Source organism: Photobacterium sp. GJ3, assembly GCF_018199995.1.
GTDB lineage: Bacteria > Pseudomonadota > Gammaproteobacteria > Enterobacterales > Vibrionaceae > Photobacterium.
Window position 1 is genome coordinate 2,306,449 of record NZ_CP073578.1, and the last position, 229,714, is coordinate 2,536,162.

Annotated in this window: 228 protein-coding genes, 1 tRNA gene, 1 other RNA gene and 11 pseudogenes (2 of these 241 running past the window's edge); 85 read left to right on the plus strand and 156 right to left on the minus strand. The window is 50.2% G+C overall.

The genetic code is table 11. From position 1 onward, the window contains the following. The 3 genes and pseudogenes from KDD30_RS10390 to rsmS all read left to right on the plus strand — a co-directional run. On the plus strand, window positions 1-179 hold the 3' end of the coding sequence (locus KDD30_RS10390) for a primosomal replication protein (RefSeq protein WP_211645810.1). It extends 376 nt beyond the left edge of the window; the window shows 179 of its 555 coding nt (coding positions 377-555); the start codon falls outside the window, past its left edge; its stop codon occupies window positions 177-179. 3 nt (window positions 180-182) lie between these two features. Next, window positions 183-1,150, plus strand: a pseudogene (locus KDD30_RS10395) (histone deacetylase). Further along, the gene (gene rsmS, locus KDD30_RS10400; protein WP_211645811.1) at window positions 1,147-1,353 is read left to right on the plus strand and encodes a pleiotropic regulatory protein RsmS; all 207 of its coding nucleotides are present in this window, start codon (window positions 1,147-1,149) and stop codon (window positions 1,351-1,353) included. Before KDD30_RS10395 ends, rsmS begins: the two are co-directional and overlap by 4 nt. Before the next feature lie 55 nt (window positions 1,354-1,408). On the opposite strand, the gene KDD30_RS10405 is transcribed toward rsmS, so the two are convergent. Beyond that, window positions 1,409-1,660, minus strand: coding sequence for a GlsB/YeaQ/YmgE family stress response membrane protein (locus KDD30_RS10405; protein ID WP_211645812.1), 252 nt, complete (start codon window positions 1,658-1,660; stop codon window positions 1,409-1,411). 361 nt (window positions 1,661-2,021) lie between these two features. Beyond that, window positions 2,022-2,246 (minus strand): hypothetical protein, encoded by a 225-nt coding sequence (locus tag KDD30_RS10410; protein ID WP_211645813.1) that lies wholly within the window; start codon window positions 2,244-2,246, stop codon window positions 2,022-2,024. A gap of 311 nt (window positions 2,247-2,557) precedes the next feature. On the opposite strand from KDD30_RS10410, the gene KDD30_RS10415 reads away from it, so the two are divergent. The 6 genes and pseudogenes from KDD30_RS10415 (at window position 2,558) to KDD30_RS10440 (ending at window position 8,106) form a co-directional block, all read left to right on the plus strand. After that, the gene (locus tag KDD30_RS10415) at window positions 2,558-2,836 is read left to right on the plus strand and encodes a hypothetical protein (RefSeq protein WP_211645814.1); all 279 of its coding nucleotides are present in this window, start codon (window positions 2,558-2,560) and stop codon (window positions 2,834-2,836) included. Between the two features lie 224 nt (window positions 2,837-3,060). After that, a pseudogene (gene proV / locus KDD30_RS10420) lies at window positions 3,061-4,250 on the plus strand (glycine betaine/L-proline ABC transporter ATP-binding protein ProV). A 1-nt stretch (window position 4,251) separates the two neighbouring features. Further along, the gene (gene proW, locus KDD30_RS10425) at window positions 4,252-5,394 is read left to right on the plus strand and encodes a glycine betaine/L-proline ABC transporter permease ProW (RefSeq protein ID WP_211645815.1); all 1,143 of its coding nucleotides are present in this window, start codon (window positions 4,252-4,254) and stop codon (window positions 5,392-5,394) included. Window positions 5,395-5,404: 10 nt separating this feature from the next. Then, a complete protein-coding gene (gene proX / locus KDD30_RS10430; protein WP_211645816.1) occupies window positions 5,405-6,415 on the plus strand; it encodes a glycine betaine/L-proline ABC transporter substrate-binding protein ProX in 1,011 nt (336 codons plus the stop codon). A gap of 165 nt (window positions 6,416-6,580) precedes the next feature. Continuing rightward, the gene (locus KDD30_RS10435; protein ID WP_211645817.1) at window positions 6,581-6,976 is read left to right on the plus strand and encodes a DUF3302 domain-containing protein; all 396 of its coding nucleotides are present in this window, start codon (window positions 6,581-6,583) and stop codon (window positions 6,974-6,976) included. Then, window positions 6,976-8,106 carry an HlyD family secretion protein gene (locus KDD30_RS10440; RefSeq protein ID WP_211645818.1) on the plus strand — a complete coding sequence of 377 codons (1,131 nt, stop codon included), beginning with the start codon at window positions 6,976-6,978 and terminating at the stop codon, window positions 8,104-8,106. Before KDD30_RS10435 ends, KDD30_RS10440 begins: the two co-directional genes overlap by 1 nt. Before the next feature lie 46 nt (window positions 8,107-8,152). Here the strand turns inward: KDD30_RS10440 and rarD are convergent, their stop codons facing one another. The 4 genes and pseudogenes from rarD to KDD30_RS10460 form a co-directional block, all read right to left on the minus strand. Beyond that, window positions 8,153-9,058, minus strand: a complete 906-nt coding sequence (gene rarD / locus KDD30_RS10445; RefSeq protein WP_211645819.1) for an EamA family transporter RarD — start codon at window positions 9,056-9,058, stop codon at window positions 8,153-8,155. Between the two features lie 116 nt (window positions 9,059-9,174). Continuing rightward, a pseudogene (locus KDD30_RS10450) lies at window positions 9,175-10,292 on the minus strand (ABC transporter permease). Continuing rightward, window positions 10,289-11,215 carry an ABC transporter ATP-binding protein gene (locus KDD30_RS10455; protein ID WP_211645820.1) on the minus strand — a complete coding sequence of 309 codons (927 nt, stop codon included), beginning with the start codon at window positions 11,213-11,215 and terminating at the stop codon, window positions 10,289-10,291. The pseudogene KDD30_RS10450 and the gene KDD30_RS10455 overlap by 4 nt, the downstream one beginning before the upstream one ends. Continuing rightward, window positions 11,208-12,164, minus strand: a complete 957-nt coding sequence (locus tag KDD30_RS10460) for an HlyD family secretion protein (protein ID WP_211645821.1) — start codon at window positions 12,162-12,164, stop codon at window positions 11,208-11,210. The genes KDD30_RS10455 and KDD30_RS10460 overlap by 8 nt, the downstream gene beginning before the upstream one ends. 291 nt (window positions 12,165-12,455) lie before the next feature. Between KDD30_RS10460 and KDD30_RS10465 the strand changes: the two genes are divergently transcribed. From KDD30_RS10465 to KDD30_RS10525, 13 genes are all read left to right on the plus strand, one after another. Further along, complete coding sequence (locus KDD30_RS10465) at window positions 12,456-13,421, plus strand: Fe(3+) dicitrate ABC transporter substrate-binding protein (RefSeq protein ID WP_211645822.1); 966 nt, start codon at window positions 12,456-12,458, stop codon at window positions 13,419-13,421. A gap of 799 nt (window positions 13,422-14,220) precedes the next feature. Beyond that, window positions 14,221-15,099: an EamA family transporter gene (locus tag KDD30_RS10470; RefSeq protein WP_211645823.1), complete on the plus strand. Its 879-nt coding sequence runs from the start codon at window positions 14,221-14,223 to the stop codon at window positions 15,097-15,099. 45 nt (window positions 15,100-15,144) lie between these two features. Beyond that, the gene (locus KDD30_RS10475; protein ID WP_211645824.1) at window positions 15,145-15,930 is read left to right on the plus strand and encodes a hypothetical protein; all 786 of its coding nucleotides are present in this window, start codon (window positions 15,145-15,147) and stop codon (window positions 15,928-15,930) included. A gap of 80 nt (window positions 15,931-16,010) precedes the next feature. Then, window positions 16,011-16,565 (plus strand): hypothetical protein, encoded by a 555-nt coding sequence (locus tag KDD30_RS10480; protein WP_211645825.1) that lies wholly within the window; start codon window positions 16,011-16,013, stop codon window positions 16,563-16,565. Between the two features lie 12 nt (window positions 16,566-16,577). After that, a complete protein-coding gene (locus KDD30_RS10485; protein WP_211645826.1) occupies window positions 16,578-16,961 on the plus strand; it encodes a hypothetical protein in 384 nt (127 codons plus the stop codon). Window positions 16,962-17,041: 80 nt separating this feature from the next. Then, window positions 17,042-17,434, plus strand: a complete 393-nt coding sequence (locus tag KDD30_RS10490) for a VOC family protein (RefSeq protein ID WP_211645827.1) — start codon at window positions 17,042-17,044, stop codon at window positions 17,432-17,434. Between the two features lie 15 nt (window positions 17,435-17,449). Next, complete coding sequence (locus tag KDD30_RS10495; protein WP_211645828.1) at window positions 17,450-18,034, plus strand: isochorismatase family cysteine hydrolase; 585 nt, start codon at window positions 17,450-17,452, stop codon at window positions 18,032-18,034. A 28-nt stretch (window positions 18,035-18,062) separates the two neighbouring features. After that, complete coding sequence (hypE, locus tag KDD30_RS10500) at window positions 18,063-19,076, plus strand: hydrogenase expression/formation protein HypE (RefSeq protein WP_211645829.1); 1,014 nt, start codon at window positions 18,063-18,065, stop codon at window positions 19,074-19,076. Between the two features lie 12 nt (window positions 19,077-19,088). Continuing rightward, window positions 19,089-21,398, plus strand: coding sequence for a carbamoyltransferase HypF (hypF, locus tag KDD30_RS10505; protein ID WP_211645830.1), 2,310 nt, complete (start codon window positions 19,089-19,091; stop codon window positions 21,396-21,398). 5 nt (window positions 21,399-21,403) lie between these two features. Then, the gene (locus KDD30_RS10510) at window positions 21,404-21,679 is read left to right on the plus strand and encodes a 2Fe-2S iron-sulfur cluster-binding protein (RefSeq protein WP_211645831.1); all 276 of its coding nucleotides are present in this window, start codon (window positions 21,404-21,406) and stop codon (window positions 21,677-21,679) included. An 85-nt stretch (window positions 21,680-21,764) separates the two neighbouring features. Beyond that, window positions 21,765-22,457, plus strand: a complete 693-nt coding sequence (locus tag KDD30_RS24760) for a penicillin acylase family protein (RefSeq protein ID WP_211645832.1) — start codon at window positions 21,765-21,767, stop codon at window positions 22,455-22,457. Window positions 22,458-22,501: 44 nt separating this feature from the next. Beyond that, a complete protein-coding gene (locus KDD30_RS10520; RefSeq protein WP_256449239.1) occupies window positions 22,502-24,088 on the plus strand; it encodes a penicillin acylase family protein in 1,587 nt (528 codons plus the stop codon). Window positions 24,089-24,408: 320 nt separating this feature from the next. After that, the gene (locus KDD30_RS10525; protein ID WP_211645834.1) at window positions 24,409-25,305 is read left to right on the plus strand and encodes a LysR family transcriptional regulator; all 897 of its coding nucleotides are present in this window, start codon (window positions 24,409-24,411) and stop codon (window positions 25,303-25,305) included. Here the strand turns inward: KDD30_RS10525 and KDD30_RS10530 are convergent. From KDD30_RS10530 to KDD30_RS10545, 4 genes are read right to left on the minus strand one after another with little or no spacing between them, the layout of a single operon-like run. Next, entirely contained in the window at window positions 25,252-25,572 is a 321-nt protein-coding gene (locus KDD30_RS10530; RefSeq protein WP_211645835.1) for an AzlD domain-containing protein, read from the minus strand. The genes KDD30_RS10525 and KDD30_RS10530 overlap by 54 nt on opposite strands. Beyond that, complete coding sequence (locus KDD30_RS10535; RefSeq protein ID WP_211645836.1) at window positions 25,554-26,249, minus strand: AzlC family ABC transporter permease; 696 nt, start codon at window positions 26,247-26,249, stop codon at window positions 25,554-25,556. Before KDD30_RS10535 ends, KDD30_RS10530 begins: the two co-directional genes overlap by 19 nt. An 8-nt stretch (window positions 26,250-26,257) precedes the next feature. Beyond that, complete coding sequence (locus KDD30_RS10540) at window positions 26,258-26,740, minus strand: GNAT family N-acetyltransferase (protein ID WP_211645837.1); 483 nt, start codon at window positions 26,738-26,740, stop codon at window positions 26,258-26,260. Then, window positions 26,724-27,470 (minus strand): 2OG-Fe dioxygenase family protein, encoded by a 747-nt coding sequence (locus KDD30_RS10545; protein WP_256449216.1) that lies wholly within the window; start codon window positions 27,468-27,470, stop codon window positions 26,724-26,726. Before KDD30_RS10545 ends, KDD30_RS10540 begins: the two co-directional genes overlap by 17 nt. Window positions 27,471-28,404: 934 nt before the next feature. Between KDD30_RS10545 and KDD30_RS10550 the strand changes: the two genes are divergently transcribed. Together KDD30_RS10550 and KDD30_RS10555 are read left to right on the plus strand one after the other, a co-directional pair. After that, window positions 28,405-29,271: a hypothetical protein gene (locus tag KDD30_RS10550; RefSeq protein WP_211645839.1), complete on the plus strand. Its 867-nt coding sequence runs from the start codon at window positions 28,405-28,407 to the stop codon at window positions 29,269-29,271. A 54-nt stretch (window positions 29,272-29,325) separates the two neighbouring features. Then, a complete protein-coding gene (locus KDD30_RS10555) occupies window positions 29,326-31,305 on the plus strand; it encodes a HEAT repeat domain-containing protein (protein WP_211645840.1) in 1,980 nt (659 codons plus the stop codon). A gap of 76 nt (window positions 31,306-31,381) precedes the next feature. Here the strand turns inward: KDD30_RS10555 and KDD30_RS10560 are convergent, their stop codons facing one another. The 4 genes from KDD30_RS10560 to KDD30_RS10575 all read right to left on the minus strand — a co-directional run bounded on the left by KDD30_RS10560 (window position 31,382) and on the right by KDD30_RS10575 (window position 36,224). Continuing rightward, a complete protein-coding gene (locus tag KDD30_RS10560; protein ID WP_211645841.1) occupies window positions 31,382-32,872 on the minus strand; it encodes a cell wall metabolism sensor histidine kinase WalK in 1,491 nt (496 codons plus the stop codon). Window positions 32,873-32,890: 18 nt separating this feature from the next. Next, window positions 32,891-33,562: a response regulator transcription factor gene (locus KDD30_RS10565; RefSeq protein ID WP_211645842.1), complete on the minus strand. Its 672-nt coding sequence runs from the start codon at window positions 33,560-33,562 to the stop codon at window positions 32,891-32,893. Window positions 33,563-33,681: 119 nt separating this feature from the next. Beyond that, window positions 33,682-35,319: a phosphoethanolamine transferase gene (locus KDD30_RS10570; RefSeq protein ID WP_249199123.1), complete on the minus strand. Its 1,638-nt coding sequence runs from the start codon at window positions 35,317-35,319 to the stop codon at window positions 33,682-33,684. Between the two features lie 245 nt (window positions 35,320-35,564). Further along, a complete protein-coding gene (locus KDD30_RS10575; RefSeq protein ID WP_211645843.1) occupies window positions 35,565-36,224 on the minus strand; it encodes a glutathione S-transferase family protein in 660 nt (219 codons plus the stop codon). A 119-nt stretch (window positions 36,225-36,343) separates the two neighbouring features. Here KDD30_RS10575 and KDD30_RS10580 point away from each other — a divergent pair, with 119 nt between their 5' ends. Next, window positions 36,344-37,327, plus strand: coding sequence for a YafY family protein (locus tag KDD30_RS10580; RefSeq protein WP_211645844.1), 984 nt, complete (start codon window positions 36,344-36,346; stop codon window positions 37,325-37,327). Window positions 37,328-37,379: 52 nt separating this feature from the next. On the opposite strand, the gene KDD30_RS10585 is transcribed toward KDD30_RS10580, so the two are convergent. Continuing rightward, the gene (locus tag KDD30_RS10585) at window positions 37,380-38,273 is read right to left on the minus strand and encodes a LysR family transcriptional regulator (protein WP_211645845.1); all 894 of its coding nucleotides are present in this window, start codon (window positions 38,271-38,273) and stop codon (window positions 37,380-37,382) included. 135 nt (window positions 38,274-38,408) lie between these two features. Between KDD30_RS10585 and ampC the strand changes: the two genes are divergently transcribed. Further along, window positions 38,409-39,575 carry a class C beta-lactamase gene (ampC, locus tag KDD30_RS10590; protein ID WP_211645846.1) on the plus strand — a complete coding sequence of 389 codons (1,167 nt, stop codon included), beginning with the start codon at window positions 38,409-38,411 and terminating at the stop codon, window positions 39,573-39,575. A 246-nt stretch (window positions 39,576-39,821) separates the two neighbouring features. Further along, entirely contained in the window at window positions 39,822-40,031 is a 210-nt protein-coding gene (locus tag KDD30_RS10595; RefSeq protein WP_211645847.1) for a hypothetical protein, read from the plus strand. An 86-nt stretch (window positions 40,032-40,117) separates the two neighbouring features. Here the strand turns inward: KDD30_RS10595 and KDD30_RS10600 are convergent, their stop codons facing one another. Then, a complete protein-coding gene (locus tag KDD30_RS10600) occupies window positions 40,118-40,903 on the minus strand; it encodes a helix-turn-helix domain-containing protein (RefSeq protein WP_211645848.1) in 786 nt (261 codons plus the stop codon). Between the two features lie 98 nt (window positions 40,904-41,001). Between KDD30_RS10600 and KDD30_RS10605 the strand changes: the two genes are divergently transcribed. Continuing rightward, complete coding sequence (locus KDD30_RS10605; RefSeq protein WP_211645849.1) at window positions 41,002-42,123, plus strand: MFS transporter; 1,122 nt, start codon at window positions 41,002-41,004, stop codon at window positions 42,121-42,123. Window positions 42,124-42,201: 78 nt separating this feature from the next. On the opposite strand, the gene KDD30_RS10610 is transcribed toward KDD30_RS10605, so the two are convergent. Beyond that, window positions 42,202-42,426 carry a hypothetical protein gene (locus KDD30_RS10610; RefSeq protein WP_211645850.1) on the minus strand — a complete coding sequence of 75 codons (225 nt, stop codon included), beginning with the start codon at window positions 42,424-42,426 and terminating at the stop codon, window positions 42,202-42,204. Between the two features lie 99 nt (window positions 42,427-42,525). Between KDD30_RS10610 and KDD30_RS10615 the strand changes: the two genes are divergently transcribed. Next, entirely contained in the window at window positions 42,526-43,419 is an 894-nt protein-coding gene (locus KDD30_RS10615; protein ID WP_211645851.1) for a LysR family transcriptional regulator, read from the plus strand. Window positions 43,420-43,485: 66 nt separating this feature from the next. On the opposite strand, the gene KDD30_RS10620 is transcribed toward KDD30_RS10615, so the two are convergent. The 8 genes from KDD30_RS10620 to KDD30_RS10655 form a co-directional block, all read right to left on the minus strand. Continuing rightward, the gene (locus tag KDD30_RS10620) at window positions 43,486-43,911 is read right to left on the minus strand and encodes a hypothetical protein (RefSeq protein ID WP_211645852.1); all 426 of its coding nucleotides are present in this window, start codon (window positions 43,909-43,911) and stop codon (window positions 43,486-43,488) included. Between the two features lie 167 nt (window positions 43,912-44,078). Continuing rightward, window positions 44,079-44,384 (minus strand): hypothetical protein, encoded by a 306-nt coding sequence (locus tag KDD30_RS10625; RefSeq protein ID WP_211645853.1) that lies wholly within the window; start codon window positions 44,382-44,384, stop codon window positions 44,079-44,081. Window positions 44,385-44,476: 92 nt separating this feature from the next. Beyond that, window positions 44,477-45,028 carry a winged helix-turn-helix domain-containing protein gene (locus KDD30_RS10630; protein ID WP_211645854.1) on the minus strand — a complete coding sequence of 184 codons (552 nt, stop codon included), beginning with the start codon at window positions 45,026-45,028 and terminating at the stop codon, window positions 44,477-44,479. A 339-nt stretch (window positions 45,029-45,367) separates the two neighbouring features. After that, window positions 45,368-45,709: a hypothetical protein gene (locus KDD30_RS10635; RefSeq protein WP_211645855.1), complete on the minus strand. Its 342-nt coding sequence runs from the start codon at window positions 45,707-45,709 to the stop codon at window positions 45,368-45,370. Between the two features lie 1,076 nt (window positions 45,710-46,785). Beyond that, window positions 46,786-46,950, minus strand: coding sequence for a DUF1937 family protein (locus KDD30_RS24765; protein WP_371826093.1), 165 nt, complete (start codon window positions 46,948-46,950; stop codon window positions 46,786-46,788). Beyond that, window positions 46,890-47,138, minus strand: a complete 249-nt coding sequence (locus KDD30_RS24865; RefSeq protein WP_211645857.1) for a DUF1937 family protein — start codon at window positions 47,136-47,138, stop codon at window positions 46,890-46,892. Before KDD30_RS24865 ends, KDD30_RS24765 begins: the two co-directional genes overlap by 61 nt. A gap of 31 nt (window positions 47,139-47,169) precedes the next feature. Continuing rightward, window positions 47,170-48,405: an ethanolamine utilization protein EutH gene (eutH, locus tag KDD30_RS10650; RefSeq protein WP_211645858.1), complete on the minus strand. Its 1,236-nt coding sequence runs from the start codon at window positions 48,403-48,405 to the stop codon at window positions 47,170-47,172. A 9-nt stretch (window positions 48,406-48,414) separates the two neighbouring features. After that, the gene (locus KDD30_RS10655; protein ID WP_211645859.1) at window positions 48,415-49,869 is read right to left on the minus strand and encodes an FGGY family carbohydrate kinase; all 1,455 of its coding nucleotides are present in this window, start codon (window positions 49,867-49,869) and stop codon (window positions 48,415-48,417) included. 244 nt (window positions 49,870-50,113) lie between these two features. Between KDD30_RS10655 and KDD30_RS10660 the strand changes: the two genes are divergently transcribed. Then, window positions 50,114-51,517 (plus strand): NAD(P)/FAD-dependent oxidoreductase, encoded by a 1,404-nt coding sequence (locus tag KDD30_RS10660; RefSeq protein WP_211645860.1) that lies wholly within the window; start codon window positions 50,114-50,116, stop codon window positions 51,515-51,517. Then, a complete protein-coding gene (locus KDD30_RS10665; protein ID WP_211645861.1) occupies window positions 51,514-52,728 on the plus strand; it encodes an FAD/NAD(P)-binding oxidoreductase in 1,215 nt (404 codons plus the stop codon). The genes KDD30_RS10660 and KDD30_RS10665 overlap by 4 nt, the downstream gene beginning before the upstream one ends. A 92-nt stretch (window positions 52,729-52,820) precedes the next feature. Here the strand turns inward: KDD30_RS10665 and KDD30_RS10670 are convergent, their stop codons facing one another. The 3 genes from KDD30_RS10670 to KDD30_RS10680 form a co-directional block, all read right to left on the minus strand. Next, a complete protein-coding gene (locus KDD30_RS10670; protein WP_211645862.1) occupies window positions 52,821-53,588 on the minus strand; it encodes a DeoR/GlpR family DNA-binding transcription regulator in 768 nt (255 codons plus the stop codon). A 138-nt stretch (window positions 53,589-53,726) separates the two neighbouring features. Further along, window positions 53,727-54,362 (minus strand): MFS transporter, encoded by a 636-nt coding sequence (locus KDD30_RS10675; protein ID WP_211645863.1) that lies wholly within the window; start codon window positions 54,360-54,362, stop codon window positions 53,727-53,729. A gap of 55 nt (window positions 54,363-54,417) precedes the next feature. Beyond that, complete coding sequence (locus KDD30_RS10680) at window positions 54,418-54,741, minus strand: MFS transporter (protein WP_211645864.1); 324 nt, start codon at window positions 54,739-54,741, stop codon at window positions 54,418-54,420. Between the two features lie 368 nt (window positions 54,742-55,109). Between KDD30_RS10680 and KDD30_RS10685 the strand changes: the two genes are divergently transcribed. Then, the gene (locus KDD30_RS10685) at window positions 55,110-56,444 is read left to right on the plus strand and encodes an MATE family Na+-driven efflux transporter (protein WP_211645865.1); all 1,335 of its coding nucleotides are present in this window, start codon (window positions 55,110-55,112) and stop codon (window positions 56,442-56,444) included. A 756-nt stretch (window positions 56,445-57,200) separates the two neighbouring features. Here KDD30_RS10685 and KDD30_RS10690 read toward each other — a convergent pair. The 9 genes from KDD30_RS10690 to KDD30_RS10730 form a co-directional block, all read right to left on the minus strand. Beyond that, window positions 57,201-58,478 carry an amidase family protein gene (locus KDD30_RS10690; RefSeq protein ID WP_211645866.1) on the minus strand — a complete coding sequence of 426 codons (1,278 nt, stop codon included), beginning with the start codon at window positions 58,476-58,478 and terminating at the stop codon, window positions 57,201-57,203. Window positions 58,479-58,527: 49 nt separating this feature from the next. Next, window positions 58,528-59,181 (minus strand): DUF2848 domain-containing protein, encoded by a 654-nt coding sequence (locus tag KDD30_RS10695; protein ID WP_211645867.1) that lies wholly within the window; start codon window positions 59,179-59,181, stop codon window positions 58,528-58,530. An 8-nt stretch (window positions 59,182-59,189) separates the two neighbouring features. Beyond that, on the minus strand, window positions 59,190-60,470 hold the full coding sequence (locus KDD30_RS10700) for a TRAP transporter large permease (protein WP_211645868.1): 1,281 nt from the start codon (window positions 60,468-60,470) through the stop codon (window positions 59,190-59,192). Beyond that, on the minus strand, window positions 60,467-61,000 hold the full coding sequence (locus KDD30_RS10705; RefSeq protein WP_211645869.1) for a TRAP transporter small permease subunit: 534 nt from the start codon (window positions 60,998-61,000) through the stop codon (window positions 60,467-60,469). Before KDD30_RS10705 ends, KDD30_RS10700 begins: the two co-directional genes overlap by 4 nt. Before the next feature lie 5 nt (window positions 61,001-61,005). After that, the gene (locus KDD30_RS10710; RefSeq protein ID WP_211645870.1) at window positions 61,006-62,061 is read right to left on the minus strand and encodes a TRAP transporter substrate-binding protein; all 1,056 of its coding nucleotides are present in this window, start codon (window positions 62,059-62,061) and stop codon (window positions 61,006-61,008) included. 392 nt (window positions 62,062-62,453) lie between these two features. Further along, on the minus strand, window positions 62,454-63,422 hold the full coding sequence (locus KDD30_RS10715; protein ID WP_211645871.1) for a biotin-dependent carboxyltransferase family protein: 969 nt from the start codon (window positions 63,420-63,422) through the stop codon (window positions 62,454-62,456). Continuing rightward, window positions 63,419-64,135 carry a 5-oxoprolinase subunit PxpB gene (gene pxpB, locus KDD30_RS10720; protein ID WP_211645872.1) on the minus strand — a complete coding sequence of 239 codons (717 nt, stop codon included), beginning with the start codon at window positions 64,133-64,135 and terminating at the stop codon, window positions 63,419-63,421. Before pxpB ends, KDD30_RS10715 begins: the two co-directional genes overlap by 4 nt. Next, a complete protein-coding gene (locus KDD30_RS10725; RefSeq protein WP_211645873.1) occupies window positions 64,132-64,866 on the minus strand; it encodes a 5-oxoprolinase subunit PxpA in 735 nt (244 codons plus the stop codon). The genes pxpB and KDD30_RS10725 overlap by 4 nt, the downstream gene beginning before the upstream one ends. Before the next feature lie 19 nt (window positions 64,867-64,885). Continuing rightward, on the minus strand, window positions 64,886-65,680 hold the full coding sequence (locus KDD30_RS10730; RefSeq protein WP_211645874.1) for a putative hydro-lyase: 795 nt from the start codon (window positions 65,678-65,680) through the stop codon (window positions 64,886-64,888). A gap of 156 nt (window positions 65,681-65,836) precedes the next feature. Here KDD30_RS10730 and KDD30_RS10735 point away from each other — a divergent pair, with 156 nt between their 5' ends. Beyond that, window positions 65,837-66,733 carry a LysR family transcriptional regulator gene (locus tag KDD30_RS10735; RefSeq protein ID WP_211645875.1) on the plus strand — a complete coding sequence of 299 codons (897 nt, stop codon included), beginning with the start codon at window positions 65,837-65,839 and terminating at the stop codon, window positions 66,731-66,733. Window positions 66,734-67,012: 279 nt separating this feature from the next. Here KDD30_RS10735 and ffs read toward each other — a convergent pair. The 3 genes from ffs to KDD30_RS10745 form a co-directional block, all read right to left on the minus strand. Then, an RNA gene (gene ffs / locus KDD30_RS10740) (signal recognition particle sRNA small type) lies at window positions 67,013-67,109 on the minus strand. Window positions 67,110-67,257: 148 nt separating this feature from the next. Next, window positions 67,258-67,458 carry a hypothetical protein gene (locus KDD30_RS24535; protein ID WP_249199125.1) on the minus strand — a complete coding sequence of 67 codons (201 nt, stop codon included), beginning with the start codon at window positions 67,456-67,458 and terminating at the stop codon, window positions 67,258-67,260. 26 nt (window positions 67,459-67,484) lie between these two features. Continuing rightward, window positions 67,485-67,988, minus strand: coding sequence for a hypothetical protein (locus KDD30_RS10745; RefSeq protein WP_249199126.1), 504 nt, complete (start codon window positions 67,986-67,988; stop codon window positions 67,485-67,487). A gap of 111 nt (window positions 67,989-68,099) precedes the next feature. On the opposite strand from KDD30_RS10745, the gene KDD30_RS10750 reads away from it, so the two are divergent. Continuing rightward, window positions 68,100-68,414 (plus strand): MGMT family protein, encoded by a 315-nt coding sequence (locus KDD30_RS10750; protein WP_211645876.1) that lies wholly within the window; start codon window positions 68,100-68,102, stop codon window positions 68,412-68,414. 273 nt (window positions 68,415-68,687) lie between these two features. Here KDD30_RS10750 and KDD30_RS10755 read toward each other — a convergent pair whose 3' ends face one another. Beyond that, window positions 68,688-69,110 (minus strand): YbaY family lipoprotein, encoded by a 423-nt coding sequence (locus KDD30_RS10755; RefSeq protein WP_211645877.1) that lies wholly within the window; start codon window positions 69,108-69,110, stop codon window positions 68,688-68,690. Between the two features lie 122 nt (window positions 69,111-69,232). Between KDD30_RS10755 and tesB the strand changes: the two genes are divergently transcribed. Next, window positions 69,233-70,096: an acyl-CoA thioesterase II gene (gene tesB / locus KDD30_RS10760; RefSeq protein WP_211645878.1), complete on the plus strand. Its 864-nt coding sequence runs from the start codon at window positions 69,233-69,235 to the stop codon at window positions 70,094-70,096. A 107-nt stretch (window positions 70,097-70,203) separates the two neighbouring features. On the opposite strand, the gene KDD30_RS10765 is transcribed toward tesB, so the two are convergent. The 3 genes from KDD30_RS10765 to KDD30_RS10775 form a co-directional block, all read right to left on the minus strand. After that, complete coding sequence (locus KDD30_RS10765; RefSeq protein WP_211645879.1) at window positions 70,204-71,988, minus strand: SmdB family multidrug efflux ABC transporter permease/ATP-binding protein; 1,785 nt, start codon at window positions 71,986-71,988, stop codon at window positions 70,204-70,206. Continuing rightward, window positions 71,985-73,730, minus strand: a complete 1,746-nt coding sequence (locus KDD30_RS10770) for an ABC transporter transmembrane domain-containing protein (RefSeq protein ID WP_211645880.1) — start codon at window positions 73,728-73,730, stop codon at window positions 71,985-71,987. The genes KDD30_RS10765 and KDD30_RS10770 overlap by 4 nt, the downstream gene beginning before the upstream one ends. Window positions 73,731-73,985: 255 nt before the next feature. Further along, window positions 73,986-74,447: an Lrp/AsnC family transcriptional regulator gene (locus KDD30_RS10775; protein WP_211645881.1), complete on the minus strand. Its 462-nt coding sequence runs from the start codon at window positions 74,445-74,447 to the stop codon at window positions 73,986-73,988. 136 nt (window positions 74,448-74,583) lie between these two features. Between KDD30_RS10775 and KDD30_RS10780 the strand changes: the two genes are divergently transcribed. The 4 genes from KDD30_RS10780 to KDD30_RS10795 all read left to right on the plus strand — a co-directional run bounded on the left by KDD30_RS10780 (window position 74,584) and on the right by KDD30_RS10795 (window position 77,704). After that, window positions 74,584-75,687: a PLP-dependent cysteine synthase family protein gene (locus tag KDD30_RS10780; RefSeq protein WP_211645882.1), complete on the plus strand. Its 1,104-nt coding sequence runs from the start codon at window positions 74,584-74,586 to the stop codon at window positions 75,685-75,687. A 54-nt stretch (window positions 75,688-75,741) separates the two neighbouring features. Continuing rightward, entirely contained in the window at window positions 75,742-76,440 is a 699-nt protein-coding gene (gene queC, locus KDD30_RS10785) for a 7-cyano-7-deazaguanine synthase QueC (protein ID WP_211649843.1), read from the plus strand. A 146-nt stretch (window positions 76,441-76,586) separates the two neighbouring features. Then, complete coding sequence (locus KDD30_RS10790; protein ID WP_211645883.1) at window positions 76,587-76,919, plus strand: PBPRA1643 family SWIM/SEC-C metal-binding motif protein; 333 nt, start codon at window positions 76,587-76,589, stop codon at window positions 76,917-76,919. 113 nt (window positions 76,920-77,032) lie between these two features. After that, entirely contained in the window at window positions 77,033-77,704 is a 672-nt protein-coding gene (locus tag KDD30_RS10795) for an epoxyqueuosine reductase QueH (RefSeq protein WP_211649845.1), read from the plus strand. 61 nt (window positions 77,705-77,765) lie between these two features. On the opposite strand, the gene KDD30_RS10800 is transcribed toward KDD30_RS10795, so the two are convergent. The 3 genes from KDD30_RS10800 to KDD30_RS10810 form a co-directional block, all read right to left on the minus strand. Further along, on the minus strand, window positions 77,766-78,980 hold the full coding sequence (locus KDD30_RS10800; protein ID WP_211645884.1) for a winged helix-turn-helix domain-containing protein: 1,215 nt from the start codon (window positions 78,978-78,980) through the stop codon (window positions 77,766-77,768). A 123-nt stretch (window positions 78,981-79,103) separates the two neighbouring features. After that, a complete protein-coding gene (locus KDD30_RS10805) occupies window positions 79,104-79,466 on the minus strand; it encodes a GFA family protein (protein WP_211645885.1) in 363 nt (120 codons plus the stop codon). Between the two features lie 180 nt (window positions 79,467-79,646). Beyond that, window positions 79,647-80,558: a LysR family transcriptional regulator gene (locus KDD30_RS10810; protein ID WP_211645886.1), complete on the minus strand. Its 912-nt coding sequence runs from the start codon at window positions 80,556-80,558 to the stop codon at window positions 79,647-79,649. 115 nt (window positions 80,559-80,673) lie between these two features. On the opposite strand from KDD30_RS10810, the gene KDD30_RS10815 reads away from it, so the two are divergent. Beyond that, entirely contained in the window at window positions 80,674-81,405 is a 732-nt protein-coding gene (locus KDD30_RS10815; protein WP_211645887.1) for an SDR family NAD(P)-dependent oxidoreductase, read from the plus strand. Window positions 81,406-81,458: 53 nt separating this feature from the next. Here the strand turns inward: KDD30_RS10815 and KDD30_RS10820 are convergent, their stop codons facing one another. Continuing rightward, window positions 81,459-82,097 (minus strand): glutathione S-transferase family protein, encoded by a 639-nt coding sequence (locus KDD30_RS10820; RefSeq protein WP_211645888.1) that lies wholly within the window; start codon window positions 82,095-82,097, stop codon window positions 81,459-81,461. A 203-nt stretch (window positions 82,098-82,300) separates the two neighbouring features. Further along, on the minus strand, window positions 82,301-83,341 hold the full coding sequence (locus KDD30_RS10825; protein ID WP_211645889.1) for an alkene reductase: 1,041 nt from the start codon (window positions 83,339-83,341) through the stop codon (window positions 82,301-82,303). Window positions 83,342-83,474: 133 nt separating this feature from the next. Here KDD30_RS10825 and KDD30_RS10830 point away from each other — a divergent pair, with 133 nt between their 5' ends. Then, window positions 83,475-84,056 carry a TetR/AcrR family transcriptional regulator gene (locus KDD30_RS10830; RefSeq protein WP_211645890.1) on the plus strand — a complete coding sequence of 194 codons (582 nt, stop codon included), beginning with the start codon at window positions 83,475-83,477 and terminating at the stop codon, window positions 84,054-84,056. Between the two features lie 48 nt (window positions 84,057-84,104). Here KDD30_RS10830 and KDD30_RS10835 read toward each other — a convergent pair whose 3' ends face one another. The 8 genes from KDD30_RS10835 to prmB all read right to left on the minus strand — a co-directional run bounded on the left by KDD30_RS10835 (window position 84,105) and on the right by prmB (window position 91,092). Beyond that, the gene (locus KDD30_RS10835; protein WP_211645891.1) at window positions 84,105-84,785 is read right to left on the minus strand and encodes a hypothetical protein; all 681 of its coding nucleotides are present in this window, start codon (window positions 84,783-84,785) and stop codon (window positions 84,105-84,107) included. Between the two features lie 184 nt (window positions 84,786-84,969). Next, on the minus strand, window positions 84,970-86,703 hold the full coding sequence (locus KDD30_RS10840; RefSeq protein ID WP_211645892.1) for a hypothetical protein: 1,734 nt from the start codon (window positions 86,701-86,703) through the stop codon (window positions 84,970-84,972). A gap of 103 nt (window positions 86,704-86,806) precedes the next feature. After that, window positions 86,807-87,481 carry a DUF4272 domain-containing protein gene (locus tag KDD30_RS10845; protein WP_211645893.1) on the minus strand — a complete coding sequence of 225 codons (675 nt, stop codon included), beginning with the start codon at window positions 87,479-87,481 and terminating at the stop codon, window positions 86,807-86,809. Window positions 87,482-87,791: 310 nt separating this feature from the next. Beyond that, on the minus strand, window positions 87,792-88,064 hold the full coding sequence (locus tag KDD30_RS10850; RefSeq protein WP_211645894.1) for a hypothetical protein: 273 nt from the start codon (window positions 88,062-88,064) through the stop codon (window positions 87,792-87,794). 88 nt (window positions 88,065-88,152) lie between these two features. Beyond that, window positions 88,153-88,605, minus strand: coding sequence for a hypothetical protein (locus KDD30_RS10855; RefSeq protein WP_211645895.1), 453 nt, complete (start codon window positions 88,603-88,605; stop codon window positions 88,153-88,155). Further along, complete coding sequence (locus KDD30_RS10860; RefSeq protein WP_211645896.1) at window positions 88,602-89,453, minus strand: tyrosinase family protein; 852 nt, start codon at window positions 89,451-89,453, stop codon at window positions 88,602-88,604. Before KDD30_RS10860 ends, KDD30_RS10855 begins: the two co-directional genes overlap by 4 nt. Window positions 89,454-89,535: 82 nt before the next feature. After that, a complete protein-coding gene (locus KDD30_RS10865; RefSeq protein WP_211645897.1) occupies window positions 89,536-89,934 on the minus strand; it encodes a hypothetical protein in 399 nt (132 codons plus the stop codon). A gap of 225 nt (window positions 89,935-90,159) precedes the next feature. Further along, on the minus strand, window positions 90,160-91,092 hold the full coding sequence (gene prmB, locus KDD30_RS10870; protein WP_211645898.1) for a 50S ribosomal protein L3 N(5)-glutamine methyltransferase: 933 nt from the start codon (window positions 91,090-91,092) through the stop codon (window positions 90,160-90,162). A 53-nt stretch (window positions 91,093-91,145) separates the two neighbouring features. Between prmB and smrB the strand changes: the two genes are divergently transcribed. Continuing rightward, window positions 91,146-91,679 (plus strand): endonuclease SmrB, encoded by a 534-nt coding sequence (gene smrB, locus KDD30_RS10875; RefSeq protein ID WP_211649847.1) that lies wholly within the window; start codon window positions 91,146-91,148, stop codon window positions 91,677-91,679. A gap of 63 nt (window positions 91,680-91,742) precedes the next feature. On the opposite strand, the gene KDD30_RS10880 is transcribed toward smrB, so the two are convergent. After that, window positions 91,743-92,102 carry a hypothetical protein gene (locus KDD30_RS10880; protein ID WP_249199128.1) on the minus strand — a complete coding sequence of 120 codons (360 nt, stop codon included), beginning with the start codon at window positions 92,100-92,102 and terminating at the stop codon, window positions 91,743-91,745. A 129-nt stretch (window positions 92,103-92,231) separates the two neighbouring features. After that, on the minus strand, window positions 92,232-92,726 hold the full coding sequence (gene sixA, locus KDD30_RS10885) for a phosphohistidine phosphatase SixA (protein WP_211645899.1): 495 nt from the start codon (window positions 92,724-92,726) through the stop codon (window positions 92,232-92,234). Window positions 92,727-92,947: 221 nt separating this feature from the next. Here sixA and KDD30_RS24540 point away from each other — a divergent pair, with 221 nt between their 5' ends. The 4 genes and pseudogenes from KDD30_RS24540 to KDD30_RS10895 all read left to right on the plus strand — a co-directional run bounded on the left by KDD30_RS24540 (window position 92,948) and on the right by KDD30_RS10895 (window position 96,261). Continuing rightward, the gene (locus KDD30_RS24540) at window positions 92,948-93,952 is read left to right on the plus strand and encodes an insulinase family protein (RefSeq protein ID WP_249199129.1); all 1,005 of its coding nucleotides are present in this window, start codon (window positions 92,948-92,950) and stop codon (window positions 93,950-93,952) included. Between the two features lie 140 nt (window positions 93,953-94,092). After that, window positions 94,093-94,814 (plus strand): annotated as a pseudogene (locus KDD30_RS24545) (insulinase family protein); the annotation flags it as partial. A 111-nt stretch (window positions 94,815-94,925) separates the two neighbouring features. Then, a complete protein-coding gene (locus tag KDD30_RS24550; RefSeq protein WP_249199307.1) occupies window positions 94,926-95,711 on the plus strand; it encodes an insulinase family protein in 786 nt (261 codons plus the stop codon). A 373-nt stretch (window positions 95,712-96,084) separates the two neighbouring features. Beyond that, complete coding sequence (locus tag KDD30_RS10895) at window positions 96,085-96,261, plus strand: hypothetical protein (protein ID WP_211645900.1); 177 nt, start codon at window positions 96,085-96,087, stop codon at window positions 96,259-96,261. Window positions 96,262-96,352: 91 nt separating this feature from the next. Here KDD30_RS10895 and fadJ read toward each other — a convergent pair. Then, window positions 96,353-98,499 (minus strand): annotated as a pseudogene (gene fadJ / locus KDD30_RS10900) (fatty acid oxidation complex subunit alpha FadJ). Window positions 98,500-98,513: 14 nt separating this feature from the next. Further along, entirely contained in the window at window positions 98,514-99,824 is a 1,311-nt protein-coding gene (gene fadI / locus KDD30_RS10905; RefSeq protein ID WP_211645901.1) for an acetyl-CoA C-acyltransferase FadI, read from the minus strand. Between the two features lie 464 nt (window positions 99,825-100,288). Here fadI and KDD30_RS10910 point away from each other — a divergent pair, with 464 nt between their 5' ends. From KDD30_RS10910 to KDD30_RS10920, 3 genes are all read left to right on the plus strand, one after another. Beyond that, window positions 100,289-100,864: a sigma-70 family RNA polymerase sigma factor gene (locus KDD30_RS10910; protein WP_211645902.1), complete on the plus strand. Its 576-nt coding sequence runs from the start codon at window positions 100,289-100,291 to the stop codon at window positions 100,862-100,864. After that, the gene (locus KDD30_RS10915; RefSeq protein ID WP_211645903.1) at window positions 100,851-101,564 is read left to right on the plus strand and encodes a DUF3379 domain-containing protein; all 714 of its coding nucleotides are present in this window, start codon (window positions 100,851-100,853) and stop codon (window positions 101,562-101,564) included. The genes KDD30_RS10910 and KDD30_RS10915 overlap by 14 nt, the downstream gene beginning before the upstream one ends. A gap of 196 nt (window positions 101,565-101,760) precedes the next feature. After that, entirely contained in the window at window positions 101,761-103,023 is a 1,263-nt protein-coding gene (locus KDD30_RS10920; protein ID WP_211645904.1) for a porin, read from the plus strand. Between the two features lie 93 nt (window positions 103,024-103,116). Here KDD30_RS10920 and KDD30_RS10925 read toward each other — a convergent pair. From KDD30_RS10925 to ccmA, 11 genes and pseudogenes are all read right to left on the minus strand, one after another. After that, a pseudogene (locus KDD30_RS10925) lies at window positions 103,117-105,623 on the minus strand (glycosyl hydrolase family 18 protein). A 433-nt stretch (window positions 105,624-106,056) separates the two neighbouring features. After that, window positions 106,057-106,872, minus strand: coding sequence for an MlaA family lipoprotein (locus KDD30_RS10930; RefSeq protein ID WP_371826094.1), 816 nt, complete (start codon window positions 106,870-106,872; stop codon window positions 106,057-106,059). 118 nt (window positions 106,873-106,990) lie between these two features. After that, complete coding sequence (gene ccmI / locus KDD30_RS10935) at window positions 106,991-108,205, minus strand: c-type cytochrome biogenesis protein CcmI (RefSeq protein ID WP_211645905.1); 1,215 nt, start codon at window positions 108,203-108,205, stop codon at window positions 106,991-106,993. Further along, the gene (locus KDD30_RS10940) at window positions 108,202-108,678 is read right to left on the minus strand and encodes a cytochrome c-type biogenesis protein (protein ID WP_211649858.1); all 477 of its coding nucleotides are present in this window, start codon (window positions 108,676-108,678) and stop codon (window positions 108,202-108,204) included. The genes ccmI and KDD30_RS10940 overlap by 4 nt, the downstream gene beginning before the upstream one ends. Before the next feature lie 41 nt (window positions 108,679-108,719). After that, window positions 108,720-109,274, minus strand: coding sequence for a DsbE family thiol:disulfide interchange protein (locus tag KDD30_RS10945; protein ID WP_211645906.1), 555 nt, complete (start codon window positions 109,272-109,274; stop codon window positions 108,720-108,722). Next, window positions 109,271-111,268: a heme lyase CcmF/NrfE family subunit gene (locus KDD30_RS10950; protein WP_211645907.1), complete on the minus strand. Its 1,998-nt coding sequence runs from the start codon at window positions 111,266-111,268 to the stop codon at window positions 109,271-109,273. The genes KDD30_RS10945 and KDD30_RS10950 overlap by 4 nt, the downstream gene beginning before the upstream one ends. After that, complete coding sequence (ccmE, locus tag KDD30_RS10955) at window positions 111,265-111,750, minus strand: cytochrome c maturation protein CcmE (RefSeq protein ID WP_211645908.1); 486 nt, start codon at window positions 111,748-111,750, stop codon at window positions 111,265-111,267. The genes KDD30_RS10950 and ccmE overlap by 4 nt, the downstream gene beginning before the upstream one ends. Continuing rightward, window positions 111,747-111,953, minus strand: a complete 207-nt coding sequence (ccmD, locus tag KDD30_RS10960; RefSeq protein ID WP_211645909.1) for a heme exporter protein CcmD — start codon at window positions 111,951-111,953, stop codon at window positions 111,747-111,749. Before ccmD ends, ccmE begins: the two co-directional genes overlap by 4 nt. A 7-nt stretch (window positions 111,954-111,960) precedes the next feature. Next, a complete protein-coding gene (locus KDD30_RS10965) occupies window positions 111,961-112,692 on the minus strand; it encodes a heme ABC transporter permease (protein ID WP_211645910.1) in 732 nt (243 codons plus the stop codon). A gap of 51 nt (window positions 112,693-112,743) precedes the next feature. Further along, entirely contained in the window at window positions 112,744-113,412 is a 669-nt protein-coding gene (gene ccmB / locus KDD30_RS10970) for a heme exporter protein CcmB (RefSeq protein ID WP_211645911.1), read from the minus strand. 3 nt (window positions 113,413-113,415) lie between these two features. After that, on the minus strand, window positions 113,416-114,069 hold the full coding sequence (ccmA, locus tag KDD30_RS10975) for a cytochrome c biogenesis heme-transporting ATPase CcmA (RefSeq protein ID WP_211645912.1): 654 nt from the start codon (window positions 114,067-114,069) through the stop codon (window positions 113,416-113,418). A 108-nt stretch (window positions 114,070-114,177) separates the two neighbouring features. Between ccmA and KDD30_RS10980 the strand changes: the two genes are divergently transcribed. Both KDD30_RS10980 and KDD30_RS10985 read left to right on the plus strand, forming a co-directional pair. Further along, complete coding sequence (locus KDD30_RS10980; protein ID WP_211645913.1) at window positions 114,178-115,077, plus strand: hypothetical protein; 900 nt, start codon at window positions 114,178-114,180, stop codon at window positions 115,075-115,077. Then, on the plus strand, window positions 115,028-115,327 hold the full coding sequence (locus tag KDD30_RS10985) for an EscU/YscU/HrcU family type III secretion system export apparatus switch protein (RefSeq protein ID WP_211645914.1): 300 nt from the start codon (window positions 115,028-115,030) through the stop codon (window positions 115,325-115,327). The genes KDD30_RS10980 and KDD30_RS10985 overlap by 50 nt, the downstream gene beginning before the upstream one ends. Window positions 115,328-115,347: 20 nt before the next feature. Here KDD30_RS10985 and KDD30_RS10990 read toward each other — a convergent pair whose 3' ends face one another. From KDD30_RS10990 to flgK, 38 genes are all read right to left on the minus strand, one after another. Continuing rightward, complete coding sequence (locus tag KDD30_RS10990; RefSeq protein ID WP_211645915.1) at window positions 115,348-115,779, minus strand: DUF2802 domain-containing protein; 432 nt, start codon at window positions 115,777-115,779, stop codon at window positions 115,348-115,350. Beyond that, the gene (locus KDD30_RS10995) at window positions 115,779-116,273 is read right to left on the minus strand and encodes a chemotaxis protein CheW (protein ID WP_211645916.1); all 495 of its coding nucleotides are present in this window, start codon (window positions 116,271-116,273) and stop codon (window positions 115,779-115,781) included. The genes KDD30_RS10990 and KDD30_RS10995 overlap by 1 nt, the downstream gene beginning before the upstream one ends. A 22-nt stretch (window positions 116,274-116,295) precedes the next feature. Then, window positions 116,296-117,900, minus strand: coding sequence for a chemotaxis protein CheW (locus KDD30_RS24870; RefSeq protein ID WP_371826040.1), 1,605 nt, complete (start codon window positions 117,898-117,900; stop codon window positions 116,296-116,298). Continuing rightward, on the minus strand, window positions 117,890-118,669 hold the full coding sequence (locus tag KDD30_RS11005; RefSeq protein WP_211645917.1) for a ParA family protein: 780 nt from the start codon (window positions 118,667-118,669) through the stop codon (window positions 117,890-117,892). The genes KDD30_RS24870 and KDD30_RS11005 overlap by 11 nt, the downstream gene beginning before the upstream one ends. 9 nt (window positions 118,670-118,678) lie before the next feature. Continuing rightward, window positions 118,679-119,824 carry a chemotaxis response regulator protein-glutamate methylesterase gene (locus tag KDD30_RS11010; RefSeq protein WP_211645918.1) on the minus strand — a complete coding sequence of 382 codons (1,146 nt, stop codon included), beginning with the start codon at window positions 119,822-119,824 and terminating at the stop codon, window positions 118,679-118,681. A 66-nt stretch (window positions 119,825-119,890) separates the two neighbouring features. Further along, window positions 119,891-122,095 (minus strand): chemotaxis protein CheA, encoded by a 2,205-nt coding sequence (locus tag KDD30_RS11015; protein WP_211645919.1) that lies wholly within the window; start codon window positions 122,093-122,095, stop codon window positions 119,891-119,893. A 9-nt stretch (window positions 122,096-122,104) separates the two neighbouring features. Beyond that, window positions 122,105-122,827: a protein phosphatase CheZ gene (locus KDD30_RS11020; protein WP_211645920.1), complete on the minus strand. Its 723-nt coding sequence runs from the start codon at window positions 122,825-122,827 to the stop codon at window positions 122,105-122,107. A 35-nt stretch (window positions 122,828-122,862) separates the two neighbouring features. After that, window positions 122,863-123,234, minus strand: a complete 372-nt coding sequence (cheY, locus tag KDD30_RS11025; protein WP_211649870.1) for a chemotaxis response regulator CheY — start codon at window positions 123,232-123,234, stop codon at window positions 122,863-122,865. Between the two features lie 57 nt (window positions 123,235-123,291). Next, on the minus strand, window positions 123,292-124,017 hold the full coding sequence (locus KDD30_RS11030; RefSeq protein ID WP_211645921.1) for an RNA polymerase sigma factor FliA: 726 nt from the start codon (window positions 124,015-124,017) through the stop codon (window positions 123,292-123,294). Beyond that, window positions 124,010-124,900, minus strand: coding sequence for a MinD/ParA family protein (locus KDD30_RS11035; RefSeq protein ID WP_211645922.1), 891 nt, complete (start codon window positions 124,898-124,900; stop codon window positions 124,010-124,012). The genes KDD30_RS11030 and KDD30_RS11035 overlap by 8 nt, the downstream gene beginning before the upstream one ends. After that, window positions 124,893-126,470, minus strand: coding sequence for a flagellar biosynthesis protein FlhF (gene flhF / locus KDD30_RS11040; RefSeq protein ID WP_211645923.1), 1,578 nt, complete (start codon window positions 126,468-126,470; stop codon window positions 124,893-124,895). Before flhF ends, KDD30_RS11035 begins: the two co-directional genes overlap by 8 nt. 65 nt (window positions 126,471-126,535) lie before the next feature. Next, complete coding sequence (gene flhA / locus KDD30_RS11045; protein ID WP_211645924.1) at window positions 126,536-128,632, minus strand: flagellar biosynthesis protein FlhA; 2,097 nt, start codon at window positions 128,630-128,632, stop codon at window positions 126,536-126,538. A 133-nt stretch (window positions 128,633-128,765) separates the two neighbouring features. After that, complete coding sequence (flhB, locus tag KDD30_RS11050) at window positions 128,766-129,896, minus strand: flagellar biosynthesis protein FlhB (protein ID WP_211645925.1); 1,131 nt, start codon at window positions 129,894-129,896, stop codon at window positions 128,766-128,768. A gap of 27 nt (window positions 129,897-129,923) precedes the next feature. Then, window positions 129,924-130,706, minus strand: coding sequence for a flagellar biosynthetic protein FliR (gene fliR / locus KDD30_RS11055; protein ID WP_211645926.1), 783 nt, complete (start codon window positions 130,704-130,706; stop codon window positions 129,924-129,926). Between the two features lie 11 nt (window positions 130,707-130,717). Continuing rightward, window positions 130,718-130,987 carry a flagellar biosynthesis protein FliQ gene (gene fliQ, locus KDD30_RS11060; RefSeq protein WP_211645927.1) on the minus strand — a complete coding sequence of 90 codons (270 nt, stop codon included), beginning with the start codon at window positions 130,985-130,987 and terminating at the stop codon, window positions 130,718-130,720. A 20-nt stretch (window positions 130,988-131,007) separates the two neighbouring features. Further along, complete coding sequence (gene fliP / locus KDD30_RS11065) at window positions 131,008-131,862, minus strand: flagellar type III secretion system pore protein FliP (protein WP_371826041.1); 855 nt, start codon at window positions 131,860-131,862, stop codon at window positions 131,008-131,010. Beyond that, entirely contained in the window at window positions 131,862-132,248 is a 387-nt protein-coding gene (fliO, locus tag KDD30_RS11070) for a flagellar biosynthetic protein FliO (protein ID WP_371826042.1), read from the minus strand. Before fliO ends, fliP begins: the two co-directional genes overlap by 1 nt. Before the next feature lie 4 nt (window positions 132,249-132,252). Continuing rightward, window positions 132,253-132,645, minus strand: coding sequence for a flagellar motor switch protein FliN (gene fliN, locus KDD30_RS11075; protein WP_211645928.1), 393 nt, complete (start codon window positions 132,643-132,645; stop codon window positions 132,253-132,255). Window positions 132,646-132,657: 12 nt separating this feature from the next. After that, window positions 132,658-133,704 (minus strand): flagellar motor switch protein FliM, encoded by a 1,047-nt coding sequence (fliM, locus tag KDD30_RS11080; protein WP_211645929.1) that lies wholly within the window; start codon window positions 133,702-133,704, stop codon window positions 132,658-132,660. 7 nt (window positions 133,705-133,711) lie between these two features. Then, window positions 133,712-134,206 carry a flagellar basal body-associated protein FliL gene (gene fliL / locus KDD30_RS11085; protein WP_211645930.1) on the minus strand — a complete coding sequence of 165 codons (495 nt, stop codon included), beginning with the start codon at window positions 134,204-134,206 and terminating at the stop codon, window positions 133,712-133,714. A 76-nt stretch (window positions 134,207-134,282) separates the two neighbouring features. After that, window positions 134,283-135,722, minus strand: coding sequence for a flagellar hook-length control protein FliK (locus KDD30_RS11090; protein WP_211645931.1), 1,440 nt, complete (start codon window positions 135,720-135,722; stop codon window positions 134,283-134,285). A 117-nt stretch (window positions 135,723-135,839) separates the two neighbouring features. Beyond that, window positions 135,840-136,277 (minus strand): flagellar export protein FliJ, encoded by a 438-nt coding sequence (gene fliJ / locus KDD30_RS11095; protein ID WP_211645932.1) that lies wholly within the window; start codon window positions 136,275-136,277, stop codon window positions 135,840-135,842. A gap of 38 nt (window positions 136,278-136,315) precedes the next feature. Next, entirely contained in the window at window positions 136,316-137,632 is a 1,317-nt protein-coding gene (gene fliI, locus KDD30_RS11100; RefSeq protein ID WP_211645933.1) for a flagellar protein export ATPase FliI, read from the minus strand. Then, window positions 137,629-138,435: a flagellar assembly protein FliH gene (gene fliH / locus KDD30_RS11105; protein WP_211645934.1), complete on the minus strand. Its 807-nt coding sequence runs from the start codon at window positions 138,433-138,435 to the stop codon at window positions 137,629-137,631. The genes fliI and fliH overlap by 4 nt, the downstream gene beginning before the upstream one ends. An 18-nt stretch (window positions 138,436-138,453) precedes the next feature. Next, on the minus strand, window positions 138,454-139,497 hold the full coding sequence (gene fliG / locus KDD30_RS11110; protein WP_211645935.1) for a flagellar motor switch protein FliG: 1,044 nt from the start codon (window positions 139,495-139,497) through the stop codon (window positions 138,454-138,456). Further along, window positions 139,487-141,223: a flagellar basal-body MS-ring/collar protein FliF gene (gene fliF, locus KDD30_RS11115; protein WP_211645936.1), complete on the minus strand. Its 1,737-nt coding sequence runs from the start codon at window positions 141,221-141,223 to the stop codon at window positions 139,487-139,489. Before fliF ends, fliG begins: the two co-directional genes overlap by 11 nt. Before the next feature lie 16 nt (window positions 141,224-141,239). Further along, window positions 141,240-141,551 (minus strand): flagellar hook-basal body complex protein FliE, encoded by a 312-nt coding sequence (fliE, locus tag KDD30_RS11120; protein WP_211645937.1) that lies wholly within the window; start codon window positions 141,549-141,551, stop codon window positions 141,240-141,242. 116 nt (window positions 141,552-141,667) lie between these two features. Continuing rightward, a complete protein-coding gene (locus tag KDD30_RS11125) occupies window positions 141,668-143,077 on the minus strand; it encodes a sigma-54 dependent transcriptional regulator (protein WP_211645938.1) in 1,410 nt (469 codons plus the stop codon). Continuing rightward, window positions 143,074-144,138 (minus strand): PAS domain-containing sensor histidine kinase, encoded by a 1,065-nt coding sequence (locus tag KDD30_RS11130; protein WP_211645939.1) that lies wholly within the window; start codon window positions 144,136-144,138, stop codon window positions 143,074-143,076. The genes KDD30_RS11125 and KDD30_RS11130 overlap by 4 nt, the downstream gene beginning before the upstream one ends. 187 nt (window positions 144,139-144,325) lie before the next feature. Beyond that, a complete protein-coding gene (locus KDD30_RS11135) occupies window positions 144,326-145,789 on the minus strand; it encodes a sigma-54 dependent transcriptional regulator (RefSeq protein WP_211645940.1) in 1,464 nt (487 codons plus the stop codon). A gap of 230 nt (window positions 145,790-146,019) precedes the next feature. Continuing rightward, the gene (gene fliS, locus KDD30_RS11140; RefSeq protein WP_211645941.1) at window positions 146,020-146,424 is read right to left on the minus strand and encodes a flagellar export chaperone FliS; all 405 of its coding nucleotides are present in this window, start codon (window positions 146,422-146,424) and stop codon (window positions 146,020-146,022) included. 15 nt (window positions 146,425-146,439) lie between these two features. Continuing rightward, complete coding sequence (locus KDD30_RS11145; RefSeq protein WP_211645942.1) at window positions 146,440-146,739, minus strand: flagellar rod protein FlaI; 300 nt, start codon at window positions 146,737-146,739, stop codon at window positions 146,440-146,442. Window positions 146,740-146,763: 24 nt separating this feature from the next. After that, complete coding sequence (gene fliD / locus KDD30_RS11150; protein ID WP_211645943.1) at window positions 146,764-148,137, minus strand: flagellar filament capping protein FliD; 1,374 nt, start codon at window positions 148,135-148,137, stop codon at window positions 146,764-146,766. Window positions 148,138-148,159: 22 nt separating this feature from the next. Further along, on the minus strand, window positions 148,160-148,606 hold the full coding sequence (locus KDD30_RS11155) for a flagellar protein FlaG (protein ID WP_211645944.1): 447 nt from the start codon (window positions 148,604-148,606) through the stop codon (window positions 148,160-148,162). Window positions 148,607-148,669: 63 nt separating this feature from the next. Further along, window positions 148,670-149,821 (minus strand): flagellin, encoded by a 1,152-nt coding sequence (locus tag KDD30_RS11160; protein WP_211645945.1) that lies wholly within the window; start codon window positions 149,819-149,821, stop codon window positions 148,670-148,672. Between the two features lie 503 nt (window positions 149,822-150,324). After that, complete coding sequence (locus tag KDD30_RS11165; RefSeq protein WP_211645946.1) at window positions 150,325-151,473, minus strand: flagellin; 1,149 nt, start codon at window positions 151,471-151,473, stop codon at window positions 150,325-150,327. A 274-nt stretch (window positions 151,474-151,747) separates the two neighbouring features. After that, window positions 151,748-152,938: a flagellar hook-associated protein FlgL gene (flgL, locus tag KDD30_RS11170; RefSeq protein ID WP_211645947.1), complete on the minus strand. Its 1,191-nt coding sequence runs from the start codon at window positions 152,936-152,938 to the stop codon at window positions 151,748-151,750. A gap of 13 nt (window positions 152,939-152,951) precedes the next feature. Then, the gene (gene flgK / locus KDD30_RS11175) at window positions 152,952-154,835 is read right to left on the minus strand and encodes a flagellar hook-associated protein FlgK (protein ID WP_211645948.1); all 1,884 of its coding nucleotides are present in this window, start codon (window positions 154,833-154,835) and stop codon (window positions 152,952-152,954) included. Window positions 154,836-155,197: 362 nt separating this feature from the next. On the opposite strand from flgK, the gene KDD30_RS11180 reads away from it, so the two are divergent. Next, on the plus strand, window positions 155,198-155,914 hold the full coding sequence (locus KDD30_RS11180; protein WP_211645949.1) for a hypothetical protein: 717 nt from the start codon (window positions 155,198-155,200) through the stop codon (window positions 155,912-155,914). Between the two features lie 36 nt (window positions 155,915-155,950). On the opposite strand, the gene flgJ is transcribed toward KDD30_RS11180, so the two are convergent. The 11 genes and pseudogenes from flgJ to KDD30_RS11235 all read right to left on the minus strand — a co-directional run bounded on the left by flgJ (window position 155,951) and on the right by KDD30_RS11235 (window position 165,731). Continuing rightward, window positions 155,951-156,952, minus strand: coding sequence for a flagellar assembly peptidoglycan hydrolase FlgJ (gene flgJ, locus KDD30_RS11185; RefSeq protein ID WP_211645950.1), 1,002 nt, complete (start codon window positions 156,950-156,952; stop codon window positions 155,951-155,953). A gap of 53 nt (window positions 156,953-157,005) precedes the next feature. Next, a pseudogene (locus KDD30_RS11190) lies at window positions 157,006-158,084 on the minus strand (flagellar basal body P-ring protein FlgI). Between the two features lie 46 nt (window positions 158,085-158,130). Continuing rightward, window positions 158,131-158,900 (minus strand): annotated as a pseudogene (gene flgH, locus KDD30_RS11195) (flagellar basal body L-ring protein FlgH). Between the two features lie 18 nt (window positions 158,901-158,918). Further along, window positions 158,919-159,707 (minus strand): flagellar basal-body rod protein FlgG, encoded by a 789-nt coding sequence (gene flgG, locus KDD30_RS11200; protein WP_211645951.1) that lies wholly within the window; start codon window positions 159,705-159,707, stop codon window positions 158,919-158,921. Between the two features lie 17 nt (window positions 159,708-159,724). Beyond that, complete coding sequence (flgF, locus tag KDD30_RS11205) at window positions 159,725-160,474, minus strand: flagellar basal-body rod protein FlgF (protein WP_211645952.1); 750 nt, start codon at window positions 160,472-160,474, stop codon at window positions 159,725-159,727. A 232-nt stretch (window positions 160,475-160,706) separates the two neighbouring features. After that, window positions 160,707-162,008, minus strand: coding sequence for a flagellar hook protein FlgE (gene flgE / locus KDD30_RS11210; RefSeq protein WP_211645953.1), 1,302 nt, complete (start codon window positions 162,006-162,008; stop codon window positions 160,707-160,709). A 245-nt stretch (window positions 162,009-162,253) separates the two neighbouring features. Then, window positions 162,254-162,967 carry a flagellar hook assembly protein FlgD gene (locus KDD30_RS11215; protein ID WP_211645954.1) on the minus strand — a complete coding sequence of 238 codons (714 nt, stop codon included), beginning with the start codon at window positions 162,965-162,967 and terminating at the stop codon, window positions 162,254-162,256. An 18-nt stretch (window positions 162,968-162,985) separates the two neighbouring features. Further along, a complete protein-coding gene (gene flgC, locus KDD30_RS11220; protein ID WP_211645955.1) occupies window positions 162,986-163,402 on the minus strand; it encodes a flagellar basal body rod protein FlgC in 417 nt (138 codons plus the stop codon). 3 nt (window positions 163,403-163,405) lie between these two features. After that, complete coding sequence (gene flgB / locus KDD30_RS11225) at window positions 163,406-163,801, minus strand: flagellar basal body rod protein FlgB (RefSeq protein WP_211645956.1); 396 nt, start codon at window positions 163,799-163,801, stop codon at window positions 163,406-163,408. 162 nt (window positions 163,802-163,963) lie between these two features. Further along, entirely contained in the window at window positions 163,964-164,794 is an 831-nt protein-coding gene (locus KDD30_RS11230; RefSeq protein WP_211645957.1) for a protein-glutamate O-methyltransferase CheR, read from the minus strand. Between the two features lie 19 nt (window positions 164,795-164,813). Further along, window positions 164,814-165,731 carry a chemotaxis protein gene (locus KDD30_RS11235; protein ID WP_211645958.1) on the minus strand — a complete coding sequence of 306 codons (918 nt, stop codon included), beginning with the start codon at window positions 165,729-165,731 and terminating at the stop codon, window positions 164,814-164,816. A 137-nt stretch (window positions 165,732-165,868) separates the two neighbouring features. Here KDD30_RS11235 and flgA point away from each other — a divergent pair, with 137 nt between their 5' ends. The 4 genes from flgA (at window position 165,869) to KDD30_RS11255 (ending at window position 168,354) form a co-directional block, all read left to right on the plus strand. Next, complete coding sequence (gene flgA / locus KDD30_RS11240) at window positions 165,869-166,576, plus strand: flagellar basal body P-ring formation chaperone FlgA (protein WP_211645959.1); 708 nt, start codon at window positions 165,869-165,871, stop codon at window positions 166,574-166,576. 75 nt (window positions 166,577-166,651) lie between these two features. Then, window positions 166,652-166,963 carry a flagellar biosynthesis anti-sigma factor FlgM gene (gene flgM / locus KDD30_RS11245; RefSeq protein WP_211645960.1) on the plus strand — a complete coding sequence of 104 codons (312 nt, stop codon included), beginning with the start codon at window positions 166,652-166,654 and terminating at the stop codon, window positions 166,961-166,963. A gap of 41 nt (window positions 166,964-167,004) precedes the next feature. Continuing rightward, entirely contained in the window at window positions 167,005-167,430 is a 426-nt protein-coding gene (locus tag KDD30_RS11250; RefSeq protein ID WP_211645961.1) for a flagella synthesis protein FlgN, read from the plus strand. A gap of 282 nt (window positions 167,431-167,712) precedes the next feature. Then, entirely contained in the window at window positions 167,713-168,354 is a 642-nt protein-coding gene (locus tag KDD30_RS11255) for a trimeric intracellular cation channel family protein (RefSeq protein WP_211645962.1), read from the plus strand. A 74-nt stretch (window positions 168,355-168,428) separates the two neighbouring features. Here KDD30_RS11255 and KDD30_RS11260 read toward each other — a convergent pair whose 3' ends face one another. Together KDD30_RS11260 and KDD30_RS11265 are read right to left on the minus strand one after the other, a co-directional pair. After that, on the minus strand, window positions 168,429-168,857 hold the full coding sequence (locus KDD30_RS11260; RefSeq protein WP_211645963.1) for an LPP20 family lipoprotein: 429 nt from the start codon (window positions 168,855-168,857) through the stop codon (window positions 168,429-168,431). Between the two features lie 8 nt (window positions 168,858-168,865). Next, window positions 168,866-169,501 (minus strand): FlgO family outer membrane protein, encoded by a 636-nt coding sequence (locus KDD30_RS11265; RefSeq protein ID WP_211645964.1) that lies wholly within the window; start codon window positions 169,499-169,501, stop codon window positions 168,866-168,868. Window positions 169,502-169,757: 256 nt separating this feature from the next. Between KDD30_RS11265 and KDD30_RS11270 the strand changes: the two genes are divergently transcribed. From KDD30_RS11270 to KDD30_RS11280, 3 genes are all read left to right on the plus strand, one after another. Then, window positions 169,758-170,900, plus strand: a complete 1,143-nt coding sequence (locus KDD30_RS11270) for a flagellar assembly protein FlgT (RefSeq protein WP_211645965.1) — start codon at window positions 169,758-169,760, stop codon at window positions 170,898-170,900. A gap of 55 nt (window positions 170,901-170,955) precedes the next feature. Continuing rightward, window positions 170,956-171,032: transfer RNA gene (locus KDD30_RS11275), tRNA-Arg, on the plus strand. A gap of 258 nt (window positions 171,033-171,290) precedes the next feature. Next, window positions 171,291-171,464 (plus strand): hypothetical protein, encoded by a 174-nt coding sequence (locus KDD30_RS11280; protein ID WP_211645966.1) that lies wholly within the window; start codon window positions 171,291-171,293, stop codon window positions 171,462-171,464. Window positions 171,465-171,549: 85 nt separating this feature from the next. Here KDD30_RS11280 and gltX read toward each other — a convergent pair whose 3' ends face one another. Continuing rightward, window positions 171,550-172,974, minus strand: coding sequence for a glutamate--tRNA ligase (gene gltX, locus KDD30_RS11285; protein ID WP_211645967.1), 1,425 nt, complete (start codon window positions 172,972-172,974; stop codon window positions 171,550-171,552). A gap of 282 nt (window positions 172,975-173,256) precedes the next feature. On the opposite strand from gltX, the gene KDD30_RS11290 reads away from it, so the two are divergent. Continuing rightward, window positions 173,257-173,886, plus strand: coding sequence for a DUF2057 domain-containing protein (locus KDD30_RS11290; RefSeq protein WP_211645968.1), 630 nt, complete (start codon window positions 173,257-173,259; stop codon window positions 173,884-173,886). 154 nt (window positions 173,887-174,040) lie between these two features. On the opposite strand, the gene KDD30_RS11295 is transcribed toward KDD30_RS11290, so the two are convergent. The 3 genes from KDD30_RS11295 to zipA form a co-directional block, all read right to left on the minus strand. Then, complete coding sequence (locus tag KDD30_RS11295) at window positions 174,041-175,168, minus strand: porin (protein ID WP_211645969.1); 1,128 nt, start codon at window positions 175,166-175,168, stop codon at window positions 174,041-174,043. A 568-nt stretch (window positions 175,169-175,736) separates the two neighbouring features. Beyond that, complete coding sequence (gene ligA / locus KDD30_RS11300) at window positions 175,737-177,749, minus strand: NAD-dependent DNA ligase LigA (RefSeq protein ID WP_211645970.1); 2,013 nt, start codon at window positions 177,747-177,749, stop codon at window positions 175,737-175,739. Window positions 177,750-177,924: 175 nt separating this feature from the next. Then, on the minus strand, window positions 177,925-179,016 hold the full coding sequence (zipA, locus tag KDD30_RS11305; protein WP_211645971.1) for a cell division protein ZipA: 1,092 nt from the start codon (window positions 179,014-179,016) through the stop codon (window positions 177,925-177,927). A gap of 395 nt (window positions 179,017-179,411) precedes the next feature. Here zipA and cysZ point away from each other — a divergent pair, with 395 nt between their 5' ends. From cysZ to crr, 5 genes are all read left to right on the plus strand, one after another. After that, window positions 179,412-180,182, plus strand: a complete 771-nt coding sequence (cysZ, locus tag KDD30_RS11310; RefSeq protein ID WP_211645972.1) for a sulfate transporter CysZ — start codon at window positions 179,412-179,414, stop codon at window positions 180,180-180,182. 219 nt (window positions 180,183-180,401) lie between these two features. Then, window positions 180,402-181,370: a cysteine synthase A gene (gene cysK, locus KDD30_RS11315; protein WP_211645973.1), complete on the plus strand. Its 969-nt coding sequence runs from the start codon at window positions 180,402-180,404 to the stop codon at window positions 181,368-181,370. Between the two features lie 320 nt (window positions 181,371-181,690). Continuing rightward, complete coding sequence (locus KDD30_RS11320; RefSeq protein ID WP_211645974.1) at window positions 181,691-181,948, plus strand: HPr family phosphocarrier protein; 258 nt, start codon at window positions 181,691-181,693, stop codon at window positions 181,946-181,948. A gap of 59 nt (window positions 181,949-182,007) precedes the next feature. Next, entirely contained in the window at window positions 182,008-183,735 is a 1,728-nt protein-coding gene (gene ptsI / locus KDD30_RS11325) for a phosphoenolpyruvate-protein phosphotransferase PtsI (RefSeq protein WP_211645975.1), read from the plus strand. Window positions 183,736-183,775: 40 nt separating this feature from the next. Then, the gene (crr, locus tag KDD30_RS11330; RefSeq protein ID WP_211645976.1) at window positions 183,776-184,285 is read left to right on the plus strand and encodes a PTS glucose transporter subunit IIA; all 510 of its coding nucleotides are present in this window, start codon (window positions 183,776-183,778) and stop codon (window positions 184,283-184,285) included. A gap of 66 nt (window positions 184,286-184,351) precedes the next feature. Here the strand turns inward: crr and KDD30_RS11335 are convergent, their stop codons facing one another. The 3 genes and pseudogenes from KDD30_RS11335 to KDD30_RS24875 form a co-directional block, all read right to left on the minus strand. Then, entirely contained in the window at window positions 184,352-185,266 is a 915-nt protein-coding gene (locus KDD30_RS11335; protein ID WP_211645977.1) for a Dyp-type peroxidase, read from the minus strand. Between the two features lie 225 nt (window positions 185,267-185,491). Further along, window positions 185,492-185,893 (minus strand): hypothetical protein, encoded by a 402-nt coding sequence (locus KDD30_RS11340; protein WP_211645978.1) that lies wholly within the window; start codon window positions 185,891-185,893, stop codon window positions 185,492-185,494. 19 nt (window positions 185,894-185,912) lie between these two features. Further along, a pseudogene (locus tag KDD30_RS24875) lies at window positions 185,913-186,355 on the minus strand (DUF2919 domain-containing protein). A gap of 387 nt (window positions 186,356-186,742) precedes the next feature. On the opposite strand from KDD30_RS24875, the gene KDD30_RS11350 reads away from it, so the two are divergent. Together KDD30_RS11350 and KDD30_RS11355 are read left to right on the plus strand one after the other, a co-directional pair. Then, complete coding sequence (locus KDD30_RS11350; protein ID WP_211645979.1) at window positions 186,743-187,084, plus strand: DUF2956 domain-containing protein; 342 nt, start codon at window positions 186,743-186,745, stop codon at window positions 187,082-187,084. An 87-nt stretch (window positions 187,085-187,171) separates the two neighbouring features. Next, a complete protein-coding gene (locus KDD30_RS11355; protein WP_211645980.1) occupies window positions 187,172-187,363 on the plus strand; it encodes a hypothetical protein in 192 nt (63 codons plus the stop codon). On the opposite strand, the gene KDD30_RS11360 is transcribed toward KDD30_RS11355, so the two are convergent. From KDD30_RS11360 to napF, 6 genes are read right to left on the minus strand one after another with little or no spacing between them, the layout of a single operon-like run. Next, complete coding sequence (locus tag KDD30_RS11360; RefSeq protein ID WP_211645981.1) at window positions 187,351-187,491, minus strand: TIGR02808 family protein; 141 nt, start codon at window positions 187,489-187,491, stop codon at window positions 187,351-187,353. The genes KDD30_RS11355 and KDD30_RS11360 overlap by 13 nt on opposite strands. Before the next feature lie 11 nt (window positions 187,492-187,502). Beyond that, the gene (locus tag KDD30_RS11365; RefSeq protein ID WP_211645982.1) at window positions 187,503-188,078 is read right to left on the minus strand and encodes a NapC/NirT family cytochrome c; all 576 of its coding nucleotides are present in this window, start codon (window positions 188,076-188,078) and stop codon (window positions 187,503-187,505) included. Next, the gene (locus KDD30_RS11370) at window positions 188,078-188,560 is read right to left on the minus strand and encodes a nitrate reductase cytochrome c-type subunit (RefSeq protein WP_211649884.1); all 483 of its coding nucleotides are present in this window, start codon (window positions 188,558-188,560) and stop codon (window positions 188,078-188,080) included. Before KDD30_RS11370 ends, KDD30_RS11365 begins: the two co-directional genes overlap by 1 nt. Window positions 188,561-188,577: 17 nt before the next feature. Next, complete coding sequence (napA, locus tag KDD30_RS11375) at window positions 188,578-191,064, minus strand: periplasmic nitrate reductase subunit alpha (RefSeq protein WP_211645983.1); 2,487 nt, start codon at window positions 191,062-191,064, stop codon at window positions 188,578-188,580. After that, window positions 191,061-191,390, minus strand: coding sequence for a chaperone NapD (locus KDD30_RS11380; RefSeq protein WP_211645984.1), 330 nt, complete (start codon window positions 191,388-191,390; stop codon window positions 191,061-191,063). Before KDD30_RS11380 ends, napA begins: the two co-directional genes overlap by 4 nt. Continuing rightward, window positions 191,387-191,884 carry a ferredoxin-type protein NapF gene (gene napF / locus KDD30_RS11385; protein ID WP_211645985.1) on the minus strand — a complete coding sequence of 166 codons (498 nt, stop codon included), beginning with the start codon at window positions 191,882-191,884 and terminating at the stop codon, window positions 191,387-191,389. The genes KDD30_RS11380 and napF overlap by 4 nt, the downstream gene beginning before the upstream one ends. 200 nt (window positions 191,885-192,084) lie before the next feature. On the opposite strand from napF, the gene narQ reads away from it, so the two are divergent. The 6 genes from narQ (at window position 192,085) to KDD30_RS11415 (ending at window position 197,030) form a co-directional block, all read left to right on the plus strand. Then, entirely contained in the window at window positions 192,085-193,839 is a 1,755-nt protein-coding gene (gene narQ / locus KDD30_RS11390; RefSeq protein ID WP_256449217.1) for a nitrate/nitrite two-component system sensor histidine kinase NarQ, read from the plus strand. A 5-nt stretch (window positions 193,840-193,844) separates the two neighbouring features. Then, entirely contained in the window at window positions 193,845-194,480 is a 636-nt protein-coding gene (locus KDD30_RS11395) for a response regulator (RefSeq protein WP_211645987.1), read from the plus strand. A 115-nt stretch (window positions 194,481-194,595) separates the two neighbouring features. Beyond that, window positions 194,596-194,943 carry an ArsC family reductase gene (locus tag KDD30_RS11400; RefSeq protein WP_211645988.1) on the plus strand — a complete coding sequence of 116 codons (348 nt, stop codon included), beginning with the start codon at window positions 194,596-194,598 and terminating at the stop codon, window positions 194,941-194,943. A gap of 50 nt (window positions 194,944-194,993) precedes the next feature. Beyond that, window positions 194,994-196,127 (plus strand): succinyl-diaminopimelate desuccinylase, encoded by a 1,134-nt coding sequence (gene dapE, locus KDD30_RS11405; RefSeq protein WP_211645989.1) that lies wholly within the window; start codon window positions 194,994-194,996, stop codon window positions 196,125-196,127. Next, complete coding sequence (locus tag KDD30_RS11410; RefSeq protein ID WP_249199132.1) at window positions 196,124-196,813, plus strand: M15 family metallopeptidase; 690 nt, start codon at window positions 196,124-196,126, stop codon at window positions 196,811-196,813. The genes dapE and KDD30_RS11410 overlap by 4 nt, the downstream gene beginning before the upstream one ends. A gap of 1 nt (window position 196,814) precedes the next feature. Further along, window positions 196,815-197,030, plus strand: coding sequence for a DUF2897 family protein (locus KDD30_RS11415; RefSeq protein ID WP_211645991.1), 216 nt, complete (start codon window positions 196,815-196,817; stop codon window positions 197,028-197,030). A gap of 64 nt (window positions 197,031-197,094) precedes the next feature. Here KDD30_RS11415 and KDD30_RS11420 read toward each other — a convergent pair whose 3' ends face one another. From KDD30_RS11420 to KDD30_RS11445, 6 genes and pseudogenes are all read right to left on the minus strand, one after another. Beyond that, entirely contained in the window at window positions 197,095-198,351 is a 1,257-nt protein-coding gene (locus tag KDD30_RS11420; RefSeq protein ID WP_211645992.1) for a glutamate-5-semialdehyde dehydrogenase, read from the minus strand. A gap of 32 nt (window positions 198,352-198,383) precedes the next feature. After that, window positions 198,384-199,544 (minus strand): glutamate 5-kinase, encoded by a 1,161-nt coding sequence (gene proB / locus KDD30_RS11425; protein ID WP_211645993.1) that lies wholly within the window; start codon window positions 199,542-199,544, stop codon window positions 198,384-198,386. Between the two features lie 117 nt (window positions 199,545-199,661). Continuing rightward, window positions 199,662-200,066: a sigma factor-binding protein Crl gene (gene crl / locus KDD30_RS11430; RefSeq protein WP_211645994.1), complete on the minus strand. Its 405-nt coding sequence runs from the start codon at window positions 200,064-200,066 to the stop codon at window positions 199,662-199,664. Window positions 200,067-200,218: 152 nt separating this feature from the next. Continuing rightward, the gene (gene frsA / locus KDD30_RS11435; RefSeq protein WP_211645995.1) at window positions 200,219-201,475 is read right to left on the minus strand and encodes an esterase FrsA; all 1,257 of its coding nucleotides are present in this window, start codon (window positions 201,473-201,475) and stop codon (window positions 200,219-200,221) included. Window positions 201,476-201,622: 147 nt separating this feature from the next. After that, window positions 201,623-202,081, minus strand: a complete 459-nt coding sequence (gpt, locus tag KDD30_RS11440; RefSeq protein ID WP_211645996.1) for a xanthine phosphoribosyltransferase — start codon at window positions 202,079-202,081, stop codon at window positions 201,623-201,625. Window positions 202,082-202,132: 51 nt separating this feature from the next. After that, a pseudogene (locus tag KDD30_RS11445) lies at window positions 202,133-203,421 on the minus strand (NCS2 family permease). Window positions 203,422-204,506: 1,085 nt separating this feature from the next. Here KDD30_RS11445 and KDD30_RS11450 point away from each other — a divergent pair. Both KDD30_RS11450 and KDD30_RS11455 read left to right on the plus strand, forming a co-directional pair. Beyond that, the gene (locus KDD30_RS11450; RefSeq protein ID WP_211645997.1) at window positions 204,507-206,156 is read left to right on the plus strand and encodes a methyl-accepting chemotaxis protein; all 1,650 of its coding nucleotides are present in this window, start codon (window positions 204,507-204,509) and stop codon (window positions 206,154-206,156) included. Window positions 206,157-206,280: 124 nt separating this feature from the next. Next, window positions 206,281-207,738, plus strand: coding sequence for an aminoacyl-histidine dipeptidase (locus tag KDD30_RS11455; protein WP_211645998.1), 1,458 nt, complete (start codon window positions 206,281-206,283; stop codon window positions 207,736-207,738). A gap of 70 nt (window positions 207,739-207,808) precedes the next feature. Here KDD30_RS11455 and dinB read toward each other — a convergent pair. From dinB to bolA, 10 genes and pseudogenes are all read right to left on the minus strand, one after another. Further along, window positions 207,809-208,836, minus strand: a pseudogene (gene dinB, locus KDD30_RS11460) (DNA polymerase IV). 188 nt (window positions 208,837-209,024) lie between these two features. Continuing rightward, complete coding sequence (nqrM, locus tag KDD30_RS11465) at window positions 209,025-209,246, minus strand: (Na+)-NQR maturation NqrM (RefSeq protein ID WP_211645999.1); 222 nt, start codon at window positions 209,244-209,246, stop codon at window positions 209,025-209,027. A 14-nt stretch (window positions 209,247-209,260) separates the two neighbouring features. Beyond that, window positions 209,261-210,244: an FAD:protein FMN transferase gene (locus tag KDD30_RS11470; RefSeq protein ID WP_371826095.1), complete on the minus strand. Its 984-nt coding sequence runs from the start codon at window positions 210,242-210,244 to the stop codon at window positions 209,261-209,263. Between the two features lie 188 nt (window positions 210,245-210,432). After that, on the minus strand, window positions 210,433-211,656 hold the full coding sequence (gene nqrF / locus KDD30_RS11475; RefSeq protein WP_211646001.1) for an NADH:ubiquinone reductase (Na(+)-transporting) subunit F: 1,224 nt from the start codon (window positions 211,654-211,656) through the stop codon (window positions 210,433-210,435). Between the two features lie 22 nt (window positions 211,657-211,678). Beyond that, complete coding sequence (gene nqrE, locus KDD30_RS11480) at window positions 211,679-212,275, minus strand: NADH:ubiquinone reductase (Na(+)-transporting) subunit E (protein WP_211646002.1); 597 nt, start codon at window positions 212,273-212,275, stop codon at window positions 211,679-211,681. A 7-nt stretch (window positions 212,276-212,282) separates the two neighbouring features. Beyond that, the gene (locus KDD30_RS11485) at window positions 212,283-212,915 is read right to left on the minus strand and encodes an NADH:ubiquinone reductase (Na(+)-transporting) subunit D (RefSeq protein WP_211646003.1); all 633 of its coding nucleotides are present in this window, start codon (window positions 212,913-212,915) and stop codon (window positions 212,283-212,285) included. Beyond that, complete coding sequence (locus tag KDD30_RS11490) at window positions 212,908-213,699, minus strand: Na(+)-translocating NADH-quinone reductase subunit C (protein WP_211646004.1); 792 nt, start codon at window positions 213,697-213,699, stop codon at window positions 212,908-212,910. Before KDD30_RS11490 ends, KDD30_RS11485 begins: the two co-directional genes overlap by 8 nt. Further along, complete coding sequence (locus KDD30_RS11495) at window positions 213,689-214,933, minus strand: NADH:ubiquinone reductase (Na(+)-transporting) subunit B (protein ID WP_211646005.1); 1,245 nt, start codon at window positions 214,931-214,933, stop codon at window positions 213,689-213,691. The genes KDD30_RS11490 and KDD30_RS11495 overlap by 11 nt, the downstream gene beginning before the upstream one ends. 3 nt (window positions 214,934-214,936) lie before the next feature. Continuing rightward, window positions 214,937-216,277 (minus strand): Na(+)-translocating NADH-quinone reductase subunit A, encoded by a 1,341-nt coding sequence (locus KDD30_RS11500; RefSeq protein WP_211646006.1) that lies wholly within the window; start codon window positions 216,275-216,277, stop codon window positions 214,937-214,939. 690 nt (window positions 216,278-216,967) lie between these two features. Continuing rightward, the gene (gene bolA, locus KDD30_RS11505; RefSeq protein ID WP_211646007.1) at window positions 216,968-217,279 is read right to left on the minus strand and encodes a transcriptional regulator BolA; all 312 of its coding nucleotides are present in this window, start codon (window positions 217,277-217,279) and stop codon (window positions 216,968-216,970) included. Between the two features lie 171 nt (window positions 217,280-217,450). Between bolA and KDD30_RS11510 the strand changes: the two genes are divergently transcribed. From KDD30_RS11510 to KDD30_RS11550, 9 genes are all read left to right on the plus strand, one after another. Beyond that, window positions 217,451-218,593, plus strand: coding sequence for a methyltransferase (locus KDD30_RS11510; protein ID WP_211646008.1), 1,143 nt, complete (start codon window positions 217,451-217,453; stop codon window positions 218,591-218,593). 59 nt (window positions 218,594-218,652) lie between these two features. Beyond that, on the plus strand, window positions 218,653-219,222 hold the full coding sequence (locus KDD30_RS11515) for a YajG family lipoprotein (protein ID WP_211646009.1): 570 nt from the start codon (window positions 218,653-218,655) through the stop codon (window positions 219,220-219,222). After that, window positions 219,222-219,776 (plus strand): peptidylprolyl isomerase, encoded by a 555-nt coding sequence (locus tag KDD30_RS11520; RefSeq protein ID WP_211646010.1) that lies wholly within the window; start codon window positions 219,222-219,224, stop codon window positions 219,774-219,776. The genes KDD30_RS11515 and KDD30_RS11520 overlap by 1 nt, the downstream gene beginning before the upstream one ends. A 44-nt stretch (window positions 219,777-219,820) precedes the next feature. Continuing rightward, window positions 219,821-220,183 carry a hypothetical protein gene (locus KDD30_RS11525; RefSeq protein ID WP_211646011.1) on the plus strand — a complete coding sequence of 121 codons (363 nt, stop codon included), beginning with the start codon at window positions 219,821-219,823 and terminating at the stop codon, window positions 220,181-220,183. Window positions 220,184-220,341: 158 nt separating this feature from the next. Next, window positions 220,342-221,706 (plus strand): AmpG family muropeptide MFS transporter, encoded by a 1,365-nt coding sequence (locus KDD30_RS11530; protein WP_211646012.1) that lies wholly within the window; start codon window positions 220,342-220,344, stop codon window positions 221,704-221,706. A 398-nt stretch (window positions 221,707-222,104) separates the two neighbouring features. Then, a complete protein-coding gene (locus tag KDD30_RS11535; RefSeq protein ID WP_211646013.1) occupies window positions 222,105-222,923 on the plus strand; it encodes an outer membrane protein OmpK in 819 nt (272 codons plus the stop codon). A gap of 310 nt (window positions 222,924-223,233) precedes the next feature. After that, on the plus strand, window positions 223,234-224,046 hold the full coding sequence (locus tag KDD30_RS11540) for an outer membrane protein OmpK (protein ID WP_211646014.1): 813 nt from the start codon (window positions 223,234-223,236) through the stop codon (window positions 224,044-224,046). A 113-nt stretch (window positions 224,047-224,159) separates the two neighbouring features. Then, window positions 224,160-225,059 carry a 2-dehydropantoate 2-reductase gene (gene panE, locus KDD30_RS11545; protein ID WP_211646015.1) on the plus strand — a complete coding sequence of 300 codons (900 nt, stop codon included), beginning with the start codon at window positions 224,160-224,162 and terminating at the stop codon, window positions 225,057-225,059. Further along, on the plus strand, window positions 225,052-225,681 hold the full coding sequence (locus KDD30_RS11550) for a DJ-1 family glyoxalase III (protein WP_371826043.1): 630 nt from the start codon (window positions 225,052-225,054) through the stop codon (window positions 225,679-225,681). Before panE ends, KDD30_RS11550 begins: the two co-directional genes overlap by 8 nt. 178 nt (window positions 225,682-225,859) lie before the next feature. Here KDD30_RS11550 and thiI read toward each other — a convergent pair whose 3' ends face one another. The 4 genes from thiI to KDD30_RS11570 form a co-directional block, all read right to left on the minus strand. Continuing rightward, on the minus strand, window positions 225,860-227,308 hold the full coding sequence (gene thiI, locus KDD30_RS11555; protein WP_211646016.1) for a tRNA uracil 4-sulfurtransferase ThiI: 1,449 nt from the start codon (window positions 227,306-227,308) through the stop codon (window positions 225,860-225,862). A 196-nt stretch (window positions 227,309-227,504) separates the two neighbouring features. Continuing rightward, the gene (locus KDD30_RS11560; protein ID WP_211646017.1) at window positions 227,505-228,446 is read right to left on the minus strand and encodes a flagellar motor protein MotB; all 942 of its coding nucleotides are present in this window, start codon (window positions 228,444-228,446) and stop codon (window positions 227,505-227,507) included. 11 nt (window positions 228,447-228,457) lie between these two features. Next, complete coding sequence (gene pomA / locus KDD30_RS11565; protein WP_211646018.1) at window positions 228,458-229,219, minus strand: flagellar motor protein PomA; 762 nt, start codon at window positions 229,217-229,219, stop codon at window positions 228,458-228,460. A 59-nt stretch (window positions 229,220-229,278) separates the two neighbouring features. Then, window positions 229,279-229,473 carry a hypothetical protein gene (locus tag KDD30_RS11570; RefSeq protein ID WP_211646019.1) on the minus strand — a complete coding sequence of 65 codons (195 nt, stop codon included), beginning with the start codon at window positions 229,471-229,473 and terminating at the stop codon, window positions 229,279-229,281. Between the two features lie 90 nt (window positions 229,474-229,563). Between KDD30_RS11570 and xseB the strand changes: the two genes are divergently transcribed. Continuing rightward, on the plus strand, window positions 229,564-229,714 hold the 5' portion of the coding sequence (gene xseB, locus KDD30_RS11575) for an exodeoxyribonuclease VII small subunit (RefSeq protein ID WP_211646020.1). 92 nt of this gene lie beyond the right edge of the window; 151 of the gene's 243 nt are visible here — the first part of the coding sequence; it begins with the start codon at window positions 229,564-229,566; its stop codon lies off the right edge, out of view.

The following is a 229,714-nucleotide window of genomic DNA, read 5'->3' on the forward strand; positions in this document are numbered from 1 at the left end:
AACGACGACTGGCAGCCATGGTGAAAGACAAAGCTTTTGCCCTGGAGCAAGTCACTCAGGCAGATCAAAAACAACCGCTTCAGCAACAACTGCTCGCTTTGGAAGGCCGATTGCAACGTTGTCAGCAAGCCACGGCTAAAATTGAACAACAGATTGCCCGCCGGGAGCGAAAAGGTTAAATCATGCTGCCTCTGGTTTATCACCCTGTCTATTCTGAATTGGTGCTGCCCCACAACACCGCTATCCGATCACCAAGTATGAGCGGCTGTACTTACACCTCACTCAAACCCTGCAGATGGCGGACTGGGCAGATATCTCATTTTTCCAGCCAGAGCCCGTAACGCCGGAAGAATTGAAAACGTTGCATCAGGCGACGTATATCGATCATCTGCTTCAGAACACCCTGCCCGCAGCAAAAATGCGGCGAATTGGTTTTCCCTGGAGTCCGCAGCTGATTGAGCGCACCCTGACTTCCACAGCAGGCACCCGCCTGACCGTCGATCTGGCTTATCAGCACGGGATCAGTCTGCACCTGAGTGGCGGTTACCATCACGCACATCATGATTTTGGCAGTGGGTTCTGCCTGGTCAACGATCTGGCATTTGCGGCCCGGCACGCATTGACACTGCCGGGCATTGATCGCGTTCTGATTGTCGATTGCGATGTCCATCAGGGCGACGGAACGGCGACATTACTGGCAGAAGACAGCAATATCATTACTTTTTCAGTTCATTGCGATAAAAATTTTCCGGCCCGTAAGCCTGATTCAGATATCGATCTCGCCTTACCCCGGGAAACGAACACGGAAGACTATCTGGAAGTGTTCAGCGCCGTTCTGAATCTGGCACTGGCACAGCATCAGCCGGATCTGGTGATTTATGACGCCGGTGTCGATATCCACCAGCATGATGCGCTGGGATATTTTCAGGTCACAACTGAAGGCATTTTTGAGCGGGACCAGCTGGTGATCCGTCAATGTAAGGCTGCAGACATCCCACTGGCAGCTGTCGTCGGCGGCGGATACCGGGATGATCATCAGCAACTGGTGGAGATTCACGCCCAGTTATTTCTGGCAGCACTGTCTGTCCATCAGCCGGAGCGCCACCCCGAACAGCGTATCGCGGCACGCGACACTCAGGAGAAAGCATGACACAGCCACACAACCCTCAGTCCCCGTCTTTGGCAGACGCACCGAAAGAGGTGCAATTAGCAGTCGATTTGATTTACCTGCTGGAAACGAATGGTATTGCCCCTGAACTGGCGCTGGCTGCGCTGGAAATCGTTCAGGCCGATCTGCAGGCGAAAGTTGCCCATGCATCTCCCGCGGCGAACCAGTCAGCGACAGACGAATAACAGAAAGCCGCTTATCAATTCAGAAAAGCGGCTTTCTTCTTTCAGATCAGATCGGCTACGAGCGGATAAACTTGTTGTAAACCAGCAACACAATGAAAGCGCCCAATGTCGCGGTGATAATACTGCCAATGTTTACCCCGGTGACTGGCCCAAGACCAATCAGACTGCCGACCCAGCCGCCGACAAAGGCCCCGACGACCCCCAGAGCCATGGTGATAATCCAGCCGCCACCATCTTTACCCGGCATCAGCCATTTTGCCAATGCGCCAGCGATCAGACCCAGAATAATCCAGGAAAAAATGCCCATTGTTCGCTCCTCACTCGGTAATCAACTGTTTCAAAAGAAGCTTAGCTGAGATTTTTCACTGTGTGTGTATCGGAAAAGCGGTGATCACGTGATTTCTGACAAAAAAAGCCCGGCGATATTCTACCGGGCCTGATTGATCGTGACTCAGAAGAAATACGTGTCAGGGCAGACGCACCTGAAACAGTAAATCATGTACACGCATTTAGCAGCATTCGAAGAAAATGGCAGCAAATTCAGGCTCCCTGCCTGAAAATGTGTCTGGGGATTGTGAGGTTGAGTATGGAAAATACATTGAATGGCAATTCAACGATTTACAGGCCACGCGATTCATTCACTGACACTCGCATCAGACTGCGTCGGCTCAATAACCATTCACCAGACGTAATCCCTGTCTGATCTCAGGTGAGACCGACTGCGATAAATCGAAAATCTTTCCTGAACGACCCGCCTTATGCTGAGTGTTCAAATGGCCCGCTAACGGTTCAACTTTTATCGGACTGCGTGTCGCTGGCATCATATCAATCAGCCTGGAGAATTCATCGAACCCCATTGGCTCCAGGTGATTAGCGCGAATTTTCATGTTCATTGCGGTCCGTACTCCTTTGCCTGGCCGTCATCTTCGCAGCAAAATATGACAATAAAAAATCATCATGTGACATTTATGTTAAACGTAAAATCCATGTCAAAAATTGATATAGGCCTCAATAATCTGGCCTTACCAGCAGGTTTGTGCGTATAAATTCACAAATACCAGCCGCTTAGACATCAAAGATTAAACGCAACCAATCACACTGCCATATAAGGCTTACTGTTTTTTTCATCAGATTTTTATGCCTTCATTGATTCTTAAGTTTCCCCCACTAACGTGATGAGACACACCTGAAAAGGGGATATGCGATGGGCAGCAATGATGATTCTAACTTGTTAACTATGATGCATATTGACAGAGATCATCCTTTCCGGAAAAACACAGAACAATCTAAACGCCTCAAAACAGAATTTACGCTCGAACTTACACTTTGCTGGCAACGGCGCAGCGCGGGGCTGGGAATGTCCATCATCCGGGATATCGCACAGATCCACGGCGGTGAAATTCAGCTGGAGGGCAACCAATCGTCCCCCATGAATTGTTTCCGGGTCACACTTCCAACACACAGAAAACCAATTGAACTCTAATAATCCAGCTTATCTTTTCGATTCCATCCAATCTTTAAAAGCATGTGTTTTTGAACGAAGTATCAAAATTTCAGGCCATTTCAGCACACATACACTTGTGGTCTCAGTCAAATAAAATCCATATCACTTTGAAAGACCTGCCATAATTGTTTAGAGTGCAAAAGTTTTATTTGTCAAGATTTCCTGACAGATGTGCAGAGATAGTTGAAGGACGGACCATATCGATGACTGTCAAACTGGAAGTAAAAAACCTCTACAAGGTGTTCGGCAGCGCTCCGGAACGGGCGTTCCCTCTCCTTGAACAAGGACTCAACAAGGATGCCATCTTCGAAAAAACCGGCCTGACGGTCGGGGTCAAAGATGCCACGTTATCTATCAACGAAGGTGAAATCTTCGTCGTCATGGGCCTTTCCGGCTCGGGTAAATCCACTCTCGTCAGACTACTGAACCGCCTGATTGAACCTACCCGTGGGCAGGTGCTGCTGGATGGCAAAGACATTGCCAGCATTTCCGCAGAAGAACTTCGAGCCGTCAGGCGAAACAATATCAGCATGGTCTTCCAATCCTTTGCACTGATGCCGCATATGACGGTGATTGACAATACCGCCTTTGGTCTAGATCTGGCGGGTGTCGATAAAGACACCCGTTATAAAACAGCCCTGAAAGCACTGGCTCGGGTCGGACTGGATGCCAATGCAGCCTCCTACCCTGATGAATTATCCGGCGGGATGAAGCAGCGGGTCGGACTGGCCCGCGCGCTGGCCAACGATCCCGACATCCTGCTGATGGATGAGGCTTTTTCCGCACTGGACCCGCTGATCCGGACTGAAATGCAGGACGAACTGATCCGACTGCAAAGTGACGATCGGCGCACCGTGGTGTTCATTTCACATGATCTGGACGAAGCCATGCGTATTGGCGATCGCATTGCCATCATGCAAAACGGCGAAGTGGTTCAGGTGGGCACGCCTGATGAAATCCTCCATCGCCCCGCCAATGATTACGTGCGTTCTTTTTTCAAAGGTGTGGATGTCACCAATGTATTTACCGCCAAAGACATCGCCCGAAAGCATCAGGTAACAGTGATCAAAAAAGGGGAAACCGATGGCCCCGCGCGGCGCTTCAGTTACTGAATGACCATGACCGCGATTACGGGATTGTCGTTGACCGTCGAAACCAGTATGTCGGTATTGTTTCAACCGAAACCCTGCAGGTTGCAGCAAAATCTGATCAAACCCTCGGGCATGCCCTGCTCAACGACTCAGTCACCTTTCTGCCAAACACCCCGCTGGGCGACATGATTGGTCAGGTCGCTTCCTTGCCTTACGGCGTGCCCGTTGTGGATGAACAGCAGCATTATCATGGCGTGATCACCAAAGCCCGCCTCCTACAAACACTCGACCGGGAGGCCTGAGATGAGTCAGGAAAATCACACCGAATCCTCGGTGCCAGCCACAGAGGCAGCACCGGCCCAGCAAGACCCATGGTCGGCAACCACCCCAACAGACAGCACCGCGACCGATCCCTGGGGGAACGCGGCCAGCTCGACACCCAATTCAGGCTCTGACTGGCTGAACGAAGCCACAGCCCCTCCGGCCGATCCGGCCATCGACTGGATGCACCCTTTTCAGGATGCCCTGATCCCTTTTGACCGCTGGGTTGAAGACGGGATCAACTGGCTGGTCGTCAATTTCCGGCCCGCTTTTCAGGCCATCAGTGTCCCGATTGACTATATTCTCACGGCGTTTCAGGCCACCCTGCAATCAACACCAGCGTTACTGATGATCTTTCTGATCATGATTCTGGCCTGGCAGATTGCCGGGGCACGAATGGGGATTGCTTCTGTCATTTCTCTGTTGCTGATCGGCGCGATCGGGGCCTGGGAACAGGCCATGGTCACGCTGGCACTGGTGCTGACCTCGGTTTTTTTCTGTCTGCTGATCGGTCTCCCGACTGGAATCTGGCTGGCGCGCAGTGAAAGTGCAGCCAAAATTATCCGGCCGATACTGGATGCCATGCAGACCACACCCGCCTTCGTCTATCTGGTGCCGATTGTCATGCTATTCGGGATCGGAAACGTGCCGGGTGTTGTGGTCACCATTATCTTTGCACTGCCACCGATTATCCGGCTGACCATTCTCGGCATCCGTCAGGTGCCGGAAGAACTGATTGAGGCTGCCCACTCGTTTGGCGCCAATCCGAAACAAATGCTTTATAAAGTTCAGTTGCCGCTGGCGATGCCAACCATCATGGCCGGGGTCAACCAGACTCTGATGCTGGCGCTGTCGATGGTTGTGATCGCATCGATGATTGCCGTTGGCGGACTTGGCCAGATGGTCCTGCGCGGTATCGGCCGGCTGGATATGGGACTGGCGGCTATCGGGGGACTGGGGATCGTGATTCTTGCCATCCTGCTCGATCGGCTGACTCAGGCAATGGGCGCCTCTGAACGTGGCCGGGCTTATCGTCACTGGTATGAACATGGCCCTATTGGTTTTATCTACCGTCGGTTCAAAAAAGACGAAACACCTCAACTGACGACCCCTTCACAATCCTGAGGAGAAGCACATGACAACATCCTGGAAGTCACTCTCATTCACCACAGCACTACTTGCCAGTGCCGTTTCATTTTCTGTCAGCGCGGAAGATCTGCCGGGGGCCGGTGTCACCGTTCAGCCCGTGCAAAGCACCGTGGCTGAAGAAACCTTTCAGACGCTTATCGTCAACAAGGCACTCGAAGCGCTCGGCTATGAAGTCCTGCCAACCAAAGAAGTGGATTACAACGTCGGCTACACCTCAATCGCGAACGGCGATGCCACCTTTCTGGCCGTCAACTGGGCGCCGCTTCATAAAGATAAATTCATCAAATCAGGCGGTGACGAAAAGTTCTACCGCAAAGGCTACTACATCAAAGGTGCCGCTCAGGGTTACCTGATCGATAAAAAGACTGCGGACCAATATGGCATCACCAATATCAGTCAATTGAAAGATCCGAAGCTGGCCAAACTGTTTGATGCCAACAACGACGGCAAGGCCGATTTAACCGGCTGCAACCCCGGCTGGGGCTGCGAGGGTGTGATTGAACACCAATTGGACGCCTTCGGCCTGCGGGAGACAATCACTCATAATCAGGGCAACTATGCTGCCATCATTGCAGACACCATTTCCCGCTACCGCAACGGGTCTCCTATCCTGTATTACACCTGGACGCCATACTGGGTCAGTGGTGTGCTGGTGCCGGGGAAAGACGTGGTCTGGCTGGAAGTCCCGTTCTCTGCCCTGCCCGGCGAGCGTAACAATGTCGATACTTCCCTGCCGAACGGCAAAAATTATGGCTTCGAAATGAACAGCATGCGCATCGTCGCCAATAAGAAATTTGCTGAGGATAACCCTGCGGCTGCCAAACTGTTTGAAGTAATGAACCTGAATATTAACGATGTCAGTGCCCAAAACATGCGGATGAGCCAGGGACAGAATTCTCAGAAGGATATTGAGAACCACGTCAATGGATGGATCAAGTCGCATCAGCAGCTCTTTAATGGTTGGGTTTCACAAGCCAAGCAAGCCGCAAAAAAGTGATTCATAATTAATGATTATGCAAATTTTATGACAAATGACGCTCAGGCCAGTGCAGCACTGGCCTGCTTTGCCTGTACTTAACCTGACGCTCAAAAACCTTACAATTGCCAAGTTTACCCTTTCGATATATTCTTGTGATATTCGTTCAAGATTTATGGTAACTGCATGTTTTTAGATTATTTTGCGCTGGGCTTACTCATATTTGTTGCCCTGGTTCTGTTTTACGGCATCATTGCCATCCATGATATTCCTTATGAGATAGCCAAAGAAAGAGAACATCCTCACCAGGATGCTATCCATTATGCCGGATGGGTCAGTTTATTCACTTTACATGCACTTTGGCCATTTTTATGGATTTGGGCCACCCTTTGGCGCAAAGAGCGCGGTTGGGGATTTCAGCAGGTTCATGAAGAGCAGATATTGCTCCAGTCGCAAATCACCAAAATGGAAGCTCAGATTCAGCAATTACAAACAGAGCTCACCACACTGAAACACCCCCACACACACGCAAATACAGACACCAATCCCGGTGAAAATCAGACCCATGAGGGCAATCAATAATGGAAACACTCCTGGTACTCTCATACGCGGCAATCTGTATTTTCATTTTTAAAGTCTTCCGGATCCCGCTGAATAAATGGACGGTCCCCACGGCGGTTCTCGGCGGCATTTTTCTGGTCGGGGCACTCGTCCTCTTTATGAACTATAACCATCCCCACACCAGCTTTGGGGGCGAGTATTATGTCAGCACACCGATCATGCCGAATGTGCGTGGTAAAGTGATTGAAGTCCCGGTGAAACCTAACTCACCTCTGCAGGAAGGCGATGTCCTCTTTAAAATCGATCCCACGCCATTTCAGGCCGAGGTTGACCGGTTAGAAGCGCAACTCGCAGAAACAAGGCAAAATGTGCTGGGCCAGGAAGCGTCCTATAAAGCAGCGATGTCGACCCGAGTCAAAGCACAGGCTGAACGGGATCGGACCTACCAGCAATATCAACGCTACGCCACAGGTTACAAACGGGGTGCGTTTACCAAAGCAGACGTGGATAACCGGGAGCAGTTCTATCGCAGTGCTGAAGCGGCCTTAGAAGCGGCCCAAGCCGAAGAGCGCCGGGCAAAACTGGCTTATGAATCCAATATTAATGGTGAAAACACCAGTATCGCTCAGATTCAGGCACAACTGGTCAAAGCCAGATTCAATCTGGACTCTACCGTCGTCCGGGCGTCCGGCAGCGGTTTTGTCACTCAGGTGCTGCTCCGTCCGGGAATGATGGCCGTCCCCTTACCGCTTCGTCCGGTCATGACGTTTATCAACACCGATGACGATTTCATTCTTGGCGCATTCCGCCAGAATTCCCTGCTGCGTCTGCAACCGGGTTTTGAAGCCGATGTGATCTTCCGGGCGATACCGGGCAAAGCGTTCCGAGCTGAAGTCGTGGATGTATTACCGGCGATTGGTGAAGGCCAGGCGCAGGCGCAAGGCGTCCTCTACGGCTCAGACATGCTCATGCGTCAGGGTCGCCCTTTGGTTCGCCTGAAGATGATCGACGACATCAGTGAATACAAGCTGCCTTTAGGGGCCAATATGGAAATCGCCGTCTATTCAGATCATGCACACCATCTGGCTGTGATGCGAAAAATTCTGATCCGCATGAAGAGCTGGCAGAATTATCTGTATCTGGATCACTAATCCCATCCCGATCCCGCACGATGAAGCCTGCCCACAACGGCGGGCTTCATTCTTTTTCGACCGAAGACGGAACAGACTGGCGCTGGGTTAGCATCTGGCGAACGCAATCCATCATCAGGAAAGCCACAGCGACCCAAATACAGAGATACGTCGGCCATTCTCCGTCTGCGATGGTTTCCCCAAGCAGTAAAGACACAATCACCAGCAAGACCGGCTCCACATAGCTCAGCAGACCAAACAGACTGAAGCTCAGTAACCGGCTCGCGACGATATAACTGCCGACAGCAAAAGCGCTTAAAATTCCCAGTCCCAGAATCAGACCAATGAGGTGCGGATGAGCAGAGAAAATGCTCAGACTTTCATGCTCGATGAACAACCACCAGAATGCCGGTGGAATCATCAGGGCCATATCAAACCACAAGCCACCCAGACTGTCCGTCTTTAACTGGCGGCGCAGCATGAAATAAGCCGGATAACCTATGGCGACCACCAGCGTCTCCCAGTAAAGCCCACCCGACAGCCAGAGCTTGTTGGCAACACCGAACACGGCAAACCCAACGGCGATTTTCTGCAACCCGCTCAGCCTGTCCTGATAAATCAGCCTTCCCATCACCACCATCACCAGCGGCATCATGAAGTATCCCAAAGACACAGGTAACGCCCTGCCATTGATCGGTGCCCACAGAAACAACCAGAACTGAATGCCCAGCAGCAGCGCTGACAACGGCACGCCAATCCAGAGCAACGGACGCTGACGAATCATGCACATCACTTCACGAACCTGGCGCCATTCTTTCCGGACCAGCAAAAAAACGGTCAGAAACGGCAGTGTGAATAAGAGCCGCCAGCTGAAGATGGCTTCTCCATCCAGAGGGGACATCCATGTGGCGTAATAATACATGCTGCCAAAAAGGCAGGAGGATAAAACAGAAAGAAAAACACCTTTGCCCACATCGAACTCCTGAACTGCTGCGGATCCGGAATGAAAACCGCGGACATCATAGCGCACATCAGTCCCGGATGACTGCAGAAAGTCCGGCTTTCGATACAGGTTGCCGACGCAGGGTTTTAGTCGAGCGACTTTTTAAACCGCCAGGACGCTAGCAGTAAGCCGAGTATGGTAAATCCAAACAACCACAAGGCATCTTGCCAGAGCTCGCTCAGATCCGCCCCCGAAGCACAATGCCACGGATGATGCGCATGAAATGTGTCGCAGGCAGCACTTCGGCAATCCATTGGGCGGCAACAGGCATGCCTTCATAAGGAAACATAAAACCGGACAGCAAAATAGAAGGCAGCAAGATAAAGACCGTCATTTGCATTGCCTGCAACTGCGTCTGCGCGATGGTCGAAATCACCAGTCCCAAAGTCAGGCTGGCAGCAATAAACAGCAGTGTTCCCCATAGGATTTGCGACACTGTGCCATTGATCGGCACGGCAAAAATAAAATGGCCCAGCCCGAGGATAATCACCACCTGAATCAGGCCGATCACAATATAGGGCGCAATTTTAGCCAGCATGAGCTCCAATGACCGGACCGGCGTCGTAATCAGCAATTCAAGATTGCCCCGTTCCCGCTCCCGGACGATGGCTGCCGATGTAAACAGGATCATCGTCATGGTCAGAATGACGCCCAGCAGGCCCGGCACAATATTCACCGCCGTGCGTCGTTCGGGGTTAAAGTAGAGCGCCACCTCAAAGCTGGGGGTCATGACACTGGACTGATTGGCTTTATAGTCTTTCACCAGATGTTGAACCGGCATGTTTTGTAATTGCAGCAACGCCGAACTGACCATGGTGTCTGAGCCATCCACCAGCCACTGACCCGCTTCTCGCTGCTGTGCTAAACGCTGATCCAAATCCCGGGGCAACACCAGTACACCGCGCACTGTCCCGGCGGTAATCGCCGCTTCTCCGTCCTGTGGGGTGGCGAAGCTCTCCACCACGGTCACCACCTGTGTGGCTTTCACAGCCTCAATGATGATCCGGCCATACTGAGACTGGCTCTGATCGACCACAGCCACCGGGATATTGCGAACATCAGTATTAATCGCAAATCCAAACAGCAGCAGTTGAATCAAGGGAATCATCACCACCATCCCGAACGTAATGCGATCCCGGGACAACTGACGAAATTCCTTCACCAGAATGGCTTTCATCCGGATACAGCTTGCAAGTAACTTCATGGTCTGCGCGTTCCCGTATTGGTCACGAACACATCTTCCAGGCTCGGCCGCACAAGAGACAGTTCGGCGTCAGACAACTCAGGCAGTTGTGCGCTCAACCAGACAATCGGATCGACCTCATCCGTTCGCACCAGCACCCTGAGCCGGATGCCCAGCTGTGCTGCAGAAACCACGCCCGGCAAAGCCAGTAGCCGCTCTTTCATCTGTCTCAGCCCTGAAGCCTCAATCTCGACCACATTAACGCCCATGCCTGCCATCAGCTCACTGGGTGGGCCATCCGCTTTGATTTCTCCGGCTTCCATAATCGCCAGCCCATGGCAACGCTCGGCTTCATCCATGTAATGCGTCGTGACCAGAATCGTCGTTCCCTGATCCGACAGGTCAAACAGCTGCTCCCAGAAGTCCCGTCTGGACTGTGGGTCCACTGCGGAAGTCGGCTCATCCAGAAACAGTAAATCAGGCTGATGCATGACAGCCGCGGCCAGTGCCAAACGCTGTTTTTGTCCGCCACTCATACTGCCGACCCTGCGCTTCATCAGCGCATCCAGATGATAGGTGTCTGCCAGCTCTGCGATTCTGGGTTTCATTTTTCGCGACGGCAAACCATAAATCTGTCCAATGAATTGCAGATTTTCCTGTACCGATAAATCTTCATAGAGTGAGAACTTCTGCGTCATGTACCCGATTTTCAACCGAAGTGCCTCAGCCTGTTCCGGGATGGGGAACCCCAGCACATCAATCTTGCCCTCGCTGGGACTCAGCAGACCGGTCAGCATCCTGAGTGTGGTTGATTTACCGCAACCATTTGGCCCCAGAAATCCGTAAATCGTGCCTTTCGGGACATGCAGGTTGAGCTGATTGACCGCAGTAAAATCACCAAACCGTTTGGTCAGCCCGGTCGCTTGGATTGCAATATCACTCAAGAGGCATCTCCACCTGAACCGGGACGCCGGACGGTAAGTCGCTGGCTTCCGCAGGGAGATCAAATTCAGCCAGATAGACCAGTCGGGCCCGGTCATCTTCATTCAAAGCATAATAAGGTGTGAACGCAGGTTCTGTCGCAATCCAACGCAGCGTGCTTTCATAAGTTTGGTCGTGCCCGTCAATATGAACCACGGCGGTTTGACCGGGTTGTAGCAAAACCCGGTAAGGCTCGGGCACATAGACTCTGGCATAAGGACGGGTGTCGGCCTGAATCACCGCAACAACAGCATTGACCGGTACCCGTTCCCCCAGATTATAAGGCAGACTGTCCAGAATACCGTCGCGGGTCGCCACAACGGTTAAATCACTCAGAATTCGCTGCTGTAATGCAACATTGGCGGCAGCCGCTTCCAGTTGTGCCTGCGCCTGCTGAATATCTTCCGGCCGCTCACCACGCGTCAGTTTCGTCAGATTTTCCTGCGCGGCGGTCACCGCGGCCCGCGCCGCATCCCGTTCTGTTCTTGCATTGTCCCGTTCCGCCACACTAATCAGCTTCTCGCGCACCAGTGCCTGACGCCGCACATAAGTTTTTTCGGCATCCATGAAACGCGCCCGGGCCTGATCCAGCTGAGCTTTGGCGGCAGCAATATCCTCCACCCGCTCCCCATTTGTCAGCCGTAACAAATAAGCTTTTGCCTGTGCCTGCTTCGCTTTTGCCTGTGCAAGCGTTGCGGCCTGACGTGTCGAATCCAGTGCCACCAGAATGTCTCCCGCCTTCACCGGAGTGCCTTCTGCAACCGGAAGTGAGCGAATGATTTCGTTCGCAGTTGCGCTCAGGGTAATCCGATCCCGTTCCAGTGTGCCCAGAGCCTCGGACGACACGGAAGCATCGCAGCCGGCAAGCAGCAGCGCCAAAGCAACCAGGATTGAGGACGAGAAAGCATTCATTGATGAACCACTCCATAGCAGATACGCATCAAATCCTAATGCACAGTCACTAAACTTCAATGCGTTAGCACAAGTATTGTGTATTTTTTTGTCCGATGCCGTCGTTTTTGGCAACGATGCAGGTATATGCCATCTGGGAATCGATCCCGATCCAGAACTTTTACAGGAAATTCAACTCTTTCGGACCTTCCCCTTGTACTGGCTTTGAAAGCCTTTAGAATGAGGCCGCAATGAAAAACACTTCAATACCCGCATCGAGTAAAACATTTCTCTGCATATCAAGGGAGTATCATGCCACTGTTGGAATATCTGCGCTGGATCGCTTTTACCGTTTTCCTTTTATCCAGTAAGACAGCCATTTCTGCCAGCTTTACAGACAGTTTGGGGAACACCATCGAACTGGCTGCGCCACCTCAGCGAATCGTCACGCTGGCGTATGCATTTACCGATGCGCTGGCTGCCATTGATATGACGCCTGTGGGGATTGCCGATGATCATGACCCGCTGAATCTCCATCCCTCTGTCCGGCGTCGGCTCCAGCACTGGGTATCCGTGGGGGCACAAACTGCACCGGATTTAGAACAAATCGCCGCTCTGAAGCCCGATCTGATTATTGGCGATATCAATCGTCATCAGGCCAGTTACGCCACCCTGAGCCAGATTGCTCCCACCGTCATGCTGCCTTCCCGGGGGGAAACCTATGAGGAAAACCTCGCCGTGGCCGCACAGATTGGTACTTTAGTCGGTGAAGAAGCGCGCATGACCGCCCGGTTACAACAGCACACTGACTTCATGAAACAAATGGCTTTCCAACTGACACCATTCAACACGCAGAGGATCTTATTTGCGATTGCACTGGAAAGTGGGATCTATGCTTATTCGGATTCCGCTTATCCGGGTGGGGTATTGAAAGCGGTCGGTCTGCAAGTCCCCGAAAGCGTTGGCGCGGATCACCGTGCGCTGCAACAGCTCAGCCTGAATGAAATGACCCGCATCAACCCGGACATTCTGCTGTCCGGCGACATGGGTGAAGCCAATGTTCTGCAACAATGGCAACAGGATCCAATCTGGGCAAATCTGAATGCCGTCAAACAAGCCCGCATCTACACCGTTGACGGAAATTACTGGGCCCATTGCCGCGGCATGCTGGCCTCAGAGTCGATGGCGGATACCTTACTGAAAACACTTCCACAATCGATCACACGGACAGGAACAGATGATTCTGGTTTGACAGTGAGAGAAAAGATTTACCAATGACCCACTCGCTGCTGCGACCAAATAACCATTTCATCTTGTCAAACCCATAACATTTTTACATTCAGTGGTCAGACGTACACGGCGTCTGACTTCTACCTATTTGAACAAAGGTAACGACAAACTCATCACGGAGAACATGAATAGACGAAGTTCTCTCTTCAACAATGACAGATGATAAAGCGATATCCACTCTGCTGGATCGATGAAACCACAACACAGTGATATTGCGGCTGTACCTATTTGCCATTCAATCGTGGCGACGGCTTGCAAAGGACACCTATCAACAGCACATGCCTAGCTTCTCTTCAATGCAGAACCTGATTAAAACGTGAACCTCATCGCCAAAATACCAGAAAAGAATACCCCAAAACCTCATAGGTATTAACAGGATTAACCTACACCCCACAAAAGAGATATCATCCGAATAAAACAAAAATAAAAACCAATAAAACCATAGCAAACAATAAATCATGATTTTTATCATAAAATAAACATATTTATAGGAATAAAACAAAACATAAGCATTTTGATTTATAGCATAAAGTTTTATATCACTAATATTTACAAGAATATAAATCCACTAAATCATTAATTATTCTTGAAAATGATAAGTAAATCACTACTCATTAATAAAAAACAAAGATCACAAAGGTGAGATAATAATTTATTTGTCATTGAATATTATTAATCTCAAGCGTAATAATATTCACCAATTCAAGAGTTATTTATATCGTCCTGATTTCACTTTGAAATACAGACAAAATAATCATGAAATCAAATCTTAAAAGGCTATCAATTAATGCAAAAAAGACACTTAATACTAGGCATAATTGTTACCATGATATGGGGTGCTAATTTCTCTGTCATTAAGATTGGGCTCGCTGATTTATCACCTTATCTTCTAGCAGCACTTCGTTTCTTTTTCTGCGTATTCCCGTGTATCTTTTTTGTGAAGAAACCAGATGTGCCATTTCGATACATCTTTGCTTATGGTTTATTTTTGGGTGTGCTCCAATTCAGTTTTTTATTTTTTGGAATATCCCTAGGGGTTTCTGCTGGAATGGCTTCATTCCTCTTACAACTTCAAGTGTTTTTTACTGTAGCGCTCAGTATACTCATCTTTAAAGAAAGCATTCAAATCCATCAAGCCATTGGCATGATAATCGCTTTTGTTGGATTATCTTTTATGGTGAATGGTTCGACAAGCCAACCTGTTCAACTTGGCTTAATTCTAATCGTACTTTCTGCTTTATCTTGGGCTGTCGCGAACATAATCGTAAAGAAAACGAAGATAAAAAGCTCTATCAGCTTTTTAATTTGGTCAAGCTTAATCCCACCAATCCCTTTGTTTTTAATGGATATTATCACTCATGGCTTCAACCCATTCGTCTCCGCCATAAGCCATATCACCTGGATAGAGATCGGCTCTGTTTTTTATCTGGTTTATCCAACAACACTTTTTGGTTATATGGTCTGGAATAAACTTCTTATACGTTATCAGGCATCACAGGTTACTCCACTAACTTTACTGGTTCCAATATTCGGTATGATATCTTCAATCATTATTTTCAATGAGCAATTATCTACTGATAAAGTTAGTACCGCTATTCTTGTTTTCTCTGGTTTATTAATCAACCAATTTGGATATTTGATTCTGAAAAGAGAAAAAGCAATTTAACTTTCAACTAAACAGAAAAATCACTCGTAATATACAGGAGGAAAAATGGCCAGCACAGCAGCATATAATACCTATGAAAGCCTACTCAACCCTAATTTTAGAAATAAGATTGATGATTTATTAGTAAAATTTGAACAAGTATTTTATGAAAAAGTAGAAAATGCCGACAAAATGCTTGATGAGTCACAGTTCAGCATGGACTTGTATAAACGACATAATATAGAAACAATTCTCCGCATTGCACTAAAACGTGCTGTCGATCCGCTTATTGCAAATTATTGGGCAACCCGAGATCCACAGCTCTGTAAAGAGTGGGGTCTTTATGGTGCAGAAGAAGGTCGTCATGACCGTATGTTTGCTCGTGATCTGCATGCCGTAGGTGTTACGGATGAAGAGATATACTCAACCAAGCCAACTTTTGCAACTGAATTACTGAATGGCTATTTTTATTACACGATGGCCGTTGAGGATCCACTGGCTTCTATGGTTAGCGGTTTCTATCTTGAATACATGGCATCCAAAACCCAGCCAGATTGGCTGGATCGCATGGAAAAGCATGTAGGCAAAGAAAAAACAACTGGTGCTCGCGCCCACTTACAATTAGATATTGATGAAGATCATACAGATATGGTCTGGAATTCTATCATGCGTATCATTAAAACACATGAGGACGAGCAGCGTTTTATTGAGCATCTTACCAAGATTCATGCATTATTCTGTGCATACTTTGTTGAAGTTTATGATACGAGTCATCAGACTAAAAAAGATGATGCCTTGAATGCTGCCGTTGCTCCGATTGCAGCAGTAAAGATCCATAATACAATGAAATAAATTTCAATCGATGCCACCAGGGGAATTATTTTCCCCTGCTCAATGATTGACTGACAGATTCTATAAAATAGGTATCGAGAATGTATTTTGAGTGGACAAAAACTTTCACAGAAAAAGATCGTGCTGATGTGCTTACACTCATGAATGCTGTAGCGCTAAATGAAACAACCATGGGATACCACGAAGCGCTGACACAGGAACAAGAAGATTCATTAATTAACGCGATGATCGGTGAAATGGACAGTCATAATTGTCACATTTTATTTATTCGTAATGAAGAAAGAAAAATCGTAGCAATGGTCACGATCGTTCAACAAACCTTGCCAGCTCGAAAACATATTGTTGAAGTAAAGCGCTGTACCATTTTACCTGAGTATCGTAATGGCCTCATCTTTGATGGTTGGAAAGTAACACTGGAAAAAATCAAAGAGATTGGAGGTGATATCGCGATTCTGGACGTCAGAAGTGATGGTAATGCAGAGAAGCTATGGCGGCTTATGGGATTTAAAGAGTATGGACGATTAGATGATTATGCTCGAGCAAAAGGAAAAAACATTGTTGGTTACTTCATGTATCTTTATGTTGAAGATGCACTTAAATATTATGAAACACACGGAACCTGGCTGAAAAAATAAATTGAATTTATGATGAATATTTCAGAAGGTTTAAAGTCTGGTGTGATCACATCACTTTTAGCCTTTTTAATCCAAGGAAGCTGGGCAATTTATTCCAATATAGAGTATGGTGTTTGGTTAGGCATCAAAGCTGGACTAGTTCAGGGAACATGTAGCTTATTAATGACATTTTCTGTGACTCAGTTTATGCAATTTTTAATCAACTCCATTCACGGAATAAATTCAACGATGAAGTTTTCTGTTGTATTTATAGCCGCCTGTTGTGGAATGACTTTAGTTCAAGCCACAGCACATTGGATAGCAAATACACCAGAAATTTTAATCACCATTTTCCCGGCAATTTCTGTTGGGACAATTTATTGCTTTTTATATTCAGCAAAACGAATATATACATAAACTTAAATGTTTAACGTATCTGAATAAAGCAATTCAAATGGCGCCACAGATATTTATCATATTTTTACAGGAGTTCAACATTGATTGACCACATCTCAATTAGCGTTCAGTCTATTTCTGAATGTCGCGATTTTTACTTTGGCGTGATGAAAACTCTGGGAATAGAGTTTATTGGGGAAGATGAACAATGGCTTGGTTTTGGTTTAAGAGCAAATGAGGATCATCCAGAACGAGTCTACCTATCTATTTTTTCATCTCCAGATTGGAAAAAAGACAATAAGTTACACTGGTGTTTTAAAGCATCATCCAGAGAAGAAGTTGACGCTTTCCATAAAACGGGACTACTGCTGGGTGGTCGGGATGGGGGAACGCCAGGATTAAGAAAACATTACCACCGAAACTACTATGCCAGCTTTATCGATGATCCTTGCGGGAATCGTCTGGAAGCTGTCTGCCATTTAAATGAAATATAACAGAGAGGAATAACCATGAGCTTAATCGCAGTATTAACAAACGACTTACAATATGAGTTAGTTGAAAAGAATCAAGAAAGACTCCAGGCAGTTGAGGAATTCAAACCATTCTTCTGTAATTTCTTAGACCAAATCAGAGAAATGGGTCACTTGGTTGTTCATTTACAACTCATCAATGACCCTAATGATCCGAATGCCGAGCGCTATGACGGACATCTGCCAGTTCAAAAAGGAAGCCAAGGCGCTGAAGTCATTGCTGAGTTTCTTCACCCTGACGATATCATCATGGAAAAAAGTAAAGACAGTGGCTTCTTTGATACAGATTTAGACAAAGTCCTAAAAGAAAAAGGGGTTGAAACCGTTGTTGTGACGGGAATGCAAACCCAAATCTGTGTACAAACAACTGCAGCCGATGCATTTTTTCGTGGTTTTAACGTCTGGGTACCTGACGATGGCGTTGTTTCTGCCCGAGCTGAAGATAAAGAGCGAGCACTAACTTGGCTGGACGGCTATTGCGCCACTGTCAGTACCACAGATGAAATCATTCGTACTCTGGGTGAGCATGGTGAATTACCTCGTAAAAAAGTCTATATCCCATAATTCACCGGAAACAGTCAAAGGTACAACAATGCTTGATAATCAACATGTCGTTCTTGACCATGGTACAGGTGCCAAACTCAGTCAAGATATTATCGCTTTCATCACAGATATTCTTGGTCCTGCCCATATCGGTGAGATGGAAGACAGTGCTATTTTGCCAATCAACGGCAGTAAGATTGCAATGACCACAGACTCTTATGTCGTCACACCCCATATTTTTGGTAACGGGAACATTGGCAAGATTGCGGTGTGCGGCACAGTTAATGACATTGCAGTAAGTGGTGCTAAGCCCCTGTATATCACGCTGGCAATGATCCTTGAGGTTGGTCTCAGTTTCTCTGAGTTACGCACAATTGTCGAATCAATCCGGGATACGGCCTTAGAAGCTGGTGTAAAGGTTGTTGCAGGTGATACCAAGGTCGTCAATAAAGGTGAAGCTGACAAAATCTTTATTAACACAACTGGTGTGGGTGTTTTAGAGCGAGAAGAACAACACAGTAAACGCGTTCGTCCTGGCGACAAGATCATCCTTTCCGGTTTTTTGGGGAATCACTCAATCCACCTGCTTTCATTACGAGAAGGGCTGGGTTTTGAGTCACGAATTCTCAGCGACTGCGCACCATTGAATCAGGTAATAGATACATTGCTGACTTCTCCATTCAGCAACGACGTTCATTGTATCCGTGATGTCACTCGTGGTGGATTTGCAGAACTTTTGCAAGCATTTACCGCAAGCACTGGCTACGAACTGGAAGTCAGTGAACAGGCGCTGCCGATCCAGGCTGAAACAGCAATGGCAGCGGATATGCTGGGTGTAGAGCCCATTCATTTGGCGAATGAAGGTTGCATATGTTTGTTCGTCAAACCTGATTCAGAACAACAGGTTGTTCAGTTCCTGCGTGAATTTGATTACTGCCGCGAGGCCGTGTCTGTAGGGACAGTCCTGGAAGTTGAAGGTCGTCGTGTCACTCTCCTGAAAGAAGACGGTACTAAGGTTGCGCTTTCGCAGCTGGAAGGTGCCGAGCTCCCAAGGTTGTGCTGAAGGATGATCACTATGAAACAGATGCAAACTTTCAGAGTGAACGGTGTAGTACAAGGCGTAGGGTTTCGGCCCTTCGTCCACAAATTAGCCTTAAAACATGATCTAAACGGCTGGGTGATCAATGACTCGCAAGGTGTTCGCTTAGGAGTACAAGGCACGCTCGGCGCGTTAGATTCCTTTATCAGTGAATTAAAGCTAAATCCCCCACCGCTTGCACTCATTACAGAGATTATTCTTGAAGACATTTCAGCGCCTGATCCGGCTTGCGAAGGGTTCGTCGTATTAGCTAGTGACAATAAGGACGAAGTAAGAACAATTGTTCCACCCGATTCCTATGTATGTGACGAATGCCTGCAAGAAATGCGTGACATCCACAACCGCCGTTACCAGTATCCATTCATTAATTGTACTAACTGTGGCCCACGTTATTCGCTCATCAAAGGTATGCCCTATGATCGTCCGCAGACTTCTATGGCCGAATTTAACATGTGTGGCCCTTGCTTGAATGAGTATCAAGATATAAATGACAGACGATATCATGCACAGCCCAACGCCTGTCCAAATTGTGGGCCAGCTTTAAGTTATTTTGACCACCAGGGAAATCAGCTTACAGGTAATCCGCTTACGTTGACTCGTGACCATCTGGCACAAGGTAAAATATTAGCCATTAAATCTGTCGGCGGATTCCACTTAGCTGTTGATGCGCATAATCCTGAAGCTGTTGAGCGGCTGAGACGACGTAAAAAAAGAGATTCTAAGGCATTTGCATTAATGGTTCAGAACCCTGAGAGCATTGCTCAAATAGCTGAAATCAATGAGGTAGAAGAGAACTTGCTGACGAGCCCTCAATCACCCATTGTACTTTTAAAAGCCAAGAAAGGCCGGTTACCCGATAACATTGCCCCCAATAACCCAAACCTTGGTATTATGCTGCCTTCCGCGCCATTGCATCATTTGCTTTTCGATGATCAGCGCTTAGAGGTATTGGTCATGACCAGCGCCAATACTTCGGGTGAGCCGACCATCTATCAAAATGAAAAAGCGCTGACCGAATTGACTCATATCGCGGATTATTTTCTTCTCAATGATCGTGATATTGTCACTCGTAATGACGATTCACTTTTATATCTATCCAACAGCCATGGCCATCATATCGCTTCATTCATCCGCCGCTCTCGCGGTTATGCCCCCTTCCCAATCAATGTAAAGAGTGAAGTCAAAAGCATCCTCGCCGTTGGAGCTGAATTAAAAACAACCTTAGCACTCAGTAAAGAGCGTGATGTTTATCTCAGCCAGCACATTGGCGACGTCAAAAATGAGCAAACTTTTGACTCATTACTTGAGTGCTCAAACAAAATGCAACAATTGCTGGACATCCGCCCTGAAGCTATTGCTGTCGATTTACATCCAAACTTTATCACGCATCAATACTTTAAACGAAATGCGACAATTCCAGTCATTACAGTACAACATCATCATGCTCATATGGCGTCATGTATGGCTGAAAATCAATTAGACACACCGGTCATTGGGGCCATTTTTGACGGAACAGGCTATGGTACGGACGGGACAATATGGGGCGGTGAATTTTTCCTCGGCGACTACCATGCTTTTGAACGTAAAGGCCACTTAATGCCATTCAGCCTGATTGGAGGTGATAAAGCCGTCAAAGAACCAAAAAGAGTTGCCATCGCATTGCTTTATCAAGCATTTGGCAATGAAGCCAAAGACTTGCCTGAATCTCTGTTCAGCCATCTTTCTGCGGATGAGAAAAATGTATTTTTTACCATGGCAGAACGTCAAATTAATAGCTTCACCACAACAAGTATGGGACGTTTTTTTGATGGTGTTTCCTCACTATTAAAGGTTTGTCATCAAATCAGCTATGAAGCACAAGCAGCGATTGAACTTGAGGCTTTGCTCGAAAAAGATCTTCATCCTGAGACTCCACTCAATTACGATATTATTGAACAAGATGGTTTATTGATTCTTGACCACCGCCCCATCATTCGCCACCTGGTCGATCTGATCTTATCAGGTACTTCTGCAGCATTAATCAGCCGTCGCTTCCATTGCACGATCGCCGAAGCAACCGTCGCAATTTGTCATCAAATTGCTCAGGCAAGTAAGATTGAAGATGTCGTGCTGAGCGGTGGGGTATTTATGAATGAATTCCTGTTAAGCAATACCATCGCTAGTCTTTCAGATACAGGGCTGAAACCTTACAACCAGACTCTGGTTCCTGCAAACGACGGTGGGATTGCTCTGGGCCAGCTGATGATTGCGAATGCCACGCTGAATCCTGACGTTGGAGAAAAATAACTGATATGCCAAAAGTTATATTTCAAAGCAATGCTAAAGAAATCATGCTGTGTCAGGGAGACAAATTATTATCCATAGATAATATTGATTCAATGGCAATCAGCTTCGGTTGCATGAAAGGAGGCTGTGGAATGTGTGCGATAAGAGTCGTGGAAGGTACACAGAATATTTCCAGAATGGGAGAAAAAGAAATTTCAACACTGGAAAAACTCGGCTATCCAATATCCCAGTATCGACTGGCATGTCAGTGCAGTATTGTTGGGGATATTACAATCGCATAACCCTGCAGGCATCCACAGGTACCTCAAATAGACGCACAGTATCAGGCAGCCACGGCCTGTTTTTACTGACATAAAAGGACAGTGCATGAAGTTCAAGTTAAAAACAACTCTGATCACCTCAGCCGGAATACTAACCCTGTCAATTGGAACCGGCTATGGACTCTTATGGGCTAACTTGCCGCAATTGGAGGGCGAGATTTTACTTCAAGGTCCGGAACATGCCACATCCCTTGAACGCGATGCGCTTGGCACAGCCGTGATTCATGCTACTAATCGGAATGACGCCGCATTTACACTGGGTTATGCACATGCACAAGACCGTTTTTTTCAGATGGATTTACTCAGACGAAATGCAGCCGGCGAGTTGGCTGAATTGTTCGGAGAAGGTGCACTGGAGCTTGATAAAAAACACCGATTTCATCAGTTTCGCAAACGGGCACAACATGCATTAACCCAACTATCGTCTCAGCATCTGGCAATGCTCGAACAGTATACGAAAGGCGTCAATGCTGCGCTCAAAGCCCAGCGCATAAAAAGCTTTGAGTATCTGCTGAGCGGTACGGCACCATCGCCCTGGAAAGCAGAAGACTGTTTTCTGGTGATTTACTCGATGTATCTTGACTTGCAAGCCAATACAGTACAACGCGAAAAGGTGCTAGAACGCCTGAGACAATCGTTCGGGCCGCAAATGACAGCTTTTGTCACACAAACGAATCCATTACAAGCCGCAATAGATGATTCATTTTTACCCTTAACCCATATTGATATCCCCCCCTGAAAATCCCGACAGTCTCACTCACAGCCTATCACCCCATTGGCGAGCTGGACGTATTAGGGAGTAATAACTGGGCCGTCACCGGAGAGATGACCCAATCCGGCCACGCGATGCTCTCCAATGACATGCACCTGAACCTGAATGTACCTGTTATCTGGTACCGAGCACAACTCAACTTCCCTTCCCAGAACGGCCCAGTACAGGTGACTGGCGTCAGTCTGCCAGGGATGCCCGTGATTGTCGCCGGCACTAATCGTCATATCGCATGGGGATTCACCAACGGCTATATTGATACAGCAGACTGGGTATTGCTCGACAATACGACCAAAACAGAACAAGTGATAGAAAAGCTGAAAACACCAGAAAAAACGATTGATTACCCCATTGATAGTTCCAGTTACGGACCTGTCACTCAAATTGGTTCCAAACGCTATGCGCTTAGCTGGGTTGCACATGAATCTTATGCAGTGAATCTGGAACTCATGTCGCTTGAAACTGCATCCAGCGTAGCGGATGGATTAACAAAGACCCGAAACACAGGCATTCCTGTCCAGAATATGCTGATCACTGATCGCCAGGGTAATGCAGCATGGCGATTAACAGGGGCAATTCCAGCCAGAGACAATCCACAGCAAAGCCCGGTTACAGTCCGCGAATACCCAACATCCCAGTGGGAAGAACGCGCAAAAAATGTTCCTGTCGTTACAAATCCTGAACACCAAAGACTTTGGAGTGCTAACAACCGAGTCTTGAGTGCAAAAGATAATACCCGTTTTGGTAATGGTGGATATGCAATTGCCAGCCGCGCAATACAGATCCGAGACAAACTGATGGCCAGACAGCAATTTGATGAGTCTGACTTTTTTCAAATGCAACTCGATAATAAAGCGCTGTTTATGACCCGCTGGCACTCTTTATTGTTATCCCAACTGGAATTACATCCGGAACGTTTTCAGGAAGATATTCGGCACCTGAAACAATGGCAAGAATGCGCCTGCGCAACTTCAGTGGGATATACCCTTGCGAGTGCTTTCAGGAGCCACCTCATCGATGCTGTTTTTGCCCCGCTTCAACACCAGTTGTCTGCAGAAGGGTTAAGTCTGAAACCGCTGAAAGACAATCTTGAACCCGCCATCTGGCAACTTTTGAAGGAAGAACCAACCTCCTGGTTACCGACTGGTGAGAAAGACTGGGCGAGCCTGCTCATCAATGTCTATGTCAAATCGCGTGAAGCACTATTCAAAGAACACAGTCCAGATAAAAACCTTGCAGAACTCAACTGGGGCAAGGTGAACACTTTGGCTATCCAACATCCATTTTCAGCGAAGGTACCGCAATTGGGATGGTTGTTGAATATGCCGAAAGTCGAAGGCTTTGGCGGACGATATGAGCCAGCGGTACAGACCCAGAGATTCGGGGCATCTGAAAGATTTGTTGTGCAGCCCGGACGTGAAGAGCATGGCATTTTAACGATACCCGGTGGGCAGTCCGCCAATCCGCTATCGCCATTCTTCCATGCTGGATTTAATGACTATGCTAATCATCGCCATACGCCACTATTACCCGGTGACATACAATACCGCCTAACACTTGCCCCTCTCATTCAAGAAGATCAGAATAATCCAGAGGAATGATCCACCTCGCCTTGAGCGAAGCACCCTCAGCAAGAATCTTCCATGGACCTCCGGGATTCACCGCCGGAGGTCTGTAGGCAAAATTGCTTTGTCGCATCACTCCCTGTTCCGTATAGTTGATTTAACCCTCAAAGCCACATTAACCAGAAAGTGGCCACCGCTATTGGCAATGACCTCTTTATCATCTGATTGAAATGACAATGTACGACCGCCATAACTTGATAGTCATTGACAAACATCACGATTCCGAAAAAACGTTCAGAATCTGGTTTCACATGTGATAGCTTAATTCATCAAAGTGCTTATCCATTGGTGTCACTGTGAAACTCAAGCAATTGAAAAACTTCCTGGTTGTCTCAAAAACGCTCTCTTTCAGCGCCGCGGCAGAAGCGACCTTTCTGTCCATTCCCGCGATCTCAACACAAATCAAAGCACTGGAGGAACATTTTGGCTTCAAACTGTTTGACCGAAACCGGCGTGGTCTGTCCCTGACGCCAAAAGGGGAACAAATTATCCCGCTGATCAACGAGTTTATTGAAGCCACAGAACGACTCGAAAAAGAGATCTATAAAATTCACAATGAAGGCGCAGCGTCCATTACGCTCGCCCTCAACAGCTCATTACCCAATGGGATCTCTGAGAACATTTTTAACGCCGTCCATTCCTACGACAAGATCAGTGATATTGAACTGAGTTATTCCGAAACCAGTGACAACCTGAAAAAACTGGAAGAAGGAACCGTGGACGCGGCGGTCATCATCGGTGAACCCAAACCGCTGCGGCTTGACTGTCATCCGATTCATCTGGGTGAAGTTCCCGCGGTTCTGGCCTGCAGTCATGAAAGTAAAATCACGGATATCGACAGCATTCGCGATAAAATTATCAAGCCCTCGGCCGATTGCCCTTTCTACCAGCTTTACAGAAGCATCGATTCCAAAGAGACGGATGGCACACTCTTTGTCCGGAACAACGTTTTATCCGGCAGTGAGCACTTTACGATTCAATTGATTGAAACCACCAATGCCATTGGCATCGTCTCGAAAAGTAATGCCATCAAGCACCGATTATTTATTCTGGATGAATTTGAAGAAAGGCTGCCCTCGTATTTACTGATTAATAAAAACAAGGTCAGCCAGTCGATCATCGAACAACTGAATACATCACTAAATCAAGAAATGTTCAATGAGCATGTAACACACTACGCCCGACACTACTGAGACGATCAGATTTCTGGTGGTATAAGCAATGATGGCAGTTGGAATAAACGCCAGAAATGACGGATTCGAAAAGCTCAAACTGCCGTCGACAACAACCATATTCGGGATAGTAATCACGCTGATCAGGGATACCGGTAAAAACTCGATACAGTCTTTCAACCATTTCGGCCAGATTTTGGAAGGCACATGCAGCGGCAGGACCCGAGGTAAATAGGTCACGGCAGCCATCAGAATGATCGTCAGCAGAATTATCTTTTCTTCAGGCATAACCCAACTCCACAACCTGCAAATGTCGCGATGAAAATACTCAGTTTCGAATCCATCAACATCATGAGCAATATCATGACGGCAACAGAGGCCAGCATCACAATCACCTTGTCCAGGCGATTCGCCAGTGACGACAATACAAAGATCATCATGGCCGTTAATGCATAACTCAAATCAATCGTGATGAATGATTCAAAGTAATACGCGGTCAGCGATCCCAGAAGTGCACCGAGTACCCAGAATAAATGGCAGGATGTATTGAACATCACAAAGTATTCAGGCGTTGTCTCGGGTTTATCAATGGAGGTGCTGTGATAAGCAAAAGACTCGTCCGTCAACCCATAGCCATAGAGCCATTTAAAGGATGGACTGAACCGGCGCTTTTCGAACTTCTCTGATAAATACAGAGACATCAGCATGTGTCTCAAATTAATCAGGAAAGTCGTTGAAACAATGGTCAGTACACTTGCTCCGCCGGTGACCAGGGCAAGAAATGCAAATTGCGCCGCACCAGCGTACACAACCAAAGACATTACTGCGGGCACCCACAAGGGGAGCCCGCTATTAATGCACATTAACCCGAACACAAAAGAAACCGTAAAATAGCCAGCCACGATTGGGCTGGCATCCCGAAATGCACTGCGTTCCTTTCTTGTAAGCGTTAATTCTGGATTCATAAACGCTCCTATATATCCATTTCAAGCGTGACTTCATCGCTTGTCTGGTTCAATCCCTGCTTCGTCCAGAATTGCAATCCCGCATCATTGTTTTTATGAACAAACAGGAACATGCGATGAATGCCTTTTTGTCGCAGAACCGATTTCACATGCGAAACCAATTGACTGGCAATACCGAACTTCTGAAACATTGGATCGATGGCCAGATGATTAATCGTGGCACGGCTTCCCATCAAACCGCCCATCACCACACCCACAATTTCATCTTCTGCTTCAGCCAGAAACACAACCGACGTATGACTTTTCAAAATGTTTTGCGTTGTAGCCAGGTCCTGCCAGGGACAAAATGATACTTCGGGAAACTGATGAAAAAACTCAATAATGCCCGCCGCATCCGACTCAGTCGCCGCTCTCATTTTGATGTTATCCACGCTGACATAGTTCAGAATGTCCGGACTGTCGTTCAGCTGGACTCTATCGAACCGTGTCATATTCAGATCCCGGTAAAGAAAATGAGATCGCGATAATTTGTCGGTAGCCCCCGGTTTCCGGATCGACCGTTCTGGCGGGAGTCACGTAGTGAAACATTTCCCGGTCAAAAAAGAAGGTGGTATCCAGAATGTCGGTGTATTGCACGGTGATCAGCTCATTTTTATCGGCATCATAGAGTTTGCTGTGCGCACCTTCGACATTCTCTCTGCCCCAAAAATGAACGGCGCTGTACGGATAGCCGTCACTGTGGATACCTTCCGGGGTGATTTCGGTTTCTTTGCCAGCTTCAATTTCGATTCGGATCTGGTGAATCTGACATTGCCAGACTCGGTCCCGAAACTCTTCCGGCAGGGTTTTCGCGTAAACTTCAAAATCCTGCTGAATCAAAGAGCGCAGCACGGGTGAATGAAGGACTTCTTCACCAAAGTCTTCGAAATGACGCTCTTTACCACCGACATAAGCGTTCATTTCTTCCGACTGAAAGTAAGGACGATGTTCTAACGGGCTCAGCTCATTGGTCGCAGGGTTATAGTTAAAATCACTGTAGCGACGATAGCGGCTGGCCTTCCCTTCGTTGCCGAAGTAGATGTCGCCCCCCATCCTCTCCCATGACTTTGTCAGTGAAAAAAAGTCATCAAAATTGCCTGATAAAACAAAGTCACTTCCTTTCACAAACGAGAACTTTTGATCCCTCAGTTCTGCAGTGACATCCTTGTTTAAACGAATCATTCTAGCCTCAAACGTTGTTATATGTTCTGTTAGTCAGGAAAGGTTACTGATACTTTCATTAATCAGGTAACGCATTTTTTTAAGATGGTTTAAGTTTTTTTTAAAGCAGATTTCAAAACGCTCAATAACACACCACAAAGCTCAATAAACACACAGCTGTATTACCCTAAAAGAGCTCCTTTTTGATCCAGCCGGGACCTGTACCCGGCTTCGATTCAGAGGGAACATGATTTCAGTCATCTTCTTTTTTCATGAATGCAACATCGACAGACCTCAAGAAAAGATGATGGCGTTTATTCAATCGTCGCATCAGCACACAAAGAATCACGCAGGGAATGAAGACAATCGGACGTGGCATGATGACAGACAATACCAGAGAGAATAAAAACAGAGACACAATTACGACCACTTCCGTCAAATAAATGGCAATTCACCTCTAACGAAAATAAAACCTCAACTCTCAATCAGAACATTCAAATATAGCAATCAATAAAATACCGTTCATTACTCAATCACACGGTTTATTTAAAATTCAGAATATGCTGAATTTTATCTGCTTGTAAATAAATCAACGCTGAAGAACCCCTGCCAATAGGGCGTTTCAAATGGAAAAGTTAATTCTCAAAGAAAACAAACGGAAGTGATAAAAATATACGTAGACTTTAAACACTTGTTTTGCTAGCTTCATCATCATAATAAAACATAAATCACTACTTCTTTATCACTAGAGCGTAGGATGATTCGAATATTTATTCGTTATCGGCTTGCGAAACTATTGGTATTCATGCGTCATTCATTGGGCGTCAAAGAAGAGGAGTATATTAGTTGATAATAAATTAGTTATCAGCCGATATATTCACCTGTATCCGACATTGTTGGATATGAAGAGGGAACCTGAGCAAACCTGTTCCTCCTTTTTTATAAGGAAATCTCTATGAAAAAGAACAAACTTTTTGCACTCGCTGCATTACCACTTTTAGGGATGTCATCTTTCGCCAATGCGACACTATATGGTGATTGCATTGCATCGGGTGATCCACTGGTTGATGCCAAGTTTGGTGGTTCTTACACCAAAGACGTGGACGATTCCTCTCAAAAACTTGCGGCTTCAACGCTGAAAGGTTTCCTGAATGTTCAGGGTCGCAACAGCTGCCTGCGGGTTGAAGGGGTTGCGGGCATTGACGGTCATCTGCTGAATAACGACATTGAGGTGGCTTCTGTCAAAGCTGGTGCAACAGCAACCAACGAAGCACAGTTCGGCGTGGATGGCCATGTGAATGTCATGGGCACGGACATCATTTCTCAGGAATACACGCTGTCGACTGAAGACGGTGCACCTCTGAAAAAAGATCTGCCGATTCTGCCGATTCCGGACTTAGGTCTGTATGCCGGTATTCCGCTGGGTCCAGTGATCCTCGACGTGGGTGTTGGAGTAAGAACCAAGCTGAACGTCGCGCTGGAAGCCGGTTATGACAATCTGGAGCTGACAGCAAAAGCAGTCCCGAATGCGGACGTGAAAGGATTTGCCGAAGCTTCTGCCCGTATCCTGTTGAATAAAATCTCTCTGGGTGGCGAAGTGGATGTGATCTCGGATGATCTGGCATTCTCCACTTACGCGCGCTGGGAAGCGGCACAAAACGGATTCGGATTTGGGTACGGCATCAAGAACACTGCAAATCTGGCCGGTGGTAATATCTACGGCTCCGTCAACGACAAGTACAAGCTGACGATTTACGAATGGCCTGGCTATACCTTTGAGAAAACACTTGCTGAAGGCAGTACCTTCCTGCCAGTGAAATAATCTCAGGGTTCCCCTTCACTCCCCGCACCTCTGGTGCGGGGAGCTCCATTTGTCATGAGTCAAAATGCTATGAAGAACAAGTTCCTAATCCTGACGCTGATCGTCTGTGCTGTCGCCGGTGCTGCCTTCTATTCATGGATGTCACCCGACGATGTCTCCGGCACGCCTCAGACGGCCGCTGCGCTGTCGACAGAAAACCAGGCCACGTCATCTCCACAGGATCCGATGCCAGCCGGAATTCAGGTGCCCCCTGTCCTACCGTTATCGCAAAAAAAACGACCGGGACAAGATTACAGCAAACTCAGCTACGCAATGCTCTATCAGGGTGACATTGCTTTTTCTGCCCCCGGCACACAAATCGAACAGACCATCCACTTTTCAGTGGCAGGTCAGCTGGTTCAGTACCGGCAAATTCAGGACACCGGCATTTACCACCTGCTCCGGATGACCGCCCCTGAAGTTTCGGCCACCATTGGTCAGCAACCGAATCCGGAAATTGTCGCTGCGGTGAAATCGCAAATGCAAACAGGGATAGAGATGCTGACAACGCCAGAAGGCGAAATTCTGGAAGTTTATCTGTCAGAGCCCCACTCAACGCTGAAATCAATGGAAACCGTCGCTTTCCTGATGCAAAACATTGTGCCAGAGTCCATCAGCGCCCCTGAGCAATGGCAACGTTCTGAGCAGGATTACAACGGTGAGTTCACCGCATTTTACAGCCTGAAAAAAGACGACACAGGCAGTGCCGACGTATACCAGTTATTCAAACAGCGTGAACTGGAAAAGGCCCTGTATGATCAGGCCCGGGGACTGGAGAGAAAACTGACAGCAAGCTATACCTTCAGCCATGAGGCCAGTTGGAATCAGGCCCACCGCTTCCTCAATTCCCTGTCGGTGGATGAAGAAGTCCGCCATCAAATGAACAATGTGCCGCTGGCCAGCAGCTGGAACCAGCTCACACTGACGCTGAGCGAATGGTCCCCTCAGGTGAGTGCCGAAGATCTGGCGCTGATTCAGCAGGTGCAGGCGCAACGCAGCATTCAATTATCTGCTGCAGAGGTATTTCAGTCGGCCACGGGCAACCGTACGGCACGCGACGGCAGTGTCATGAATGCTGACGATGCGAATGCAGAGACCGAAGCTGACGCACAGACGAACCGGGTGTCTGCTGAAGCCGCTTATCAGGAAATCCAAGCCTTATATGATGAAATGCTGGCTCTGGATGGCCTGGAACGCGTGAAGGCAGAAAATCAGCTCAGTACACTGTTGCAGGATTTTGCCCGTACCTATCCGGACCAACTGGATTTAGTGACCGATGATCTCAAGCAGTTCAGTCCGCAGGAACCGGGATTCAGTCTGTATCTGAGTGCGCTGAGTACCGTCTCCAGCCGTCCGGCCCAGGATGCGATGCTGACAACGCTGAATGCAAGGATGAATGAAAATCAGGCTGCGGCCTCGATCATGGCAGCCTTAGCGCTTTCGCCTCAGGGGAATACCCTCACCTTCGAGCGCTTCTCCAATATGGTTGATCGCAGTCCGCTGTCTGACAATCTGTCGGCGAACGTCGATCTGGCGAAAAGTGCCATGGTACAACGCATGGGTGTTGAAGATACGGCAACCGCAGATCAGTATGTCGCTTCACAATTGCAAAAGCTCAAAGCTTCCGATGATGCGTCCGCCACAATGCATCAGCTGACCGTCCTGGGGAACATGGGCCAGTACCTGAGCTTTTCGGATCTGCAGCAATACACTGAGCAGCCCAACGAGACGATCCGCCAGCAAGCCACGCACGCTCTGCGCTTTGTGCCGGGGAATGACGCAACCAGCTACCTGATGGATACACTGAAGGATGGTGGCAACAGCGCTACGCGCGAAGTCGCCGCGAACTCACTCAGTTACCGCTCTCTGGATAACGGTACACTGGCTCAGATCCAGCAGCAGATTGACGTAGAACAGAATCAGCAGATTAAAGAAAGACTGCAAGGGATCGTGGATAAATACGCCACGCCGGAGATTGCTCAGCAATCACATTGACTGGGATTGAATCTCTGCAAAGACCTGTGCCAGACAATCGGGAGAACCCTGCTTCCGCTTGATTGTCTGGCATCACTCAGACTTCCGGCACCAATGGCAGCCCTTCAGGCATACGTTTTGGGATCCGGATGCTCACCGTCAGTGCCATCGGCTGCGACTGGGTAAACTGCAAGGCATAGGCATTCTGGCGGCATAAGTTCTCAATAATGGATAATCCCAGCCCAAACCGCTCATTGCTGGTCCGCGACGCATCTAACTGAAACAGTGGCCGGGTCAGGTGCTGCAGCTCTGCCGGTGTCATCCCATGATTCAGATGATTTGTCACTGCCAGTTGATATCCCTGCGCTGTCCTCACCCACTGCATTTCAACCTCACTACCGTCCGGGCTGTAATACATTGCATTATCAATCAGGTTCGTCAGGATGGTTTCTAAACTGAACCGATCGGCCAGACAAGGCTCAGTCTCCTCACACTTCACTTGCAGTCGCTGCTCGATATCCGGGTATTTAAAGGCCAGATCCTGTTTCACCTGAGCAAAGAGATGGCACATCGCCAAGGGCTCTAAGCTGACATTTAATGCTGCTGACGAGGTCCGTTGCAGTAACAGTAAGTTTTCGACGATTTTCTTCATCCGTTTCGAGATATTCAGCATATCCTGCGAATAGGTTTTACTGATGCGCTCATCTTGCGGAAAGCGGAGATACACTTCACTTAAAGCGATCATTTCTGCCAGTGGTGTTTTCAGCTCATGGGCAATATCACCGGAAAGCCGTTTTTCATTCTGGATCAACGCCCGGTTGCTTTGAATGAATGCATTGATTTCGCGCCGAATCGGCTCAATTTCTTCGACCGTTTTCACAGGTTCGGCAAACTGCGCTGCTTGCTGATGGCCCTGTTCCTGCTGGCGGAAGTTTTTCAAATCTTCATTTAACTGCTCAAGCGGCTGCAACCCTCGCAGGATCAGGTGGACAGTGATGAAGCGCATCACAACAATGGCCAGCAGGAAGCAACCAATCAGCAATCCATCGACAATCCACAACAAACGGTTTAACCCTTGTGCTGACTCATAGATAGTCAGCGACAGCGGAATCAGCGTATTCGTGTTACTTTTCGGTGAAAAATAAGAGATTGACGCACGCCCAAGGTTCCCATTGGGCATCGTCACCGAGACCACTTTATCGGTCCCCAGCGGGATCTCTTCTTTCACCAGCTCCTGCTCAGGATACGCCGACAGGGTGGCTGAGCGTTGAATGCTATGCCCATCTCTCCAGAACTGAAAAAAATGCGGATCATCCTGATTTTGGTATTGCGGTAAAAAATCATAATCCAGATCGAAAACGACCTGACCGTCAACAATGGTGACCTGCGACTTGAGATAATTGGCCTTGTTGATCATCGACTGCTCAAACTGTGACTCCACCCAACCATCCAGCCAGAGATCAACCGTCAGAAATACGATGAACAAAATCGTGCCGACAACCAGCGAAACGGAATTCACCAGATTTTTCTGAATTGACACTGTTGAACGGCTTTTCAGCCTGGCCCGAAGGGATGTAAACCAAGTCATGTTGTCTCCCATCATCAACTACAGCTGGGCCACATAGCCAAATCCACGCTTATTTTTGACCGGCAGGTTCCCTGACAAAGCACGGACTTTCCTGCGGATCGATGAAATATGAGCCTCGATCGTATTTTTCGACAAATGATCAAAATGACCGACAACGGCCTCGCTGATTTGCTCCACATTCACCACCCGGTTGGGTGAACTGAACAGACACTGCAGAATCTTGAATTCATTCGGAGTCAGATCAATCGAATGTGCCTGATAAGAAAACGTTTTTTCGACCCGGTTGAGACAGAACTCCCCCAAACGCAAACACGGGTCCGCTTGCTCAACGTTACCACGGCGCATCACAGCCAGCACCCGCGCATGCAGTTCATCAAAAGAAAAGGGTTTCGTCAGATAGTCATCTGCACCCTTCATCAGCCCGTCAACCCGATCGACCGTCTCGTTCTTTGCCGAAAGAATCAGCACCCGGGCAGCATTTTTTTGCTGGCGTAATGTGTGTAGGATCTCCATCCCGCTCACACTGGGCAGCATCAGATCCAGAATAATCAGATCGTAAGCGTTGTTCAGGGCCATACTCAGTCCCAGGGAACCATCTCCAGTATCGTCTGTGGTAAACCCGAGATGGTTCAGGCCCACAACCAAACTGCGTCGTAAGGGTTCGGAATCTTCAATAATCAATAAATTCATGTCATCGCCAGAAAAAGAACGCTGAGAAATAGCATACGCCAGTTTGAGTGAAAGCCCTGAACATTGTTCATCAACATCGCTGGCAAAAAATACGCACACAACCCGAAGCCGGACAACATCTAAGCATGGCTCTGGCAGGATTGTGTCACGTCGAGTGCCGGATCTTTGATATCCGTTTGCACCCCGTACAGGCCTAGCAGACTGTGAAAAAAAGCATCATGCGTCAAACTGGCTTGCTGGGCTTTTTGCCTCAGACAGTGCGCATCCAATCCTTTCTGTCTGGCATAATTGTCAGGTAACCATAATAACCAGGGCACTTGGGTTTGCTCGCGTGGCGCAATCGCGTACGGCGCCCCGTGCAAATAGAAGCCTCCCTCCCCCAGCGACTCTCCGTGGTCGGAAATGTAAGTCAGCATGACATTGTAAGTGCTATCTACGTGTTTGAGCTGTTCAATCACTTTCGCGAGAATAAAATCCGTATACACCAGCGTGTTATCGTAAACATTTCTGATTTGCTGATCGGTGCAGTTTTCAATGTCACTGCGGTTACAGGCAGGCTGAAACGGTGCCTGTTCCTCCGGGTAGCGCTGCCAGTATGTCGGTCCGTGGCTACCAATGGTATGGAGCACCAAAACTTTATTCCGGACTTCTCCGTCAATAAACGTTTGAGCGTCATGCAACATCGCTTCATCAAAACAGGTTGTACCGTGACACGCCTCATTTTTCAGATCATGATTCACTGTGTGATAAGGCAGATGTTTCGCAACCCCTTTGTCTCCCCCGTCATTATCAATCCAGAGCGCATCGACACCGGCATGCTGCATCACATCCAACACGTTATCCTGTGTCTTGGCTCTGGCTTCATTGTATTGCGTTCGGGTTAAACTGGAGAACATACACGGCACAGACAACGCGGTGTAAGTACCGCACGAAGATACATCCCGGAAAGAAATCAGCCCCAGCTTTTCTGTATAGGGATTGGTATTTCTCGGATAACCATTATAGGCAAAGTTCATCGCTCGGGCGGTTTCCCCCAGAACAACCACCATCAATGTAGGTTTGCCGTTGCGGGCAGGCAGAACCCGGGCATCTTCACCCTGAAATTGATAAGCAAGCGGTCGGCTCAGATACTTTTTCTCTAAATACCGAAACCCGCTATACACCTGCGCCGGAATAATCATCTTATTCAGGTAATGATTGTTCCGTCCGACAGACGCATAATCTTTATAATGGGTTGCTGCAATCAATCCGATGCCAGCGGTTGCAACCATCAGCACCGCCAGTCTGGAATAAATGGCAACCATCCAGGACCGATGGGGAACAATCTTCACCATGCACAAAAGCAAACAAGGCACCCCGCCAAAACCGACGACATAAAGCAGGGATGCCGGATTCATATAGAAAGAGATTTCAGAGGCATTGGTTTCAAAGACACTTTCCATCATGGTGGTGTCAAAAAGTACATTAAAATTCACTTCTGCATACAATGCGGCGGCCGAGGACAATAGCAGCAGACACATCACCGGCTTCAACAAATAGGGCCAGGCGATAGCAGAAAAAAGAATCAAAAATGCACAAATCAACAGCACAGGTGCCGTCCAGGGAAACCCGCTGTCTGAGACATCCGCACTGAGCATGAAGATTTTCTTCAGCACCGGATAATTCATGACCGTCCCAAAGTAAACAGACAGGATGATTACTAATCCTGTCAGGGTCACAGAAATACGAGGCACAGAAAAATGGCTGATTTTGAGCATGATGACTATCTTGATGGCGGTTCATACTCAACATCTTGGAAGAGAAAACTGAAGATTAACTGAAGAAAGACTGATTGTTTACTGAGGCCTGCTTGGCCGATTCAACACAAACCATGAAGACACATCCGGATGACAACTGAAGCTGGCCACATGAATACGGCTTATCCTGACAGCCGGTAAGGCATCTTCACCTTACCGGCTTGATCAGAAACTTTCCCTTAATGCTTTATTTCCATCGTGTTCGCTCAGGCATGATTTTCGGCTTCATGCAGTGCCACCAGCTTTATATCTTCCGCTTTTACATCGGTAAAGCTCTGGCGATTTGCCACACGTTGGACATAACCCATAATCACCGGATGCGGTTCGACCAACCCGAAAGACGTACAGAATTCAAGTGCATTCCCCCACAGTAAATCCAGTGCGGTAAAACGCTCCCCCAGAAAATAAGGGCCCTCACGCAATTGTTCGATCAGTGCCTGTTGCACAGTTTCATAATCGCTGTAAGGGCTGACAATGCGATCCTGCGGCACCCACCCCATGGCTTTGTCGCACACTGCCGGTTCATAACAGGCCGCGTAATACAACATCCAGCGCAGGTATGGGCCACGCAGCGAATCGTCCAGTGCCGGTGCGAGATTTCCGGACGAGAAGGTATCCGCCAGATAGATATAAATTGCAGACTGCTCCGTGATTAACGCGCCGCGATGCATCACCGCTGGCACTTTCCCAAGCGGATTCACAGACAAATAGTCTGCCTGCCGGTTCTCTCCGGCCAGCATATTCAGCACATGAAGATGAAATGGCACACCCAGCTCTTTGAGCAGAATCAAGACACTCGCCGAACGGGATTGCGGCGCATGAAACAGTACAAGTTCATGTTTGTGATGTGGCATGGAATCAGACATTGGTATTTCCTCTTGTGATGGCAATGAAGACAACTTTAGAAGAGAAACCTGTCAGATATTGTCAGGTTTTATTTTTAATTTATCCTGATTGCACTTCTACATCACACAGGGCGATTTTCATGCGTGCCAGCCGGCTTCTGACCATTTTGATGACACTCCAGTCCCGCGAGCAAGTCAGCGCGGCAGAACTCGCCCGCGATTGCCAAGTATCGGTACGGAGTATTTATCGCGACATCGACAGTTTAAGTGCGCTGGGCATCCCTGTGTACAGCGAACAGGGAGCCCGTGGCGGTTACCGGCTGCTTGAAGGCTATCGCACCCAGCTCAATGGATTCTCGAAACAGGAAATTGAAACGCTGTTCATGCTGGGTTTGTCCGGGCCGATGCAAGAGTTAGGGCTGGCACCGGCAATGTCTGAAGCCAGACTCAAATTACTGGCAGCGATTCCGACCAGCCTCCGCAATCATGCAAACAGATTTCAGTCCTGTTTTTTACTCGATACCCCGGGCTGGTTTACTGAGAAAGAAACCGTGGGCTCGCTGCCACAGCTGTTCAGCGCCATCTGGCAGAAAAATTCCGTCTCGTTCTATTATCAAAGCTGGCGCGGCAGCAGCGAACGGGTTGTCGATCCGCTGGGCATGGTTTTAAAAGCAGGCACCTGGTATCTGGTGGCTCAGTCAAACACGCAGGTCAAAACCTATCGGGTCGCCCGCATCCAGGATCTGAAAATACTGAATCAGTCTTTTGAATCCGATACATCCTTCGACTTATCGGCATACTGGCAGCAAAGCAATCGTCAGATGGAAGCGGCGCTCTATCCCAATACCGCCGAGATTAAACTGAGTGCGAAAGGACTGCGGATGCTGCACAGCCTGAGCCCGCCTTATGTCCGGCAACACACGCAAATTGGGCAAACCGATGAAACGGGCTGGACAACCGTTGTCTTACCTTCTGGCCGGACTGAACAGGCCGTGGTGGAAATGCTCAGATTCGGCCCGGACGTTCAGGTGATCCAGCCAGAAGCACTGCGGCAGGCCATGAAAACTGTGATTGAGGCGATGCGTGGGTTGTATGACGACGATGAATCGTCCCTCTCACGATGACAACCATCCCTCCTGCGAACCTACCGAGGCTCATTGCCGCCAGCTTCGCGCTTCATTCCGAAACCGGATCCCCCGCCCCGGCCTGCGCCAGTAACCATGCTTTCCACTGCAGTTGACCGGGCGTTTCCTGCTGGCCGTGCAGTCTGGTCAGCCAGTAACCCCCTTTGTGCAGATAGATGTCGAAAGGCTGCACCAGTTTTTCTTCTGCAAGCTGCCTCTGAAACATCGCTGGCGGCGCCAGCGCGACCCCATAGCCCTGCATCGCGGCTTCGACCATCGCGATGGAGGAATCAAAAACGATGGCACTCAGTTTCGCTTTCGGCACCACAACTTTGGCTTCCTGCAGCCATAACTGCCATTCATCCGGCTGATAAGAGCGCAATAAGGTGTGATTCAGCACATCTTTCGGCGCCGTCATCGTCCGTCCGATGTCCGGCGGACACAGCGCAGTCAACGGGGCAGGAAAAAGCGCTGTTGCCTCGGTCGCATGCCAGCTCCCTTTCCCGAAACGAATCAGATAATCCAAACCTTCTGCCACCGGATCGGCTTTGTTGTTATGGGTTGAGATACGCAGGTCAATCAGGGGATAGCGCGCCTGAAAATCTGCCAGACGAGGCAGCAGCCAGTTCACTGCAAATGTGCCGACAACGCCCACAGAGACGACTTCTCTGCGGATTCCCTGCATCAACATATCCATTGCATCAGACAGGTTATCAAACGCCCCTTTCACTACAGGCAGCAGCATGACCCCTTCTTCCGTTAAATTGAGCCCTCTGGACTGACGGATAAATAAAGACACGCCCAACTGCGCTTCAAGCATTTTGACCTGCTGACTCACCGCAGCCTGCGTCACGCACAGCTCAATAGCCGCCTTGGTAAAATTCAGATGCTTTGCCGACACCAGGAAAGCACGCATCGCATTCAACGGTAAGTGGGTAACATTCATCTCCAGACCCTAGATTTTCTGATGGCTCATCTTAGATTTCACACATTGTGCCTCAAATGAACTCACTTTAATATCTGCCCATCACCCCGGGGTTCCGAACAAAATCATTCACGTTTAACCGAGTCAGAAGTCACTATGAAACCTATCCTCTGCAATCCAAGAACATTGATCTTATCTGCCCTGTGCCTGTTCTCTGCCGCGGCACCGGTCCACAGCCAAACCGCGACCGACCCGATCAAGCAAGCCGTTGATCTGGAGGCAGCAAGACTGATGGATGCTTATCAGATTCCGGGCATGGCTTTCGGCATCACCATCCGTGGCAAAGCACATTACTACAGCTATGGTCTGGCCGATATCCAGCGTGATCTCCCCGTCACAGAAAACACGATTTTTGAGCTGGGTTCAGTCAGTAAAACCTTTGCCGCAACACTGGCCAGTGATGCCCAGCATCAAGGCAAGCTGTCGTTTGACGATCAGGCATCGGCATACCTGCCCGAGCTGAAAGGCAGCGCCATCGGCGACACTGCCTTAATCCAGCTGGCAACCTATACCGCTGGCGGATTACCCTTGCAGTTTCCAGACACGGTGACGGATCACACGACCATGCTGGACTACTACCGCCACTGGCAGCCCGCATTTCCGGCCGGAACCCGCAGGCAATATTCAAATCCGAGCATTGGCCTCTTTGGCCATATTGCGGCACTGAGTTTCGGAGCGTCCTACCAAACACTGATGGAAAACCGCATCCTGCCAGCGCTTGGGATGACCCAGACCTTTGTGAAAGTCCCCGCTTCCAAGGAGGCTGACTACGCCTTCGGGTACAACGCCGCTGGCGAGGCGGTTCGGGTGACTCCCGGCGTACTGGACGCCGAAGCCTATGGCATAAAATCGACGGCTGCCGATATGGTGCGGTATATCGAAGCTAACGTCGGGACGGCACAGGTGAGCCCCGCAATGTCGCAAACACTGGCCAATACCAGAATCGGGTATTCTCAGGCCGGTCCGCTGACCCAGGGACTGGGCTGGGAAATGTATGCGTATCCGGTGTCGCTGGACACCTTGCTGGCAGGCAACGCAACCGAGATGATTCTCAACCCAATGCCGATTCAGGCCATTGCTGATCCTAAGCCACTTCCGGCACAGATCTGGGTGAATAAAACCGGCTCAACCGGCGGATTCGGTGCTTATGTCGCGTATATCCCTGCTGAACAAACCGGCATCGTGATTCTGGCCAACAAAAATTACCCCAACGCTGAACGCATCAAAGCGGCCTATGCGATCTTAAAAGCTGCCACGCAGTAATTCTTTCCCCCAGCGCAACATCTCATCCCTGTGCCGACCGTCCAACCGACAGGCACAGGGATCATTTCAATGCGCTGCCGCCCGCTCAAATAGCAGAAAGACAACACGGTCTTCCATCCGCCACATCACGTTGAACAGGTGTCAATTTCACGAGTAAAAACATCACCTTGACTATCAATACGCTCAGAAAGCAAGGGAGGTTCTGAAGTAAAATGCGATCACCTCGATCACGTAGTTTTTGACTGAATGGCAAACAACAAATCAATCTTTCCGCCGACCTCCATGGCTCATGAAGACACCGTGCTGACTTCACTCACTGCTGAGCAACGTGCCATTGAAGATACGAGGGTTGCTTTATGGTTTCATGAGTGCGATGAACATGGCGTCAACAGTCAGCCGTTAGCGCACATCGCTGATGACATGGCTTCGTTTTTAGACCTGCTGACGGAAGACTGAAAGAAGATGGCAAACGCTGGGACAAGCCAGGCAACACAACAATGTCTGAGTTTCCCTGTCATTCGACAGAAAATCCGCGTCATCAATTACGTCACCGGCATTGCTCCCCGCTTCATAAAACTCAGCGGTGTTTTCCCCGTTTGCTGCTTAAAAAAAGCAATGAATGCGCTGTCTGAAGAGAACTCCAGCCAAGCGCTCACATCCGCGACCAGCATATCGGCAGAGAGCAATTCAATCGCTTTCAGTATCCGCCATTGCTGGCGCCAATCCTGATACGACATTCCGGTATCGGCTTTAAATATCCGCGAGAGCGTTTTTGTGCTGACTCCAAGCGATAGGGCCAGCTCGCTCGCCGGTGGCGCTAAAAAAGTATCCAGCGTCATTTGCGTTCTGAACCGCGTCAACCGGACATCCGCAGGGACGGGAAGCTGATACTCTTGGCGCTTTGCAAGATAAAACTCTTCCCAGAACAGCGCAGTTGTTTTTGCCATCTCGGATTCTGGTTTGTCCCAGGGCCAGAATGCCATTTTCTCAATCAATGCCCTGAGCAGATCGTTCACCTCGATTTGAGTGACTTCTGAAGGGCCATCAAAAACCGAACCCTCAAAATATAAAGAGCGATAAGCGACCACATTGGTCATCACCGCTCGGTGGGGCGTCCGTGGCGGAATCCAGACAGCTCTGGTCGGCGGCAACACACAAATGGCCTTGTCCAGTACAAAGCGCATACATCCCTGCGGGGCATACAGAATCTGTCCCTTGTGATGCTGGTGAACACCCGAGTCATGCTGACCCACATCTGCAGCGATGCCAATCACACTGGCTGAGAAATGATCTGCATCAAAGGCTGTTTTCTGATCAATGAGCGCCATCTGTCCGAATCTTGTTATTTTCTGTCTGAATGTCGTTTATAGGCATAAGAAACATCAGTATACACTGCGCGCCAAATTCATACAGGGTGAAGACACGAATGAAAAAGAAACCATCCTTAGGGCTGATGGTGATCATGCTGATGTTTCCTCAGATTGTCGAAACGATCTATAGCCCGGCTTTAATTGCAATTTCGCAGACGTTCGCTGTCTCAAATGCGCAGGCAGCACAAACCTTGTCCATTTACTTTTCCGCCTTTGCGATGGGTGTGGCCGTATGGGGCGTGCTGGCCGATCGCTGGGGCAGACGACCTGCGATGCTTGCCGGTTTGCTGATATACGCCTGCGCAGCTTGGATGGCCACGCAGACAGACCATTTCATGGTGCTGATGATTGCCCGCGCCTTCAGCGCCTTTGGCATTGCGGTCGGCTCCATTGTCACACAGACCATGTTACGGGATGTTTTTGATGGCGAGGCCCTGGCAAAAGTCTTCAGTGTGATGGGACTGGGCATTGCCATCAGCCCCATCATTGGCATGTTTTCAGGTGGCCAGCTCATGCAGGCAGGCGGCCATCAGGCTGTATTCTTTACCTTATTCGCAATGGCGATGGGCTTGCTGTTCTATAACTCTGTTCACCTGCCTGAAACTCAGTCTGAAAAGTCGCCATTGAACCTGCGTTCGCTCAGCATTCAGATGCTGAAAGACAGGCATATCTGGCAATCGGCATGCCTGATCGCGCTGTATAATATCGCCCTGTTTGCTTATTACCAGTTGGGCGGATTCCACTTTGCAACACTTGGCTTTACGCCGGCGCAATTTGGATACAGTGGTCTGGTACTTGGTCTGGGTTCACTCTTGGGCAGTTCCTGCAACCAATATTTGCTGAGCAAAGGAATCGCACAACACCACCTGCTGAAGGGGGCCAGCCTCCTGTGCGTTACTGGCGCGACTGGCGTCTATCTCCTGCTGAATTCGGTGGCGTTTCTGGCTCCCTTGGTTCTTATTGTCATGGCTTTTGGGATTGCCATCCCAAATGTACTCAGCATGGCCCTGCGCGATTACAGCGCATACGCCGGAAGTGCCGGGGCTTTGTTCGGCCTCCTCTATTACTTACTGATTGGATGTGGCTTGAGCCTGGCAGGCAGTGTGCAGCACTTAGGCGTTGTCCTGATTGTCTGCAGCCTTGGCATTCTTTTCATCACTGCCGCACGGCAGGATTAACGGTGGACACCGCACCATCAGATCGAAGACTCCCGCTTCCCCGCGGGAGTCTGCATCGCAACTCAATCACCATGCGGGCTAACAAACCAGCACTTTTCTCTGCTGAAATGCCGCAGTCACCTCTTGCCATTCATACCGGCTCAAAAAACAGGCTCTGGCATTTTCCGAGTTATTCGCCTCAATCAACACCGGTGCCAATACAAAACCTTGCCGGAACAGGCTCATGATTATATCCGAGGCATTTTCCGCATGAAGCGCTTCAAAAACCAATACGTCTTCTTTCACCAGCACACAAAACTTCATCAGTATTCCTTCCATCTCAGTTCGAGATCAGAATTATCGCCATTTATGCTATAGTGCCTAGTGATATTAATTTTATGGCGATAACTTAAAGTTATGAAGGTGAATCCAAAATATTTACGCTCGATTGAGATTTTGGCCAGAGTGAAAAACTTCCGAATTGCCTCACAAATACTTTGTATTTCACAACCCGCATTGTCCAAGCAAATTAAAAATTTTGAAGATGCCTATGCAATCGAAATCTTTATTCGAGACAGTCAGGGCGTGACCCTCTCCGAGGCAGGAAAACGGGTGATTGATGAAATTACTGCTTTAAACCGGCATATTCAAAAAACAGATGAATTCATTGCCAGTATTTCCCAGAACAACCTGACTCCTTTATCGATTGCGTTTGGAAAGTCCAGTAATGACTTCCTGCCTGTTCTGATTCGTGAATTCCAGAACCATCAAGATAAGGTATTGATTTCCCTGGCTGACATCTGTTCTCAGGAGCAAGAGGAACAACTCCTTTCAGGTGCGCTGGATATTGGGTTTATGAGACAACCCGCCTCACAGGCACTCAACAGCATTCCGGTTTCAAAGGATGAATTTGTTCTGGCCGTTTCAAAAAACCAATACGTCGATGACAATATTGACGCCTATTTACAGAAATATAATCTGCTCATGATGAGTAGTCACAGTAAGTCTCAGATCAACTTGCACACGATGGCTTTGCTGAAAGAAAAAACATATAAGATCACAAATATTTCTGCAGATTTACAAACAATTATTACGTTGATTTTATCCAATACCGGTGTTGCCATTTTGCCGAAGAAATCAATTCTCGGTATTTACGATACCATTCAATTAATCCCGTTCCAGGAAAACACACAATGGGACATTCATATGGTATGGCATCCGAACAATTCGGCCCGATCGGTTGCGCTTTTCGTCGACCATGTCAAAAAAGAACTCTCAAAACCGGCATGCCAGCAGGAAGATGGACAGCGATTCTGAACCTCAATGTGGCATCACAAATGATTCAGTATGATGCCCCCTGACAACGCAATCACACGGCCCCGTCTATGAAGACGTCTTCTTAGAAATCTGGACCTCTGTCAGCATGACTTTGAGCTCATCAACAGAACCCACCGAATAAGACACCATTGCTTCCGGTTGGATACGCTGTCCCGTTTCCTCTGAAATATACTTGGCGAGTTGCTCTGGCTGAATCTGCCCATCCTCGGTTTTGAGCAGATTGAGTTCTGCTTCACTGAGCGTCTTCGCGCGGCCCGGCAGGTAAATTGTGCCGTAATACAAATCAACACCGAAAGCGATCAACCCGGGTACGACAAACAAAATTAAACCTGCTGCGTCTAATACAACAATGGCCGGATCAAGCTGACCACCCCGCTGCCCCTTCCGCTCCGGATGCAACAAGACACCACACCCCGATAACTGAATCGTCAGTATCGCCGTCAAACTGATTCCCAATAGCTGATGTTTCATTGAATTTCCCTGCGCCAGTCGTCTATGCATCCGAATTTTTTTGTTGCAGTTTCTTAGGCTGCACTCTTTCATTATGGTGAAAAATAAGCGACTTGCAGGGATTTTTGACGTGCCATGCGTGATGCTGATCAGACCTGTTATTTCATGTGAACGGCTTCGGCAACCCCTTATAGATCTTTCGCATTTCCTGAATATTCAATCGGGCTTGTCACGACTTTTTTCATAATGGATGAATAGTAAGTCATTGTATCGCTGTGAATCGTAATCACCCGGTGATCCAAGGGATGATTTGCTTTCAGCAGGTACGCATCAGGAGATTCTATATTCTCAATCGACAGAAAGATCTTATTCGACCAAAACCGTTTCACAGATCCTGAGGAGTGAAGCACGACTTCATCACGGCTGTTTCGGCGAGTGGCTGAGAACTGACCATCTGAACAAATCATGAGAATCGTATATTCACCTTCTTTCACTGTATAAACAGCCTGAAAAAATCGACCATAGAGATGAGGCCAAATGAGCAGGGAGCATAATATCAAGATGAGGAGAAGATTTATTTTTTTCATCATAACAAATTAATTTGATAATAATATGCAACAGTAAGCGAGATGAGTATCATCAAAACAGCTGTGAATCTGTATCCATTCAGTGAATCTCTTGCGGCTTTATTCAACTTTTGGCATATAGAAACATAAGCGGATATTCTTTCAACCTCACTTTGGTGGTTCTGAGGTATTTTTTTCAATTCAACCTGATTCACCGCGATTGTTTCACGATTATCTGATTCAATATTTGATGTATTATCATCCTGGTGAATGACCAGAGAGTGATGCAATTGGTAGCCAAAGCCTCGCAGAGTGACAATCGAGGGATGAATATTCAACTCGTTCAATGTGTTTCGAATATTATTCATCGCAACGTTGAGTGAGTTTTTTGTCACAACCTTTCCTGGCCATGCATATGCAATGATTTCATCTCTACTGATGCCATCTCTTGCATCAGGAAGCGATAACACCTTCAGAATGAGAATTTCTGAAGGTGCCAAGGCAGATTCAGAAACTTTGTCATGACAAGATAGTTTTCTGGTGCTTGAATCAATATAAACAATATGGTTCATATGGTTTACCAAGTGAATGAATTTCAACGTATCTCGTTTATTAAATGATTAATTCAATCCAAATTGTCATATTAATCAATATCAAGTAGACCGCCCTCCCATCTTCTTATTTCATAATATTTTAGATTCATTGCCCATTTCGAGCCAACGATGACCTTTCACGAGGGGGATACAGAACACAACTTGAACAGGAAGCTTGAATGACTTCTTGATGCGATTGAATTTACAGGATTTAAAAGAATTGGTGAAAAACGATCAAAAAAAACCGCTCACTATAGAGAGAGCGGTTTTGGCGGTAAGTCCCTTTACCTACGACTTAACACAAAACGTTACAGATCACTACTTGTCAGAAGGGATCAGACTTTTGACTTCAACTGGTTCACCACCAATTTCAGAAACTTTCAGATTCAGCGTATGTGAATATGGCTTAGAGCTGTATACAAATACACGGCCTTTATCATTGGTCATATAGCGGTTGTCACCTTTGGTATCCACAACGGTGACATTTGCTTGTGGTACACCTTCTTTTTCTACTAATACCCAAGCGCCATCCATACGAGGCGTGACATTAACTTCGAGTCCGTTTTCCATCATTTCAGTTTTGCCTTCATTCTTATCGGCAAATGCAGAACCAGACATTGCTAAGAAACTGACCAGCAGAACAGGTAAAACTTTCTTCATAATTATCTCCAGGACACCCAAGTGTCAATCATTCCATGTAGTGCGAAGTGCCGTTATAAATTACTGTCCAATTGAAACCCAAGTCAATAGATATGGATCTGATTATTTTGATCTATATAACGCATTAATCTTTCCATACCTTTAATTAATCATCCTTGTATCGTGCTTGATATTGATTGATATCCGCAAAGATTCTAAAAGAGTACATTTATATAAAAACACAACCAATCACACTTGATTAATCAGAATTAAAAACCATACCAATCATAGTCTTGAGTCAAAATCTGGACTGTGAACTTCGTGAAGGTTAATGAGACGACCACTCAATATGATTCCACATGCTCGCTCGGAAAATCACCGAACCCGACTTAAAATTAAGCTCAAGCTGTCTGACTTTAATATTCCATCGACAATTTTAATCGAAAGCCATAGGAACTTTCCCCCGTCGATATACTCGAATGAAGTAAAATATCAATGAAACTGTGATCAAATCAGTCATTCAGCCTAACTGTAATTATATTTTGAGGCTGTTCAAACACGTCACAGGGCCAAATTGCCCCACAGAACAATCAATCAGTGCATCAACGCAACGACACACAGGATGGCATTCAATGAATATCCTGACTGATTGAGAACAGAGCCCCATGAAAGGAAGCTTGAATCATGTGTTCATCCTCCTCCTTGGCACGTCACGCATGGCCAATACTTCGAGACCATGATTCCCGGCGATTCACAATTTGCCATTGGTGAGCGATCCACCTGAGCCTCGAAGTACGCATCAAAAGCATCAGGGCGCATGGGTGAAAAAGATATAGGAGGGCCACATCAGCAGACGCTGTAGCAGAAGAAATGAATCCCTTGAAAAGTTAGACATGACCGAGGCACTTGAGGTCAATCTGCCTTCGTTTGGTCGTTGATTTGATAGATGCCAATTGCAAAATAGTCCCCATTGAAGAGGACTATCGGATTTTATGAATCATGGCATATCAGATGATTCTCAGTGATTTCAGAGACTCCGAGTGCCGGCCTGATTGATGACACGAAGGGGGGAGGCTTCATGTTCAACGACCTTAAATTCAGAGAAACTCTTTTTCAAACTCACTGAACATCCATACTTTTGCGCCTTTCTGACGAAAAAAATCAATTTCTCGTTGAACACCGGCACTCTCTTGCCACCCTTCTAATTCCAGCACAATGAGTTCATCACACTTTTCCATGAACGCCTTGTCAATCGGGGCCAGACAATATTCTCCCCCAGTTGATTTTCCTGAATCACTTCATTCACGGGATGTGACATTGTAATTTGACTATAGACTGCACGTCCAGATTGAAAAATTTTTGCAGCCGCTTTGGTACATTCATCGAATCGATACATTACGGTATCGCGGTCTTCATGCCCATATGGACATGCTAAGAAATACATCGTCATTTTATTTCCTGTTCAGTTTTGAGTTTCAGATTCACTTTGCAAATTCCAGATCATCAGTCTGAGTGGTTGTCTCTCTATCTTTCTTTTCGAATGCTAACGCTGAAGGTACAGAGAACTTAATGGCCAAAAATACTGCAAATAATCCACCAGCCAGCTTACCGAGTAAAATCGGAAGAATCAGCGTCGGTTGAAAGTTCGCCGTAAATGCCAAATGGTCACCGATCAATGCCTGTGCGCATACACCTAAAGCAACACAAATCACTTTATCTCTGGCATTCATGTCTTTGAACAAGTGATATACGGCAATGATATTCGCAAAGACAAACACAAACCCGATGGCACCTGTATCTGAAAGATTCAGTTTTTTTGCAAGATAGTGCATTGGCTTTTTGGCATACTTCTGGAACAGGTAACAAATTGGGAAAGTACCCGCCAGCATGATGCCAATATAACCCGCAATTTCTATGGCTCGAAACAGCTCATCTTTATCAGCAAACAACGGATCAAATACCCATCCACCGAACACTGAACTAAAGAACCCTGTGAAATACTCGACGATAGAAAATGCAAGCACTGTCTTAATAAAGACATCCATGATTTTCCCGAACACCAAAAAGACTTTCACCATCAGATCCGGTAAATATTTTAAACCTGCCGCCAATGCAAAACAAAAGATGAATAGTGGTGCGAGCAATTTCAATGCTGATAAAAAGTCGAGTCCGATGTAGTGCAAGGCTTCTGAATTTGTGGAGATCACATCCCGAATCGGTAAATGACCTAAAGTGGAAACCATCAAGGCACAGAGGACACCAAATGGAATGCTAATCAAACCTGCCATTGCACCCAGCGCAAGATATTTATGATCTTTCTGATCCAGCATCGTGAGACCGACAGGGATCAGATAAACAATTGTCGCTCCGGAGGTGTAACCAACCAGAGATGCGGTAATCCATACATCACGGTTACTCGTCAGCGCATCTGCAAGCTGATAGCCGCCCATATCCACAGCGATAATTGCCAGCGCGGCAATCGATACATCGGACCCCATCGACTCAAACAGTGGTCCAAGTAAACCGCTGATCGCGACAGACAGAATCGGTATCGCAGCCATGATCCCTGCTTGCGCTAAAAAGACAGGCCCAATTGCGTGTATCCCTCCAACAAACTCTTTCCCGAGCTGACTCTCTGGCTTGATGAACGATGCGGCGGCGCCGATCACAACACCAAACATAATGATGTATATAACTAAGTGGCCGAACATTTCCATGGTTCTCTCCTATGACCTTAGTTCTCTTGAACGAGATACAATCTCTTTGTATTTATTTAATATTTCCGTTTGGTTAATTTCTCTCGGATAAATGATTTCTGCTGACTGATTCAATTGAATTTCACCTTCAACGCCTAAGCCTTTTCTGGCTAACAATGCGGTTCCGATGGACGTAACTTCATTGTTTTCAGGTACAATCAGTTCTTTATTTAATACGTCGGACAAGAATTGCTTAAAATATTTATTTTGGGTCAACCCTCCATCAATTGATATTCTTTTCCCTAAGGGTGATAGTTTATCCATGGAGAGGATCACTTCTGCTGAACGCAAAGCAATCCCCTCTAAAACAGATTGCAACATATCTTCTCTGGTTGTTTCTAACGACAAACCAGCCCATAAACCCGCAGCACTCCGATCCCAATAAGGGCAACCTAAGCCCGACAGTGCCGGTACAAATGCTAACCCTCTCGAAATAGCAGAATCTTTATGAAAATTTTCAAGTGCATCAAAATCTGTGAATAATCCCAGACTGCGCACCCAATTGATTGCAGAGGCAGCATTGTAAACACCGCCATCTAACCCATACACCGGCTGTTCATTGGGAAACTTCCAACAAAGGGTAGGCAATAAGCCATACTCTCCAAATTCTGCAATTTCATTCCCAGTCAATGCTTGTGCAAATGTGCCTGTCCCGAATGTGACTTTTGCATCGCCGCTGTCTCGGCAACCATGGCCAAAAACACCCGCAAACTGATCAACAATTAACGCTGTGACTGGGATATCTTTTCCATTGCAATGATATAAACCCAGCTCGCCAATGGTATCTTTCACCTCAGGCAAGCAATGAATCGGCACCCCAAAGAGTTCACACATTTCAACATCCCATGCCAAGGTATGAATATTGAATAGTGATGTTCTGGATGCAGCGCTGAAATCCGTGACGAATTCACCGCACAGCCGATCCATAAAAAAGGAATCCATGGTGCCAATCCGCAACTGACCTTTTTGAAGCAACTCACTCGCCTTGGCAACATTGTTGAGGATCCAGCCCATTTTGCTTGCAGAAAAATAAGGGTCTAACGGAAGGCCGGTTTTTTCTTGCACCAGCGCCTCTTTGCCTTCATCTTTCAAAACGGCCAGCGCCGATTCTGTTCGCATATCCTGCCAGACAATCGCGTGATACACAGGCTTTCCCGTCACGGAATCCCACGCAACAATACTCTCGCCCTGATGGCACAGACCAATGGCATCCACTTCGCCACCCGATGCTAAACAGTGTTGAATGTTGTTTAAGATTTCTTCAGCGTCGTGTTCAACCCAACCATTCTCGGGGGTGATCTGTTGATGGGGAATCGCCATTGGGGAATGAATCTCTCCATTTTCTTCCACAATGACGATTCGGGTCCCAGTTGTCCCTTGATCAATCGCTGCATATCTTTGATTCAACATGTTTTTTCCTTTCATTACGCTGACCATCACGTCCGATTCATGTTGTTAATGCGTTTCATTTCACTAAACAACAACCAAAAACAACACCAATAAAACAACAAATACAACAAATGACCAACAACTCAATGGCGATGACCCGGAACTGTGACCGATACGACGAAATGTCCGAATTGAGTCCGAATTGTTTTGATTGATGTTGTTTTCGTTCTATAGTCTCACTTGAATTGTTTCACTCCATGAACCAAGAAAGGGCTTTATCATGCAGACATCGAATATAGACCGGGAATGGGACGTCATTATTGTCGGGGGAGGTGTGGTCGGATGTGCCGTCATGAGAAAGTTTACGCTGCTGGGCGCTCGCGTATTACTGCTCGAGCGGGGCGGAGACATTCTTTCTGGGGCCAGTAAAGCGAACAGCGCCATTCTGCACACCGGTTTTGATGCGCCCCCCGCCAGTGTTGAGCTCGACTGCATGAAGCGAGGCTATGAAGAGTTTCTGAGCATTCATCGACACTTCAACTTACCCGTTTTAAAGACAGGTGCATTCGTCGTTGCATGGGACGAAGCGCAACTGAAAGCCTTACCCGGCATTGTTGAAAAAGCACACCAGAACGGCATCATGAATGTGCGTGAAATCTCTGTGGATGCGCTGTACCAGCAAGAACCCAACCTCGGCAAAGGTGCGTTGGGTGCTGTTTCCGTCCCGGACGAGTGTGTGATTGACCCCTGGTCTACCCCGCTCGCTTACATGACACAGGCGGTCGAGCATGGGGCGAAATATGAGTTTCACTGTGAAGTCACCCACGGTGAGTTCAACGATGATCGCTGGACTTTAACCACCTCAAAAGGTGACTTCAGAACCAAAATTGTTATCAATTGTGCCGGTATCAACGGGGATATCGTGGAAAACATCTGCAGACCATCCCCTTTTACGATTCACCCCAGAAAGGGACAGTTCCTGGTTTTCGATAAATCCGCCGCACAAAGCATTGATGCGATCATTCTGCCTGTCCCAACCGCTGTCACGAAAGGCGTGCTCATCAGTAAAACTATTTTCGGTAATTTACTGGTCGGCCCAACCGCAGAAGAGCAGGAAGACAGATGGCACGCAGCGGTGTCGAAGCCTATGCTGGAAGATCTGAAACAGCAAGGCACAGCCCTGCTCCCATCACTCATCAATCATGCCGTCACCGCCACTTACGCTGGCTTAAGGCCTGCGACTGAATACAAGGACTATCAGCTTTCCTGCGTCCGGGAAAAAAACTGGCTTTGTGCCGGAGGCATTCGCTCGACGGGGCTGACATCCGCATTAGGGATTGCGCAGGTGCTCGCTGAACTGTTTGAGATGCATCTGAACGATAAAATTCAATGCTCGCCAGTTCAGGACATCCATTGGCCAAAAATGCCAAACCTTGCTCAGCACTTAACCCGTGCATATGAACAGCCCGACAATGGCGGCGTTGTTTGTCATTGTGAGCTGGTAACACAGTCAGAAATTGAAGCTGTCTTTGCTTCCTCAGTGCCGCCGGAGTGTATTGGTGGGCTCAGAAGACGAACCCGCGTCATGATGGGACGATGCAATGGCTTTTATTGCAGTAGTCACGTCAACAAGCTCATTGATCAAAACATTGAACAGAATCTGAGTGTTGGAGATATTCTATGAAATCTTGTTACGACGTCGTCATCATTGGTGCCGGTCCCGCAGGGATTGCTGCTGCAACCGCTTTACAAAAGAAAGGCGTAACCGACATCCTGTTGCTCGACCGGGAAAACGAAGCCGGTGGTGTACCGCGTCATTGCCAGCACCCGACATTTGGCGCGCTGGTCTATAAGCGTCCGATGAAAGGCCATGTTTTCTCAGAAAAAATACTCGAAGCCTGCCGGAATATCGATGTCATCACGCGAGCGACTGTCGTTGCGATTCATCAGGATGGCTTCTTAGATATTTCGACACCACAGGGCTTCAAAACGATTCAGGGGCATCGTGTCATTCTGGCCACCGGTGCCAGAGAAACACCAAGACACCCAAGATGCATCTCCGGTTTAAGGCCCCTAGGTGTCCTGACGGTTGGCGCATTACAGCAGTTCGTTTATCTCACCAAGCAGCGCCCCTGCAACCAGCCTGTGATTATCGGTACAGACTTAGTGAGTTTTTCAGCCCTGTGGACCCTCAGAAATGCCGGCATCAAATGCGTGGCCATGATTGAAGAGAATCATCGGGTGACGGCTTACCGACCATCCGAAATTTTTGCAAAGTTATTGGGCGTCAAAATCCATAAAAGCACCCGTCTGGAAAGCATCCATGGTTTAGAACGGGTCGAAGCCATTACGGTGAAAGACAAAAATAATGACCTGACGACCATCGCTTGTGACGCTGTTATTTTTAGTGGTGAATTCGTTGGAGAAAATACTCTGATTAAAAACAGCCATCTGGCTTATACGCCCGATACCGGTTGCCCGATAGTCGACCAATACGGACGCTGCTCCGACAATATTTATTATGCCGCTGGAAATATGACGCATCCTGCCGATATGGGAGATCAGTGTTATCTTGAAGGATTAAAAATTGGTCAGGCCGTCGCTGATAGCTTTTTAATCGATTCAATACCCACAGAAAATAAAGTCATGGTTCATCACGGTGAAAATATTCGATTTACCGTACCTTCTTGCTTCACGTTAGAAAACACAAAGCATGTCGATCTCAATATTCGCGTTTCAAAAGCTATCTCTGGAACCATTCAAATATGTGCTGACGATGTCGTCATTCATGAAAAAAGAGGTTCATTTTTACCGCACAGAAAAATTAGCATCAAAAACGTTAATCTCAGCCACCTCGATAAGATGACCCAAGAAATACAGATTAAAATCGTTTAAAGACTCAGGTAATCGATAACCCTTGAAAGCGTTATCGATTACACGAAAAAATCATCGTAAGCAATCAAAGAGAACCCGCTTGGTGACGTACTTTATTCAGGCCGTAACCATGATAACGCATACTTTTCTGTTGCGGTGAACCAGGATTGATCGTAAAAATCAGTCACCAGATAATCAACTTGCTCCCAGGGGCAGACTTTCGCGATGGCTTGACTCCCCATCTTTTTGGCATCAACCACCACCACAGTCTTAGCACTGTTCTGAATCATTTTTTTCGCCACTGCAGCCTCATCCAGATCTTGATTCATAAACCCTTTTTCCAGATCCACTGCGCCTGAACCAATCACGGCATAGTCGGCATAAAAGTTGTCAATATGAGACAGCGTGATCCCGCCAAGGCACTCATTCTGGCTTTTGACAAACTGTCCACCCAGAAGAATGACCGTATTCGAATGATTTTCGTTCACAATCCCCGCGATCATCGGAGAATTGGTAATCACCGTTAAACCATTCAGATGAAAAAGCTCTTCTGCAACCGCTAAAGTTGTTGTACCAAAGTCGATAAATACCGTATCACCCGGCTTAAAAATCGATACCGTTTTTTTAGCAATCAATTTCTTTTGGTCAAAAGATTCCTTCACCCTCTGAACAAAATCCAATTCATATTTGGACTGAATATTCACGGCACCACCGTGAACTTTTTTAAGTAACTTCCTGGCTTCCAGTTTATTCAGGTCTCTTCGTATGGTTTCCTGAGTCACATTAAACTTATCTGCTAACTCATTCACCGCGACTTTCCCTTCAGATAAAAGGATTTCATGGATTTTACTTAATCTTTCCTCAAGTGAAATACCTTCCATATTCAACTGTCTCTATGATGTTGCCAAGCCTACAAAATACGCAATCTAACGAACGTTCAGCGGACACGAACAATCGCATTCAACAATCAACATCTGACTGCGATGTGTTCTTCGTCTCACACAAGTTTCAATCCTAACCTATCGTCGATGAAAACTACACGAATCATCATGTGATTTCCAGAAAGTACAAGATGCCGCTTCATGAGCGGCCTGGCTGTCATCGGTAAAGATCACCAGCAGAAGCGCAGCCAGCAGGCTGAACAGGCCCGCACACAACATCACCAGGCCAAACCCGGCCGCCATCGAGGACTGATAAACCAAAATCAGTGCCTCACGTCCCTGCGGAAACTCATAGCTCATCACTGCGCGATGGGCTATCTCAACAGCCGCCTCTATGCTGTCAGCATCTACGCTTTTGGCCATGTCCTGAATCGCGTAAAGGCTCATCAGGCTGCCGAGTATCGCAATGCCCTGGGTCATCCCGATCTGACGCAATGCGTTCATTGTTGCCGAGGCAATCCCGGCGCGCTCAGCAGGCGCATAATCCATCACCATCATCCCGGTGGCAGGCACGGAAAGCCCCGCCCCTAAACCAAGCACCGCAAGCGTGATCCCGATAAAAATGTCAGACGTCTCAACCGCAAATAACGACATCGCGCACAGAGACACCCCGATCAACGTATATCCAGTGACCATCAGTTTCTTCAGCGAAACATGCCGGGCCATCCGGCCAAACAGCAACGATGCCACGCCCATCATTGTGAATTGCGGCATCAGAGAGATATTCCGAAAAAGTTGAAGGGGAAACAGTGGTCGCTTGACCGTGAACTCAATCCAGACAAAAACCACAAAAGCCACTGCGGCACAGGAGAGCGGCGAAGGCACAAATCACGGAGCCCATCACAAAGAGCGCGACACTGCCCAGCCACACCCGCTTGTGTCCGTATTTATCGCCCAGCGGGCCTGCGGACAACATCACTGCCGAAAGCGCAATCGCGTAAATGTTAATGATCCACTGAAGCCCGGCCATATCCGCATGGAGCGCTTCCTGAAGCGTCGGCAACGCGACGTTGACAATACTGATGTCCAGTGTCGACAGAAAAGTTCCGAGGTAGGCCGCGATGACCAGCGCATGAGTTCGGTATCGTTCCATGAGTACGATCAATTTAAATGAGAATAAGTCTCAATACTATAGGCTGAACGACGGCCGGTCAAAGTCTTTCACGATAGCCACGCAAGCGGCTTTTATCACGATTTCACCTCGAAGAATGAGTGACTTGCAGCCACAGAACGCTATCATCCTACGATGAAATTCAGCGAAGTGGCCAAACTTTGATTGAACTCACTGGACGAAGTTCAGGACGATGCAACAAAATCGTTGTGGTTCAAAAGTCATCAGCGGCCACACAAGCCCATGGATGGTCGCAACCTGATGATGACGGCGTATCTTTTACAATTCACTGCGGTTCAGATTGGGAGAAAAATCTCCCTCCAGCGGCCCACACAGAACAAGGCTAAAAATTGATATACAACGAAATAAAAGCGATCAACTACCGTCTGTGGTTAGTCTTGCTCCTCACAAGCTTCATCCCTTTAATTTACTCGACCACCCGAATTCATTTTTTAGGCAGTATCCCCAACCCATGGGCTTTTAGTATTGCAGCGCAAGTGGCTTGGCTCAATGTGGGGTATGAAGTACTCAGTGAAGCATTGCTCATCCCGCTTGCATTTATTTTGGGTCAAGTGATCCATCACAATGAAGCTTTTCGTAAACGCGCCAGTCTCTCGCTGTTCGTGACCTTAACCAGCTACCTTTTGGTGACCCTGTTTGTCTTGTGGCTAGCGCCTCGATTTGTGGAAGCCATGCAGCAACAAAACGATCAATTACAGCAGACTATCCAATATATTCGCCTGGAATCCGTCGCGATTTTACTCTCCAGTTTTTATGCATTTTTGTCATTGATACTCGTTCTCAAGAACGAACAAACAGCGCTCTATGGACTACTCATCATACAAACTCTGATGACCGTACTATGCGATAGCCTTTTCGTGAGTCAGTTGCCCTACTCCCTTCATCTGGGGGTTCATGGCATTGCCTTCAGTAATATTGCTGTGAATAGTCTTCTCGCACTCATTGCCATCGTATACCTATCCAAATCAGGGCTTCGTCTAAGCCCCAGGTCGATTTCAATCAAACCAACACGTTGGCTGAAAGAATGGGCAAAAATTGGATGGAAGTCAGGGGTTGAATCCCTGGTGCGCAACACCGCTTTTATTGTCATGATTCTTCAGTTAATCAACCAAGTACAACAAGCTGGGCCTTTCTGGGTTGCAAACCAGTTTATCTGGGGATGGTTGCTGCTGCCTGTGTTGACACTCGGACAACTGGTGAAGCAAGATGCTGCGACAAACGGTGGGTTAACCTCGGAACGCATTCGCAGTTACCTTTGGATCACCGTCGGAATCCTCGCTATCTGGTTACTGAGCGCTCCATTGTGGAACAGCTTTATCGCGAATGTTCTGGGCGTTGAAGATTCAGTCGCCATTACAAACCTCGTGTGGCTCATGGTTGGCTTCTATGTCATTTTCAGCCTGAACAATATCATCGACAGCTACTTTTACGGGATTGGACGCACTGATTTAATGCTGTACCAGTCACTCATCGTCAATACCTTGTTTTACGGCACTGCTTTTGTACTTTACCAAGCGGGTCTCTTTATCCCGACGCTTGAAAGAATTGCCATGATGTTCGGTTTGGGGATTACAGCCGATGCGATAATCACCTGGTTACTGTACCTCGCCCTACGAGATAACATGAAGCCAGCCCAACACGCAGAGAGCCATTCATACCTGTAATGATCCATGCGCAGAAATACACCTGATGTGCGTTTTCAAAGCGAGACGATGAAAGGCATTGGCGAACGTGTAGTTTAAACCCGAAGGTGACATCACCTCCTTTTGATTCAGCAGCTGCAATGAAATGTGTCAGATTTTTTCTTTTATGGTGTCACACGAAAACGAAGCATTGATCATGTCTGTGGGAAGTCTTCGTTTAGTTCTGGACATTAATCATGTTTCAAACCCAATCATTCCCAGGGGATGTGATTCCTTTTTATGACGTAAATACAAAAAGCTGTCATTACCGAGCAGGCGGGAATCCAGGTAGCACATGCATATATCTTAAATTTATGCGTGTATGTCGCGTTTGAGTTCAGTGCCAAAATCAGCTTTTTTGAAATGCGCGCCAGATACTCTTTGCTGGCCCAAGAGTACCCAGAAATACCTCTGATTCTCTATTGTGGTCCGGGCCGGTTGTAGGCGCTCCCGGCGCCGACAACCTAAAAATTCGTCCTGAATTTTTCCCTGGAGTTGCGTGAGAAGTTAGTAAACTTATTTTTGGACAATTCCGAGTTGCACCTATTCTAATTTAATAATGCATAAATTAACTGAGGTGTGTCAGCTCACTTATTTGAGCCTTCAATATCACTGGAGCAGTTCACCCTTTAGCAAATCTTAATTATGGATATTGTGTAAGAAATATTATACCTACAATCAAGCGACGAAATTGGATAGCTCCTAGCTTTTAATTAGTAAAAAACGGGTTATCTGTAATTAGGGTAAAGTATCTGAATTCCGTAAAAACAATGCCTCTATATCTTTCGAATAACTCAGTAGCTGCTCATCAGCGCCATTCACCATGTTCAGCATAATGCCACCTATTACTTCACCATAATTATAAGGTAACGAAATACTGCACCCATTGAGTACGTTCGATAACGAAGTATTTCTTAGGCAGAGCAGGTTGATTCGATCATACTCGCTGTCTTGCTCTACAACCGAAAACAATGGTGCTTGGCATGCAACCGTAGGTAATAGAATAATGGTATTAGAATAAACACGCTCATACTCAGCTATCAAAGCTTGCCTTGCCGCGCAGGTCTGTTCAAATTCATCGTCGCTTACCTCAAGGCCTCGCTGGATTCTAGATCGCACCCTTGGATCAAGCTGATCACTGTTCAAATCAAAGTAATCCGCGTAGTGCTTTCGGCTCTCTACTGAAGAGAAGTGCCATACTGGCAGCTGCTTATACTGTTCAAACAGATCGACATGTTGATGAATCACACGATATCCTGCCGCTTCTATTTTTGCCACTGCCTTGTCAAACAGTGTCTGGATTTGAGGGTCGATATCATCAAATCCAAAATTAAGCGGAATAAGAAAATCAGCGTGTTTTGCTTGCTCCGTACATTTCATGTCGCTTGAAGCCGTTTGCTCTGATAACACTTCCCACGCTAATCGACAGTCTGCAACACTCTTCGCAATGGGGCCCACGCTATCTAAAGAGTCAGATAACGGTAAACACCCTATTCGAGAAACAGACGACTGCGAAGGTTTATACCCCGTTAACCCACAAAATGCCGCTGGTATTCTCAGTGATCCTCCCGTGTCAGTGCCTAACGCAATATCCGCATATCCTTTTGCCACAGAGACTGCGCCGCCACTCGTTGAACCGCCTGGAATAGCTCCTTTAACCAATGGGTTTTCTGGTGTTCCAAAGTGAGGGTTCAGTCCCAATCCTGAGTACGCGAGCTCCGTCATGTTGGTATGCCCAACACACTGCGCGCCAGCCTCTTTCAGTAACTGTACCGCTTTGGCATCTTCACTAGCACTTTGACGTCCAAGAAGCTGCCCACCACCTGTTGTTGTGTATCCTTGAACATCAAACGTCGCTTTGATTGAAACACGTTTTCCACTCAATACCCCTTGGCTAGGTGAAGGAACTTCCTCAAATAGCTGGGTAAAGATAGGGCTGGTTTTAACCGCTTCCAAATATAAACGTGGGCGTGAAATCTGCTTAGCTTCACGTTCATTCAAAACGACATTATTCATTTGAATTCCTCAAGTTATTAACAATACCAACTACCTAACGAGTGGCAGATTAAGCGACAACCGCTAATTCAACCGTTACATAATAAGCTGTCAGGCTTCGCTGCAATACGGGATCGAACGCTTCCATTTTGAACTTTGCGGTCCTTCTTACACCACCAATAGCCGGAAACGTCCCACAAAGCATGGCGCTATTTTCTGCGAGGTCGGCCTTATCAATTAACTCTTCTAAAGGTCGAATTTGCTTAAGTGTGCCCTGCTGATACTTGCTCCACCCATTCCCTTCATCAAGCCAAGAGGTTAATTGAATTTGCTCTAAGTGATCTTGAATCTCGCTCAATGGCCATAGCTCTGAAGATACTGGCTTTGGACACACCTGTTTGGAGTGCGCCACTGAGAACGCTTCAAGTTCTCGATCAGTGTGATCGGAAGCGATACCAAACCAATATTGGTTATCAGCTCGAATAATGATCGGCTCTACTTCACCTGACGTGCCTTTGCTCAGCACTTGAATCTCTTTGGTCTGAGTCATCATCTGATCCGCTACTTCATAAAACAGAGGCACCGTCGATGGCGGAGCAACGCCAATTTCAGCGAGCTCATCAATATGCGCTTGAACCGCGCTTTTATCTCTTCCCGTCCAGCCTGCAACAATCAGTTTGTTAATCTGAAACTCTTTATATTTACCATTTACTAAAAACTTCATGTGATCCCTTAAAAGTTGGTAGGCAAGTAAAGCGCGATGGATGGGAACGCGATAAGTAGAACCACCATCAGAACCATGATAAGTACATAAGGCAGGCTTCCGATGATAACGTCACTCATTTTCCCTTTCTTACGAGCTGAGTTAACGACATAGAGGTTAAGCCCAACTGGCGGTGTAATCAGTGCCATTTCAACCAATACGATCATCAAGATACCGAACCAAATCTTGTCATAACCGAGCTGAACAATGATCGGCACAACGATTGGAATCGTCGCTACCATTAAAGACAGCGTTTCAATGAAGAAGCCTAATATTACGTACATCGCTACGATGATTAGCAAAGTCGTAATTGGATTTAGCCCAAACCCTTCAATAGTGTCTTGAAGCACTCGACCAACCCCAGCCGCCGTCATGGCAAAATTGAGAACATACGCCCCCATTACCACCAACATAATCATTGAGGTAATGCGTATCGTGCCTTGCAGTGCATCGGCCACCATGGATTTGGAGAACGAACGATTGGCCACCGCGATGAGCATTGAGAAAACCACCCCGACCGCCGCAGCCTCAGTGGGCGTGGCCCACCCGGCATAGATCGAACCGACAATGCTAAAGAGCAGAACCAATATTGGTATAAGGTCATTGAGCGACTCTACTTTCTCTTTCCATGAATAGAATTGTCTTGGACCACCTAAGCTCGGCTTCACCGTACACAGGAGCATCGTCGCTAGCATGAACAGCAATGCCATGCCTAAACCTGGAACAATACCAGCCAAGAACAACTGAGGAATTGAGCTTTCCGTTAAGAATCCATAAACGATTAAGTTAATAGAAGGAGGGATCATGATCCCCAAAGTACCACCAGCTGCAATGGAGCCTGCAAACAACTTTTGGTCATAGCCTAACTTTTCAGCATGAGGCGTTGCCACTGTCGCGACTGTTGCTGCTGTAGCGACTGAAGAACCCGACGTTGCCGAGAACATAGTGGAAGTCGCGATATTGGCGTGAATCAAACCACCTGGTAACCAAGCGACCCACTTATTGAGCGCCATGTAGGTTTTAGCGGCGACACCACTTCGCAATAAGATTTCACCAATTAAGACAAACAGAGGAATGGCGATCAGCGTGGCATGATTTGAAGAAGACCATAGCACTTGCCCTAACCCTTTCATTAGCGGGAAAAAGCTGTAGAACTGATCAATTCCGAACGCCAGTAGAAAGAGCGCAATACCGACTGGCACAGTGAGCGCCAATAAACTAAAAAGACCCGTTGCGGTAAATAGAATCATGCTTCAGACCTCACTCCAATGCTGTTATCTATCTCTTTGGTACGTTGTGTAAAAAACAGATAAACTCCTGCAATGAACAATGTAGTTGCTGATATCGCAAACCATACCCAACCAGCGAACCAGATTGTCTGAGGGATGATGAGCGGAATTTCTAATGCCGTATTAGATAACGCTCCGCTATTCATGCTTTTTTCAACAACCGTGATGGCTTTCATCGCTATGTAGATAGAGACAAAAGAGACCGCAGCAATAGAGACCAAATCCAACAAACTACGTATGCGTTCGCTGCTTTTTTTCCTCAATATATCGATACGAATGTGGGCAAGATTGAGCAGCCCATAACTAACGCCCCAACTGGTGATTGAAGCCATAAGATAACCGGATATTTCTTCTGAGCCCGAGAATGGCACCGAAAATGCGCGGAACAGTATCTCCGCACAAATTAGGGCGACACCACCTAACAAAGCAATACCGGCAACAACAGCAACCCAGTCATTAAGACGCTTTAGTCCAATGACTATCCTATTCATCGTGCTTAACCTTTATCAGCTGATAAACCTACAACCTTACCAATAGAGTCATTCCATGTTTGTGTCCATTTATCACCAGCGCGTCTTGACCAGTCTGGAAGGACGGTATTTTCAACGATTTGACGTGCCTTAGCTTTATCTTCTTCACTTGGTTCTACTAGAGTAAGCGAACGTGTTTCGCCTTTGCTACAAGCACCATTGCCCGTTAAACACGCGATGTTCTCTTTGATTGTTGCCTGTGCTTCTTGCCACACTGGCTGCTCAAATTTCGCCTCAATGGTTTCGCTTAAGAAAGTTTGCTGCTCTTGGCTAAGTGAATTCCATTTATCCATATTGATTGCAGTCACAACTGGGTCCCAACCGCCAATCGGCAATGTGTACAGGTGCGAGCTCACTTCCCACCAACCTGCGCTATAGCCTGAACCAGCGCCAGTGACAGCACAATCAATCAAGCCTTTTTGCAATGCTCCTGGTACTTCACCAAAGCTTATATTGACGCTTTGTGCACCCAGAGCTTCAAGGAATTTCGCTGTCATGCGTCCAGACGCTCTGATTTTTTTCCCTGCGAGGTCATCCAATGAATTTACTTCAACCTTACAGAAAACCACTTGAGGTGGATAAGGCGAGATAGTCAGAACTTTTGAGTTAAAGGTAGATTCGTAGATGGCATCAACCATAGGTCTACCGGCATCAACCACTTGCCTAAACTCATCAACCGTTGTCGCAATGAGTGGCACATCCAGTGACTCAAGTGCAGGAGAGTCAGAAACCGCGTAATCTGCAACGGTCATTCCCACGTTAAACACGCCATCACCCAACATTCGATAGACGTCACCACTACCGATACCCATTTGATCGTGTGTGGTCATTTGTACTCGAAACGCATTGCCGCTTTCTGATGGTAGCGTTTCTGTCCAGAATGGTTTTTCGAATTGTTTGTTCAGAGGCAGGCTGCTCCAACTTCCTACTACAGAAAGTGTTTCAGAAGCGAAAGCTTGGTTTGCTACACACAATGAAGTGATCGCCAACGCAAGTGTTTTGAAAGATTGTGGTTTTGACATAATTTGATTCCCTTCTTACGACCACCATTTAAATGTGAATGGTCTGTGGATTACAATTCCCTTTCATTTTTATCATCTTCTTAACAACCGATAGTGTCCAATTATCATTTTCTTGATGAACCGATAAAAATAATTTATCGACTAACCCACGAGAAATCCGCGAGATACGTCCTGACATAAAGTGGATACTGACCCATTACTGATACGATGCTGACTCTCGATACTATGATTTGCCACAGGCTTAATACAGCAAAAAGCCACCCAAAAAGTTGGATGGCTTTCGCTATGTTTGTTTTCATGACACCCGTCACCTCTATCGTTTATGTAACTTCGACGCAACATATTGACGGTATATGAACCTATACGTCGTCAACCAATACAGACCATAATAATTAACTGCTCTCCTCAACTTCTATTTTGGAATGATTGGCTTTACCGACGTAGCTTTGGAAAAATTGTTGCTCAATGGCTCGGTCAGCTTCCGCTTGGTATAGGTCTTTTTCAACAAACTGTATCTTGGCTCCTGGTAAGCACTGAGCCAACTGACTTAAGCCTTTCGACGTGACGCAGCCTATTTTTGGGTACCCTCCAATAGTCTGCCGATCTCTCAGTAGAATAATGGGCTGACCATCGGCAGGAATCTGAATCGCGCCTAACGCTATTCCTTCAGACACCAATGTCTTTCTTTGGCATGAAATGGGTTCTCCTGCGAGGCGACAGCCCATACGGTCCATTTTTGGCGTTACCGTATAAGTGGAGCTAAAAAAGCGTTCACGCTGCTCCACAGTGAAGTCCTGATACTGATAGCTAGGAATCACTTCAAGAGTGACGGTTTGGTCATAACTGGGAATAAAATGCGGGGGTACCCGCTTCACGAGTTCTGGTTTCCCAACCGAATAACGAACAAGGTCTCTCGCTTCGAGTTTACTTCCTGATCCCTGTAGCCCACCGAGAGCATCACGCATGACGGTCGCACTGCTGTTCAGTGGCGTGGGTACCTGAAAGCCACCTTTTACAGCTAAGTAACTCCGCATCCCCGACTTAGCGGTACTTAAAGTTAACCTGTCACCTTGCTTAACAAGATACGATTGCCACGGGGTAATCGCTTGGTCGTTTAACTTTGCTCCCATGTCGGCCCCAGTTATTGCGATTGTCGTCTTCGCATAGAACTCGCAGCTAAACTGCCCCATGGTCACTTCAATTTGGGTGGCATTGCACTCATTGCTCAGCAATCGATTCGCCCAGAGAAACGCATGTTCATCCATAGGCCCCCCAGTGCTAACACCTATCGATTGATGGCCATACCGCCCGAGGTCTTGCAACAAACTTAGTGGTCCAGGCGTTAATATTCGTAACGTCATGCCACCTCTCTTTGCTCGGAAAGCGCTTCAGGCAGAAGCACACCACCCATTTTAAGAAATGTCGCTTTATCAATACGAGTAAAAGTCACCTGAGCACCCATTTCAAACACAGTAAGATTCTCACGTTCGAAATCAATCAAACTCACTGGTGTTCTTCCGATGATCTGCCACCCTCCCGGAGACTGCTTGGGGTAAATCGCTGTTTGCCTATCAGCAATGGCAAGGCTCCCAGCCGGTACTTTTAACCTTGGAGTTTGCTTGCGTGGAATCTCAATGCGGCTATCTGTATTGCCTAGATACGCAAAGCCAGGTGCAAAACCAATCGCATACACGCGATATGTTGTCGAGGCGTGAATGTTGATGACTTCCTCAAACGTTAGCCCCGTATGTTCACAAATTTCGTCAGCATCCAATGCCACTTCTTCACCATAGTAAACGGGTAACTCAATGGTTTTTGCCTCAAGCTTACGGCTAATTTTTTTAGCGCGAGACAAGGTATGCTGTAACCGTTGTGTAAACTCTCGAAGACCAATAGAAACTAGGTCAAAGCTAACCAAAATAGAGGTGTAAGACGGAATAATATCAACCACATGTTCTTTTAATTGCGATTGGATCACTGGAACCGCAGAGGCAATTTCTCCCGCGGTTTCCGGAGTGACTACATCAGAAAAATAGATGATGACGCTGTTTTCATTAACGGCAGATATCTTCATTGGCTTTTCAACCTCTCGTAAAGCAGAGCTGCAGTTGGAAGTGATAAAGGACCATCGCCATGAATGCACAGTGTGTCTGCGTGAATCGCCACTTTATTCCCTGACAGCGTGGTGACCGAGCCCTCTTCGATAATTTGAAGTGCCTGCTTCTCTATCTCTTCTATGGTGTTGTAACTTGAACCAGCAACGGTTCTAGGGGTTAATCGTCCGTCATCACCATAAGCCCGATCAACAAACGCTTCGAACCAAAGTTCAATGCCATAACTTCCTGCAATATCCGCATAATGATGATGATCCGGCACAGCCATCACCACCAAAGGCAGGTTTGCATCGTAGTCTTTGAGCGCAGACAGTAGTGTTCGAAAAACTTCATCGTCTTTCATCATAGTGTTGTAAAGTGCACCATGTGGTTTTACATACCCTATTGCCATTGATTCGCTTTGGCACAGCCCGGCTAGCGAACCGAGTTGATAGATAAAAAAGGCCGCGAGTTCTTGATTGTCCATAGCAATGAACCTGCGACCAAAACCTTGTAGATCTGGATACCCCGGATGCGCTCCTATTGTTACTCCATGCTGCTTAGCCTGTTGAACGGTTCGTTGCATGACTGCGGGATCAGAGGCATGCATGCCACAGGCGATATTCGCCATATCCAGATAAGGCATCACCTGCTCGTCATTGCCCAATTGCCACAAACCAAAACTTTCACCCATATCGCAATTAATCTTCATCGCCTTCTCCTTAGCGTCTCTACAGGAACGCAAATTCGCTGTTCAGCCTGTCAGTGATCAACATCTTGCCAGGCGCATGAGTAATGCAAAATGGTGGCTTACTGACTCGCATAACGTTTTGAGGTGTGACGCCGCACGCCCAAAACACTGGCACTTCCTCGGGCTTAATTTCTACCGCATCACCATAATTAGGAGAATTGATATCGGAGATCCCGATAGCAGATGGATTTCCAAAGTGAACAGGCGCACCGTGAGCTTTGGGAAAACGAGTCGTGACTTGAACTGCACGAATCGCATCGGAAGGGACAAATGGACGCATTGATACCACCATGTTGCCTTTAAATCGACCTGCCGGCTGGCAAGCTATGTTGGTATCGTACATCGACACGTTGCAGTTCTGTTCGATGTTACGAACCTGCAAGCCAGTTTGGATCATCGCGTCTTCAAACGAGAACGAACAACCCAACACGAATATCACCAGATCATCACGCCAATGTTCATTCAAATCCGATACGCTGCATTCATACTCGCCATCATAAAAAACCTGATACTCAGGCACGTCGCGGCTTATATCGATATCCAAGCCGATTTCACCCAAATGTTTTTGGCCTGGCTCTGTCATGCCGATCAAAGGGCAAGCGACGGGATTTCGTTGGCAGAACAAAAGAAATTCATTGGCCCATGCCTCAGGGAGAATCACTAGATTGGCTTGCAAATAAGCTTTGGCAAGACCGCTCGTTGGCCCTGTATAGCTATTATCTCGAATGCGTCGGCGCAGTTCGGAGAGAGGTAATTGAGATAGAGATTGAGACACTTGACCGCTCCTTGGTAATGATTTAGTTAACACCAAGTAACAATACGGCTTATTCACATCATGTCTATTTGCGAATTTTTAGGTATATTGATAAAAAAAATTTATCTCCATAAAGATCCACAGTGATAATTACCTTAAAGGAATAAGGACATCTCCATGCTGAATCTAAAACAACTTGAAACCTTTGTCTGGATCGCGAACCTAGGCAGCTTCCGTCTCGCAGCTGAGCACCTATGTACGACTCAACCTGCGATTTCCACTCGTATTTCCAACCTTGAACAGACCTTCAATACGCCACTGTTTAATCGAGATAAAGGAACGATAACGCTCACTGCAAAAGGGCGCGAGCTGCTTCCTTTAGCAGAGAATATACTCAGCAGTGCAACCCAATTGTGCTATCAAGCCAATTCCGCTTCGGCACTTTCAGGGCTATTACGAATTGGAGTATCTGAAACCATAGTGCATACGTGGCTGCCCCAATTTCTTGCATCGATTAATGAAACCTACCCTGAAGTAGAGATAGAGCTAACCGTTGATGTAACCGTTAGCTTGAGCAAGGAATTATTGGCGCACAATATCGACATTGCCATTTTACTTGGTCCAGTCTCTGAGCCTTCGGTTATCAACCAAGTCATATGTGAATACCCGCTTTATTGGGTCGCTAGCCCAAGCCTTGGACTAAAAGGAGTGAGTTCAACGGAAGACTTTACTCAATGGCCGATGATCACCTACGCGAGAAACTCAGTTCCGTATCATGAAATTCATCGCTATTTATCGAAACCAACAGGGAAGCCCGTGCGTTTTTATTCGGTTAGTTCGTTATCGGCGAGCGTAAAAATGGTGGAGAGCGGTGTTGGCGTGGCAACACTACCGAAAGAAGTGATTCAGCAACAGCTTAACGATGGACAACTTTCTATCATCGAAGCGGAGTGGACACCAAAACCGTTAACTTTCACGATTTCACACATCACGACCCCTGATAACCTACTTATCGAAAAAGTCGTAAATCTAGCGTTCGAAATTGTAGACTTGAAAGCTGCTAAGAACGAGTGACTTAATCCTTGTTATGCTACTTAAAGGAGATAATATATTCGGATTAGCATAACTCAGTCAAATAGCGAGGCTTGAAATCAAGTTTAACCCTACTCTAGCTCATTTCGGGGCAAAACTAAGTTAGGAGAAACAGCAAGTGAAGATGCGCTTCAGGGCAGAAGTGTCATTGATTTACGTAATGAAGTGACGATGTCAGCTGATGCTGCAAAGTATGTCAGGAATCAGGGAAATTATGCAGGCTTATGGTGAAAACTACAACAACGCCAGATGGGTGGAGACCCCCACCAGCCACATCCCGGCACACACGTCGCTCGCTGCGGCTGCTCCCTTCCAGGCCTGACCGGGTTCACGAGTTAGTGTTGCGGGAGGACCAATGGGGCCTCCATAGATTTGTTATCTCAGCACAGGCGCTTGGCTTGTTGTGAGAACGGGAGGGATTATCCATGAACCCCGAAGTCATTGCAAGGTAAAGACAAAGACTCTGCTGCTGACTGCTGGATTATTACCCAGAACCGCACTATGACTCAGGTTTCCTCCGCTTCGGCCATGAGGTATTCCCCCAGAATTGCGCTGCCCAGCACCATCAGCCAGGATACCAGCACCGGGTTAGGCACCTCAAACTCAGGCAAAAGTACCACGGTGGCAAAGGCAATCGCGGGTAAGATCCAACTGAGCCGGGTCACCCAAACCTGCTGCTGAATCTGGCATAAGGTCTGAAAGGCCATGATCAGGCCAATGATGCAAAGCACAATCAGTGCCGAGGGAGCCAGCCCCCCAGCCAAAGCGGCAACGCAAATAATAAGGGCCAGCCGTAATTTCCCGGCACCGGACGCCAGAAGCGGCCAGCGCACCAAATCATGCCAACAGCCAGTACTTGCAGTAAGGTATCCGACACATGGCCACTAAGTTTTCCTTCGCTCTGCAAGGCCAGTAATCCGGCATCCATTGCAACCACGACGGCAAACAACAGCGCCCCAACCTGCCAGTTCGCTTTCGATGAAAAGCTGACGGAGAAAACAGGAAACATCATCAGCAGGCTGACGGATAACGCCAGCGGTTGCTGGGGCAAGACTGCACAGTAAAGGCCCACGCCGCCTAACAGCAGCACCGCAGAAAGTCCGCCTTGCGGCAGCAACCAGAGTGCGGGCATGGCGACCGCCAGCACAGGAAGATCGTCCGTTGTGATGCCCAGCGTGCACACACCGATCACCGTCAGGAATACACTCATGAATGTGAGTGTGATGGCATTCAGCAATTGTACCTCCTTGCACAAACCAACCCCATGATTTGCCGTATTTCAGGTTGTTTTACAAAACCAGCCCGATATCCTTATCTGAGCCTTGTTCAATCAACCCTTTTATCAACTATGGACGACTTTGAAAACCAAATCTACAGCCAGATTGCGCAAATCCCTATCGGAAAAGTCTCAACTTATGGCGATATTGCCCGATTTGCGGGTTTCCCTGGTTATGCCCGTCACGTCGGGCGGCTGTTAGGCCAGTTACCGGAAGGCTCTACACTGCCCTGGTTCCGGGTGATCAACAGTCAGGGAAAAATCTCTCAGCAGGGAGATGACTTCCTGCGCCAGCGGCAAAGCCTGATCGCGGATGGTATCGAGGTGTCTGCCACGGGCAGAATTTCTTTGAAGCGGTATCGCTGGGATGGATTTCCGGTTGGATAGTGCAATAAGCCCGATAATCGCCGGGATTTGGTAGGAAAGAAAGACGAAGGCGGAGACACAGTGACGTTCAAGGCGTGCCATGCAAAAGCAATGCTATGAAATAGTGCCGCGCATCGCTGACATGCCGTACCCTGTGGATTCCCGCCTGCGCGGGAATGACTCTAAGGGGTTAATTTTAAATGAAATTCCCATCCCAGCGATTGCCTGTGTCTTGATCATGAATATGTGTTCAAGACACAGGTCATCGCTGGGCTTTCAGGATACTTCAAAAAATTACTGGCTGGCGCGAATCAGCATCAGATCCAGTTGGGTGGTTTTCGCCGGGTCTGTAATCACATGGTTCGCTGTATCTGTGATAAACATCAGCTGACCATTCACTTCAATCCGGGCACTCACCGCATACGTGTGCGAAGGCTTCACTTCATCTTCCAGATACTGAAGTGTGAACGTGAAAGGGACTTGCTTGCCACCGGCCAGAAAAGATTGGCGGCTGATCACTTCAGCAGGTGCATCCATCAGGGAAACATCGGATAAAGTCACGGTAATCAACGCTTCATCCGGCAGCGCAATACGCTCACGATAGGCCAGCGAGCCTTCGACTTTCCCGACACCGGTTTCTTTCGTCATCATATTCGTACAAGCTGAAATCACCATTGCTGTCACCAAAATTGACAGCAGTGCAAACATTTTCTTCATAGACGCCCCCTTATTGTCCTCCGCAAGTCGATGATTCTAACGCTTCTTAATCTTGCGTCTTGTGTTTCTGATCAACTGATTGTAAAAAATTAATTAATGATAGCATTGTAACTGGAGCGCCAATGAGCAAAGAACTGAACGAACTTCTCAATCTGTTACACCTGGAACAACTGGAACAAGGTTTGTTCCGGGGTCAGAGTGAACATCTTGGTTTACCCCAGGTTTATGGGGGCCAGGTCATCGGTCAGTCCTTGTCTGCAGCCAAAGAAACGGTTCCGGAACAGCGCTTTGTCCATTCCTTCCACAGCTATTTTCTTTTGCCGGGCGATCCGCAAAAACCCATCATTTACGATGTTGAGAATCTACGCGACGGTAAAAGTTTCAGTACCCGCCGGGTTCAGGCCATCCAGAATGGCCGCCCGATTTTTTACCTGACGGCTTCCTATCAAGGTCTGGAAGATGGTTTTCACCATCAGAGCCAGATGCCAGCCGATGTGCCCCAACCTGAAACGCTCAAATCTGAGCAGGACCATGTGAAAGCACTCGCCGACCAGTTGCCGGGTAAATTTGTCGAAACTTTTGGCCGTGACCGTCCGATTGAAGTTCGTCCTGTGACTGTCATCAATCCGCTCCGTCCTCAATCACAGGCGGCCAAACAATACCTTTGGATAAAAGCAAATGGTGAAATGTTGAACGATCCACGCATTCACCAGTATGTGTTGGCCTATGCCTCCGACTGGGGATTCTTAGTGACTGCGCTTCAACCCCATGGCGTGACCCTGCTGACCCCGAAAATGCAGGTCGCAACCATCGATCATTCCATGTGGTTCCACCGTCCGTTCCGCATGGACGACTGGCTGCTCTACGCCATCGACAGTCCGTCAGCCAGTGGCTCACGCGGGCTGGTTCGCGGCGAAATTTACAATCGTCAGGGTGAATTGGTGGCAACCGCAGTGCAGGAAGGTTTGATGCGTCAGCGCAGCTAAATTAGCAAAGCGCTCACTGACAACAAAGCTCCCGTGATACGGACAGTTTATCTGTATCACGGGAGCCATTTATAGGGAAAGCCTGGTACTTTTTTGTCAGGTCAGAGTCAATTTTCTACGGTTTCTGCAGAAGCTTCTTCCAGTTGATGTAAATGCTCACTCGCCTGCTGCAACTGATACATTTGCCAGTACTGTTTTCGTTCCGCCAGCAAACTGACATGCGTGCCCCGTTCAATGATGTCGCCATGATGCAGCACAACAATTTCATCGGCGTCCATGATGGTCGATAAACGGTGTGCAATCACCACGATACTCATATTCTGACGCAGTACAGCCAAGGCATGCTGAATCTTCTGCTCAGTCCCGGAATCAATATTGGCGGTCGCCTCATCCAGAATCAGTAACTTTGGCTGCTCCACCAGCACCCGGGCCAGAGCCAGCAACTGCTTCTGCCCGGCTGAGAGATTCACTTCCCCGCTGCCCAGCAAAGTCTCCAGCCCCTGTTCATACAAACGCACCTGTGCCGCCAGACCAACCGTATCCAGCGCCTGCCAGATCGCGTTATCGCTGACGGAACGGCCAAGGCTGACATTCTCCCGCACGGTATCGCTCAGAATATGCGGATCCTGCTGCACCATGGCGATCCCCTGACGCAGAACAGGCTGACTCAGGCTTTCCAGCGGACGGCCATCCAGCTCGACTCTCCCTTCTGAACTGGGATAAAAGCCCATCATCAGAGAAGCCAGCGTACTTTTACCACTGCCAGTATGGCCCACCAGTGCCAGAAAACCCTGATGCGGCAATTCCAGATTGATTTGATTCAGCACCTTTTGCTTGCCGTCATAGCTGAAACTCAGATCGCGGCAGGCCATCCGGCCTGTGGTGAGCGATCGGGTATCTTCGCCATAGCACTGCTGACGGGAGTCAATCAGCGCAAAAATCCGCTCACTCGCGACCAGCGCCTGCTGCAGCAAAGACAGTTGTTGCGTCATCTCAATCAGCGGCTCTGTCACCCGGCCTAGATAACTCAGAAAAGCGTATAACACCCCCACGCCAATCAGCTCGGTGCCGCTGAACCCGAACAACGCAACCAGGGTCAGCAACGCAATGCCAGACAGTAAATCAATCAATGGGCGCAATAACATGCTGTTGAGTTTCATGACGCCGATTTGCGATTTCAGATGCTGATCCGTCAATTCTGCAAAGCGGGCCTTGAAAGCCGCTTCCTGACGCATCAGTTGCACCAGACTCATCCCCTGAATCGATTCACTCATCGAGGCATTGATATCCGCCAGCAGATCCCGCATCCGGCGGTACATCCCCGCACTTTTCCGCTGATAGACCACCATGACCCCCACCACAATGGGCAACAAAGCCATGACCACCAGCGTCAACCGCCAGCTGATGATGGTCATCACCGTCAGCATCACCAAAATCAGGGTGATGTTCTTCAGAAATGTCGCAATCACAAACACATAAAAGTCTTTGATGGATTCCGTATCATTGGTCAGCCTTGAAATCAGCTTGCCGCTCGGGATGTAATCAAAAGCCGACAGCGGCTGATTCATCACCCGGTGAAACAGCTGCTTGCGCACTTTCTGCACCACATCAATCGCCAGCCGGTTGAAACGCAGTGCCTGCGCATACTTAAACAGTCCGGCCAGAATCATCAGGCCGATATAAGCTGCCACCAGAACCGCAACTTCCGTCGCCGGAAAGCGATCCTGCGTAATATTCGTATCAATAAAGTGCTGAATCAGCCACGGGCCGGATACATCAGCCAGTGAGGCAATCAGCAAAAGTCCAATCGCGACCGACAGATTGCGTTTATCTTCCAGCGCGTAGTTCAGCAGCCGTTTCAGCACTGCCCGGTTGACGGCCTGCTCCTTCATTTGCCCTCCTCAATGGCTTGTTCCAGCTTCTGATAGCGATACATTTCGGCATACCAGTCATCGTTTTCCAGCAACTGGCCGTGCATGCCGCGTTCACGAATCTCGCCATGCTGCAGCACAACGATTTCGTCGGCCTGCTCCAGCGCCGTCAGGCGATGCGCAATCACGATGACTGTTTGCCGCTGCGGCTGCATGCGAAGATTGTGCAGGATCCGGTGCTCAGTTTTTCCATCAACCGCAGAGAGCGCATCATCCAGCACCAGAATTTCAGCCTCCAGTAACAGGGCGCGGGCAATGGCGATCCGCTGTTTCTGGCCGCCGGATAAAGTAATCCCTTTTTCGCCCACCAGCGTGTCATAACCGTCCGGAAACAGCAGAATATCTTCATCGATACAGGCCATGGCGGCGGCGTTTCGAATGGCGTCCATGCTGGCGTCCGGTTTGCCGAGTGCAATGTTCTCTGCAATGGAACGTGAAAACAGAAACGGACTTTGGCTCACCACCGCAAAGCGGCTTCGCCATTCATCCAGCACGGCTTCCCGGATCCCGACTTCGCCGTAGGTGATTCGGCCCTGTTCCAATTCCTGCTGACGCAGTAACAAAGTCAGTAGCGTCGATTTTCCACAGCCGACCGGGCCAGCCAGCCCCAGCATGTGGCCAGCAGGTAAGTCGATCTGAATGTCTTGTAAAGCCGCCTGTTGCTGGCGCGGCCAGTGGAAGGCATCAATGTCAATCCGGAGCTGTTGCCGTACTCCGGGCAGAACCGTTTCACCGCTGACGATTGCCGGTTCCTGACTGAAGATTTCCTGCAACCGCTTCCAGGCCGCCGAGCCCCGCTCCAGAATATTGAACAGCCAGGCCACAGCCAGCATCGGCCAGATCATCAAGCCCTGATAAAGCGTGAATGCGGTCAGATCCCCCAGCGATAACTCACCGGTATGGATCAGATAGGCACCGCCACCAACGCTGAGAAAAAACGACATGCCGATAGTCAGCTGAATCACGGGATCGAACTTGGCATCAACCTTCACGACTTCGAAGTTCTTATCGCCAGTCTGATCCACAACCCGTTCGAAGGCCGCCTGCTGACGTTGTTCCAACCCGAAAGCCCGAATCATCCGCACCCCGTTCAGGGCTTCCTGTGTGGTATCCGTCAGGGTGGAAAACGCCGCCTGGGATTCCCCAAACCGGTGATGCAGCTGTCGTCCGAACCGGGAAACCAGCACCGCCATCACCGGCATCGGCAGCAAAGCCAGAATCGTCAGTTGCCAGCTCAGTTGCGTGGTCATAATCAGCAACACGGCCAGACCCGTAATCAGCGAATCCGCTGCGGTCAGCACCCCTTCGCCTGCCGTCATCACCACAGCATTCACATCATTGGTGGAACGTGCCATCAGATCGCCGGTTTTATGGCGTTCGAAAAACTGAGGCGCCTGACGGCTGAAATGCTGATACAACTTGTCCCGAAGTACAGTGCCCAGCTTTGCCGCACTGCCAAACAGCCATAAACGCCAGACAATTCGCAGCAGATAAACCACGGTCCACATCGCAGCCAGACCCACCAGCCACATCAGCATCGCCTGAACGGTGATACTTCCATCGACAACACCATCAACAATCCAGCCCACGGCGCGTGGGGGAATCAATTCAAAAATCGCAATCACAACAAAAATGGCGATCGCACCGCCATACTTTCGCCACTCTTGCCGGAAATACCATCTGAGTTGCCAAAAAACCTGCATTTTTCCTCCAGCAAAACATGGCCTGTACCCGCATTGCGGGTACGAAGCGAGATATCAATCACGTCGGAGATCGGGGGAGAGAAATCATCACGTCACGTTTGCGTGACAATATGACAACATATTCGCAAAAACAGAGGGCATCCATCAACCCATAAATCAGGTGAAAACGGATTACAGCAGGTGATGCTGTTGATAATGAGCGCCGTGAAAAGATATTTGTTTTTATACAGTGCTTTAACAGCATCGCGCAGCGATTTATAACGGCAATGCCGTCGTATACTTCAGGGGCTCCATGGCAAAGGTCGATGTCACATTGGTGAGACCGCTGATGCTGTTCACCAGCTTCTTATAGAAAGCATCAAAGGCAGACATATCCGCCACCTGTACCTTCATCATGTAATCGTATTCGCCGGCCATCCGGTAGAATTCCATCACTTCCGGAAATTCACTCGCAGTCACAACAAATCGGTTATACCATTCATGAGAGTGATCACTGGTTTTGATCTGAACAAAAGCAATAAAAGACAGCCCCAGTTTAACCGGATCCAGCAGGGCAACACGGCGTTTGAGAATCCCGGCCTCTTCCAGTCGCTTCAGTCGCTTCCAGCAGGGTGTAGTCGTCAGATTCACAGCGTCTGCCAGATCATTCAATGACAGGCTGGCATCCATTTGCAGCAGATCCAAGAGCAATCTGTCCGTCGCATCAATCTCGGCCAATGTTTTTCTCCCATATCATTTATTAAAGAAAATTTTTCTACAAAATGCTTAAAACACAGTAATAATAGCAAAGAATTTTCAGGCTGATTCAGTAATATTTATATTCATCAACAAGAACACATTCAAGGAATGTTCCATGCGCCATGATCCCCGCTGGGTTAACCAGGCTATCCGAAAAATTGAAGCCGATTTTCAACGTTCGGCCGATACACATCTCATCAAACTGGATATCCCGGTGCTGGACGGCATCGACATTTATCTGAAAGATGAAAGTACCCATCCAACCGGCAGCCTGAAACATCGTCTGGCCCGATCCCTGTTTCTGTATGGCCTGTGTAATGGCTGGATTGGCGAGAACACCACCATTATTGAATCGTCTTCGGGCAGTACGGCCGTTTCTGAAGCCTATTTTGCCCGCTTGCTTGGCCTGCCCTTTATTGCGGTTGTTCCGCGCCATACCGCACGAAAGAAAATTGAGCAGATCGAGTTCTACGGCGGCCAGGCTCACTTTGTGGATGATCCTTGCCTGTTGTACGAGGAATCCCATCGTCTGGCTGAATCACTGAACGGTCACTACATGGATCAGTTCACTTACGCCGAGCGTGCCACCGACTGGCGCGGGAACAACAACATCGCCAACAGTATTTTTGAACAGATGAAGCTGGAAGCGCATCCGATTCCGAAATGGGTGGTGATGAGCGCCGGTACCGGTGGTACTTCAGCCACAATTGGCCGTTATATCCGTTACCAGATGCATGAAACCCAGCTGTGTGTGGTCGATCCGGAACACTCCGTCTTCCATGATTATTACAACACCCGCGATCTGGCCCTGAAAGGCAGTCGAGGCAGCCGAATCGAAGGGATTGGCCGCCCGCGGGTTGAGCCGAGCTTCATTCCGGACGTGATTGATGAAATGAGAACCGTGCCGGATGCAGCCAGTATCGCCACCGTCCACTGGCTGGAAACCCTGCTGGGCCGCAAAGCTGGCGCCTCCACGGGCACCAATCTTTATGGTGCGCTGCAACTGGCCAGTGAAATGAAAGCCCGGGGCGAAACCGGTTCGATTGTCACCCTGTTGTGCGACAGTGGTGAACGCTATCTGGAAACCTACTTCGATACCGATTGGGTTGAGCAAAATATCGGGGATATCCAGCCTTATCTGGATCAGTTATCGGCATTTGAGCAAACCGGCATTCTGAGCTGGTCTGAGTGGCAACGCCTGCAACTTGGCATATCCTGACTCTCGGGGTAGGATGTGCCCCACTCAATCGTTCAATTTATCCGGAGCAGCATGATGCGCAAAGCAGTCGTCGTTTTCAGTGGCGGACAGGACTCAACAACCTGCCTGATTCAGGCTATGACTCAGTATGATGAAGTGCACTGCATCACCTTTGATTATGGCCAGCGTCATCAACTGGAAATCGAAATCGCCGAAGCCATTTGTAAAGACTTAGGCGTTGCCGCGCACAAAGTAATGGATGTCGGCCTGCTGAATGAGCTGGCAATCAGCTCACTGACTCGCGACAACATTCCGGTGTCACATGAACTGCAAGAAAACGGGCTGCCAAATTCTTTTGTTCCGGGCCGGAATATCCTGTTCCTGACACTGGCAGGGATTTACGCGTATCAGATTGGTGCTGAAGCTGTCATCACTGGCGTGTGCGAAACCGACTTCTCCGGTTATCCGGATTGCCGCGATGCCTTCGTGAAATCGCTGAATCAGTCTCTGGTGCTGGGAATGGACCGCCCGCTGCGCATTGAAACACCCCTGATGTGGCTGAACAAAGCGGAAACCTGGGCGCTGGCCGACCAGCACAATCAGCTGGACTACATTCGCAATCACACCCTGACTTGCTATAACGGTGTGATTGGTGACGGCTGCGGTGACTGCCCGTCTTGCGATCTGCGCCGTGAAGGACTGGAATCTTTCCTGAACGATCAAGACAACGTCCTGAAATCCCTGACCGACAAACAGGCGGCCAATCAGGCCTGACAGTCCGTCTGAAACAACCCGATGAATCTTGTCATGCAGGGCAGCACACGCTTTCTTTGCTGCCCTGTATGACTGCTTTGTGAATCCCGCTTTCCGAGCTACAATCCCCGCCCTGAATTTGCCCGAACCACGGAAAAGAGTCTCCAATGTCTAAATTTTTTTTCAAAGGCCGCATCGATGTGATGCAAAGCCATGCGCAGTCTGGCTACAACGTGAATCGTGACGTCAAAGCCGGTACTGAAGAATCCCCGATTTCTGTCATCGTCCAAACGGACGCACGCAAAGCAGACATTGAAGCGTTGGTTGCCGAGCACAGTATTACCGCCGACGTTATCGTAGACGCCGCTCAGGAAGAAAACACCCTGGCGCTGGACACCCTGCTGAACAAACCCAAAACCATCACGTTTGAAAAAACGCCGAACCGCAATGACCCGTGCTCCTGCGGCAGTGGCAAGAAATTCAAAAAGTGTTGTGGTTAAATCAACCGATCGGTTCAATCGAAAACGGCACCAGTAAATAAATGTAACTGGTTGAATATACCGCCCACAAGTTGATAGACTCAGCCTATTTTGAACGCTGTGGTCGGACGATGATGTCGAATCAACAAAGTATTGTACTGGAATCACCCAATGAGGCTGGCGCAGTCTTGCTTCATTCCTGTTGCGCCCCCTGCGCAGGCGATGTTATGGAACGACTGGTCAATGCAGGGATTGATTTAACCCTCTTTTTCTATAACCCGAACATTCATCCAGAGAAGGAATATTTAATTCGCAAAGAAGAAAATATTCGTTTTGCTCAAAAGTTGGGGATCCCTTTTGTGGATGCTGACTACGATGAAAAAAACTGGTTTGATCGCGTAAAAGGGATGGAATGGGAACCTGAGCGTGGGATTCGCTGTACCGAATGTTTTGATATGCGATTTGAACGTACCGCACACTATGCCCACGAACATGGATTCAAAACCTTTACGAGTTGTTTAGGGATTTCCCGTTGGAAAAATATGGAACAAATCAATGATTGCGGGACGCGGGCTGCATCACGCTACGAAGGTCTGGAATACTGGACATTCAACTGGCGCAAGCAAGGCGGAGCCAGTCGCATGGTCGAGCTTGCCAAGCGTGAGCGTTTTTATCAGCAAGAGTATTGTGGATGCATCTATTCACTGCGAGACACTAACCGCTGGCGGGTCGAAAACGACAGACCTCGTATAGAGATTGGGGTCCAGTACTACGGCGATGAAGATTCGCAGACCATGAAATCATGATGAAAAAGGTCGATGCCTTGTCCCTGCATCGACCTTTTTTGTGGGCAGTGATGATCACCAATCAACCCAGCGGTTTCAGCGCGGCCTGAAAACGTTGTGTCAGATGCTCTGGATACGCCGCGGTGAGCGAGACGGAATCACATGCCTGAAACTGACTGAAAGGGAGAATGGCCGCCACGAATGCCGTGATGAGTTGCGCTTCATCCATCTTGTGTTGTTCCAGATGCAAAGCTTTCACTTCCAGATGGCGGATGCTTCGGTGCGCTTTGCAGTCGATGCGGCCGACAAAAGCGCCCCGGTACAGTAAAGGCAGACAAAAGTAGCCAAACTGACGCTTGGCCTCAGGCACATAGCATTCAATCTGATAGTCATAGTCAAACAGCGATTTGAGCCGATCCCGCTGAATCACGGCATTGTCGAACGGCGACAGGATCAGCATCCGCTGATTCAGCCGGGGAACCGGGCGCTCCAGTGCCCCGGCGTCCATCACAAAGACTTCTCCACTGCTGACTTTCACCTGTTCCAGCTCGCCCAGCGCCAGCTTTTCCTGCACTAAATCTTTCACCGCTTGGCGCAGATCGGTACTGCGGCGCAGATATGTCAGCCCCTTCATCGACATCAACCCATGACCACGCAGTTGACGGTCCAGCAAATGCGCTGCGAATTCCGCCATATCCGGCATTTGAGTGTTCACATGGGCAGGCAATACCCGCTCGGTTAAATCGTAGGTTTTCTGAAAGCCTTCGCGACTGCTGACCATCAGGTCGCCTTCCATATACAGCTGTTCCAGCGCTTTTTTGGCGGGTTTCCAGTCCCACCAGCCTGCCCGCTTTTTCGCTTTCGTTTCAATATCTCTGGACCGAAGCGGACCATCGGAACGGATACGGGCCAGCAACTCTCCCATCAATGTCTGATCCCGTTCCCGATACCAATGGGTCTGTCCACTTTTAATGGCCTGTTTATAAGGTAAGGAAAAGCGAAAATCAGCCATGGGAAGAAACGCTGCTGCATGCGCCCAGTATTCAAAAATGTCACCGTTCAGCAGGAGCTGATTGGTCATCTCGGGTTTGAACTGCGGCACTCTGGAATGAATGACGTGATGGTGAGCCCGCTCGACCACGGCGATGGTATCAATCTGAACATAACCCAGATGTTCAATGGCTTTTCTGGCCCCGGCCAATCCGGTGCCATAGGGCTTTGCCTGTGACAACCCCTGCGCAGCCAGTGCCAGTCGGCGTAATCGTGCAATATCCTGTTTGCTTTTGAATTCAATCACGATGCTTACTTCCTTGATTTCTTGATGTGCTGCGGTTCACTCATGGCTTCATGTCCAGCACCGGGCAAGCGGAGCTCGCTGTGATACAGACATTGCTTCAGGGTTCGGCCAACACTGCGAGGGTTATTCGTTGATGAACTGCCAGGTCTCTGCGCCATCGAACAGACGCACCCGCACCGAAGCAATCTCTGTTGAGGAAAATAGATTGTAATTGACCGCCAAACGATCACTTTCGACTTTTGCCGTTGTGGAATAATGCGTGATACAGCCACAGTGACCGCAACGATGAAAATCAATACATTTGTCACCATGCGAATAATGCTCTGTGCCATAACGGCCAACGCTGATATCCACTTCAGATTCCGTCAGATAGCCCCACAACGTCGCATATCGGCTGCACAACGAGCAATTACAGCGAGTCGCGGTTTCAGTCAGTCGAGCAATCGTTAATTTCACATTGCCGCAATGGCATTGGCCTGTATACATCGCGAAACTCCATTTCTGATTCCTAAGTCATGTTGAATCGTACCTGAACTTCAATGACTTATTCTATTTTGCAGTAAAAAATAGCACACAAAGATGACGCTTGATCTGTCATCCTGTCTGAGCTGAATGTACACGCAGTCATGACGGCACAGCAGCACCAAGCTTCCCTTTCGCGGCCTGCTAAATTGAGGGAGACTGCGCCCAATGCGCCAGCAAAAACTGCCAGACGGCCTCGGACGCTTTGGTGCGCTCCCCGACACAAACCAGATGAATCGGGCTCCGGTCCGGATGCCGCCACTCGTTCAGCACCGGCGTCAGCAAGCCAGCGCTGCATTCTTTTTGCACGAACCAGGGATCGACCATCACGATGCCCAGCCCATCACAAGCCATATCCACCAGCGCCCGACTGTTGTCGGTTTGAATCACAGGTGTCACTGCAATGGTCTCTGTCTGACCACTGGCATCCTGAAACGGCCAGAAATTAAATGTACTGCCCGCATTGCCGAACACCAGACAGTCATGTTGTTCCAATTCCTGCGGCGTTGCAGGCGCACCCCGATCCGAGAGATAGCGTGCAGATGCAAACCAGCCCCAGCGCTTTTCCCCGATTTTTCGGGCAATCAATGAAGAATCCGGCAGCTGGCCGATCCGAATGGCGATATCAATCTTCTCGTCCAGCAAATCAACGGTCCGATCATCCAGACTCAGTTCAATCACGATCTCAGGATACGTCTGGCGCAACTTTTTCAGCAAGGGAACCAGAAAACACTGTCCCATCAGGATACTGGCGCTCATTTTCACCCGCCCTTTCGGGACGCCCTGTGTTTCATCCAGAATGCCATGCAGATTCGACAGCACAGCCCGGAGATCCCCTGTGCCATGTAATAAATTCCGTCCGACATCCGTCAGATGCAATTGCCGCGTTGAACGATGCAGCAAAGGCTGGCCGACAAAAGTTTCCAGCTGTCTGATTTTTTTACTGACGGATGAGCGGGGTAAATTCAGCGTATTCGCTGCCGCCTGAAAGCTGCCGCACTCTGCAACCCGATGAAAAACATGCAGTAAAGGTAAATTGAGATAAGAATCATCCATGTCGCTTGTTTCCAAAGTAGAACCAGTTTGTATCTATATTGGTGCCTTATCGGAAACCATGCAACTTGATACGCTCTTTGTATCGCACAATCCTATATACAGAGGCAGGAGTAACATGATGCAAGGAAAAACGATTCTGATCACCGGTGGCACCGCAGGCATTGGAAAAGCTTTGGCTGAACACCTCATCAATACCGGCAACCAAGTGATCATCACAGGTCGCGACCAGGACAAACTCACTCGGGTAACTGCCGCGCTGGGCTGCACGGGTTATGTCGCCGACAGCGCCAGTACAGCACAAATCGCAACGCTCGCCGAAGCTCTGAAACAAGATAAGATTCAACTCGATGGCTTAGTGCTCAATGCAGGCGTGTTCTATCCGGCGCCGATTCTGCAGTCCTCTGAGGCGGATTTCGACCAAACGATGAACATCAATACCAAAGGACCCCTCATCACGCTGCAACACCTGCATCCGCTGCTGAACAACCCGTCCAGTGTTGTATTTGTTTCCAGCATTGTCGTCACGCATGCCTTTGAAAACAGTGCCGCATACTCAGCCAGCAAAGCTGCTGTTGAAGCCATTGTCCGGGTTGCAAACCTTGAGTTCGCCGCCGATGGCATTCGCCTGAATTCAGTCCGGCCCGGCGTGACTGCAACAGAAATTCAGGCCAAAGCCGGAATGACAACGACGCAGCAGCACGCCCTGTTTGATTCCCTGAACGAGACAGCCTTCGGGAAAGTCTTAACCCCGGCAGATCAAATCGGTGCGATTTCATTTTTACTGTCGGATCAGTCACTGGCGATGCGAAACGCAGTCCTTGAGGTCAGTGGCGGTTACGGCCTATAAACGCAAGCCTCAGCCCTTCAGCACCTGCGCTGAGGGGCGATGCGAATCTGTGTTCAGTCCGCATCTGCAAAATGTGCCAGTTGATCCGCGTAAGCTTTCTGGAAAGCCGGCCTTACCGTCGCACGTTCCACATAAGCCTGACAGGCAGGATAGTCAGCCAGTGCATCAAATCGTCCAACCAGGCGCAAGGCATCAGACATCACGATATCGGCAATCGAGAAGCGTCCGGCCAGCCATTCACGGGACGTTAAAAACGTTTCCATATGGCTGAGACGGGCGTCTAAAAACCGGTTCAGTGCCATGCTTCCCGGCGTGTCCTGACTCTCCCCGGAGAACCGGACAATAAACCATGGCAACACCGCCATCTCGACGGAATTCAGACCGGCAAACAGCCATTGAATGGTTTCACTGCGACAACGCGGCTCCCGGGACATCAGTGCCTCGCTTTGCTCGCCTAAATGAAGCAGGATCGCGCCACTTTCAAATACAGACAGTTCACCATCTTTCAGCCAGGGCACCTGTCCAAAAGGCTGATGCTGAAAGTGCGCAGCACTTCTGTCCTGAAAAGGCACGGTTTCAACCCGGTAAGGCAGCGCCGCTTCTTCCAGTGCCCAACGTATCCTGACATCCCGTACATATCCCCGGGGGAACTCTGGGACCCAATCGAAGGTGGTGAGAATCAGTTCAGCCATAAAGCCTCCCTTCTGGTTTTCATTCAAGATGAATTCGTGATGGCCACTCATGCACGACAGAACAACCCACATGAAGAGCTTTAGATAATGTGGTCAACCAGCGCTGCTGATGCAAGGTGAGGATGACCAAACTGAGCCCTCAACCAAAAAAGCGGAAGGTCAAGAAAGACCTTCCGCATCCAATCAGGCAGTGGCGTATCCGTTTAAATCAGTTCAGCCAGCATGGTGTCGGAATACTCAACCAGCGACTCACCCGCTTTGACTTTGGCAACATAATCCGGGTTGGCAATCAGCGGGCGACCAATCGCCAGCAGATCAAACTTCCCTTCAGCAAGCGCCTGACTGCCGGTTTCCGGTGTAAAGCCGCCGACACCAACCAGCGTCTGACTGTAGTGAGTGCGCATATACTCAGAAGCCGTGCCGCCCAGATAATCAAACGACATCTGGTCATCAAAAATACCGACATGCAGGAAAGCCAGATGGCGGGATTCAAGCTCAGCCAGCAGGTAATCAAACACCTCCCGGTCGCGCGCATCCGGTGTGATGTTGACGTAAGCACCCGGGGACAAACGAAGCGCAGTCCGATCGGCACCAATCGCATTGACCACAGCATCCACAACTGCCAGCGGGAAGCGGGCCATATTTTCCGCGTTGCCACCAAACTCATCTTCGCGAATATTGCTGCTGAAATGCAGGAACTGGTCGATCAGATAGCCATTCGCGCCATGAATTTCAACGCCGTCAAACCCCGCTTCCAGCGCATTAATCGCCGCCTGAGCATAATCTGCAACCAGCTCTTCAATTTCTTCTTTCGTCGTTGCTTTCGGAACCACGTAGCTCAGTTCACGCATACGAGGCACTGTCCCTTCAACGCCGAGTGCTGAAGGTGCCAGTACGAACTCGCCGCCAAAGAAGTGCGGATGCGCGACCCGGCCGGTATGCCAGAGCTGAGCAAAGATTTTCCCGCCATTTTCATGGACTTTGTCGGTTACTTTCCGCCAGCCCGCAATTTGTGCCGGCGTGTAGAGTCCCGGGGTATTCGGGTAGCCCTGACCGTCCGGCCGAATAATGGTTGCCTCTGTGATAATCAGACCAATATCAGCGCGACGGGCATAGTAATCCACCATCGCCTGAGTTGGGACCAGCGCATCATCGGCCATACACCGGGTCAGTGGCGCCATCAGGATCCGGTTTTTCAGTGAGATCGAATCATTCAGATCAATGGATTGAAATAAGTTTTCCATAAAGTACACCGTGTCTATATTTCTTGAATGCCCATTCAAGTTAGACGATCTTGAATGAGCGTTCAAGTATTTTTTGAATGGTTGTTCAAGATCAGTTAAAATCCCTGCAAGCTTTACGGATAAGAGAGAATCGATGCGCAGTGCCGAATTTGACCGTGAAATGGTGTTACGTTCCGCGATGGATGCCTTTATTGCCAAGGGCTACAGCAAAACCAGCATGCAGGACCTGAAACAGGCCACCGGGCTGCATCCGGGTTCCATTTATTGTGCATTTACCAACAAACGTGGTTTGCTGGTCGAAGCGCTGGAGCACTATCAGGCCGAACGGGACAATGCTTTTGTGCAGTTATTTGACAGTCAACCCACAATCATGGCTGGCATTGCGGCCTATCTGGATCAGATGGTGGCCGAATGCGAACAGGAGAACATCAAAGATTGCCTGTTGCAAAAAGCGCTCAGTGAACTGGCACAGGACGATAAAGAGATTGAACGTCTGATCAGCCATAAACTGAAAGACTGGGAACAGCTGTTCGCCTGTAAATTTGAACATGCCCAACAAAATGGCGAGCTCTCAACCCATCGCAGTGCAAAAGCACTTGCCCGATATCTGGTCATGGGAATTTACGGCATCCGTGCTTATTCACACACACAACCTGAACCGGGAGAACTGCGTGAATTAAGTGCAGAACTGATGCAGCATATTCAGGGAATCTGAAAGATTCCCTGGGAACTCATGGGTCATCTCAGTATTTTTAAAACAATCTCATTCATTCCGAATGGGTTGCGCTGTTTTTCGATTAGACAGATATTTTACGCCCAGCCAGGCAGAGGCGAGAATCACTCCCGTGAAAATAGAGACGATCCAAAACTTTGTCGGGTCAACCACCCACAGTAATAAATAAGTCGTCAAAAGATAAAGAACGATAATTCCTGTGAGCAAGAGTGTTTCTGATCGTGCCAGAGCAAAAATTCTTCTCTGAAACCAGTAAACAGGGATGATGATAAATGCAACCAGCAAAAACACTTTCAGGTTTACGACAGATAAGTCCCAGGCACCTTCAACAGCCGCACCAAAGGTAAAAAAGTAAGTCATGATCCCGGCAGACATCCCCATGATGATAAAGCCAGCCGATAGACCGACCTCACTGATTGGCACAAAAAACTTTCGCATCAGCCAACACTGCGAAGCCCTTTCTGCATCCATGCCCAACATCATTGCTCTTATCGCAACCAACAGAAATCCAGAGGTTGAAATCATAAAAAATGCTCTGACAGAAAAAGGTTCGAAAACAATCGATTCGATATTTTCTAACGAGGCATTATTGTCAATATAAAGTGCCATGAAAAATGAAGCGATAAATCCATACAAAGAAAAAACCCAAAAGTCATTCCATAAGGGTTTAAAGGGAATTGGTGTATATTGACTCATATTTATCTTGTCCATAAAAAGTCCAGTCAAGGCGAAAGTAATGTGTATGTTGAAAAAGTTACTTGATTGAATCATGATAAATAAACTTTTTGGGCGTTTCACTTTATATTTTTCATTTGATGAAAACTTGCGGGTTCAAACAAAAAACGGAAGGCTGTGCCTTCCGTTTCAGGGTGAGTTCAACAATCAGTGAATTCATTCAATCCGCATTCATCAGAAGATGCACCGTATTTTCAATATCCTCTTCATCATAATCAAGATCTGCTAATTCAGCCTGAATCTGCTCACCGAGTGTTTTCACATGCGCGGGATGATCATCCAGCCATCTCCGCAACGCCGTTTCGCACCAATCACAGAAACTTTCTTCCCACAAATCGCCCCGCGCGAAAGTCAGCCGGGTTTTCAGAACCGGCAGAAACGCAGCAAAGCCACCTTCAATCTGATCCTGATTGTCCCAATAGTGGTGGAAGAGCTGATCGATTTGCTCGCCCGTCCCTTCATATTCCGTGATTAGTGGTAAGGCTTTCAGGTATTCAACATACAACGGAATATAACGGGGATGGGCTTCTGCCAGCAGACCGGCAGCATAATGACCGTAAGGCAGTTCATCCAAATAGAATGCCTGGATCTCATGGAGTTTTAACCAATCAATCTGGGCCTTCAGGTAATTCTCCAGTGCATCCCATGCCTGCAGCGTTTTCGCCTGTTCAAAGAGGCTGTAGAGCAGTGCAGAACAATAAATTTTCGGTTTTTTCAGATTCAGCTGTTCCAGCAGGTCTTCATCCATGGCGCGCACGAGCTCACGGATTTCACGCCCCATAAATCGCTGATCAAACCGATGCTCGTAGTCGAATCGTACCGGATCTTCCGAAACCATGGCATCGGGGTGGCGGACTTCTTCCAGCCAGCGGACCAGCTCAGCACCCATCGCCTCTGGCGTATCTATACCGGAAATCCGACTGAGTTCCTGCTGATAGCAAGCTTCGCGCTGTACATAGCATTGTTGTAATCGCTGCGCCTGATCATGTTCATTCAGAAGTTCTTTCTGGACAGCATCTTCGATTGCCAGCACATCCCGGATTTCTGCCAGCTGTTCCTGAATTTCATCCGGATCAGATTGGTCCCGCTCAACATAGGCCTGATAAGCGGCCAGAAACGCATCCATTTGATTGTTTTCATACAGCCAATCACGGATTGGGAGTGCCTCGCACCAGTCGCCAAAATCATCCCAGCCATGCTGGTCTGAAGCGAAGGTCAGGCGGGCAAGGATGATGGGATAAGTGGCTGAAGTGATCCCAAGTTCAGGAATGATCTCGCGCAGGAACTCCCCCACGGTTTCTTCCGGAACTGCGTCTTGGCATGTCGAGAGAAATTCAACATACAGCGCGCCATACTTAGTGATGTCATGACGCAACAAAGCTTCCGCAGCATAGTTACCGTAAGGCAGTTCTTCCGCATACAAAGCGTCCCCCTGCTTGATGTCTCTCACCCATTGAATTTGCTGTCTTAAATAACTTGCCAGCAATTCCCAGCACTGGAGGGACACCGCTTTATCAAACAGAGCATCAAGATAGGCATCAAAATCGAAGTCAAAATCGTCATCATCCTGACAAATATCAAAACGACTGACCGGATCCGAAGCATCGCCTTCGATTGCTGCTTCCAGCGCTTTGTGTTCTTCAGTCTTAAACCATTCTTCAAAGCGCTCCCAGTACATCAAACCGCGAATCTCGGGATCAATGACTGCGTGATGGCTTTCATGCAGCCACTCATCCAGTAACACCGCCATCTGTTCGTGGGTTTCGGCCTGCTCAATTCTCTCGAGTAATTGCAGATAGGCGGCACTGGCTTCCTGTTTTTTCTCAGCCAGCTGTTCCAACAGGACTTCTAATGTTTCATCGGCGCGAGGATGACTGCCGCTGTTTTCATTCATTGTTGTTGTCCTCATTCTATTGATCTGCCAGCTATCTTATTTCTTATCAATTCAATGAGGCGGCGACCACAACACAACTTTTATGAATCTATTTGATGAGCATTCACGTACTTAAATTTGTTTCTTCCCAAGATACTCCCGGAGACAGACACCAGGTCAGACTATGCCTTCTTTCATGAATCGTGCCGCCGTCTGCAATGGGATCATAATGTTCTGGGACTGTATCGCCCCCGTTCTGGGCACTTCTGACCGCATTGTGCGCACAATAAAACAGGTCTTCTAATTCAGCGACCTCTTCAAAAGATCGGCTTTTGTGCTGCTCAAGCAAATCCTGAATACTGGCATTGAGGCCCGGTAAAAACTCAAAAATCATGGCCTGTGTAATTGGGTCGGGCAGTTGCCCGATATTGACCTGAGGCTTCACCTCAAACCCGAGCACCCAGGCCAGTGCCCACATGTTTTCCAGGCGCCAACCAATCGTTGAGGTGTGCCAGTGCGCTGCACTCTCCCGTTGAAAATCCATGATGCATCGCTCCTGTTCCGTCATGTAATCACGAAGATGGTTTCGCACCACATAATCACGAATCCGTTCACTGGGTGCATTTTCTTCAGTCATCAACACCCAGGTGATTAATGCATCCAACGCAAATAAGCGAGCGGCAATTTCTTCACGGCTGCGCAACTGCCAGACAGGCTGTTTTTCATGGGAAAGCGGTAAATCCGGTGACACCCTGAATCCATCATCGGCTAAAACGGCTACATGATTTTTTCTGATCATTTGATAATCCATTGTCTTGCCTTTTTTAACACCATGCATAAAAGTCAGGTTACTTCGGGAGACGCAAGCAATCACCCGCACCATCCTCATCAAGGAACCGACTTATCAGTTTTCAACAGGCGATAAGCAGACGCCACTGCCGCTTCAGCAGATAGAACATCGGATTAAAAATAACGGGACAAAAAAGGGAAACCAGAAGAACGTCATCTTTCAGGTGAAGATACCGAGATATTTCGGGTTCAAAGGAGCAAAAAATGCCCCCAGAACCTGTTCATGAAAACCATCAAATCCAGCATCTGTGGAATCTGAATTATGAACTGTGCTTTGTTTTTTCGGGGTTCTGATTTTCAGGCTCAGATTGATTCAATGCTTCTTCAGCAGGTGCCTGCTGCGCCGCACGTTTTTTCGAAGGCTCAACCTGCCCTTGCACTGCCTCGGTTAACTGATCCTGTTTTCCATCGTTAATAATGAACTCAGTCTCCCCTTCGACAGACGCCAATAGCGGCAGCGGTAATGTCAGCGAAAAGACCACCAGCACGGCTCCCAGTACAAAGCGGTGATTCGTTTTCTTTTCATGATTCATGTTTGATTCCTTTTTCACATTCAAGTCAGTGCTGAACGCAACCTGTAAACCACCACCTTCATGCTCAGAACTCCGATCAGCGCCTTACTCAAAGAGTGACTAATTGAACTCCATGACAACAAACCAAAGACCGATCTCCCTGATCGCGCCATGTTTCTCTGGAAAAAGCATAAATCCAGATACTGAGTGTGGTTTGATCGGACTTGAGCGCTTTCAGTAAAGCATGTGTCACAGGGACTCTTTTAAATGCCGGTGTCATGGGATGAGATGGCCGGGAATCAAATCGGCGAATGCCATCCGGTCCATGGCAATGACCCGAAGCGCCCCAGCATTCCGAGTGGCCAAATAATGACAGTGTCCCGGCAAAGCCCCGGCTCTCTGGCGTCACTTTCTTTGGCAACTTGGATGCAAAGAAGATCCAAGCGGTATAAGTCGGACGCAAATGATTCAGGCCATAAAATTCCAGATAGGCTTCGCTGAAACGTTGTGTTTTCAATCGGCTCAGATCGATTGCCGGTAATTGATAGCGTTGTTCAATCATCCTACTCTCTCCAGTCCGGTGCCACTGATCGGAATGTCATCCAGAGACATTGCGTATTCATATCCCAGCGACTGAAAATTCAGGACTTCCCCTGCGGTTAACCCAAAGGGTTCTAATACCACGTCCTTCAGCCCGGCAGGAAAATTTTCAATGCCATGCTTTTTTTGCCAGAGCGCCCATATCCGATCGATCATGCAATGATGCGAAAAAAAGAGAGGGTCGTAAGCCGCAAACGTCACATCCGCCATGGATTCGCCAACATATCCATGAATCGAGTCATGCACACTTTCGAGCAAGTCATTGAACTGCTCATAGGCGCTGACCGAGTCAATCAGATAATCAACCAGCTCGCCCAGTGTCGCTCTGCCGTCCTGATTCACATCAGCAGCCGGAAAGGAAAACACGGGCATCTGCGTATCAGGATTACGGCTCGTTCGCAGATGAATGGGCTGAGGGACCTGAGGCGGGTTTAAGATAATTTCAGAATCAAACAGCGGATTATCCTGCCCGTCTATCTTCGGGGTCGAAAAGGCTGCGGGGATCCCTTGCACCTGTGTCCAGTCCCACCAGGGAATCGATGCATCCGGTTGAATATCCTGCAATGATTGCTCCAGCCGATGCAAATAAGCACGATGCCACGGCAGGAAAACCCTAGCCGTTAAATTCGAACGGCGGGAAAACTGATGATGCCAGCACCAACGCCCCGGCGCGCCATGGAGCCCGGCAAAATGATAGAAGCCGCGATTATCCTGTATTTCTTTTGATGTCCGAATCGCCTCAATATAATGTTGCATATGGGGGAATTGCGGAGAAGAAACCGGCAAACGATATTTCATCTGACCCGACATAGTTCAACCTCCTCTTTCACTTGGTTCATGCATATGATTCAGGTTCAGCGTTGGAAAAATAAACCTCGGAACTCAGCCCATTTTATTCATCCGGGTTGCGATATCGCAGTTCAAACCCTCGCACAATCACATAGGCAATCAGTGAAAAGATGAAAAAGACCAATAACATCCAGGCAATGGATTGAAGTGATTCGATCAGGGTTCTGTAAATTTCCAGAACCCAGCGCTCCGTGGTTAAAACAGGCGGTGTGAAGTCTTCACTGGGTTCCCGGATAAAATTTTCCAGGCTGTAAATTCTTACGCCCCCTGAAACACCGACCACGTAAATGGCGAAGGTCAGATACTTAGTCCAGGCAAAGGAAAGATCAGGGGCAACCAACCGCTTTAATATGCTTTCAATCGGCTGGCTGAACAGTTGAGACACCAGAAAACAAACACCCACGGAAACTGCAAAGGTGACCACTAACAATAATAAAAACAAGATGTTCCCCTTTCGTGAAAATGTGGGTTCTCTCTCTGCTCAGGCAGGTTCAGAACCGTTGCAGCCATGCGCTGTGCTGAAGGTATAGGCGAAACTCATCCCATATGAGAAATGATGCTTTCGGTTTTGAGACGTGACGCGGGATATGGCGACAGAAGAAAAAAGCCGGCTAAAAAAACAGCCAGAATGACTTCTGGCTGCTGAATGAACTGAAAAGGGGAATAATCAGTCTTTGTATTCTGCGAAATCTGCTGCGCAGTCAAGCAGTTGTTCACGGGTCATCATGAAGACACCGTGGCCACCATTTTCGAATTCAATCCAGGTAAATGGAATATGCGGGTATTGTTCTTCCATATGAATCATGGAGTTACCGACTTCACAGATCAGAATGCCGTCTTCCGTCAGATAATCCGGGGCATTGGCCAGAATACGGCGCACCAGATCCAGTCCATCAAAACCAGCCGCCAGGCCCAGTTCCGGCTCGTGACGGAATTCTTCCGGCAGGCTGTCCATGTCTTCCTGATCCACATAAGGCGGATTGGAAACAATCACATCGTATTTGTCTTTTGGGACATCACGCAGCAGATCAGAAAGCAGCGGAATCACTTGCTGCTCCAGACCATGATCGTGAATATTCTGCTCGGCGACAGCCAGCGCATCCGCCGAAATGTCGACCAGATCCACTTCCGCTTCCGGGAACGCGTAAGCACAGGCAATCCCGATACAGCCACTGCCGGTACACAGATCCATGATGCGGGTTGGTTCACGGGTCAGAAACGGTTCGAACCCGTTCTCAATCAATTCTGCAATCGGAGAGCGTGGCACCAGCACACGTTCATCCACGAAAAACTCCAGACCGCAGAACCAGGCCCGGTTCGTGAGATAAGCCACAGGCGTGCGCTCAGTCACACGGCGAACTACACGTTCCACAATGGCACGGCGCTCACTGCTGGTCAGGCGCGAATGGCGCGCATCCGCAGGAATATCAATGGGCAGATGCAGCGTCGGCAGCACCAGCTGCACCGCTTCATCCCAGGCATTGTCTGTGCCATGGCCATAAAACAGGCCTGCATCGTTGAAACGGCTGACGGTCCAACGTAGCATATCCTGCAATGTGTGAAGTTCGTTGACGGCTTCGTCGACAAAAATCTTATCCAAAATAGCCTCCAAATGGCGCTACAATACCGCGATAAAGTAGTTGGAAATTCATGATGAGTAAAAAAGACCCTGCCCTGGAAGAGAATGACTTTGCGCTCTTTCAGGAGGCCGTTAAGGGCATTAAACAGCTGTCGAATGATACCATAATCACCACACGCCGACAGCGCCCGAAAGCGGATCAGCGCAATGTGAGTACGAAAGACAGTCAAAACCACGAGTTTTACTTCTCGGACGAGTTCGAACCGCACCTGAGTGAACAAGGCCCGATGCAGTATGCCCGTTCCGATGTGTCCAAGTATGAAGTGAAAAAGTTACGGCGTGGTGTCTATGTCCCGGATATCTATCTGGATATGCATGGGATGACCCAGCAGGAAGCCAAGCGGGAACTGGCAGCCATGATCGCCGCCTGTATCAAAGATGGGGTGTCCTGTGCTTGTGTCATGCATGGCATTGGCAAGCATATTCTCAAGCAAAAGGCACCGCTCTGGCTGGCTCAGCATCCGGATGTGATGGCATTTCATCAGGCGCCCCTTGAATTCGGCGGTGCCGGTGCCCTGCTGGTTCTGATTGAAATTCCAGAGCGGTAATGCAAAAGTATATCCCGGAGAGTGTCAGGTCTCGGGACCTGACGACTCCCAAGGGTAACACTTTCAATACACTTCTTGCGTCAGTGAGCCCACATTCACAACCTGACCGTCCTGAATCAGCGTGACTTCACCTGTATCACAAATCTGCATCCGCACTTTGACGGAATTCTCATTGTAATAATGTTCGCAGTTGCCGTTCCGGGCGCTGTCGATACGGGAAAAGATGGTGATCCCGCCCGGTGACAGTATGGAAGGCGGTGCGATAAATGTCAGCGTGCTGCCCGTACTCGAAATATTCATTTCTTCCCGGACACCATTCACCCATTTAATTGCCCCGTTCGCGACAATATTTGGCTTCACCATGTTGGCAGCACAGGCAGTCAGTCCCAGACTGCCCAGCAAAACGAAAAGTATTTTCTTCATAACCCGATAATTTTTTCAGTCGTTCTTTTGGAATGATTGTACCCGAACCCACCTTGCGGGATAGCCCGGCCCGATAAAAGTGCGTCCTGCACCCAAGTTATCCCGATCAGAAGAAATAGCTGACGGACATTAATGATGATTCGGCTGCGCAGCCTCGACCGGATTCTCCTGCCATAACAAGGCGGACGCTTCTCCTTCGGAATGAAAGTCCACCGCGGCGATCGACGAGGTCCGGAACATCAGCGGTTGCAGACCCGGAACCAGTTCGGCACTTAAATAGCCCACCAGCGGCAGGTGAGACACCACCAGCACGGTGCTCGGTTTTTCCAGTTCAATCACGGCTTTCAGGTAGTCCGCAACCTGCGCTGCATCACCATAAGGCGTGATGTCATCAATCGTCATCAGCGTTTTGGGCACCGGTAATTCTTCCGACATCGCCTGCCAGGTTTGCTGTGCACGCAGATACGGACTGACCCAGACCAGATCAAGCTCACCATCCAGATGACTGGCAAGCTGCCGGGCCATCTGCTGAGAATAGACTTTACCTTGTGCGGTCAGAGGCCGCTCCGCATCACTTGGGGCAAAATGCTGCGCTTCGCCATGACGCATGATAAAAATTCGCATAGTCTCCAATCCGGTTGCGCGTTTCTGTGGTTATGCTAGCAAAGGCTGGCACACACAGGGTAGCCATTTAATCTTACGCGATGTGAAAGCGTGACGGCTGAATCGGTATCGCGAACGGAATATTTCTTCCCTCGAATGAAATCCCAGACCAGACAGAATTTGCCAGTGTACCTATTGGGCGTCATAATTAGCCTAATTCCCTTTAAAAATAGGCGCTTCCTGTGTTCAAGAGTCCGAACGATCCCAAAGAGTACCGCTATGTCACCCTTGAGAATCAACTCAGGGTGTTGCTGGTCCACGATCAGACGGCACCCCGGTCGGCAGCTGCACTTTCTGTCGGAATTGGTCATTTTGATGATCCGATGGATCGCCAGGGGATGGCCCATTTTCTTGAACATATGTTGTTTCTGGGGACAGAGAAATTCCCCCATCCCGGTGAATTTCAATCGTTCGTGAATCAGTACGGCGGCAGTAACAATGCCTGGACCGGAACTGAAAACACTACTTATTTCTTCGAAATCGTCCCACCGGCTTTTGCTGCCGGTCTGGAAAGATTCGGCCAGTTTTTTACAGCGCCGCTGTTCAATGCAGATTCGATAGACAAAGAACGCCAGGCTGTCGACTCAGAGTACAAGCTCAAACTGAAAGACGACGTCCGTCGTTTATATCAGGTACATAAAGAGACGATTAACCCTGAGCATCCGTTTTCCAAATTCTCGGTCGGCGACATTGGCACGCTGGAAGACCGTCCCGGCAAACCAGTTCGCGATGAACTCATCGCTTTCTATCGCCAGCATTATTCAGCCAGTTTGATGGGACTGGTCCTGCTCGGTCCCCAGACACTTGATGAACTGCAAACCTATGCCGAGCAGTTTTTCGGAGACATACCCGACTCAAATCAGGACAAAGCAGACATCGCCGTTCCTTTAGTGACAGACAGGGAAAATGCCCGCTTTATTACAGTGGAGCCCATCAAGGAAGTCCGCAAACTGACGCTGTCATTTTCCTTGCCGGCCATGGAACACCATTACCGCAGCAAACCGCTGTCCTATCTGGCGCACTTGCTGGGCAATGAAGGGACCGGCAGTCTGATGTCCGTCCTGAAAAGTGAAGGGCTGATCAATACTCTGGCCGCTGGGGGCGGTGTCAGCGGCAGTAATTTCCGTGAGTTTACCATTGGTCTGAATCTGACTCCAAAGGGCTGGATAAAATCGATCACATCGTGACCACAATATTCCAGTATATTCAGCTCATTTCAACGCAGGGGCTGGCAGAATGGCGCTATCGTGAAAAACGCGCAGTACTGGAGCAGGCTTTCCGTTATCAGGAAAAAAGCCGTCCGTTGGATACCGTCAGTTATCTGGTCATGAATCTGCTGCATTACGCGCCGGAAGACATTGTTTACGGCGACTATATGATGAGTCAGTACAATGAAACTTTACTGAAAGAAGTGCTGACACAGCTTCGCCCTGATAATCTGCGTCTGACGCTGGTGGCCAAAGGTCAGCACTACAATCAGGTGGCCGACTGGTATCACACCCCTTATGCCGTCACACCGTTTACGGCAGAGCAGCTCAGCAACTGGGCGGCGCCGGGCGTGAACCCTGCGCTGCAACTTCCGGAATCTAACCCTTACCTGTGTGAACGCTTAGATCCACATCCGCAGGAAAGCCAGCAGGATTTGCCCCCGCAACTGATTCAGGATCTGCCTGGTTTCCGGCTCTGGTTCAAACAAGAGCATGAATTCCGTGTGCCGAAAGGTCTGGTCTATGTGGCCATCGACAGCCCTCATGCAGTGAGCTCGGTTCGCAATATCGTCAAAACCCGGCTTTGCGTCGAGATGTTGATGGAAGCATGCAATGAGGTCGCCTATCCGGCTGAAGTCGCGGGCATGGCCTACAACTTGTACGCCCATCAGGGGGGGTAACCCTGCAACTCTCTGGCTTCAGCGAAAAGCAGCCACTGCTGCTGAAATTACTGCTGGAGAAATTTGCCGGACGCACCTTCAACGTGGAACGGTTCAACAGCATCAAAGCACAGATGTTGCGCAACTGGCGCAATGCTGCGGAAGATAAACCGATATCTCAATTGTTTAACCAGTTAACGGGCTTGTTGCAACCCAATAACCCGCCCTACCCGGCACTGATCAAAGAACTGGAAACCGTTGAGGTCTCCGAATTACCTGCATTTGTCGATGCCATGTTTGCTGAACTGCACATCGATACCTTTGTGTATGGGGACTGGCGCAAAGACGATGCGCTGGCGCTGGCCGAAGTCCTGAAAGATGCTTTCCGGGTAACCGATCAGCTCTATGGGGAAGCCCAGCGACCTCTGGTCCATCTGGGAGATTGCGGTACTTTAAGGTATGAAGTCGACTGCAATCACGCCGACTCAGCGATTCTGGTTTATCATCAGTCCAGAGAACAGTCGCCTAAAGCCATCGCAACCTATACGCTGGCCAATCACCTGATGTCCACCACATTTTTCCATGAGCTTCGTACAGAACAGCAACTGGGATATATGGTCGGCACAGCAAATCTGCCGCTGAACCGTTATCCCGGCTTGCTGCTCTATATTCAGTCCCCGGTGGCCGGGCCATTGCAACTGCTCGAAGCCATTGATGAATTTACCAATGCATTTGCACTGGTGTTACTGGAACTGACAGAAAACCAGTGGCGGTCCAGCAAGCAGGGGTTGATTGCTCAACTATCTGAGCCAGACACCAACCTGCGCGCCCGCGCACAACGCTATTGGGTCAGCATTGGCCATAAAGATGACCATTTTGACCAGCGCCAAAAAATTGCCGCTGAAATGGAATCTCTGTCCCGCGCAGAACTGGTGCGTTTTATGGTTGAAGAGATCAAACCACGCACGGCAAATCGCCTCATTACTTATTATCAGGGGGAAGCGCACAGTAATTTAACCCCACTGGAAGTCGGAGAGCCCATGACCTCCGTCAGCCATTTTCAACAGCAAGCCTGCTGACTCAGACGCCATACAGCTCCGGGCCAAGCGCCCGGAGAATATGCCGGAAAAGCACATCAAAACCACTAAAATTGGAACCATGGTTACACTTTCATGAACATGTCCTAATTTTCCTTTCGTATCAGTCGATTAACTAATTTACCAAATCAAGAGATTCCTCAGACTAGCAGTCTGTGCCGGAGTTCGCACAAGAAGTCATGAGGTCGAATATGCATTTTTTCAGGACAATGTTCAGGAACCTGTTATGTCGCACGCCTGTTCGATCTGCCGTCAATCCATAACGGCGAAAAACCGGAGCTCTCATAGTCGGCTATTTTGCCAGACCTGTATGAAAGCAATTCATCCCCGTCCTTTCGACGGGATGCTCTGCCTGATGACCAGTATTGCTTTATTTAGCCTGATCTTTTTACTCTGGATTGGCTTTAATCCCTTGATGGTTGCTGGCTCTGTCATCCTGTTGATGCATTTGATCAGACCCCGGCGTCTGTATCGGCGTTTTCGGCTCAATGCCACCATGCAACAAGGCTTTAAGCATCAAAAAACAGTCTGAATTTTCACTGCTTTTCCGTTAAGTTCTATCTCCATCCCTCTAACGACAAAGGCCTGCGATTGCAGGCCTTTGATTTTTTCCTCAGGGAGACTTACGCGTAGAAGCGCTGATCGTCCTGCGCCATTTGCAGCAAACGCTCACATGGGCGGAATCGCTCGCCATATTTATCGACGTGCTCATTCAGAAGTTCCACCACACGCTTGGCGCCTAACTGGTCCATATAGCGGAACGGGCCACCCAGAAATGGGGGGAAACCGATACCAAAAATCGCCCCGATATCACCATCGCGGGCGCTGTGGACCACACCTTCATCCAGGCAACGGGCCGCCTCATTCAACATCATCAGCGTACAACGAATGGCTATCTCATGGCCGGAAGCTTTACGCTCCGGATTCAGATTCAGCAGTTTATAAACGCTCTTATCAACGCCTTTCTTCCTCCCCTGATACAGATAGAAGCCTTTTCCGGTTTTACGACCTTTACGGCCATCTTTCAGCAGAATGTCGAATACATCCGGGCTCTGGAAACGCGAACCCAGCTCTTTTTCGAGAATCGGACTGATTTTCGCACCCACATCCACCCCGACTTCGTCGAGTAGGGTGATTGGACCGACCGGGAAGCCAAAATCCAGCAGTGCTGTATCAATGTGCTCAATCGGTTCGCCACTCAACAAAGCCAGCGCCGCTTCGTTCATATAAGGTGCCAGAATCCGGTTGACGTAAAAACCAGCTTTATCCGCGACGACAATCGGGGTTTTTCCCTGCTTTTTCGCCAGTTTCACTACAGTCGCAACGGTCTGTGGTGACGTGCCTTCATGCGGGATCACTTCCACCAGCGGCATTTTCTCAACCGGGCTGAAATAATGCAGACCCACAACCTGCTCCGGACGTTCCGCAACAGAGGCAATCTGGTGAATCGGCAGTGACGACGTATTGGTCGCGAAAATCGTATCCGGACGGGCGTTTGTTTCAACGTCTCGCACCATTTGGTGTTTCAGCTTCAGATCCTCAAACACCGCTTCAATCACGACATCAGCCTGATCAAAGCCGCGATAATCAACACCACCCTGAATCATCAGCATCTGCTTTTGCAATGCCGCTTTACTGATGATCTTCCGCTTACGTTTTTTATCCAGCAATTTATAGTTGTACGACAACGCATTCAGAATGCCGTCGTTTGAAATGTCTTTGATCTTCACCGGTAGGCCAGCTTTTGCTGCAGAGACATGGCTGATCCCTCCCCCATCAGGCCACCACCCAGTACAGCAACCCGCTTCACGGTTGCAGGCTGAACTTCACTGCCAACGCCGGTTTCTTTCTTCATGGCCGTCGTTGCAAAGAAGAGACTGCGCAACGCAGCAGATTCAGAGGTCATCACCAGCTCGCCAAAGCGGCGGGCTTCTTCTTTCAGGCCTTTCGACATACCATGCTGCAGGCCATATTTGATCACATCCAGAATGGCATCTGCAGCCGGATAGTTACCCCGTGTTTTTTCACGGATCTTTTTCCGGGCCTGATCAAAGACCAGCGTGCGGCCAACCGGGTTGCCGCCCATCGCCCAGTCCTGAAAACTGTGCTTGCGGGTTGGTTTCCCTTTCAGAGCCAATGACTCAGCCACGGTCAGTAAGATGCTTTCCGGTACACATTCATCCACCACACCCAGCTGCTTGGCTTTTTTCGCACGAAGCTGTTTACCCGTCAGGATCAGATCCAGCGAGTTGGCCACACCAATCAGGCGCGGCAAGCGCTGCGTGCCACCGGAACCCGGCAACAAACCCAACTGAACTTCCGGCAATCCGAGTTTGGTGATCTCGGAGTCTGTACAAACTCGGCTGTGACAAGCCAGCGCCAGTTCCAGACCACCACCAAGACATGGGCCATGAATGGCAGCGACCACATGAAATGGCAGCGCTTCCAGACGCTGAAACATCGTCTGCCCCTGAGTCGCCAGCGCTTCTGCTTCCTGGACGGTTGTGCAGGCTGCCAGCATCCGGATGTCAGCCCCTGCCACAAAGTTATCTGGCTTACCGGAGTGAACAACCAGACCTTTGATCTCAGATTTCTTACTTTCCAGCTCATCCAGCACAGCACCGACCTGCGATGCGAATGCCGCCTGCAGCGTATTCATTTTTTCGCCGGGCACATCAATATTCAGCCATGCAACCCCATTGTCACCGTAGCGCAGCTGAAATGCAGAAGCGGGTGTGTCTGCTGTCTGAACTGTGTTTTGTTCTGTCATGGTTACATCCGTCATTATTCAGCCTCCAGGATCATCGCTGCACCCAGACCACCAGCTGCACAGGCCGTATTGAGCGCCAGTCCGCCCCCTCGCCGCTGCAATTCACGCAACGTTTGGGTAATCATTCGTGCACCGGTGGCTGCGAATGGATGGCCGTAGGCAATTGAGCCACCCAGCACGTTGAATTTATCCATATCGATTTCGCCAATTGCTTCGCTTCGGCCCAGTTTTTCCTGCGCGAATTGTCTGGAAGCAAACATTTTCACATTCGCCAGCGTTTGCGCCGCAAATGCTTCATGCATATCAATCAGCGTCAGGTCTGACAGTGTCAGGCCAGCCCTGTCCAGTGCCAGCGGTGTCGCGTAGGACGGTCCCATCAGCATGTCCTGTTCAACCCCAATCGCAGAAAATGCGTACGATCGAATATAGCCCAGCGGCTTGAGACCCAGCTCCTTCGCGCGACCTTCACGCATCAGCAGAATCGCCGCAGCGCCATCAGTCAGCGGTGTACTGTTTGCTGCGGTCACAGAACCATACTTGCGGTCGAACGCAGGACGCAGTTTCGCATAGCCTTCAACGGTGGAATCTTCCCGGACGTTGTTGTCTTTATCGATCCACTGGCGATACGGTTCGGGAAATGCCGTGATCACTTCATCCTGAATCAAACCATCACGCCATGCCTGAGCGGCCAGTGTATGTGAACGATGGGCCAGCGCATCCTGCTCTGCCCGGCTGATCCCATGGGTTTTCGCCATTTGCTCTGCCGTCTGGCCCATACTCAGGCCTGTCGAGTATTCTGCAACTGCAGGGGGCACCGGCATCAGATCTTTCAGGCTGAGTTTACTCAGCAGGCTCATTTTCTTGCCCATGGTCTTGGCTTTACTCAGTGACAGTAATGTCGCAGCCAGTTTTTTGGACACGCCAATCGGCAACACAGAAGACGAGTCAGCCCCGCCGGCAATGCCGATATCAATGGTGCCTGAAATGATACTTTCAGCAACATTTGCTGCTGCCTGGAAACTTGTGGCGCATGCACGTGTCACACTGTAAGCATCGGTGTGAATGTTCATGCCCGTCCCCAGAACGATTTCACGGGCAATATTCGGAGCTGCTGGCATTTGAACCACTTGGCCAAAAACCACCTGTTCAATCAAAGCGGGGTCAAAGTCAATCTTTTGCAGCATTTCGTTAACCACCATTTTGCCCATATCCAACGCTGGTACGCCATTAAAGGCAGTCGCCTGGCGGGCAAAAGGGGTACGTAATCCTGTCACAACAGCAATACGCTCACCCTGTTGGGTGGTAAGTTTCTGGCGACGTGTCATCGCGACTCCTTATCATGATGTAATCTAGAGGTCAGACCACATTGATTGTAACGGCATTGTTATTAATTTCAAATCAATGTTTAAAAGTTGAGAGACGTCAAAAACAATAAAAAAAGTAAGGGAATTTTGAGTCGAATAAAAAAAAACCACACCGCTATGGTATGGTTGTCAAACTCTCAATGTCAGCCGAGCGTCAAATGACGTGTAAAAGTGTGAAGAGAGAAATCCGGTGTTCGCGATTGGAATACAGAAAACCGGTGAGGCTCATACGCAATTCGTTGAAGGGTATACTGAGTCCCGAAAGGACGTTATCGAGAATCAACACCCGATAACCAGCTCAGTATAACGAAAACCGGCTGACAGATATTGAGGATAATCAATAACACTATAAGAATCACTTGAATCCAAACATTATTCAGCACCGTAAGATCGACAACAATGGATGATGACGGATGGACAAGAGCATGATGAAGCAGTTTTTCCGTAAGAAAAGTGCAGAGACCTCGGTCTCTGTAGATATGAATAAACAAAAACGATATGAATCTCTGGTCAGAGCCTGGCACAAAGACCTTTACAGGTATGCTTATTGGCTCTGCCACGACCCTCATATCGCTGAGGATTTAGTGCAGGAAACTTGTCTACGTGCATGGCGGTCTTTAGACAGCCTGAAAGATGACAGTGCCGCAAAAGCTTGGCTGATTACCATCTTACGCAGAGAAAATGCCCGCCGGTTTGAAAGGAAGCAACTTGATTTAGTGGATTTGGATGAATATGCCATTCCCGATCATGAACCGGAGACATCCAGTCTAGGTGATTCAGAACTGAGTCAGCTGAGTCGTTTACTTCAGCAGCTTTCGCCTGAATATCGAGAACCTCTGGTTTTACAAGTTATGGCTGGATTCAACGGGGATGAAATTGCTAATATCTTAGGACTGAACCGCAACACTGTCATGACGCGGCTGTTCAGGGCTCGTAATCAGTTGAAAGATTCCATAGAAAAGCAAACCGAACGGAGGGGGCAACATAATGGACGACCTTGAATTTCGTCGCAGAATCCTGGCTGATCCCAAAGATCGCAGCCTGGCAATGTGCGCGGCGAAGAATTCGTCAGTCACCAACCGAAAACTCCATAATGAACTACAGCAGTTAGATAGTAAGCTGGCTGCTGTGATGAAGGTCGATGTCCCGGAAGATCTGGCCGATCGGATTCTGTTTCGTCAGTCCGGTCAGGGATATCAGGCAGAAAAAAAAGTGCGCCGTCATTTGGCAATCGCAGCTTCCGTTGCTTTCTTCGGGGGCTTACTGCTTGGAAAATTTATCCCGGATGCCATACCCGGTTCTTCACCCGACATTGGTCAGATTGCACTGACACACATCTATAATGAAGCGCCTTTTGTCAATCAGATCGATGAAGGCGTCTCTCTGACTCAGGTAAACGCTAAGCTGAAGCCATTTGGTCCGACACTGAGCACTTTGCCGTCGCATGTCTACTACCTGAATCATTGTGGTTTTAACGGCGGCGATGCCTTACATATGGTACTGCATGGTCAGCACGGTAAAATCACTGTTTTTGTGGTCCCTCAGCCCAGTAAAAACATGACCAGTTTCGAAGACAATAATATGAACGGGGTGGTGATGCCTTCACATGACGCCAGCCTGATTGTTGTGGGCAACAAAGGTGAGAATATAATGCCCATTGCCGAAAAACTCCAAAAAGCAATGCACTGGCAAGATATCTGAATCCCCTTTTTCGATGACAGCATTCAACTGCTGTCATCGAAATGCTTATCTTTTCATCAATCAAACCTCCCCCATTATTGATAAAACAATAACTTAGAGACTGGTCAGATTTGTCCTGCTTTCTTCTGCCCCTAAAATCGGCTCCCCGCTGGTACTTTCTTGTGCCAGACGGTCAAGAAAATCAGGATAAAAATAAATGTACAAGAAGCGTCTGTTTACAAAAACCATGATGGCGACTGCCATCGCATTGGCATCTCATCAGTCACTGGCTGCGGGATTCCAGTTAAACTCACAATCGGCCACTGGACTGGGCCGCGCATTTGCCGGTGATGCCGTGATTGCAGACAATGCGTCTGTCATGGCACGTAACGCTGCTGCAATGACGCTGTTCAATGCACCTGCAATCTCACTGGGCCTGAATGTTATTGATACTGACATTGAGGTAAAAGATGCGAACTATACGCTCTCAAATCCACTGACGAGCTCCGTTACATCAGCGAATCTCGACAGTGAACAAATCGGCGGCACATCCTATGTCCCGAATCTGTATTATGTTCACCCGGTGAATGACAAGCTGGCACTGGGTGTTGGGATTTACTCAAACTTCGGCACCAAGACAGAATTCAGCAACAGCTATGCTGCCAATGAATTCGGCGGGCTGACTGATGTGAAAAGCATGAACCTGACGCTGAATGCGGCATACCGTCTCAACCCGCAATGGAGCATTGGTGGTGGTCTCGACATCATCTATGGCCAGGGTGAACTGAAGCGTTCGAACAAGACCATCGAAGGTGTGCTTCAGTATTCGAAAAGCGTTCAAGGACCACTGCTGGATGTCGATGTTGATGGCACCGCGGTAGGTTTCAACCTGGGCACTGTGTATGAACTGAATGACGCAAACCGTTTCGGTCTGGCCTATCACTACAGTCCGGAACTGGAGGCAGATGGCGATATTTATGCGCAACAAGCTGGTGGACAGCTCAACGGCCAGAAACTGCTGATGCCCCTGCCGGACATGGTTGAATTCTCAGGCTTCCACCAACTGAACAACCAGTTTGCCGTTCACTATAGTGTTCAGTGGATCGAGTGGAGCAGCTTCGATGTGCTGAAAACCAACAAAGGTGTCACGCTGAACGAATATGAATGGCAGAATGGCTGGCATTACGCCATTGGTGGTACCTATACACTGAATTCAGACTGGACGCTACGTGCCGGTTATATGTACGACACCAGTGCTCAGGACAAGAAAACCTCGATTTCTGTACCAGATTCAGATCGCCAGTGGTTCTCAGGCGGTTTCAGCTATAACCTGAGCAGCAAATCTACGGTCGATTTTGGTCTGACTTACCTGATGGGTAAAGATGTTCAGGCAACAGAAAGCACTGATCTTTCAAGCGTCTCGGCAACCACACGTGCTGACGCGCTGCTGTACGGCGTACAGTTCAGCCACTCTTTCTAAGCAAAGCGTCCACACCAGACAGTACAAAGCCGCTCGGATGAGCGGCTTTTCTTTTCAGGCTGTATCGCGTTCAACCCAATATCTGAGCCAAACTTACTGACAGTTTGCTGCGCCCAGATCTTCCCAAACGCCCCACTCACCTGTAGTTCCAGGCTCTTCACCTGTGGTCCACCATTTGGCTTTCCAGGATTTACCTGAATGCGTCACAATGTCGCCCGCATTGTAAACACCGCCGCTGGCCCAGGCGTTCGTACATCCAGTCGAACCGCCATCCTTCAACACAGTGACAGTCGCTGAATCAGATACGCTCTCTGTGCCATCATTCACATCCAGCGAGAAATTCAGCACAGTATCCACAGTGTAGCTAGCCGCAGTGAAAGTCACCTGAGCACCATTCACGGTCGCATTCAGACCCGCAGGCAGCGTCCAGTTAAAGGTCAGGGTGTCGCCATCCGCATCTGTCGACTGTGAAGCATCCAATGTTACGACATCACCAGCATTCACCGAGGCAGGTGCAGTGATGACCACAACCGGCGCTGTGTTTGAACCCGGTGCTTTGGCAGTTACAGTCACAGTATCTGTTGCCGTTGCGCCCGCGTTATCCGTCACTGTCAGGGTAAACACATACTGTGTATCAACCGTCACAGACGGAACAGCAACAGTGGCTGTCGCAGTATCAGCGCCAGTCAGCGTCAGAGACGGACCACTAGTTTGCGTCCACTGGTAGCTCACAACCTGACCATCACGGTCACTCGATGCTGTGCCATCCAGCGTGACGGAAGCCGCAGCGTTCACTTGCTGATCAGCACCGGCATTTGCAATCGGGTTATAGTTCCCGCCGCCACCAGCCAGAGATTCCTGCATTGCATTCAGGATATCGCCGTTATCCGCATCAATTTCCCATGCAAACAGACCCGCCAAACCCAGATTCTGTACGTACTGACCTTTCGCCATAATGGAGCGTGGGTTGTCGAACGTGATCAGGTTGCCATTGCTCGGATCATACGCCCACGGCCCCTCAGCCTGCTCGTCATAACCTTTCACAACAGCAGCATTATTCAGATAGTCTGTAACGACATCTTTATAATCGATCACACCCGCTTCCCAGGAGCCCGGTACCGGACCTGTTCCCGTGCCCGTCATCGGGTTGCTTGGATCAGTCATGCTCGCTTCTGTCACGCCAGTCCAGCCCCGTGCATACATCGCAGCACCCAGCACCAGTTTGTTTGCAGGAACACCCTGTGCCAGCAAGCGGTCAATCCCGTGTGATGCTGTATAGGCCGGACCTTTGCGAGGCTCGCCATTTTCATCCACACCGGTGCCGTTACAAACGTCAGCGGTCATGTGGCTGCCACAGAACAGTGCCGTCTGATGACCCGGTACATTGTTCCAGCCACCGAAGAAGTCGTAAGTCATTGCAAAGATATAATCCATGTACTGAATCGCATCCGCGTAATTCACCACATCGATCTTGTCATAGCCAACACCAATCGCTGAAGTCAGCTCATATTGACGGCCGGTTTCAACTTCCAGCTCATCCAGCATGGCGCGCAGTTCACGCATCAGCGCAACGTACGCAGGACCATCATTCACGGTATCGCCCAGATTCGGGTTTGCCCCTTTACCCCCGGGAACTCCCAGTCAATATCGACACCATCGTAGAACTTCCAGGTTTTCAGGAATTTCTTCACACTGGCCACAAAGATGTCACGCTTCGCCTTGTCGGTGAACGAGTAGAAGGGGTCAGACAGCGTCCAGCCACCAACAGACGGGATGATTTTCAGATCAGGATAGCGCTGTTTCAGGGCCATTAACTGACCGTAGGTGCCTTTATACGGCGTGCTGTGCGTATGGCCGGATTGCGGCTGCGGCATTTGCACCGCTGCCCACGGGTCGTGGATCACAACTTCAAAGTCTGGTGTTCCCGCACAGGCACGTTTCAACGCTGCGAGGCTGTTTCCGTTTTCAATTTCGCCCAGTGAGTCATTCGGACCACAAATTGGAATGAAACCATACAGAATGTGGGTCAGGTTTTGTGCCGGAATCTTATCCACCGGGAACTTACGACCGTACACACCCCACTCGACAAAATATGCACCAACAACAGCGTTCGCTGGCGTGGTGTAGTTGCCGTTGTTCGGATCGACGTTCATTGGCAGCGGATCCAAATGACTGCCATCCGTATCAGCAACAACAATATCTTTTGCAGCGCTACTGGTACAAACCTGTGCAGTACCGGCACCACTACACAATTCAACGGTCATGGCATACTTACCGCCCTGAGCGACCGACAGTGTGGTTGAGCCTGCGCCACTGGCAGCCGGATCAATACTCTGCTCAAAAACCACATTGCCATTGAGTTTTACTTTCCAGGTATCCGCCGGATCACCGGAATAGCGCTGCCATGCGACGGGCACATCGGCTGCGGGTTTCACCGTGACCAGGCTGCTATAGGCAGATGCCGCCTGATCCACTTCAATGATGGCAAAATCGGTTTCCATCCATGCGATCTGAGGCGTTCCAGGCGCAGCGAGTGCTCCCCACGAGAACGATACAGCGGCAATCGCCGTTGCAATCGGAGATAACTTCTTGAAAGACATGACTTCATTCCTTGAGTAAAAAAATCAAAAACGCATAACTTTATCGCTATGCAATATAAGCAATAGTCGAGTTTCTTTGTGTCTCAAAGAAAGAAAGTAAAAAAAATGATACAAATGTTGCGCATTGTGATCTCATGCCAGTGTATTTGTAACCTTAAGTAAGCCATACCTTACAAAATGATAGAAAGAACAGAGACTGAGCGTAGCCATCATCTGCGGATGAAATGATTCACCTCATCAGGGATATTCACCGGAGATTCCGGTATCTATTGACCGTATTTTCACGCCCAAACAGACCTTATCCAGCCATTTTCACCCAATCTTAATGTTTACAGAAAATTAACAACACGAGCACTCCATGAAAGGTTTAGCGATCAAAAAAGCCAGAGCAATCAACTTGCTCTGGCTTTGGGTCGTTCGCGGATGTTTTCAATTATTCGCTATCAATTTCATCCAGATAATCATCAAGATAGACTTCCTGCTCTGTGGTGCTTGTTTCAACTTGCGCACCACCAGCCCGGAAATTCTTATATTGAATATACGCATCTCGGGTGAAGACATAAGGGTCTGGCGAGTTCTCCAGCATCGGTTCCTGAGCCACAAGTTTGGCACGATCTTCCATCCCTTCAATCGCCCATTTGCCCAGACTTTGCCAGAACGTCAGCAAGTTCAACGGGAAATACAGTTTATCCACCCAATCCCCGGCGCCTTCCCGTAACGTGACCGGCCCATAAGCAGGGATCATAAAGTAAGGACCATTTCCCACGCCATAATAACCGAGGGAGTCTGAGAAGCTCTGTTCACCCGGAGGCGGAATATCCGCTGCCGTTGCGATATCAATCAAACCGGCCAGACCAAAAACACTGTTAATCCAGAACCGGTTAAAGTGCTCCACGGCTTTCTCTGGTTCCTGCTTCAGCAAACTATTCACCATGTTCGCCGGCTCTTCCAGATTCGACAGAAAGTTTCTCAGTCCCGTCCGTAACGGTGAAGGCACATAATCCACATAAGCCAGTGACACCGGACGAACCAGATAAGGATCCAAATAGTCGTAGTTGACTGACCACATGGCCCGGTTAAAGCCTTCAAACGGGTCATATACAAGCGTTTCAGGCTCACCCAAAGCTTCGAGCTCTTCCACACTCAGACCGGCGGCTTCCAGCTCCGCATCGTCCAGCCCGAATTCATTCCCTTCCAGCTGATCCGGTTCAGGCTCCGATGGCGAACTGGCACATCCCATCAGGGACATTGCGAGCAATACTGATAAAAAAAGATTTCGACTCAATGTGTTAGCCACTTATTCTCATGAAAAAAGACTGGATAATGATATCCAGTCTGTTTCTGAACTGCCAGTGTGTTTCCGAGATTCATTCGTACGGTGTATTAATTGTCACCGTCGCGGTCTCTCCGAGCGCCACAATACTGCTTTCACCAAACCAGTCTCCCGCTTTGGTTGCAACATTGCCATCCTGATCAATTCTTGCTCTGATAATCAGCTCGGATTGCTGAGACATCAGTCGGTCCGGTAGCATGCTGTCGCTGTCGTTCAACGTCAGGTTCAGCGGGAATCGGGACAACGGCAAACGCTTTGCAGCCAGCGGCATCGTCGCACCATCTGCTGTATGTGCCGAAACCACCACCATACCCGTATCCGGTAAAACAACATCCGGACCCAGAGTAACCGTCACCGACACACCCGGTGCAGGATTCGCAGACTGATGCATATCGACTTTCGCCTGTGCAATGCTGCGCTCCAGCATTTGAACCCGGCTGTCCTTTGCATCCAGTAAGCCTTTCATCTGCTCCCAGTAGTCAATGGCCTGTGCGTAATCACCATTGCCATAAGCTTCAAACGCCAGCAGTGATATCGCCTGCAGATTCTTGGGGTCACGCTCCAGCAGATGGGTCAGCATATTGCGGGCGACTTGGACCTGCCCCGGTTCTCCGCCCATCATCAGGGTTTGTGCATAGCCCACCTGCAGGCTTGGATCACTCGGCGATAAATCCAGCGCACGCTTCATTGCCCCTTGCGCGGTTTCAAGATCGCGGTTTGCCATCCCAATCCGACCCAGTAGTAACCAGCCCGTGGCATCATCCGGACGTTCATGTAACCGGGTCCGCAAACCCAATGTTAAGTCATCCATTTCCTGATCCGTCAATGGCGCAGCATTGTCTCCCATCAAACGCTGTGTCAGTTCCGGTAGCCGGGTCACCGTATCCTGCCACTGAATCACCTGCTTCGCACTGCCCACTGAAAAATAAAGACCGTAAGAAACACCAATGATGACAAGAACACCGGGAAAAAGTAACCAGGGCCGGAACAGTTGCTGCTGTGATTGCTTTTGAACCGGCACATCATCCAGCAATGACTGCTGGAGTTCTTTTTCCATCTCGTCCGGATGAGAGACTAACCCTTCAACACTTTCTTCTTTCAATTCACCCAGTCGGTCACGAAAGAAGGCCTTGTTCAGCTCATCCCGGCTGGCGACCTGATCCTGATTGCTGCCCACAAAAGCAGGCATGATGAAAAAGGCCAGCGCAATCAGCACCAGAATCAGGGTGCAAATCCAAAATAACGTCATTTCTTCACCTTATTCTCGCCGTCAGCGGCTTGCGTCGAACGCGAGTCTTCCTCCTGGCCGATTTCTTTCAGTAATGCATCCAGCCGTGCACTGTCCTGTTCATCGACTGCATCGGGCTGAACACCGCGTCGCGAGCGGTACACCAACACAGAAGCACCGATCAGCAAGAAACACAATGGCCCCAGCCAGAGAATCAGTGTGGATGGCATGACCGGCGGGTTATAGGTCACAAAGTTGCCATACCGGGCAATCATATAATCGATAATGTCTTGCTTGGACTTTCCCTGCTTCAGCATTTCGTACACTTTCTGACGCATATCTTTGGCCAGTTCAGCATTGGAGTCGGCAATATTATTGTTCTGACACTTCGGGCAACGCAGGGTTGCGGTCAGCTCCTGATAGGTGGTTTCCTGCTCAGGGGTTTGAAATTCATACACATCAATTGATGCCTGAGCTGGCAAGCTGAGTGGCAACCAGCTTCCTATCACCAGTGTGAACGTCAGGATTAATCGCTTCATCCTTTCGCCTCCGCTTTGAGCTGATCATAAATGGGTTTCAGTGTCGCCTCCCAGTTACGCGGGTTCACATCCCCCACATGACGGTAACGAATGATCCCCTGTGCATCGATCAGGAAGGTTTCCGGTGCGCCATAGACGCCCAGATCCAACCCCAGCATTCCGTTGCCATCAAAAAGGCTGTGCATATAAGGATTGCCCAGTTCATCCAACCAGCGAATCGCTTTTTGCCGTTCATCTTTATAGTTCAGGCCGATGATTTTCACTCCCTGGCTGGCCAGCTGATTCAGGTACTGATGTTCGGCATAACACGTCGGACACCAGGTTGCCCAAACGTTCAGCAGCAACGGCTCACCCTGAAAAATATCCTGCTGGTACAGCGTGTCGGCATTTTTCAGATCTTCCAGACGGAACTGAGGAACTGGTTTACCGATCAGCACAGATTCCAGCTTAGTGGGATCATCACCCTCTGCATTGCGAGTCAACTGAACCAGAAAAACAGCAACCAGAGCAAGAAACAGAACAAAAGGAATAAAGAGCAGCTTCTTGTTCATCCGTTCACCTCTGCATGAGACGTCACCGTTGCATTTTCTGTCTGTTCTGATTTCTTGAAACGCTGGCGAAAACGGTAACGTTTATCACTGATCGCCAGAGCACCACCGAATGCCATGAACACAGAACCGAGCCAGAGCCAGTTGACGAAAGGCTTGTAATAAATACGAACAGCCCAGGCACCATCCGTCAGTTGCTCTCCCAGAGCGACATAAAGATCCCGGGTCACACCACTATCGATGGCAGCTTCAGTCATCATGGAACCCGACACCGTATAAAAACGTTTCTCGGCATGCAGTTCCGCGACAAACTTGCCTTCACGGCTCACGACAAAGTCACCGATAAAGCCGTCATAGTTTGGCCCTTCCACGTTACGCAAGCCAGCCAGGCGGAAATCAAACCCTTCAACATTGACCGATTGCCCTGGGGTCAGGCGCACGTCCCGCTCCAGATCATAGTTGGACACCAGCGTAATCCCGATCAGAGTAATCGCCAGACCAATGTGTCCCAGGACCATGGCCCAGTGACTGCGGCCCAGTTTCCTCAACCCTGTCATCAGGCTGTGGCGATGCGTCGCACGCTCATACAGTTCAAATCCCTGCAGAATAATGATCCAAAAAGCCATCACCATGCCCAGCACAGCCAATGGCTGAATCGGATCCGGACGGAGCCAGAGCACCAGCAGAGCTAACGGCAACGTGATGATCGCTGTGATGACGAGTGGACGACGAATCGTTGCAAAGTTTTCCCGCTTCCAGCGAACCAGCGGCCCGATACCGAGGAAAAACGCAAACGGGATCATCAGCCAGGTAAACAGCGTGTTGAAGAATGGCACACCAATCGACACTGAACCCAAACCGATTTGTTTATGAACCAGCGGCAGTAACGTACCAATCAGGACGACCAGCAATGCTGTGACCAGCAGCAGGTTATTGGCCAGCAGGAAATTCTCGCGTGAAAACAGGCTGAAGGATCCGTGAGAACGGATTTGCGCCCCACGCAGTGCGTAAAGCAGCAGAGAACCACCAATCACGACCACCAGAAAACCAAGGATAAACATGCCCCGCGCCGGATCCGACGCAAAGGCATGCACCGAAACCAGTACGCCGGAACGCACCAGGAAAGTCCCCAGCAGGCTCAGTGAGAACGCTGAGATGGCCAGTAAAACCGTCCAGGCTTTGAAAGTGCCGCGCTTTTCTGTCACTGCAAGTGAGTGCATCAGCGCTGTGCCCGCCAGCCAAGGCATGAAAGAAGCATTTTCGACCGGATCCCAGAACCACCAGCCGCCCCAGCCGAGCTCGTAATAGGCCCACCAGGAGCCCAGCGCAATCCCAAGCGTCAGGAAAGACCAGGCAGCAATCGTCCATGGACGAGACCAGCGAGCCCAAGCCGTATCCAGTCTGCCGGTCATCAGGGATGCAATTGCAAACGCAAAAGCCACTGAAAAGCCAACATAACCCATATACAGCATGGGCGGGTGAATGATCAGTCCCGGATCCTGCAGCAGCGGATTCAAATCGCGACCATCAACCGGGAAGTAAGGCAAGGTACGCAGGAAAGGGTTTGAGGTCAGAATGATAAACAAGAGGAAACCGACAGAAATCATCCCCATGACCGCCAGCACACGGGCCACAGATTCCTGTGGCATACCGCGGCTGAACGTAGCCACTGCCGCGGCCCAGGTTGCCTGTATCAGCACCCACAGCAACAGCGAACCTTCATGCGCTCCCCACACAGCCGTCAGCCGGTAATACCAGGGCAGATTACTGTTTGAGTTACTGGCCACATAAGTCAGTGTGAAATCGTTGATATAAAAAGCCCAGGACAGGATCACAAACGACACCAACAGCATCGCGAAAACGCCATAGGTCAGCGGTCTGGCGAACCGCATCAGAACAGGGTTTCCTGTATGCGCCCCGTATAAAGGATAAATACTGACGAGGAGCGACAGCCCCAGCGCCAGAATCAGGCTAAACTGCCCTAACTCAGCAATCATTGCACGCTACCTTGCTTTTGTTGGTCGGTATACTCAAGCGGTTTGTGGTGTTTATTCATCGCTTCAGCGACTTCCGGCGGCATGTACTCTTCGTCATGCTTAGCCAGCACTTCATGCGCTTCAACGGTCGTAGCATCCACCAGTACCCCTTGCGCGACAATCCCTTGCCCCTCTCGGAACAGGTCAGGCAGAATGCCGTCATAGCGCACAGTCACTTCAGGACCGACATCAGCAACACGGAAAGTGACTTCCAGTGATTGTGGATCGCGTTTCACCGAGCCTTTCACGACCATGCCGCCAATCCGCAGTCGCTGCCCCACTTCGGGTTTTACACCGTTGGATTTCCCCTCAACCAGTTCAGTCGGGGTGTAGAAAAGATCCATATTCTGGTTCATGGCATACAAGACCAGGGCAATGGTGACACTCAGGCCCGCCAGCAAGGCGACCACAACGGTCAAACGTCGTTTACGTCTTGGGTTCATAACGTGTTCTCCAGCTTCTCTGCAGCCTTGATGCGTTGCTCGCGGGCAACTTTGTTTTTAATTTCGGCGGCCAGGCGACGGCTCCGGCTGAGACTCCGCCACAGCAGAATCAACATCGACAAAGCCGAAATACCATAGGCAGACCAGACGTATCCGGCATAGCCACCCATCGCAAAAAATTCAGAAATCGATTCAAAATGCATACTCACCTCACTGCATCAGTTGGCGAACCCAGGGACGGTGACTTTCCCGGCTCAGAATTTCATTCCGGAGCCGGATCAGCGTCACGGCGCCAAAGAAGCAGGCAAAACCCAGTAAATTCAACAATAATGGCCAAAGCATACGGCTATCAATCGAAGGCTTGGCAAATTTGGTAATGGTTGCGCCCTGGTGCAGGGTATTCCACCACTCAACGGAGTAATGAATGATTGGCAGGTTAATCACGCCCACAATCGCCAAAATTCCGGCTGCTTTTGCCGCCGTTTTCTGATCATCAAAGGCGTTGTAGAGGGCAATCACCCCCAAATAGAGGAAGAGCAGAATCAGTTCAGAGGTCAGTCGCGCATCCCAGACCCACCAGGCACCCCACATGGGTTTCCCCCAAACCGCACCGGTGACCAGCGCGATAAATGTAAAGACAGCGCCAATCGGTGCCATGGCAGCAGCGGCCATATCAGATAAACGAACCTGCCAGACCAGACCGATAAATGCGGCAATGGCCATCCAGAGATAGGCGCCCATCGACCAAATCGCGGCCGGTACGTGCAGGTAAATAATTCGGAAACTGTCGCCCTGCTGATAGTCCGTCGGTGCGAAGGCCAGCCCCCAGATCGTTCCAATCGTCAGGCTGAGAACCGACAACACGGCAAACCATGGCAGCAGCGTACCGCACAAACGGTAGCAGTTTTCGGCTTTAGCGTAGGGATGTAACCACTTCCACATAGTTCTTTACTCTATGATTAATAATAATTCTTTGCTTCCGGTAAGCTCTTTTCAGTTCACACTGACCCGCAATGAAGCAGCAATCGCAAACGGAGCCAGTGTTGCCGAACCAACCAGCATTGCTCCCATCAACGCCAATTGCCCCTGATAACTCATCCCCAGAGATGCAGCTTCAATCGCAGACGTTGCGAAGATTAGCACAGGAATAAACAGCGGTAAGATGAGCAAACTCAATAATACGCCACCTTTGCGCAATCCTACCGTGAGTGCAACCCCAATGGCGCCCAGAAAACTTAAGGTCGGTGTACCGATCAATAACGTCAGGACCACAGCCAGCCAGGTTGACCAGTCCAGCGACAGCAAAATCGCCAGTAACGGGCTCACCAACAGAAGTGGCAAGCCGGTCAGCAACCAGTGGGCGATGACCTTCGCCAGTGCCAGTACAGATAAAGGCGCAGGCATCAGCATCATCTGTTCAAGCGAACCATCCATGAAGTCATCCCGGAATAAACGCTCCAGAGATAACAGCGCGGCCAGTAAGGCTGCAACCCAGATAATACCAGGGGCAATCCGTGCCAGCAGATTGGGTTCTGGCCCAATCCCTAACGGAAAGAGCGTAATGACAATCAAGAAAAACCACAGCGGGTTCAATACATCAGCCTGACGGCGAAATGCAATCAGCAACTCGCGCCGGATGACCTGAAACATCGAATACAACATTGGCTACGCCTGCCCCAAACTCACTTTGCGCAGACGGTCCTGCGAAGAAAACATATCCTGATGCGTGGTCAGCAACACAATCCCGCCTCGTTCAGCGTGAGAGACAAACAAGCGCTCCAGGACTTTCACCCCTTGTTTATCAATCGCTGTCAGCGGTTCATCCAGAATCCATAACGGATGATTACTCAGCCATAAACGAGCCAGTGCGACACGCCGCTGCTGACCAGCAGACAACTGTCCGGCTGGCACATCTTCCCGCCCTGCCAGACCGACATGCGCCAGCGCCTGCCAGATGGCATCCTCACCGTGCACTTTAGCCTGACCTGACAAGGCATCGTTGTGATCCAGCTCATGCATTGCCTGAAAAAAAGCCAGATTTTCATAAGCCGTTAATTCGCGCTTCACCCCAGTTTGATGACCCAAAAACAACATCTGGCGATGATAGACTTCACGGACATGCGCTATCTTGTTATCGTGCCAGTAAACGTTGCCATCATCAGGCTGTCCCAGTCCGGCGATAATGCGAAGCAAAGTGGTTTTACCGGCACCGTTACGGCCTTCAATCTGAACCAGTTCGCCAGAAGAGACAGAGAATTGGAGGTCATCGAACAACACGCGTTCATCACGGGTACAGCTCAATCCGTTCACTGACAACATAGTGATGAGTCATCCTGAATGAGTTAAATCATCCCCGGATAATACCACAGCGTCGAAGATCTTTGTTAGTTTCAGGCTGTTATCTATCCCCGAGCAAGGTAAGTAAATGTGACCTCGATATCTCAAACATCAGCTTATCAGGCAGCCATGAATCAATCGTCCCGGACGAATGAATCCAAGGCCACTGGCAGCGTCGCAACACCGACTCAGACAACACAGCCAGGTGCGACTTTATTCCAATCCGGCAACCAGATCAGCCAACTTTCACACTTGCTAACACAACTTCATGTGTTGCAACGATTATTCGCCAATCTTCCATCCGCGCTCAGTGCGCAGGGTTCCCCGATCGCTCAATGGCTGACACAATTGGTGCTCCCCCAAACCCCGGCAGACATTGCCCGGTGGTTACAGCAGGGTGCGGGTCGGGAAAGCCTGAAGGCGCTGGTCACTCAGTTGTCTCAGCCGGACAGCCCGCTCGCTAAACTGCTGGCCAGCCTGCCAGAGGCTACGCAAAATGAACTGAAGGCATTGATTCGGATCGCTGCAGAACAACGCATTGCCGGGCAACCTGTCAGTCGCGACGAGAATACCCCCTTTATTTTGCATCTGCCGCAGGCAAACGGGCGGGAGTTTCGTCTCAGTGTGCAATCCAGAACGGCCAAATCCGGTTCAGGGAGAAAACCACACAGCCGAAGTTGGGTGATCAAACTGGAACTGCCCGTCGCAGAGCATGACAGCCTGCTGGCGACAGCCGTCTGGCAGGATGAAAAGCTCAACCTTAGTTTCGACAGCGCCCAACCAGAGATTCTGAAACAAGCGGAAGTCTTAACGCCACAGCTCACCCGTCGCCTCAAGCAGTTAGACATTGCATGTGAATCCGTGACCTATCGACACGCACCAGCCACCGCAGACGCACCGGATCTGGTCATGGCCCGCAACATGGCATCAGGATCAGTGTATGAACAAACCACAAACCAGCGCGATTGCACTCAGCTACGACGGCTATGAAACGCCTTATGTTTCCGCCAAAGGTTATGACGACTGGGCCAGAGAAATCATTGCTCAGGTTAAGGTACAAGGCGGGTTGATTCATCAGGATCCGGCTTTAGCCGACTATCTGAATCAACTGGAGGAAGGGGACAACATTCCACCGGCACTTTTTGTGATTGTTGCCGAGTTGATTGCTTTTTCATGGGTGCTGAACGGAAAAACCCCACCCGGATGGGAGGGGTATCAACCTGTGAATGAAACCGTGTGAGGCAGGCGTGCGGAGAATAATCAGCGACGGCGCTTACTCATGCGCTGTTGCAAACGCAAGAGCAATTCAGCTTCCGCTTTCGGTAAATCGCACTCTTCCATCAGTTCATTGACATCAGCGCCGAGCTCGACCATTTTACTGGCCCGGCTATACAGGCGCCCTTCTGGGTCCTGCATCGATATTTCGCCCTGACGTTCCGACAATTCATCCTGCTGACGGGACAAATCAGCCATTTTGTTACTCATGGCAATCGCACCGGCACGCAGTTCATGAAACTGTTTGGTTAAACTTTCCTGCTGCTGTCTGGCCGTTTTCAGTAACAGTTCAGCCGCTTCGAACTTCGCTTCCAAAGCTTTTCGTGCACGACGTTCACGGCGAACCAGCACCACAGCCAACAGCACCGCCAGTCCAGAAACAACCAGCGGTAGCCATTCGAACAACATACCTGGCATCAGAGGTACGCCATCTCTTCCCATTCTTCATCAGACAGGAGTTTGTTCAGATCGACCAGGATCAGCAGCTGATTATCACGGTTGCTTACGCCCTGAATAAACTTGGCACTTTCGTCCGTGCCAACACTTGGCGTGCTGTCAATTTCAGAACTACGCAGATAAACCACTTCTGCCACGCTGTCGACCAGAATACCAATCACCTGCTTTTCAGCTTCAATGATCACGATGCGGGTATTGTCGGAAATATCACCCGGCGTCAGACCGAAACGGGCACGTGTATCAATCACGGTCACCACGTTTCCACGCAGGTTGATAATTCCCAGAACATAATCCGGTGCACCCGGAACCGGTGCAATCTCGGTATAACGCAGCACTTCACGGACCTGCATTACATTAATCCCGTAGGTTTCTTCTTCCAGCTGGAAAGTGACCCACTGCAATACCTGGTCGTTACTGTCTTCTTTTTGAATTTCGGCAACACTTACCTGCGACATGTTGTATCCTCTCCGGCCATCGTCACACAATACTGTTCACATCTAAACCCGCTTTCAGCATGGAAATGAGTTCGTTGACATGAATTAAAGCACACATTTTCTCTTTCACCATACCCGCCAGCCAAGGCCGTTTACCTGCCTTCTCCCGCCAGCGAACATTCTGTTTTGTCAGGGTTTCTGTTCCGTGAAGTTGATCACAGGCCAGTCCCCATTTACTTTCACCCAGCATAACCACGTAGCGATAGTTTTCTCTGTGATCATCGCTGTGAATCGATTCAGGCATGACCCACCGGGCTGTATCAACAACATCCAGTTGACGCTTCTGCTCGGACTGCAAGCCAAGATACCAATCCGGGCGCCCAATCAGGTGGCTTAATTCCCCTAACTGATGAATCCCGCCCAGTTCCGTGAGCGGCACGGCAAAGGTCACCCCGTTGACGGCAAAAAATAATGCCTGAAACTCAGAGAGCTCGCTGGATGCCGGTAACACCCAGGATGGCGGCGGTGGTTCAGCCGACACCGTTTGGTTCGATTCAGCAACCGTCGTCTCCGGCACCGCACCTTTAAGCATGTCGTCATCCGGCGCAGAGGCAAGAATTTCCATCTCAGGCTGAGAGCTCGTTTCCAGAACCGGTGCTTCCGCAATATCCTGAATAGGTTCCTGAACAAGTTCCTGGACAGGTTCCAGCGCTGTTGAAGTGCTCTCCTCCGGCTCGGGCATCTCAGGCGCTGCAGCAATCTGCGGCAAATGCTGCATCAGGCGAAAGTCATCTTCCGGTTCTGCAAACGGGGCAAGCTGCGGTTCTGAAATATCCAGAACTGCGGTTTCAGCCAGAGGCAGACTGTACACCGCATCCTCCTGAACGCGATCGCCTTCTGATCCCTGATCCTCAAACCAGCCCGGTGCATCGAGTCCCGTTTCGACTGACGCTTCTGTTTCCTCAGACAAAGCCGCCAGTTGATGCAGCTCTGCCACACAAGCTTCACTTTCAGAAACCACCTGATCCTGCATCGCCGACATCTGATCCAGCAGCCGCTGCAACTGCGCCATATCCGATTTGCTGCGCGGGGCAGTGAACCGGACTTCCGGTACCCGGAGTTCAGGTTCCTCCGGCTGGCTGGTCGTCAACACCGATTGAGATTGCGGCACCGGTGTCGCCATCGCCCGCAGTGACGGCGGCCCGCCATCAAAATCATACCGCTCATCATCATGAGCAGATTCATCCAGCTGATTGAAATCAAATGGCTGATGGCTGCTGACGGGCGGACTTTCCAGTGCATCTCCACGCAAGACGGATGCATCAAGTGACGGTTCCGAAATCGATTCCGAAATCGATTCCTGGTTTGCTTCCGATACCGGGACTAAGTTCAGGTCCGGGGCCAATTCTGGAATCAGTTCTGGTATCAGTTCTGGTATCAGTTCTGGAATCAGTTCTGGTATCAGTTCTGGAATCAGTTCTGGTTCTGACTCGGGCTCCGGGACAAGTGTCTCCGTCAGCGCTGCGACATTTTGCTCTGCCTGTTCGTCTGCCGCCAAGACGTCTTCAGGCTGCTGGGAATCATCCAGCAGCCCGAAAAAATAATCATCGAGTGCCTGTTCGCTGGACAGCTTAAAGTTATCGCTCATCTTGACGAAGCCGCTCCAGATAATTCAGTAAGGTTTTATAGGCATAAACACCCCGCGATCCCCGGGCATATAACGACGGCGGCATATGTTTGATACTGGCATCCCGGAATTTAGTATCAATCGGAACGGCTGATGCCCAAACCTGATTGGGGTACCGCACTTTCAGCTCTTGCAGCGTCTCCAGCGACGCACGGGTTCGCTTATCGTACATGGTCGGCACGATAGTCACTTTAAATTCAGTCGGCCGGGATTTTTGCATGATTTGCAATGTCCGCATCATGCGCTCCAGACCTTTCATCGCCAGAAACTCCGTCTGAACCGGAATCAGGATGCGCTCACTGGCCGCCAGTGCATTCACCATCATCACGCCAAGAATCGGCGGACAATCGATCAGCACATAATCATATTCTTCGCTGAGACAGTGCAGTGCCTTTTTCAGAATCAGACCCATCCCACTGCGCGTGCCCATCACGCGATCCAAGGTCGCCAGCGACATATGCGCTGGCAGCAAATGGATATTTTTATAACGGGTTTCCAGCAATAACGGCTTCACGGTATCGCGATTGATGGTCGATAACTGGAATAAATCAAACAGACTGGCATCCAGACGATCAGCATCGAAATTAAAATAAGTGGTCAGCGATGAATGCGGGTCCGTATCCACCAGCAATACGCGTTTATTGCGCTCACTTAACAGGCCAGCCAGACTCACCGTTGTTGTGGTTTTACCCACACCACCCTTCTGGTTGGCGATACTCCAGACTACCACGACCGCTCCTTAGGCTAAGCCAACCTCGATCAGAATGCGTTCTGCAATCCGATCCAAGGGTAAATCCTCAGAGGAAATCCCCGCTTTGGCCACTGCCTGCGGCATTCCGTAAACCACGCAGCTTTCTTCATCCTGCGCCCAGATGGTTGATCCGGCAGATTTAAGCATGCGGGAACCATCGCGACCATCAGCTCCCATGCCCGTCAGAATCATCGACAAGACTTTGTCATGGAAAACCTTTGCCGCCGACCCGAAAGTCACATCCACGCAGGGCTTATAATTCATGCGATCACCGCCATCGATGATACGCAAACGGCTGTTCCCGGGGCGACCTTCTACCATCATTTGCTTTCCGCCCGGTGCCAGATAGGCCGTCCCCGGACGCAAAACATCGCCATCTTCCGCTTCTTTCACGCTGATTTTACAAAGATTATTCAGACGTGCGGCAAACGCAGCCGTAAAAGTCGCTGGCATATGCTGGACCAGTACAATCGGATAAGGGAAATTTGCCGGCAACTGAGTCAGAATCTTTTGCAACGCGACCGGCCCACCGGTCGATGTGCCAATGGCCATCAGCTGATAGGTTTTCCCCGATGATTTAAACCGGGCTGACACCGATGAACGGACCGGTGCAGGTCGTGTTGGTGCAGGGGTCGCCGTACTGGCCTGCGTCCGGGTTGACGCAGCCGTACTCAGCGGACGGCTGGCAGTCGCCACAGGCGTGCTGGCCGGACGGGCTGGCGCACGCATAAACAGACGTTTGCGCCCCAGTTCACCGACACGTTTTTGCAGTAAAGCCACCGCCTCATCTTTATTTCGGGCGATGTCTTCAAATTTCTTGGGCAGAAAATCAAGTGCCCCGGCATCAAGCGCATCCAGCGTTGCTCTGGCGCCCTCATGCGTCAGTGACGAAAACATCAGGATCGGTGTCGGATTCACCTTCATAATTTCACGAACGGCCGTGATGCCATCCATCACCGGCATTTCGATATCCATGGTGATGACATCAGGTTTCAGTGTCCGCACTTTTTCTACAGCGTCTTTACCATTCACTGCATCGCCAATCACTTCAAGACGCGGATCCGCATTAATTATTTCACTCACCCGGCGGCGGAAAAAACTGGAATCGTCCACCACCAAAACTTTTACAGCCATGTTTTTATATTCCGTAAGCAATCAGGCCTGAATGCGTACAGGGGCCGAAACCCCTGACGGTTGTTATTATCGACGGCCTGCGTAATGTTTCAGTAAGTTCGGCACATCCAGAATCAGGGCAATATGACCATCACTGGTAATCGTAGCCCCTGCCATACCCGGCGTACCTTGCAGCAGTTCATCCAGCGGTTTAATCACCACCTCTTCCTGGCCAATCAGGGTATCTACCACAAAGCCCATTCGCTGATGACCAATCTGAACGATCACCACATGACCCAATTGACGATCACGTTTTGCAATATGGTGACCAGACAACCAGTCCTGTAAGTAGAACAGCGGAATCGCTTTATCACGCACAATAATCGTTAATTGCCCGTCAACGACGTTGGTCTTCCCTAAATCCAGGTGGAAGATTTCATTCACGCTTGCCAGCGGCAAGGCAAATGGCTGTTCGCCCACCCCCACCATCAGCGTTGGCAGAATCGCCAGCGTCAGTGGGACTTTAATGTCAATTCGCGTGCCTTTACCCAGTTCAGAATCGATATGAATCGACCCATTGAGCTGGCTGATCGCTGTTTTTACAACGTCCATTCCAACACCACGACCGGAAATGTCTGAAATTTCTTTCTTGGTCGAGAAGCCCGGTGCAAAGATCAGGTTATAACATTCGTTATCAGACAAACGCGCCGCAGCATCAGCATCCATCACGCCGCGATCTACCGCGATCTGACGCAAACGGTCCGGATCCATACCGCCCCCATCATCTTCGATGGTGAGCAGGATATGATCCCCTTCCTGAGCCGCTGAAAGCAGCACCGTACCAATCCGCGACTTGCCGGCTTTTTCACGAACATCCGGCATTTCGATCCCGTGATCGACCGAGTTACGCACCAGGTGGACCAGTGGATCCGCCAGCGCTTCAACCAGATTCTTGTCGAGATCCGTTTCTTCGCCACGCATTTCAAGCACGATTTCTTTCTTCAGACTCCGTGCCAGATCGCGAACAACGCGCGGGAATCGTCCGAAGACTTTCTTAATCGGTTGCATGCGGGTTTTCATCACCGCGCCCTGGAGATCAGCTGTGACCACATCCAGGTTTGCCACCGCTTTCGACATTTCTTCGTCGTTGCTGTTCTGGCCCAAACTGATCAGGCGGTTTCTGACCAGAACCAGTTCGCCCACCATGTTCATGATGGTGTCCAGCGTTGAGGTATCCACCCGAACGGTTGCTTCAGCCTGCGGCTTCCCCTTCTCTTTCAGACCCGTTGCTTTGCGTTCAGCGACGGGCTGAGTTTTTTCCGCAGCAGGCGGTGGTGTCACCGGCTGAGCCTGAGATGCTGTCGCTTTCGGTGCTAGCGCTGAAGCTGGCTTGGTTGCCATTGCCAGCTCTTCATCGGATGGCCCTTTTCCGGCACCATGTAAATCATCCAGCAGACGTTCGAATTCATCGTCTGTCATTAAGGCGCTGTCTTCTTCCCCAGCAGATGCCGGGGTCTGGGCTGCAGGAGCTGCCATCGCAGGAGAAGCCATTGCAGCTGCTTGCTCTTCTTTACCTGGTGCCTGACCGACACCGTGCAACTCATCCAGCAGACGCTCAAATTCGTCATCGGTAATATCACCGCTGTCGATTTCAGTCGACACGGGCTGCGTTGCTGCTTTCGTTTCAGTTGGCTGTCCCGTCGGACCCGATCCACTGCCATGCAGTTCATCCAGCAAACGTTCAAATTCGTCCTGGGTAATTTCATCCACCGAACCACCGGCAATCGCAGACTGTGCAGGATCAGAAGGCGCAGACGTCACCGGTGCAACGGGCTCAGGGACCTGAACAGGCTCCTGAACAGGTTCCAGTTCAGCCATGGCCGCAGCCAGTTCTTCCGCGCCCGGTGGCTGGCTGTAATAATGCAGTGCATCCAGCAGCGTCTGCTCGGCAGGATCAATCGGATCCCTGTCCTGAAGCTGCACAAACATCGTATTGATGGTATCCAGTGCCTGCAGAATCACATCCATCAGATCAGATGTGACGGTACGCTTACCCGTTCGCAGCAAGTCGAAAATATTTTCTGCGCCATGGCAGGCATCGACAAGTGGCGTGACCGCCAAAAATCCGGCGCCACCTTTTACGGTATGAAAACCACGGAAAATAGCATTCAGCAGATCGGTATCATCCGGGCGGCGTTCAAGGTCGACCAGCTGTTCAGAGAGTAACTCGAGAATTTCCCCGGCTTCGATTAAAAAGTCCTGCAGGATGTCTTCGTCTAAATCAAAGCTCATAAGCTTCCCCTAAAATCCAAGGCTTGATAGCAAATCATCAACATCATCCTGCGTGTTCATCACATCAGTACGCCCGGCACTGTTGATGATTGGCCCTTCCGGAGAGAGTGTTTTCTCTTTTTGATTCGCAACGACTGTGCTTTCACTCTGTTCGATTCCGGCAGCTTTCAGAATTTCAACCAGTTGATGTTCCACTTCATGCACCAGCTCAATCACCCGACGAATCACCTGACCGGTCAGATCCTGAAAGTCTTGAGCCATCAGAATTTCAGTCAGATGATGGTGCAGTTGTTCACTGTCACCTTCAATCTGATTCAGCAGCGCATCAATATCGTGGCAAAGTTGTTTAAATTCTCCCAGCGCGATGTCGCCTTTCATCAAACGCTGCCACTCTGGTTTCACTTGTAACAGGCGCTCCCGAAGTAAATCTGCGATTGGCAGAGTCCCTTCAACAGCATCCATCGTCTTATTGGCAGCTTCTTCTGTTTTGTCAATTACATAGGTCAGTCGACCCCGTGCATCCGGGATATCCGTCGTTGCCAGATCGGCAATCCGTGGATCCAGGCGGAATTTCTGAAGAGAATCATGTAACTGACGGGTGAGTTTCCCCACTTCGAGATACATCGGATCCCTGCTATCCGACACCAGGCTTCGAAACAGCTCATTGGCCTCTGCCTGCTGGTTATCCTCCAGCAGGCTCACCAACTGTCTCGCCTGTTCAAGTGAAATCATATGTGTCTACCCTAATTCGCGTCAGACTGACGTCATCACTGCATCCGTTCGAAAATCTTATCCAGTTTTTCTTTCAAGGTTGCAGCTGTAAACGGCTTCACGATGTAGCCATTCACACCAGCCTGTGCTGCTTCAATGATCTGCTCACGCTTGGCTTCTGCAGTAATCATCAACACAGGGAGATGTTTCAGGTTGGCATCAGCACGGATTTGCTTCAGCAGGTCGATCCCTTGCATGCCAGGCATGTTCCAGTCGGTGACCACGAAGTCAAAGTCGCCTTTTTTCAACATGGGTAACGCAGTCAATCCATCATCTGCTTCTTGGGTGTTGTTAAAGCCCAGGTCACGCAGCAAGTTCTTGACGATACGACGCATTGTTGAAAAGTCGTCAACAATGAGGATTTTCATATTTTTATTCAAAGTTGCCTCCACTGAGGTCACAGTGTTTTCTTCTAAATCGTGTGTTTATGAAACAGTCCAAGCAGAGAGTTTGGACCGCAAACGTTGCATTGCCTGACTGTGAATCTGGCAAATACGGGATTCACTGACACCTAAAACGGCACCAATTTCTTTGAGGTTAAGTTCCTCGTCGTAATACAACGACAACACCAGTGCTTCCCTTTCTGGCAAAGTGCGGATCGCGCCAGCAAGTGCGTGGCGAAAGTTGCCATCCGCAACATCTTGAAAAGGCATGTTTTCTGTCATTGAATCTTCGGTCGCAACCGCATCTTCAGACACACCGAGGTCATCCATACCCACTAGGCGACCACAATTAACATCATTTAATGCCTGATGGTACTGTTCCAGTGTCATTTCGAGATATTCAGCAATTTCCTGATCGTTCGGATCACGGCCCAAGCCATGCTCCAATTGGGAAATTGCCTCGGAAATACGACGGCTGTTCTTATAGACAGAACGGGGAACCCAGTCGCCACGCCGGATATCATCCAGCATGGCGCCTCGAATACGAATACCGGCAAAGGTTTCAAAACTGGCCCCTTTACTGGGGTCATAATTCTGTTGTGCTTCGAGCAAACCAATCATGCCAGCCTGAATCAGGTCTTCCAGCTGTACGCTGGGCGGTAACCGAGCCATCAGGTGATGCGCAATCCGCTTCACCAATGACGAGTACCTCTCCACAAAAGCATGGGGTGATTCCTGATATCGGCCGTATGTTAGTGCTTTATTCACCCAGAGGTACCTCTTCAGGTGTTGTTGGTTTAACGAGTAACTTCTCGACGAAAAACTCCAGATGTCCGGCCGGATTGTTTGGCACAGGCCAGGTCAGCGCTTTATTGGCAAGCGTACTCAGCGCCAGTGCAGCCGGACTCCGCGGAAATGCTTCCACAACCACCTTCTGACGTTTTATTGACTGCCGGACCCGGTCATCCAGAGGAATACAGGCAACCAGTTCAAGATTGGCCTGCAAAAAACGCTCTGTCACACGGGTAAGCTTGGCGAAGAGTTCACGCCCTTCGCGGTAGCTGCGCACCATGTTGGCAACAATCTTGAACCGCTGTACATGATACTCTCTGTTCAGGATTTTGATGAGTGCGTAAGCGTCAGTTATTGAGGTTGGTTCATCACAAACTACAACTAGTACATCCTGTGCAGCTCCGGCAAAACTCAGTACCATATCTGAGATCCCGGCGGCAGTATCGACCAACAGCACGTCAATTTCATCTTCGAGCGTCGCAAATGCCCGGATCAGGCCAACATGCTGCGCACTGCTCAGCTCGGCCATGTTCTGTGTCCCGGATGACGCAGGAATAATCTTCACGCCATACGGACCTTCAATAATGATGTCCTGCAAATCGCACACACCAGCCAGCACATGAGACAGATTGCGACCCGCCCGCAGACCCAGCATTACATCCACATTAGCCAGACCCAGATCAGCATCCAGAACCATGACGCGTTTTCCCTGGCGACCCATTGCGATTGCCATATTCAGCGTAATGTTGGTTTTTCCGACACCACCTTTACCGCCGCTGACCGTGATCACTTTGGTTGAAGCCAATTTTGTCATGCGGCGCAGGCCGCTCGCTTGATCGTGCATCGTATTCTCAATCATAAAAATCCGCCCCCTGGTTCTCTGCGCTCTCGCTGCTCCAGAAGTGAGGCTGCTGGCCCACATCATTTTCCAGCAGCTCATTGGCACGATTCACCAGAAAGCGGCCTGTCGCGACTTTGATATCTTCCGGGACACGCTGTCCATCGGCCAGATAGGCAATCGGTAAAGCACTTTCCAGTGTCACACTGATCACTTCACCAAGGCTGAGCGTTTCATCCAGCTTGGTCAGTACACAACCCGACAACGGGATGCGACGGAAATGTTCAATGGTTTCATGCAGTACCCGACGCTGAGAGGTTGCCGGGAGTACCAGAAAACTACGGATATGTGAGCCACTATTCTGCATCAGGGTATCAAGCTGCTCCTGAAGACGCAGATCCCTTTGCCCCATTCCTGCAGTATCCAGCAGGACCAGACGGCGATGCCGTAACTGATGAAGTATATCGGCAAGCTCTTCGGCATCTTTAGCGACTCTGACCGGACAGCCCAGAATTCGACCATAAGTGGCCAATTGTTCATGCGCACCAATCCGGTAGGTATCCGTGGTCACCAGGGCGATTTGATCCGGGCCGAAGTCCATCGCGGCTCTGGCCGCCAGCTTGGCAATGGTGGTGGTTTTCCCCACCCCGGTCGGGCCCAGCAGGGCGACAACACCGCCCGTTTCAAGGATACAGTCATCGGTGGTGATGATTTGATCAGATAATAATTGCAATAAGGATGACCAGGCCTGATGGGGCGCGACATCCTCAGGAATATAGCAAGCAAGCTGATCCGCCAGTTCGGCAGACAGCCCCATTTTTTCCAGACGTTTGATCATCATGGCGCGCATCGGTTCACGACGCTCGACTTCCTGCCACATCAGCCCGGACAGCTGGTGCTCCAACAACCGGCGAATAGAGGCCATCTCTGTCCGCATGGCGTCCAGTTCGTCGTCCCGGCGGGATGAATTCGATTCATAACGACTGGGATCAAGACGGTTCTGCTGAGGTTTGCTGCCCGCACTTTGATTGAGTAACTGGGCCAGGCGGCTGCCCGGCCGGTTCTCGCTCTCTGCGTCCGTATTTTGACGGTAGCCATCATAACCATTGCGCTGAGGCTGACGTCCCGCTGCACCATATGGATGCTGCGCCTGACGGCGGTCGCCTTCATGGCCTTGCTTGTCTGCACCGTTTCGCGCAGCAAAGTCATACCCTTGACGCTCACCGGATTGCGACTGCTGATGCTTCGACTGTCGCTGAAGCAACGCCGATAAAGAATCGACTTCTGTTTCCGGTTCCTGCGAATAGTTCTGCAGCACTTTGGCAAAGCGACCGCCGTTGGCAGACTGCTGTAACTGCACTTTGTCATCCGCAAGCTTGCGACGGGCCTGACCAAAGCGTTCAGCCAAAGCATCACGGGCAGGATGAGACGGCGGTGGTGATTCCGGCGCATCGTTATCCACGGCTGCGACGATTTCGACCCCGCCGGTCACTTTTTTATTGGACATGATCACCGCATTTGCGCCGAGCTGTTCCTTCACTTCACTCAGTGCGGTTCGCATGTCCTTGGCAAAAAATCGTTTTATTTTCAATTCTGTCTTCCCATCCGGTGACGGATTACCTGCGCGTTACGAACAGCCCGGTCGGCCGATGACACCTAGTTACCCACTGCATTGACGATACGGATTTGCTTCTCATCCGGAATTTCCTGATATGAAAGCACCCGCAGCGTCGGGATGGTGTTCTTCACAAATTTCGCCAGCGTTCCTCGCAGTACCCCTGAGGTCAGCAGGACTGCAGGCTCACCTTTTAATTCTTGTTTGTGGGTGGCTTCCGTCAGCGACTGCTGCAGACGTTCAGCCAACCCGGGTTCAATGCCGGAGGATTCACCTCCGCTTGACTGCATAGTCTTATGCAATATTTGTTCCAACTCTGGAACAAGGGTGATCACCGGAAGTTCTGGCTCTATACCATTGATTTCCTGAACAATCAGGCGCTTCAGACCAATTCGGGCTGCCGCAGTCAAAATGTCAGGATCTTGACTCTTCCCGGAATATTCGGACAAAGTCTGAACAATGGTTCGGATATCTCGAATCGGCACACCTTCATGCAGCAGGTTTTGCAAGACTTTCACCACAGCGCCCAATGGCAGTTGATCCGGCACAAATCCGTCGACCAGTTTCGGGGTCAGTTGCCCCAGCACTTCCAGCAGGTTCTGCACTTCTTCGTGGCCCAGCAGCTGAGAAGCATTGTTGACCAGAATCTGGCTCAGGTGGGTTGCCAGCACCGTCGCAGCATCAACCACCGTGTATCCCAGCGCCTGCGCGTGCTCACGCTGAGATTCCAGAATCCAGATCGCTTCCAGCCCGAACGCAGGGTCTGTCGTTCTTTCCCCTTCCAGGCTGCCAAAAACCTGTCCCGGATTAATCGCCAGTTCCATATCCGGATGAATATTGGACTCGCCATTGTTCACGCCCATCAGGCTGATCCGGTAAGTGTTGGGGGGCAATTCCAGATTATCGCGGATATGAACCGGTGGGATGAGGAAGCCAAAGTCCTGCGACAATTTCTTACGCACCCCTTTCACCCGCTCCAGCAATTCCCCGCCCTGCTCTTTATCCACCATGGGGATGAGGCGATAACCCACTTCCAGACTGATAGTATCCATTGGCTGGACGTCATCCCAGGACAACTCTTTCTTGGGTGGCTTACTGTCGATTTCTTCCAGTGGTGCCGCTTCAGCCAGCGCTTTCTGCTGTTGCTGCTTCTTCACCCGCCAGTAGGCAAGACAGCCGATGATCAGTGCCAGCAGCAGGAAAGGAATATGCGGCATCCCGGGGACAATGCCCATCACGAAGAGGATCCCGCCTGTGATGATCAGCGCCTGCGGGTTATTGAACATCTGGAACATCATTTGCTGTCCCATGTCCTCGTCGGTATTTTGACGGGTTACCATCATGGCAGCGCCAATTGACAGCAGCAGTGACGGAATCTGCGCAACCAGACCATCACCAATGGTCAGCAGGCTGTAGATTTCAATCGCATCACCGAAGGTCAGACCGTGCTGGCCCATGCCAATCACCAGACCGCCAATGATATTGATAAACAGGATCAGAATGCCGGCAATGGCATCCCCTTTCACAAATTTAGATGCACCATCCATCGAACCATAGAAGTCTGCTTCTTTGGTGACTTCACTCCGCCGCGTGCGCGCCTGCTCCTGATCAATCAGGCCTGCATTGAGATCGGCGTCGATGGCCATTTGTTTGCCGGGTAAAGCATCCAGCGTAAAGCGGGCACTAACTTCTGAAATCCGGCCTGCACCTTTAGTAACAACCATGAAGTTGATGATCATCAGAATCAGGAAGACCACCAGACCGACGGCATAGTTACCGCCAATTACCACAGAGCCAAATGCATCAATCACCTGACCGGCTGCTGAAGGCCCTTCATGACCATTCAGCAGCACCACCCGGGTGGAAGCCACGTTCAGTGCCAGCCGCAACAACGTGGCAATCAGCAGTACCGTTGGGAATGCGGCAAAGTCCAGCGGACGGCGGGTATACACTGTCACCAGCAACACCACCATCGCCAGCGCAATGTTAAAGGAGAACGCCATGTCCAGCAGCAACGGCGGCATGGGTAACACCACCATGGCCAAGGTTGCCAGAACCATGATCGGGGCCCCGATTGCCGGTAGAGACTGCAATCGATGGAGAGGCAATTTATCTGAAAAAGGTATCGACAGCTTCATGCATTCTTACTGGGTTGGAAAGTGAGTTACGTCAGACGAACTGAACGCGCTTAAGCTTCGCATAAAGCAAATTTTATACCGCCTTCGAAAGTCAATTTTTTGACCTGCAGCCAAAACTTTCTGCCCATGCCAATCAGTGGCGCAGTTCCGGTGGAATATCCATGGCAACCGGCGATAGCTTTGGACGCTTCCCATGGCCACGACGGTATTGTTTTAACTGGAAAACATAAGCCAGCACCTGTGCGACCGCAGCAAACAATCCATCCGGAATTTGCTGTTCCAGCTCTGTGCTGTGGTAAATCGAACGGGCCAGCGGCGGCGCAGGCACGATATCAATTTTGTACTCATTGGCGATTTCCCGGATCTTCATCGCCATATGATCGGTCCCTTTGGCAACCACGACCGGTGCCCGGTCCAGTTTCGGGTCATAGCGCAGCGCAACGGAAAAATGCTCCGGGTTGGTAATCACAACGTCCGCTTTCGGAACTTCTGCCATCATCCGGCGCTGTGCCATTTCCCGTTGCAGCATCCGGATCCGGCCTTTGACTTCCGGCTTCCCTTCTACATCTTTATATTCGTCCTTCACTTCCTGCTTGGTCATCTTGAGCTGCTCATTGTGCTGCCAGATCTGAAACGGCACATCAATCGCCACGACCACCAGCAAGGAACAGCAAATCAGAAGCACAAAACGCAGCAGAATATCCAGCGCATGAAAGTAATTCCCGGGATAGGTTTCGATACTCAGCTGAAAGAAATCTTCCAGACTGGAATACATCAGGAAGTAAGCCACCCCGGCAACCAGCGCGACTTTCAGAATTGATTTGACCAGTTCGACGGCACTTTGTTTGCCCACCATGCGTTTCAGGCCACTGAGCGGGTTCATCCGGGAAAACTTGGGGCGGGCTGCTTCCGTGGAAATGCTGATTCCCCCCAGGGCTGAAGCGCCAATCAAAGCCGCAACAAAGAGAAACACCAAGACCAGCATCAAAGGCCACAGGATATGCAAAATAGCATCACCGGTCAGTGAGAGTAACTTGTTGAAATCAAGCACTTCTTCCCGACTGAGAGAAAACAGCTTGCGCATGACTTCACTCATGGCAATCGCCAGCATTTCACCAAACCACATCAGGCTGACGGCACCTGCCACCAGGACCGCCACAGACGCCAGTTCTCTTGAGCGCGGTACCTGACCTTTTTCCCGCGCCTGCTGCAACCTTCGGGGGGTTGCCTGTTCCGTTCTTTCCTGACCGTCTGACTCTGCCATCTGACCTTATCCTGTTGACCTGAAAAGTTAACAATCCAGCCGAATCAGGCTGCAGATTTGCTCAGTCCCCAACTGCCAGTGATCTTCATAATGCGCCAGAATGCCGACCAGCAGATACCAGCTGATAAACAGCCCCAGCAATAGCGCAAAAGAAAAGCCCAGCGAGAAAATATTCAGCTGCGGCGCGGCCCGGGTCATCACACCAAAAGACAGGTTCACGGTCAGCAGGGCGATAATGCCCGCCAGAGACATCGTCAGCCCGGCTTTAAACATCAGTCCGAACCATCCGGCCAGCATCTGATAATCCACACTTTGCAGCATGCTCGAACCCACCGGAAGCGTGGTAAAGCTCATCACGACCAGATTCAGCATCTCAAGATGTCCGTCGGTCGCCAGAAAAAGCATGATCGCCAGCATCATGTAGAACTGACCCAGTACCGGTGTATTCTGCCCGTTAGCCGGATCGACCATGGAGGCAAAACCCAGGCTGGACTGCATCCCCAGAATTTGTCCGAGCAAGACAAAGGTTTGCGTCACAAACTGCGTGACCAACCCCATCGCCACACCAATCACCACCTGCTGCGCTGTGGTCAGAAATCCCTGAAAAGACAGCAGTTCAATCGAGTCCGGGACCGCAGGCAGGGCGGGCATCACCGCAAACGTGATGGCCAGTGAGAGATATAAGCGAATGCGCATCGACACAAAACGCGCGCCGAAAAACGTCATGCTCATCATCATGGCGCCGATACGCGTCATCGGCCAGAAATAGTTGGCGAGCCAGTCGAGGATGATCTCTGCAGGATAATGCATGCTTGGATGGCTCAGTAAAGAATCTGAGGAATTTGTTCAATGATGCGATAGAAGTAATCCATCAGCAACCGCGTCATCATATGACCAAATACCATGAGCGCAACCAGCGTGATCACCAGACGAGGCAGGAAGCTCAGTGTTTGTTCGTTGATCGAAGTGGCCGCCTGAAAAATGGCAACCACCAGACCGACCAACAAGCCCGGTACGACAATCACAGTGACCATCAGCAAGACCATATACAGGGCTTCCTGAAAAATCTCGACAAAGGATTCCGGTGTCATGTCACGTTCTCCCTGTGTGATTAAGTCCCGAAACTGCCAGCCAGCGTGGACAGAATCAGGTTCCAGCCATCCACCAGCACAAACAGCATGAGCTTGAATGGTAGCGAGACAATCATAGGCGACAGCATCATCATACCCATGGCCATCAGCACGGACGCGACCACCAGATCAATAATCAGAAACGGCAGGAAAAGCATAAAGCCAATCTGAAACGCTGTTTTCAGCTCTGATGTAATAAAGGCCGGGATCAGCACCGTCATTGGTACCTCCTGCGGATCCGTCGCCGCCGAACCGGACATGTTGACGAACGTCTCCAGATCCTTCACCCGGGTCTGTTTCAGCATGAACTGACGCAGCGGTAACTGAGCCGCACTCAATGCCTCCGGTGCCGTCATTTCTTCGTTAAGATAGGGCTGAACAGCCTGAGTATTGATTTCATCCAGTACAGGAGACATCACGAAAAAGGTCATGAATAAGGCGATCCCGATAATCACCTGATTGGATGGGGTTTGCTGAAGGCCCAGCGCCTGACGCAAAATCGACATCACCACCACAATCCGGGTAAAAGATGTCATCAGAATCACAATCGCAGGCAGGAAGCCCAGGGCTGTCATCAGCGCCAGAATCTGCAGCGTGACGGAGTAGTCTTCTGTGCCGTCCGGGTTTACCGAAACAGAGAAAGCCGGGATCCCGCCACCACCTTTCGTGGTCAGCAGCGTCGCCGCTCCCTTGTCACTTTTCATTTCACTCACAGTGACACTGCTGCCTGCAACATTGCCCAGCCCGCCATCTTCACTCTGAGCCAGTGCCACGCCGGACAGCAGCAAGCACAACAATCCGGCAATCCATGGCAAGAAATTCAGTCGGTGCATCATTATTTTTTCAACAGTTTACTGAGTTGCTGCGCGAACTCGCCGTTACCGGCACGGGTCTCCAGTGGCAAAGGCTTGTCCAGCTTGGTCAGCATCGAGATATTCTGTGGCGTCACGCCAATTAACACCTGTTCTTCACCCACCTGAACCAGCACAATCCGCTCGCGTTGCCCAACCACGACCTGACGGACAACCTGAAGGCCATGATCCCCACCGGAGACACCGGGCAGTTTCATCCGGCGCAATAACCAGGCCAGAAAGACAATCAGCACCAGCACCAGCATTAAAGAGCCAAATGTGGCCCCCATATCAATTTCAGGTGCAGCAGCCAGTGCGGGCTGGCTGAACAAAAGTGGCAGCGAAGTCAGGTGGATTTTTTTGACCATCATTCTGTTACCGCAGCTTCTTGATTCGTTCCGTCTGACTGATCACATCGGTCAGACGGATCCCGAACTTATCGTTCACGACGACAACTTCACCGTGCGCAATCAGTGTACCGTTGACCAGCACATCCAGCGATTCGCCTGCCAGACGGTCCAGCTCGACCACCGAACCCTGGTTCAGCTGCAGCAAGTTCCGGATACTGATTTTCGTGCGGCCGACTTCCATCGAAATCGTCACCGGAATATCCATGATGGAATCCAGACGACGACGCTCATCTTCAGAAATCGGTTTACTCTCGTCTTTCAATTCTTCCAGCGGCGCCGCTTCAATTGAATCGTCACTGGTTTGCTCAGCCAGTGCCGCTGCCCAGTCGTCAGCGACTTGTTGATCTTTATCTGACATAAATCACCTGTTTTAATCATCCATCGGGTCAGTGGCGGAGAAACTCGGACTCAGTTCATCCCCATCCAGGAATGCCAGATCCGTTTTCACCGTGTCGGGCCGTTTGAGTTTTTCTGTAATCTTCATTGCGACATGGTCGCCGGATTTGCCCATTTTACCGCGGTAAGTCGGCAGATCCTCGACATAAAGCGTGGCCGATTCCGGCAATTCCACCGGGATCACATCCCCGTTTCGCAGCTCCATCAGGTCACGCAGGGTTAAATCAATGTCCATCAGCTTGGCGCGGAGGTTGATTTCGACATCCATCACTTCGTCACGCAGCGCCTTGCTCCAGCGAACATCCGTGTCCATCTTGTCACTCTGGACACCAGCGTCGAGCAATTCGCGGATAGGCTCGACCATGGAATAAGGCATCACGACATGGAAATCACCGCCGCCGCCATCCACTTCGATGTGGAAAGAGCTGACGACAATCACTTCCGTCGGGCTGACGATGTTCGCCATGGTCGGATTCACTTCAGAATCGAGATATTCAAACTCGACGCCCATCACCGGTGACCAGGCTTCACGGTAGTCTTCAAACACCAGCTTGAGCAGCATCTGCACAATCCGGCGCTCGGTCGGGGTAAATTCACGACCTTCAATCTTGGCGTGGAACCGACCATCGCCACCAAAGAAGTTTTCGACCAGAATGAACACCAGCCGGGCTTCCATGGTAATCAGCGCCGTGCCTTTGAGGGGACGGAAACGAACCATGTTCAGACTGGTTGGTACGTACAGCGTGTTCTGATATTCACCGAACTTCAGCATCTGTACGCCATTGATTGAGACTTCTGCCGTCTTGCGCAGCATATTAAACAGGCTTATCCGCATGTGCCGGGCAAATCGCTCGTTAATCAGTTCGAGCGTTGGCATCCGGCCACGGACAATCCGGTCCTGCGACGAGAAGTCGAATGAAATTACCCCGGAGCCGGGCTCCTGTTTGGGATGATCATCCTCTACATCATCGACGCCATGCAGCAGCGCATCAATTTCGTCTTGGGTTAATAAATCAGTCACGCGAAACCTATTGCATTACGAAGCCGGTAAACAGCACCTGTTCAACCACAGGACTGCCGGACACTTTCACCAAAGCAGACTGGACAGACTGCAGCGCCTGCTGACGCAGCTCAAGGCGGCCGCTTGGTGAACGAAGCTGCTCAACACTGGCAGCACCGAACGACTGAAGCAGCGTACTCTCGACCAGTGGAATATGTTGACGGGCCAGCGTATCGTTGTCATCACCGCGAACCATCAGCTGTACCTTAACCTGTACCAGGCGTTGCTGGGTATCTCCGGTCACATTAAAAATGAAAGGATGAGGCAAAATCACATAATAAGCCGGTTCTGCCTTCCCGGACGGGCTGGCCATCTCCTGATTGGCCGCCTCGCCCGAAGGCGAATTATCCGCAAGAAAATACCAGGCCGCAGCGCCTCCCAAAAGCACGGGAACCAAAGCCAGTAAAATTAAAATCAGGCGCTTTTTCGTATTCGTTGTTGTCGTTGTTGCTGCTTCAGCCATAATTTTCGTTTCCTAAAACGGAAATAGTCCATCGGTTAAATTCTGTGCGTCCGGTTCGGTTCACAACCCTTGCCGGTCAGGCGTAATAATCGATGCCGTCACGTTGCTCGCTGACCGTCATCGCCACAGCGCTGCCAGCGTCCTCTTCGGCAGCCTCAGCATGACGACCGCCACCGGAATTGCCTGTGCCCTGCTGCTGGCCACCAGTCTGCTGACCCGCCAGTTGCTGTCCGCTGTCCTGCTGAACACTGCCCTGCGCCAGTTGAATGCCCTGCTGTTGCAGGAGTTCACGCAGCCGCGGCATCGCTTGTTCAATCAGATCCCGGGTTTGTGCATTGCTGACGTTAAACTGCACGGACGCCTGATCCTGATTGATGTGTAGTTTGATTTGCAGACGACCCAGTTCCGGCGGATCCAAACGGATATCCACATGCTTGAGGTTTTTACTCATCAGCATCTGGACGCGCTCGGCCAGTTGTTCCCCGGCCATCTCACGTTGAAGCGGCAAAGGCGGTTGCTGTGTCTGCGCCGCATCCCCGCGCTGCAAACCGGCAGCCAGAGATTGCAGATTGTTTTGCTGACCGCCAATCTGGCTGGTTGCCGGACTGTCCGCCTGAGCACCATCCAATTGCAGTCCGGCATCCATCAGCGCTGCGTTTAAACCAGCCGTCATACCGGATTGAGCACCGCTTTGCTGTCCGGCTTGTCCGCCATCCTGTAACCCGGCGTCACCACCTTTCGAAGCCGTCAGGCGGGCAATGGCATCACTGAGCCAGTCCGGCTGAGATTCACCTGCGGTCGTTGCGGCCGAATCCCCCTGAGTCGCCGACTGAACGGCGCCAGCCAGCGCAGATAATTCCGGCGCTTTGGCTTTCCCGTCTGCAGCCATCTGTGTTTGAGCCGCCAGCAATTGCGCGAGTTTTCCCTGTCGGCCCGCCATGAGCGCATCACCTTCAGTCAGGGCGTCTGCATCGCCCGATTGCGCGGCCACTTGTCCGGGTTGCGTCGTATTGCCTGCCGCCCAAAAAGCAGCCGCATCAATTTCTTGCACTTCCCCATCGGATTCAGGTGGCAATTCTTTGCCATCCTTTGCCGTTTGCAGTTGCTGGCTGGAGGCATTCAGCCGATCCAGCAGCGCTTCAGCCTCTGCACGGATGTTCTCTTCATTGCCTTCAGACTGGGCGTCCGCAGTCTCGACGGCATCTTTCGATGTCTCTTTGGCCGTTGCCTTGGCTGCTTCATGCCGCCCGGCACCGTCCAGCTTGTCATCGCCGGCCTGTTTTTTCTCAGACGGGCGTACAGAAGATTTTTCTGCACGCGCCTGTTGCGACGCAGAAGGTTCATTTTTTTGACGCGAGACTTCCTGCTTTTTGTCAGACTGAACGGCTGACTCATAACGGGATGAAAAGCCCGGTAATCCTTGCTCTTCTCTGCTGTCAGCATGTGCTGGTTTTGCAGGCCGGAGCCCTGCACCAGACGTGCTAAAATCGACAGAAATGCCACTGGACGGTTTCATATCTACCTTTCTCTGACAAAAATTTGACGACTTCAGCCGCCGCTCTCAGGTTTCTGATGTAAACCGTAAGCATGCAAGAAACGAACCAAGTGGGATATGTACGGGTATTCTGACAGTTCAGAGATGCCTTCTGGCGGATTGTAGCGTGGCAAATTCATCCATTAACTTCTGCTCCTGACGGGCTAACTGCTGTTCACGGGTCGTGGCTTTTTTCTCCAGCAGCCATTCAACGGATTTGCGCTCTTTCCGGGTTTGCAGCCAAATCTCTGAACATTGCTCAACCTGGCGTTCAAACTCCCGGCCAGCAGCATCCTGCTGAACCAGCGTTTCGTCTAATTGCCCGAGAAACTTATGCAGATGACTGAACTGACTGGCCGTCAGGCCGCTCTGCCCCCGTTCCGTCAGTTGCTGACAGTAGTCAAAGCGATACTTTTCAATTTGCTCCCGCTGGCGGTAAAAGCTGTCGAGATCGCGCTTCGCCTGCTCCAGGGCAAGCAATGCGTTCCGCTCTTTTTCTCTGGCCTGATCAAGAATCAGATTCAGTGCTTCAGCCATACAGTTCTCCCTTCCGTGTCTGGTCTGCGTTCAGCATATCAGGCGCCCAGTGTTGAGCGCAGCATGTTCACACACATCTCATAGGGAACAGACTCTTTCATGCCTTGTTGCAAGTAAGCATCCAAGCGAGGCTTCAGGGTAAATGCCTGATCAATAGCCGGGTCAGAGCCTGGCTTATAAGCGCCGATCGAGACCAGATCCTGATTTTTTCGGCAAATCGACAGAATCTGCCGTACCGCTTTGGACATCAGCATCTGCTCTTCACTGACAATCGCTGGCATGACCCGACTGACCGAACGTTCCACATCAATGGCCGGATAATGCCCGGCATCCGCCATTTCGCGTGACAGCACAATATGTCCGTCCAGAATAGCCCGGGAGGCATCCGCAATTGGATCCTGCAGATCATCCCCTTCCGTCAGCACGGTAAAGAATGCGGTGATCGAGCCCTGCTGCTCTCCACCGTTCCCGGCACGCTCCACCAGCGCCGGTAACTTGGCAAAGACCGAAGGCGGATAACCTTTAGTCGCCGGTGGCTCACCAATGGACAGCGCGATTTCACGCTGCGCCTGTGCAAACCGGGTCAGGGAGTCCATCAGCAGCAATACATCGAGGCCCTGATCGCGAAAATACTCCGCAACCGTCAGGGCGGTCTGACACCCTTTCAGTCGCATCAGCGGCGAGGCATCCGCAGGTGCAGCGACCACAACAGCACGCTGGCGGCCTTCTTCACCCAGGATTTCATCAATGAATTCTTTGACTTCGCGGCCACGCTCACCAATCAGGCCCACAACCACAACCTGAGCCGTCGTGCCTCGGGTCATCATGCCCAGAGTCACCGATTTACCAACCCCGGAACCCGCGAACAGACCAATCCGCTGGCCCTTGCCAACCGTCAGCAGGCCATTAACGGCTTTCAGGCCGACGTCGAGCGGTTCATGAATGGGTTTTCTTGCCAACGGATTGATGGGTTCAGCGTTCAGCGGGGCGCGCGCGGTCGTATACAAACGGCCTTTGCCGTCCAGCGGATTGCCCATGCCATCGATGACCCGGCCCAGTAATTCAGGGCCAACAGGCAAACCGCCATCATCCATCATCGGGGTGACTTTCGCGCCCGGCATCACACCAGTCAGCTGTTCGCTGGGCATCAGATACAGGGTTTCGCCGCTGAAACCAACCACTTCCGCTTCAATACTGCCCTGAATGGCCTCGACCTGACACACACTGCCGACCGGTGCCCGGCAACCAATGGCTTCCAGAGTCAGACCAACGACGCGAACCAGGCGGCCGGAAGCGACCGGCCGGCAGGCCAGTCCCTGAGTGCGGTAGCCTGCCAGTCGTTCAGACAGGGTCATTCACCTTGCTCCTGTGGGATCGGCTGGCGGTTCATGCCCAGAAACTGAGCCAGTAAATGACGAATGCGTTCTTCAATGCAGAAGTCTACGGTGGAATCTCCGGCAGCAATCTGAACATCACCCCGGGACAGCCCTGGCTCACTTTGCAGTTGCCAGCGACGGTTTTCCAGCTCCTGAGTGCTGTAAGCAGCCTGCATCAAGGCCAGATCTTCCGGATGCAGCTGTACTGTGATGTGCTGCGATGCCAGGGGCAGAGAAGCCACAGCTTCGCGCACGGTTGACAGAATCATCTGTGGATTGGTTTGCACTTCCACCCGGATCAGTTCCCGGGTCAGGGCCACAACCATCTCAACCATCTGCTGTTCAACCGCCTGATCAATCTGCTGCAACGGGGTTGCCAGCTTTTCAATGATGGCGTTCAGGCTGGCGACATGTTCGTCGATCGTCCCTTGTCCGGCGGCAAGGCCCTCTTCACGGCCCGCTTCCATCCCTTCCAGGTGGCCTGCAGCCAAACCTTCCTGATGACCGGCTTCATAGCCCTCGGCGTGACCGGCAGTGCGTCCTTCTTCCACCCCTTCTTCATAAGCTGACTGGCGAATTTCTTCCAGATCCGCCGCAGTCAGGGGCTGGGGTTCAGGCTCTTCACTGACCGGCTCCCTCGGGCGCCAGCTCGGATCATAGTTCAGCGCATTCTCTACAGGGCCTTGATCATCCTCGGAGTAATCCGGATAGGCCCAGCGTTCAAGTTCTTCCGCCTGATGACCACTCAGGCGGACAAAGCCGCGACGGCGCTCTATTGTCATGCGCTTTTCCCCGCGGTATTAGAGGTACTCATCCTGACCACCACCACCATTCAGCATCAGTTCACCGCCCTCAGCCAGTCGGCGGGCAATAGACAGAATTTCTTTCTGAGCGGCTTCCACATCAGAGACACGGATCGGGCCCATGGCTTCCAGATCATCCAACAGCAGTTCAGCAGCACGCTTGGACATGTTGCGGGTGATTTTCTCACGCAGCATATCGTCGGCACCTTTGAGGGCTTTCTGCAGCAGTTCCTGCGGGACTTCGCGCAGCAGGCTCTGAATACCGCGGTCGTCGACTTCGGCCAGGTTCTCGAAGACAAACATCAGGTCTTCGATCTGAACGGCCATTTCCTCGTCGTTGTCGCGGATTTGCTCCATCAGCAGTCCCTCGATGTTGTTGTCGAGGTAGTTCATGATGTCCGCAGCAGCCTTCATGCCGCCAATCTTCGCGGCCTGTGCGCCGGCCTGACCGGCAAACTGCTTCTCCATAATGTCGTTCAGTTCGTGCAGGGCTGCAGGCTGAACTTCTTCCAGGTTGGCAATTCGCATCATCAGATCCAGACGAACACGTTCCGGGAACTGGGACAGAATTTCTGCCGATTGCTCCGGATCCAGATAAGACAGAACAATGGTCTGAATCTGCGGGTGCTCATTGAGAATAATGCTGGCAACCTGACGCGGATCCATCCATTTCAATGAATCCAAACCCCGGGAACCACTGCCCATGAGGATCTGATCGACCAGGTTATTCGCTTTATCTTCACCCAGTGCGGCAATCAGGGTATTGCGGACAAAGTCCGCACTGCCCATACCGATGCTGGTGTATTTCTGAATATCCGTCAGAAACTGGCGGTGGACGGCGGTCACCTTATCATTGCTCAGCTCTTTCATGCTGGCCATGGCACCACCGACCCGCTGCACCTGCTTGGGTTCCAGGTGACGGATGATCGTCGCCGCGTCCTGCTCATTCAGACTCAGCAAAAGAATGGCGGCTTTTTCGGTTCCGCTTAAACTTGCGATGTCGAACGGTTTTTCATCCGTGGTCGCGACTTCATTTGCCATCTTCGTATACCCAGTTCTTCACAACCTGTGCTGCCAGATCAGGCTCATTGGCCACCAGCGCACGAACTGCTTTCAGCAGATCGTCATCTTTATGCAGGTTTGGCAGCTCCAGATTGCTGTTTGTTAGATCAATGCCTTCAACACCGTCCAGATCCGCGCCAATCAGTTCATCACCGTCGGAAAGAATCGGCATCCCGTTCTCATCCAGTGGCGTGCCATCGGCCGCCTGATTCGGATACAAGAGTTTGCGCATCGCCGGACGAACCAGAACCAGCAGAATCACCACAATCACCAGTGCCGCAGCCAGCCAACGCACCCAGGTATTGAAATTCGGGTGTTCCCAGATTGGCAAATCGACAATCCGTTCTTGCTCCGGTGTCGCAAACGGCACTGAAATGACTTCCAGCATATCGCCGCGATCCTGAAGGAATCCGACACCGCCCATCAGCAGACGACGAATTTTCACCAGCTCTTCTTCGGTGACCGGCACCCGCGTGTATTCGCCGGTTTCCGGGTTCAGCTGTTGTTTGTAGTTCACCGCGACAGACACCGTCTGACGACTGATCGTGCCCGTTTGAGAACGCTTGTGACGAATCGTGGTATCCAGCTCGAAATTGCGCGTTGCTTCACGGTGTACTGAGCCATTGCCACCTTGACCGGTTTGTAAATCAATCACATCCTGAGGAATCGAAGAATCCTGTGGCGGCTGGTTACTCAGCGCCCCCGGAATCCCGGCAACAGCCTGACCATTGTTGTAGTCCTCAAGGGTGTATTCACTGCGCGTAGACGGCGTGTTCGGATCAAAGCGCTTCTGTGTTTCTTCCTGCGCACTGAAGTCCATGGAAACGTCCACCTGAGAGGTGTAATTACCCAGTCCCAGAACCGGGATCAGAATCGCGTCAATTTTTTCACGCAGGGCCTGTTCTTGTTTCCGCTCCAGCTCGTACTCTTTCCGGCGCGCAGTGGCTGCGGGATCTTCTGTTCCCGAGCTGAGCAGACGGCCATGCTGATCGGTGACAGTCACGCGGCTTGGCTTGAGCCCGGGAACAGCGGTCGACACCATATCAACAATAGAATCGACTTCCTGCTGACCCAGCGTTCCGCCGGTGCTCAGCGTTAAGAAAACACTGGCAGTCGCTTCCTGATTATGGCGAACGAACACGCTTTGTTTCGGCATTGCCAGCAGCACCTGTGCTTTGCGCACCTGGCTGATCTGTTCAATGGCCCGCGCGAGCTGGCGCTCACGGCTCAGCTTCAGTCGTTCCTGTTCCAGCCGCTGAGAGACCCCAAAGCCCATATCCTGCAACAGGATATCGTCTCCTTCCGCCGTTGGGTTGTTCAGCCCGGCCCGGGTCAGTTCCAGCTTCATCGCCCCATATTGATCAGCAGGCACACGAATGGTATTCCCGTCCAACTGGTACTCAATCTTCTTCTGGTCAAAGTGATCCAGAATCGGAATTAATTCTTCCGTAGAATAACTGCCCAAAGGCCGCATTTCCGGCTCTTTCAGCCAGGCGACCACCAAGACAATCAGCGCGACGCAGATCGCGACTGACAAGACAAGAATCACCTGACGCAGCAAATCCAGATTGCCCAGCATGCTGTCGACACGCGTGGCACTCTTTTCTTCAAGATCCGGATTTTGCAGCGCCAAATCGTCATCTGAGACGACTGGAGCTGGTGCATTACCCGCAATGGCAAGCTCGTTGGATGTTTGTTCCGACACTCACTTAATTCCTGAATTAAACCGGCATGTTCATCAGTTCTTTGTAAGCTTCAACCAGCTTATTCCGAACCTGAACCGTTGCTTCAAAGGCCACACTCGATTTATTACGGGCGATCATGACATCCGATAAAGACACACTGCGATCCCCTTCGTCAAAACGCGTGCTGAGATCGCTGGATGCCTTCTGTAAGCCATTGACGTTCTGGATGGCATCTTGCAAAGCGGCACCAAAATCCGCACTGACCTGCGCGCCAGTCGCCGGACGGGAGGTATTGCTTGCCTCCATTTTCAATGCCTGCATTTCTGACAGAAATCCGTTGACTTTCATTCGTTATCTCCGTGCTACTTTTTTGACGCTTTATATCGCCATCACGTTGAAAAGATAAAGTTGTGCAAGCTTAACGCCAAAAATATGAAATGAATCTATTCATTCATCTTTTATAGTTAAACTGGGATCTCGATTCCGGCGTCTCTCATCTTCGCCAGTTTGTACCTCAGGGTACGCGGGCTGATCCCCAACCGCTCCGCGACTTCTTTGCGTTTACCTTCACACGCCTGAATGGCATCGAGAATGATGGCAAACTCCTGCTCTCGCAATTCACTGCCCAGACTGTCTGAACCCGGCAGTGCCGATGCGCCTACCGGTGCGACAGGCAAATCACTGACCGGCTGTATGGCCACAGAGGCAACCGGGGCAGCCACTGCATGCTGCAACCCTTGCGCGTCCAGCCAGTCCAATCCTTCCAGCAAAATATGCTCGCCGCCGATGTCAGCCTCTCCGGCCAGAATCAGCGCCCGTTGCACGACGTTATCCAGCTCTCGCACGTTCCCCGGCCATGGATAAGCCAGTAATTTACTTTGCGCAGCTGGTGAGAAGACTGGCGCTGGCAACCCCTGTTTCTGGCAGTGGCGCTCGGCCAGATGCGCAGCCAGCGGCAAAATGTCTCCCGGACGATCAGCCAGTGCCGGCCAGACCAGCGGAAAGACATTCAGGCGGTAATACAAATCCTCCCGGAAATTTCCTTCCGCCACATACTGCTTGAGATCGCGGTTACTGGTCGCCAGCACTCGGACATCCAGCTTGATACTCTTACGGCTGCCCAAACGTTCGACTTCACGCTCTTGCAGCACGCGTAACAGTTTCGCCTGCAGATTCAGATCCATCTCGCTGATTTCATCAAGCAGAATTGTACCGCCTTGTGCCTGTTCAAATTTTCCCGGACAAGCCTGAACAGCCCCGGTAAACGCCCCTTTTTCATAGCCGAATAAGGTCGCTTCCAGCATATTGTCCGGAATGGCCGCACAGTTAATGGCAATAAAAGGTCCGTCACTGCGCAGGGAGTGCTGATGAATATAGCGGGACATCACTTCTTTGCCCGAACCACTGGGACCCAACACCATCACGCTGGCATCGGTCTGAGCAACCCGCTCTGCCAGCGCCAGCAGTTTCAGGCTTTTCTCGTCCGCAACAACGGCATGGCTGTTTTCCGCCTTCACCGGTGCATAACGGCTGACCATATTCAGCAACACTTCCGGGGCAAACGGCTTGGCCATATAATCAATGGCCCCTTCTTTCATGGCTGAAACGGCATCTTCAATGTTGGCGTAAGCCGTCATCAGCAACATCGGCAGTTTTGGCCAGTGCTGTTTGATATTTCTGAGCAACCCTAAACCATCCATGCCCGCCATCTGAACATCAGAAACCACAATATCGACCGGCTCTGATTTCAACAGCAACAGCGCCTGCTCTGCACTTTCCGCTGCCAGCCACTGATAACCGGCCAGTGCCAGGGTATCTACTAATGCTTCGCGCAGACCTTCGTCATCCTCAACGATCAGTACACGGCTTGTCATTGCCTTTCTCCTGTTGCTGTCAGTTCGTGATCTTCATTGTCATGATTGATTGCCATGGGCAAACTCAGCGTGAAGGTGGCGCCTTCTCCCGGCACTGAGTGCAGCGACAAGCTGCCATTGTGTGCTTTGGCGACCATTTGCACGACCGCCAGCCCTAAGCCTGTCCCCTGCTGACGGGTGGTAAAAAACGGTTCCAGCACTTTTTTCTGCATGTCCGCCGCGATCCCCGGCCCATTATCCGTCACACTGAGGTGAATCATGTCTTGTGTACAGGCCACACTCAGACTGACCCGACACTGCTTGCCGGACATTTGAATCGCATTGGTGATCAGGTTGCTGATTGCGCTGGCCAGCGCATTGGCATTCCCCAGAATACAGGGACTTTCATCATCGCATTCAATCGAGAAATCGACCTGACTGGCCACAACTTGCGCTTCAACCATGGCATCGAGTTCATTAAACAGGGTTTCGAGTGTAAAAGGTGCAACCACTTTGTTATCACCGCCCTTGGCAAAAAGCAGCATGTCGTTGACCTGTTTTTCCAGATCCCGCAACCGATCCATCAGCTTGGTCTGAAACCTGTCGCGTGTTTGTGCCGTTAACTGAGGCGACGACAAATTGGCGGCATACAACATGGCACTGGAGAGCGGTGTGCGGACCTGGTGCGCCAGAGATGCAACCATACGCCCCAATGAAGACATCCGTTGCATCTCGCTGAATCTCGACTGCAGTAACCGGGTTTCCGTCATATCGGTGATCACGATGAGCTGTCCGCTGTCGGACGCAGAAATCGCCAGTTTCACCTTGCGGCCGCTGCGTAAAGAAATCTCATGACCATCGTCTTCCTGAGGGGCAAAAGCACGCTGAATCACTTCAACCCAACGCTCTCCCGCCAGGGGCTCTCCTAACAGGCGGACAGCTTCCGGGTTTGCTTCACACACTTTTCCCATCCCGTCGAGCAAGATCACGCCGGTTGGCATGACTTCAATCACCTGCTTGTACCGACTGACCTGTTGACTCAGGTTTCCCAGCGGCGAGACTGACTGTGCTTCTTCCACCATCACACCCTTATGACACGATTCCCTAATATACAAGAGTTAAGCATGTTTTGTGCCAAAAATAATTAATGTAAATCAATCAATTAGCAGCAGTGTATAAAAAAGGAGCGATGTCATTAATTTGACACCGCTCCTGATTTTTTTGTCATCCGGCAACTGACTGTCTGTTTCAGTGCCTCATTCCAGGGCGTTAAGCGTTGCTCGCTTCCTTCGTGGAGATATTGTACTTGCGCATTTTCTCAACCAATGTGGTGCGACGCATTCCCAGCATATCTGCCGCCCGCGCGACCACACCGGCCTGTGCTTCCAGTGCCTGACGAATCATATCGACTTCAAGCTCAGCCAGCATTTCTTTCAGGTTCAGACCTTCCGGCGGCAAATCGCTGAAGCCAAAGTTTTCGTCCGTATCCTGATAACCACTGGCAAAGACGTCAGCCAGCAGTGCCCGCTCCTCGTCTTCAACAGACATCGCGCGTTCTTCAGGTCTGAAGTCCGGCAAATCGGTGTAACGGTATTTCACCGGCAAATGATTCACATCCACCATCTCGCCCGGATACAGAATCATCAGCCGTTCGATCAGGTTTGCCAGTTCCCTGACATTGCCCGGCCAGTCATGCTCCATTAAAGAAGTGATGGCACGGGGCGTGAAGTGGATCGGCTTGGCACCTTCCGCTTCCATCCGGGTCAGCAGTTCCTGTAGCAACAGGGGAATATCTTCCAGCCGCTCCCGCAGTGACGGGGTTTCAATCGGAAACACATTTAACCGGTAGAACAGGTCTTCACGGAAATGATTCTCGGCGATCATCTGTTCCAGATTTCTGTGCGTTGCAGCGATAATCCGGACATCAGCCTTGATGCACTGATTTCCGCCCACCCGCTCGAAACAGCGCTCCTGAATGACACGCAGCAGTTTGACCTGCATCGGCATGGGCATATCGCCGATTTCATCCAGAAACAGTGTGCCGCCTTCCGCCAGCTCAAACCGTCCTTTCCGAGCCGAAATTGCGCCCGTGAAGGCACCTTTCTCATGGCCAAAGAGTTCGCTTTCCAGCAGATCGGGGGGAATCGCACCACAGTTTACCGGGACAAAAGGCCCTTTGCCGCGGGAGGAGTGGTAATGAATATTGCGTGCGACCACTTCCTTTCCGGTGCCTGATTCACCCAGAATCAGGACATTCGCGTCCGTACCGGCCACTTGTTCGATCAGATGCCGAACCTGACTGATGCTCTCGCTACGCCCCACCATACTGCGGAATAACGTATTTTTTCGAGCCAGCTGAGGCACCTGAAAACTGTGTTTTCCCAGAAATTCCTGGCAATGACGCAGCGCATCCATTAATTGACTGTAATGCAACGGGTGCGACAGCGTCCCCACAAAATTCGGCATGCCTGAGACTGCTTTCTCCAGATCAGACATCACCAGAACGGGAATATGATACCGCTGACGCAGTTGCTCAAGCACGTGATTCTGCTTTTTCACAGAATGGATATTCCCAATCAAACAGGCACTCCAGGTTTTATCCCATAGTGCGTTGTCAGCCTCATCGGTGGTTATCGCTTCATGCTGCTCACCGACAAAATTAAGGATCACGCTGAGATCGTGACGGTGCTGCGGGTCGTCATCAATGACGAGGGTCTTAGCTAAACCTTGCATAGAAGTGATATTTGCCTGTCTTTATCTATTCTTGTGGCGTATTCAAACGGAACAGCAACCAAATCATAATTGCTGTCCATTGTAATAAAAGAACAGGACTTGGCAACCGGGCACAGTGAAAAGCTGTGAGCCCAGTGCCACGGAATGATGCGGGTTACGCAATTTATTGGCTATGGTTCTCTAAATTGCGAGTGAAGATGAGAACGTTTTGACAGTAACTAAGTAACGTATTAGTACTCCATCTTCGTAATATTGTGATGCTCTGCAGGAATTTGATCCCAGGCGGATTTGATTTCCCGAAGCATCTCAATGACCTCATCCAGATGGCTCGAGTCATTCTGCTGATTCGCCATTGAGATCTTTTCAATCATGTACAGGTAGAGTGAGTCCAGATTTTTCGCGATGTCACCGCCATCTTCAAATGACAAACAACCGCGCAAGCTGATCACGATATCCAGCGCTTTACCCAAGCGTTCACCCTTGGTTGAAATCGACCCTTGCTCCAAGGCCGCTTTCCCCTGAATCAAACGTTCAATTGCACCAGACATCAGCATTTGAATCACACGATGTGGTGATGCGGATGTTAACTGACTGTCTACGGAGACTCGTTTATAAGCCTGTAGATTTCCTCTCATGACCATGATGTTACCTTAGCGAAATTGATGATATGCCTGCACTGACCGTTGTCCGTGCTGTAATCTCTTCAATTGATCTGCCGACATTTCGCGCCGTTCGCGCAATATCGTCAGCAAATCGGATGTTCTGTCGATAGCTTCCTGCCAACTGTCTTTGTCCAATAACTCCGGTACCGCTTTCAGATCATTCAACACGGTCTGGCGGTCTGCCAGCAAGGTGTGTAGTTTGTCTGCGTCAATCTCCGTACCTTCATTGAGCACCTGATATAACTGCTGATCAATGTCGGCCAGGGTTTGCATCATCTTCACTGACATTGCTTTCCCTCTCGCTGTCTGCCGTTAGGGTTGCGGCATCATACTCATCATTGAACCCAGCTGACTTTGCATTTGCCCCATCGCATGATCCATGGCTGCAAACTGATCGTGGGTACGCTGATACACACTTTCCATCCGTCGATCCAGGTCACGCTCGTCATTATTGAGCTTCAGCACTTGTTCATGAATACTTTTTTCCCGGTTCGAGATACTGCCTGTTGCACCCGTATATGCATGCAGCAGATCTTCAATCCGACGGGCAAAACCTTTCCGGCTTCCGAAAAACTCACCGACATCCGCAAAATTGGTATTCAGTTGACGATCCAATTTATCGTAATCGATTTCCAGATGACCGGTCAGCGTCGTGGTAATTCCCAGTTCACTCAATGTCTGCAAACTGGACGGGCCTTCTTCCAGCGGTGTGCTGAATGCATTTCGCAGCTGCTGCACCGAAGCCCGCAGCATACTGTCCCCGACCAGAGGACCTTTACTTTGGGTGCTTGGGTCGAATTTACCCAGCTCTTTAGTCGTATCGTAAAACTGATTATAAGCATTCACGAATCGTTCAATCTGAGCACCCGCTTTGTCTCTGTCGTAGCCGATTTCGATCACCGCCTGCGGCTGGTTACTGTTGGCCGACAGTTGTTTCAAGTCCATGTCCACACCGGGAATCGCATCTTTCAGTGTGTTGGTATCGCTGCTGATTTGGGCTAACCCGTCAATCAGCACTTTTGCATCAGCGGCAGCCTGCATTTCAATCATCGGGCTGGCTGGTTGTGTACTGTCAAAGGCGAACTGTTGCAACGGACTGCCCGCCGGGGCATCCACCGTCACTGTTAACGGATTCCGTTCGCCGGACTTATCCGATGTCAGCACCAGTCGCGCGCCTGCGCTGTCTTTAATCACCGAGGCAAGCACACCGGTATTATCCGGGTTGCGGTTAATCTGACGCACCACATCCAGCAGTTTGCTCTCGTTACCGTCGAGTGAAACGTCAAAAGACTGACCACCGACAGACAATGTCAATTTTCCGGCACCCAGAGCAACGCTGTCATCAATCGGTGCAGAAGCCGCCTTGTGTGCTGTCGCCAGTTGCTGAACTTCGACGGTGTAGCGACCTGGCTGTGCTTCATGATTTGCACTGACGGTCAGCATATCCTGATTATCGGAAGTTGCTGTCCGGGCAGACAAGGTGTTCCCCTGACGGAACTCAGCCATCAGGCTTTTCATGCCATCCAGTGCGCCTTTCAGACGGCCGTAAGCACTCAGCTCGACGTTCGCCTCTTCCCTGCGCTGATTGATGCGCTCTTCCTTTGGCGCTCGCTCTGCAGCGACGATCTTGTCGACCATGGCGTTGATATCCAGGCCGGATGCCGTTCCCATTGCGCCAATATTCATCTACAACCTCAACCCGTACCGATTACACTTTTGTCGTCAGAAGCCCGGTCGTGTATGTCGCAATCTGACGCGACAAGACCAGCATATCTTCATCGGGAATTTGTCGGATCACTTCACCGCTTTCCTTTTCGTATACGGTGACCACCTGACGCCCGGATTCTTCATCAATTCGGAATGCCAGCCCCTTGTTCATGGAGCCAACGAAATCTTCAATACGTTCCACCAGCTTTTCCAGTTGCTGGCGATGTAACTGTCGCTGCTCTTCCAGCTTGGCAGACTGCTCTACACGTCTGACTTCTGACGGTGAAGACAAGCTTCTCGCGGATGGTTCAGACACCGCTGGCGTCAAAGAATTATCGTGTGAATGCCCGGAAGAAGGTTTTGCAACATCTGTGCCAACAGATGACTTCGTATTGGATGAAGAATATCGGGAGAGAAATGAAGGGTTTAATACAGATTTAACGTCCATTGTCTGACACCTTCTGATCGAAAAAAGCGGCAAGGGGTTGCCCCTGCCGCTTCATTGAGCGGATTAGCCCAGCAGGCTCAGTGCTGCCTGAGGCGCCTGTTTTGCTTGCGCCAGGATAGAAGTAGACGCTTGCTGCAGGATTTGGTTCTTTGTCAGGTTCGTGGTTTCTTTCGCAAAGTCAGTATCACGGATACGGCTGTTTGAAGAAGTCACGTTTTCGTTGATGTTGTTCAGGTTGCTGATGGTGTGATCCATACGGTTCTGTTTCGCACCCAGCTCTGCACGGTGAGAGTCAACAAACTGCATCGCGCCGTCCAGGATAGACACTGCTTGCTGTGCGCCACCGATGGTGCTGACATCCATCTGAGAAACAGTCACGTTTGCTGCAGTGCCTGCAATAGATGCGTCAACTGCGTTGCCTGACGTATCAGTCATTGCAATTGTACCTGTGGTCACGCCAACAGCACCGTTCGAAGAGAACAGCTGCAGTTCGCCGTTTTCAGTGACAGATGCGTTGATCTGATCGTTCTGACCGTTGATACGGGTTGCGATTTCTTCGATGTCATCGCCGCCAACCAGATCTACGCTCACTGCAGTCGCGTTACCGTCTGCATCAGTCACGCTCAGTTCAATCGTGGTATCTGCATCCAGTGTAGAGTTTTTGTCAGCAACACCGTTGGTAGAAACCAGCAGGCTACCACCCATGTCAGCGCCGTCAGAACGCATGTTTTTCAGCGTAATCTGTACCGCTTCACCAGAGTCAGCACCCACCTGGAATGCACGGGTACCGAAAGTACCGTTCAGCAGTTTCTGACCACCGAAAGAGGTGGTTTCTGCGATACGGTTCAGTTCGTCATTCAGTGCAGTCACTTCTTCCTGAATCGCTTTACGGTCATCATCAGAGTTTGAACCGTTCGCAGATTGCAGCGCCAGGTCACGCATACGTTGCAGAATGCTGGTGGTTTCCTGCATTGCACCTTCAGCGGTCTGAGACATAGAGATACCGTCGTTGGCGTTACGGACGGCAACGTCCAGGCCACGGCTCTGAGTCATCAGACGGTTAGAGATTTGCAGACCTGCTGCGTCATCTTTTGCACTGTTGATGCGTGAACCGGTTGACAGACGCTCCATAGAAGCTGCTGTGTTATCGCTAGCTTTGTTCAGGTAACGCTGAGCGGTCATTGCAGAAACGTTAGTATTGACTGTAACTGCCATAGTAATTCTCCTTACTTGTGTTTCTTTGTGGCTTGACCAGCTCAGCCGGCAAGTCCGGGTTAATCTTCGTACATCACCTTTAACGGCGCTGGAGAAGAAAGCTTTAGTTATTTTTTGAAAAATTTTTACCGGGCAAAAAAGTGTGACTTGGTACTCAAGACCCCCGAGGGGTTTTCTTCGTTGGGACGCACTTTCTTGTTCTATAAAGGTTATCGACGGGCGGGAGAAAAACTTTACTGATTTTTTTGAGGTTTCTGAGTGATTTTTTGCTTATACCAATCAAAGTCAGTCAATGATCAGAAATAGCGCAGGAAAAATGTTTGAGAACAAGGCAGATTTTTTAGATCAGTCGTGATTCTACAATCAAAAAATTTAACGCAGTCATCGAACATTTGAACAAGCGAGGATGACCAGTGATTGACTGCGATTGGTATTCGGTTTATCGCAAAAAAAGACGGCAAGGTGTTGCCACCTTGCCGTCCGTGTCTGCTGACCCGTTGGGGTTACTGAAGCAGATTCAGTGCAGACTGCGGGATTTGTTTGGCTTGTGCCAGAATCGAAGTACTTGCCTGTTGCAGGATCTGATTCTTGGTCATTTCAGTCGTTTCTTTCGCAAAGTCCGTATCGCGGATACGGCTGTTCGAGGCAGAAACATTCTCTGAAGTATTGGCCAGGTTATTGATGGTGTGCGTCAGTCGGTTCTGCTTGGCACCCAGATCAGCACGCATGCTGTCAATGTACTGGAGCGCTGAGTCAATCAGCGGAACAGCGCGCTGAGCACCGCCGGCATTCGACACATCAATCTGAGACACAGTCACATCAACCGCTGTACCGGCAATATCGCCCGCGGTGGTTGTCCCGTCGGAGTTCAGCATACTGATCGCACCGTTGGTCACACCCACAGTACCATCGCTGGAGACCAGCTGCAGTTCACCTTTCTCAGTGACAGATGCATTGATCAAACCATTCTGACCATTGATACGCGTTGCGATTTCTTCTACATCATCGCCACCGATCAGATCGATTGAAACCGGCAGGACGGTGCCATCTTTCGCAGTCACACTCAACTCAATGGTCGTGTTCGCTGCCAGAACAGCATCCGCTTTAATGGTGTTGGTCGACACCAGCAGGCTACCGCCCATCTGTGGTTCGTCCGCACGCACACTGTCCAGACCGACAACGATCGCTTCACCGGCATCCGCACCCACCTGGAATGCAGCCTCACCAAAGGTGCCGTTCAACAGTTTACGACCACCGAAAGACGTGGTTTCCGCAATCCGGTTCAGTTCGTCCTGCAGGGCCGTGATTTCTTCCTGAATCGCGACACGGTCGCTGTCTGAGTTCGCGCCATTCGCCGATTGCAGAGACAGGTCACGCATCCGCTGCAGAATGCTGGTCGATTCCTGCATCGCACCTTCTGCTGTCTGGGCAATGGAAATACCATCGTTGGCATTTCGCATCGCGACGTTCAGACCCCGGGTCTGTGCAATCAGGCGGTTAGAAATCTGCAAACCTGCCGCATCATCTTTTGCACTGTTGATGCGACTCCCCGTAGACAGACGCTCCATGGATTGACCCAGGCCCTCAGATGCTTTGTTGAGGTAGCGCTGCGCAGTCATGGCAGACACGTTGGTGTTTACTGTTACACCCATTTTGCTCTCCTTTGACTTTTCGCTGTTAGCGAAACAGCTACCCGCAACGTCAACCCATCAGAGAGTGAAGCGGGACCAGCGTTAGTAAAAATGTTGTTCATAGAATTCACAATGGTAATTTAGCAATAACTGTGCCAGAAAACTTAACCCATAATTTTCAATGTGTTATGCCATTTCTGTGACGGTTATTCCCCGGAGCGGCAATGCCATGCCTTTGCTGTTCAGCCAGGTGGCAAACAAGCGTTGCCGCCCGGCAATGCCGCTCTCACCCGGATCAGATGTAATTAAACAGGCTCAGATCCTTGGCTTTGGCAAATGCCTGCTGAGACGCCTGAAGCGCCAGCATGTTTTCATTGAGTTCGATCACGGCTTTGCCGTAATCCAGATCTTCCAGCGTGCCACGCGCTTTATTGATCACGACTTTAAAGTCCTGATGCATGTCTTCCTGGCGATCCAGTGTCTGCAAACGCGTGCCAATTTCAGAACGGGCCCGGTTGATATGCTTGAACGCCTGAGAAAACTCTTCCGCGACCTGATGCAATTCGGCGGTTGCAGACGCATCAGACGGTGCACGGGCAGACACTTCAATGCCACGCTTGAACGAATCAAACAGGTTGAAGGTTTCCTGCGGCTTCAACGTGATCTGATCGCCGTCTTCCACTTCGCCTTCGAGCTGCACCGACAACGTGCCCCACTCAATGCCGCGTTTCGGATCAAACGGCTGACTGTCCACCAGCAAGCCATCCTGATACAGATCGTAGACAGCCCCCGTTCCGGTTTGAGTGAAATCAATCGTGTAGCTGGCGTTATCGCTGTGGTTACTGTTCCGGGCATGGGACAGCAGCAGCAAGGATCCGGACTGCAGATCGTAATCCGGCTGGTAATCTCCGTATGGGTTCTGGATCTCCATAAAGAGTTTATCGCCCGGATCATTCACCGGCACTTCAACGTTCGGAGAGACTTTAGACATCCGCTGATAGCTGTCGCCGACATAACTGACGTTGCTGTTGCCATCCCGGAAAAACGGTTGTTTGTCGTACTGATTCCCGGCAAACACAAAGTTACCGGACTCATCCTGGGTATTCACCAGATGCATAAATGAATCAAACAGACCACGCAGATCCTGCATGTGTGCAATCCGATCGTCATCCGACAACGAACCGTTCACCATGGCCATCGATTTACGTTTGGCATCATCCAGCAGGGTCTCGGCGTCTGAGATGGCCACTTCTTCGCTGGTCAGACGGTTTCGCGCCAGCGTAATCGACCGGATAGACTGATCAATTTCCGTATTTTGCTGGGAAAAGTTCTGCACATAAATTGAAGCCACCGGATCATCTCCGGCAGTCAGCAATTGCTTTCCGGAAGCCAGTTGCTCCTGATTGTGTGCCACTTTCGTCTGTTGGCGCGCCATATCGTTCGCCACAGACTGATAATTATGAAAGCTGGCAATTCGGCTAATCATCTGGGTTTACTCCTTATCGCGCAGCATTGAGCAATGTGTTAAAGGTTTCATTGGCCACCGTCATAATGCGGGACGATGCCATATAAGCCTGCTGGAACTTCATCATGTTCGCTGCTTCCTCATCCATATTGACGCCGGAAATCTCAGCAACACGGCTTTCCGCCGCTTCTTTTTCCTGACGACCGACCTCTTTCAAACGTGCTGCTGAAGCCCGCTGTACACCCATTTCGGTGTTGAGCGCCTCATAGACATCAATCACGCTGGAACGGCCTTTATCCATCAGTTTGGTATCCTGAAGATCCTGCATTCTGATCAGGTTGCCGTTGTCACCCGTTGCAGCATTCAAACTCACGGCAAAAACATCGCCGCCGGATGCGCCGTTACTCAGTGTGAATCCGGTCCCGCCAACCACAACCTGCCCGGTGGGCGGATAAGGCTGAGGAGCCTGCAATACATTGCCCTGCATATCGAGCACCGCAAACTGAGAACTGTCTGGAGAAACAGCCACCTGAAATTCACGCAGCGGCCCTGCCGAAGTGATGGCAAATTCAGCTTTCCCTTGGGTCTGGGTCGCTGAACTGAGATAGCTCTGCGCGGCAATTTTTGCCGGATCCGCCATCACCGCTTCCACATCGCGTGCGGCATGACGCGTCGGACGCAGCAGGATCTTGTCGCCATTGCCAACCGGGGCGGCAATTTCGATCCGCACACCATCCACGGTGAAGCTGGGCGGAATCCCACTCGGGATCACGGTTTGCGTCGATCCATCCGGCATTTTCAGCGTGTGCTGACTGCCGTTGAATCCCAGCTCATACTCACCGCCTTTCAACTGGCTCAGGTCTTCGATATAAACCTTCACCTCCGCACTGGAACCGCGCGGAATCAGCGCTCGGGATGCCGCCACTTCCGGTGAATTCACATCGGTGAACATGGCTTCGCCCACCTGACCGTTCAAATCCAGCCCCTGAGATTGCAACTGGTTCACAGAATCAGTAAAACCAATGGCCATTTTGCCCAGTTCGTCCATCACCTGCGGCAATGTCCTGTCGCGAAATTCGAACAAAGACGCCAGTTTGCCGCCGATATCATCCGAACTGATGGCTTTCAGCGATTTGCCTGCAACCACGGCCAGTCGGCTCTGCTGCGGGTCCGGATCACCGTCAATCATTCTCAGCTCACTGGAATGGGTGCCGGACACCAGGGTGTGACCGCTGCCGATCAGGACATTAAAGGTTTCCGTGTTCTTACGGGTGACGGTCACCTTGGTATACGTCGACAATTCATTGATCAGGGTCTGATGTTTGTCCATCAGATCGTTATCCGCACCACCTGCCGGGGTTTTCAGCAACGCTTCATGGATTTCCACCAGCTCCCGGCCGATGTCATTCACCCGGTCCAGCGTCTTTCTCAACACGTCGTTGGTCACCGCTTTCTGCTCATCCAGCACCCGGTGGGTGTCATTTAAGCCAGCCGAAACCATCTTTGCCTTTTCCAGGACCACTTTCCGGGTACCGAGATCACTCGGGCTGTCTGCCATCGCTTTTACGGCGTCATACCACTGGTTCATGTCCTGTGGCACCTGACTGGCACTGTTTGCCAGCAGTTTATCAAGCCGTTCCAGCTGGCCGTCCCGCTCCGTCGCATAGCTGTGGTTGGTCGTGGTGAGGTTCAGCTCGTTGGTGGCAAACTGATCATAACCGCGGCGAACTTCTGCCGCATGAACGCCCGTTCCGTAGTTATTGCCGGCAGACCAGAACGGATCGTTCGTCTCCTGCACCACAGACTGCCGGCTGTAACCTTCCGTATTGACGTTATTGATGTTATGGCTGGTGGTATTCAGCTGCCGTTGCGCTGTTAACACACCTTGAGAGCCCAAACTGAGCAAATCGAACGCCATTGCGCCTCCAGTAAACCTCAGGGAGTTCCTTCACTGGAGATTAATCTGCAAAAATCGTTCCAATATTTATGTGTTTATTTTTCATCACTTTAGGGTATTCAGCAGCCCTGAGTGGGCAATTTTTTGCCGGAAGGAGGCAGGAAAAACAAGCGGGTGTAAAACCCGTTCAGGAGCAGGAAAGCCATACCTGATGCAGAGTCACTTTCAACCAAATTATCATTCATGCGCTGTTTTCTCATATGAAATGATCAAGACAGCAAGAATCACTCAAAGATTGCGACGCATCACACAATCAAAACAAGAATGATTCGCAGGTAAGCATTAGCGACTAATGTGAAACAGAACTCATAATGGAGATGAAGATGTTTTACACTCAAAACCTAATTTTGCTCACAGCCACGCTCACAACAAGCCTGGCATACGCGCAATCAGAAACAAATGCGTTTGATTCGAACGGTTATCCTATCAAGGTTGATACCACACAACTCTACCAGGATCCCGAGACAAAAATGATGCACGGGCCAGAGGGGCATCAGTATATTCATACGGGCACTTTCAAAACGTTCGATGCATTTGGAAATCAGATGATCAAAGATTGCTCCGAAACACTTCTCTTTACCGATCCGAATCATCCGCCTGATTTCAGTATTACCAATCTGCCTGATCCGAGCTGCACACTCCAAAGGCTGACCACAGAAGATTATGAAGTGTTATCAGCCCAGGATCTTCAACCACCTAAAAAGAAAGCTCAAGTCAAAACGCAGGAAAACGGGAACATTGCTCTGTTAGACAAGGACTGCAAGAGATTTGGCTCCTATGCGCCACCCAATGTCTGGAGCTATCCAATCCCCGTGGCAAGTCATATCGGGGTCACAACCTACAAAGTCAGCTCAAAAATCTTAGGGGATACACTGGTGCTGACCTGGGTCCGATTCTGGTCACAAGAAGATAAATGGGCAGACAGACAGTTTAGTGGGAATGGCTGGATCAAAGTGACAACAGGCAATGCGGCATCGAGTGTTTACACCACCTATAAAGGGGTTCCTTTCGGTTCTTCTGTTGAAGGCGAAATTTGCTGAGTCATGAGGACGGCAAGTCGAGAACTTGCCGTACTTTTACTTCATCAGCTTTTTCACCGACTCCATCACATTGATGATCTTATCGGCGTATTTCGGATCGGTCGCGTAACCGGCCTGATGCAGGTTGCGGATAAAGCGGCGCGGATCCTGCGGGGCAGCCAGTGCTTCTGAATAGCGCGGGTTATCATTCAGGAAACGGACATAGTCATTAAAACTATCTTCGTAACTATTGTAAGAACGGAATGCCGCACGCTCCTGAACCGGAATCCCGTCGTGATATTCCAGTGTCTGAGTGGCCACTTTATTGCCGGCCCAGCGCTGATCCGCTTTGATATTGAACAGGTTATTACTGTCACCCGCGGCATTGCGGACCACTTTTTTGCCCCACCCGGTTTCCAGTGCTGCCTGCGCAATCAGGACAGCAGGATCCGTACCCAGCATACCTGCAGCTTTCTCAGCAAAAGGACGCATGCGTGTGACGAAATCCTGTGGGGAAGCAAAAGGTTTTTCCTGCGGCTGACGCAGAGGCGGTCTGACAAATTCTGTCGCAGCAGTGGCCGGTACAGCTTCGCTGGCAGGCTTATCCGCCAGATTGGCATCCGGTTTCGGCTGCGCAAAAATTTGTGCCAGCACATCATCCGCAGACGTCTGACGCGATTGCTGCAGCGCTTCAAAGTTTGCCGCAGTCTGCGCATCGGCCTCCGCCTGCGCTTCCGGTGTGGCAGCCGGCTTATCCATGGCGCTGAGTTGTTCAACAATCAGATCCGCCAGCCCCAGCGATCCCCGGGTACTCAGCTCACTCGACATCTGCTGATCCCGCATCTCTTCAAAGAACTTGGTATTCGAACTGCTCATCAGGTCGGAGTCGAACACTTCGTTGGCCTGACGCATCGATTTAAACAGCATTTGCGTAAAGATAGCTTCGAACTGCTCTGCGGCAGCTCTCAGGTTTTCTTTATCGCCCTTCCCCTGAATCCCGGCACGCAGCCGGTCCAGGTTTGCAAGGTCGTTGATAAATCCAGGATCCGTCGGTTTCATCTTTCTTCTCAGCCTGTATTCCGTCGCCTGTTCACATCAAGTCAGGCGTACCATTAAATAATGATCAATTGACCTTCAATCGCGCCGGCCTGCTTCAGTGCCTGCAAAATCGCCATTAAATCTGAAGGGGCCGCACCAACCTGATTGACTGCGCGCACCAGCTCATCCAGTGTAATACCCGGTTCAAACTTGAACATCCGGGAATCTTCTTCAGTCACTTCAATTTGTGAGTTTTGCACCACGACAGTTTCTCCGCCGGAGAAAGGATTCGGCTGACTCACGATTGGATTTTCCTGAATCGACACCGTCATCCCGCCATGGGTGATTGCCGCGGGTTTCAGCTTCACATGCTGACCGACCACAATGGTGCCTGTCCGCGAATTCACAATAATTTTTGCCGCCCCTTCCGCCGGGTCAAATTCGATATTCTCGATGGTGGCAAGAAATGCCACACGCTGGCTGACATCTCGCGGCGCACGAACGCGTACCGAGGTCGCATCAACGGGTGCAGCCATATCCGGCCCCAGAAATTGGTTAATGGCATCCGCCAGGCGCTGTGCCGTTGTGAAATCGGATTCGAAGAGGTTGAATGTCAGATGATCGCCCCGGCTGAATGGGTTCGGTACTTCCTGCTCGACCATGGCACCGTTGGCAATCCGGCCAACCGTTGGGTTATTTCCGACCAGTTTGGAACCATCAAGCCCTTCGGCACTGAAGCCACCAACGACCAGGCTCCCTGCGCGACGGCATAAATTTTCCCATCCAGACCCCGCAAGAATGTCTGCAACAGCGTACCGCCCCGGAGACTTTTTGCCGAGCCGATCGACGACACCGTAATATCAATGCGCTGGCCCTGCTTGGTAAACGGCGGCAATGTCGCATTCACGGCAACTGCCGCGACATTCTTGGTTTTGGGTTTGGTGCCGGGCGGCAACTGAATGCCGAAGTTCTGCAACATGGCATTGAAACTTTGATCGGTAAATGGCGTGGTTTCGCCGGTGCCCGGTAAACCCACAACCAGACCATAGCCCGTGAGCTGGTTACTCCGCACCCCGGCGACTTCAGAGACATCCTTAATCCGGGCTGCCTGTAGCGGAAAGGCCATTAACAGGGCGAGTCCTGCCCATAGCATTGTTCTGGTCACTGTCATCGTCTCGTCGTCGGGTGAGTTTTATCTGTTACAGGCTGACGTTAAAGAAACGCGCCAGCCAGCCTTGTTCCTGAACATCCTGTCGATCGCCGGTGCCGGAATACTGAATCCGCGCATTGGCAATCCGGGTCGATTCAATGGTGTTTTCCTGCGTAATATCATCCGGGCGAATAGTGCCACTAACACGGATATATTCGTCTCCCGTATTCAGGGTCAGCCATTTTTCGCCGCGAACCAGCAAGTTCCCGTTTGCCAGAACATCGACAACTTCTACAGAGATATAACCCTGAATGCTGTTGCTTTGATCGGCTGAGGTGCTGCCGGTAAAGGTACTTTCGTTACTGACCGCATAAGAAATATCACGATCGCCAATCTTCAGCGGCTGGCCGCCTAACGTCAGCGGGTCCATGCTCAGGTCTGTCGATTTATCGACATCCGTACTGGCGCTTTTGTTGGCTTTGTTTTTCTCTGCCAGCAATACTGTCACGATGTCACCAATCCCGCGGGGCGGGTGTCATCGTACATATCTTGTGCCAGGGCCTGACTGAACAGAGAGCCGGTTGCTGTCGCGTAATGCGCAGGCTTTTCTTGCGGACGGACACCGGTCCAGGCCGGGTCTCCCGCCTGCGGGTCATCCCGGCGACGGACCAGATCAATCAGATCGCCGCCCGAGGATTCCTGCTTGCCTTCGACCGCATCAACATTGGTTGTCGCCTGAGTTAACTCATCACGCTGTTCAGGAAGCTGAACACAGCCCGTTAAACCCAGAATGACCGCAGTGAGTAGCCAGTTCCGCATCATCGCTCTATTCCTTGATTAAAGTTGCTGATTCACGTAACTCAGCATCTGGTCGACGGTTGAAATCACTTTGGAGTTCATTTCATAAACCCGCTGGGCTTCAATCATGTTCACCAGTTCTTCCGTGACGTTCACGTTAGACGTTTCCAGCATCGACTGACGCATCTGTCCAAAACCTTCCAGCCCCGGAACACCTTCCTGCGGGTCACCACTGGCGCCCGTTGGCAGGAACAGGTTCTGACCAATCGGCTCCAGACCACCTGGGTTGATGAAGTCCACTGTGGTCAACTGACCCAGAATCACGTTTTCCTGCTGATCACGGATACGGGCTGAAACTTCACCATCAGTTCCCACGGTAATCGCTACCGCATCTTCAGGCACCACAATTTCGGGCTGCAGCAGGTATCCACCGCCAGAAGTCACCACCTGACCTTCCTGGTTCAGCGTGAACTGGCCATTTCGGGTATAGCCAATGTTGCCGTCCGGCAGCAGGATCTGGAAAAAGCCATCGCCTTCGATCATCAGATCCATCGCGTTGTTCGTGGTCTGAGTATTACCCTGCGTATGAACTTTCTGGGTTGCAACCACTTTTGAACCCGCACCCAGCATCAAACCGGATGGCAAGGTTGTATCCTGGCTGGACTGACCGCCCGGCTGGTTAATATTCTGATAAAACAGATCTTCAAAAACCGCACGGCTCTTTTTAAAGCCAATGGTTGAGGCGTTTGCCAGGTTGTTAGAAATGGTCGAGATATTGGTTTGCTGAGCGTCAAGACCGGTCTTACTGACCCATAGAGCTGGATGCATGTGTTATTCCTTCCGAATTAGCCCAAACGCAGCAGAGACGAAGACGCCTGGTCCATTTCCTCTGCGGTTTTCATTAACTTAACTTGCATTTCAAAATGACGCTGAAGGTCAATCATACTGGTCATTGCACCCACGGCATTGACGTTACTGCCTTCCAGCGCGCCATTGAGCAACGTGACCTGTGCATCGGCATCAAAAATTTGTGCCGGCACTTTTGATTTAAATAATCCATCAACGTCTTTAAAGAGTTCATTGTTGGCTGGCTTCACCATCTTGATCCGATCCACCACTTCCATCGCGCCCGCAGGTGCGCCTTGTGGCCGAACCGCAACCGTGCCGTCTTTGCCAATTTCTATCTTACTGATTGGTAGCGGAATAAAGATAGGACCACCGGTTTCCCCCACCATCAGGCTGCCATTGCTGTTCTGCAGCAGACCCGTCTGGTCGATTTTCAGATGTCCGGCACGGGTATAAGCTTCCTGACCGCTGGCATCCAATACAGCCAGCCAGCCATCACCTTCCACGGCAACATCCAGATCCCGGCCTGTGGTCATCACAGCGCCCTGAGAGAAATCCTGCCCCGGCCGTTCTGTCATGGTAAACACTCGGCTCGGCATGCCTTCGCCATACGCCTGCATGCTGCGCGCCTGTTCTAAGTCAGCGCGAAAGCCGGTGGTACGAACGTTAGCCAGGTTATTGGCATGAACTTGCAAGCCATACATATCTTGCTTGGCGCCGCTCATGGCCAGATAAAGTGCACGATCCATTTTGAGTCTCCCAATCAGTACTGTTGGGATATAAGCAATATACGTACCAATTTAATCGGAAGTGAGGAATGAAGCAGAAATCGCCTTAAGATCAGCCGATTATTGGGGCTTGGTTTCCAATTTACGATTTGATGACGTTCAGAGTGCCAAAATTATGACTGGATAAACGGGGGGACAATGGACAAAGATTGCCGCCTGAAATGGCAGGCGGCAATCGGGAGGATTCGAGCGATTAACGAATTTGCAGAATGGTCTGTTGCAGGCTGTTATCCACTTCCAGTGCACGAGAGTTCGCCTGGAAGTTACGCTGCGCGGTGATCAGATCCACCAGTTCCTGCGTCATGTCGATGTTAGACTGTTCCAACGTACCACTCTTGACCGCACCGAACGCACCGAAAGTTGCCTCGCCCCAAACGGCTGCGCCTGAATCTTGACTCACATCCCACTGTGTACCGCCCTTTTTCAGGAGGCCCTGCTCATTGGGAACGCGCACCATACCCACTCGACCCAGGGTGATGTTCTCACCGTTACTGTAGGTGGCGACAATTGAGCCTTTTGCATCAACATCCACTTTCGCCAGATAGCCGGTTGTTGCACCATTTTCGCTGAAGCGACGAACTTCAAACGGCGCCGCATACTGTGTTGGGGCGTCGAAGTTGAAATTCAGTGTCTGAGACCCATCGGCACCATTCATGTTGATCCCGGCCGCAGCAAACTGCTCAGAAACCATAGGGTTACCACCGTTCACCTGCGCCACAGTCCCGTCGAAGTTGAAATCCACGTAGGCACCGGCATGGCCAGACACATTGGTTGCAGCACCGCCATCAATGTCAATCGGCTTTTCGCCGTCTGCATCAGTTACGGTATAGAAGGTTGCCCAGCGGTTGGTCTGTGTGTTGTCTTTCACATAGTAGCTGGTCATCTTATAAGGCTGACCCAGCGAATCATACATGGTGACGGAAGTCGCTTTGTTATAAGTGTCCGGATCTTCAAAATTGAAGTCGTTCACTGATTTCGGCTCACCGTTGGCTGGCAGGTTCACACCGATATCAACCTGACTGGTTGCTTTTGGCTGACCAAACTGATCCGGCACCTTCAGTGCCTGCGGTTCATAGGAAACCACCTGATCCGTGTCTTGGTCGACACCATAACCCAGCAGAAACTGATCTTCTGAGTTCACGATGTAGTTATCTTTATTCAGATGGAACGCACCGTTACGGGTCAGACTGTTGTTATTCGGCTCCAGACGCTGATCTGCAACGGCGAAGAAACCCGTGCCTGAAATCCGCAGATCCATCGGGTTATTGGTGTAAATACTGGAACCTTCGTGGAACTGCTGCGCCACGACAGAAGTCTGCACACCGCCACCCGTGGTGGTTTTCGGATTCGAGAAAATTGAGTTGGAGTACACATCGCCAAACTCAGCACGAGATTCTTTAAAGCCATAAGTGTTGGCGTTGGCAATATTGTTACTTGTGGTGTTCAGATCTTTCTGAGCAGCGCCCAGACCACTGAGTGCGACGTTGAAGCCCATAACTGACTCTCCTGAATTCTGTCTACAGCGCGTATTTATTGTTCACCTGCCGTACCCTCTCGCCGGCAGGCGCTGTGTTTCATACCAATCAAAGTAAGTAAATGATCAGAAATAGCGCAGGAAAAATGGTTGAGAACAAGGCAGATTTTTTAGATCAGTAGTCGTTCTACAATCAAAAAATCTCACGCCGTTATCGAGCATTTGAACAAGCTAGGATGACCAGTTATTTACTGCGATTGGTATCATTATGCCTTGCCGACTTCCAGTACTTCAGCCAGCTTGATTGGTGATTCAAATCCAGCCAGATTCAGCATGACATTGCCATCACCGTTGCCCAGCAGCACGCTGTTCACGTTGGCGTAAGTCGATACATCAAATTCGGTGCTCTTACCATCGGCAAAACCACTGACTTTCAGTTGATATTTGCCGGCAGGCAACGCATTGCCGGTGTCGTCATTCCCGTCCCATGCCACGCGGTGATCGCCGGCAGGTTTCGAGCCCAGATCGAAGGTACGCACCAGCTGTCCCGCCGCATTTTCGACGCGGACCACTAGGTTATTCAGTGATTGCGGCAACTTCACCATGCCAGACACACCGCCTTCAGCTGTTTTCGAAGCCGTTGGGTTCGGCACCAGCACATCACGGCCAACCAGAGAGGAGGCCTGCAATGCCTGATTTGATGTCATCGCTGCGTTCAGACCACCAAACTGATCATTCATTTTGCTGATCCCATCGACCGTCGCAAATGAGGCCATCTGAGCGATCATCTGATCATTCCCAACGGGCTTAAACGGATCCTGCTGGGATAATTGTTTGGTCAGCAGCGACAGAAAATCTTCCTGCTTAAGTTCCTGTTGTCCCGTTACTTTTTGCTCAGACTGCAGTTTTTTCTCCTGCATACTCTTGAGCTGGTCAACATAGGACAAAGGGTTTTGACCTGTGCCTTGAATACCGGTCATGTCAGTCACTCCCTACCCTTACTGGCCCATCTGCAGTGTTCGCATCAGCATTTGCTTACTGGCATCTGCGACCTGAACATTGCTCTGGTAAGAACGTGAGGCAGAGATCATGTTTGCCATCTCTTCCATCACATTTACATTTGGTTTGTAGATATAGCCTTCAGCATTGGCTAAAGGATGCGCTGGATTGTATTCCGCCGTCAGGGGTTTCTGACTTTCGACAATCGCTTTCACGCGAACCGGCACACTTTCATCACGCTGATAACTTGCGCTCTGCAGTGCCGCTTCAAACACCGGATGACGTGCCTTATAAGTTTCCGCCGCAGAACTGCTGACGGTATTGGCGTTTGCCATGTTACTGGCCGTCGTGTTCAGACGTACAGACTCCGCACTCATTGCCGAACCGGTGACATTAAAAACGTTAAACAAGCTCATGGATTATTCCCCTTTTAATGCCTTGCTCAGGTTCTTGAATTTAGAGCCCAGAAAATCAAGCGATGCCTGATATTCCAGCGCGTTTTGCATAAACAGGTTTTGTTCCAGTTGGGCATCGACCGTGTTGCCATCGCCAGTATCTGGCTGAGTCGGCACACGGTATTTTTGTTCACCCATCACTTTCGCAGAGGCAGCAATGTGCCGCTCATTGGTCCGGCTGAGGCCAAACTTTGCCTCCGAGGTTGCCGCCTTCAATGCGCGTTGAAAGTCCAGATCTTTTGCTTTATAGCCAGGCGTGTTCGCGTTTGCGATATTGCTGGCAAGGGTTTCCGCCCGTTTACCGCGCACGCCCACCGTGTGCTGGTGAACGCCTAATGCTTTATCAAAAGAGATGGCCATACTCTGCCTCCTGGATTACTTGCAGATATAACTGCAAGGGGCGTGCCAAAAAGTGCGTATCGCGAGTGAAAATCAAAATGAAAGGGCAGGAAAAATCTGAGCGCCTCAGAAGCATCATCGTCCAGCGCTGAAAGCAAAAGGGCCCAAACGGGCCCTGAGTGATTACTTCAATTTGTAGATAATGCCTGGATTACAGCGAATCATCTCGAATCTGTCAGTCAGTCCGGTCAGCGACTCAGAAGCACCTAACAACAGGTAACCGCCGGGATTCAGGCTGGCTGCCATCTGATTCAGGACCTTCGCTTTCATCTCTGGTGCAAAATAAATCAACACGTTCCGGCAGAAAATGACATCGAACTTGCCCAGCAGCGCGTAGCTGTCTTTCAGGTTCTGCGGACGGAAATTCACCATCTGCTTCACTTTACTGGTGATCCGCATCCGGCCATTGCCGATGGGCTCAAAAAACGCCTGACGGCGCTCCGGTGACAGTCCGCGGCTCAGCGCAAGATTGTCATAAACCCCCGTCCGGCACATATCCAGCATGGTTTGCGAAATATCTGTCGCGGTAACCTGTGTTCCAAGAGGTAACATCCCCGGCCGGCGTTGCTGTGTTTCCAGCACTGTCATGGCGATGGAATAAGGTTCCTGACCCGACGAACTCGCGGATGACCAGATCCGGATCGGACGCTTGTTACCGGCCAGCTCAGGTAAAATTTTGTCTGCCAGGACAGTGAACGGGTAACTATCGCGAAACCACAAGGTCTCGTTGGTCGTCATGGCATCGACGGCCGCGACACGCAGCTCACGGTTACGGCCCGTAATCACGTTCTGCAATAATTCAGAGAGTGACGCCAGGCCAAAACGGTTGACCAGCGGACTCAGGCGGCTCCGCACCAAGTACTGCTTGCTGTCGCCAAGAACAATACCGCATTGTCCTTCCAAAAAACGGCAAAAATCTCGATATTCCTGGTCTTTAATTGTTATGGCTGTCATCTACTACTCTAACGTCAGTTTATTCAGGCATGGCTGCTTTGACAGCAGCACCCAGTTCATCGGGATTAAACTTGGGAATAAACGCATTGGCGCCCACTCTGTCGACCATGGCCTGATTAAATACCCCGCTCAATGAGGTGTGCAGGATAACATGTAAATCTTTTAGTTTGTCATCATTTCTGATGGCCGCTGTCAGGGTATAACCATCCATTTCTGGCATTTCGATATCTGAAATGACCAAATCCAGTTGTTTATAGATACTCTCCTCTTCGGCCATCTGACGCAGCTTGAGGAGCGCCTCTTTTCCATCTTTCACCAGCAGGCATTCACACCCAATGGATTCGATTGCACGCTGGACCTGTTTCCGGGCGACACTGGAATCATCAGCAACCAGAACACGGCGGGTCACCGGGTTCTCATTCAGCATTGCTTCACGCAGCGTTTCTGACACTTCAGTGGTTCTGGGTGAAATTTCATCCAGAATCTTTTCCACATCCAGAATTTCGACCAGTTCGCCGTCGATCTCTGTCACCGCAGTCAGATAATTCGAACTGCCCGCACCTTTCGGTGGCGGCAGAATCTCTTCCCAGTTCATATTAATGATTCGCTCAACTGCGGACACCAAAAAACCCTGCACAGAGCGATTAAACTCGGAGATGATCACAAAACAATTCTCTGTGTTTTCAATTGGGCGACCACCGGTTGCCAGACTCATGTCGATCACAGAAATGGTCTGACCACGAATATGTGCAATTCCTTTCACCAAAGGATGGAGATTTGGCATAGCGGTCAACTTCGGGCACTGCAAAACTTCTTTCACTTTGAAGACGTTGATACCGTAGCGCTGACGGCGGTTCAGCTTGAAGGTCAGCAGCTCCAGGCGGTTTTGCCCCACAAGCTGAGTGCGCTGATTCACAGAATCCAAAATCCCCGACATATACGTGACTCCAAAGTTGTCGAATAGAATTGTTGTTAAAATAGACAATTTAGCAGGATAAACGAGAAATCCGACTCAAAATCCCCTATCATGGTGCAATTGTAGCCCCTGAGAACGACCTAAAAAGAGCAAAAACCGTGACCGAAAGAACACATTTTACACTCTGTTTGATCTTTATCGGCATACTCTGCGGTTTCTTAAGCGGGAATGCAATTGCTGCAAGCGATAACTTACTCAGTAATGTGCGACAGGCAGCAACAGATCACATCCGGGAGTTGGTGGCCCAACCAGACCGGGGGAGTCTGGAGGTGAACGCCACTGCATTAGATAACCGCTTACGAATCAGCGCATGCCAAGAACCCCTGCAAACGTCGGTGCCCGGTAATCAGTCACTGACCGGCAATGTCACCGTTCTGGTCAGTTGCCCGACATCAGGCTGGCAAGTTTATGTTCCGGTTCAGGTCTCTTTATTGCTGCCACGCGTTGTCGCAGCCAAACCTTTGGCCCGGGGTGCAGTCATCACTGCTGCCGACTTACAAGTCAGCCAGGTGGAAAGCCGTTTTCAACGGAGTATCGTCTTCGAGTCCCCAGAACAGGTGATTGGTTCAACGGTGAAGCGAAACATCAATATGGGCGAAGCGGTAGAAGGCAACGATATTTGCCTGGTTTGCCGGAATGACTCGGTCATCATTAAAGCCGGACAAAGCGGCCTGAACATCGTCACGAAAGGCACAGCACTGTCTGACGGTTCACTGGGTGAAGAGATCCGGGTTCAGAATACGAAGTCCCGTCGTATCATTCAGGCCAGAATCACCGCTGTGGGTGAAGTCACTGTCAGCTACTAAAAAAATGCTAAAGTTATACAGAGCCTTGCCGATAGCAGGGCATCAACGATGAAATCTGTTTAAGGCAACATGATTATGGCAAGTATTGATTCCCTGCGTAGCGGTCAGGTTATGACCAACCTGCGCAACAGCAGCAGTACGAACACCACACAAGGCAGAACGGAAGCCCGGGAAGAATCAGGACATACCCCAAAAGATGCGGTGTCTCTGAGTTCACAGGCGCGTGCCGTGGGTCAAATCCATCAGCAACTCGCGACAGAGCCCAGCTTTGATCGCACCAAAGTTGAGGCCATCAAAAATGCCATCAACAATGGTTCGTATCAGATTGATGCTGATCGCCTGGCAAACAATATTCTTCGATTTGAGGACGAACTCCGCGGGCTCTGATATCATCAGACGCTCGCTGCTACGTCCCCGGAGTCAGAGTTATGTCGCCAACCATTGAACAATTACTTGCCCAGCAACACGCCACACTCGAGGTGCTGCTTCGCTTATTGACACACGAGCGGGATGCCATTGTGAAGCGTCAGCCTGGCGACATTACCCGGCTAGCCAACGATAAAAAAGATCTGGTTGATAAAATTCAGCTACAGGATCAACAAATTGCCCGACACACCCAAAGTAGCCGGCTGACAGAAAGTCCGGAACTGGCAGAGCAGGTTCAGACTATTCAGGCGCTGGTGAGTGAATGCCAGCATCAAAATGAGCTCAATGGTGCCGCACTCCAGCGAGCCCAGCTTAGTTTTCATAAACTGAATAATTTGTTCCAGCAAAGTATGGGTCATCATCAGACCTACAACAAAGAAGGCGTTGCCCAGAACCTGCGCTCTTTGGGAACGAATCTGAAAGCCTGAAATTTTTTCGGGCTCAATCCAGCACCGTCAATGAATTGACTCCTTCATTCTGCTTTCTGAACCTTTATTTTCTTCTTAAAAACCAAAGCACTAAACTGCACCTACCCTTCATTCATGACTTCCCCATCGTGCGTTTGATTCATGCCATGAATCTCATGACACACCATCCGTCAGGATTACGTCAGCTAATGTAAAAATGGAAAAATTTCATTGGATATTGATGTGAATCACATTTACCATGGCAGCATTTCTCCCCACCTTTCACTAAGAGTTTGATTTTTCATGCTGTTAACCGTTTTATACATTGTCGGAATCACTGCAGAAGCGATGACAGGCGCCCTTGCAGCTGGCAAACGCCACATGGACTGGTTTGGTGTGATGCTGGTCGCCAGCGCAACTGCAATTGGCGGCGGCACAGTGAGGGATATTTTACTGGGGCACTATCCGCTAAATTGGATTGCCAATCCGCAGTATCTGCTGATTACCTGCATTGCCGGTCTGCTGACGACCTGGACTGCTCCACTGGTTGTCCGTTTCCATAAAGTGTTCGTGTTGCTGGATGCGCTGGGATTAATTGTCTTCAGCATTCTGGGCTGCCGGGTTGCCATGAATATGGATCAGCCCGTGATTATCTGTTTCATGGCTGCGGTTGTAACCGGCGTCTTTGGGGGATTACTGCGAGATTTGATTTGTCGACGAACCCCGCTTGTTTTACACAAAGAGCTGTATGCATCCGTGGCATTTATTGCGGCAGGACTCTACATGGCACAACTGTACTTTGCCGTGCCGGAAAACATTGCCATCGGAATCACCCTGGTGACCGGATTCCTGCTTCGAATCGCTGCGATCCGCTTTCAGTGGCAATTACCGGTGTTCCGCATTGAAGATTCTGCTGAGCAGTCAAAGGGAAACATCAGCCACTGATTGAACCCTTCAAAAAAAGCGGCAAGGTCATGCCTGACCTTGCCGCTTTTTTTATCCTATTCATTTCAACGCGGTTAAAACAGAATTTCCTGATTCGCCGGGACATGGTAAACCTCGCCCTGCTGTTTCATCCGTTCCATCTTATTGAGATCCAGCTGCATTTCTGTCACATAGCTGTCTCCCACCGGATAGCTCCGAATCACCTCAGCGCCACGGATCACGCCGTCCACTGCGCCGTCTGTTTCTTCTGAACCCAACTGTTGATCGGTCAGTCCCGCGCGAGCACTGATTCGCATCCCGTAGACCTGCTCTGTCAACTCACGGTAAGCATCCAGTTTAGAAGCCCGCATCGCTCGAATTCTTTTTTCTTCAATCGTCTGACCACGCTGCTCTGTAATTGAAGCATACCCGACTGCCGTGATCAGATTGATATCGCGAAATTCTGTTAACGGCTGGCAACCAGACAGGGTAATCAGCAAAACAGCCATCCACCAAAACCGCATAGTGACTCCTAAGGTTTTAATATGATCGAATTGTTCTCAAATTTTGTCGCTTCAGAACGGATCAACACCCCATTCTCAAGCCGCATTTTATTCAGGGTATCCAGATCGCGACCGATCCGATCTTCCGGCAAAAAGCCCTGCGCACTGGCGATCACAACGCGCGAACGCATTCCAATCACGCGGGCATTGATCAAGACACCACCGCCCTGACGCAGCATCGTTCCCGTCAGAACATAATCGACCGGCTGTTCAGAAGCCAGCTCTTTCCAGTTCCGGCTGAGCGAAAAATCACCTTCCGGCGTCACACGAATTGCACCCGTCGCTTTATAGTCCACCACAGTAAAACCAAGTTGCTGCATGTGGTACATAAAGCCTTCTGACACGGCATTCCCCAGCCAGTTTGTTTCGTTCATTTGCTGAATATCAACAAAGGACGTGACAGCTAAAGGGGTTTTTGCAGTCAGATACTGGTTGGATTCCACCAGTTGCTTCGTCATCCCTTCGATAAAAAAGTCGATGGTATGGCGAGGGGTTTCCGTCAGCAAAAAATTGCTGCCGGCATAGCTCTCTTTACCGTTATAAACGGGTGCATACGTACATGATGCTGTCAGCAGCGACAACAGCAAGATGGTCCATTTTTTCATTCTACCCTGCTCCGGAAGAAACGAGACAATGGCCTTTTATCGCCTCTTATCTCGAAAACTTTATCACTTTTCATTGCCACGCTCCCAAATTGACGTTTTAGGAACGCTCTTTGCATACATCATCCAGCGACTTGGGATGTTGGCAATGGAAAAAGCTGTTAGGCTGATTGACTTGAACACAAATGCTGACTCAACCTGAACGACACACAAAGTAAAGCAACATTCGTACCGAAATTATCCAGAGACTGGAAAAACTATGAAAAAGACGCTCAGGAATGCCCTTCTGGGTCTGGGAATATTGACTGCAATTCCTTCGCAAGCTGCCTGGTTTGAAGTCACTGGCCAGGCCATCATGCTGGAAAGCAAGTCTTCTGCCCGGACCAATGCAATTGAAGACGCCGTCTACCGCGCCATGCATTTTGCAGGGGCTGACTTTTCCAGCTTTTCCAGTATGAAGCCCTACTTCCAGGAAGACCGGAAAGACTATCAGTTCAACGGCAGTGAAGTCCGCCATGTTCAGATCAGTAAAAGCTATACCAAAGACGGCAATTACTACGTCACTGCCAGAGTCGATATTTACCCGACGGCAAAAAGTTGCCACAACGTCCAGTATAAAAAAGGCATGCTGATCAGCGATTTTTCCATTGCCGTACCGCAACAGGCTGCGCTGGGGGGCATTTATCAGGTGGGGAAAGATTTCACCCAACTGCTCAAGCGGCAAATCGGTAAGCAATCACAAAGCTTTGTGATCACCGGGACCAGTGCCGTACCGGTTCAGCCGGAGAACCCCAGTGCGATGATGATGCTGGCGGAAGACTTTGATGCGCAATACATCCTGAGCGGACAAATCACGGATCTCACCTCAACACTGGATCAGAACCGTTTTTCCAGCGATACCATCAACCGTCAGTTTTCTGTCGAACTCCAGGTGCTGGACGGCAAAACCGGGGAGATGATGTTACAACGGAAATACAGAGAAGTGGCAGAATGGCCCTTCTCCCGGATCAGTCAGGTCGATACCCAAAGTGCGCGCTTCTGGGTTTCGACTTATGGGGCTGCCCTGCAACGAGTCAGCCGGAATATGATGCTGGATCTGGAATCGTCACTGGCATGCCGGGCCAGTTTGCCGGAAGTCATTAACGCACATGGCAATCTGGTGCAAATGAATGTTGGCAGAACCCATGGTGTTCGTCAGGGCGATGAACTCAAGCTCTGGCATACAGCCGGATTTATTGATCAGTATGGTATCTCTCGCAACCGTATGGTCGAGACCGAGATCAGCTTAGTTGTTAACCGTGTCTATGAAACCTCAGCAGAACTGAGTGTTCAGCAAAGTGAACTTGCGGCAAGCATTCAGCCTGGCGATTTACTGACCAAGCAACCGCCACGCAGGTACTAATCGCTTAAAAAACATCGTCTTTTGGGTATAATGGCCTTTCTGAATTTCCAGAAAGGCTCCCTTAGCTCAGTAGGATAGAGCGTCCCCCTCCTAAGGGGAAGGCCGCAGGTTCGACTCCTGCAGGGAGCGCCATTTCCAGCAATTTCTTACTCGCTTTCACGCCGTCTCAATATTTGGACAACTCGCTGCTTTTTCGGCAAATTCCTGAAATTTAACCTTGCTGATCCTGTCTGTGTCTTTGAAAAGATTCTGCGTCTTTTTAATAATTGAAAATTATGATCTTGTTCTAGTCTAATAGTGATAAAGACGGAGTGATTTCAAAAACGCAGAGTAATCCGCCATAAGGTTGCTTTGAGGAATCACCTTATGTCGTCACCACAGGAGAGAGCTATGAAAAAGTTCGCAATGTTCGCGACTGCCGCGCTGATGGCACTGAGCTTTAATGCAATGGCCTACACCTTGTCCGGCACACCAACGCAAATCCCGAGCGATGCCATGCAATACTGTGCTGGTGCACAAAACTTCTGGGTCTGCGTGGACAACTTTGAACGCCAGAACCGATAACGATAGCCAATGTATAAAAAATGTATAAAAAAAAGCGGAGGCTGAGGCCTCCGCTTTTCATGAAATCATGACGGATTTCTGGTGATTAAGCGTTTGCTTCACGCGCAGCGATGTAATCCAGCGCCATCTGAATACGGGCAATCACACGAGCTTTACCAACCAGCATCATGACAGCATCCACTGAAGGAGACTGACCCTGACCGGTCACAGCAACACGCAGTGGCATGCCGACTTTCCCCATTCCCAGCGCCAGCTCTTCGCAGGTTTGCTGAATCAGCTGATGCAGTGCATCCGTGTTCCAGTCTTCCAGTGCTTCTGCTTTCTGCTTGGCCAGCGCCAGTGCTTCTTTGGCAACCGGACGCAGATGCTTCTTCGCAGCGTTTTCATCAAAGGCCGTGAAATCTTCAAAGAAATAACGTGACTGAGCAGCCAGCTCCACCAGTGTATCGCTGCGCTCTGCCAGCAGTTTAATCACTTCTGTCACTTCCGGGCCACCCGCCGTATCGATTCCCTGGTGATCCAGATGCCACTGCAGATGTTTTGCAACATAAGCTGGCTCTGACGTTTTGATGTAGTGATGATTCAACCAACGCAGTTTGTCGGTGTTAAATGCAGATGCCGACTTACTGATATCATTCAGGCTGAACAGCTTAATCATCTCTTCCTGCGTGAAAATTTCCTGATCACCATGAGACCAGCCCAGACGAACCAGATAGTTCAGCAGAGCTTCCGGCAGATAACCTTCGTCACGATATTGCATCACACTGACAGCACCATGGCGCTTCGACAGCTTGGCACCGTCATCACCCAAAATCATGGCACAGTGTGCAAACTCTGGCACAGGCGCACCCAGTGCTTGATAGATGTTGATCTGGCGTGGAGTATTGTTGATATGGTCTTCACCACGAACAACATGGGTAATTTCCATATCCCAGTCATCCACCACTACACAGAAGTTGTAAGTCGGGCTGCCATCTGTGCGACGAATGATCAGATCATCCAGCTCGCTGTTACTGATTTCAATCCGGCCACGAATGTGATCGTCAAAAACCACACTGCCTTCTTTCGGGTTACGGAAACGGATCACGAATGGTGAATCTGCTGTTGCAGCTGCGTTCGCTTCAATGATTCGCGGATGATTCGCATCGTAGCGCGGCTTCACGCCTGCAGCCATTTGCGCTTCACGGATTTCATCCAGCAATTCTTTCGGACAGTAGCATTTGTACGCTTTATCTTCTGCCAGCAGCTGATCAATCAATTGGTTATAACGGTCAAAACGTTTGGTCTGGTAGTACGGGCCTTCATCCCAGTTCAACCCTAACCACGTCATTCCTTCCATAATGGCGTCGATAGCTTCCTGAGTGGAACGCTCAATATCCGTATCTTCGATACGCAATACAAATTCACCACCCGTGTGTTTGGCATACAACCAGGAATAAAGCGCAGTACGAGCACCACCAACATGCAGGAAGCCTGTTGGACTAGGAGCAAAACGAGTTTTAACCGTCATGAAAAGACCTTCAATCTAATGATTCAAACAATGAGCGAAACAGGAAGAATTTACGCTGTCTGCAGTACCGGCCATTCTACCACCGCCGGGGCAATCCTCAAATGCTCAACCATTGATTCCTGAGGGCAATGTAAGTGACGTGAAAACAGAGCCTCTGAAAGTGACCCCCTTCAAACTCTCCAAGATTGTCAGTTTTACCGCTTTACCCTTCACGTGCACTCAGTAAACTGTATTTTGACACACGAACCAGCGGATCCCCGCTTGCGCTAAAGGATTGCCATCATGAAGTTGAAAAAATTATTCCTGTCATCTGCGCTGTTGGCTCTGACGGCCCCGACCATGGCACAAGTCAAACTGGAGCTGCCAAAAGGTGTCCACCTTCTGGTTGTGAATGAACAAGATGCAGGGTATTCCGCGCTGGGTTTTAATCACCGGCCCGTGCTTGAGTTGCCAGATGGACAGAATCAGGTTGTCTTCAGAATTGGCAAGATTGTGATGGAAAGCGGCAGCCTGAAAACCAAATATGATTCTGTGCCGATTGTCGCGTTATTTGATGCCAAAGAGACAACACTCTCGCTGGAGGTTCCGAATATAGAAACGCTCGCGCAAGGCCAAGCATATGACAAAGACCCGCGTTTTCAATTACTGAATCATGGGCAGCCAGTGAATGTTAAGTCCGACCAACTTGCTGTCGGCTTTACTTTGTCGCCAGATTATCTGCAACTGACACGAGACTATAACCGTTCCGATCGTGTGGCGTCGCTGAAAACGAATCCTCGTTCTGCAACGCCTGTTCAGCAATCCGTCCCAACAGATAGCAAAGCGGATGAAATGCTCAAATACTGGTTTGAGCAGGTAAGCCCGGAAAGTCGTAAAGCGTTCTTAAGCTGGGCTGTTCAAAACATGGATTAATTCCACTTTCAAGAGAATATTGGAATGAACAAAACAAAAAGCACCCTCTCGGTGCTTTTTGTTTTCATCACAACTGACATCACATCCACTGAAAACAAAAGGACCGGCCCACAAGGGACCGGCCAAATTGAATAAGGCAGTAGCAGTTCAGCGATTAGAAGTAGTACTCGACTCCCCATCCCCAACCGAACTCAGCATCTGAGTCGTCTTTCGAAATCATATAAGGGCGCACATAAGTGATTGCAGAATCATCCAGGAAGTACAAGATATTTGTAGAAACGATGTAGTCCTCGGAACCAGATATAGATTTTCCTTTCGCATCGGCTTCCAGATTCGCCGCATAGTTGGCTTTAAACTGCCAGTTTTCTACGCCACTATAAACCAGACCGACTGAGTAGCTTCCCTGCTCAATGTCCATGTCCGTGAAGTTAATCTCACTTCCATCAACATTAAACTTACCATCATCATAGTCAGCAGCTTCGTGTTTGTACGCACCGTAAACACCAAAGTCACCCAGATTCAGCTCAAAGCCCAGCAGATATGCATCTGTATCCGATTTAGTGCTGCCTTTAACCTCATCAAACTTAGGCGGATTGCCGGGCTGTTGTGCCAGATAGGCACGGTAGAAGGTCGAGTTTGCACTGACGTCGCGGTCAGAGCCTGCTTCATACGCCGCATGCAGCGTGAACAGACCTGTTGAATAATGTGCGCCGACGCCGTAGAAGTTGGAATCTTTGTCATCCTCAGTACCACGGCCTGCTGCCACATTAAAGGTGAAGCCGCTGTAGTTGCCTGAATCGAAGCGAACCATGTTTGATTGACGGTCGTAACGTGCACCACCAACAACATCACCGCCCCAGTCGAAAATTGCACCCGCGCGCTGACCTGAGTATGGCCAGTCGATCACTTCATACAATGGTGTCAGCATACGGCCCAAGCGAACCCGGCTACCATCGTCGAAACTTGCACCGATATAGGTATCACGAACACCTAAACCTGAGTTACCGCCCGCGTCACCAACATCACCACCTTCCAGCTGCCAGATCAGGTTCGGACCACGCGCCAACTCTTTTGAGCCACGCAGACCAAAACGGGATTCGTTAACCACATTCAGTGGGGCGTCACCACCACCAATTTTATCTTCACCGAATTGCCACACAGAAACTGCAACCTGGCCGTACAGATCCACTGTATCTGTCGCAGGTGCGGCTTGCGCCGTTGTTGCAACTGCAGCTGATGCAATGGCTAAACCTAAAAGCGAACGCTTGAACACATTTTCCATGGAAAAACTCCTAAAAAAACTAGCTGTAGACCTGACGCCAAATAAGGTTGGCCGCCGTTGACGACAGGTCACTCTCCCCAATATGTCAGTCAAACCTGATGTGAGTTTGCTATTCCATATTTTGTTTGGTTGGGAACTTTAATCAGTTCAAGGGTAAGACTACTTTCGCGGCGCAAAACATCAATCAGAAGTTAATTTGTCGTTAAAAAAATATGATTCAGCGCAAATTTATCTGGTATCAGTGATCCTAGTCATGGTTCCATTAAATGGCTTTTATTAATTGAATTAAAATCTTATATTTCAGTTAGATATAAAAATAACATTCTTACTACTGCGATCTTGATTGTACTTTTCTGCATGTTACAACATGTGTTTCATCTGATTGTAAGAGATCGATTCTTATATAAAATATGGAATATATGGGCAGGTGCTTATATTCATAAAAATGATTTAGCATGCTCGGATGACGAGTAATAATTCGAAACAAAAAAAGTATGATAATAACGTGATATCAAAAAGCCCGCCTTATTCGGCGGGCTTCATCTTGATGAGTGGATTGAAAAAAGTGTCACTCGTTCATCTGGGCAATCAGTTGGTTTTCATCCCAGATTTCAATGCCAAGCTCTTGCGCTTTCGCTAATTTAGATCCGGCTGCTTCACCAGCCACCAGCAAATCCGTCTTCTTGGACACACTGCCTGTGACTTTCGCACCCAGCGCCTGCAATGCTGCTTTCGCATCCGTCCGGCTCAGTTGAGACAAAGTTCCCGTAAGTACCACGACTTTACCGGCAAGCGGGAGTTCGACATCCTCAGAAACCTTTTCAATCGCAGGCCAGTGAATGTCCTGCTCAAGTAACGCTCGGATCACATCCCGGTTATGCGCCTCGCTAAAGAAATTATGCACATGAGCGGCAACAATACCGCCAACATCCGGCACTTCAATCAACTGTGCTTCTGTTGCAGCCATCACAGCCTCAAGCGTCAGGAAATGATTCGCCAGATTCGCCGCAGTCGCTTCCCCGACCTCCCGGATACCCAATGAATACAAAAAGCGTGGCAACGTTGTCGTTTTCGCCGCCTGGAAGGCATCCACCAGTTTCTGAGCTGACTTCGGTCCCATGCGTTCCAGACCCGTCAGAATCCCGGGGGAAAGCTTGAACAGATCGGCCGGCGTCGCGACCATTTCTTTATCCACTAACTGCTCAATCACTTTGGTGCCGCAACCATCAACATCCAGCGCTTTACGCGAGACAAAGTGCTTCAGTGCTTCTTTCCGCTGCGCTTGACAGATCAGGCCACCGGAGCAGCGGGCAACGGCTTCGCCTTCCACACGCTCAATCGCCGACTGACACACCGGGCATGCCGACGGGAATTCGATGGGGGTTGCATCTTCAGGACGACGGGAAGTCACCACAGAAACAACCTGCGGGATGACATCACCTGCCCGGCGGATCACGACGGTATCTCCGATCATCACCCCCAACCGGGCAATCTCATCGGCATTGTGCAGCGTTGCGTTACTGACCGTGACGCCACCGACCATCACCGGAGCCAGTTTGGCTACGGGGGTAATCGCACCGGTTCGCCCCACCTGAAATTCCACATGATTCAAGACAGTCAGCTCTTCCTGTGCCGGGAACTTATAGGCAATAGCCCATCTGGGCGCACGGGCTACGAATCCAAGCTGCTGTTGCTGGGCGATGTCATCCGCCTTGATTACAACCCCGTCAATTTCGTAACTCAGTTGCTGGCGCTTCTCGCCAATGGCCTGATAGAAACCAATCACCTCCGCCAGATTCTCGAGTCGCCGGGTTTCCGGGCACATAGGCAGTCCCCAGTGTTTTAACTGACACAGCCGCTCATACTGGCTGTCTGCCAATTCAGCACCTTCAACCACACCCACAGAATACGCATAAAAACTCAGCGGACGGGTGGCTGTAATGCGCGGATCCAGCTGTCGCAGACTGCCTGCTGCCGCATTCCGGGGATTGGCAAAAATTTTCTCCTCTTTCTTTGCAGCACGTTCATTGAGTTCTTCAAATCCGCGTTTTGGCATAAAAACTTCGCCACGCACTTCAAGCCGGGATGGCCAGTCGTCACCACGGAGTTTCAGTGGAATGGCACGAATGGTCCGGACATTGGCTGTAATGTTCTCGCCTGTGGTGCCGTCCCCGCGAGTTGCTGCCTGAACCAACACCCCATTTTCGTACATCAGGCTGACGGCCAGCCCGTCCAGCTTAGGTTCACAACAATAAGCCACTCTGGCCGTTGCGGCTAAGCGCTCAGTCAGACGACGGTGAAAATTCGTCAGGTCTTCATCCGAAAATGCATTATCAAGCGACAGCATCGGCAACTCATGGCTGACCTGAGTAAACGCGGCAAGCGGTTGCCCTCCAACGCGCTGACTTGGTGAGTCAGAGGTCACCAGTTCCGGATGCTCAGCTTCCAGCTTCAGTAAAGCCTGCATTAAGCGGTCATATTCAGCATCCGGGACTTCAGGATTATCTTCCACATAATATAGATAACCGTGATGTGCGAGCTGCTCACGTAAGGCGGTCAACTGTTCTTGGATGTCTGTCATTGCTCTTTCCTAACTCAATTCTTAATCCAGTATTGTCCATGCCGTGAAAAGACCTGAACAATTCACCCGGCCTGTGCTGTGTCTGAATCTGCCGGATGCCGATGATCTGCGGTTCAATAACTAGGGCCCCAAAAAGGGGCCCTAATGATTCAATCGATGCCTGAATGATCAGGGCTTAAAGATAAAGCTTGGCTTTCTCGCGACAGGCTTTCAGTCGCTGCGGCGTGATCAGATTTCGCTCATGATCAAGAATATCCGCACTCAGCTCATCCGCCACACGCTGTACGGTTTGCAGCATCAGATTAAAATTATCATCCGCACGACCGTGGCAAGGTAGCATCAGATAAAAAGCAATGCCCGGTGTTTCAAATTCATCGATTTGATCTTGCGGAAAATATCCCGGACTGACCATATTCGCTACGGTGAACAGAACTGGCTCGGTGCCGGTTAAATCTGCATGGCGATGATACACCGAATTGTCACCGTAAATCAGATGGTGTCGCTCCAGGCACTGAAACAGCTTCACACCGGAGAGCAGTTCACCACGACGGGCATGAACATTGAGCACCAGAAAATCAGGCTCCAGGGCAACAGGTGCCTCTTCAACCAGTGTTTCTGGCTGGTTGTGCAGTTCAGCCTGCTGCGCCTGAATCGGAGCATCAGTCACTTCAGCCTGCTCGGAAGTTGCAGCATCACTCGATAGCGGCGATTCAGCCGTGAACGCTGTAGTCACGGTAGGTTGTGTTGTCGGCTGTTCTGGTTCATCGACCGGGGCAGGTTCTGTGGTCATTTCAGCGTGCGTTTTCGGCAATGCATCCAACTCGGATTCCTGAACAGATTCCTGAGCGGGAGCTTCTTCCGTCATGGTCTGAAGATGTGACGCAGTTTGCGTCGGGGCAATCACATCTGAGGTTTGTTCAAGCTCTGGCTGATTCTCTTGCCGCTGAGCTGTTGCAGGCGTCACTGGCGTATCCAGCAGCGGATCCACATCCAGTGCATCTCCGAAATGCAGTTCTGGCTCTTTTCGCTCTGACCGCTTCGCTGGTACCTGCTCAGCAGGAGGACTACCCGCGATGACCCGAACAGAACCAATACCATCCTGATCAAAGCCTTCCGTATCTTTCTGTTTGCCCTCACCCAGACGGCCGATTGGCTTTTCACCAAACTTCGCGGGCTTGTCCTTCCGGCTCGACCATAAACCGTGCAAAAGAAGTGCGGAGATAGCCAGCACTCCGACAATAATTAGAACCAGACGCAATTCCTGCATTATGAATACTCTGAATATCTTGTTTACCTGAACCAAAACGGCCAGAACCAGTGAGTCTTTACCAACCTGCCACACAGGCGATCAAAAAAGACCTAACTGAGCGAGCCACACCTGAGACAATTTTGTTGTCATCAAAGCCGTAAGGCTTTCAACCTATCTCATGAAGGTATTGACCTTAATGTATCAAAACTCAAATCCGAAAGAGAAGTTCAATGTTGTGATTGATGTCATATAGTGCATCCGAGCACAAAATTCCATCAATTGACTGGCATCATCGCCCAAGTCTGTCTATGCCACCGGATTGATCCTGCCCTTGAAATGCCGTTACTATGCCCGCACTTTAACCCAGCATCTGCTCAAGCACAGATGATGGGTTCATCAGTAGGAGACTGGCAATGCCAAACCATGCTTACAACACTACACCGATTGGCGGTGCGGGCTACTTCTTTCGCGGCCTGTCACTGGCGATGCAACCCGGCACCCGCCGGTTTGTCATGATTCCCTTACTCGTGAACATTTTGCTGTTCGGCGCCGCATTCAGCTATATCCTGACACAGCTTGACGACTGGATCACGGGCTGGATGGAAGGTTTACCCGGCTGGCTGGATTGGCTGTCGTACCTGCTGTGGCCATTACTGGCGATTGCGCTGCTGGTCGTGCTGTCTTACTTTTTCAGCACCATTGCTAACTGGATTGCGGCCCCCTTTAATGGGCTGCTTGCCGAGCATCTCGAAGCAAAACTGACCGGGGAAAAAGCGCCGGACAGTGGTCTGAAGGACATTCTGAAAGATTTACCCCGCATCATGCACCGGGAATGGATCAAACTGAAATACTACCTGCCCAAAGCGCTCGGGTTACTGATCCTGTTATGGATCCCTGTTGTCGGACAAACGCTGGGGCCTGTCTTGTGGTTTTTATTCAGCGCCTGGATGATGACGATTCAATATGTGGATTACCCGTTTGATAACCATAAGATTCCTTTCATCACGATGCGCGATGCGCTGAAAGAGCGCCGGGGCAAATCACTGAGCTTCGGCAGTCTGGTCATGCTCTGTACCATGACACCGGTTCTGAATCTGTTTGTCATGCCGGTCGCGGTATGTGGTGCGACAGCCATGTGGGTTGACCACTATCGTCAACCCATGCTGAAAACCCGAGCACAATAAACGGCCCTGATACCCTGAGAGATGGGGCGCACCCCCATCTCATGCCAATTTCACACCCCAAATACCGAACGACCCGCCCCGTACTCACTCATAAAGTGGGTGACGTCACACCTTTTCTTATAACTCTAAGATATAACAATAAATTACTTTTCAATGTGCAGTCAGCGATTATGCTTGGTCTATCATCTGTTGATAACGTGTCACCAAGGAACGACAAGCATGAGTAAGATTTACGAAGATAATTCTCTGACCATTGGGAATACCCCGCTGGTGCGCCTGAACCGCGTCAGCAAAGGCAACGTTCTGGCAAAAGTCGAGTCACGCAACCCAAGTTTCAGCGTGAAATGCCGGATCGGTGCCAACATGATTTGGGATGCTGAAAAACGCGGTGTCCTGAAACAAGGCGTAGAACTGGTTGAACCGACCAGCGGGAATACAGGGATTGCTCTGGCTTTCGTTGCTGCTGCACGCGGTTACAAGCTGACGCTGACCATGCCGGAAAGCATGAGTCTGGAGCGTCGTAAGCTGCTGAAAGCACTTGGTGCGAACCTGGTTCTGACAGAAGCACCGAAAGGCATGAAAGGTGCCATTGAGAAGGCAGAAGAAATTGTTGCTTCTGATCCGGACAAATACCTGCTGCTGCAACAGTTCGACAACCCGGCTAACCCGCAAATCCACGAAAAAACGACAGGTCCGGAAATCTGGGATGCAACCGATGGTGAAATCGATGTATTCGTCTCAGGTGTAGGTACCGGTGGAACGCTGACTGGTGTCAGCCGCTTTATCAAACAACAGAAAGGCAAAGCCATCACCACCGTCGCCGTTGAACCAACGGAGTCTCCGGTGATCACTCAGGCACTGAATGGTGAAGAAATCAAACCGGCCCCGCACAAGATTCAGGGCATTGGTGCTGGTTTCATTCCAGGCAACCTGGATCTGGCACTGATTGATGAAGTTGAGCGCGTGAGCTCTGAAGATGCTATCGCTATGGCACAGCGTCTGATGGAAGAAGAAGGCATTCTGGCTGGTATCTCTTCCGGTGCGGCAGTTATCGCTGCAAACCGGATTGCTGAGCGTCCGGAATTTGCAGGTAAAAACATTGTTGTCGTGCTACCAAGCTCAGGTGAGCGTTATTTATCATCTGCTCTATTTGCGGGTATCTTCACCGAAAAAGAAACCCAACAGTGATCACAAAATTGCCATTTTTGATAAGCAATTGTTAATGTCAAGCCCCCCATCGGGGGCTTTTTTATTGCTTTTTGACCTTACCTTTAATATAAATCCGACCACGCTTTTATTTTCTGCATCGAAATAAAAGGGCAAAAATTGACCTGGTCGATGTTTGCTGGGAAATGAACCCCTTAAAATGGGTCCCAGAACTTACACTAAACCAATGGAAGTGAATGTGAAATTAATCACCTAAGTTAGCAAGCTCTGGCTATTGGGATTAAGCTTACCTTCAGTTACGTGATTATTACATAAGACGATATCAAGAATCGGGGTGAAAAATGTATCAGAAGCAAGTTGAGATCACTGCAGAAAACGGCCTACACACTCGTCCTGCTGCGCAGTTCGTGAAAGAAGCGAAAGGTTTTGAAGCTGACATCACTGTGACGTCTAACGGCAAAAGCGCAAGTGCAAAAAGCCTGTTTAAACTGCAAACACTAGGCCTGGTGAAAGGCACTGTGGTCACAATTTCAGCAGAAGGTGCGCAGGCACAGGAAGCTGTCGACCATCTGGTTGCCCTGATGGACCAACTGCACTAATTCACTAGCCGCAGTACAAAAATTCCCTACTAGTTGTTTGTTAATTTTAAGGTAAGGCTATGATTTCAGGTATCCTGGCATCTCCTGGTATCGCTTTTGGTAAAGCGCTACTGCTGCAGGAAGAAGAGATTACTCTTGATAAGTCACCGATTTCTGCGGATCAACTCGACAAAGAAATCGAGTGCTTTTTCAATGCGCGTCAGAAATCTTCTGAGCAGCTTGAAGTGATCAAAGAAAAAGCGCGTGCAACCTTTGGTGAAGAAAAGGAAGCCATCTTTGAAGGCCACATCATGTTGCTGGAAGATGAAGAGCTGGAAGAGGAAATCATAGCCTTCATTAAAGACAATAAAGTGCGTGCAGCTTATGCCATTCACGCAATTATTGAAGAACAGGCAACCACACTGGAATCTCTGGACGATGAGTACCTGAAAGAGCGTGCAACCGACATCCGTGATATCGGCAACCGTGTTGTGAAAAATGCGCTGGGTATTAACATCGTCAACCTGAGCGCCATTAACGAAGAAGTGATTCTGGTGGCGAACGATCTGACCCCGTCTGAAACGGCTCAGATCAATCTGAACTACGTGCTGGGTTTTGTCACCGATATTGGTGGCCGTACCTCTCATACCTCAATCATGGCCCGTTCTCTGGAGCTGCCAGCGATTGTGGGAACCAACGACATCACCAAGCAAGTCAACAATGGTGACATGCTGGTTCTGGATGCGATTAATAACCAAATCGTAATCAACCCGACTGCTGATGAAATGGCGAAATTCAAAACCATTCGTGATGAGTATCAGGCAGAAAAAGACGAGCTGGCGAAACTGAAAGATCTGCCAGCCATCACACTGGACGGTCATCAGGTCGAAGTGTGCGGTAACATTGGTACCGTCAAAGACTGTGATGGCGTCAACCGCAACGGCGGTGAAGGTGTGGGTCTGTACCGAACTGAATTCCTGTTCATGGACCGGGATACCCTGCCGACTGAAGACGAGCAGTATCAAGCCTACAAAGATGTGGCTCAGGCCATGCAAGGTCAGGCGGTGATCATCCGTACCATGGATATTGGCGGCGACAAAGATCTGCCTTATATGGATCTGCCGAAAGAAATGAACCCGTTCCTGGGCTGGCGTGCTGTACGTATCAGCCTGGATCGTCGTGAAATCCTGCGTGCCCAGCTTCGTGCCATTCTGCGCGCATCTGCGCATGGTAAACTGCGCATCATGTTCCCGATGATCATCTCTGTAGAAGAGATTCGTGAACTGAAGAACGAACTGGAAACATACAAAGCCGAGCTGCGTGAAGAAGGCCTGGCGTTCGACGAAACCATTGAAGTTGGCGTGATGGTGGAAACACCAGCGGCGGCGGCAATTGCTCACCATCTGGCAAAAGAAGTTGAATTCTTTAGCATTGGTACAAACGACTTAACCCAGTATACTCTGGCTGTTGACCGTGGTAACGAGCTGATTTCTCATCTGTATAATCCAATGTCGCCTGCAGTACTCACTGTCATAAAGCAAGTGATTGACGCTTCCCACGCGGAAGGGAAATGGACTGGCATGTGCGGTGAATTGGCGGGTGATGAACGTGCAACCCTGCTGCTGCTTGGCATGGGACTTGATGAGTTCAGCATGAGTGCGATTTCAATTCCGCGCATCAAGAAAGTGATTCGAAACAGCAACTTTGCTGATGTGAAGTTGATGGCAGAACAAGCCCTTGCGATGCCAACAGCCGCAGAAATCGAAGCACATGTAGAGACATTTATCGCAGAAAAAACCATCTGCTAAGATTGCAGCAGATAGAATAACAACGCTTAGGAGCAACGCTATGGGTCTGTTTGACAAATTAAAGAAACTGGTTTCTGACGACACCAATGAAGCTGGTGCAATTGAGATCATCGCCCCGCTTTCAGGTGAAATCGTCAATATCGAAGATGTGCCTGATGTTGTCTTTGCTGAGAAAATCGTGGGTGATGGCATTGCGATCAAACCTGCTGGCAACAAAATGGTTGCACCAGTAAATGGTACTATCGGTAAAATCTTTGAAACCAACCACGCGTTCTCTATTGAGTCTGATGACGGTGTAGAGCTTTTTGTTCACTTCGGTATTGATACCGTTGAACTGAAAGGTGAAGGCTTCACCCGTGTTGCTGAAGAAGGCCAATCAGTGAAAGTTGGTGACACCATCATCGAATTTGATCTGGCTGTGCTGGAAGAGAAAGCGAAGTCTACCCTGACACCAGTTGTGATTTCTAACATGGATGAAATCAAAGAACTGAGCAAACTGTCTGGTGCCGTGACTGTCGGTGAAACCCCGGTACTGCGTATCAAGAAGTAAGACGCCTTGAGAATGATAAAAATGCCACCCGATGGGTGGCATTTTTGTATGCATCAGTACAACGGATTACAGTTGTATCAGCATTTCTGCGGATGGCACAAAAAAATAAGCGCCCGTCACTGCTTTGGTGAAATCCAGCAACTTATCGGTTTGACCATCTTTCTCGCCATACATGCTGTCTAGCATTTCCCTGAAGTTCCGCTGTTGCGCGCAATAAGCAATGAACAACAGACCATGATCGCCACTCATTGTGCCGTAGGGCAAGCTATGGCGCACAATTTTCAGGCCTTTGCCATTTTCTTTCAGGTCAACGCGTCCGACGTGAGAGTTCTCTGCAACATCTTCCAGTTCAACCGAATCGGGCTTGGTCCGACCGATGATTTTTTCCTGTTGGGCAACATGAACCGCATGCCAGGCTGGCAGATTGTGGACAAAGCGCTGCAGCATCACAAAGCTGCCTCCGGCAAAGGTGCCTTGCGGGATCACTGCAACTTCCCGGCGTGCTTCCTGCTTTTTCGGGTTTTCTGTTCCATCGATGAATCCGGTCAGATCTCTGGCATCGAGGTATCGGAAACCATGCGTTTCATCCAGCAGTTCAACCTCAGTTGCAACAGACTGCATGAAAGTGCTGAGTAAATGAAAATTCAGATCGTGACGATTGGAATGAAGATGCAAAAGCAGATCGCCGCCGGTGGCTGGTGCCGTCACATCGCCACTGCCCAACGGCACAAACTCTTCAAAGTCTTCCGGTACACCCTGCTCCAGCCGTTGCCAGAAGCTTTTCCCAAAGCCAACGCTCAGATGAATATCAGCACTCACGTGTTGCTGGTTCAGCTTATTCACCACATCCAGCAACCCTTGGCATTGACGGATCACCTTGTCCTGGTTTCCGACCAGGTTAAACACGCTGACTAAAGAAAACGGTCCGGATTCAGGTAAAATGGCACTTTGTGGCGTCACATTCACTCTCCCATTGCTCATCTATTTATGGACTGGATCTCTCCGACATCACAATCTCAAACCGATTGCAGTCTCGGGCGATCCAATCATGGTATCTGATTGTGAGTTAAGCATATTGATCACAGACAGCCAAGCCACATACTTTGCAAATTGGACAAACGTTGCCACAGGGATTCCGACCCATCAGAAAAAAGGCGCCCTTTCAGGCGCCTTGATTGCATTTCATTCAATGTCATCGCCTGTCAATCAGGCTGACATGACCGCGACTTGCAACTTCACAGAATTCAATGCATCGTCTTCACAGGTTTCAAACGAGGCTGGCGTATCCAATCCTGTCGAGATCACCGGGGCGGCCAGTACCCGCCATGCGCCATCGTCCAGCTGTTCTTGAATCTTAAAAGCGATTTTGACTTCTTCAGCGGACACTTCCAGTAATTCGGCGCTCCCGAAAAACTTCCGCCCCTGATCGCCGGTCGCGCTGCCAAAAATCACTGTTTCTTCACCGGGCAATAGTTGCAATGAAGTGGTCACGGACTGGTGATAACCTGCACTCGACAGTTCCAGGTTCACATTCAACAACCAGTCGGCCATCGCCAATGGGCTTAATAAGGCACTGAACAGCACCAAACCTCTCCCAAATTCATTCATCTGACATCTTCTCCGTGGGCTAATTGGCAAATGTATGTCTGACTCGGGAACTCCGTACCAGATAAGCCATCAGCCAGAGCGATATCACCAGTGTGATTGCTCCCGGCCAGCTAAAGGCACCTCGTATTAATGTCAGTTGGTACACTTGCAACAGAATATCCAACGTGTAAGTCATCAGCAAAATCACTCTGCCATTCCCCCACACGCCATGTATAATTTTATTTTTCTTATGTCTCAGGCCACTCAGCCACATCAGTAACATCGCTGGAAAGCCTACCCCATCAGCAGATACAAGTTTTCTGCATGCGGGAAAAACAGCTGCAGCAATTGCGCTCCCTGCGCTTGGCTTGCTCCAGCCATCATAAATACACCCCATCCCCTTGCACTGAACAGAAAACTCAGCCACAACAAAGCAGAAGGTTTCAACTGACCATGGCTGTTGTAGGCATCAATTGAATACATGCTGCCGCCCAGGATTATTGAACATCGTATTTATCTTTTTCGACATTAAATGATATGGATCAATTGGCAAAGTTACAGACGTAAGTTCTGCGCTTTAACGCACGAATCTTTTGCTTAACCTGCAATCATGATCACGCTTTTACGTATATTTAACAAACAACGATAAACAAGGCCGTCCATCCTTTCAGAGCCGAGACTTAATCCTCTGGGGAATTGATGATTAATCATCAATTTAGTAGGCTTTCATCGACTTCACTGAACAAGGTGGGATCCATGTGATTTACTGACAATGTAGAAATATTCCTACATTTTTAACGCTGACATCTCACGAATAGAAACCAGCATAAAATGCTACGCGCCTGATATTTTCACCCGAAAGAGACTAAGATGAATCAATCGAACAACACCCCATCGCCAGAAACACAAGCGGAAGCGCTGCGGATTGCCAAAGCAACCCAAAAACCCGGCCAGACCAAAGAGCAAACCAAACTCATTGCGCAGGGTATTCAAAAAGGTATTGAACTGTATAAAAAACAGCAGAAAGCCAAAGCCAGAGAGCGGGATAAGCTTCGCAAGAAACAGCAGAAAGACAAAACGATGACACAGCAAGCAGAAAATACCACAACAGAATCGCCGGAAATCATTGTTAAACAGGCAAAATTACCTTGGATTCTGCTCATCCTTTCCTGGGGCGTTTTTCTGGGATGGCTGTTAATGACAAATCAATAAACACACAAGAAATGCACTTGATAACAATTTGCATTTGCATCTATACTTACCCATAGACTTTCAAAGGGTTTCAGTATGGAGCGGCGTGTGTTTCGGATGATTTGTCTGCTGGGCTTAGCCAGCGTTGCTGTGATTCACCTGGTGGAACTCATGTTGTCCGGCCCGGCAACACTGCGTGCATTTTTGATTGAATGGCTGCCACTGTATGCAGTGTGGGGCATTCAACTGGGACTCAGTTGGTGGCAGCCCAATCAACATCCATCCGATCAGGATTTCTGAGGTTTGTCCTTGCCAAAGGAGAGCAACCACATTGCGACAATCGCAACCCCCAGAAAGCCGGAGAGAATAATCACTGGCATTGCTGCATAACCCAAGACATGCCAGATAATAGATTCCAATGTACTCATAACGCTCCCTCCTATTGCCAGCCTTCGACGTCTTTCATATCCGGTAACCGGTGCGCAATCCCTTTATGGCAATCCACACAGGTTTTATCACCGGAAGCCAATGCGCTGGAATGCTGATTGACCGCTCGGGGCGCCTGTTCGGAATAATCCATGTACTCGAACTGATGACAGTTTCGGCACTCTTTCGAATCATTCTTCTTCATCCGGCTCCATTCCCGGTGTGCCAGATGCCCGCGTCGTGCCTGAAATTTTTCTTCGGTATCTATCGTCCCGATAGCGAATGCGAACAACTCTTTCGAGGCCTGAACTTTGCGGACAATTTTATCCGTCCACTCATGCGGTACGTGACAATCGGAACAAATCGCTCGGACCCCGGAACGATTCGAATAATGAATCGTTGATCGGATTTCTTTCACGATCGGTGCATGGCACCCTGAACAGAACGCTTCTGTATTCGTTGCCTCCATACCGGTGTTAAAAGCGCCCCAGAACAGCAGCCCGCCCATAAACCCCAGAAAGAGCACCAGGCCAACCGCGGCTTTACTCGGTGAACTGAAGCGTTGCCAGAATCGTTTCAATAGTTTCATTACTGGCTCCGTTGTGCTTGATCTTTCAGTGCATCGACCCGTTTGAAGGTGTTCTCGACCAGTGGCTGAGCATCCGCCTGCGGTACATGGCACTGCAGGCAGAAGTAGCGGCTGGGCGACACATCCGACAGCACTTGTCCCTGCCGGGGCGATCGATAGTGCGTCACACTGATCTTGGTTGCCCCCATTTCATTGGCATATTTCCAGCTGTGGCAGGACAAACACTTATTCGCATTCAGCGACAGTTCATAGTTACGGATGGTATGCGGGATCAGCGGTGGCTGATACACATAATCACTGTCTATCGGCTTGCCATCTTTCGGATACTGCTTCCAGCGCTCTCCGCTAAAGGTCTCATTCAACTCCGTTTTACCACGCAGTGATTCCAGCCCGCCATTTCCACCGACCAGAGTCTCGTCGGCGGCTTGCGCACTGCCCAGCACCATCAGTCCCACCAGGCATCCAACGAAAATTTTGTTCATACACATGACCGGCTCCCTTACACCTTGGTGATCTTGATTGGACATTTTTTATAATCCGTCTGCTTGGAGAGCGGATCCGTTGCATCGAGCACCAGTTTGTTAATCAGGACCCGGGCATCAAAGAAAGGCACAAACACAAGCCCGGCTGGCGGACGATTCCGGCCCCGTGTATCCACACGGCAACGCACTTCACCACGACGTGAAGCCAGCAAAACCTCATCGCCCCGGCGGATATTCCGCTGCTTCGCGTCATCCGGATGCATGTAGCACACGGCATCCGGCACGGCTTTATAAAGCTCAGGGACACGACGCGTCATGGTGCCGGTGTGCCAGTGCTCCAGCACGCGCCCGGTACAGAGCCACAGGTCATAGGTTTCGTCCGGGACTTCCGGGGGTTGTTCATAAGGCGCGAAAATAATGTTGGCTTTGCCGTCCGGCTGACCATAAAAGTAAAAACCTTTGCCTTCAGGTACATAAGGATCTGAACCCTCGGCATAACGCCAGCGGGTTTCCTGTCCATTCACGACTGGCCAGCGCAACCCACGAGCCTGATGATACGCATCGTAAGGTGCCAAATCGTGGCCATGGCCCCGGCCAAAGGCTGCATATTCCTCAAACAGACCTTTCTGAACATAGAATCCCTGCGATTGGGCATCATCATTGAGTGCCTGGGCTTCTTTCAGCGGGAACTTGTCAATCTGCCCGTTGCGGAACAGCACGTCGTACATTGTCTTGCCCCGGTACTCTGGCATCTTGGCCAGCAATGCTTCATCCCAGACTTCTTCAATCTTGAAGCGCTTGCTGAATTCCATGATCTGCCAGAGATCCGATTTCGCATCCCCCGGCGCCTTCACCTGCTGATACCAGGCCTGCGTCCGGCGCTCTGCATTGCCGTATGCACCCTCTTTCTCCACCCACATCGCGGTTGGTAAAACCAGGTCAGCAGCCTGTGCGGTTGCGGTCGGATAGGGATCGGAGCAGACGATGAAATTCTCCGGATTGCGATAACCCGGCAAACGCTCGACATTGATATTCGGTCCCGCTTGCATGTTGTTGTTACACATCACCCAGTAAGCATTCAGGACGCCATCATGCAGCATTCGGTCTTGCTGCACGGCATGGAATCCGGGCTTCGGCGGGATGGTGCCTTCCGGCAACTTCCAGATTTTCTCAGCGGTGGCGCGGTGTTTCGGATTGGTGACCACCAGATCCGCCGGCAGACGATGGGCAAAGGTACCCACTTCTCGCGCGGTCCCACACGCCGATGGCTGACCGGTCAGCGAGAACGGGCTATTGCCCGGCTGCGAGATTTTTCCGGTGAGCAGGTGAATGTTATAAACCAGGTTGTTCATCCAAACACCGCGGGTGTGCTGGTTCATGCCCATGGTCCAGAGCGACATCACTTTGATGTTCGGATCGGCATAATATTTGGCCAGTTCCAGCAGTTTTTCCTGTGTAACGCCCGAGAGTTCCGCTGCTTTTTCCAGCGTATATTCAGCGACAGAAGCTTTATATTCCTCGAAACTCATGTCATGCATCGCACCGGAATTCGGGTGTGCCGCTGCTTTCTGAAGCGGGTCATCATCGCGCAGGCCATAGCCGATATCCGTATCGGCCCGCTTGAAGTGGGTATGCTTGTTCACGAAATCCCAGTTCACGGCATCATTTTCAATGATGTAATGTGCGATAAAGTTGGCAATCGCCAGATCCGTCTGCGGATGGAAGATCATCCCGTTATCCGCCAGCTCAAACGAGCGGTGATAGTAGGTCGACAGGACGTTCACTTTGACATGCGGGTAGCTCAGTCGGCGGTCGGTAATCCGGGTCCACAAAATCGGGTGCATTTCGGCCATGTTTGACCCCCACAGCACAAAAGCATCCGCATGTTCAAAATCGTCGTAGCAGCCCATGGGCTCGTCCATATTGAACGCCCGCATGAACCCCACAACAGCCGACGCCATACAGTGCCGGGCATTGGGGTCGATATTATTGGAGCGGAACCCCGCTTTCATCATTTTCGACGCGGCATAGCCTTCCATAACGGTCCATTGACCGGAGCCGAACATGCCCACGCTGGTCGGCCCTTTGGCTTTCAGCGCCGCTTTCCATTTCTCGGCCATGATATCGAATGCCTGATCCCAGCTGATGGGCTGAAAGTCACCGTCTTTATGGAACTTGCCGTCCTTCATGCGCAGCAGAGGCGTGGTCAAACGGTCGGCACCGTACATGATTTTGGACAGAAAATAGCCTTTGATGCAGTTCAGGCCACGGTTCACTTCCGCTTCCGGATCGGCCTGCGTTGCAATTACCCGCCCTTCCTGTGTTCCCACCAGCACAGAACAGCCGGTGCCGCAAAAACGGCACGGGGCTTTGTCCCAGTGAATCTTGGTTTCATCCGAGCTCACAATCAGATTGGTGGCAGTGGCCGGTAAACTGATACCTGCGACCGCCGCAGCAGACGCAGCCGCGTTTGCTTTCACAAACGCTCGTCGGGTCATTTTCATTGGATTTCCTCAAAGTCAGGTCCTTGCTGCTCAATCTGGTGAAACACCAGAAAAGCGGTGAGCACATGCTCATATGCATGAATAATGTCGATCAGGTCGGCGACTTCCCGGTGACTTGCCGTTTCCAGAACCACCACCAGCTTGCCCGCCGGGCTTTCGCCATAGACTTCAGCTTGCGGTATGGCATTCACCCGGGCTTTCACCTGCGCCAGCCCTTCCGGTTTGACATGGATGACCAGGCTGGAAATATGCACTTCTCCGCCCTGCGCCGCATGGCCCAACGACGGTTGCCGACCCGCTTGGTTCGCTTCACTGTATTGCTTCATGATGTGTGATTCCGCTGAGTTTCAGACTGAATATGAATGGCTTGGCTCGGGCAGACAGACACGCAGGCCCCGCAACCCGTACAATCGGAAGCGTGAACTTCCGGCTGTGCAACACGGCCGGGCTGCAGCGAGAATTGAATCGCCATCGGTTCACAGGCATCGCCACAACTCCGGCATTCCACGCCCTGTGAAGCCAGACAGCTTTCCGTGATACTGGCGATCGCGCTCCAGGGTGCCTCAGCCCGGGGACGAAACAGCGGCTCCGGGCAGACATCAGCACACTGATAACAAAAGGTGCACTCGCCATGCTGAAAATCGACTTGGGGGAAACCGCCGTCTCCGATCACGATGATGTGTGATTCACAGGCTTTCAGGCAGTCCTGGCAACGCGTGCACTGATCGGTAAACGCCGTATCCCCAATCATCCAGGGTAAACGGGGCGCCTGCAGTGCCTGCCGTTGCCGTAACCAGAATCGCCTCGCCAAATCCGCCATGAGTCCATCACCTCTTACGCAGCAGCATCGCCGGGTCTGTAAGATGCCGTGCCTGTTTTATAAGCCTAGTTTAGGTAGGGTTATCAATAGCAGCCCATACCCCGAAGGGGGTAATTCGGGGCTAAGCTTGTTTGAGATCAAGAAAGTACACTGACAATCTTCACAAAATGCCAAACATCAGCGACAACATCAGAATGAACATGAAAACTGTCACTTTCCGCGCAGGAGCCCGCGTGTCTCAGCACCCGAAAATAAACAGGCATGGTGATCAAAAGATTAGCGTAACAACCGTGATCGCGCGTATCATGCTGGCGATTGTGCTGCTGTCTTTACTCACCACTGGCGCGACCCTGATGACGGTCAGTGCCAGCCGCTATGATGCCGAGATGGTCAATCTGGCAGGCTCGCTGCGCATGCAGAGCTATCGGCTCGCGTTTCAGCTCGCCCAGACAGGCCAGGCGGATGAAGCAGATATCCTGCGATTCAGTCAGACCCTGAATGCGCCGGCAATGACTTCGCTGCAAAACAGATTAACCCCCGCCAGGCTTACCCGAAGCTACCAGGCCCTGCTGGAAGACTGGCGTCGGGTCAGCCCGCAGCTGACCAGCCAGTTTCCGGAAAGTTATCTGCGCCAGATGCCTGAGTTTGTTGACCGGATTGATCAGTTCGTTTCCGACATCCAGGCGTTTTCACAGCACAAACTGCAACTGATGGCGATCTTTTCCGGCCTCGGTCTGGGGCTCATCCTGCTGCTCGCCCTCTTTGCAATCCACTACAGTCGCCGTCAGATTGTGCCGCCGTTGCAAAGCCTGCTGGCGGCCAGTCGTCAGGTTCAGTCGCGCTGCTTTTCCGTTCGGGTCAGTGAGCACAGCCAGAATGAACTGGGCACACTGGCAAGAGCGTTTAACCAGATGGCTGAGGAACTGGGGCAAAGCTATCAGGCGCTGGAGTCAACCGTGGCTGAAAAAACACACCGGCTGCAGGAAGCCAACAATGCCCTGAAAACTTTGTATGACTGTGCACAGTTACTCTCGGTCAACCGGATCCAGGCCCGGCATTTCAGTCAGATCCTAAACCACCTGATTCAGTTGGAAGGGTTTGCGGTGATCCGGCTGGTGGTTGAAGAAGGTGATGGCATCCGGTCTGAATTTGAAGCCGGTCAGCCGGACGAGAACCAGCGCTGGCATCAGCATCCCCTGAAGCAGGCGGATCAGTCTTTAGGCACGCTGTGGTGGCAACACACTCTGCCCTGTCCGGATCCGACTCTGATCGTCAGTGTTGGCCACCTTTTGAGCCGCGCGCTTTATACACAGCAAACGCAGACCCGGAATGATCAGCTTTTGCTGATGGAAGAAAGAGCGACCATTGCCCGGGAACTGCACGACTCGCTGGCACAGTCACTGTCATATCTGAAGATTCAGCTGGCGCTGCTCAAACGTCAGAATGCCAGCGCGCCGGACGAGGCCCGTGCCGTCATTGATGACCTGGATCAGGGACTGTCTCAGGCTTATCGCCAGCTTCGGGAACTGCTCAATACGTTTCGTCTGAATGTGAAACCCGGCCGGCTTGGCGAAGCGCTGACGGATATGCTCGCCCCGCTTCGTAGTCAGACCTCGGCCTGTATTGTGCTGCACAACCAGTTGCCTTCCTTACAGCTCAATGCATCTCAGCATATTCATTTACTGCAAATCACCCGGGAAGCAGTCCTGAACGCCATCAAACATGCGCAAGCCACCCGCATTACCATTCATTGCATGATGGACGGCAATCAGGTTTTCGTGACAATCGCCGATGACGGGGTAGGTTTTGACCCCTCGCACGCCAAACACGCCCATTACGGGCTGGCCATCATGCAGGAACGCACCGAAAGTCTGGGCGGCAACTTAACGCTCACCAGTGCCACCGGCGAAGGCTGTCAGGTGCAGGTGAAATTCGTCTTACAACAAACAGGATAACCGCAATGACCCAACCGCTTGCCTACCGGATACTGATTGTGGATGACCATCCGCTGATGCGCCGGGGTCTCAGCCAGTTGCTTTCACTGGAACCCGACTTTACTCTGATCGGGGAAGCCAGCCAGGGCTATCAGGCTTTGGATCTTGCTGCAGCAGACGACCCGGACCTGATCCTGCTCGATCTGAATATGAAAGGGTTGTCTGGGCTGGATACGCTCCGGGCTTTGCGAGAACAGAACTGCCAGGCACTGGTCGTCATTCTCACCGTCTCCGACAATCCCAGTGATATCCGGGCACTCCTGAACGCTGGTGCCGACGGGTACCTGCTCAAAGATACAGAACCAGAGCAGTTACTGGCATTGCTGCGTCAGGCACTGAACGGCCAACAGGTGTTCAGTGAACAGATCAGCCAGATTCTGGCTGAAGAACTATCGGCGCCGGATCCGCTGCATGAACTGACCGCCAGAGAAACGGAGATTCTCCAGCTGGTGGCTCAGGGCAAGCGGAATAAAGATATTGCCAGCCAGCTTTACATCTCCGAAGCCACCGTCAAAGTCCATATCAAAAGTCTGCTTAAAAAGCTGGGGGCTGGTTCCCGCACGGCAGCCACCGTCATTTATCTGCAGGCACAGGACAGATAATCTCCACCGCGTCCCTGAATCCGCCCGGAACAGGCTTTGCCATTGCGAAGCCTGTTGATTCCCGTTATAAAAGGGGCTGTTATTTCCATTCAGCCAAATAAATACGGGTTAGATTATGAGCACCATTGCCTACGGTATTAAAAACTGCGACACCATCAAGAAAATGAAAAAATGGCTGGATGCTCAGGGCATCGATTACCGCTTTCATGACTACCGCGCTGATGGTCTGGACCCAGGCCTGCTGGAAACCTTTGAAGCAGCACTCGGCTGGGAAGCTATGCTCAACAAACGCGGCACCACGTTTCGCCAACTGAGCGATGAACAAAAAAACAATCTGAACCGCGACAATGCACTGGCACTGATGCTGGAACATCCGGCGATGATCAAGCGTCCCCTGCTGGTCCACAACAACACCTATCACCTGGGCTTTAAACCTGAACAATATCAGGGCATTTTTGCCTGAGCCCGAATTTTTTATTTCCCAAACATTTACGAATCAAGAAGGAAACACGGATGTCAGACAGCCCCGTTCTTGCCCTGGCCAAAGACCTGATCAGCCGCCCGTCAGTCACCCCTGAAGATGCCGGCTGTCAGGAGTTGATGATCAACCGACTGGAAAAGCTGGGCTTCAAGATTGAGCCCATGGTATTTGAAGATACCACCAATCTCTGGGCTCGCCGGGGCACTGAAGCCCCGCTGTTTGTGTTTGCAGGTCATACCGATGTGGTTCCGGCGGGCCCTGCGGCCCAATGGCATACACCACCGTTTGAACCGACGGTCATTGACGGTTACCTTCATGGCCGCGGTGCTGCCGATATGAAAGGCTCTCTGGCGTGCATGGTGGTTGCGATTGAACGTTATCTGGCAGAGCATCCGGACCACAAAGGTTCGATTGCACTGTTGATCACCTCCGATGAAGAAGGGCCTTTCATTAACGGTACCACCCGCGTGATTGATGCACTGGAAGCCAGACATGAAAAAATCGATATGTGTATTGTGGGCGAACCCTCCAGTACCCATGAAGTGGGCGATGTGGTGAAAAACGGCCGCCGTGGTTCCATCACCGGGGACTTAGTGGTCAAAGGCGTTCAGGGCCATGTTGCCTACCCGCATCTGGCAGATAACCCGGTTCATAATGCCATGCCAGCGCTGGCCGAACTGGCCGCAACAACCTGGGACAACGGCAATGAATACTTCCCGCCAACCAGCTTTCAGATCGCGAACGTCGCGGCTGGCACCGGTGCTTCAAACGTCATTCCGGGAGAGTTTGAAGTCCAGTTCAACTTCCGTTTCAGTACCGAGCTGACGGATGAAGACATCAAACGCAAAGTGCACTCCGTACTGGATGCTCATGGTCTGTCCTACGACCTGAAATGGACCTTCAGCGGTCATCCGTTCCTGACCGATGAAGGTACCCTGCTGGAAGCCGTTGTCAGCGCGATTGAGGAAGTGAACCATCGTCGCCCTGAACTGCTCACAACCGGTGGAACCTCAGATGGTCGTTTCATTGCCCGTACCGGCGCACAGGTGGTCGAACTAGGGCCGGTGAATGCCACCATTCACAAGGTGAACGAATGTGTGAAAATCGCCGATCTGGAAAAGCTGACCGACATGTATCAGAAAGTTCTGGAAAAAGCACTGGTATGAAGCACCTTGAACACCCGTTAACACTGGCGCAGCTCACCGGGCAAGACGAAAGTCATCTGTGTGACTATCAGGGAAAACAGATTCACCAGGGTGTTCAGGACGCACTGGCCGCGCTGCAACAGGCGGCCAGTGAGGCGGGCTTCGAACTGACACTGGCCAGCGCTTTCCGCTCCTTTGATCGCCAGATGCTGATCTGGAACAACAAGTTTCAGGGATTGCGTCCGATTCTGGACAGCAACAGCCAGCCGATGGATCCGGACAGCCTGTCGGATGAAGCCAAAATCCATGCGATTTTACGCTGGTCCGCCCTGCCCGGTGCCAGCCGCCACCACTGGGGAACAGATATTGATGTGTACGCTGCCAATTGTCTGCCCGAGGGAGAAAAGCTTCAGCTCGAACCCTGGGAATATGAAGGGGATGCTCATCAGGCCAGTTTCAATCAGTGGCTGTCCGCCAATATGGCGCGGTACGGCTTTTACCGACCTTATGCCGTTGATCTGGGCGGTGTTGCCGTAGAACCCTGGCATATCAGCTATTTTCCGATCAGCGAAGTCCTCCGCGCGCAGTGTACGCCAAGCCAGCTTGCCACAGTGATCCGTCAACAACCTGTTGCAGGAAAATCGCAAATTCTGGCAAACCTTGATACGCTTTACAGTAAGTACATCAACAACATCAGTGAGGTCTGATATGGAATGGCTACTCAACCCCTGGGTCATCACCATCATCGTGGTCAGTGTCGTGGTCAGTAATATTGCCGCCATCAAGTACACGGCCAATATGAAATTCGGCCCGCACGACAAAACCAAAGAACTGCTGCGCAAACAACGCCAGGTCGAGAATATGTCGAAGCATTATCCGACCGATGACACCAAGGACGACGCTGCACAGACCGATAAAAAATAACCGGCGCCTGAAATCAGACACCGGTTATTGTCGTCACGTCAGCGATGGCTTCAGTTGCCAGCCTTCAGCTGCGGCATAAATAGTCCGCCTGACCAACCCACTTGTAGCTGGTCAGCTCTTCCAGCCCCATCGGGCCGCGCGCATGCAGCTTCTGCGTCGATACCGCCACTTCCGCACCCAGACCAAACTGAGCACCATCGGTAAAGCGGGTGGAAGCATTCACATACACCGCTGCCGATCCTGCTGCATTAATAAAACGCTCAGCAGACATCAAATCATTGGTCAGGATTGCATCTGAGTGACTGGCATTGTGATCCTGCATATGCTGTATTGCCGCACCCAGATCCGGCACAATTTTCACACCCAGCGTATAACTCAGCCATTCCGTATCAAAATCACCCGCCTCAGCCGCACGCAATTGTGCAGCCTTACCCTGAAGCATTGGCAGCGCCTCACCTTCGGCCACCAGCATCACCTGATTCTGATTCATCCGCTCGGCCAGCTGAGGCAGGAATTCGGCCGCCACGGCCTGATGAACCAGCAGCGTATCCAGTGCATTACAGGCCGAAGGACGCTGAACTTTTGAATTTTCAACCACGTCCAGTGCCCGGACTAAATCGGCAGACTGATCAACATACACATGGCTGATCCCAAATCCACCGATAATGACAGGAATGGTGCTTTTTTCCTTACACATCTGATGCAAACCCGCACCACCCCGAGGAATGATCATATCCACGTACTGATCCAGAGTCAGCAGCTCGGACACCAGTTCCCGGTCCGGTTTAGCAATGTACTGAACCGAATCAGCAGGCAATCCTGCTTTTTCCAACGCCTGCTGAATGACCTGAACCAGCACCATATTGGAGTGAAATGTTTCACGGCCGCCACGCAGAATACTGGCGTTCCCGGTTTTCAGACACAGAGCAGCAATATCAATGGTGACATTCGGACGGGCTTCATAAATCACCCCGACCACGCCCAACGGCACTCGCCGACGGCTCAGGCGCATGCCATTTTCCAGCACACGTGAGTCCAGTTCAGCACCGACCGGATCAGGTAGTCCAATGACATGACGAACATCACTGGCAATGGCAGCCAGACGCGATTCATTCAGCATCAGACGATCCAGCAGCGCTTCCGTCATTCCGCTTTCACGGGCTGCGGCCAGATCGGTCTCGTTGGCCTTCAGAATCTCATCCTGACGCGCTTCCAGTTCATCGGCAATAAAAGCCAGCGCCTGATTTTTCTGTGCGGTCGCGGTTGTCGCCAGTGTAAAAGCCGCCTGCTTGGCGGCCTTTCCCATGGATTGCATTTCCACCCTGTTCCCCTTCTTACTTATTCGTTGATTGCTTAGATCAGTACCAGATCATCCCGGTGGACGGCAACCGGTCCGTACTCATAGCCCAGCACTTTATGAATATCCTGACTGTGCTTGCCCGCAATTTTTGACATATCCTGGCTGGAATACCGGCTGATCCCCCGCGCCAGCAAGATCCCGTCGGTGCTGTAAATCCGGGCGACTTCACCCCGTTCAAACTCACCTTTCACCGCAGTAATCCCTTTCGCCAGCAAGCTGCTGCCCCGCTGAGTGACGGCAGTCGCCGCTCCCGCATCCACAATAATATCGCCTGCGGGTGGCGGTCCTGCCAGGATCCAGCGTTTACGGCTTTCTAAAGGCGATTCCAATGGCAGGAACCGGGTTCCCACCTGTTCACCTTTCACAATACCAGCCACAACTTCCGGTCGGCTGCCTGCGGCAATAATCACTTCAATGCCAGCGCGACGTGCGACATCGGCTGCCTGAAGCTTGGTCGCCATGCCACCAGTACCCAAACCACCGACACTGCCCCCTGCCAGCTTGCGCAGGGTCTCGTCAATCGTGTGTACTTCGCGGATCAGTTCCGCATCTGGGTTGCTTCTCGGATCTGCAGTAAACAGTCCTGGCTGGTCAGTCAGCAACAAGAGTTTGTCTGCACCGGCCAGAATCCCAACCAGTGCCGATAAATTATCATTATCGCCCACTTTGATTTCAGTGGTCGCGACAGCATCGTTCTCGTTCACCACAGGAATAATGCCGTGCTCCAGCAAAGCCAGCAGCATATCTCGTGCGTTGAGGTAACGTTCCCGATCGTTCAGATCAGCCCGGGTCAGCAGCATCTGGCCGACATGCAAACCGTAAATACTGAAGAGCTGTTCCCATTCCTGAATCAGACGACTCTGGCCCACAGCCGCCAGCAGCTGCTTGCTGGCCATGGTTTTTGGTAATTCCGGATAGCCCAAATGCTCCCGGCCGGCAGCAATGGCACCCGAGGTCACAATAATGACCTGATGACCCTGCTGGCGTAAATGGGCACACTGGCGGACCAGTTCAACCATATGGGCGCGATCAAGCTTGAGCGTACCGCCGGTCAGAACACTGGTGCCCAGTTTCACCACGATCGTCTGTGATGCAACGTTTGCTGTCTGATGAGCGCTTTGCTCACCTGCGTGTGTTTTGTGATGATCAGCCATGAAAAAAATAATGGATGCGGAAGAATGGCAATTGTTTTATCAACCCCAATGATAAAGCACAAGAAAAATGCGCCTGAGACGGCGCATTTTCTGGTTTTTCAGGGTTTCGCTCTGTCCTCAGGCTGAAACGGACAAAGTTGGCTCTGAAAGATCGGGGGCAGGATGAATGGCAAGCTCATATTCCTGTTCTAACAAGGTGCAGAGCTTTTTGTAGAAATCTTCCAGCGTCTGATGAACCGGTTCCTGGTGCTTGGCCGGTACTTTTTCTTCCTTCCAGTCACCATGCAGATCAAAACGGCCAAACCGGTAACTGTACTGAAAACCAGTCTCAATTTGTGTCAGTTCCAGCCACCAACCCCAGAACTCTCGCTCTTCGGGTTCTTTCTTGGCATTGATACAACTTGCCAGACAATCAAAGAAAAAGTGCCCTTCAGAGGACTGCTGCTGGCGAAGATAAGGGCCAAGCGCAGTCAGTTTGGTCATCAGGCGGCCATGAGGAGGAAAAGTGACTTGTGTTGGCATAACATGTCCATCCTTAGTCAGGTGTTCAACAAAAGCGCAATGTTCTGAGTCAGTTACCTCAGAATGTTCCCGTGTTGCTGTATCCATTAAACGCACAAGGCTGTATAAATGGCAACATTTTATTTACATCCTCTGACCAGTCGGCCCCCGGGTTACAATTTCTCTTTCAGCCAGGCAACGACATCCTGCATCGCGCGATGGTATCCGTCATGAATCGGGGCAGCAGGCAGACTGATTGCCTTTCCGCCCCGGCTGGACAGCGCGATGAGCTGATTGTCCGTTTCCGGGCAAACCGGATCATCTTTCAGATTGATAGCCAGCATTGGAATATCCACTTTACGGCGTCCCAGCAGCCCCTGCTGTTTCAATGACCATGCCGTCATGTGCGAGATCAGGCTGGCTTTTGAAACGCCATTCTTGCCCATCCGGGAAGCAAACATGTCGAGATACATCCGTGGCATGCTGTTCAGCAGTTTTGGCTGCGCGAGGAAGCCATGAATAATGCCGCCCAGGCTGATACAGGTTTTCAGGCGGTTGGGTTCCACAAACCCCAGACGAATGGCCGCGTTGCCACCAAAACGAATCCCCAGCATACCCACCCGATGGTGGTCGACCCAAGGCACATCCCGAAGCTGTTGCACCAGCGCCTGATGGAGCCGGCTGGTATCTTCCGTCAGTGTCCAGGCGGCACTGTGACCCACCGACGGCATATCCAGCGTGATCATCGCGAAACCTGCCGGGCCTAAGTAATGCTCATAGAGCGGCCACAGTTCCGTCTGCAGCGTATCCAGACCACCACTGACGACCACCGTCGGCAGCAAAACATCAGTCCGGGGCAAATGAATAAAAGCCTGAAAGGTTTTGCCCTGATAGGACACATCAATGGTTTTCACCTGATGGGGCATGAGTTCAGTTGCGTCTTTATATGTCACTGTGGCCTGCAGCTCTGCCTGTGCGGCCAGTTCATCCCCTTTTAAATGCGGGTATGCCGCAATGCCGTAGTGTGTACTGGCTTTCAGCAACATCTCGGCAGCTTGTGCTTTTTCGCCCTTATCCAGCAATTCTCGGCTCTTGCGCTGATATTGACTGCCCAGTTGCGACCACTCATACACCCAGTTACCCGGCTTATAACCGATCACCGTATCTAACAGTTCATCCTGGGTTCGTTTGGCTGTGGAGCCCGCAATGCGCGAGAACACGGCTTCCATCTCAATCGGATCCACGCCCTGCCAGATCCACTGCGGCCGTCGCAGCACCCGATACCAACCCGAGACACTGTCGCCATCCAACGCATTGTGCATCTCATTGGCAGCCACATGCGCCAGCTTCACCAGGCTGGAGGTTTCTTTTGTGGTTTGACGCGGGGCAAACAGTTTTTCAGACAGATTGACCTTGGAAGGCTCAGACACAATTCACTCCTGCACATTGAAAATCCAAAAGGTTATCCAATCGATAACCTGCTTCTTGTTTCATTGTATATGGTAATCCCCACAAACATAAGGCACAAAAAAAGGGCCTTTCGGCCCCTTTTCGATTTCAGATGTGTTCGGATGGCATTACTGCTTTGAGATTGGATCGACATAAGTCACAGCCATATCCCATGGCTGCTCGATCCAAGTGTCTTGCTCAATATCAACCACATAATCATCAACCAGATGCTGACCCGCAGGCTTGGCGCACACGGTAACAAACTTCGCTTTCGGGTACATCGCACGGATCATTTCAGCAGTGCCGCCGGTATCGACCAGATCGTCCACAACCAGGAAGCCTTCACCGTCGCCTTCTGCTTTTTTCAGCACTTTCATTTCACGCTGATGATCATGGTCATAGCTGGAGATACAGACGGTATCAACATGACGAATGCCCAGCTCACGGGCAAGAATAGCAGCCGGCACCAGACCGCCACGGCTCACGGCGATGATGCCTTGCCATTGATCCGCAGGCAACAGCTTTTCTGCCAGCTGGCGTGTGTAGCTCTGCATGTTATCCCAGGTGATGACGAACTTCTTACTCATATCCGATGAACCTCTAAATCAGCGAACGAAAACGCTGGTCAATGAAACAAATTATAAAAAGATGATTTTCGCTGCAAACAGCACGGCAATGATCCAGACGCTGATATTCACCTCACGTCCTTTGCCACTGAGCAACTTGATCGCAGCATAGCTGATAAAGCCCAGCGCGATCCCTTCTGCAATGGAATATGTTAACGGCATCAGCAGGCAGACCACAACGACAGGCGCCGCTTCTGTTAAGTCACGCCAGTCAATGCTCACCAACCCTGACATCATCAGGATGGCAACGTAAAACAATGCGCCGGCCGTCGCGTAAGCAGGCACCATGCCCGCCAGCGGCGAGAAGAACAGTGCGAGCAGGAACAAAACCCCACAGTCACCGCAGTCAGACCGGTCCGGCCGCCTGCCGCAACACCGGCAACACTTTCCACATAAGACGTCGTGTTGGATGTTCCCAGCAGTGCGCCCACAGAGGTTGCGGTACTGTCTGCCAGCAACGCACGGCCCAGACGCGGCATCTTGCCGTCTTTGTCAACCATGCCAGCTTTGGTGGTTGCCCCCACCAGCGTCCCGGCGGTATCAAACAGATCCACAAACAGGAAAGCAAAGACGATAGACACCAGGCCGACATCCATGGCACCGCTGAAATCCAGCTGCATGAAGGTTGGCGCAAGACTTGGCGGCAAAGAAACAATGCCATGGTACTGGACGTCGCCAAACAAAATCCCCAGTGCCGTAATGATCAGAATGGCAATCAGAACCGCAGCTTTTAAACCGCGATGAACCAGCGCAATCGTCAGGATGAAGCCCAGCGCTGCCATGGCTGCAGGGAAACTGGTGAAGTCACCAACCTGAACCAGCGTTGCCGGGTTATCGACGACAATCCCCGCACTTTGCAAAGCAATGAATGCCAGGAACAACCCGATGCCCGCCGTGATGCCCGTCCTCAGCGAGAGTGGGATGGCATGAATCAACCACTCGCGGACTTTCAGCAGACTGAGCACGATAAAACACAGGCCCGAGAAGAAGACCGCCGCCAGCGCCACCTGCCAGGTATGACCCATGCCCAAAACAACGGAATAAGTGAAGAAAGCATTCAGCCCCATGCCCGGCGCCTGAGCAACCGGATAATTTGCCACTAAGCCCATCATGAAACAGCCGATCATCGCTGCCAGACAGGTTGCAACAAAAACGGCCCCTTTATCCATCCCTGTTGCCGCCAGCATCGACGGGTTCACAAAGATGATATAGGCCATCGTCAGGAACGTCGTCGCACCAGCCAGCATTTCGGTACGAACATTGGTCCCGTTTTCATTTAACTTAAACAGCTTCTCAAGCATTGTTCTCAGGTCCTTGGAGAAAAGTGTCTGTTATCTGGGAAACGCCACCATTTATACCCTCTCGAAGTAAACGTTTGCGTTTCTGAATTTTTGGGGGGCGATTATAGGCCTCTCAGTGATAAATTTCCAGACTTGCTCAAAATCCGCCTCAGAGAGGCAATTATGGACAAAAATCTCACGCAACAGAGATAAAAACACAATATTCAGAATAAAATCATAACCTTAACCACACCCCGAAATTGTACTCTTTTTAATCAACCTGATTTTTAACCTGAAACGCAATCGCTTCAATCTGAAAAAATATTGCCTGTCTTTTCGGTTTCACTTAAATGTAATCGTATACATCGATTTTTCATCAATCTCGCGATGAATCCACGGGTCGAAATCTTTTCACCCAGCTGGCCTCAAAATACAACGATAAAAAAAACGCCACCCAGATCTGGGTGGCGTCAAAACAAATCTCACTGGATTCAGCAGCAGTGGTTCCTGCAGCCAAACCCCTGATGAAGTCTTAAAAGTTCGGGGGAACTGAACTCATACCGCATTCGCGCTATGAGTGAATCTGGAGATAGGAATACACAAATTCAGGCGCAATGCCCGCAGCGCTTAATAACCAAAAGGACGCGGGTAGCTGAACGCACCACCGTAAACACCTTTGTTATTCCAAAATTTAGCGGTTGATTTATAAACTTTCATGACAACGACTTCCTCAATTAATTTTTGCTGCTTTGAGGTTGCAAACAAAGCAGATTAACTTGATCTCGGTTCCTTGGAGTCAACGCACTTTCAATTTCCTTGTGCTGACTATCGGTCTTGCAACTTGGTTATAGGATAACCATTAAGTAATTTAATTACAATAAAAGTTTTAACCAAGTCACACTTTTGGTGGATCAACCTCTCATTTCGGCAGTTATTGAAAGGATGTTACTTACACCGTTTTTTGTTAACTGCGCCATAAATATTCAGGAATGAGACTAAAGTGGCATACATTCTTTCAAGAGAAGAATACAACATGAAGGCTCTCCCTTTTCCCGGGTGAGGTGTGCCACTCAATTGCCATCAGTGCAAACTAGGAAGGAAGCGCAATGACAATACTCAAATATCTACGCTCTTTTTCGATCAGCAGCCGGCTCTATTTGCTGGGATTGATGATTACTTTGCTCACCCTGATTCCCCTCGTCATTTTTACTTCCGCCTACCAAGACACCCTGATGGAACAAAAAAGGGATAAAACCCGGAATCTGGTTGAAAGTGCGCACAGTCTGCTGAGTTTTTATTATCAGCAGCAAACAGAAGGCAAGCTCACACCAGAACAAGCACAATTGCAGGCCAAACAAGCCATCGCTGCGCTCCGTTATGAAAAAAACGACTATTTCTGGATCAACGACAATCAGCCGCACATGATCATGCACCCATTTAAACCGGAACTGGACGGGAAAGATCTGTCTCAGTTTCAGGACCCCATTGGCAATCGGCTGTTTGTCAGTATGGCTGATACGGTCCGCCGTCAGGGAGAAGGATTTGTCGATTATCAGTGGGAGAAACCAGGTCACGATCAACCCGTCGACAAAATATCTTACGTGAAAGGTTTTGCCCCCTGGGGATGGATCATTGGTTCGGGGATCTATGTCGATGATGTGAAAGCGCAATTCCTCGCCGAACTGAAACGCCTTGGCCTGATCCTGTCTCTTGCCCTTCTTGTGATGCTGGTGCTTGCGCGCGCCATTGGCCGGACCATTACGGCACCTTGCGAATCGACTTTAAAAGCCATGCAGGATATCTCAAGCGGCGACGCCGATCTGACCAAACGCCTCCCGATTCAGGGCGACGATGAGCTCAGTAAAATCGCAGCCGCTTATAATCAGTTCGCAGAGCGAATCAGCGACATGCTGCGTGCAGTATCGCCCGTCAGTGAACATATCAGCGCAGCGGCGACCCAACTGAATGCGGTTGCCAATACCACAGCGGACAGCGCGACCATGGCCCACCAAGGGGTTGATTCTGTCGCTTCCGCGATGACAGAACTCCATTCCAGCAATCAGGAGGTTGCCCGCTCTGCTGCACATGCTGCTGAAGCCGCTTCAGACGCTCAGACACACAGCGATCAGGGCATGAACGTCGTTTCCCGATCCAGCAAAGAAATGCAGGCCCTGCTCGCCCTGCTGGACGAAACCAACCAAAGTGCTCAGGCGCTGGCAGAAGATTCAGAAACCATTGGTGCAGTCCTGGATGTCATTCGCAATATCGCAGAACAAACCAACCTGCTGGCATTGAACGCAGCCATTGAAGCCGCCCGTGCCGGAGAACAGGGCCGTGGGTTTGCTGTGGTCGCCGATGAAGTCCGGACTCTGGCGACCCGCACACAAGCCAGTACTAATGAAATCGAAACCATCATTTCCCGTTTACAGGGCCGCTCGGCGGACGTCAGTCAGGCACTGGTTCAGACCCGGGAACAATCGGCCAGCACCGTTGAACACTCAGAGCAGGTCGCCCAGGCACTGGAGGCCATCAGTCAGCAAATTAGCACGATTCGGGAGCTGAATCAGCATATTGCCGATGCCAGCCAGCAGCAAACCGATGCAACCGAAGCCATTAATATGAGTCTGGCAGAGCTGAGCGAACATAGTCAGAGTCATGTGAATCAGGGCGAACAGATTGCTGCGGCAAGTGAGCAATTGCTATCCAGTGGCAACCACCTGAATCAGCAAATCTCCCAATTTAAGGTTTCAGCTTGAAGCCAGCTGAAAAATGGCAAGCCTTCCACGGCTGATGTAAGATAATCAACTGCCCGCGCTGAGATTTAACCGAAGGATAGTCCAGCAAGGGCTGTATGATTGACCGTTTATTAGGGAGAGTTCTGTGTCCGAAATCAGCCAACTTTCGCCACAAATCGTGTGGCAGTTCTTTGATCAAATCTGCGCCATTCCACATCCGTCCAAACATGAAGAAGCCCTTGCCCAGCACATCATTCGTTTTGCTGAAAGCGAAGGGCTGAGTGTCCGTCGTGATGCGACCGGCAATGTTTTCATCAAAAAGCCTGCCACACCGGGCATGGAAAACCGCAAAGGTGTTGTGCTGCAGGCTCATATCGACATGGTGCCGCAGAAGAACGAAGACACAGATCATGACTTCACACTGGATCCGATTCAGCCCTACATTGATGGCGAATGGGTCACGGCCAAAGGCACAACACTGGGTGCAGATAACGGCATTGGCATGGCAACCTGTCTGGCTGTTTTGGCTTCAAAAGACATTGAACACGGCCCATTGGAAGTTTTACTGACCATCGACGAAGAAGCCGGGATGACCGGTGCATTCGGTCTGGAACAAGGTTGGTTAGAAGGCGATATCCTGCTCAATACGGACTCTGAGCAGGAAGGGGAAATTTACATGGGCTGTGCCGGTGGTGTGGATGCTGAGCTGAAACTCACGACAGAACGCGAGTCAGTTCCTGCGGGCCACACAGCATTGAAACTGGTGGTGAAAGGCTTGAAAGGCGGTCACTCCGGCTGTGACATTCATACCGGTCGAGCGAACGCCAACAAACTGCTGGGTCGTTTCCTGTTTGCCCATGCGCAGCCGCTTGAGCTTCAGCTCAGCAGCCTGAAAGGCGGTACACTACGCAATGCGATTCCACGGGAAGCCTCGGCCATCGTAACGTTACCGGCCGAAAAAGCCGATGCGCTGCACACGCAATTCACAGTATTCGAAACTGTACTCAACGCTGAGCTGGGACAAATTGAAACCAATATTCAGCTGTCGGTGGAAACTGTTGATATGCCTGCGAATGTTTTGAGTCGTGACAGTCAGCAGCGTCTGTTTGCCCTCATCAATGCCTGCCCGAATGGGGTCATGCGCATGAGTGATGACATTCCTGGCGTTGTAGAAACGTCTTTAAATCTGGGGGTCATCACCACCGAGGAAGACCAGATCACCCTGCTGTGTCTGATCCGCTCTCTGATCGATTCTGGCCGCATCCATGTGGAAGAAAACCTGACGGCACTGGCGCAACTGGCTGACGCTGCATGCAGTTTCTCTGGCGCATACCCAGGCTGGAAACCGGATCCGGATTCCGAAGTGATGCACCTGTTCCGTGAAACCTACAAAGATATTTATGGCAACGTCCCCAATATCATGGTGATTCATGCCGGGCTGGAGTGTGGTTTGTTCAAAGAACCTTATCCGGAGATGGACATGATTTCATTCGGGCCAACGATCAAATTCCCGCATTCTCCGGACGAGAAAGTGAACATCAAGACCGTGGGTCTGTTCTGGGAACAGATGGTTGCAATCCTCAAGCAAATTCCAGTGAAGTAATCCATCACTGAAGTCACTGAGAACTTTCAAAGGGGAGCCAGGCTCCCCTTTTGTTGCGTTGATCCTGAAGCTACCACTCAAAAGTTAACTGTTTGGCTTGTGTGCCCAACTCCAGACCGACACTGAGACCGATCAAACGAATCTCCCTTCCCTTTTGCCGGGTTAGAGCCTCCGTCAATAAGGCGGCAAACTGTTGCTTCTCCAGCACAGGCTGAATATGTTCGACCGTGGTTTGCTGAAAATCGGCAAATTTCACCTTAATGCCCTGCCTTGCGATCCGTAAATCCGGCCGCACACGCTTCAGCCTTGACTCCAGCTCAGGATACAAACGCTCCACAATCTGCCAGCATTCAGCATACTCGCTGATATTCTGAGAAAAGGTTCGCTCAACACCAACCGACTTCCGCTCGCGGGCCACCACCACTTCCCTGTCATCGATCCCATGGGACCGCGACCACAGCGACTGACCAAACTTCCCAAACTGTTGCAGCAATTGCCGCCGATCATAAGCCTGCACATCGCTGCCTACATAAAGCCCGATGTCATGCAGCTTTTGAATCATGACTTTACCGACACCGGGAATTTTTTCGAGAGGTAACTTCGCAACAAATTCAGGTACATCGGCTGGCGTCACCACATACTGTCCGTCGGGCTTGTTCAGGTCCGAAGCAATCTTGGCGATAAATTTTACCGGGGCAACCCCTGCAGAAGCGGTCAGGTGAAGTTCTTCACGGATGGCCCGGCGAATGTCTTCTGCAATCAGGGTTGCAGAACCTCGCATCAGGGTGCATTCGGTGACATCCAGATAAGCTTCATCCAACGATAAAGGCTCAATCAGAGCTGTATATCGTTGAAAAATAGCCCTGATTTGCTGAGAAACTTCTTTATACAGAGCCATTCTGCCCGGAACCAATACCAGATTGGGGCATAACTTCAACGCCTGTGCAGTCGGCATGGCTGAACGCACCCCAAATTGCCGGGCCAGATAATTACAGGTACTGATGACCCCCGCTGTTCAGAGCGCCCGCCAATGGCGATGGGAACATCCCGTAAGGCCGGATTTTCCCGCATTTCGACGGCGGCAAAAAAGCAATCCATATCAACATGGATGATTTTTTTCTGCACTGGCTGACCTGAAGCGGACGCTGACATCGCGAATATGAACACTCTTGATAAACTGTTTTTATATACAGCATTATAGGGTGCTCGGCCGCAGATGGCGAGGATCAAAAAAGCCCACGGGATCAACCATGGGCTTTGCATGTAATTCGGAGGAAATCAGACAATCAGAGGATCTGATTCTTTTTCCATTCGGCTTGTTTCGCAGCGCGTGCTTCACGCTTTAAGCGTTTGTCACATGGCTCCGGGCAGTCGCATTCTTTTTCGATACCCACAGCCCCCAGACCACCACAGCTGCCCGCCACGGTTTTACGCTGGAAAATATAGCCAACGGCCATTGCAACAATGACCAACAGAAATACACCAAAGGTGGTTACATATACCAACATACTATGCTCTCAGCTTACTTCTTCTGCATGTAAGGGGCAAAGGCCTCTGAAGCGTACTCTTTAAAGCCTTCGTCAGTGCTCACAATCAACAGAACCGGCAATTTTTCTTTGTTCGCCAGCTCCATTGCTTTCTCTTCACCCATCACGGAAAACGCCGTTGCCAGCGCATCAGCTGTCATACATTGCGGATGCATCACAGTGACGGAAACAACGCGGTTTGTGATCGGTTGACCCGTTTTCGGGTTAATCAGATGGGAGTAGCGTACACCATTTTCTTCAAAATAGTTACGATAATCTCCAGACGTCGCAATCGCCATTTCGCCCGGTTCAATCACTTCCTGAATCGCACGGCTTCCGTCTTCAGTTGGCTTCTCGATGGCAATACGCCATGGTACGCCTTCAGCGTTCTTACCTTTGAGGCGAATTTCACCACCAATTTCAACCAGATAGTCCTGAGACCCCAGCGAAGCAATATAATCCGCAATCACATCCACGCCGTAGCCTTTAGCGATTGAAGAGAGATCGACATACAAACCCGGTAAATCTTTGATGAGTTGATTTCCGTCGACACTCAGATGTTCAATCCCGACTTCCTGTTGCCGCGCCTGAAGTTCGGCTGCTGTTGGGATCACTTCCGGACGTGCTTCCGGACCAAAGCTCCACAGGTTGACCAGCGGACCAACCGTCACATCCAAGGCACCATCGGTCAGTTGAGACAAGCGAATCGCTTCTCGGACCACAGTCGCCGTATCCTGTGAAACAGCGAACGGTTCACTGCTTTGATGCTGGTTAAACCGGCTGAGCTCTGAATCCTCACGATAGGTCGACATCTGATCATTCACCCGCTCTAACCGACGGTCAATTTCCTGCTGAAGTGCCGTTTCGCTTGGCAAACCGTCCTGTTCAATTAATTTAATCGAATAATACGTCCCCATCGTCGAGCCTGTGAGATGGATCAACTGAGGCTTTTCGCTACAGCCACTGATAACCAGTGCCATCACCAACAGCATTAAGGCTCGGGTGAATACTTTCTTCATGCAAGGGATCTCCAAAATACAGCACGTCTGTGCACTCAGGGTGAATCTGATGAGTCAAATTGGGGGCTGACTAAAATCTTTCTGAATGGTGAAGAAAAATGGCTGACCTATTCAGGTCAGCCATTCTGGAAGGAGTACCTCAGGCAGCCTTAGCCACCGAAGTCATCCAGCAGGATGTTTTCATCTTCAACACCCAGATCTTTCAGCATGCCGATCACAGCAGCGTTCATCATCGGTGGACCACACATGTAGTATTCGCAGTCTTCCGGTGCTTCATGATCTTTCAGGTAGTTTTCATACAGCACGTTATGGATGAAGCCTGTGTAACCGTCCCAGTTGTCCTCTGGCAGAGGATCAGACAGAGCGCAGTACCACTTGAAGTTCTCATTCTCATCCTGAAGCATATCGAAATCTTCTACATAGAACATTTCACGCTTAGAACGAGCACCGTACCAGAACGTCATCTTACGCTTAGAGTTCAGACGCTTCAGCTGGTCGAAAATGTGAGAACGCATTGGTGCCATACCAGCACCACCACCGATGAAGACCATTTCTGCATCAGTATCTTTCGCGAAGAATTCACCAAACGGACCAGAGATCGTTACCTTATCACCGGCTTTCAAAGACCAGATGTAAGAAGACATGATACCTGGTGCGACATCCGGGTTACGAGGTGGCGGCGTAGCGATACGCACGTTCAGCATGATGATGCCTTCCTCTTCCGGATAGTTCGCCATTGAGTAAGCACGGATTGTGTGCTCATTCACTTTCGACTCGTAACGGAACAGATTAAATTTGTCCCAGTCTTCACGATACTCTTCAGGAATGTCGTAATCCGCGTACTTCACATGGTGAGCAGGCGCTTCGATCTGGATGTAACCACCTGCACGGAAAGGTACAGATTCACCATCCGGAATCCCCAGTTTCAGCTCTTTGATAAAGGTGGCTTTGTTATCGTTTGAGATAACAGTACATTCCCACTTCTTCACGCCAAAGATTTCTTCTGGCAGCTCGATGTCCATGTCGGATTTCACGTTGACCTGACAAGACAGACGCTCACCGTCACGTGCTTCACCTTTGGTGATGTGGTCCAGCTCAGTTGGCAGAATGTCACCGCCGCCTGATTTGATTTTCACACGGCACTGACCGCATGAACCACCGCCACCACAAGCAGAGGAAACGAAGATACCGCTGCCTGCCAGAGCACCCAGCAGTTTGCCACCCGCAGCGGTTGTAATCGCTTTTTCCGGGTCATTGTTGATTGAGATAGTGATGTCACCTGATGGTACCAGCTTGGATTTAGCGAACAGAATCACCAAAACCAGAGCCAGGATAATCAGGGTAAACATAACTACGCCAAGAATAATATCCATGAATTATCCCTTTATATCCTGTTTACAGCTGTACACCGGAGAAGGACATGAAGCCCAACGCCATGAGACCAACACTGATGAAAGTGATACCCAGGCCACGCAGACCTGCAGGCACATCAGCATACTTCATCTTCTCGCGGATACCCGCCAGTGCGACAATCGCCAGCATCCAGCCGATACCTGAACCAAAGCCATAAACGACAGATTCTGCGAAGTTGTAGTCACGTTGTACCATGAAAGATACACCACCGAAGATCGCACAGTTTACGGTGATCAGCGGCAGGAAAATACCCAGCGCGTTGTACAGCGGCGGGAAGAATCGGTCCAGAATCATTTCCAGAATCTGTACCAGTGCCGCAATTACACCGATAAATGTGATGAAGTTCAGGAACGTCAGGTCAACGCCCTCAACAATGGCGCCGTCTTTCAACAGCAAGTTGTAAACCAGGTTGTTTACAGGCACAGCAATGGTCAGAACAACGGTAACCGCAACGCCCAGACCAAAAGAAGTTTTGACTTTCTTGGAAACCGCCAGGAATGTACACATCCCCAGGAAGAAAGACAGTGCCATGTTCTCGATGAAAATCGAGCGAACCATTAAGCTAATATAATGTTCCATGTTTCCCTTACTCCTTCGCTTCAACTTGTTCTGGACGGAAGGTACGAATTGTCCAGATCAGGAAGCCAATCAGGAAGAAGGCAGACGGTGCCAGTAGCATGATACCGTTCGGCTGATACCAGCCACCTTCAGAGATCAGCGGCAATACCTGAACACCAAAGATGCTTCCAGAGCCCAGCAGCTCACGGAAGAAACCCACAGTAATCAGAACGAAACCATAGCCTAAACCGTTACCAATACCATCCAGCAGAGATGGCAGTGGTGCAGATTTCATGGCGTAAGCTTCCGCACGACCCATGACGATACAGTTGGTGATGATCAGACCAACGAATACAGACAGCTGCTTAGAGATGTCGTAAACGTAAGCTTTCAGGATCTGGTCCACCACGATTACCAGAGAGGCGATGATCGCCATCTGCGCGATAATACGCACGCTGTTCGGAATTTGGTTACGTACCAGAGAAACAAAGAAGTTGGAAAATGCTGTAACAAAAGTTACCGCCAGCGTCATCACGAACGCAGTTTCCAGTTTTGTGGTTACAGCCAGTGCTGAACACACACCCAGTACCTGCAGGGCAATCGGGTTATTACTAACCAGCGGCCCTAACAGGACTTTTTTCATTTCTTTCGTATCAGCCATTGTTCAGGCCTCCGTTACGCACTTTCGCCAGGAACGGACCAAAACCGTTTTCACCCAACCAGAATTTGAAAGTGTTTTCTACCCCGGTGCTCGTCAGGGTTGCACCTGACAGGCCATCAATACCGTGAGCATCTCCTTGTGGTGCGCCGCCTTTTACAACGCGGATGGCTGGCTCAAAATTGTCATCAAACAACTTCTTACCTTCCCATTGTGCACGCCATTTCGGGTTAACAACCTCACCACCCAGACCAGCCGTTTCGCCCTGCTCATAGTAGGAGATACCCGCAACAGTATTGCCGTCAGTCTCAACAGCAACAAAAGCGTACATCATCGACCACAGACCTTTACCGTTCACCGGCAGGATCAGCTTTTCAATCTGGTCATTTTCATCTTTCACCAGGTAAACTTTCGCCACATTCGCACGACGATTCAGTTTTGCCGGATCTTCAGATGGGTTCAGTTTCACAGACAACGCCGGTGTTTTCGCAGCATCACGCTGGTCATACTCGGCAGCTGACACACCTTCAACAGAATCAATAAAATTGCCTGTTTCCAGCTCAACCAGTTTTGGTTCAATAAACTGATTGTAAGTCTGCGGGATGTCGATACCGTCTTGCAGCAAACCTGCAACAGACAGGATATTACGCTGAACATCCAGTTTCGCATTGTGTTGCTGCATTGGGCGCAGCACGACTGCGGCAGTTGAAACCACGATCGAGCACACCAGGCTCAGGGCAACAACAACGATCAGCGTTTTCTTGATGCTATCATTCTTACTTGACATGACGAGCCAGTCTCCGTTTGATGTTGCCTTGAATTACTGCATGGTCAAACAGCGGTGCAAACAGGTTCGCGAACAGAATCGCCAGCATCATGCCTTCCGGGTATGCAGGGTTAACCACACGTACCAGAACAGCCATCACACCGATCAATGCACCGTACCACCACTTCCCTTTGTTGGTGAAAGAGGCAGAAACAGGGTCGGTTGCCATGAACATCATACCGAATGCAAAGCCACCCAGAACCAGGTGCCAATGCCAAGGCATCGCAAACATTGGGTTGCTGTCAGAACCGATCAGGTTAAACAGCGTTGCCGTCGCAACCATACCGATCAGCGTCCCCAGAATGATGCGCCAGGACGCAATGCCCAGATAAACAATGAAGGCACCACCGATCAGAATGAACAGGGTTGACACTTCACCGATAGAACCAGGAATACGGCCAATGAAAGCGTCCATCCAAGTCACAGCTTCGCCAGTGATCGTGTTTACGACAGCAGCCTGACCGCCCGTAGCCCACTGGCTCAGTGCCGTTGCACCCGAGAAGCCGTCAGCTGCGGTCCATACCAGATCACCAGAGATCTGAGCAGGATATGCGAAGAACAGGAAGGCACGACCCGCCAGTGCAGGGTTCAGGAAGTTACGGCCAGTACCACCGAAGACTTCTTTCGCCACAACAACACCAAAGGTAATCCCCAGGGCTGCCTGCCACAGAGGCAGTGTTGGCGGTACGATCAGCGCAAACAGGATCGAAGTGACGAAGAAACCTTCGTTGACTTCATGTTTACGGACCATACAGAACAGGACTTCCCAGATACCACCGACGATAAAGACCGTCGCGTAAATAGGCAGGAAGTAGGTCGCACCCAGGATCATCTTGCTGCCCCAGCCTGCGTCAGCACCCAGGGTGCCACCCAGTGACTGTGTCAGCCAGTAGTGCCAGTCGCCCTGAATCACACCAGCCAGTTCAGCACCAGCATACAGGTGGTTCAGGCCAGCAATCGCCTGATGGCCTACGTTGTACATACCCCAGAACATTGCTGGGAATACGGCCAACCAGACCATGATCATGATACGTTTCAGGTCGATACTGTCACGCACGTGAGAACCGGTACGGGTCACCATACCTGGGGTGTAAAGCACGGTTGCAACTGCTTCATACAGTGCAAACCACTTTTCATGCTTACCACCTGGTTCAAAGTGGTGTTCAATCTGCTCGAGGAAATTCTTGAGGCTCATGAATTACCCTTCCTTCTCAATCTTGTCCAGGCATGCACGCAGCATTGGACCGAACTCATACTTACCTGGGCACACAAAGGTACACAGCGCCAGATCTTCTTCATCCAGCTCCAGCGCACCCAATTGTTGGGCACTATCGCTATCGCCAGCGCACAGATCACGCAACAGTAATGTTGGTTCGATGTCCAGAGGCATGACACGCTCGTAGTTGCCGATTGGCACCATAGAACGCTCACTACCATTGGTCGTGGTTGTCATGTTGTACAGTTGACCCGGGAAAAATTGGCTGAAGAAAGCACGCGTCACAGAGAATTTGTTCTTACCCGGTGAGATCCAACCCATGAACTCTTTCTCACGGCCTTCGCGCAGCGCAGAGATCTGCAGATGGTAACGCCCCAGATAAGCATGTGGACCCGAAGCATTCACACCGTTCAGGACAGAACCTGACAGCACACGCAGCTCGCCAGTCATCAGTTCGCCTTCGGTCAGTTGCTCCACAGAAGCCCCCAGAACCGTACGAACCAGGCGCGGGTTGTTCACAGCAGGACCAGCCAGCGCAACAACACGCTGCGTATATAATTCACCCGTCAGGAACAGATGACCCAATGCGATCACATCCTGATAGTTCAGGTGCCATGCAACATTTTTGGTGTCTGCGCCATACAGAGTATGAATATGCGTCCCCACCAGACCCGCTGGGTGCGGACCGTTGAATACGTGCTCTTCAACATTGGATTCGTTGCTGCGAGGCAGGCTTGCACCTGACTTACACACAAACACCTTGCCACTGGTCAGTTGAGACAGAAGGGTCAGACCCGCAACAAAGGCATCGCCTTGTTCGTTGATGATCACTTCCGGATTGGCTGCCAGCGGATTGGTATCCATCGCATTGACAAAGATCGCCTGAGTTTCAGCATCGATTGCAGGAATCTTGCTGAACGGGCGGGTACGCAATGCTGTCCACAGACCGGATTCAACCAGCTGCTCAACAATAGCAGCACGATCCAATTGCGCCAGTTGCGCTTTGTCGTAACTCTTGAATGTGATTTGCTCATCGCCCTCAACGTCGATCACGACGGACTGGAGCACACGCTTAGCACCACGATTGACTTCCACAACCTTGCCGCTGGCTGGCGCAGTAAACTTCACGCCAGGGTTCTTCTTATCTTCGAAGAGCACCTGACCTTTTTTTACTACGTCCCCTACGCGTGCATGCATCGTTGGACGCATACCCACGTATTCTTCGCCAAGCAAGGCGACTCGAGTGATGGCCTTGCCATCATTTATCGCCTGGGTAGGAGTCCCAGCAATTGGGATATCCAGACCCTTCTTTATTGTAATCATACGCACTTGCACTACATTAACGGGAAAAAGAACTTGTTATTGCGCAATTTAGACACGACTTTCCATGGTCCGAAGCCGGTGTCAGATACCACCAGCACCGCAACATCCTATTTACTCTTTCATCACACAACCGGATGACGAGTTTTTTCGAGGGCCGGATTTTAGCATTAATCAACGGGTTTTTACTATGGCAAACCTCGCTAATCGAACTGAAATTCAGCGATAGCTGATGTGCTTATCATCACGACAACGGATAATTTTGAACCAACGCACACTTGCAGTGGTTACAACCGTGATTCCCTCGAACAATGCACTTTTCTGCTGTTTACATTCTGATATCAATTTAACAACACCAAAAAGTCGCCAGTAAAACTAACGCATTCGGTGATCATAAAACAGCAAAAAACCATGCAATTCCGCATCGAATTTGCAACATATGTTTTCACTCGCTTACACTGGAAATATCTTGTTGCAATCCAGTGTCCGGAGTCAGTATAGACGGCCCGGCCGTCTGAGACTGTGAGAATCTTTCGGGTCAGTCGCCGGGCAAAAATTGAGCGTATTTTACGCGATGACTCAATTTACCAAGACAACCGACTTCAAATTTCAGACTGTAAAAAACCGCAACAGATGCGGTTTTCTCTGAGAGCGGCATACAATCGCCAGCAGTCAGGGTGAAAGACAGACAACTCAGCCAAACTTACTGCCACCCAGACAAGACGGAGACGCCGGAGCTGCCTGCTGGGTCGCCCATTCATCCGGGGTGTAGGTATGAATCGCGAGCGCATGAATATGGTTCGCCAGTTCATCTGCCAGAATCGCATTTACCGTTCTATGGCGACCAATCAGTCGCTGGCCTTCAAATTCAGTACTGACAATAATCACTTTAAAGTGACTTTCAGCCCCTTTTGGCACATTGTGCATGTAACTTTCGTTGATCACGTCCAGATGAACCGGGGCGAGGGATTGCTGCAATTTCTGTTCGATACGTTCCTGGATCATGGGTCCTCCTGATGCTTGATCAGACCAGCCGACGATTTTGCGGATAAGAATGCCTGCTCTGACTGCCGTTTACCTCACCGGTTACAACATCATCAACACAGTTTACCTTTGCAGGCTGGCCCGCATCTGCGAAAATATTCAACCCGACAACATACCCTAAAGATAGTCCGAATGAAACCTGAGCTCACCTTGCACAGCAGAAGCCTGACGCTGCAACGCTACCCCATTCGCAAGCGCGAAACGCTGCAGGCCTGGGATGCGGCAGATGAATACCTGATCAATCAGGTCGAAACCATGAAAGCCGAACAGGCGCTGACACTGGATGCAACCCGTCCTGTGATCTTGATGAATGATGGTTTTGGTGCACTCGCGTGCTGGTTTGCAGGACAAATGCCAGTGTTCTCCGTCGGCGATTCTTATATTGCCCGAAAAGCCAGTGAAACCAACTTAGAAGAAAATCAGTTGCCGCGCGTCCAGTTTCAGGACTGCCTGTCTCCGTTGCCGGATCAACCGCAACTGGTGCTGCTGAAGTTGCCCAAAAGCAATCGCCTGCTCAGCTGGCAACTGGCCCAGCTTTGCGCATCACTGCCGGAAGACTGCATCGTGATTGCAGCCGGAAAGGCCAAAGAAATTCATACATCAACACTCAAATTGTTTGAAAAGCACCTCGGCCCAACCACCACCTCTCTGGCGGTGAAAAAGGCACGCCTGATCTTCTGCCGTCCCGATGCATCACTGGCACGCGCACTCCCGCAAATTGAACGTTGGGACGTCCCGGAATACCAGTTGACCCTGAGCAATCACGCCAATGTTTTCTCCGGCGAAAGTTTAGACATTGGTGGCCGGTTCCTGCTGGAACATATCCCCCAGGATCCGGCACTGAAGCATATTGTTGACCTGGGATGCGGAAACGGCGTGATTGGTATTCAGGCAGCCCGGCTCAACCCGCAGGCGCAAGTGACCTGTGTTGATGAAAGTTTCATGGCGGCAGCCTCCTGCCGCGAAAATGCTGACCTGAATCTGACGCACCCGCAACAGTTGACCGTTAAAGTAGATAACTCTCTGGAAACTATGGCAAATGATGACGCGGATCTGGTACTTTGTAATCCCCCGTTTCACCAGCAAAATACCATCACGGATCACATTGCCTGGCAGATGTTCGCAGATGCCAAACGTTGTTTACGACCGGGTGGCCGGCTGATTGTTATTGGCAATCGCCATCTGGGTTACGACGGCAAACTCAAGCGTTTGTATGCGAAAGTACACAAAATTGCACAAAATAATAAATTCGTGGTTTATCAAGCTGAAAAATAAGCCCAAACTCTTCAACATTCCGGCTGCATGACAGCCTGTTTTAATAAGGAACGAACCGGATGAGGCCACTTCTTTTAGCCCTATCAATGCTGGCGCTGACCGCCTGTACTGCACCAACAGACATGCAACTTTCACTTCAGCCCACGCCGACCCTGTCGTCTCAGGCCAGCATGCAGGGCCTGAATCTGAACCTTGAAAGCCGGGATTTACGGACAGCCCAGTTTGTTGCCGTCATCGACAATGGGGACAAAAATGTCCACCCATTGCACGCCAGAGAAAATCTGCGTCTGACCCTGCAAGATGCGCTGACCCGTCAATTGGAGTCTCAGGGCGTTCAGGTCGGCCCGGAAAGCCAGAGCACCATGCGCATGGATATTCTGGAAGCCATTGTCAATGTGAAGCAAAGTGCGTTCAGCCATACCCTGAACAGTAAACTGCAGCTTCAGCTGGTTCTGACCACACCGAACGGAAAGTTCATTAAACGCTATGCCGGAAAGTCGTCCCGTGAAGGGGCCATGAATGCATCACCTGAAGCCATGGAACTGGCCATGAATGGCCTGATGGACGCTGTCCTGCGTGACATTCAGGGAGATGCCGAACTCAGCAGCTACATGGAGGAGAATCTCTGATGCGCCGACTGTTAACCGCCGCCATTCTGGCCTGCACATTTTCAGCCCATGCCGCCACACAAGTGGCTGTCGAAACCTCTCTGGGTGAATTTGTTGTTGAACTCAATGAAGAAAAAGCACCGATTTCCAGCAAAAACTTCCTCCGCTATGTCGAGGATGGCAGCTATGTCGGCACTGTGTTCCACCGGGTTATTCCGGGATTCATGGCACAGGGCGGCGGATTTGATGCCGAGTTCAACCGCCGTCCGAGCTACGATCCGATCAAAAACGAATCCGACAATGGTCTGAGCAACCAGCGGGCAACCCTTGCAATGGCCAGAACTCAGGTTGCCGATTCAGCAACCCGTCAGTTCTACATCAACTACCAGAACAACACGTTTCTGGACGGACAGGCCGGGAAAGTGGGTTACGCCGTGTTCGGAAAAGTTGTGAAAGGGTTCTCAGTTATTGAAAAAATGGCGCAGGTTCCTACAACAACAGTCCGCTCAATAGGTATGAAAGATGTACCTCAGCAGCCTATAGTTATTAAAGCTATCCATATTCTCAACAAATAGACTGACGTCCGCCTGGCCGTGAGTCTGCGGTCAGGTGAACTTCCATGTTGAAACTTGTTTCCTCACAACCGGACGTGCCAACGGAGCGAATTGCCCGTCACGTTGCAGATCATGCGCCCGCACTGGCTTTATCTATGTTGGGAACACTGGAAGGAAGCACCAGCTATGATTCACTGAAAAAAACCTGCACGGAGCACCTGCACGACTGGTGGCAACTGTCTGTCCCCAGCGGCACCCCGGCTTCCGGCTATGAATCGGTTTACTGGTATCTGCTGCATTTGATGGAATCCCTCGAAGAGCATCAGTTGCTGGGCAACTGTTTCATTCAGTTTCGCGTGACCGCGGGTGCGAAATTCCTGCTTGGCATGGGCGAGCAGCCGGAAAAAATGCAGGGAATTCGTCCTTAACACACTTTTCTCCCAAGCAACCCGCAGTTTTGACCTTCCACTGGTTTTTCTCCCGTCAACATACTGATACCTTAATAGCTTCAAACCCCTTCAGAATGCTGCGTTCAGTGAATCTGTCCGGGGATATCCGTTTGTTTTAGTTACAGAGGCCCCATCCGATGGAGCAATCCGTTGAAAACCAGGAAGATCTGGGTTGGCGAGTATATCTCGAAAAGTCAGTTTTAATTATGCTAGCCCTCGGCTTTTCTTCCGGCCTTCCCATTTTGCTGGTCTTCGGCACCCTGTCATTCTGGCTCCGTGAAGCCGATGTCAGCCGGACAGATATCGGTTATTTCAGCTGGGTCGCGCTCGCCTATGGTTTTAAATGGATCTGGTCACCCCTGATTGACCGCTTTCCCGTCCCGGTCTTTTCAAACCTGCTCGGACGCCGACGGGGCTGGATGGTCTTCTCTCAATTGATGATCATCGCTTCCCTGTGCGGCATGGCTGTCAGTAACCCTCAGGCTGATTTGTCTCAGCTTGCTATTTTCGCGGTCATTGTCGCCATCGCTTCGGCTTCACAGGACATTGTGATCGATGCGTACCGGATTGAACTGGCAACAGAACGCCTGCAAGCTGCACTGGCCGCAGCCTATATGACAGGTTACCGGTTAGCGATGATTATGGCAGGTGCTGGCGTCTTAGCTTTTGCAGCCCTGTTCGGCTCTGACAGCAGTTATGATCCCATCGGCTGGAAAACAGCGTATTTCATTATGGCCAGTCTGATGTCCATTGGCCTGATCACAGCATTATCCATTCGCGAACCCCAAGTGAATGGCAAAGCCATGGCAGATCTGGAAGCCGATCTTCGCTACAAAATGGTGTCTCAGGGGTTGCCACCAGCACTGGCCCGCATTGCGGCCTGGTTTTATACCGCAGCAGTCATGCCTTTCATTGATTTCTTTTCCCGCTATGGTAAAGCCGGATTCCTGTTGCTCGCCCTGATCGGCTGCTACCGGATCTCCGATGTCGTTATGGGCGTGATGGCCAATGCGTTTTACGTGGATATGGGATTCATCAAGAGTGAAGTGGCTGCGGTGTCCAAAGTCTATGGGGTCATTATGACACTGGCTGGTGCCGGATTAGGGGGCCTGCTGATTGTCCGGTATAACACCCTGCGTATCCTGGCATTGGGTGCCGTACTGGCCGCCTTCACCAATCTGCTCTTTCTGGCATTCTCATACATTGGCAACAACCTGCCGATGCTGACGCTGGTGATTTCTATCGACAATCTGAGTGCAGGGATCGCGACAGCCGCATTTATTGCTTTCATGTCCGGCTTGACCAATGTTGCCTTCTCAGCAACCCAATACGCACTGTTCAGTTCGATTATGCTGCTGTTTCCGAAGTTTCTGGCTGGCTTCTCAGGGCTCTTTGTCGACTTATACGGTTACAACATTTTCTTCCTGAGCACAGCGCTGATCGGTATTCCGGTTCTCTTTCTTATCAAAGCCGTTGCACTTTATGCGCCACATCAAAAATAATTGTGCCTGCCCGTGAAACTTTTTCCGGCCTGAACGTTCCAATATTTCAGGCCGATTTCCACCTACCCCAACCCCGTTATTTCTTTTTTTGTTGAACCTTTCCAGCCTCACATTGACTTTATTTGATTTCAGACAGGATTTATTCCTTTCCTGAATGAACAATTAATGACCAAAAGCTCACTAAGTTAAAAATAATTACATCGAATCTCGCGTAAAAAGCGATCAACATCACCTTTAAATGACTTTTGAAATCCATTACATAAGATCAAATTCACAATCAAAAAACAACTGGTGAAACGTTACATTCACATTAGTGACATCAAGCAATACACTTCCCGCCATTGAAACGGACTGGTCAAAAAAGTCCGGTGTCCTTATTCATTGAGCGAGAGTTGACGATGCGTAAATCCCTAGTTGCACTGAGCGTACTGGCTGCTTCCCTGCCTGCTGCTGTAAACGCTGCTGATTACACCGACGGTGATATCCACAAAAACGACTACAAATGGTCCCAGTTTAACCTGATGTATGCGTTTGATGAGCTGCCAGGCGAATCCAGCCATGATTATCTGGAAATGGAATTCGGCGGTCGTTCAGGCATCTTCGATCTGTACGGTTATGTGGACATTTTCAACCTGTCGAACAGCCCAAGCAGCGACAAGGCTGAAGCGCCAAAAATGTTCATGAAGTTTGCACCTCGTGTTTCTCTGGATGCGCTGACTCAAACTGACCTGTCTTTCGGTCCGGTACAAGAGCTGTACTTCGCAACACTGTTTAACTGGAACGGCGCAGCCACAACCAACTCAGACGGCTCAGTTAATACGGCTAGCGTAAACAACTCTTTCTGGGGACTAGGCTCTGACATCAACGTGCCATGGCTGGGTAAAGTAGGTCTGAACGTTTATGGCCTGTATGACCTGAATAAAAAAGACTGGAACGGCTACCAGATTTCCACCAATTGGTTCAAGCCTTTTTACACCTTGGACAATGGCAGCTTCGTGTCTTACCAGGGTTACATTGATTACCAGTTTGGCCTGAAAGAAGAGTACTCTTCTGCCAGCAATGGCGGCGCCATGTTCAACGGTATCTACTGGCACTCCGATCGCTACGCAGTAGGTTACGGCCTGAAAGCCTATAAAGATATCTACGGCATCAAAGACTCTGATTCGTTCAAGTCTACCGGTATCAGCCACTACGTCAGCGTGACTTACAAGTTCTAAGGCTTGCCCTGAGCAACACACGGAATCCAGCAAAGGCGCCTTTTCGGCGCCTTTGTTTTTCGTTCTAACTCCTGAGACAATTTTCTTCCCTTCATTTCCTACTTTTATTTGTCTGATTTTCTGACTGATTTTCAACGTTCCGATCGGTATCACTCGGCGAAGCACTGATTATTTTCTTACATCTAAGGCAGCCCGGCCGCAATCCACTAATCTTTTAACTTAGACACTGTCTTTCTGTTAAGAAACAAGCCCCTTGACAGCTGTGTTTCCTAAGCAATGGCAACGATAAACGATAAGTGAGAACGCCAACATGAAACAGACCCCGTTAGCTTTGGCTCTTGGAGCAGTCCTGGTTGTCCCCGGAATCAGCTTTGCCGCAGACTATACTGACGGCGATATCCATAAAAATGACTATAAATGGTTCCAGTTCAATTTGATGTACGCACTGGAAGAATACCCACGGGCACCGGATGATCCGTCCGGCCACGATTATCTGGAAATGGAATTTGGCGGACGTTCCGGGATTTTCGATTTATATGGCTATGTCGATTACTTCGATCTGACGGAGCATGATGCCAGCGACAAAAAAGACCGGCCCAAAATGTTCATGAAATTTGCCCCGCGGGTTTCGCTGGATGCCCTGACCAGAACCGATCTCTCCTTTGGTCCGGTGCAAGAGCTGTACTTTGCAACCCTTTTCAACTGGGGAGGCGGTGCGCATGATGTCAACAATTCCTTCTGGGGGATAGGTTCAGACGTCATGGTCCCCTGGTTTGGCAAAGTCGGCCTCAATCTGTATGCGCTGTACGATGTGAACGCCAAAGACTGGAATGGTTACCAGATCTCGACCAACTGGTTTAAACCCTTTTATACCTTTGATAACGGCACCTTCCTTTCATATCAGGGGTATATTGATTACCAGTTTGGTGCAGATGATGAATTCAATGGTAATTCACAAGCAACGCATGGCGGGAACTGGTTTAACGGCCTGTACTGGCATTCAGACCGCTTCTCTGTCGGTTACGGCCTGAAGCTCTTTTATGATGTCTACCTGATTGAAGACTCCGACGCATTCGAATCAACCGGTCCGTCTCATTATTTCTCTGTCACTTATAAATTCTGAAACCTGACAACGCATGAAGTCCGGATAATACTTTATCCGGACTTTTTCTTTCCCCGACAAAGCGCCAGCCGTTACAATAACGCACAGTTTTCCTCCGACGACGGGATTTTTCCGTGAACATCACTCTGGTCGGTGCCGGCGCAGTGGGTTGCCTTTGGGCAGGCGCGCTGGCCAAACAAGGACATCAGGTCCATCTCTGGCGACGTCAGCCGGGCACTCATTTCACGCTGAACTGGCAGGGGCTGGATACAGCAATCCCAGACACCTTTACCCTGCCCTGTAATCAATCCTCACTGCTGGCCAGCAGTGACGGGGTGCTCATCACGGTCAAAGCCTTTCAGGTCAGCGAAGCGGTGGCTTCGATTCAGCCCTTCCTGAAACCCCAGACGCCGGTCATTGTGATGCACAATGGCATGGGCACAGAATCCCATGTTCTGAAGCAGTTACCGGGACATCCCGTGCTGTACGCCACTACAGCTCAGGCTGCTTTCCGGCCCGATCCCTTCAGTGTGCGGCACACCGGCATGGGCCCGACCCACCTCGGCGGGGTCAACCCGGCAGGTCAGGCCTGTGCCCAGTTCAGCGACATTTTTCACGATGCCCTGTCACCCTGCCACTGGCACACCGACATTCATCTGCCCCAGTGGCAGAAGCTGGCGATTAATTGCGCCATCAATCCGCTGACAGCTATTCACCAGTGCCGAAACGGAGAACTGGCCGACCGCCATTTTGCCGAGCCATTGATGGCAATCTGTGACGAAGTCGCAGCCGTGATGCGTGCAGCAGGATATCCCGCAGAGACGGAATCACTTTTGCAGCAGGTCTACACCGTCATCAACGCGACTGCGGCCAATTACTCCTCAATGCAGCAGGATGTTGCCCATCAGCGCCAAACAGAAATCGACGCCATTACCGGCTTTCTCATTGCACAAGCAACCTCATTTCAAATTGCCACACCGACGAATCAACAGCTGTGGCAGCAGATCAAACAGTTGGAGCAAGAATATGGCTAATGCAGCGCCAAGCATGGCAAAACAACCCACCGTCGCCGTGTGTATCGCGCCGGGCAGTGAAGAAATGGAAGTGATCAATACGGTGGATATTCTGATCCGGGCCGGCATGCAGGTCACCCTCGCCAGCGTGGCAGAAGATGGCGCGCTGGCCGTCAAAGGATCCCGGGGAATTACCCTGACCGCCGACAAGCGGCTGGTTGAGATCGCCGATGATCCTTTCGATTGTGTCGTTCTGCCGGGAGGTTTACCGGGCGCAGAATATTTGCGCGACAGCACACTCGCCGTTGAGTTCGTCAAACAGCATAAATATGACGGAAAACTGGTTGCGGCAATCTGTGCAGCTCCCGTGGTGATGCTGGAACATCACCAGCTGTATCCTGAAGCGCTGATGACGGCTCATCCGGGCTTTGTCGGGAAAATTCCGGAAGACCGCCGCCGAGCTGGCCGCCGCGTCATGTTTGATGTGAATCATAACCTGCTGACCAGTCAGGCGCCGGGAACGTCACAAGAATTCGCGCTGGAAATCATTACGATACTGATGGGGAAAGCCAAGACGGCTGAAGTTGCCGAGCCCATGGTGATGTGGCCAAGCATGTGTTTCGATGTGGTGGGGAAAGGCTGATCATTCCTCCATTTCGCAAATGGGAGGAAATCATCGCGGCTTCGGTCATCGCTATACGATCCCTCCCCTTACCAAGGGAAGGGAATCATCGCGGTTTCAGTCATCGCTGGACGATCCCTCCCCCTTTTCAAGGGGGAGGTCAGGAGGGGTTATCAGGCACGAACGCATAGGCCGTCGATTACGGGCGGTAAACCTTCACGTTCTCAAAGCCATTTTCTTTGAGGTATAGCGCCTGCAGGCGGCTCATGACACCGCGGGCACAGTACAGCAGATAAGTCTTGTCCTGCGGCAGATCACCAAACTGAGTCGCCAGCTTGTAGAATGGCAGGTGTTTCACTTCCACGCCTTCAATTTCCAGCGGACTCTCATCTTCTTCGTCCGGGCTGCGAATATCCAGCACCGTGCTGTTACCATCAATCTGATCCACCAGCTCGATTTCCGGTGCCTGCACCTGACTTTCTTTTTCGATATCACGGATATCCATCACACGGGCTTCACTCACCACGCGATCCAGTACCGCAAAGTCAAACTTAGCTTCTTCGGTTTCGAGTTTCTCTTTCACCGCTTTCACGGTTGGGTTCTTCGAAATCACGCCGCAGAATTCAGGCATCGTCTTGGCGAAATCTTCTGTACCGATCTCGCGGGCCACATTGATAATGTCTTCTTTATCCCAGTTGATCAGCGGACGCAAAATCAGAGAGTCGGTCACGTTATCAATGTGACGCAGATTCGTCAGCGTCTGGCTGGATACCTGACCCAGTGCCTCACCGGTCACCAGCGCCTGAATGCCGAAACGTTCAGCGACCTGACCAGCAGCACGCATGAACATCCGCTTAAGCACGACGCCCATCTGGCCGTCATCAACGTTTTCCAGAATTTCAGCAACCACTGGCTCGAAATCGATAGCGATGAATTTGACCTTGGCTGAGGAGCCGAATTTTTTCCAAAGGAAATTGGAAACCTGCTTCACACCAATTTCATGGGCCGGACCGCCCAGATTAAAGAAGCAGTAATGCACCTTACTGCCCCGTTTGATGTGCAGATAGCTGGAAACACCGGAGTCAAAACCACCGGAGATCAGGCTCAGTACATCTTCCTGTGTGCCCAGCGGAAAGCCACCCAAGCCCTTATGACGTGCCAGAACATGATTCAGCTTGTCACCGTCGACTTCGATTTTCACGGTCAGTTGCGGATTCTTCAGCTGAACTTTGGCGCTTTCAACGGCCTGATTCAGACCACCGCCAACATAACGTTCCAGCTCAATCGAGGTAAAATCATGCTTGCCGGTCCGTTTGGCCCGCACACAGAATGTTTTCCCTGCCAGATCGTCACGAACATGAGCCAGCGTCTGCTCGAAAATGTCATGCATGTCGGTGAAGCTGGTTTGTTTCACTTCCAGCACATGATGAATGCCCGGCGTCTGCGTCAGCACGGTCAGCACCTGATCACGTATCGTTTCGTCTTTCACGGACACATCGATATAGCTGCGACGGTTATAAACCGCCACTTGATCGGACAGGCGCTGAAGGATAATGCGGATATTGCACTCCAGGATTTTGGTAAAGCGCTTTCGCACCGACTCACTCTTTACAAAAATCTCGGGATGGGGCTTTACAATAAATTTCATAACATGCTTCGCTTCACAGGGCCTAACTAAAGGCGCGGATTATACAGCAAGCAAGCGGTCGCTGAAATACAAAGGATTCTCAGAAAAATAGCGGGAACAGCAGACCGCAGCATTTCCCTGCGATCGGACTGTCCCTCACTGCCCTGTCGCCCGGACTGACCGGAGATTCAGGGCTTCCCTTAATCAGATTGTAGGCTTAATTTGGCGGGACGGCAGATTCCCCTGCCGGATCACTGGTCAGTTCATCAGAGTAATGCGGTTTACCCTGCATGATGGCAATCTCAACCCGGCGGTTCAGTTTACGGCCTTCTGCAGTTTCATTACTTTCCAGTGGCGCTGTATCCGCCAGACCCAGAACCCGCATCCGGCTGTGATCAAAGCCGGTCACTTTTTCCATTTCCTGTGCCACCGACACGGCGCGTTGTGCGGACAAGTCCCAGTTCGACCGGTAAAGCTCCGAATCTAAACGCTGGTTATCGGTATGGCCTGAAACTGTAATGATCCCAGGCACATCTTTGACCAGATCAGCCACCTGACGCACCAACGGACGGAATTTCGGCTGCAGGAATGCAGAGCCTTCCGGAAAGGCGCCTTTCTCACGGATCCGAATCACCACCTGCTGACCCAGATTTTCCACTTCAATCAGGTTTTCCTGAATTTCACGCTCCATCGCCGTTTCCAGAATGTCTGCCAGCTGTTGCTGAGACTGAGTCATCTCTGAGCGGGTATTCTGGTTCATCTGCGTGGCGGTATGCTCAGAGCGTCCGCCGGTCAGTTTTCCGGCTTCACGCTTGGTGCCGCCCGCCTTTTCAGACTCCCCGTCATGAAAGTCCAGCGTGCGCTGAGTCATGTCGATCGTCTGTTGCATGATCACTTCAATCGGCGTCGGCTCCGGCCGTCCCGGACGAAACTCCTGCGCAATCACGCTGGTGCCTTTCGGGATATCCTTCACTTCCACCATATGCTGCACACCAAACGCAAACTTGAGTGAGCCGGCGATCTGTTTGAACTTGAGTACATCCATTTCCGAAAAAGACAACAGCAGTACAAAAAAGCACATCAGCAAGGTCGACAGATCGGCGAAGGTCGACATCCAGGCGGGTGCCCCCTTCTTACAATTGCATTCGATCTCGTCCATCACGTGCCTCCTTATTCATCAACGTCGATACGACGCTGTTTTTCATGGAGGTAGTTTTTCAGGAAGCCGTCAATCACGCGCGGGTTCTGACCATCCTGAATCGCCAGAACACCGTCCAGAATCAAACGACGGTTCAATCTTTCTTCGTTTTTACGCAGTGACAGTTTGTCCGCAATCGGAATCGCGACCATATTCGCCAGAATTGAGCCGTACAGTGTGGTCAGCAGCGCAACAGCCATGGCCGGACCAATCGACTTCGGGTCATCCATATTTGTCAGCATGGCCACCAGACCAACCAAGGTACCGATCATCCCCATCGCAGGAGCAACATCGCCCAGAGAACTGAAAATACTGATACCGCGCTCGTGACGCTCATTGGTCAGCCCGATGTCTTTTTGCAGGGTTGAGCGCACGACATCGGCATCGTGACCATCCACCAGCAAATCAATTCCCTTGCGCAGGAAACTGTTATTCACTTCCATTTCTTCAAGTGCCAGAAAACCGCCTTTACGGGCAGCATCTGCCATTTCGACGATCTTCGCGATCAGATCTTCCGGATCATCGGTCTTGAACATAAAGGCCTTGGTCGCAATTTTGGCCGCGCCAAAAAATTGAGACAGGCTGAACTTCATCAGGACGACAAACAGAGTGCCGCCCAAAACAATCAGAACTGAAGGTATATTAAAAAAGATGTCCAGGCTGCCGCCCAGCAGCATCGCCATGATGACAAAAGCAAAGGCACCAACTAAACCTATGAGGGTTGCCAAATCCACGGATTACTCCTCTGAAATTTTTCTTATAGCCAGCCGACTCGAACTGGCCTTATTCTAACTTACTCACCTAGTATCGGCATCACCGCAAAATGGTTTAGCAGAGATTCAACACTGGTTTTGTGGTCTGCTGGGAAAAAACGCACATCCATCCCCAAAATCACATGCCCGACACCAAGCTGCTGCAGCCACAACCAGACAAGGCGAACGAAAAACCATAAAAATAACACTGTAATGCGCACACTTCCCTGTGCCATAATTTGACCCGGCATAGCCTGTGCGCTATTTTCCCCTCATTTTCTGAGCGTGCTCCTGACTGCGCTCCCAACCCAATCAATGGACCGGATATGGCGACTAAAAAACCAGAAAAGATGGCCTTTGAAGAAGCCATGAATGAACTCGATGTGATTGTCAACGAGCTGGAATCCGGTGATATCCCTTTAGAAGACGCGCTGAAAAAATTCGAGCGCGGGATTGCCCTGGCACGGAACAGCCAGC

Excerpts from the sequence above, each read along its gene's own strand:
- KDD30_RS11350 (WP_211645979.1), top strand. The coding sequence starts at position 186,743 with ATGAATCAATCGAACAACACCCCATCGCCAGAAACACAAGCGGAAGCG.
- queC (WP_211649843.1), top strand. The coding sequence starts at position 75,742 with ATGCGCAAAGCAGTCGTCGTTTTCAGTGGCGGACAGGACTCAACAACC.
- KDD30_RS11265 (WP_211645964.1), bottom strand. The coding sequence starts at position 169,501 with ATGAAAAAATGGACCATCTTGCTGTTGTCGCTGCTGACAGCATCATGT.
- KDD30_RS10700 (WP_211645868.1), bottom strand. The coding sequence starts at position 60,470 with ATGATTCTATTTACCGCAACGGGTCTTTTTAGTTTATTGGCGCTCACT.
- flhB (WP_211645925.1), bottom strand. The coding sequence starts at position 129,896 with ATGGCAGAGTCAGACGGTCAGGAAAGAACGGAACAGGCAACCCCCCGA.
- KDD30_RS10820 (WP_211645888.1), bottom strand. The coding sequence starts at position 82,097 with ATGGCTGAACTGATTCTCACCACCTTCGATTGGGTCCCAGAGTTCCCC.
- KDD30_RS10850 (WP_211645894.1), bottom strand. The coding sequence starts at position 88,064 with ATGAATCATGAAAAGAAAACGAATCACCGCTTTGTACTGGGAGCCGTG.
- KDD30_RS11490 (WP_211646004.1), bottom strand. The coding sequence starts at position 213,699 with ATGTCAAGTAAGAATGATAGCATCAAGAAAACGCTGATCGTTGTTGTT.
- KDD30_RS10675 (WP_211645863.1), bottom strand. The coding sequence starts at position 54,362 with ATGCCGCAATTCACAATGATGGGCGTGGCATCGTTGCTGTTTGGCCGG.
- cysK (WP_211645973.1), top strand. The coding sequence starts at position 180,402 with ATGAGTAAGATTTACGAAGATAATTCTCTGACCATTGGGAATACCCCG.
- fadI (WP_211645901.1), bottom strand. The coding sequence starts at position 99,824 with ATGACACGTCGCCAGAAACTTACCACCCAACAGGGTGAGCGTATTGCT.
- ccmA (WP_211645912.1), bottom strand. The coding sequence starts at position 114,069 with ATGTTGTCAGTGAACGGATTGAGCTGTACCCGTGATGAACGCGTGTTG.
- KDD30_RS11130 (WP_211645939.1), bottom strand. The coding sequence starts at position 144,138 with ATGGTGGAAGAAGCACAGTCAGTCTCGCCGCTGGGAAACCTGAGTCAA.
- flgJ (WP_211645950.1), bottom strand. The coding sequence starts at position 156,952 with ATGAAACCGACGGATCCTGGATTTATCAACGACCTTGCAAACCTGGAC.
- KDD30_RS10915 (WP_211645903.1), top strand. The coding sequence starts at position 100,851 with ATGGACGACCTTGAATTTCGTCGCAGAATCCTGGCTGATCCCAAAGAT.
- KDD30_RS10440 (WP_211645818.1), top strand. The coding sequence starts at position 6,976 with ATGGAAACACTCCTGGTACTCTCATACGCGGCAATCTGTATTTTCATT.
- KDD30_RS11560 (WP_211646017.1), bottom strand. The coding sequence starts at position 228,446 with ATGGACGAGATCGAATGCAATTGTAAGAAGGGGGCACCCGCCTGGATG.
- KDD30_RS11535 (WP_211646013.1), top strand. The coding sequence starts at position 222,105 with ATGCGTAAATCCCTAGTTGCACTGAGCGTACTGGCTGCTTCCCTGCCT.
- KDD30_RS11020 (WP_211645920.1), bottom strand. The coding sequence starts at position 122,827 with ATGATTTCACTTGAACAGGCGAGACAGTTGGTGAGCCTGCTGGAGGAT.
- KDD30_RS10585 (WP_211645845.1), bottom strand. The coding sequence starts at position 38,273 with ATGAATGTTACCCACTTACCGTTGAATGCGATGCGTGCTTTCCTGGTG.
- KDD30_RS11415 (WP_211645991.1), top strand. The coding sequence starts at position 196,815 with ATGGAATGGCTACTCAACCCCTGGGTCATCACCATCATCGTGGTCAGT.
- KDD30_RS11400 (WP_211645988.1), top strand. The coding sequence starts at position 194,596 with ATGAGCACCATTGCCTACGGTATTAAAAACTGCGACACCATCAAGAAA.
- cysZ (WP_211645972.1), top strand. The coding sequence starts at position 179,412 with ATGCCAAACCATGCTTACAACACTACACCGATTGGCGGTGCGGGCTAC.
- KDD30_RS10635 (WP_211645855.1), bottom strand. The coding sequence starts at position 45,709 with ATGAAGAAAGTTTTACCTGTTCTGCTGGTCAGTTTCTTAGCAATGTCT.
- KDD30_RS10715 (WP_211645871.1), bottom strand. The coding sequence starts at position 63,422 with ATGACGTTACGAATATTAACGCCTGGACCACTAAGTTTGTTGCAAGAC.
- KDD30_RS11255 (WP_211645962.1), top strand. The coding sequence starts at position 167,713 with ATGCTGTTAACCGTTTTATACATTGTCGGAATCACTGCAGAAGCGATG.
- fliH (WP_211645934.1), bottom strand. The coding sequence starts at position 138,435 with ATGACAATAGAGCGCCGTCGCGGCTTTGTCCGCCTGAGTGGTCATCAG.
- KDD30_RS10750 (WP_211645876.1), top strand. The coding sequence starts at position 68,100 with ATGGACGACTTTGAAAACCAAATCTACAGCCAGATTGCGCAAATCCCT.
- flgE (WP_211645953.1), bottom strand. The coding sequence starts at position 162,008 with ATGGGCTTCAACGTCGCACTCAGTGGTCTGGGCGCTGCTCAGAAAGAT.
- flhA (WP_211645924.1), bottom strand. The coding sequence starts at position 128,632 with ATGAAGCTGTCGATACCTTTTTCAGATAAATTGCCTCTCCATCGATTG.
- nqrM (WP_211645999.1), bottom strand. The coding sequence starts at position 209,246 with ATGTTGGTATATGTAACCACCTTTGGTGTATTTCTGTTGGTCATTGTT.
- KDD30_RS11090 (WP_211645931.1), bottom strand. The coding sequence starts at position 135,722 with ATGAAACCGTCCAGTGGCATTTCTGTCGATTTTAGCACGTCTGGTGCA.
- KDD30_RS10780 (WP_211645882.1), top strand. The coding sequence starts at position 74,584 with ATGCGCCATGATCCCCGCTGGGTTAACCAGGCTATCCGAAAAATTGAA.
- nqrE (WP_211646002.1), bottom strand. The coding sequence starts at position 212,275 with ATGGAACATTATATTAGCTTAATGGTTCGCTCGATTTTCATCGAGAAC.
- KDD30_RS10560 (WP_211645841.1), bottom strand. The coding sequence starts at position 32,872 with ATGACTTGGTTTACATCCCTTCGGGCCAGGCTGAAAAGCCGTTCAACA.
- ptsI (WP_211645975.1), top strand. The coding sequence starts at position 182,008 with ATGATTTCAGGTATCCTGGCATCTCCTGGTATCGCTTTTGGTAAAGCG.
- fliS (WP_211645941.1), bottom strand. The coding sequence starts at position 146,424 with ATGAGAGGAAATCTACAGGCTTATAAACGAGTCTCCGTAGACAGTCAG.
- KDD30_RS10805 (WP_211645885.1), bottom strand. The coding sequence starts at position 79,466 with ATGTATACAGGCCAATGCCATTGCGGCAATGTGAAATTAACGATTGCT.
- ccmD (WP_211645909.1), bottom strand. The coding sequence starts at position 111,953 with ATGCATTTTGAATCGATTTCTGAATTTTTTGCGATGGGTGGCTATGCC.
- KDD30_RS10610 (WP_211645850.1), bottom strand. The coding sequence starts at position 42,426 with ATGAAGTTTTGTGTGCTGGTGAAAGAAGACGTATTGGTTTTTGAAGCG.
- KDD30_RS10415 (WP_211645814.1), top strand. The coding sequence starts at position 2,558 with ATGGGCAGCAATGATGATTCTAACTTGTTAACTATGATGCATATTGAC.
- KDD30_RS24760 (WP_211645832.1), top strand. The coding sequence starts at position 21,765 with ATGAAGTTCAAGTTAAAAACAACTCTGATCACCTCAGCCGGAATACTA.
- proW (WP_211645815.1), top strand. The coding sequence starts at position 4,252 with ATGAGTCAGGAAAATCACACCGAATCCTCGGTGCCAGCCACAGAGGCA.
- KDD30_RS10550 (WP_211645839.1), top strand. The coding sequence starts at position 28,405 with ATGAAAAAGAACAAACTTTTTGCACTCGCTGCATTACCACTTTTAGGG.
- ligA (WP_211645970.1), bottom strand. The coding sequence starts at position 177,749 with ATGACAGACATCCAAGAACAGTTGACCGCCTTACGTGAGCAGCTCGCA.
- KDD30_RS24870 (WP_371826040.1), bottom strand. The coding sequence starts at position 117,900 with ATGAGCGATAACTTTAAGCTGTCCAGCGAACAGGCACTCGATGATTAT.
- KDD30_RS11215 (WP_211645954.1), bottom strand. The coding sequence starts at position 162,967 with ATGACCGGTATTCAAGGCACAGGTCAAAACCCTTTGTCCTATGTTGAC.
- fliD (WP_211645943.1), bottom strand. The coding sequence starts at position 148,137 with ATGAATATTGGCGCAATGGGAACGGCATCCGGCCTGGATATCAACGCC.
- KDD30_RS10475 (WP_211645824.1), top strand. The coding sequence starts at position 15,145 with ATGGCCAGCACAGCAGCATATAATACCTATGAAAGCCTACTCAACCCT.
- proB (WP_211645993.1), bottom strand. The coding sequence starts at position 199,544 with ATGGCTGATCATCACAAAACACACGCAGGTGAGCAAAGCGCTCATCAG.
- thiI (WP_211646016.1), bottom strand. The coding sequence starts at position 227,308 with ATGAAATTTATTGTAAAGCCCCATCCCGAGATTTTTGTAAAGAGTGAG.
- KDD30_RS10655 (WP_211645859.1), bottom strand. The coding sequence starts at position 49,869 with ATGAAAGGAAAAAACATGTTGAATCAAAGATATGCAGCGATTGATCAA.
- KDD30_RS11235 (WP_211645958.1), bottom strand. The coding sequence starts at position 165,731 with ATGTCGGGGATTTTGGATTCTGTGAATCAGCGCACTCAGCTTGTGGGG.
- cheY (WP_211649870.1), bottom strand. The coding sequence starts at position 123,234 with ATGAAAATCCTCATTGTTGACGACTTTTCAACAATGCGTCGTATCGTC.
- KDD30_RS11230 (WP_211645957.1), bottom strand. The coding sequence starts at position 164,794 with ATGACAGCCATAACAATTAAAGACCAGGAATATCGAGATTTTTGCCGT.
- KDD30_RS11125 (WP_211645938.1), bottom strand. The coding sequence starts at position 143,077 with ATGACAAGCCGTGTACTGATCGTTGAGGATGACGAAGGTCTGCGCGAA.
- KDD30_RS10910 (WP_211645902.1), top strand. The coding sequence starts at position 100,289 with ATGATGAAGCAGTTTTTCCGTAAGAAAAGTGCAGAGACCTCGGTCTCT.
- KDD30_RS11395 (WP_211645987.1), top strand. The coding sequence starts at position 193,845 with ATGACCCAACCGCTTGCCTACCGGATACTGATTGTGGATGACCATCCG.
- flgK (WP_211645948.1), bottom strand. The coding sequence starts at position 154,835 with ATGGCGTTCGATTTGCTCAGTTTGGGCTCTCAAGGTGTGTTAACAGCG.
- KDD30_RS10705 (WP_211645869.1), bottom strand. The coding sequence starts at position 61,000 with ATGAATAGGATAGTCATTGGACTAAAGCGTCTTAATGACTGGGTTGCT.
- flgF (WP_211645952.1), bottom strand. The coding sequence starts at position 160,474 with ATGGATCGTGCACTTTATCTGGCCATGAGCGGCGCCAAGCAAGATATG.
- zipA (WP_211645971.1), bottom strand. The coding sequence starts at position 179,016 with ATGCAGGAATTGCGTCTGGTTCTAATTATTGTCGGAGTGCTGGCTATC.
- KDD30_RS10735 (WP_211645875.1), top strand. The coding sequence starts at position 65,837 with ATGCTGAATCTAAAACAACTTGAAACCTTTGTCTGGATCGCGAACCTA.
- KDD30_RS10815 (WP_211645887.1), top strand. The coding sequence starts at position 80,674 with ATGATGCAAGGAAAAACGATTCTGATCACCGGTGGCACCGCAGGCATT.
- crl (WP_211645994.1), bottom strand. The coding sequence starts at position 200,066 with ATGCCAACACAAGTCACTTTTCCTCCTCATGGCCGCCTGATGACCAAA.
- hypF (WP_211645830.1), top strand. The coding sequence starts at position 19,089 with ATGAAACAGATGCAAACTTTCAGAGTGAACGGTGTAGTACAAGGCGTA.
- KDD30_RS24865 (WP_211645857.1), bottom strand. The coding sequence starts at position 47,138 with ATGACGATGTATTTCTTAGCATGTCCATATGGGCATGAAGACCGCGAT.
- KDD30_RS10810 (WP_211645886.1), bottom strand. The coding sequence starts at position 80,558 with ATGGATGATTCTTATCTCAATTTACCTTTACTGCATGTTTTTCATCGG.
- KDD30_RS10995 (WP_211645916.1), bottom strand. The coding sequence starts at position 116,273 with ATGTCGCAGGTAAGTGTTGCCGAAATTCAAAAAGAAGACAGTAACGAC.
- KDD30_RS11360 (WP_211645981.1), bottom strand. The coding sequence starts at position 187,491 with ATGAGTACATTGGAATCTATTATCTGGCATGTCTTGGGTTATGCAGCA.
- fliO (WP_371826042.1), bottom strand. The coding sequence starts at position 132,248 with ATGATGGTCAAAAAAATCCACCTGACTTCGCTGCCACTTTTGTTCAGC.
- fliP (WP_371826041.1), bottom strand. The coding sequence starts at position 131,862 with ATGATGCACCGACTGAATTTCTTGCCATGGATTGCCGGATTGTTGTGC.
- KDD30_RS10465 (WP_211645822.1), top strand. The coding sequence starts at position 12,456 with ATGCCACTGTTGGAATATCTGCGCTGGATCGCTTTTACCGTTTTCCTT.
- KDD30_RS11260 (WP_211645963.1), bottom strand. The coding sequence starts at position 168,857 with ATGCGGTTTTGGTGGATGGCTGTTTTGCTGATTACCCTGTCTGGTTGC.
- KDD30_RS11320 (WP_211645974.1), top strand. The coding sequence starts at position 181,691 with ATGTATCAGAAGCAAGTTGAGATCACTGCAGAAAACGGCCTACACACT.
- KDD30_RS11380 (WP_211645984.1), bottom strand. The coding sequence starts at position 191,390 with ATGAAGCAATACAGTGAAGCGAACCAAGCGGGTCGGCAACCGTCGTTG.
- KDD30_RS11410 (WP_249199132.1), top strand. The coding sequence starts at position 196,124 with ATGAAGCACCTTGAACACCCGTTAACACTGGCGCAGCTCACCGGGCAA.
- KDD30_RS10845 (WP_211645893.1), bottom strand. The coding sequence starts at position 87,481 with ATGATCAGAAAAAATCATGTAGCCGTTTTAGCCGATGATGGATTCAGG.
- KDD30_RS10530 (WP_211645835.1), bottom strand. The coding sequence starts at position 25,572 with ATGCCTGAAGAAAAGATAATTCTGCTGACGATCATTCTGATGGCTGCC.
- KDD30_RS10795 (WP_211649845.1), top strand. The coding sequence starts at position 77,033 with ATGTCGAATCAACAAAGTATTGTACTGGAATCACCCAATGAGGCTGGC.
- KDD30_RS10680 (WP_211645864.1), bottom strand. The coding sequence starts at position 54,741 with ATGGAACGATACCGAACTCATGCGCTGGTCATCGCGGCCTACCTCGGA.
- KDD30_RS10830 (WP_211645890.1), top strand. The coding sequence starts at position 83,475 with ATGCGCAGTGCCGAATTTGACCGTGAAATGGTGTTACGTTCCGCGATG.
- tesB (WP_211645878.1), top strand. The coding sequence starts at position 69,233 with ATGAGCAAAGAACTGAACGAACTTCTCAATCTGTTACACCTGGAACAA.
- KDD30_RS10755 (WP_211645877.1), bottom strand. The coding sequence starts at position 69,110 with ATGAAGAAAATGTTTGCACTGCTGTCAATTTTGGTGACAGCAATGGTG.
- KDD30_RS11510 (WP_211646008.1), top strand. The coding sequence starts at position 217,451 with ATGAAACCTGAGCTCACCTTGCACAGCAGAAGCCTGACGCTGCAACGC.
- KDD30_RS11340 (WP_211645978.1), bottom strand. The coding sequence starts at position 185,893 with ATGAATGAATTTGGGAGAGGTTTGGTGCTGTTCAGTGCCTTATTAAGC.
- pxpB (WP_211645872.1), bottom strand. The coding sequence starts at position 64,135 with ATGAAGATATCTGCCGTTAATGAAAACAGCGTCATCATCTATTTTTCT.
- KDD30_RS10860 (WP_211645896.1), bottom strand. The coding sequence starts at position 89,453 with ATGTCGGGTCAGATGAAATATCGTTTGCCGGTTTCTTCTCCGCAATTC.
- KDD30_RS10665 (WP_211645861.1), top strand. The coding sequence starts at position 51,514 with ATGAAATCTTGTTACGACGTCGTCATCATTGGTGCCGGTCCCGCAGGG.
- ampC (WP_211645846.1), top strand. The coding sequence starts at position 38,409 with ATGAAACCTATCCTCTGCAATCCAAGAACATTGATCTTATCTGCCCTG.
- KDD30_RS11335 (WP_211645977.1), bottom strand. The coding sequence starts at position 185,266 with ATGAGCAATGGGAGAGTGAATGTGACGCCACAAAGTGCCATTTTACCT.
- KDD30_RS10770 (WP_211645880.1), bottom strand. The coding sequence starts at position 73,730 with ATGCAGGTTTTTTGGCAACTCAGATGGTATTTCCGGCAAGAGTGGCGA.
- KDD30_RS10570 (WP_249199123.1), bottom strand. The coding sequence starts at position 35,319 with ATGCTCAAAATCAGCCATTTTTCTGTGCCTCGTATTTCTGTGACCCTG.
- KDD30_RS10555 (WP_211645840.1), top strand. The coding sequence starts at position 29,326 with ATGAGTCAAAATGCTATGAAGAACAAGTTCCTAATCCTGACGCTGATC.
- KDD30_RS10710 (WP_211645870.1), bottom strand. The coding sequence starts at position 62,061 with ATGTCAAAACCACAATCTTTCAAAACACTTGCGTTGGCGATCACTTCA.
- KDD30_RS10405 (WP_211645812.1), bottom strand. The coding sequence starts at position 1,660 with ATGGGCATTTTTTCCTGGATTATTCTGGGTCTGATCGCTGGCGCATTG.
- sixA (WP_211645899.1), bottom strand. The coding sequence starts at position 92,726 with ATGCGAATTTTTATCATGCGTCATGGCGAAGCGCAGCATTTTGCCCCA.
- KDD30_RS10510 (WP_211645831.1), top strand. The coding sequence starts at position 21,404 with ATGCCAAAAGTTATATTTCAAAGCAATGCTAAAGAAATCATGCTGTGT.
- KDD30_RS11365 (WP_211645982.1), bottom strand. The coding sequence starts at position 188,078 with ATGAAACTATTGAAACGATTCTGGCAACGCTTCAGTTCACCGAGTAAA.
- KDD30_RS10895 (WP_211645900.1), top strand. The coding sequence starts at position 96,085 with ATGACCAGTATTGCTTTATTTAGCCTGATCTTTTTACTCTGGATTGGC.
- KDD30_RS10765 (WP_211645879.1), bottom strand. The coding sequence starts at position 71,988 with ATGAAGGAGCAGGCCGTCAACCGGGCAGTGCTGAAACGGCTGCTGAAC.
- KDD30_RS10670 (WP_211645862.1), bottom strand. The coding sequence starts at position 53,588 with ATGGAAGGTATTTCACTTGAGGAAAGATTAAGTAAAATCCATGAAATC.
- hypE (WP_211645829.1), top strand. The coding sequence starts at position 18,063 with ATGCTTGATAATCAACATGTCGTTCTTGACCATGGTACAGGTGCCAAA.
- fliL (WP_211645930.1), bottom strand. The coding sequence starts at position 134,206 with ATGGCTGAAGCAGCAACAACGACAACAACGAATACGAAAAAGCGCCTG.
- KDD30_RS11495 (WP_211646005.1), bottom strand. The coding sequence starts at position 214,933 with ATGAGCCTCAAGAATTTCCTCGAGCAGATTGAACACCACTTTGAACCA.
- KDD30_RS10945 (WP_211645906.1), bottom strand. The coding sequence starts at position 109,274 with ATGAACAAGAAGCTGCTCTTTATTCCTTTTGTTCTGTTTCTTGCTCTG.
- KDD30_RS10565 (WP_211645842.1), bottom strand. The coding sequence starts at position 33,562 with ATGAATTTATTGATTATTGAAGATTCCGAACCCTTACGACGCAGTTTG.
- fliN (WP_211645928.1), bottom strand. The coding sequence starts at position 132,645 with ATGTCAGATAAAGATCAACAAGTCGCTGACGACTGGGCAGCGGCACTG.
- flgM (WP_211645960.1), top strand. The coding sequence starts at position 166,652 with ATGGCAAGTATTGATTCCCTGCGTAGCGGTCAGGTTATGACCAACCTG.
- KDD30_RS11525 (WP_211646011.1), top strand. The coding sequence starts at position 219,821 with ATGTTGAAACTTGTTTCCTCACAACCGGACGTGCCAACGGAGCGAATT.
- KDD30_RS10920 (WP_211645904.1), top strand. The coding sequence starts at position 101,761 with ATGTACAAGAAGCGTCTGTTTACAAAAACCATGATGGCGACTGCCATC.
- KDD30_RS10950 (WP_211645907.1), bottom strand. The coding sequence starts at position 111,268 with ATGATTGCTGAGTTAGGGCAGTTTAGCCTGATTCTGGCGCTGGGGCTG.
- KDD30_RS10880 (WP_249199128.1), bottom strand. The coding sequence starts at position 92,102 with ATGAAGAAAATACTTTTCGTTTTGCTGGGCAGTCTGGGACTGACTGCC.
- proX (WP_211645816.1), top strand. The coding sequence starts at position 5,405 with ATGACAACATCCTGGAAGTCACTCTCATTCACCACAGCACTACTTGCC.
- fliE (WP_211645937.1), bottom strand. The coding sequence starts at position 141,551 with ATGAAAGTCAACGGATTTCTGTCAGAAATGCAGGCATTGAAAATGGAG.
- KDD30_RS11540 (WP_211646014.1), top strand. The coding sequence starts at position 223,234 with ATGAAACAGACCCCGTTAGCTTTGGCTCTTGGAGCAGTCCTGGTTGTC.
- KDD30_RS11145 (WP_211645942.1), bottom strand. The coding sequence starts at position 146,739 with ATGTCAGTGAAGATGATGCAAACCCTGGCCGACATTGATCAGCAGTTA.
- crr (WP_211645976.1), top strand. The coding sequence starts at position 183,776 with ATGGGTCTGTTTGACAAATTAAAGAAACTGGTTTCTGACGACACCAAT.
- dapE (WP_211645989.1), top strand. The coding sequence starts at position 194,994 with ATGTCAGACAGCCCCGTTCTTGCCCTGGCCAAAGACCTGATCAGCCGC.
- KDD30_RS11470 (WP_371826095.1), bottom strand. The coding sequence starts at position 210,244 with ATGGCACTGGTTATCAGTGGCTGTAGCGAAAAGCCTCAGTTGATCCAT.
- KDD30_RS10545 (WP_256449216.1), bottom strand. The coding sequence starts at position 27,470 with ATGATTCGTTTAAACAAGGATGTCACTGCAGAACTGAGGGATCAAAAG.
- KDD30_RS10840 (WP_211645892.1), bottom strand. The coding sequence starts at position 86,703 with ATGAATGAAAACAGCGGCAGTCATCCTCGCGCCGATGAAACATTAGAA.
- KDD30_RS10855 (WP_211645895.1), bottom strand. The coding sequence starts at position 88,605 with ATGATTGAACAACGCTATCAATTACCGGCAATCGATCTGAGCCGATTG.
- KDD30_RS11485 (WP_211646003.1), bottom strand. The coding sequence starts at position 212,915 with ATGGCTGATACGAAAGAAATGAAAAAAGTCCTGTTAGGGCCGCTGGTT.
- flgB (WP_211645956.1), bottom strand. The coding sequence starts at position 163,801 with ATGGCCATCTCTTTTGATAAAGCATTAGGCGTTCACCAGCACACGGTG.
- KDD30_RS11500 (WP_211646006.1), bottom strand. The coding sequence starts at position 216,277 with ATGATTACAATAAAGAAGGGTCTGGATATCCCAATTGCTGGGACTCCT.
- KDD30_RS10460 (WP_211645821.1), bottom strand. The coding sequence starts at position 12,164 with ATGAATGCTTTCTCGTCCTCAATCCTGGTTGCTTTGGCGCTGCTGCTT.
- KDD30_RS10595 (WP_211645847.1), top strand. The coding sequence starts at position 39,822 with ATGGCAAACAACAAATCAATCTTTCCGCCGACCTCCATGGCTCATGAA.
- napA (WP_211645983.1), bottom strand. The coding sequence starts at position 191,064 with ATGAAAATGACCCGACGAGCGTTTGTGAAAGCAAACGCGGCTGCGTCT.
- KDD30_RS10630 (WP_211645854.1), bottom strand. The coding sequence starts at position 45,028 with ATGAACCATATTGTTTATATTGATTCAAGCACCAGAAAACTATCTTGT.
- KDD30_RS10835 (WP_211645891.1), bottom strand. The coding sequence starts at position 84,785 with ATGGACAAGATAAATATGAGTCAATATACACCAATTCCCTTTAAACCC.
- KDD30_RS10605 (WP_211645849.1), top strand. The coding sequence starts at position 41,002 with ATGAAAAAGAAACCATCCTTAGGGCTGATGGTGATCATGCTGATGTTT.
- KDD30_RS10480 (WP_211645825.1), top strand. The coding sequence starts at position 16,011 with ATGTATTTTGAGTGGACAAAAACTTTCACAGAAAAAGATCGTGCTGAT.
- KDD30_RS11295 (WP_211645969.1), bottom strand. The coding sequence starts at position 175,168 with ATGGAAAATGTGTTCAAGCGTTCGCTTTTAGGTTTAGCCATTGCATCA.
- KDD30_RS10990 (WP_211645915.1), bottom strand. The coding sequence starts at position 115,779 with ATGCCAGGTATGTTGTTCGAATGGCTACCGCTGGTTGTTTCTGGACTG.
- flgG (WP_211645951.1), bottom strand. The coding sequence starts at position 159,707 with ATGCATCCAGCTCTATGGGTCAGTAAGACCGGTCTTGACGCTCAGCAA.
- flgL (WP_211645947.1), bottom strand. The coding sequence starts at position 152,938 with ATGATTAGCCGAATTGCCAGCTTTCATAATTATCAGTCTGTGGCGAAC.
- bolA (WP_211646007.1), bottom strand. The coding sequence starts at position 217,279 with ATGATCCAGGAACGTATCGAACAGAAATTGCAGCAATCCCTCGCCCCG.
- KDD30_RS10790 (WP_211645883.1), top strand. The coding sequence starts at position 76,587 with ATGTCTAAATTTTTTTTCAAAGGCCGCATCGATGTGATGCAAAGCCAT.
- KDD30_RS11290 (WP_211645968.1), top strand. The coding sequence starts at position 173,257 with ATGAAGTTGAAAAAATTATTCCTGTCATCTGCGCTGTTGGCTCTGACG.
- flgC (WP_211645955.1), bottom strand. The coding sequence starts at position 163,402 with ATGAGCTTGTTTAACGTTTTTAATGTCACCGGTTCGGCAATGAGTGCG.
- KDD30_RS11035 (WP_211645922.1), bottom strand. The coding sequence starts at position 124,900 with ATGATTGAGAATACGATGCACGATCAAGCGAGCGGCCTGCGCCGCATG.
- KDD30_RS10600 (WP_211645848.1), bottom strand. The coding sequence starts at position 40,903 with ATGGCGCTCATTGATCAGAAAACAGCCTTTGATGCAGATCATTTCTCA.
- fliI (WP_211645933.1), bottom strand. The coding sequence starts at position 137,632 with ATGACCCTGTCTGAACGACTGGCAGGCTACCGCACTCAGGGACTGGCC.
- eutH (WP_211645858.1), bottom strand. The coding sequence starts at position 48,405 with ATGGAAATGTTCGGCCACTTAGTTATATACATCATTATGTTTGGTGTT.
- gltX (WP_211645967.1), bottom strand. The coding sequence starts at position 172,974 with ATGACGGTTAAAACTCGTTTTGCTCCTAGTCCAACAGGCTTCCTGCAT.
- napF (WP_211645985.1), bottom strand. The coding sequence starts at position 191,884 with ATGGCGGATTTGGCGAGGCGATTCTGGTTACGGCAACGGCAGGCACTG.
- KDD30_RS10930 (WP_371826094.1), bottom strand. The coding sequence starts at position 106,872 with ATGTCCCTGATGGGATGTGCCAGTTCGCCATCGGAGCCTGAACCGGAT.
- KDD30_RS11135 (WP_211645940.1), bottom strand. The coding sequence starts at position 145,789 with ATGCAAGGTTTAGCTAAGACCCTCGTCATTGATGACGACCCGCAGCAC.
- KDD30_RS10690 (WP_211645866.1), bottom strand. The coding sequence starts at position 58,478 with ATGAATAATGTCGTTTTGAATGAACGTGAAGCTAAGCAGATTTCACGC.
- KDD30_RS11165 (WP_211645946.1), bottom strand. The coding sequence starts at position 151,473 with ATGGGTGTAACAGTAAACACCAACGTGTCTGCCATGACTGCGCAGCGC.
- rsmS (WP_211645811.1), top strand. The coding sequence starts at position 1,147 with ATGACACAGCCACACAACCCTCAGTCCCCGTCTTTGGCAGACGCACCG.
- KDD30_RS11515 (WP_211646009.1), top strand. The coding sequence starts at position 218,653 with ATGAGGCCACTTCTTTTAGCCCTATCAATGCTGGCGCTGACCGCCTGT.
- ccmB (WP_211645911.1), bottom strand. The coding sequence starts at position 113,412 with ATGTTGTATTCGATGTTTCAGGTCATCCGGCGCGAGTTGCTGATTGCA.
- KDD30_RS11530 (WP_211646012.1), top strand. The coding sequence starts at position 220,342 with ATGGAGCAATCCGTTGAAAACCAGGAAGATCTGGGTTGGCGAGTATAT.
- ccmI (WP_211645905.1), bottom strand. The coding sequence starts at position 108,205 with ATGACGTTATTTTGGATTTGCACCCTGATTCTGGTGCTGATTGCGCTG.
- KDD30_RS11370 (WP_211649884.1), bottom strand. The coding sequence starts at position 188,560 with ATGAACAAAATTTTCGTTGGATGCCTGGTGGGACTGATGGTGCTGGGC.
- KDD30_RS11010 (WP_211645918.1), bottom strand. The coding sequence starts at position 119,824 with ATGGCTGTAAAAGTTTTGGTGGTGGACGATTCCAGTTTTTTCCGCCGC.
- fliG (WP_211645935.1), bottom strand. The coding sequence starts at position 139,497 with ATGGCAAATGAAGTCGCGACCACGGATGAAAAACCGTTCGACATCGCA.
- KDD30_RS24535 (WP_249199125.1), bottom strand. The coding sequence starts at position 67,458 with ATGGCCTTTCAGACCTTATGCCAGATTCAGCAGCAGGTTTGGGTGACC.
- fliJ (WP_211645932.1), bottom strand. The coding sequence starts at position 136,277 with ATGGCTGAAGCACTGAATCTGATTCTTGATCAGGCCAGAGAAAAAGAG.
- KDD30_RS10660 (WP_211645860.1), top strand. The coding sequence starts at position 50,114 with ATGCAGACATCGAATATAGACCGGGAATGGGACGTCATTATTGTCGGG.
- fliQ (WP_211645927.1), bottom strand. The coding sequence starts at position 130,987 with ATGACACCGGAATCCTTTGTCGAGATTTTTCAGGAAGCCCTGTATATG.
- smrB (WP_211649847.1), top strand. The coding sequence starts at position 91,146 with ATGAGTAAAAAAGACCCTGCCCTGGAAGAGAATGACTTTGCGCTCTTT.
- KDD30_RS10535 (WP_211645836.1), bottom strand. The coding sequence starts at position 26,249 with ATGAATCCAGAATTAACGCTTACAAGAAAGGAACGCAGTGCATTTCGG.
- KDD30_RS11280 (WP_211645966.1), top strand. The coding sequence starts at position 171,291 with ATGAAAAAGTTCGCAATGTTCGCGACTGCCGCGCTGATGGCACTGAGC.
- KDD30_RS10575 (WP_211645843.1), bottom strand. The coding sequence starts at position 36,224 with ATGTCTGATTCCATGCCACATCACAAACATGAACTTGTACTGTTTCAT.
- ccmE (WP_211645908.1), bottom strand. The coding sequence starts at position 111,750 with ATGAACCCAAGACGTAAACGACGTTTGACCGTTGTGGTCGCCTTGCTG.
- gpt (WP_211645996.1), bottom strand. The coding sequence starts at position 202,081 with ATGAGTAAGAAGTTCGTCATCACCTGGGATAACATGCAGAGCTACACA.
- nqrF (WP_211646001.1), bottom strand. The coding sequence starts at position 211,656 with ATGGATATTATTCTTGGCGTAGTTATGTTTACCCTGATTATCCTGGCT.
- KDD30_RS11450 (WP_211645997.1), top strand. The coding sequence starts at position 204,507 with ATGACAATACTCAAATATCTACGCTCTTTTTCGATCAGCAGCCGGCTC.
- KDD30_RS11155 (WP_211645944.1), bottom strand. The coding sequence starts at position 148,606 with ATGGACGTTAAATCTGTATTAAACCCTTCATTTCTCTCCCGATATTCT.
- KDD30_RS24550 (WP_249199307.1), top strand. The coding sequence starts at position 94,926 with ATGTTTGCTGAACTGCACATCGATACCTTTGTGTATGGGGACTGGCGC.
- KDD30_RS11520 (WP_211646010.1), top strand. The coding sequence starts at position 219,222 with ATGCGCCGACTGTTAACCGCCGCCATTCTGGCCTGCACATTTTCAGCC.
- KDD30_RS11180 (WP_211645949.1), top strand. The coding sequence starts at position 155,198 with ATGTTTTACACTCAAAACCTAATTTTGCTCACAGCCACGCTCACAACA.
- KDD30_RS10695 (WP_211645867.1), bottom strand. The coding sequence starts at position 59,181 with ATGAAGTTTTTAGTAAATGGTAAATATAAAGAGTTTCAGATTAACAAA.
- narQ (WP_256449217.1), top strand. The coding sequence starts at position 192,085 with ATGAAAACTGTCACTTTCCGCGCAGGAGCCCGCGTGTCTCAGCACCCG.
- KDD30_RS10540 (WP_211645837.1), bottom strand. The coding sequence starts at position 26,740 with ATGACACGGTTCGATAGAGTCCAGCTGAACGACAGTCCGGACATTCTG.
- KDD30_RS11015 (WP_211645919.1), bottom strand. The coding sequence starts at position 122,095 with ATGAGCTTTGATTTAGACGAAGACATCCTGCAGGACTTTTTAATCGAA.
- KDD30_RS10435 (WP_211645817.1), top strand. The coding sequence starts at position 6,581 with ATGTTTTTAGATTATTTTGCGCTGGGCTTACTCATATTTGTTGCCCTG.
- KDD30_RS10495 (WP_211645828.1), top strand. The coding sequence starts at position 17,450 with ATGAGCTTAATCGCAGTATTAACAAACGACTTACAATATGAGTTAGTT.
- KDD30_RS10620 (WP_211645852.1), bottom strand. The coding sequence starts at position 43,911 with ATGAAACATCAGCTATTGGGAATCAGTTTGACGGCGATACTGACGATT.
- KDD30_RS10985 (WP_211645914.1), top strand. The coding sequence starts at position 115,028 with ATGAACAAACCACAAACCAGCGCGATTGCACTCAGCTACGACGGCTAT.
- KDD30_RS10825 (WP_211645889.1), bottom strand. The coding sequence starts at position 83,341 with ATGGAAAACTTATTTCAATCCATTGATCTGAATGATTCGATCTCACTG.
- KDD30_RS10965 (WP_211645910.1), bottom strand. The coding sequence starts at position 112,692 with ATGTGGAAGTGGTTACATCCCTACGCTAAAGCCGAAAACTGCTACCGT.
- KDD30_RS11570 (WP_211646019.1), bottom strand. The coding sequence starts at position 229,473 with ATGGCACAGGGAAGTGTGCGCATTACAGTGTTATTTTTATGGTTTTTC.
- KDD30_RS10410 (WP_211645813.1), bottom strand. The coding sequence starts at position 2,246 with ATGAACATGAAAATTCGCGCTAATCACCTGGAGCCAATGGGGTTCGAT.
- KDD30_RS11160 (WP_211645945.1), bottom strand. The coding sequence starts at position 149,821 with ATGGCAGTTACAGTCAATACTAACGTTTCTGCAATGACCGCTCAGCGT.
- KDD30_RS10580 (WP_211645844.1), top strand. The coding sequence starts at position 36,344 with ATGCGTGCCAGCCGGCTTCTGACCATTTTGATGACACTCCAGTCCCGC.
- KDD30_RS11550 (WP_371826043.1), top strand. The coding sequence starts at position 225,052 with ATGGCTAATGCAGCGCCAAGCATGGCAAAACAACCCACCGTCGCCGTG.
- KDD30_RS10470 (WP_211645823.1), top strand. The coding sequence starts at position 14,221 with ATGCAAAAAAGACACTTAATACTAGGCATAATTGTTACCATGATATGG.
- KDD30_RS11270 (WP_211645965.1), top strand. The coding sequence starts at position 169,758 with ATGAAAAAGACGCTCAGGAATGCCCTTCTGGGTCTGGGAATATTGACT.
- fliR (WP_211645926.1), bottom strand. The coding sequence starts at position 130,706 with ATGCATTATCCTGCAGAGATCATCCTCGACTGGCTCGCCAACTATTTC.
- KDD30_RS11250 (WP_211645961.1), top strand. The coding sequence starts at position 167,005 with ATGTCGCCAACCATTGAACAATTACTTGCCCAGCAACACGCCACACTC.
- KDD30_RS10725 (WP_211645873.1), bottom strand. The coding sequence starts at position 64,866 with ATGAAGATTAATTGCGATATGGGTGAAAGTTTTGGTTTGTGGCAATTG.
- KDD30_RS10485 (WP_211645826.1), top strand. The coding sequence starts at position 16,578 with ATGAATATTTCAGAAGGTTTAAAGTCTGGTGTGATCACATCACTTTTA.